The 222305-nt window shown below is 58.8% G+C and carries 222 protein-coding genes, 4 tRNA genes and 6 pseudogenes (2 of these 232 cut by a window edge); 93 read left to right on the top strand and 139 right to left on the bottom strand.

The annotated features are described in order from the left end of the window. A protein-coding gene (locus J2Y86_RS08620; protein WP_253429704.1) for a TonB-dependent receptor crosses the window boundary here: on the bottom strand, positions 1 to 917 show its start. 1303 nt of this gene lie to the left of the window's left edge; the window shows 917 of its 2220 coding nt (coding positions 1-917); the start codon lies at positions 915 to 917; its stop codon lies off the left edge, out of view. Positions 918 to 1185: 268 nt separating this feature from the next. On the opposite strand from J2Y86_RS08620, the gene J2Y86_RS08615 reads away from it, so the two are divergent. Continuing rightward, positions 1186 to 2280 carry a DUF1615 domain-containing protein gene (locus tag J2Y86_RS08615; RefSeq protein ID WP_253429701.1) on the top strand — a complete coding sequence of 365 codons (1095 nt, stop codon included), beginning with the start codon at positions 1186 to 1188 and terminating at the stop codon, positions 2278 to 2280. A gap of 77 nt (positions 2281 to 2357) precedes the next feature. On the opposite strand, the gene J2Y86_RS08610 is transcribed toward J2Y86_RS08615, so the two are convergent. The 5 genes from J2Y86_RS08610 to J2Y86_RS08590 form a co-directional block, all read right to left on the bottom strand. Further along, positions 2358 to 2837, bottom strand: coding sequence for a phage infection protein (locus J2Y86_RS08610; protein WP_090473931.1), 480 nt, complete (start codon positions 2835 to 2837; stop codon positions 2358 to 2360). A gap of 205 nt (positions 2838 to 3042) precedes the next feature. Continuing rightward, positions 3043 to 3753 (bottom strand): anti-sigma factor, encoded by a 711-nt coding sequence (locus tag J2Y86_RS08605; protein ID WP_253429698.1) that lies wholly within the window; start codon positions 3751 to 3753, stop codon positions 3043 to 3045. Further along, positions 3750 to 4277, bottom strand: a complete 528-nt coding sequence (locus J2Y86_RS08600; RefSeq protein ID WP_253429695.1) for a sigma-70 family RNA polymerase sigma factor — start codon at positions 4275 to 4277, stop codon at positions 3750 to 3752. The genes J2Y86_RS08605 and J2Y86_RS08600 overlap by 4 nt, the downstream gene beginning before the upstream one ends. A 171-nt stretch (positions 4278 to 4448) precedes the next feature. Beyond that, a complete protein-coding gene (locus tag J2Y86_RS08595; protein WP_253429692.1) occupies positions 4449 to 4970 on the bottom strand; it encodes a DUF3455 domain-containing protein in 522 nt (173 codons plus the stop codon). 127 nt (positions 4971 to 5097) lie between these two features. Further along, positions 5098 to 5892: a DUF4349 domain-containing protein gene (locus J2Y86_RS08590; protein WP_253429689.1), complete on the bottom strand. Its 795-nt coding sequence runs from the start codon at positions 5890 to 5892 to the stop codon at positions 5098 to 5100. 145 nt (positions 5893 to 6037) lie between these two features. On the opposite strand from J2Y86_RS08590, the gene J2Y86_RS08585 reads away from it, so the two are divergent. Next, positions 6038 to 6661 (top strand): glutathione S-transferase, encoded by a 624-nt coding sequence (locus J2Y86_RS08585; RefSeq protein WP_253429686.1) that lies wholly within the window; start codon positions 6038 to 6040, stop codon positions 6659 to 6661. Positions 6662 to 6777: 116 nt separating this feature from the next. Here the strand turns inward: J2Y86_RS08585 and J2Y86_RS08580 are convergent, their stop codons facing one another. Then, on the bottom strand, positions 6778 to 7218 hold the full coding sequence (locus J2Y86_RS08580) for a CBS domain-containing protein (RefSeq protein ID WP_034149924.1): 441 nt from the start codon (positions 7216 to 7218) through the stop codon (positions 6778 to 6780). Positions 7219 to 7935: 717 nt separating this feature from the next. Between J2Y86_RS08580 and J2Y86_RS08575 the strand changes: the two genes are divergently transcribed. Continuing rightward, entirely contained in the window at positions 7936 to 10296 is a 2361-nt protein-coding gene (locus tag J2Y86_RS08575) for a DNA polymerase II (protein ID WP_253429683.1), read from the top strand. Here J2Y86_RS08575 and J2Y86_RS08570 read toward each other — a convergent pair. The 3 genes from J2Y86_RS08570 to J2Y86_RS08560 form a co-directional block, all read right to left on the bottom strand. After that, entirely contained in the window at positions 10261 to 10731 is a 471-nt protein-coding gene (locus J2Y86_RS08570) for a DUF1810 domain-containing protein (RefSeq protein WP_253429680.1), read from the bottom strand. The genes J2Y86_RS08575 and J2Y86_RS08570 overlap by 36 nt on opposite strands. 29 nt (positions 10732 to 10760) lie before the next feature. Continuing rightward, positions 10761 to 11582 (bottom strand): aldo/keto reductase, encoded by an 822-nt coding sequence (locus J2Y86_RS08565; RefSeq protein ID WP_253429677.1) that lies wholly within the window; start codon positions 11580 to 11582, stop codon positions 10761 to 10763. A 272-nt stretch (positions 11583 to 11854) separates the two neighbouring features. Continuing rightward, positions 11855 to 13003 (bottom strand): aldose epimerase family protein, encoded by a 1149-nt coding sequence (locus J2Y86_RS08560; RefSeq protein ID WP_253429673.1) that lies wholly within the window; start codon positions 13001 to 13003, stop codon positions 11855 to 11857. Between the two features lie 236 nt (positions 13004 to 13239). Here J2Y86_RS08560 and J2Y86_RS08555 point away from each other — a divergent pair, with 236 nt between their 5' ends. Together J2Y86_RS08555 and J2Y86_RS08550 are read left to right on the top strand one after the other, a co-directional pair. Further along, positions 13240 to 13989 (top strand): hypothetical protein, encoded by a 750-nt coding sequence (locus J2Y86_RS08555; protein WP_253429670.1) that lies wholly within the window; start codon positions 13240 to 13242, stop codon positions 13987 to 13989. Positions 13990 to 14269: 280 nt separating this feature from the next. After that, positions 14270 to 15055, top strand: coding sequence for a sulfite exporter TauE/SafE family protein (locus tag J2Y86_RS08550; protein ID WP_253429666.1), 786 nt, complete (start codon positions 14270 to 14272; stop codon positions 15053 to 15055). Between the two features lie 18 nt (positions 15056 to 15073). Here the strand turns inward: J2Y86_RS08550 and J2Y86_RS08545 are convergent, their stop codons facing one another. Continuing rightward, positions 15074 to 15442 carry a VOC family protein gene (locus tag J2Y86_RS08545; RefSeq protein ID WP_253429663.1) on the bottom strand — a complete coding sequence of 123 codons (369 nt, stop codon included), beginning with the start codon at positions 15440 to 15442 and terminating at the stop codon, positions 15074 to 15076. A 181-nt stretch (positions 15443 to 15623) separates the two neighbouring features. Here J2Y86_RS08545 and J2Y86_RS08540 point away from each other — a divergent pair, with 181 nt between their 5' ends. Further along, positions 15624 to 16172 (top strand): DUF4174 domain-containing protein, encoded by a 549-nt coding sequence (locus J2Y86_RS08540; RefSeq protein WP_253429660.1) that lies wholly within the window; start codon positions 15624 to 15626, stop codon positions 16170 to 16172. Between the two features lie 99 nt (positions 16173 to 16271). Here the strand turns inward: J2Y86_RS08540 and J2Y86_RS08535 are convergent, their stop codons facing one another. The 3 genes from J2Y86_RS08535 to ampC all read right to left on the bottom strand — a co-directional run bounded on the left by J2Y86_RS08535 (position 16272) and on the right by ampC (position 19833). Beyond that, positions 16272 to 17705, bottom strand: coding sequence for an N-acyl-D-amino-acid deacylase family protein (locus tag J2Y86_RS08535; RefSeq protein ID WP_253429655.1), 1434 nt, complete (start codon positions 17703 to 17705; stop codon positions 16272 to 16274). Positions 17706 to 17730: 25 nt separating this feature from the next. After that, entirely contained in the window at positions 17731 to 18504 is a 774-nt protein-coding gene (locus J2Y86_RS08530) for an ABC transporter substrate-binding protein (protein WP_253429652.1), read from the bottom strand. A 162-nt stretch (positions 18505 to 18666) separates the two neighbouring features. Further along, positions 18667 to 19833: a class C beta-lactamase gene (gene ampC, locus J2Y86_RS08525; protein WP_253429648.1), complete on the bottom strand. Its 1167-nt coding sequence runs from the start codon at positions 19831 to 19833 to the stop codon at positions 18667 to 18669. A 159-nt stretch (positions 19834 to 19992) separates the two neighbouring features. Between ampC and J2Y86_RS08520 the strand changes: the two genes are divergently transcribed. Further along, positions 19993 to 20874: a LysR family transcriptional regulator gene (locus J2Y86_RS08520; protein WP_253429646.1), complete on the top strand. Its 882-nt coding sequence runs from the start codon at positions 19993 to 19995 to the stop codon at positions 20872 to 20874. 131 nt (positions 20875 to 21005) lie between these two features. On the opposite strand, the gene gudD is transcribed toward J2Y86_RS08520, so the two are convergent. Next, positions 21006 to 22349, bottom strand: coding sequence for a glucarate dehydratase (gene gudD, locus J2Y86_RS08515; protein ID WP_253429643.1), 1344 nt, complete (start codon positions 22347 to 22349; stop codon positions 21006 to 21008). Positions 22350 to 22373: 24 nt separating this feature from the next. Next, positions 22374 to 23720: an MFS transporter gene (locus J2Y86_RS08510; RefSeq protein ID WP_253429640.1), complete on the bottom strand. Its 1347-nt coding sequence runs from the start codon at positions 23718 to 23720 to the stop codon at positions 22374 to 22376. Here J2Y86_RS08510 and J2Y86_RS08505 point away from each other — a divergent pair. The 3 genes from J2Y86_RS08505 (at position 23711) to J2Y86_RS08495 (ending at position 24968) form a co-directional block, all read left to right on the top strand. Beyond that, on the top strand, positions 23711 to 23929 hold the full coding sequence (locus J2Y86_RS08505) for a hypothetical protein (RefSeq protein ID WP_253429637.1): 219 nt from the start codon (positions 23711 to 23713) through the stop codon (positions 23927 to 23929). The genes J2Y86_RS08510 and J2Y86_RS08505 overlap by 10 nt on opposite strands. Positions 23930 to 24000: 71 nt before the next feature. After that, positions 24001 to 24717 (top strand): FadR/GntR family transcriptional regulator, encoded by a 717-nt coding sequence (locus tag J2Y86_RS08500; protein WP_253429634.1) that lies wholly within the window; start codon positions 24001 to 24003, stop codon positions 24715 to 24717. An 89-nt stretch (positions 24718 to 24806) separates the two neighbouring features. Further along, positions 24807 to 24968: a hypothetical protein gene (locus tag J2Y86_RS08495; RefSeq protein ID WP_253429631.1), complete on the top strand. Its 162-nt coding sequence runs from the start codon at positions 24807 to 24809 to the stop codon at positions 24966 to 24968. A gap of 371 nt (positions 24969 to 25339) precedes the next feature. On the opposite strand, the gene J2Y86_RS08490 is transcribed toward J2Y86_RS08495, so the two are convergent. Beyond that, complete coding sequence (locus J2Y86_RS08490; RefSeq protein ID WP_253429629.1) at positions 25340 to 26245, bottom strand: DMT family transporter; 906 nt, start codon at positions 26243 to 26245, stop codon at positions 25340 to 25342. Positions 26246 to 26341: 96 nt separating this feature from the next. Here J2Y86_RS08490 and J2Y86_RS08485 point away from each other — a divergent pair, with 96 nt between their 5' ends. Then, positions 26342 to 27205 (top strand): LysR substrate-binding domain-containing protein, encoded by an 864-nt coding sequence (locus tag J2Y86_RS08485; protein WP_253429626.1) that lies wholly within the window; start codon positions 26342 to 26344, stop codon positions 27203 to 27205. 122 nt (positions 27206 to 27327) lie between these two features. Here J2Y86_RS08485 and trhP read toward each other — a convergent pair whose 3' ends face one another. Next, the gene (trhP, locus tag J2Y86_RS08480; RefSeq protein ID WP_253429623.1) at positions 27328 to 28653 is read right to left on the bottom strand and encodes a prephenate-dependent tRNA uridine(34) hydroxylase TrhP; all 1326 of its coding nucleotides are present in this window, start codon (positions 28651 to 28653) and stop codon (positions 27328 to 27330) included. Positions 28654 to 28816: 163 nt separating this feature from the next. On the opposite strand from trhP, the gene J2Y86_RS08475 reads away from it, so the two are divergent. Further along, entirely contained in the window at positions 28817 to 29878 is a 1062-nt protein-coding gene (locus J2Y86_RS08475) for an AI-2E family transporter (RefSeq protein WP_253429620.1), read from the top strand. On the opposite strand, the gene J2Y86_RS08470 is transcribed toward J2Y86_RS08475, so the two are convergent. The 3 genes from J2Y86_RS08470 to J2Y86_RS08460 form a co-directional block, all read right to left on the bottom strand. Continuing rightward, positions 29875 to 30057: a hypothetical protein gene (locus J2Y86_RS08470; RefSeq protein ID WP_253429617.1), complete on the bottom strand. Its 183-nt coding sequence runs from the start codon at positions 30055 to 30057 to the stop codon at positions 29875 to 29877. The genes J2Y86_RS08475 and J2Y86_RS08470 overlap by 4 nt on opposite strands. A 112-nt stretch (positions 30058 to 30169) precedes the next feature. Next, entirely contained in the window at positions 30170 to 30364 is a 195-nt protein-coding gene (locus J2Y86_RS08465) for a hypothetical protein (protein WP_253429614.1), read from the bottom strand. 237 nt (positions 30365 to 30601) lie between these two features. Next, the gene (locus J2Y86_RS08460) at positions 30602 to 30970 is read right to left on the bottom strand and encodes a hypothetical protein (protein WP_031319047.1); all 369 of its coding nucleotides are present in this window, start codon (positions 30968 to 30970) and stop codon (positions 30602 to 30604) included. A 246-nt stretch (positions 30971 to 31216) separates the two neighbouring features. Between J2Y86_RS08460 and J2Y86_RS08455 the strand changes: the two genes are divergently transcribed. Beyond that, positions 31217 to 32035 carry a shikimate 5-dehydrogenase gene (locus tag J2Y86_RS08455; protein ID WP_253429611.1) on the top strand — a complete coding sequence of 273 codons (819 nt, stop codon included), beginning with the start codon at positions 31217 to 31219 and terminating at the stop codon, positions 32033 to 32035. Positions 32036 to 32268: 233 nt separating this feature from the next. Beyond that, positions 32269 to 32787, top strand: a complete 519-nt coding sequence (locus J2Y86_RS08450; protein ID WP_253429608.1) for a cupin domain-containing protein — start codon at positions 32269 to 32271, stop codon at positions 32785 to 32787. A gap of 103 nt (positions 32788 to 32890) precedes the next feature. Here J2Y86_RS08450 and J2Y86_RS08445 read toward each other — a convergent pair whose 3' ends face one another. Then, the gene (locus tag J2Y86_RS08445) at positions 32891 to 33538 is read right to left on the bottom strand and encodes a YceH family protein (RefSeq protein ID WP_253429605.1); all 648 of its coding nucleotides are present in this window, start codon (positions 33536 to 33538) and stop codon (positions 32891 to 32893) included. 139 nt (positions 33539 to 33677) lie between these two features. On the opposite strand from J2Y86_RS08445, the gene J2Y86_RS08440 reads away from it, so the two are divergent. Next, the gene (locus J2Y86_RS08440; RefSeq protein WP_084319757.1) at positions 33678 to 34187 is read left to right on the top strand and encodes a DUF1993 domain-containing protein; all 510 of its coding nucleotides are present in this window, start codon (positions 33678 to 33680) and stop codon (positions 34185 to 34187) included. 931 nt (positions 34188 to 35118) lie between these two features. On the opposite strand, the gene sstT is transcribed toward J2Y86_RS08440, so the two are convergent. Further along, entirely contained in the window at positions 35119 to 36351 is a 1233-nt protein-coding gene (sstT, locus tag J2Y86_RS08435; protein WP_253429601.1) for a serine/threonine transporter SstT, read from the bottom strand. A 280-nt stretch (positions 36352 to 36631) separates the two neighbouring features. Here sstT and J2Y86_RS08430 point away from each other — a divergent pair, with 280 nt between their 5' ends. Beyond that, entirely contained in the window at positions 36632 to 37786 is a 1155-nt protein-coding gene (locus J2Y86_RS08430) for an MFS transporter (RefSeq protein WP_253429598.1), read from the top strand. Positions 37787 to 37790: 4 nt separating this feature from the next. Here J2Y86_RS08430 and nhaR read toward each other — a convergent pair whose 3' ends face one another. Beyond that, a complete protein-coding gene (gene nhaR / locus J2Y86_RS08425) occupies positions 37791 to 38690 on the bottom strand; it encodes a transcriptional activator NhaR (RefSeq protein WP_253429594.1) in 900 nt (299 codons plus the stop codon). Positions 38691 to 38825: 135 nt separating this feature from the next. Here nhaR and J2Y86_RS08420 point away from each other — a divergent pair, with 135 nt between their 5' ends. After that, entirely contained in the window at positions 38826 to 39068 is a 243-nt protein-coding gene (locus J2Y86_RS08420; protein ID WP_253429592.1) for a hypothetical protein, read from the top strand. 27 nt (positions 39069 to 39095) lie between these two features. Beyond that, a complete protein-coding gene (locus tag J2Y86_RS08415) occupies positions 39096 to 39845 on the top strand; it encodes a TerC family protein (RefSeq protein WP_253429589.1) in 750 nt (249 codons plus the stop codon). 78 nt (positions 39846 to 39923) lie between these two features. On the opposite strand, the gene J2Y86_RS08410 is transcribed toward J2Y86_RS08415, so the two are convergent. Continuing rightward, on the bottom strand, positions 39924 to 40091 hold the full coding sequence (locus tag J2Y86_RS08410) for a hypothetical protein (protein WP_253429586.1): 168 nt from the start codon (positions 40089 to 40091) through the stop codon (positions 39924 to 39926). A gap of 165 nt (positions 40092 to 40256) precedes the next feature. On the opposite strand from J2Y86_RS08410, the pseudogene J2Y86_RS08405 reads away from it, so the two are divergent. The 3 genes and pseudogenes from J2Y86_RS08405 (at position 40257) to J2Y86_RS08395 (ending at position 41520) form a co-directional block, all read left to right on the top strand. Continuing rightward, positions 40257 to 40983, top strand: a pseudogene (locus tag J2Y86_RS08405) (peptidase C39 family protein). 95 nt (positions 40984 to 41078) lie between these two features. Continuing rightward, complete coding sequence (locus J2Y86_RS08400) at positions 41079 to 41285, top strand: DUF6021 family protein (protein WP_253429580.1); 207 nt, start codon at positions 41079 to 41081, stop codon at positions 41283 to 41285. A 19-nt stretch (positions 41286 to 41304) separates the two neighbouring features. Beyond that, positions 41305 to 41520, top strand: coding sequence for a hypothetical protein (locus J2Y86_RS08395; RefSeq protein WP_253429577.1), 216 nt, complete (start codon positions 41305 to 41307; stop codon positions 41518 to 41520). 51 nt (positions 41521 to 41571) lie between these two features. Here the strand turns inward: J2Y86_RS08395 and pbpG are convergent, their stop codons facing one another. Together pbpG and folD are read right to left on the bottom strand one after the other, a co-directional pair. Further along, positions 41572 to 42510, bottom strand: a complete 939-nt coding sequence (pbpG, locus tag J2Y86_RS08390) for a D-alanyl-D-alanine endopeptidase (protein ID WP_253429573.1) — start codon at positions 42508 to 42510, stop codon at positions 41572 to 41574. 239 nt (positions 42511 to 42749) lie between these two features. Continuing rightward, positions 42750 to 43604, bottom strand: coding sequence for a bifunctional methylenetetrahydrofolate dehydrogenase/methenyltetrahydrofolate cyclohydrolase FolD (folD, locus tag J2Y86_RS08385; protein ID WP_253429570.1), 855 nt, complete (start codon positions 43602 to 43604; stop codon positions 42750 to 42752). 275 nt (positions 43605 to 43879) lie between these two features. Between folD and J2Y86_RS08380 the strand changes: the two genes are divergently transcribed. From J2Y86_RS08380 to J2Y86_RS08325, 12 genes are all read left to right on the top strand, one after another. Beyond that, positions 43880 to 43956: transfer RNA gene (locus tag J2Y86_RS08380), tRNA-Arg, on the top strand. 32 nt (positions 43957 to 43988) lie between these two features. Continuing rightward, positions 43989 to 44064: transfer RNA gene (locus tag J2Y86_RS08375), tRNA-His, on the top strand. Between the two features lie 54 nt (positions 44065 to 44118). Then, a tRNA-Leu gene (locus J2Y86_RS08370) sits at positions 44119 to 44203 on the top strand. Between the two features lie 77 nt (positions 44204 to 44280). Then, positions 44281 to 44356: transfer RNA gene (locus J2Y86_RS08365), tRNA-His, on the top strand. A gap of 400 nt (positions 44357 to 44756) precedes the next feature. Next, positions 44757 to 46067, top strand: a complete 1311-nt coding sequence (gene tig, locus J2Y86_RS08360; RefSeq protein ID WP_214377369.1) for a trigger factor — start codon at positions 44757 to 44759, stop codon at positions 46065 to 46067. A 93-nt stretch (positions 46068 to 46160) separates the two neighbouring features. Further along, positions 46161 to 46796 carry an ATP-dependent Clp endopeptidase proteolytic subunit ClpP gene (gene clpP, locus J2Y86_RS08355; protein ID WP_253429567.1) on the top strand — a complete coding sequence of 212 codons (636 nt, stop codon included), beginning with the start codon at positions 46161 to 46163 and terminating at the stop codon, positions 46794 to 46796. A 112-nt stretch (positions 46797 to 46908) separates the two neighbouring features. Then, positions 46909 to 48192 carry an ATP-dependent Clp protease ATP-binding subunit ClpX gene (clpX, locus tag J2Y86_RS08350; RefSeq protein ID WP_145318649.1) on the top strand — a complete coding sequence of 428 codons (1284 nt, stop codon included), beginning with the start codon at positions 46909 to 46911 and terminating at the stop codon, positions 48190 to 48192. 161 nt (positions 48193 to 48353) lie between these two features. Then, positions 48354 to 50750, top strand: coding sequence for an endopeptidase La (lon, locus tag J2Y86_RS08345; RefSeq protein WP_052909694.1), 2397 nt, complete (start codon positions 48354 to 48356; stop codon positions 50748 to 50750). 148 nt (positions 50751 to 50898) lie between these two features. After that, entirely contained in the window at positions 50899 to 51171 is a 273-nt protein-coding gene (locus tag J2Y86_RS08340; protein ID WP_002552737.1) for an HU family DNA-binding protein, read from the top strand. 233 nt (positions 51172 to 51404) lie between these two features. Continuing rightward, a complete protein-coding gene (locus J2Y86_RS08335; RefSeq protein ID WP_253429562.1) occupies positions 51405 to 53276 on the top strand; it encodes a SurA N-terminal domain-containing protein in 1872 nt (623 codons plus the stop codon). A gap of 233 nt (positions 53277 to 53509) precedes the next feature. Further along, complete coding sequence (locus J2Y86_RS08330) at positions 53510 to 54349, top strand: DUF2242 domain-containing protein (RefSeq protein WP_253429559.1); 840 nt, start codon at positions 53510 to 53512, stop codon at positions 54347 to 54349. Between the two features lie 3 nt (positions 54350 to 54352). Next, the gene (locus J2Y86_RS08325; RefSeq protein WP_253429556.1) at positions 54353 to 54694 is read left to right on the top strand and encodes a hypothetical protein; all 342 of its coding nucleotides are present in this window, start codon (positions 54353 to 54355) and stop codon (positions 54692 to 54694) included. 3 nt (positions 54695 to 54697) lie between these two features. Here the strand turns inward: J2Y86_RS08325 and J2Y86_RS08320 are convergent, their stop codons facing one another. Together J2Y86_RS08320 and J2Y86_RS08315 are read right to left on the bottom strand one after the other, a co-directional pair. Continuing rightward, a complete protein-coding gene (locus J2Y86_RS08320; RefSeq protein ID WP_253429553.1) occupies positions 54698 to 55738 on the bottom strand; it encodes an AraC family transcriptional regulator in 1041 nt (346 codons plus the stop codon). A 3-nt stretch (positions 55739 to 55741) separates the two neighbouring features. Beyond that, entirely contained in the window at positions 55742 to 56872 is a 1131-nt protein-coding gene (locus J2Y86_RS08315) for a carbon-nitrogen hydrolase family protein (RefSeq protein ID WP_253429550.1), read from the bottom strand. 272 nt (positions 56873 to 57144) lie between these two features. On the opposite strand from J2Y86_RS08315, the gene J2Y86_RS08310 reads away from it, so the two are divergent. Next, positions 57145 to 58152: an Ldh family oxidoreductase gene (locus J2Y86_RS08310; protein WP_253429547.1), complete on the top strand. Its 1008-nt coding sequence runs from the start codon at positions 57145 to 57147 to the stop codon at positions 58150 to 58152. 38 nt (positions 58153 to 58190) lie between these two features. Here J2Y86_RS08310 and J2Y86_RS08305 read toward each other — a convergent pair whose 3' ends face one another. From J2Y86_RS08305 to J2Y86_RS08225, 17 genes and pseudogenes are all read right to left on the bottom strand, one after another. Further along, a complete protein-coding gene (locus J2Y86_RS08305; RefSeq protein ID WP_253429544.1) occupies positions 58191 to 59771 on the bottom strand; it encodes an aldehyde dehydrogenase (NADP(+)) in 1581 nt (526 codons plus the stop codon). 137 nt (positions 59772 to 59908) lie between these two features. Then, entirely contained in the window at positions 59909 to 61306 is a 1398-nt protein-coding gene (gene abaF / locus J2Y86_RS08300) for a fosfomycin efflux MFS transporter AbaF (RefSeq protein ID WP_253429541.1), read from the bottom strand. Positions 61307 to 61377: 71 nt separating this feature from the next. After that, a complete protein-coding gene (locus J2Y86_RS08295; protein ID WP_253429538.1) occupies positions 61378 to 62295 on the bottom strand; it encodes a dihydrodipicolinate synthase family protein in 918 nt (305 codons plus the stop codon). A gap of 127 nt (positions 62296 to 62422) precedes the next feature. Then, positions 62423 to 63451, bottom strand: coding sequence for a trans-3-hydroxy-L-proline dehydratase (locus tag J2Y86_RS08290; RefSeq protein WP_253429536.1), 1029 nt, complete (start codon positions 63449 to 63451; stop codon positions 62423 to 62425). A gap of 63 nt (positions 63452 to 63514) precedes the next feature. Next, positions 63515 to 64237 (bottom strand): amino acid ABC transporter ATP-binding protein, encoded by a 723-nt coding sequence (locus J2Y86_RS08285; protein WP_253429534.1) that lies wholly within the window; start codon positions 64235 to 64237, stop codon positions 63515 to 63517. Beyond that, a complete protein-coding gene (locus J2Y86_RS08280) occupies positions 64230 to 64880 on the bottom strand; it encodes an amino acid ABC transporter permease (RefSeq protein WP_253429532.1) in 651 nt (216 codons plus the stop codon). Before J2Y86_RS08280 ends, J2Y86_RS08285 begins: the two co-directional genes overlap by 8 nt. A gap of 10 nt (positions 64881 to 64890) precedes the next feature. Beyond that, the gene (locus tag J2Y86_RS08275) at positions 64891 to 65556 is read right to left on the bottom strand and encodes an amino acid ABC transporter permease (RefSeq protein WP_253429530.1); all 666 of its coding nucleotides are present in this window, start codon (positions 65554 to 65556) and stop codon (positions 64891 to 64893) included. Beyond that, positions 65549 to 67324 carry a cis-3-hydroxy-L-proline dehydratase gene (gene lhpI / locus J2Y86_RS08270; protein WP_253429528.1) on the bottom strand — a complete coding sequence of 592 codons (1776 nt, stop codon included), beginning with the start codon at positions 67322 to 67324 and terminating at the stop codon, positions 65549 to 65551. Before lhpI ends, J2Y86_RS08275 begins: the two co-directional genes overlap by 8 nt. A 10-nt stretch (positions 67325 to 67334) precedes the next feature. After that, entirely contained in the window at positions 67335 to 68153 is an 819-nt protein-coding gene (locus J2Y86_RS08265) for an ABC transporter substrate-binding protein (protein ID WP_253429526.1), read from the bottom strand. Between the two features lie 229 nt (positions 68154 to 68382). Continuing rightward, positions 68383 to 69132: an AraC family transcriptional regulator gene (locus J2Y86_RS08260; RefSeq protein WP_253429524.1), complete on the bottom strand. Its 750-nt coding sequence runs from the start codon at positions 69130 to 69132 to the stop codon at positions 68383 to 68385. A gap of 73 nt (positions 69133 to 69205) precedes the next feature. Then, positions 69206 to 70462: an NAD(P)/FAD-dependent oxidoreductase gene (locus J2Y86_RS08255; RefSeq protein ID WP_253429522.1), complete on the bottom strand. Its 1257-nt coding sequence runs from the start codon at positions 70460 to 70462 to the stop codon at positions 69206 to 69208. After that, complete coding sequence (locus J2Y86_RS08250; RefSeq protein WP_253429520.1) at positions 70459 to 70695, bottom strand: 2Fe-2S iron-sulfur cluster-binding protein; 237 nt, start codon at positions 70693 to 70695, stop codon at positions 70459 to 70461. The genes J2Y86_RS08255 and J2Y86_RS08250 overlap by 4 nt, the downstream gene beginning before the upstream one ends. Beyond that, positions 70688 to 71803, bottom strand: a complete 1116-nt coding sequence (locus J2Y86_RS08245) for an NAD(P)/FAD-dependent oxidoreductase (protein ID WP_253429518.1) — start codon at positions 71801 to 71803, stop codon at positions 70688 to 70690. The genes J2Y86_RS08250 and J2Y86_RS08245 overlap by 8 nt, the downstream gene beginning before the upstream one ends. After that, positions 71800 to 72732, bottom strand: coding sequence for a 4-hydroxyproline epimerase (locus J2Y86_RS08240; protein WP_253429516.1), 933 nt, complete (start codon positions 72730 to 72732; stop codon positions 71800 to 71802). Before J2Y86_RS08240 ends, J2Y86_RS08245 begins: the two co-directional genes overlap by 4 nt. A 114-nt stretch (positions 72733 to 72846) precedes the next feature. After that, the gene (locus J2Y86_RS08235; RefSeq protein WP_253429513.1) at positions 72847 to 73518 is read right to left on the bottom strand and encodes a GntR family transcriptional regulator; all 672 of its coding nucleotides are present in this window, start codon (positions 73516 to 73518) and stop codon (positions 72847 to 72849) included. Positions 73519 to 73973: 455 nt separating this feature from the next. After that, positions 73974 to 74939, bottom strand: coding sequence for a YeeE/YedE thiosulfate transporter family protein (locus J2Y86_RS08230; protein WP_253429511.1), 966 nt, complete (start codon positions 74937 to 74939; stop codon positions 73974 to 73976). Between the two features lie 413 nt (positions 74940 to 75352). Further along, positions 75353 to 75478: pseudogene (locus J2Y86_RS08225) on the bottom strand (IS66 family transposase); the annotation flags it as partial. Between the two features lie 223 nt (positions 75479 to 75701). On the opposite strand from J2Y86_RS08225, the gene J2Y86_RS08220 reads away from it, so the two are divergent. After that, positions 75702 to 76253, top strand: coding sequence for a carboxymuconolactone decarboxylase family protein (locus J2Y86_RS08220; RefSeq protein ID WP_253429509.1), 552 nt, complete (start codon positions 75702 to 75704; stop codon positions 76251 to 76253). A gap of 231 nt (positions 76254 to 76484) precedes the next feature. Here the strand turns inward: J2Y86_RS08220 and J2Y86_RS08215 are convergent, their stop codons facing one another. The 3 genes from J2Y86_RS08215 to J2Y86_RS08205 form a co-directional block, all read right to left on the bottom strand. Next, positions 76485 to 77114 carry a cytochrome P460 family protein gene (locus J2Y86_RS08215; protein ID WP_253429507.1) on the bottom strand — a complete coding sequence of 210 codons (630 nt, stop codon included), beginning with the start codon at positions 77112 to 77114 and terminating at the stop codon, positions 76485 to 76487. Positions 77115 to 77277: 163 nt separating this feature from the next. Beyond that, on the bottom strand, positions 77278 to 78165 hold the full coding sequence (locus tag J2Y86_RS08210) for a helix-turn-helix domain-containing protein (RefSeq protein WP_253429505.1): 888 nt from the start codon (positions 78163 to 78165) through the stop codon (positions 77278 to 77280). 528 nt (positions 78166 to 78693) lie between these two features. Beyond that, positions 78694 to 79260: a carboxymuconolactone decarboxylase family protein gene (locus tag J2Y86_RS08205; protein WP_253429503.1), complete on the bottom strand. Its 567-nt coding sequence runs from the start codon at positions 79258 to 79260 to the stop codon at positions 78694 to 78696. Positions 79261 to 79580: 320 nt separating this feature from the next. On the opposite strand from J2Y86_RS08205, the gene J2Y86_RS30270 reads away from it, so the two are divergent. Next, entirely contained in the window at positions 79581 to 80471 is an 891-nt protein-coding gene (locus J2Y86_RS30270) for a LysR family transcriptional regulator (protein WP_367399713.1), read from the top strand. 89 nt (positions 80472 to 80560) lie between these two features. Here J2Y86_RS30270 and J2Y86_RS08200 read toward each other — a convergent pair whose 3' ends face one another. After that, positions 80561 to 81091, bottom strand: coding sequence for a YkgB family protein (locus J2Y86_RS08200; RefSeq protein WP_253429501.1), 531 nt, complete (start codon positions 81089 to 81091; stop codon positions 80561 to 80563). Positions 81092 to 81904: 813 nt separating this feature from the next. Beyond that, the gene (locus J2Y86_RS08195) at positions 81905 to 82867 is read right to left on the bottom strand and encodes an AraC family transcriptional regulator (RefSeq protein WP_253429499.1); all 963 of its coding nucleotides are present in this window, start codon (positions 82865 to 82867) and stop codon (positions 81905 to 81907) included. Positions 82868 to 82983: 116 nt separating this feature from the next. On the opposite strand from J2Y86_RS08195, the gene J2Y86_RS08190 reads away from it, so the two are divergent. Next, positions 82984 to 83517, top strand: a complete 534-nt coding sequence (locus J2Y86_RS08190) for a carboxymuconolactone decarboxylase family protein (RefSeq protein ID WP_253429497.1) — start codon at positions 82984 to 82986, stop codon at positions 83515 to 83517. Between the two features lie 224 nt (positions 83518 to 83741). Then, positions 83742 to 84971 carry a cytochrome c biogenesis protein DipZ gene (locus tag J2Y86_RS08185; protein WP_253429495.1) on the top strand — a complete coding sequence of 410 codons (1230 nt, stop codon included), beginning with the start codon at positions 83742 to 83744 and terminating at the stop codon, positions 84969 to 84971. A gap of 62 nt (positions 84972 to 85033) precedes the next feature. On the opposite strand, the gene J2Y86_RS08180 is transcribed toward J2Y86_RS08185, so the two are convergent. The 3 genes from J2Y86_RS08180 to J2Y86_RS08170 form a co-directional block, all read right to left on the bottom strand. Next, positions 85034 to 85861, bottom strand: coding sequence for a helix-turn-helix domain-containing protein (locus J2Y86_RS08180; protein WP_253440172.1), 828 nt, complete (start codon positions 85859 to 85861; stop codon positions 85034 to 85036). An 85-nt stretch (positions 85862 to 85946) separates the two neighbouring features. After that, on the bottom strand, positions 85947 to 86612 hold the full coding sequence (locus J2Y86_RS08175) for a peroxiredoxin-like family protein (RefSeq protein ID WP_253429493.1): 666 nt from the start codon (positions 86610 to 86612) through the stop codon (positions 85947 to 85949). A 374-nt stretch (positions 86613 to 86986) separates the two neighbouring features. After that, positions 86987 to 87598 (bottom strand): cytochrome P460 family protein, encoded by a 612-nt coding sequence (locus tag J2Y86_RS08170; RefSeq protein ID WP_253429492.1) that lies wholly within the window; start codon positions 87596 to 87598, stop codon positions 86987 to 86989. A 401-nt stretch (positions 87599 to 87999) separates the two neighbouring features. Here J2Y86_RS08170 and J2Y86_RS08165 point away from each other — a divergent pair, with 401 nt between their 5' ends. The 9 genes and pseudogenes from J2Y86_RS08165 to J2Y86_RS08125 all read left to right on the top strand — a co-directional run. Then, positions 88000 to 88428: a c-type cytochrome gene (locus tag J2Y86_RS08165; protein ID WP_253429490.1), complete on the top strand. Its 429-nt coding sequence runs from the start codon at positions 88000 to 88002 to the stop codon at positions 88426 to 88428. Between the two features lie 153 nt (positions 88429 to 88581). After that, positions 88582 to 89355, top strand: coding sequence for a heme ABC transporter permease (locus J2Y86_RS08160; protein WP_253429488.1), 774 nt, complete (start codon positions 88582 to 88584; stop codon positions 89353 to 89355). Continuing rightward, positions 89352 to 89528, top strand: coding sequence for a heme exporter protein CcmD (gene ccmD / locus J2Y86_RS08155; protein ID WP_253429485.1), 177 nt, complete (start codon positions 89352 to 89354; stop codon positions 89526 to 89528). Before J2Y86_RS08160 ends, ccmD begins: the two co-directional genes overlap by 4 nt. Next, positions 89525 to 89992 carry a cytochrome c maturation protein CcmE gene (gene ccmE, locus J2Y86_RS08150; RefSeq protein WP_253429483.1) on the top strand — a complete coding sequence of 156 codons (468 nt, stop codon included), beginning with the start codon at positions 89525 to 89527 and terminating at the stop codon, positions 89990 to 89992. Before ccmD ends, ccmE begins: the two co-directional genes overlap by 4 nt. Before the next feature lie 3 nt (positions 89993 to 89995). Continuing rightward, the gene (locus J2Y86_RS08145; RefSeq protein WP_253429481.1) at positions 89996 to 91969 is read left to right on the top strand and encodes a heme lyase CcmF/NrfE family subunit; all 1974 of its coding nucleotides are present in this window, start codon (positions 89996 to 89998) and stop codon (positions 91967 to 91969) included. After that, positions 91966 to 92502, top strand: a complete 537-nt coding sequence (locus tag J2Y86_RS08140) for a DsbE family thiol:disulfide interchange protein (protein WP_253429479.1) — start codon at positions 91966 to 91968, stop codon at positions 92500 to 92502. Before J2Y86_RS08145 ends, J2Y86_RS08140 begins: the two co-directional genes overlap by 4 nt. Then, entirely contained in the window at positions 92499 to 92972 is a 474-nt protein-coding gene (locus tag J2Y86_RS08135) for a cytochrome c-type biogenesis protein (RefSeq protein WP_253429477.1), read from the top strand. Before J2Y86_RS08140 ends, J2Y86_RS08135 begins: the two co-directional genes overlap by 4 nt. Then, positions 92965 to 94176, top strand: a complete 1212-nt coding sequence (gene ccmI, locus J2Y86_RS08130) for a c-type cytochrome biogenesis protein CcmI (protein WP_253429475.1) — start codon at positions 92965 to 92967, stop codon at positions 94174 to 94176. Before J2Y86_RS08135 ends, ccmI begins: the two co-directional genes overlap by 8 nt. 8 nt (positions 94177 to 94184) lie before the next feature. Beyond that, positions 94185 to 94495, top strand: a pseudogene (locus tag J2Y86_RS08125) (helix-turn-helix domain-containing protein); the annotation flags it as partial. 31 nt (positions 94496 to 94526) lie between these two features. On the opposite strand, the gene J2Y86_RS08120 reads toward J2Y86_RS08125, so the two are convergent. Further along, positions 94527 to 95045: a YkgB family protein gene (locus J2Y86_RS08120; RefSeq protein WP_253429473.1), complete on the bottom strand. Its 519-nt coding sequence runs from the start codon at positions 95043 to 95045 to the stop codon at positions 94527 to 94529. A gap of 278 nt (positions 95046 to 95323) precedes the next feature. Here J2Y86_RS08120 and J2Y86_RS08115 point away from each other — a divergent pair, with 278 nt between their 5' ends. Both J2Y86_RS08115 and J2Y86_RS08110 read left to right on the top strand, forming a co-directional pair. Continuing rightward, a complete protein-coding gene (locus J2Y86_RS08115) occupies positions 95324 to 95794 on the top strand; it encodes a TlpA family protein disulfide reductase (protein WP_253429471.1) in 471 nt (156 codons plus the stop codon). A gap of 210 nt (positions 95795 to 96004) precedes the next feature. Next, a complete protein-coding gene (locus J2Y86_RS08110) occupies positions 96005 to 97159 on the top strand; it encodes an epoxide hydrolase family protein (protein WP_253429469.1) in 1155 nt (384 codons plus the stop codon). A gap of 12 nt (positions 97160 to 97171) precedes the next feature. Here J2Y86_RS08110 and J2Y86_RS08105 read toward each other — a convergent pair. Continuing rightward, positions 97172 to 97342: pseudogene (locus J2Y86_RS08105) on the bottom strand (transposase domain-containing protein); the annotation flags it as partial. Between J2Y86_RS08105 and J2Y86_RS30175 the strand changes: the two are divergent. Further along, positions 97293 to 97427, top strand: coding sequence for a hypothetical protein (locus J2Y86_RS30175; protein WP_301309041.1), 135 nt, complete (start codon positions 97293 to 97295; stop codon positions 97425 to 97427). The pseudogene J2Y86_RS08105 and the gene J2Y86_RS30175 overlap by 50 nt on opposite strands. Before the next feature lie 89 nt (positions 97428 to 97516). On the opposite strand, the gene J2Y86_RS08100 is transcribed toward J2Y86_RS30175, so the two are convergent. From J2Y86_RS08100 to J2Y86_RS08045, 12 genes and pseudogenes are all read right to left on the bottom strand, one after another. Then, on the bottom strand, positions 97517 to 97810 hold the full coding sequence (locus J2Y86_RS08100; protein WP_253429466.1) for a DUF1330 domain-containing protein: 294 nt from the start codon (positions 97808 to 97810) through the stop codon (positions 97517 to 97519). Positions 97811 to 97870: 60 nt separating this feature from the next. Further along, complete coding sequence (locus tag J2Y86_RS08095; RefSeq protein ID WP_253429464.1) at positions 97871 to 98302, bottom strand: GlcG/HbpS family heme-binding protein; 432 nt, start codon at positions 98300 to 98302, stop codon at positions 97871 to 97873. 72 nt (positions 98303 to 98374) lie between these two features. After that, entirely contained in the window at positions 98375 to 99388 is a 1014-nt protein-coding gene (locus J2Y86_RS08090; protein WP_253429462.1) for a zinc-binding alcohol dehydrogenase family protein, read from the bottom strand. A gap of 232 nt (positions 99389 to 99620) precedes the next feature. Beyond that, positions 99621 to 100589, bottom strand: coding sequence for a magnesium and cobalt transport protein CorA (locus J2Y86_RS08085; RefSeq protein ID WP_253429459.1), 969 nt, complete (start codon positions 100587 to 100589; stop codon positions 99621 to 99623). Continuing rightward, positions 100586 to 101290: a glutathione S-transferase N-terminal domain-containing protein gene (locus J2Y86_RS08080; RefSeq protein ID WP_253440169.1), complete on the bottom strand. Its 705-nt coding sequence runs from the start codon at positions 101288 to 101290 to the stop codon at positions 100586 to 100588. The genes J2Y86_RS08085 and J2Y86_RS08080 overlap by 4 nt, the downstream gene beginning before the upstream one ends. Positions 101291 to 101457: 167 nt before the next feature. Then, positions 101458 to 101970: a peptide-methionine (S)-S-oxide reductase MsrA gene (gene msrA, locus J2Y86_RS08075; protein ID WP_253429457.1), complete on the bottom strand. Its 513-nt coding sequence runs from the start codon at positions 101968 to 101970 to the stop codon at positions 101458 to 101460. A gap of 1 nt (position 101971) precedes the next feature. Further along, positions 101972 to 102415 (bottom strand): peptide-methionine (R)-S-oxide reductase MsrB, encoded by a 444-nt coding sequence (gene msrB, locus J2Y86_RS08070; RefSeq protein WP_253429454.1) that lies wholly within the window; start codon positions 102413 to 102415, stop codon positions 101972 to 101974. A 169-nt stretch (positions 102416 to 102584) separates the two neighbouring features. Next, positions 102585 to 102729, bottom strand: a pseudogene (locus J2Y86_RS08065) (integrase); the annotation flags it as partial. 258 nt (positions 102730 to 102987) lie between these two features. Continuing rightward, entirely contained in the window at positions 102988 to 103275 is a 288-nt protein-coding gene (locus J2Y86_RS08060; protein WP_253429452.1) for a hypothetical protein, read from the bottom strand. Positions 103276 to 103551: 276 nt separating this feature from the next. Next, positions 103552 to 104925, bottom strand: a complete 1374-nt coding sequence (locus tag J2Y86_RS08055) for a lactonase family protein (RefSeq protein WP_253429450.1) — start codon at positions 104923 to 104925, stop codon at positions 103552 to 103554. Between the two features lie 297 nt (positions 104926 to 105222). Then, positions 105223 to 105900, bottom strand: a complete 678-nt coding sequence (locus J2Y86_RS08050) for an OmpW/AlkL family protein (protein WP_253429448.1) — start codon at positions 105898 to 105900, stop codon at positions 105223 to 105225. 233 nt (positions 105901 to 106133) lie between these two features. Next, positions 106134 to 106808: a hypothetical protein gene (locus J2Y86_RS08045; protein WP_253429446.1), complete on the bottom strand. Its 675-nt coding sequence runs from the start codon at positions 106806 to 106808 to the stop codon at positions 106134 to 106136. A gap of 611 nt (positions 106809 to 107419) precedes the next feature. Here J2Y86_RS08045 and J2Y86_RS08040 point away from each other — a divergent pair. Together J2Y86_RS08040 and J2Y86_RS08035 are read left to right on the top strand one after the other, a co-directional pair. Further along, positions 107420 to 109459 (top strand): FAD-dependent oxidoreductase, encoded by a 2040-nt coding sequence (locus J2Y86_RS08040; RefSeq protein WP_253429444.1) that lies wholly within the window; start codon positions 107420 to 107422, stop codon positions 109457 to 109459. A 189-nt stretch (positions 109460 to 109648) separates the two neighbouring features. Next, positions 109649 to 110575: a 1-aminocyclopropane-1-carboxylate deaminase/D-cysteine desulfhydrase gene (locus tag J2Y86_RS08035; RefSeq protein ID WP_253429442.1), complete on the top strand. Its 927-nt coding sequence runs from the start codon at positions 109649 to 109651 to the stop codon at positions 110573 to 110575. A gap of 31 nt (positions 110576 to 110606) precedes the next feature. On the opposite strand, the gene J2Y86_RS08030 is transcribed toward J2Y86_RS08035, so the two are convergent. From J2Y86_RS08030 to J2Y86_RS08020, 3 genes are all read right to left on the bottom strand, one after another. Continuing rightward, the gene (locus J2Y86_RS08030) at positions 110607 to 111167 is read right to left on the bottom strand and encodes a cytochrome b (RefSeq protein ID WP_253429440.1); all 561 of its coding nucleotides are present in this window, start codon (positions 111165 to 111167) and stop codon (positions 110607 to 110609) included. 267 nt (positions 111168 to 111434) lie between these two features. Beyond that, complete coding sequence (gene phnX, locus J2Y86_RS08025) at positions 111435 to 112262, bottom strand: phosphonoacetaldehyde hydrolase (RefSeq protein WP_253429438.1); 828 nt, start codon at positions 112260 to 112262, stop codon at positions 111435 to 111437. 153 nt (positions 112263 to 112415) lie between these two features. Beyond that, positions 112416 to 113525 (bottom strand): 2-aminoethylphosphonate--pyruvate transaminase, encoded by a 1110-nt coding sequence (locus J2Y86_RS08020; RefSeq protein ID WP_253429436.1) that lies wholly within the window; start codon positions 113523 to 113525, stop codon positions 112416 to 112418. 109 nt (positions 113526 to 113634) lie between these two features. On the opposite strand from J2Y86_RS08020, the gene J2Y86_RS08015 reads away from it, so the two are divergent. Continuing rightward, positions 113635 to 114495 (top strand): LysR substrate-binding domain-containing protein, encoded by an 861-nt coding sequence (locus J2Y86_RS08015; RefSeq protein ID WP_253429434.1) that lies wholly within the window; start codon positions 113635 to 113637, stop codon positions 114493 to 114495. A 96-nt stretch (positions 114496 to 114591) separates the two neighbouring features. Here the strand turns inward: J2Y86_RS08015 and J2Y86_RS08010 are convergent, their stop codons facing one another. Beyond that, on the bottom strand, positions 114592 to 115464 hold the full coding sequence (locus J2Y86_RS08010; protein WP_008029617.1) for a LysR family transcriptional regulator: 873 nt from the start codon (positions 115462 to 115464) through the stop codon (positions 114592 to 114594). A gap of 267 nt (positions 115465 to 115731) precedes the next feature. On the opposite strand from J2Y86_RS08010, the gene J2Y86_RS08005 reads away from it, so the two are divergent. Continuing rightward, on the top strand, positions 115732 to 117057 hold the full coding sequence (locus J2Y86_RS08005; protein ID WP_253429432.1) for an MFS transporter: 1326 nt from the start codon (positions 115732 to 115734) through the stop codon (positions 117055 to 117057). A 4-nt stretch (positions 117058 to 117061) separates the two neighbouring features. Beyond that, complete coding sequence (locus J2Y86_RS08000) at positions 117062 to 118459, top strand: FAD-dependent oxidoreductase (protein ID WP_253440166.1); 1398 nt, start codon at positions 117062 to 117064, stop codon at positions 118457 to 118459. Here the strand turns inward: J2Y86_RS08000 and J2Y86_RS07995 are convergent, their stop codons facing one another. Continuing rightward, on the bottom strand, positions 118460 to 119788 hold the full coding sequence (locus J2Y86_RS07995) for a type VI secretion system Vgr family protein (protein ID WP_253429430.1): 1329 nt from the start codon (positions 119786 to 119788) through the stop codon (positions 118460 to 118462). A gap of 220 nt (positions 119789 to 120008) precedes the next feature. Between J2Y86_RS07995 and J2Y86_RS07990 the strand changes: the two genes are divergently transcribed. Continuing rightward, positions 120009 to 120713 carry a YebC/PmpR family DNA-binding transcriptional regulator gene (locus J2Y86_RS07990; protein WP_253429428.1) on the top strand — a complete coding sequence of 235 codons (705 nt, stop codon included), beginning with the start codon at positions 120009 to 120011 and terminating at the stop codon, positions 120711 to 120713. Between the two features lie 149 nt (positions 120714 to 120862). On the opposite strand, the gene J2Y86_RS07985 is transcribed toward J2Y86_RS07990, so the two are convergent. From J2Y86_RS07985 to J2Y86_RS07945, 9 genes are all read right to left on the bottom strand, one after another. Beyond that, on the bottom strand, positions 120863 to 122164 hold the full coding sequence (locus tag J2Y86_RS07985; RefSeq protein WP_253429426.1) for a protein kinase: 1302 nt from the start codon (positions 122162 to 122164) through the stop codon (positions 120863 to 120865). Positions 122165 to 122303: 139 nt separating this feature from the next. Continuing rightward, entirely contained in the window at positions 122304 to 123434 is a 1131-nt protein-coding gene (gene zapE, locus J2Y86_RS07980; protein ID WP_253429424.1) for a cell division protein ZapE, read from the bottom strand. 222 nt (positions 123435 to 123656) lie between these two features. Beyond that, the gene (locus J2Y86_RS07975) at positions 123657 to 124703 is read right to left on the bottom strand and encodes an ABC transporter substrate-binding protein (protein ID WP_253429422.1); all 1047 of its coding nucleotides are present in this window, start codon (positions 124701 to 124703) and stop codon (positions 123657 to 123659) included. Positions 124704 to 124721: 18 nt separating this feature from the next. Next, positions 124722 to 125837: an NAD(P)/FAD-dependent oxidoreductase gene (locus tag J2Y86_RS07970; RefSeq protein ID WP_253429421.1), complete on the bottom strand. Its 1116-nt coding sequence runs from the start codon at positions 125835 to 125837 to the stop codon at positions 124722 to 124724. Continuing rightward, positions 125834 to 127189, bottom strand: coding sequence for an NAD(P)/FAD-dependent oxidoreductase (locus J2Y86_RS07965; protein ID WP_253429419.1), 1356 nt, complete (start codon positions 127187 to 127189; stop codon positions 125834 to 125836). The genes J2Y86_RS07970 and J2Y86_RS07965 overlap by 4 nt, the downstream gene beginning before the upstream one ends. A 133-nt stretch (positions 127190 to 127322) precedes the next feature. Continuing rightward, positions 127323 to 127613: a (2Fe-2S)-binding protein gene (locus J2Y86_RS07960; protein WP_253429417.1), complete on the bottom strand. Its 291-nt coding sequence runs from the start codon at positions 127611 to 127613 to the stop codon at positions 127323 to 127325. A 7-nt stretch (positions 127614 to 127620) separates the two neighbouring features. Beyond that, a complete protein-coding gene (locus J2Y86_RS07955; RefSeq protein ID WP_253429415.1) occupies positions 127621 to 128415 on the bottom strand; it encodes an ABC transporter permease in 795 nt (264 codons plus the stop codon). Between the two features lie 6 nt (positions 128416 to 128421). Next, complete coding sequence (locus J2Y86_RS07950) at positions 128422 to 129291, bottom strand: ABC transporter permease (RefSeq protein ID WP_253429413.1); 870 nt, start codon at positions 129289 to 129291, stop codon at positions 128422 to 128424. After that, positions 129288 to 130307 (bottom strand): ABC transporter ATP-binding protein, encoded by a 1020-nt coding sequence (locus J2Y86_RS07945; RefSeq protein WP_253429411.1) that lies wholly within the window; start codon positions 130305 to 130307, stop codon positions 129288 to 129290. Before J2Y86_RS07945 ends, J2Y86_RS07950 begins: the two co-directional genes overlap by 4 nt. A gap of 242 nt (positions 130308 to 130549) precedes the next feature. Between J2Y86_RS07945 and J2Y86_RS07940 the strand changes: the two genes are divergently transcribed. Further along, on the top strand, positions 130550 to 131386 hold the full coding sequence (locus tag J2Y86_RS07940) for an IclR family transcriptional regulator (protein WP_253429409.1): 837 nt from the start codon (positions 130550 to 130552) through the stop codon (positions 131384 to 131386). A 135-nt stretch (positions 131387 to 131521) separates the two neighbouring features. On the opposite strand, the gene J2Y86_RS07935 is transcribed toward J2Y86_RS07940, so the two are convergent. Next, a complete protein-coding gene (locus J2Y86_RS07935; protein WP_253429407.1) occupies positions 131522 to 132274 on the bottom strand; it encodes an anti-sigma factor family protein in 753 nt (250 codons plus the stop codon). Beyond that, the gene (locus tag J2Y86_RS07930; protein ID WP_253429405.1) at positions 132271 to 132777 is read right to left on the bottom strand and encodes a sigma-70 family RNA polymerase sigma factor; all 507 of its coding nucleotides are present in this window, start codon (positions 132775 to 132777) and stop codon (positions 132271 to 132273) included. Before J2Y86_RS07930 ends, J2Y86_RS07935 begins: the two co-directional genes overlap by 4 nt. 158 nt (positions 132778 to 132935) lie before the next feature. Between J2Y86_RS07930 and J2Y86_RS07925 the strand changes: the two genes are divergently transcribed. Both J2Y86_RS07925 and J2Y86_RS07920 read left to right on the top strand, forming a co-directional pair. Then, positions 132936 to 134021 carry a catalase family peroxidase gene (locus tag J2Y86_RS07925; RefSeq protein WP_253429403.1) on the top strand — a complete coding sequence of 362 codons (1086 nt, stop codon included), beginning with the start codon at positions 132936 to 132938 and terminating at the stop codon, positions 134019 to 134021. Further along, the gene (locus tag J2Y86_RS07920) at positions 134018 to 134563 is read left to right on the top strand and encodes a cytochrome b (protein ID WP_253429401.1); all 546 of its coding nucleotides are present in this window, start codon (positions 134018 to 134020) and stop codon (positions 134561 to 134563) included. Before J2Y86_RS07925 ends, J2Y86_RS07920 begins: the two co-directional genes overlap by 4 nt. Before the next feature lie 113 nt (positions 134564 to 134676). Here the strand turns inward: J2Y86_RS07920 and J2Y86_RS07915 are convergent, their stop codons facing one another. Beyond that, positions 134677 to 135918, bottom strand: coding sequence for an MFS transporter (locus J2Y86_RS07915; RefSeq protein WP_253429399.1), 1242 nt, complete (start codon positions 135916 to 135918; stop codon positions 134677 to 134679). A gap of 94 nt (positions 135919 to 136012) precedes the next feature. On the opposite strand from J2Y86_RS07915, the gene J2Y86_RS07910 reads away from it, so the two are divergent. Further along, a complete protein-coding gene (locus J2Y86_RS07910) occupies positions 136013 to 136459 on the top strand; it encodes a winged helix-turn-helix transcriptional regulator (protein ID WP_253429397.1) in 447 nt (148 codons plus the stop codon). A 39-nt stretch (positions 136460 to 136498) separates the two neighbouring features. On the opposite strand, the gene J2Y86_RS07905 is transcribed toward J2Y86_RS07910, so the two are convergent. Further along, a complete protein-coding gene (locus J2Y86_RS07905) occupies positions 136499 to 137650 on the bottom strand; it encodes a M14 family metallopeptidase (protein ID WP_253429395.1) in 1152 nt (383 codons plus the stop codon). A gap of 485 nt (positions 137651 to 138135) precedes the next feature. Beyond that, positions 138136 to 138477 (bottom strand): DUF6124 family protein, encoded by a 342-nt coding sequence (locus J2Y86_RS07900; protein WP_253429393.1) that lies wholly within the window; start codon positions 138475 to 138477, stop codon positions 138136 to 138138. A gap of 129 nt (positions 138478 to 138606) precedes the next feature. On the opposite strand from J2Y86_RS07900, the gene J2Y86_RS07895 reads away from it, so the two are divergent. After that, positions 138607 to 139254 (top strand): LexA family protein, encoded by a 648-nt coding sequence (locus J2Y86_RS07895; RefSeq protein WP_253429391.1) that lies wholly within the window; start codon positions 138607 to 138609, stop codon positions 139252 to 139254. A 39-nt stretch (positions 139255 to 139293) separates the two neighbouring features. Here the strand turns inward: J2Y86_RS07895 and J2Y86_RS07890 are convergent, their stop codons facing one another. Genes J2Y86_RS07890 through J2Y86_RS07875 form a run of 4 tightly spaced genes read right to left on the bottom strand, consistent with a single transcriptional unit; the run spans position 139294 to position 144862 of the window. Next, positions 139294 to 141249 carry an acetyl/propionyl/methylcrotonyl-CoA carboxylase subunit alpha gene (locus J2Y86_RS07890; protein WP_253429390.1) on the bottom strand — a complete coding sequence of 652 codons (1956 nt, stop codon included), beginning with the start codon at positions 141247 to 141249 and terminating at the stop codon, positions 139294 to 139296. Continuing rightward, positions 141249 to 142064, bottom strand: a complete 816-nt coding sequence (locus J2Y86_RS07885) for a gamma-carboxygeranoyl-CoA hydratase (protein WP_253429388.1) — start codon at positions 142062 to 142064, stop codon at positions 141249 to 141251. Before J2Y86_RS07885 ends, J2Y86_RS07890 begins: the two co-directional genes overlap by 1 nt. A 13-nt stretch (positions 142065 to 142077) precedes the next feature. After that, on the bottom strand, positions 142078 to 143685 hold the full coding sequence (locus J2Y86_RS07880; protein WP_253429386.1) for a carboxyl transferase domain-containing protein: 1608 nt from the start codon (positions 143683 to 143685) through the stop codon (positions 142078 to 142080). A 13-nt stretch (positions 143686 to 143698) separates the two neighbouring features. Then, complete coding sequence (locus J2Y86_RS07875) at positions 143699 to 144862, bottom strand: isovaleryl-CoA dehydrogenase (RefSeq protein WP_253429385.1); 1164 nt, start codon at positions 144860 to 144862, stop codon at positions 143699 to 143701. Positions 144863 to 145225: 363 nt separating this feature from the next. On the opposite strand from J2Y86_RS07875, the gene J2Y86_RS07870 reads away from it, so the two are divergent. Continuing rightward, a complete protein-coding gene (locus J2Y86_RS07870; RefSeq protein ID WP_253429383.1) occupies positions 145226 to 146923 on the top strand; it encodes an AMP-binding protein in 1698 nt (565 codons plus the stop codon). Between the two features lie 671 nt (positions 146924 to 147594). Here the strand turns inward: J2Y86_RS07870 and J2Y86_RS07865 are convergent. The 3 genes from J2Y86_RS07865 to J2Y86_RS07855 all read right to left on the bottom strand — a co-directional run bounded on the left by J2Y86_RS07865 (position 147595) and on the right by J2Y86_RS07855 (position 150149). Beyond that, positions 147595 to 148494 carry a hydroxymethylglutaryl-CoA lyase gene (locus J2Y86_RS07865; RefSeq protein WP_253429382.1) on the bottom strand — a complete coding sequence of 300 codons (900 nt, stop codon included), beginning with the start codon at positions 148492 to 148494 and terminating at the stop codon, positions 147595 to 147597. Positions 148495 to 148638: 144 nt separating this feature from the next. Continuing rightward, entirely contained in the window at positions 148639 to 149040 is a 402-nt protein-coding gene (locus J2Y86_RS07860; RefSeq protein WP_253429380.1) for a MerR family transcriptional regulator, read from the bottom strand. 179 nt (positions 149041 to 149219) lie between these two features. Then, on the bottom strand, positions 149220 to 150149 hold the full coding sequence (locus J2Y86_RS07855; RefSeq protein WP_008148497.1) for a LysR family transcriptional regulator: 930 nt from the start codon (positions 150147 to 150149) through the stop codon (positions 149220 to 149222). A gap of 176 nt (positions 150150 to 150325) precedes the next feature. Between J2Y86_RS07855 and J2Y86_RS07850 the strand changes: the two genes are divergently transcribed. Further along, complete coding sequence (locus J2Y86_RS07850; RefSeq protein WP_017339821.1) at positions 150326 to 151555, top strand: acyl-CoA dehydrogenase; 1230 nt, start codon at positions 150326 to 150328, stop codon at positions 151553 to 151555. A 39-nt stretch (positions 151556 to 151594) separates the two neighbouring features. Here the strand turns inward: J2Y86_RS07850 and J2Y86_RS07845 are convergent, their stop codons facing one another. Then, positions 151595 to 152404, bottom strand: a complete 810-nt coding sequence (locus J2Y86_RS07845) for a TatD family hydrolase (protein WP_253429378.1) — start codon at positions 152402 to 152404, stop codon at positions 151595 to 151597. A gap of 235 nt (positions 152405 to 152639) precedes the next feature. Here J2Y86_RS07845 and J2Y86_RS07840 point away from each other — a divergent pair, with 235 nt between their 5' ends. The 3 genes from J2Y86_RS07840 (at position 152640) to J2Y86_RS07830 (ending at position 155158) form a co-directional block, all read left to right on the top strand. Further along, entirely contained in the window at positions 152640 to 154061 is a 1422-nt protein-coding gene (locus tag J2Y86_RS07840; protein ID WP_253429376.1) for a transglycosylase SLT domain-containing protein, read from the top strand. A gap of 105 nt (positions 154062 to 154166) precedes the next feature. Further along, complete coding sequence (locus J2Y86_RS07835) at positions 154167 to 154601, top strand: DoxX family protein (protein ID WP_253429373.1); 435 nt, start codon at positions 154167 to 154169, stop codon at positions 154599 to 154601. A 248-nt stretch (positions 154602 to 154849) separates the two neighbouring features. Continuing rightward, positions 154850 to 155158: a class I SAM-dependent methyltransferase gene (locus J2Y86_RS07830; RefSeq protein WP_214377324.1), complete on the top strand. Its 309-nt coding sequence runs from the start codon at positions 154850 to 154852 to the stop codon at positions 155156 to 155158. A 3-nt stretch (positions 155159 to 155161) separates the two neighbouring features. On the opposite strand, the gene greB is transcribed toward J2Y86_RS07830, so the two are convergent. From greB to J2Y86_RS07815, 3 genes are read right to left on the bottom strand one after another with little or no spacing between them, the layout of a single operon-like run. Continuing rightward, positions 155162 to 155659: a transcription elongation factor GreB gene (gene greB, locus J2Y86_RS07825; protein ID WP_017339816.1), complete on the bottom strand. Its 498-nt coding sequence runs from the start codon at positions 155657 to 155659 to the stop codon at positions 155162 to 155164. Positions 155660 to 155693: 34 nt separating this feature from the next. Continuing rightward, the gene (locus tag J2Y86_RS07820) at positions 155694 to 158198 is read right to left on the bottom strand and encodes an ABC transporter permease (RefSeq protein ID WP_253429371.1); all 2505 of its coding nucleotides are present in this window, start codon (positions 158196 to 158198) and stop codon (positions 155694 to 155696) included. After that, on the bottom strand, positions 158198 to 158881 hold the full coding sequence (locus J2Y86_RS07815) for an ABC transporter ATP-binding protein (protein WP_109633656.1): 684 nt from the start codon (positions 158879 to 158881) through the stop codon (positions 158198 to 158200). The genes J2Y86_RS07820 and J2Y86_RS07815 overlap by 1 nt, the downstream gene beginning before the upstream one ends. A gap of 10 nt (positions 158882 to 158891) precedes the next feature. Between J2Y86_RS07815 and J2Y86_RS07810 the strand changes: the two genes are divergently transcribed. From J2Y86_RS07810 to J2Y86_RS07800, 3 genes are all read left to right on the top strand, one after another. Beyond that, entirely contained in the window at positions 158892 to 159497 is a 606-nt protein-coding gene (locus J2Y86_RS07810; protein WP_253429369.1) for an arylesterase, read from the top strand. Between the two features lie 56 nt (positions 159498 to 159553). Continuing rightward, positions 159554 to 159847 carry a hypothetical protein gene (locus J2Y86_RS07805; protein WP_003226812.1) on the top strand — a complete coding sequence of 98 codons (294 nt, stop codon included), beginning with the start codon at positions 159554 to 159556 and terminating at the stop codon, positions 159845 to 159847. Positions 159848 to 159945: 98 nt separating this feature from the next. Then, the gene (locus J2Y86_RS07800) at positions 159946 to 160917 is read left to right on the top strand and encodes a L,D-transpeptidase family protein (protein ID WP_253429367.1); all 972 of its coding nucleotides are present in this window, start codon (positions 159946 to 159948) and stop codon (positions 160915 to 160917) included. Positions 160918 to 161042: 125 nt separating this feature from the next. Here the strand turns inward: J2Y86_RS07800 and oprI are convergent, their stop codons facing one another. Beyond that, positions 161043 to 161294 carry an outer membrane lipoprotei OprI gene (gene oprI, locus J2Y86_RS07795; RefSeq protein WP_002553018.1) on the bottom strand — a complete coding sequence of 84 codons (252 nt, stop codon included), beginning with the start codon at positions 161292 to 161294 and terminating at the stop codon, positions 161043 to 161045. 644 nt (positions 161295 to 161938) lie between these two features. Between oprI and J2Y86_RS07790 the strand changes: the two genes are divergently transcribed. Then, complete coding sequence (locus tag J2Y86_RS07790) at positions 161939 to 162226, top strand: GNAT family N-acetyltransferase (protein WP_008057026.1); 288 nt, start codon at positions 161939 to 161941, stop codon at positions 162224 to 162226. Positions 162227 to 162289: 63 nt separating this feature from the next. Here the strand turns inward: J2Y86_RS07790 and J2Y86_RS07785 are convergent, their stop codons facing one another. Together J2Y86_RS07785 and J2Y86_RS07780 are read right to left on the bottom strand one after the other, a co-directional pair. Next, the gene (locus tag J2Y86_RS07785) at positions 162290 to 163366 is read right to left on the bottom strand and encodes a 3-deoxy-7-phosphoheptulonate synthase (RefSeq protein ID WP_253429365.1); all 1077 of its coding nucleotides are present in this window, start codon (positions 163364 to 163366) and stop codon (positions 162290 to 162292) included. A gap of 162 nt (positions 163367 to 163528) precedes the next feature. After that, complete coding sequence (locus J2Y86_RS07780) at positions 163529 to 163972, bottom strand: PilZ domain-containing protein (protein WP_253429363.1); 444 nt, start codon at positions 163970 to 163972, stop codon at positions 163529 to 163531. On the opposite strand from J2Y86_RS07780, the gene J2Y86_RS07775 reads away from it, so the two are divergent. The 5 genes from J2Y86_RS07775 to cysB all read left to right on the top strand — a co-directional run bounded on the left by J2Y86_RS07775 (position 163971) and on the right by cysB (position 168087). Continuing rightward, the gene (locus J2Y86_RS07775; protein WP_253440163.1) at positions 163971 to 164357 is read left to right on the top strand and encodes a thioredoxin family protein; all 387 of its coding nucleotides are present in this window, start codon (positions 163971 to 163973) and stop codon (positions 164355 to 164357) included. The two genes, J2Y86_RS07780 and J2Y86_RS07775, sit on opposite strands and share 2 nt — an antisense overlap. Continuing rightward, the gene (locus tag J2Y86_RS07770) at positions 164354 to 165310 is read left to right on the top strand and encodes a putative 2-dehydropantoate 2-reductase (protein WP_253429361.1); all 957 of its coding nucleotides are present in this window, start codon (positions 164354 to 164356) and stop codon (positions 165308 to 165310) included. Before J2Y86_RS07775 ends, J2Y86_RS07770 begins: the two co-directional genes overlap by 4 nt. Before the next feature lie 25 nt (positions 165311 to 165335). After that, the gene (locus J2Y86_RS07765) at positions 165336 to 166241 is read left to right on the top strand and encodes a 5'-nucleotidase (protein WP_017339807.1); all 906 of its coding nucleotides are present in this window, start codon (positions 165336 to 165338) and stop codon (positions 166239 to 166241) included. Between the two features lie 94 nt (positions 166242 to 166335). After that, positions 166336 to 166839 (top strand): universal stress protein, encoded by a 504-nt coding sequence (locus J2Y86_RS07760; RefSeq protein WP_253429359.1) that lies wholly within the window; start codon positions 166336 to 166338, stop codon positions 166837 to 166839. A 273-nt stretch (positions 166840 to 167112) separates the two neighbouring features. Beyond that, complete coding sequence (gene cysB, locus J2Y86_RS07755; RefSeq protein ID WP_008148549.1) at positions 167113 to 168087, top strand: HTH-type transcriptional regulator CysB; 975 nt, start codon at positions 167113 to 167115, stop codon at positions 168085 to 168087. Positions 168088 to 168090: 3 nt separating this feature from the next. Here cysB and J2Y86_RS07750 read toward each other — a convergent pair whose 3' ends face one another. Together J2Y86_RS07750 and J2Y86_RS07745 are read right to left on the bottom strand one after the other, a co-directional pair. Beyond that, positions 168091 to 168573: a GreA/GreB family elongation factor gene (locus J2Y86_RS07750; protein ID WP_253429357.1), complete on the bottom strand. Its 483-nt coding sequence runs from the start codon at positions 168571 to 168573 to the stop codon at positions 168091 to 168093. A gap of 2 nt (positions 168574 to 168575) precedes the next feature. After that, positions 168576 to 168986 carry a hypothetical protein gene (locus J2Y86_RS07745; protein WP_253429355.1) on the bottom strand — a complete coding sequence of 137 codons (411 nt, stop codon included), beginning with the start codon at positions 168984 to 168986 and terminating at the stop codon, positions 168576 to 168578. A 124-nt stretch (positions 168987 to 169110) separates the two neighbouring features. Between J2Y86_RS07745 and earP the strand changes: the two genes are divergently transcribed. Together earP and J2Y86_RS07735 are read left to right on the top strand one after the other, a co-directional pair. Then, positions 169111 to 170253 (top strand): elongation factor P maturation arginine rhamnosyltransferase EarP, encoded by a 1143-nt coding sequence (gene earP / locus J2Y86_RS07740; protein WP_253429353.1) that lies wholly within the window; start codon positions 169111 to 169113, stop codon positions 170251 to 170253. A 48-nt stretch (positions 170254 to 170301) separates the two neighbouring features. Beyond that, a complete protein-coding gene (locus tag J2Y86_RS07735) occupies positions 170302 to 170871 on the top strand; it encodes an elongation factor P (protein ID WP_007943632.1) in 570 nt (189 codons plus the stop codon). Positions 170872 to 171043: 172 nt separating this feature from the next. On the opposite strand, the gene J2Y86_RS07730 is transcribed toward J2Y86_RS07735, so the two are convergent. The 4 genes from J2Y86_RS07730 to J2Y86_RS07715 form a co-directional block, all read right to left on the bottom strand. Further along, entirely contained in the window at positions 171044 to 172060 is a 1017-nt protein-coding gene (locus tag J2Y86_RS07730) for an alpha/beta hydrolase (RefSeq protein ID WP_253429351.1), read from the bottom strand. A 32-nt stretch (positions 172061 to 172092) separates the two neighbouring features. Then, positions 172093 to 172512 (bottom strand): organic hydroperoxide resistance protein, encoded by a 420-nt coding sequence (locus J2Y86_RS07725; protein WP_214377271.1) that lies wholly within the window; start codon positions 172510 to 172512, stop codon positions 172093 to 172095. 367 nt (positions 172513 to 172879) lie between these two features. Continuing rightward, positions 172880 to 173341: a MarR family winged helix-turn-helix transcriptional regulator gene (locus tag J2Y86_RS07720; RefSeq protein WP_253440160.1), complete on the bottom strand. Its 462-nt coding sequence runs from the start codon at positions 173339 to 173341 to the stop codon at positions 172880 to 172882. 69 nt (positions 173342 to 173410) lie between these two features. Next, positions 173411 to 174367 carry a LysR family transcriptional regulator gene (locus tag J2Y86_RS07715; protein ID WP_253429349.1) on the bottom strand — a complete coding sequence of 319 codons (957 nt, stop codon included), beginning with the start codon at positions 174365 to 174367 and terminating at the stop codon, positions 173411 to 173413. A gap of 110 nt (positions 174368 to 174477) precedes the next feature. Between J2Y86_RS07715 and J2Y86_RS07710 the strand changes: the two genes are divergently transcribed. Beyond that, positions 174478 to 175227 carry a sulfite exporter TauE/SafE family protein gene (locus tag J2Y86_RS07710; protein ID WP_253429347.1) on the top strand — a complete coding sequence of 250 codons (750 nt, stop codon included), beginning with the start codon at positions 174478 to 174480 and terminating at the stop codon, positions 175225 to 175227. On the opposite strand, the gene J2Y86_RS07705 is transcribed toward J2Y86_RS07710, so the two are convergent. Further along, positions 175217 to 176071: a LysR family transcriptional regulator gene (locus tag J2Y86_RS07705; RefSeq protein ID WP_253429345.1), complete on the bottom strand. Its 855-nt coding sequence runs from the start codon at positions 176069 to 176071 to the stop codon at positions 175217 to 175219. The two genes, J2Y86_RS07710 and J2Y86_RS07705, sit on opposite strands and share 11 nt — an antisense overlap. A gap of 95 nt (positions 176072 to 176166) precedes the next feature. Between J2Y86_RS07705 and J2Y86_RS07700 the strand changes: the two genes are divergently transcribed. Beyond that, positions 176167 to 176382 (top strand): DUF1127 domain-containing protein, encoded by a 216-nt coding sequence (locus J2Y86_RS07700; RefSeq protein ID WP_157709631.1) that lies wholly within the window; start codon positions 176167 to 176169, stop codon positions 176380 to 176382. A gap of 64 nt (positions 176383 to 176446) precedes the next feature. Beyond that, complete coding sequence (locus J2Y86_RS07695; protein WP_253429343.1) at positions 176447 to 177676, top strand: winged helix-turn-helix domain-containing protein; 1230 nt, start codon at positions 176447 to 176449, stop codon at positions 177674 to 177676. A gap of 123 nt (positions 177677 to 177799) precedes the next feature. On the opposite strand, the gene J2Y86_RS07690 is transcribed toward J2Y86_RS07695, so the two are convergent. Continuing rightward, on the bottom strand, positions 177800 to 179146 hold the full coding sequence (locus J2Y86_RS07690) for a class II 3-deoxy-7-phosphoheptulonate synthase (protein ID WP_253429341.1): 1347 nt from the start codon (positions 179144 to 179146) through the stop codon (positions 177800 to 177802). 148 nt (positions 179147 to 179294) lie between these two features. Between J2Y86_RS07690 and J2Y86_RS07685 the strand changes: the two genes are divergently transcribed. Next, positions 179295 to 180050, top strand: coding sequence for a spermidine synthase (locus J2Y86_RS07685; protein ID WP_253429339.1), 756 nt, complete (start codon positions 179295 to 179297; stop codon positions 180048 to 180050). A 53-nt stretch (positions 180051 to 180103) separates the two neighbouring features. On the opposite strand, the gene J2Y86_RS07680 is transcribed toward J2Y86_RS07685, so the two are convergent. Continuing rightward, positions 180104 to 180895: a crotonase/enoyl-CoA hydratase family protein gene (locus tag J2Y86_RS07680; RefSeq protein WP_253429337.1), complete on the bottom strand. Its 792-nt coding sequence runs from the start codon at positions 180893 to 180895 to the stop codon at positions 180104 to 180106. Between the two features lie 420 nt (positions 180896 to 181315). Here J2Y86_RS07680 and J2Y86_RS07675 point away from each other — a divergent pair, with 420 nt between their 5' ends. After that, positions 181316 to 182989 carry a DEAD/DEAH box helicase gene (locus J2Y86_RS07675; RefSeq protein WP_017339791.1) on the top strand — a complete coding sequence of 558 codons (1674 nt, stop codon included), beginning with the start codon at positions 181316 to 181318 and terminating at the stop codon, positions 182987 to 182989. A gap of 101 nt (positions 182990 to 183090) precedes the next feature. Here the strand turns inward: J2Y86_RS07675 and J2Y86_RS07670 are convergent, their stop codons facing one another. The 7 genes from J2Y86_RS07670 to minC all read right to left on the bottom strand — a co-directional run bounded on the left by J2Y86_RS07670 (position 183091) and on the right by minC (position 190103). Further along, the gene (locus J2Y86_RS07670) at positions 183091 to 185247 is read right to left on the bottom strand and encodes a mechanosensitive ion channel family protein (RefSeq protein ID WP_253429335.1); all 2157 of its coding nucleotides are present in this window, start codon (positions 185245 to 185247) and stop codon (positions 183091 to 183093) included. Positions 185248 to 185325: 78 nt separating this feature from the next. Further along, complete coding sequence (locus J2Y86_RS07665; RefSeq protein WP_008031437.1) at positions 185326 to 185502, bottom strand: hypothetical protein; 177 nt, start codon at positions 185500 to 185502, stop codon at positions 185326 to 185328. Between the two features lie 290 nt (positions 185503 to 185792). Then, complete coding sequence (locus J2Y86_RS07660) at positions 185793 to 187082, bottom strand: M18 family aminopeptidase (RefSeq protein WP_253429333.1); 1290 nt, start codon at positions 187080 to 187082, stop codon at positions 185793 to 185795. Between the two features lie 198 nt (positions 187083 to 187280). Then, positions 187281 to 187916 carry an RluA family pseudouridine synthase gene (locus J2Y86_RS07655; protein ID WP_253429331.1) on the bottom strand — a complete coding sequence of 212 codons (636 nt, stop codon included), beginning with the start codon at positions 187914 to 187916 and terminating at the stop codon, positions 187281 to 187283. Between the two features lie 181 nt (positions 187917 to 188097). After that, positions 188098 to 188352 carry a cell division topological specificity factor MinE gene (minE, locus tag J2Y86_RS07650; RefSeq protein WP_007944431.1) on the bottom strand — a complete coding sequence of 85 codons (255 nt, stop codon included), beginning with the start codon at positions 188350 to 188352 and terminating at the stop codon, positions 188098 to 188100. Further along, positions 188352 to 189164 carry a septum site-determining protein MinD gene (minD, locus tag J2Y86_RS07645; protein WP_150631077.1) on the bottom strand — a complete coding sequence of 271 codons (813 nt, stop codon included), beginning with the start codon at positions 189162 to 189164 and terminating at the stop codon, positions 188352 to 188354. The genes minE and minD overlap by 1 nt, the downstream gene beginning before the upstream one ends. Positions 189165 to 189365: 201 nt before the next feature. Further along, entirely contained in the window at positions 189366 to 190103 is a 738-nt protein-coding gene (gene minC, locus J2Y86_RS07640) for a septum site-determining protein MinC (RefSeq protein ID WP_253429329.1), read from the bottom strand. A gap of 118 nt (positions 190104 to 190221) precedes the next feature. Here minC and J2Y86_RS07635 point away from each other — a divergent pair, with 118 nt between their 5' ends. The 3 genes from J2Y86_RS07635 to J2Y86_RS07625 all read left to right on the top strand — a co-directional run bounded on the left by J2Y86_RS07635 (position 190222) and on the right by J2Y86_RS07625 (position 195253). Then, positions 190222 to 191154: a lipid A biosynthesis lauroyl acyltransferase gene (locus J2Y86_RS07635; RefSeq protein WP_253429327.1), complete on the top strand. Its 933-nt coding sequence runs from the start codon at positions 190222 to 190224 to the stop codon at positions 191152 to 191154. 157 nt (positions 191155 to 191311) lie between these two features. Further along, positions 191312 to 192481, top strand: coding sequence for a patatin-like phospholipase family protein (locus J2Y86_RS07630; protein WP_253429325.1), 1170 nt, complete (start codon positions 191312 to 191314; stop codon positions 192479 to 192481). Positions 192482 to 192553: 72 nt separating this feature from the next. Then, complete coding sequence (locus tag J2Y86_RS07625) at positions 192554 to 195253, top strand: RHS repeat domain-containing protein (protein ID WP_253429323.1); 2700 nt, start codon at positions 192554 to 192556, stop codon at positions 195251 to 195253. A 55-nt stretch (positions 195254 to 195308) separates the two neighbouring features. On the opposite strand, the gene J2Y86_RS07620 is transcribed toward J2Y86_RS07625, so the two are convergent. From J2Y86_RS07620 to puuE, 9 genes are all read right to left on the bottom strand, one after another. Continuing rightward, positions 195309 to 196094: an outer membrane protein OmpK gene (locus J2Y86_RS07620; protein WP_253429321.1), complete on the bottom strand. Its 786-nt coding sequence runs from the start codon at positions 196092 to 196094 to the stop codon at positions 195309 to 195311. After that, positions 196091 to 196468, bottom strand: a complete 378-nt coding sequence (locus tag J2Y86_RS07615; protein WP_253429319.1) for a hypothetical protein — start codon at positions 196466 to 196468, stop codon at positions 196091 to 196093. Before J2Y86_RS07615 ends, J2Y86_RS07620 begins: the two co-directional genes overlap by 4 nt. Then, positions 196469 to 197254, bottom strand: a complete 786-nt coding sequence (locus J2Y86_RS07610) for an outer membrane protein OmpK (protein WP_253429317.1) — start codon at positions 197252 to 197254, stop codon at positions 196469 to 196471. A gap of 161 nt (positions 197255 to 197415) precedes the next feature. Then, complete coding sequence (locus J2Y86_RS07605) at positions 197416 to 198768, bottom strand: nucleobase:cation symporter-2 family protein (protein ID WP_253429315.1); 1353 nt, start codon at positions 198766 to 198768, stop codon at positions 197416 to 197418. 171 nt (positions 198769 to 198939) lie between these two features. After that, the gene (locus J2Y86_RS07600; RefSeq protein ID WP_253429314.1) at positions 198940 to 200244 is read right to left on the bottom strand and encodes a urate hydroxylase PuuD; all 1305 of its coding nucleotides are present in this window, start codon (positions 200242 to 200244) and stop codon (positions 198940 to 198942) included. Between the two features lie 50 nt (positions 200245 to 200294). Continuing rightward, a complete protein-coding gene (locus J2Y86_RS07595; protein WP_150702853.1) occupies positions 200295 to 200798 on the bottom strand; it encodes an ureidoglycolate lyase in 504 nt (167 codons plus the stop codon). Positions 200799 to 200926: 128 nt separating this feature from the next. Next, the gene (gene alc / locus J2Y86_RS07590) at positions 200927 to 201922 is read right to left on the bottom strand and encodes an allantoicase (RefSeq protein WP_253429312.1); all 996 of its coding nucleotides are present in this window, start codon (positions 201920 to 201922) and stop codon (positions 200927 to 200929) included. Between the two features lie 88 nt (positions 201923 to 202010). Further along, the gene (gene uraD, locus J2Y86_RS07585; protein ID WP_253429310.1) at positions 202011 to 202526 is read right to left on the bottom strand and encodes a 2-oxo-4-hydroxy-4-carboxy-5-ureidoimidazoline decarboxylase; all 516 of its coding nucleotides are present in this window, start codon (positions 202524 to 202526) and stop codon (positions 202011 to 202013) included. Next, entirely contained in the window at positions 202523 to 203449 is a 927-nt protein-coding gene (gene puuE / locus J2Y86_RS07580; protein WP_253429308.1) for an allantoinase PuuE, read from the bottom strand. Before puuE ends, uraD begins: the two co-directional genes overlap by 4 nt. A 422-nt stretch (positions 203450 to 203871) precedes the next feature. On the opposite strand from puuE, the gene uraH reads away from it, so the two are divergent. After that, entirely contained in the window at positions 203872 to 204225 is a 354-nt protein-coding gene (uraH, locus tag J2Y86_RS07575; RefSeq protein WP_008031462.1) for a hydroxyisourate hydrolase, read from the top strand. 204 nt (positions 204226 to 204429) lie between these two features. On the opposite strand, the gene J2Y86_RS07570 is transcribed toward uraH, so the two are convergent. The 9 genes from J2Y86_RS07570 to J2Y86_RS07525 all read right to left on the bottom strand — a co-directional run bounded on the left by J2Y86_RS07570 (position 204430) and on the right by J2Y86_RS07525 (position 211957). Further along, the gene (locus J2Y86_RS07570) at positions 204430 to 205056 is read right to left on the bottom strand and encodes a LysE family translocator (protein ID WP_253429306.1); all 627 of its coding nucleotides are present in this window, start codon (positions 205054 to 205056) and stop codon (positions 204430 to 204432) included. A 65-nt stretch (positions 205057 to 205121) separates the two neighbouring features. After that, a complete protein-coding gene (locus tag J2Y86_RS07565) occupies positions 205122 to 206471 on the bottom strand; it encodes an NCS2 family permease (RefSeq protein WP_437180654.1) in 1350 nt (449 codons plus the stop codon). A 547-nt stretch (positions 206472 to 207018) separates the two neighbouring features. Further along, entirely contained in the window at positions 207019 to 207390 is a 372-nt protein-coding gene (locus J2Y86_RS07560; RefSeq protein ID WP_253429304.1) for a glutathione S-transferase N-terminal domain-containing protein, read from the bottom strand. A 100-nt stretch (positions 207391 to 207490) separates the two neighbouring features. After that, entirely contained in the window at positions 207491 to 208036 is a 546-nt protein-coding gene (folE, locus tag J2Y86_RS07555) for a GTP cyclohydrolase I FolE (protein WP_010456659.1), read from the bottom strand. 396 nt (positions 208037 to 208432) lie between these two features. Then, positions 208433 to 209107, bottom strand: a complete 675-nt coding sequence (locus tag J2Y86_RS07545; protein WP_253429302.1) for a polysaccharide lyase family 7 protein — start codon at positions 209105 to 209107, stop codon at positions 208433 to 208435. 313 nt (positions 209108 to 209420) lie between these two features. Further along, positions 209421 to 210155, bottom strand: coding sequence for an XRE family transcriptional regulator (locus tag J2Y86_RS07540; RefSeq protein ID WP_253429300.1), 735 nt, complete (start codon positions 210153 to 210155; stop codon positions 209421 to 209423). Positions 210156 to 210270: 115 nt separating this feature from the next. Beyond that, positions 210271 to 210828 carry a Smr/MutS family protein gene (locus J2Y86_RS07535; protein ID WP_059404684.1) on the bottom strand — a complete coding sequence of 186 codons (558 nt, stop codon included), beginning with the start codon at positions 210826 to 210828 and terminating at the stop codon, positions 210271 to 210273. An 86-nt stretch (positions 210829 to 210914) separates the two neighbouring features. Continuing rightward, a complete protein-coding gene (locus J2Y86_RS07530; protein WP_253429298.1) occupies positions 210915 to 211235 on the bottom strand; it encodes a hypothetical protein in 321 nt (106 codons plus the stop codon). A 131-nt stretch (positions 211236 to 211366) separates the two neighbouring features. Continuing rightward, complete coding sequence (locus J2Y86_RS07525; protein ID WP_253429296.1) at positions 211367 to 211957, bottom strand: cysteine hydrolase family protein; 591 nt, start codon at positions 211955 to 211957, stop codon at positions 211367 to 211369. 239 nt (positions 211958 to 212196) lie between these two features. Here J2Y86_RS07525 and prmB point away from each other — a divergent pair, with 239 nt between their 5' ends. Further along, positions 212197 to 213105, top strand: a complete 909-nt coding sequence (gene prmB / locus J2Y86_RS07520; RefSeq protein ID WP_253429293.1) for a 50S ribosomal protein L3 N(5)-glutamine methyltransferase — start codon at positions 212197 to 212199, stop codon at positions 213103 to 213105. 88 nt (positions 213106 to 213193) lie between these two features. Here the strand turns inward: prmB and J2Y86_RS07515 are convergent, their stop codons facing one another. The 3 genes and pseudogenes from J2Y86_RS07515 to J2Y86_RS07505 form a co-directional block, all read right to left on the bottom strand. Beyond that, a complete protein-coding gene (locus tag J2Y86_RS07515; protein ID WP_253429291.1) occupies positions 213194 to 214156 on the bottom strand; it encodes an IS110 family transposase in 963 nt (320 codons plus the stop codon). Positions 214157 to 214396: 240 nt separating this feature from the next. Next, positions 214397 to 215188, bottom strand: coding sequence for a hypothetical protein (locus tag J2Y86_RS07510; protein ID WP_253429289.1), 792 nt, complete (start codon positions 215186 to 215188; stop codon positions 214397 to 214399). Positions 215189 to 215286: 98 nt separating this feature from the next. Beyond that, positions 215287 to 216286 (bottom strand): annotated as a pseudogene (locus J2Y86_RS07505) (alpha/beta hydrolase). An 83-nt stretch (positions 216287 to 216369) separates the two neighbouring features. Here J2Y86_RS07505 and aroC point away from each other — a divergent pair. The 5 genes from aroC to mtnC are packed head-to-tail and all read left to right on the top strand — an operon-like array spanning position 216370 to position 220518. Then, entirely contained in the window at positions 216370 to 217461 is a 1092-nt protein-coding gene (gene aroC, locus J2Y86_RS07500; protein ID WP_253429285.1) for a chorismate synthase, read from the top strand. 34 nt (positions 217462 to 217495) lie between these two features. Further along, positions 217496 to 218641 carry an MFS transporter gene (locus J2Y86_RS07495; protein ID WP_253429283.1) on the top strand — a complete coding sequence of 382 codons (1146 nt, stop codon included), beginning with the start codon at positions 217496 to 217498 and terminating at the stop codon, positions 218639 to 218641. Beyond that, positions 218638 to 219264, top strand: coding sequence for a methylthioribulose 1-phosphate dehydratase (locus J2Y86_RS07490; protein WP_253429281.1), 627 nt, complete (start codon positions 218638 to 218640; stop codon positions 219262 to 219264). The genes J2Y86_RS07495 and J2Y86_RS07490 overlap by 4 nt, the downstream gene beginning before the upstream one ends. A gap of 20 nt (positions 219265 to 219284) precedes the next feature. Further along, a complete protein-coding gene (locus tag J2Y86_RS07485) occupies positions 219285 to 219830 on the top strand; it encodes a 1,2-dihydroxy-3-keto-5-methylthiopentene dioxygenase (protein ID WP_253429279.1) in 546 nt (181 codons plus the stop codon). Between the two features lie 4 nt (positions 219831 to 219834). Beyond that, positions 219835 to 220518, top strand: a complete 684-nt coding sequence (gene mtnC / locus J2Y86_RS07480; protein WP_253429277.1) for an acireductone synthase — start codon at positions 219835 to 219837, stop codon at positions 220516 to 220518. A 191-nt stretch (positions 220519 to 220709) separates the two neighbouring features. Here the strand turns inward: mtnC and J2Y86_RS07475 are convergent, their stop codons facing one another. Beyond that, positions 220710 to 220988 (bottom strand): DUF3509 domain-containing protein, encoded by a 279-nt coding sequence (locus J2Y86_RS07475; protein ID WP_017339634.1) that lies wholly within the window; start codon positions 220986 to 220988, stop codon positions 220710 to 220712. Between the two features lie 343 nt (positions 220989 to 221331). Between J2Y86_RS07475 and J2Y86_RS07470 the strand changes: the two genes are divergently transcribed. Then, positions 221332 to 222305, top strand: the 5' portion of a protein-coding gene (locus tag J2Y86_RS07470; RefSeq protein ID WP_253429275.1) for a long-chain-acyl-CoA synthetase. It continues 865 nt past the right edge of the window; 974 of the gene's 1839 nt are visible here — the first part of the coding sequence; the start codon lies at positions 221332 to 221334; the stop codon falls past the right edge of the window.

Raw genomic sequence — 222305 nt, 5'->3', positions numbered from 1 at the left:
CCCCACTTCTGCGCGTAGTTGGTGTCGGCTGACGGCGCATCCGGGATGTGCGTGGCCGTGCCGAGGTTCACCGAGCTGCGACCGCCGTTAACGCGTTCTTTCTGATAGGCGAAATCGCCGGAAATGCGCAGCGCATCGCCGCGATAGTCGAGGCCGATGGCAAACAGTTTGTCGCGCTGGTTTTCGTGGTCGATGGCGGTATCGCCTTCGCGTTGCGACAGGTTGAGGCGCGCACCGAAGCGGTTGTCCTCGCCGAAACGCTGACCGATGTCCAGATGCTCGCCGATCCGGCCGTTATTGCTGATATCGGTGGTGAAACGACGCAGCGGCACATCACCGGCCCGCTTGGGTTGCAGGTTGACGCCACCGCCGATGCCGGAGCCGCTCGGGGTCACGCCGTTGATGAACGCGTTCGGGCCCTTGAAGACTTCCACGCGCTCAAGGGCGTCGGTGGAAATGATCTGCCGTGGCAGGACGCCATACAGGCCGTTGTAGGAAATATCATCACTGTTCAGGGGCAGGCCGCGGATCATGAAGGTCTGGGCCTGGTTGGAAAACCCGGAGGCCTGGCGGACCGACGAATCATTGAGCAGCACGTCGCCGACGTTTTCGGCTTGCTGATCCTGGATCAGTTGCTCGGTGTAGGACGCCATGCTGAACGGCACGTCCATGATGTCCTGATTACCCAGCACGCCGAGCTGACCACCGCGCGCCACCTGACCCCCGGCATACGGCGGTGGCAACTCGGACGGCGAGGGCGCCTGGGCATTGATGTTGACGTTGTCCAGCACCACCGCCTTGCTGTCGGTTTCGGGATCGGTCGCAGGCGTGGCGGCATAGGCCGTGGCGGACAGGGAGCAAAGCAGGGCGAGAAGCGTCGGGCGAAAAGGCACGCCGAATCGGGCTGGAGTGGTCATGTTTCGTACCTGGCGGCGCGCCGCCGATGTGAAAAAGAAAATACCGGCGCGGGAACTCCTTGCGCAAATGCGACTCCAGGCGCAAATGATAGTGTTTCCCAGTTGCATTGCACAATCAGTTTGTTAGGACGGTCTGCAGGTAACCGCCTAAAAGAATTCCAATGTGGGAGCGGGGGCAGACGGAACAGTGAAGTGTCGGCACAGTCATAGCCTGCGTCATGCGATTGATCGTATGGTGACCCCGGCCCAACGGATTTGATGGAGCAGCATGCAAGCCAATCGATTGATCACGAGCGCCGCGGCGCTGTTGGTGCTGGCCGGGTGCGGGACGCAGCGCAGCCAGGAAGCCCCGGCCCGCCCCCCCGCCGAAGTCAAGGCAGAGATCGTGCGCCTGCTGCCGGCCAAAACCGTGGACCGCCAAGGCTGGGCCACGGACATTTACGCCGCCTTTGCTGCGCAGGACATCTATCCGTCCACACAAAACCTCTGTTCCGTACTGGCCGTCACCGAGCAGGAATCGACCTTTCAGGTTGACCCGTCAGTGCCGGGCCTGGGCAAGATCGCCAGGGAAGAAATCGACCGGCGTGCCGCGAAGGTTCACATCCCCGGCCTGCTGGTGAGCGGGGCGTTGCAAGTGAGTTCAAGCAACGGCAAGAGCTACAGCGACCGCTTGAATGCCGCGCGCAGTGAAAAAGAGCTCAGCGCGATCTTCGATGACTTCATCGGCATGGTGCCCATGGGACGGACGCTGTTCGGCGGCTTCAACCCGGTGCACACCGGTGGCCCGATGCAGGTCAGCATCGACTTCGCCGAGCAACAGGCACGGAATTATCCCTACCCGGTGGACGGCACGATCCGGCATGAAGTGTTCAGCCGTCGCGGCGGCATGTATTTCGGCATCGCCCATTTGCTCGGTTATCCGGTGAGCTACAAACAGCCGCTGTACCGCTTCGCCGATTTCAACGCCGGTTGGTACGCCAGTCGCAATGCCGCGTTTCAGAACGCTGTGAGCCGTGCTTCGGGCATCCCGCTGGCGCTGGACGGTGATCTGGTGCGCTACGACTCGATCATGCCCGGCACCACGGAACTGGCCGTGCGCACCCTCGGCAAGCGCCTGGGCATGCGCAACACGACCATCAGGGATCAACTGGAGGAGGGCAAAAGCCTGGAGTTCGAGGACACCCGGTTGTATCAGCAGGTCTTCGAGCTGGCCGAACAAGCCGAAGGCCGTTCGTTGCCGCGTGCGGTATTGCCGGGGATCGTGCTGCAGAGCCCGAAAATCACCCGCAAACTCACGACAGCGTGGTTTGCCAAGCGGGTTGATGAACGTTATCAGCGCTGCATGGCGCGGGCAGGGAAGTGACCGGTTTCAAAAAGGCGTAAAAAAACCCGGCTGATGAGGCCGGGTTTTTTGTCGGGGCTTGCGGTAAAGCCATTCATTCACACTGCGCGGCTTTCGATCAGGCGGTCAGAACCACCTTCGGCAACGCGGTTTTCGATCAGGCGGTCAGAACCACCTTCAGCAACGCGGTTTTCGATCAGACGGTCAGAGCCACCTTCAGCGACGCGGTTTTCGATCAGACGGTCAGAGCCACCTTCAGCGACGCGGTTTTCGATCAGACGGTCAGAGCCACCTTCAGCGACGCGGTTTTCGATCAAACGATCCGAACCACCTTCAGCGACGCGGTTTTCGATCAGACGGTCGGAACCACCTTCGGCAACACGATTCTCGATCAAACGATCCGAACCACCTTCAGCCACACGATTCTCGATCAGACGATCCGAACCACCCTCAGCCACACGACTTTCAATCAGACGATCCGAGCCGCCTTCAGCGACAACCGGGTGAGCAGAAGAAGCTGCGAAAGCGTTAACTGCAAAAACCGAGAAAGCGATGCTGAGGAAGAGTTGGCGTTTCATGATGGTGTGCTCCGGGGTGTAGTTGTTTGGTATGGAGCCGATGTTACGCCGCGGAATTTTTATGAGAACTTCATTGACGTGATGGTGAACATCGACGGCAATGATGGATCGGGTGACTGCCCGTGCGTGGGCATGATGTTTCATTCGTCGTTCGGCGAAGGGCAGTTGACCGGCGCTTTTACACGGGGTGGCTGGCGCGTGACTTTCAGATCACCTTCACCGCCCGCCCGATGAACTGAATCGGCCCTGTAGGCTTGCCGATCGGCGAGCCGGTGCGGTTTTCAAGGGTCAGTTCGAACAATTGGTCGGGTTGCAGCGGCGGCAGTTTATCCACAGGCACCGACAGCGTTTGCCCCGGTTTGACCAAGCCCAGCGACACCGGCCCTTGCCAGCCTTCGGCCTTGGTCCAGAACTCCAGCGCCTTGTCTTCCGGAACCTGCGCGACCCCCAGCGGAATCAACTGGATTTCCCTGGGATTGCTGACCGAAATCACCCAGCCCGGTGATTTGTCTTGTGGCGCGACCAGCACCACCAGGTAGGTCGGCTTGACCGTGGTTTGCGTGAGCAACAGCATGCCGAGCAGCAACGTGGCCGCCAGCCCCGCACCGGCGAGCCCGCGCCACAGCGGTAACCGATTCCACCAGGATGACGGTTCGACCGTTGGCGCTCGGGTCAGGGCGTTGACGCTGCGCTCGATGCGTTGCCACAGAAAGTGCGAGGGCGTCTCGGGTTGGGCGAAGTCAGTCAGGCCCAACAAGCGACGCTCCCAGGTGTCGACCGCCGTGCGCAGTTCGGCATCGTCGGGCAGGCGTCGCTGTACCGCGCTGCGTCGTTCGTCCGAGAGCGTACCCAACACATACTCGCTGGCCAGTTCGTCGAGTTGCTCCGGGGTCTCATCCGCAGGCCTGATCGTCATCCCATGCACTCCCGCAATGCCGTCAGGCTCCTTTTGATCCACGCTTTGACGGTGCCCAGTGGGGTGCCGAGTTTGCGTGAGATTTGTGCGTGAGAATAACCGTCGACGTAGGCGTGCAGGATGCAGCTGCGCCGCGCAGGGTCCAACTGCTCCAGGCACAGGTGAATGCGTGAGGAGTGCACTTGTGCATCGAAGGTTTCAGCGTCGTTCTGCACGTCGATATCGCCCTGGATTTCGCGGCTGTTGTCACGGATGAAGTTGAGCGCCAGATGCCGGGTCACGCTGAACATCCAGCCCCGTGCCGACCCCCGCGTCGGGTCGAAACCGGCAGCGCCGGCCCAGATCCTGAGAAACGCATCGTGGACAATGTCTTCGGCCAGCGCTGTGTCGCGCACCAGGCGCCTGGCCACGCCGAGCAGCCGCGGACTCTCCTGCACGTACAAATCCCGCAGGGCCTGACGTTCGCCCCGGCCACAGGCGGCGAGGTGAGCTTCATAGTCGAAAATGGGTTCGGGCAAGGACACAGATCTCAGCCGTTATGTGGGGCAGTTCGAATGCAATCTAGCAAACAATCCACACCCCTGTAGGAGCGAGGCTTGCCCGCGAAGGCGTTGTGTCATACGACATCCTTGTTGGATTTTTAGACGCCTTCGCGGGCAAGCCTCGCTCCTACAAGGTTTCGGTGGTCTTGACGGTTAACTCGCGGCCCAGAAAATGTAATCCGCCTGATACTTCACCACTGTCTGCGTGCCCTTGTTAGCCGCCGTGCACTCGGCGCTCGGGGCGACGCCCCCTTTGAGGGCCACGCGCTGGATGTAACTGACGCCGCTCATCGCACCTTTGCCCTCGGCCGGATTGGCCTTGACCAGTTGATAGGGCAGATTGCCCGGGCTCGACGGTGCGACAGCCAGTTGGGTGCCGGTGACTTTCGAGCCATCCTTCGCTTGCCAGGTCGCCGGCGGGCCGAAGTAAGTGCCGACTTGCTTGCCAGCGCGATCATTGAGCACAGCCTTGGGCCCGACAAACACCCATTCGGTCTGGCCGGCCATGTTGGCCTTGTCACGGCATTCGTAGGTGATTTCGCCGACGCCGGTGGTTTCCAGGGCGACCTTGTGCCCGTCCGGAACCTTGATGTTGTCGGGCAGACCGGCCTGGGCAAAAGCCGCAGGTACGGCGGCGAACAAAGCGGCAAGGCAAATCAGGTGTCTGGCGTTCATGACATTCTCTCCGTTAATGAGTCATCCGCTGTGCAGCAACAAGGGCTGCTACAGGGACTACCCGGCGGAAAGCGATTTGGATGCAGTGGCCAAAAAAATAAATGAATGCCGGTGGCCCACGCCCGACTCAGCCCCGACGCCGAACAAACTTGCGCCACAACCAGACCCACAGCATGAACAGCGGGAACGCCAGGATCAGGAAGGGCAGCGCGTAGCTGACTTTTTCCAGCGCATCGGCGGCGCCGTCGGCCAGATTGTCGAGCAAATTGCTGAATGCCTGGCTCAGGTGCGACGAGCGACTGCTGGCGCCGGTCGGCTGGAACGACAATGTGACCCGATTGGTGTCCAGACGCCGCTGGTGCCCGGCGGCAATCTGCGCCAGGGCTTGCAGATCGTTCTCGATCCCGGCCTGCTCTTTGCTCAGGGTGATCAGATCGGAGACGCTGATGTCTTTGCGGGTCGCCAGCTCATCGAGGCGCTGCTGTTGGGCCTTGAGTCGTTCCTGGCGTCGGCGGGTGTCGTCCACGGCATCGGCCAGGTCTTCGGCGCTGGTGATCCGCTGACCCAGTTCGCCACCCTCGCTGGCCATCGCCACCAACGGCTCGACGCCGGCCGGTGCGATGCGCAAGGTGATGTCGGCGCGGCCTGCGCCTTGCTCGATGCGCAAGACGTTGCAGGCGCCGAAACGCGCGGTTTCGCAGGCCTCACGGGTGGCCTGCAGGCGCGGGGCGATTTGTGCCTGGGGCAGCAACAGCTGCAGTTCGTGTTCATAGGCAAGCATGGCCCCGCCACGCCCTTGTTCACCGGCTAGACTGGCCGATGACGAGTGGTCGCTCGGCGAGCAGGCACTTATCGCCAGGCAGGCCAGAATGAACCCGAAGGTACGAAAAAGTGAGGCGCTTCGGCCATCCTGTTGGCGCATGTTCTTTCCTTGAAGTGTGCGGCGGGGGGTTAGAAGTGAGCCCCGGGATCGCGCATCTTACCTGCATCGATCCGCCAAATGGCAGGGAACGTGACCTGTACCCACTCGTCTACTGACTATCTGTTCGTCTCGCCAGGAGTGCGATATGTATCAGCTATACGGACACCAGAACTCCGGCGCCGCCGCCATCGAAGCCGCGTTGGAGCTTTGCGAGATTCCTTACCGCTTCATCGACGTCGAGGCTTCCACGGAGGCGGCCCACGCCCTGGAGAAACTCAACCCGCTCAAGCAGATTCCGACCTTGCAGCTGCCCGACGGCAGCATTCTCAGCGAAAGTGCGGCGATCCTGATCCATCTCGGGCTCACGTTTCCCAAGTCGAAACTGCTGCCGGAAAATGCCGCCGAGCGCGATCAGGCGATTCGCGGCCTGGTGTACATCGTCAGCAATTGTTATGCGGCGATCGGCATCATCGATTACCCCGAGCGTTGGTTGCAGGTCGCGGATAAACCTTCACGGGACAACCTCATGGCCGGCGCTCGCGAACGACTGCACTGGAGTTGGGAGGTGTTTGCCGATCAGTTTTCCGGGGAGTTGTATCTGGGCGATGAGTCGCCGGGTGCGCTGGATGTGCTGGCGGCGGTGATTACGCGCTGGGCGGGCAGCCGGGAACATTTGCGCAGCGCCCGACCGGGGTTTTTCGCCTGGCTGGAGCGAATCGACCGGCACCCGACACTGGCACCGGTCTTTGCGCGGCATTGGCCATCCTGAACACCACCGATCACCCGTAGGAGCGAGGCTTGCCCGCGAAGGCGGTATTTCGGTCGATACAAGTGTCACCTGACCCACCTCTTTCGCGGGCAAGCCTCGCTCCTACAGGGCTCGCATTACTCGCCGCGAATGTACTGCTCCAACTGACGAATCAGTTCAGCCTGTTCAGCGATCGCTTCCTTGACCAGGTCGCCGATCGACAGCAAACCGATCAACTTGCCGTTCTCCACCACGGGCAGGTGGCGCAAGCGTCTGTCGGACATGATGCCCAGGCACGTGTCGACGGTTTGATGGGTGTCCACGGTGATCACCGGCGACACCATGATGTCGCGCACCGGAGTGCCCACCGAAGAACGGCCATGCAGCACCAGTTTGCGCGCGTAATCACGTTCACTGATGATGCCCAGCACTTCTTCATTCTCTACCACCAGCAAGGCACCGACGTTCTTCTCGGCCATCTTCATCAGCGCTTCCAGCACCATGTGATCCGGCTTGATCTGATGCACTTCCTGATTTTTCTGATCTTTCAACTTGAGCAGTTGGGCGACGGTTTTCATGGTGGCTTCTCGGGTGTTGTCGTTGTTCTTGAAGAATCGTAGACGCAAGCGCTGAGGGCAAGGCAGAAAGCGGCAGATAACGCGCAAAAAACGTCATTCAGCGGTTTTTCTTCGATAAACCTCACCTGCCGGGTCAGTAAACATCCACAAACCTGTGCAGGGCTTGCCCGAGGATCGGTACTGGAGCGACCCGGGACTGCATTCCCCCGCAGACGGTGGAAATGCCCGTCATGAGGCACACAACTTTTCAAGGCGTTTCCTGCAACGTATCTTGTTGCCGCGTTTCGGTATCGACTCCATAGTTCGGGTTCGCGGAAAACACCGCGAACGACCTTGGCCGGTCGGATTTCCGAAACGCAACAGTTGCTCCTGTTATGGCGGCTGTGTGCGGGACACCTTCGGGTGTGCCGGGTTTCGGGTACCGGTCGGCCAACCTGCACACGGCTGTCACCTTATCTTCGCTTGGCCGCGATGGGTGGTAGCTCAACTCGAGGTTCTATCATGTTCCATCGCGGGCAAGCCACGCTCCCACAGGATTTATAGCGGTCACAAATTTTGTGCTCGCCACAAACCCTGTGGGAGCGTGGCTTGCCCGCGATGAACGATAACGCGGTCCTACTGACTCGCCCCGACAGCGTGGGAGCGCCTACTTCATGAGCGCTATCCCCAGCTATGACGCGTAGAATTGCCACCTGAATCGGATTTGAGGTTGCAGTGGTGGATTTACAGCGGGGCTTCGTCCTGACCCGGCATTGGCGCGATACCCCGGCCGGTACGGAAGTCGAGTTCTGGCTGGCGACCGACGCCGGTCCCCGGCGTATCCGCCTGCCGCATCAACCGTCGGTGGCGTTCATCCCGGCCGGGCAGCGCGAGCAGGCGGAACAGGTGTTGCGCGACGAAAAAAACGTCGAGCTCAAACCCTTGGCCCTGCAGGATTTCGAACATCGCCCGGTGCTCGGCCTGTATTGCCAGCAGCACGGGCAACTGATGCGTCTGGAAACCGTGCTGCGCAAGGCCGGCGTCGAGATGTTCGAGGCCGACGTGCGCCCGCCGGAGCGCTACATGATGGAGCGCTTCATTACCGCGCCGGTGATCTTCGGTGGCACACCGAATGCCGACGGCCTGCTGCTCGACGCGCAGATGAAGCCCGACCCCGACTACCGACCGATGCTCAGGCTGGTGTCCCTGGACATCGAAACCACCGCGCAAGGCGATCTGTATTCCATTGCCCTGGAAGGCTGCGGCGAGCGCCAGGTCTACATGCTCGGCCCGCCGAACGGCGACGACAGCGAGGTGGATTTCCAGCTCGAATACTGCGATTCCCGAACCCTGCTGCTGAAAAAACTCAACGAATGGTTCGCCCGGCATGACCCGGACGCGATCATCGGCTGGAACGTCGTGCAGTTCGATTTACGCGTGCTGCACGAACACGCGCGCCGGTTGGCGGTGCCGCTGAAACTGGGACGGGGCGGCGAAGAAATGCAGTGGCGCGAACACGGCAGTCGCAACCATTACTTCGCCTCGGCGGCAGGTCGATTGATCATCGATGGCATCGAATCCCTGCGCTCGGCGACCTGGAGCTTTCCCTCGTTCAGCCTGGAAAACGTCGCGCAAACCCTGCTCGGCGAAGGCAAGGCGATCAGCACGCCGTACCAACGCATGGACGAAATCAACCGCATGTTCGCCGAGGACAAACCGGCCCTGGCCACCTACAACCTCAAGGACTGCGAACTGGTCACGCGGATTTTCGCCAAGACCCAATTGCTCACGTTCCTGCTCGAACGGGCCAGTGTCACCGGATTACCGGCGGATCGCAGCGGTGGTTCGGTCGCGGCGTTCACGCACCTGTACATGCCGTTGATGCATCGTCAGGGTTTCGTCGCGCCCAACCTCGGGACCAAACCGGCACAGGCCAGCCCCGGCGGATTTGTCATGGACTCGCAGCCGGGTCTGTACGAATCGGTGCTGGTGCTCGACTACAAAAGCCTCTATCCGTCGATCATCCGCACCTTCCTCATCGACCCGGTCGGGTTGATCGAAGGCTTGCGGCATCCTGACGACAGCGAGTCCGTCGCGGGTTTCCGCGGTGCGCGTTTTTCCAGAACCCGTCATTGCTTGCCGGCTATCGTCGCCCGGGTCGCCGAGGGTCGCGAAACCGCCAAGCGCGAACACAACGCGCCGCTGTCCCAGGCGCTGAAGATCATCATGAACGCCTTCTACGGCGTACTCGGTTCCAGCGGCTGCCGCTTCTTCGATACGCGCCTGGCCTCGTCGATCACGTTGCGTGGCCACGAAATCATGCTGCGCACCCGGCAACTGATCGAAGCCCAGGGGCACACGGTGATCTACGGTGACACCGACTCGACGTTTGTCTGGTTGCGCCGCGCCCACGGTCAGCAGGAAGCCGCGCAGATCGGCCGCGCGCTGGTGGAGCACGTCAACCAGTGGTGGCGCGGGCATGTTCAACAGGAATACGGGCTGGAAAGCGCCCTGGAGTTGCAGTTCGAAACCCACTACAAACGCTTTCTGATGCCGACCATTCGCGGCGCCGAAGAGGGCAGCAAGAAGCGTTATGCCGGGCTGGTCACCCGTGACGACGGCACGGACGAGATGATCTACAAGGGACTGGAAACCGTGCGCACCGACTGGTCGCTGCTGGCGCGGCAATTCCAGCAAGAGTTGTACACGCGGATCTTCCATCGCCAGCCTTATCAGGACTATGTACGCGAGTACGTGCGCAAAACCCTGGCCGGTGAGTTCGATGATCGCCTGATCTATCGCAAACGCCTGCGCCGGACCCTGGATGACTACGAGCGCAACGTGCCGCCGCATGTTCGCGCAGCGCGGATCGCCGATGACTACAACGACCAGCAGGGCCGTCCGCGGCAATACCAGAATGGCGGCTGGATCAGCTACGTGATCACCGTCGCCGGGCCCGAGCCGCTTGAGATCCGCAGTGCGCCCATCGATTACGACCATTACGTTACCCGGCAGCTGCAGCCGGTGGCCGATGCGATTCTGCCGTTCGTGGACGATGATTTCTCAACCCTGATTGGGGGGCAACTGGGCCTGTTTTGAGTCCAGCAGGGTCAATGTCCACGCGTCCGGGATTCCGTGGAAGTACTGGTCCAGCGCTTGTTGAAACGGGCTGTCATCCGGGGCGATCTGGGCGAACAGGGTCATCGACGAATGGAATTTAAGGTCGTCCGGATGGCCAAAAATCTCGGCGACGGAGCGCTGCGGGATGTTCAGCACCAATTGCGCACACGTTCGCAGTCGGGACCCCAGCAATGCATGTTTCAGATAAGCCGAGGCCTCTTCGCTCGAGTGAATGGCATAGCGTTGCGACATTTCGCTGCCGCCGAGGCCGATGAATTGCGGAAAGATGAACCACATCCAGTGACTGCGCTTTCGTCCTGTGCCGAGTTCGTTTTTCACTCGCTCGAACACCGGGTCCTGCGCCTGGATAAAGCGCTGCAGGTTGAACGCGTCGAGCTGATCGGTGCTTCTCATGAGAAGCCCTCTGACAAAACCGCGATGGCTCAGACCATGGCCAGTCGCTGTTTGCGTTGTGGCGCGCGAAACGCTTGGTCCAGCGCCTCCAGATCCCCGGCCTCAAGCCGCAATTGCGCGGCTTGCGCATTCAGCTGCACGTGCTCAGGCCGAACCGCTTTGGGAATGGCGATCACACCATCCTGTCGCAGAATCCACGCCAGCGCTACCTGCGCCGGTGTCGCCGCGTGGCGGGCGGCCACCTGATTGAGTGTCGGGTGGGTCAGCAACGTCCCGCCCTGGCCGATGGGGCAGTACGCCATCAATGGCTGCCGATGCTGCTGGCACCACGGCAGTAAATCGAATTCTATGCCGCGTTCTTCAAGGTTGTAGAGCACTTGATTGGTGGCACAGGCCGGGGAGGCCAGTTCCTGCAGGTCATCCACATCAAAATTGGACACGCCCCAACGGCCGATCTTGCCGTCTTCGCGCAGGCGTTCGAAGGCGTCGACGGTTTCTTCAAGCGGATACTGGCCGCGCCAGTGCAACAGGTACAAGTCGATGTAGTCGGTGTTCAAGCGGCGCAGGCTGCGCTCGCAAGCCAGGGGAATGCCTTTGCGGCTGGCGTTGTGCGGATAGACCTTGCTGACGAGAAACACCTGGTCGCGCAGGCCGGCGATCGCTTCGCCCACCACCTCTTCGGCGCCACCTTCGCCATACATTTCAGCGGTGTCGATCAGGGTCATGCCCAACTCGATGCCCAGGCGCAGCGCGGCGACTTCTTCGCGGTATTGAGCGGGATCTTCACCCATGCGCCAGGTGCCTTGGCCAATAACGGGTACGTTGATGCCGGCCAGTTCCAGGGTCCGCATGCAAACCTCCTGTGTATTCGATGGATACTTAGGTTGGCAGCAGAATAGCCCATGGGTTCCGTTGATTGCCGAGGTGTTCGAGGGGGTGGCATCGCCAAAGCATCGGGAGGCGGCCTGCCGGCCGGCTCTTCTGCCGCAGTCCACCCATTTCGGACACGTACGCATTTCCCCTGTAGAAGTCGGCTTGTCGGCGATGGCGGTGGTTCAGTCAACCTGTTTATTGACTGAACGGACGCCATCGTCGGCAAGCCAGCTCCTGCAGTTGATCGGCGTCAATGAGCAGAAAATTTCAACACGGTGCTCTGGGTATACGTCTTGCCTGGATCCAGCCGCGTAGAGGGGAAGTTCGGCTGATTCGGCGCATCCGGATAATGCTGGGTCTCCAGGGTAAACGCACTCCAGTGCGCATACGTCTTGCCAGCCTTGCCCTTGACCGAGCCGTCGAGAAAGTTGCTGGTATAGAACTGCACACCAGGCTCAGTGGTGTAGAGCTGCAAACGGCGCCCGGACTGCGGATCGCTGACGTCGGCGGCAAGTTTGCCCTGGTCACCCTCGGCGTCCAGCACCCAGTTGAAATCGAAGCCGCCGTGTTTCGGTTCAGCGAATTTCAACTGCGGATGATCAGCCTTAATGTTTTTGCCGATTGCAGTGGGGTGGGTGAAGTCCATCGGAGTGCTGGCCACCGGCGCTATTTCGCCGGTAGGGATCAACGTCCCGTTGACCGGCGTGTAATGGCTCGCATGCAGCGTCGCGACTTGTTGCAACACGTCGCCATTGCCCGCGCCGGCCAGGTTGAAGTAGCTGTGGTTGGTCAGGTTCAACACCGTCGGTTTATCGGTGGACGCCTTGTACTCGATGCGCAGCTCGTTTTTGTCATTGAGGCTGTAAGTGACCTCGGTTTTCAGGTTGCCGGTGAAACCCATCTCGCCGTCCGCCGACAGGTACGTCAGGGTCACGCCAACCGAGTCCTTGCTTTTGGCCGGTTCGGCTTTCCACACTTTTTTGTCAAAACCCAGCGGGCCGCCGTGCAGCGAATTCGGGCCGTCATTGAGCGGCACCTGAAAGCGCTTGCCGTCGAGTTCGAACGCGCCCTTGGCCAGGCGATTGCCGAAGCGGCCGATGGTTGCGCCAAAGTAGGCCGTACCGCTCTGATAACCCTGTACGTCGTCGAAACCGAGCACCACGTCCTCGAACTTGCCGTTTTTATCCGCCACTTCGAGCGCCTGCAGCGTCGCGCCGTAGGTGATGACAGTGGCTTGCATGCCGTGGCTGTTGCGCAGCACATATTGCTCGACGGGCGTACCGTCATTGGTTTTGCCGAACGCTTTGTGTTCGCTGGACAGGCCGGCGGCCTGGGAGGTGAGGGTGGCGAGCATCAGGGACATGGCGAGGCCGCAAAGTGGGTATCGGGATAGAAGCATGGTTGACCTTCCTGTTTTTGTTTTTTGTGAAGTAGTCATACTAGTTATCGATCAATAAATCGATAAGGGAGGATTTATAGTTGGTATTTGCGATATCACCAGAATAAAGTCTGACTAATTAAATGATCGCTTGTGTTTGTGGGCTGTAGGCACTGCACTTTTTTGTAATCCACGGCTCTATCCTTGGTCAGCCCGCGGCGATCCCCACCGCGGGCCCATGCCAAGTCCAAGCCCCCATGGCCCGAGTTTTACCCCTCACCGCTGTGCACGTCCGCCGCCATTGCCTGCTGCTCGCCGTCCTGTCGATGCTGTTTACGACCGGCTGCAGCCAGCAACAAGGCCGAGACATTGTCAGCCAGTTTCGCGAAGGCCGGCCTCAGGAATTCCTCCAGACCAGCGTCGACCGCATGGCCACCCTGGCGATGCGCGACAACCTCGACAGCCTCTACCTGCTCATGAGCAAGCTTTACCTGCGCAATCCGCAGGAGCTGAAAAAATCCGGATTCCTCGACGCCCGCACCGCCGGCAAACAGGTGCGCATGGCCATCGAGCAGCAACAACCGCTGCCGACGCTGGGGGGCAAGAAGGATCTGGCGGCGCTGAGCTACGCCATGAGTCCGGAATTCCTCGGCGATCGGGTCGGGGCCTTTATCTATGCCATCGGCAGCATGCTGGTCACCGCTCACGGCAACCGGCTGGAGTTCTACATGACCGATGCGATCAACCCGACCTTCGTCAACAACGCCGCGCGCAACATCGAGAAAGCCACGTGGATCCTCAGCCAGCGGCAAAACAAAAACGGTGAACCCTTGCTGTTTTCCAACGAAATCTCGGAGGAGGGCAGCAACCTGAGTTTCGCCGTGGAGTTCGGCAAGATCGTCGCGCGCCTGGACCTGCTGACCCAGATGCTGGATGAGCGCTACCGGCGGATCGGCCTGAACTACGCGCAGAGTCTGCTGTTTCTCAATTTCCTGCCCGTGCAATAACCCCTATTGCGCAGGCCTTTGTGGCGAGGGGATTTATCCCCGTTGGGCTGCGAAGCGGCCCCCTACGTCCATTCAGTCAAAATTGAATTGTTCGGTTTACGACTGCTTCGCAGCCCAACGGGGCGGTGCGACGTTTCGCTGAATCCCCTCGCCACAAAAGCTCAGTCCCACAGAGATTATGTGTGCGGGCATAACGATAGACCTCATCGATATAAGTGGTTATAAGAAAAATCGCTATGCTGCGGGCCAGATTTTTCATGCGTTTTCAGTGGGCGTGTTAATGGATTTCGTTAACTTCGGGTTGGTGGTTGCAGGTTTGGTGGTGGGGTTCATCGTCGGCATGACCGGCGTGGGCGGCGGCTCGCTGATGACGCCGATCCTGCTGTGGTTCGGGATCAATCCGGCCACGGCGGTCGGGACGGACCTGCTGTACGCGGCGATCACCAAATCGAGCGGTGTGCTGGTGCATCGCAAGAATAAGAACATCGACTGGGCGATTACCGGCTGGCTGACCCTCGGCAGTGTGCCGGCGGTGGCGCTGACGCTGTGGTTCCTCAGCAGTCTGCAAACCTCCCCGGACGCGATGAACGCCGTCATCAAACAGGCACTGGGTTTTGTGCTGTTTGCCACGGCACTGGCGATTTTCTTCAAGAAACGCCTGCTCGACTTTGCCCACAAACGAGCGGGCGGCGAGTACAACCCCAGCGGCCAGCGCTTGAATGTGCTGACCGTGATCACCGGCCTTGTCCTCGGCACGATGGTGGCCCTGACCTCCATCGGCGCAGGTGCGCTGGGGACCGTGGCGTTGTTCATCCTCTATCCGCTGCTGCCGACCCGTCGGCTGGTCGGCACGGAAATCGCCCACGCCGTGCCGCTGACCCTGGTCGCCGGTCTGGGCCATGCCAGCATGGGCAACATGGACTGGCATGTATTGGGCTTCTTGCTGATCGGTTCGCTGCCGGGCATTTACCTGGGCAGTCACCTGACGGGCCGTATCTCCGATGAAGTGTTGCGCCCATGCCTGGCCACGATGCTGGTGCTGATCGGCTACAAACTGGCGTTCTGATGTTTGCCCGGGCCTCAGTCATTCACGGGTGAACATCTCCAGTAGATGCCCGTCCGGGTCATCGAAATACACGCGCCGCCCTCCCGCATGGTCATTGATCTCTTCGGGGCGCTGCTTGCCAGGGTCGGCCCACCACGGCTGCTTTCTGGCTTGCAGGCGCGCGAAGGCCGCATCGAAATCGTCGTCGCCGATCAGGAACGCATAATGCTGTGAGGCTATCGGCGGGTCATTGTCGTAGTAATCCAGCGACACGCCGTTGTCGAACCTGACGATCAACATCGGCCCGAAGGGTTCGGGGGCGGGCAGGCCGAGGAGGTCTGCCAGGTAGTGGGCCGATGTCTGCTTGTCGCGACACCAGACAATGGTGTGGTTCAACTGAGCGCTCACGGTCAGGTCCTCACGGCGGATCAGGCGGTGTGTGTATGAGCTATGAGATTAGTCCAGCCTGTTGCGCAATGACCGCCCTGACCTAAGCTTGGGTCAAGGCGAGACACAATTGCGGTGCGTCACCCGGAACGAACGCCGCGATGCGCAATCATTAGAGCGTGGATATCAAAAGGAGATGCGCATGCTCATCAGGTCATTGACCCTGACAACCCTGCTGGCGATTGCTGGCCCCTTGCTCGCCGCCGATGGCGACTCACCGCTGGACATGGACAAGGGTCGGTCCCGGCCGCTGATTGTCATCGCCCCGAGCACGGTCGATCCGACGTGGGTCAGCCTGAAAAAGTCGCTGGATGAGCCGGCCAATCGCAAGGAATTCACCGACCGCAATATGGTTCTGTACACCGTGCTCAATCTGATGGGCCAGCGCGAAGGCAAAGACCTGGGACCACAAGACACGGCAGCACTGATCCGCTCGCTCAAGTTGGGCGCTGGCGCGAAGACCAAGGTGATTCTGGTTGGCAAGGACGGCGAAAAGAAACTCGAGCAATCGGATGCGGTTGATCTGAAGACGATCTTCAGTACCGTCGACCAACTACCGCCGACCGAGAAAGAAGCCTCGGTGCCCACGCCACCGCCGGTGACTGAAGCCGAACCGGCCAAGGCCGTCAAGGGGACGAAACCGGGCAAACCGGCGAAGCCCGCCAAGCCGCCGGAAATGCCTGACGATTGAATACGTCAACGGACACGCGCTAACGAAAATGGGCGACCTCGACAGGTCGCCCATTTTGTTTTGACCGCTGCTCCCGGCAGGAGCAAACAAGCATCCGGGTCAGCGGCGAATAAACTGCCCGCTCCGCGCGTCGGTGCTCTGGCCCTGGCTGTAAGACAACGCACCGTTGACCCACACGACCTCGATGCCCTGAGGTTGCAGCGTCGGTTGCTCAAACGTGGCGCAGTCACGAATGTCGACCGCATCGAACAAGACGAGGTCGGCCCAGGCACCCACCTCGAGCCGACCGCGATCGCGCAGGCCAAATCGTTCAGCCGGCAGTCCGGTCATTTTGCGCACTGCTTCTTGCAGCGGGAACAGTCCCTGATCGCGGCTGTAATGCCCCAGTACCCGAGGAAACGTGCCCCACAGTCTGGGGTGCGGGCGCGGGTCGTTGGGCAAGCCATCGGAGCCGATCATGGTGTGGGGATAAGCCAGGATGCGCGACACATCGGCCTCATCCATCTCGTGGTAAATCGCACCGCCCGGTTCCAGTCGTTGCGCAGCGTCGACCTGTGAAATGCCCCAGAGAGCGGCGATGTCCTTGAGGTCTTTGCCGGCCATCTCGGGGTGCGGTGTCGACCAGGTGATCTGGATCCGGAAGCTTTCGTCGACGATGCGCGGGTCGATGGTGGTCGAGCTGGCGGCGTAGGGATAGCAATCGCAACCCACTGGATGCTGGCGGCGTGCGGATTCGATTTTTCCGATGATCGCCGCGCTGCGCCCCCAGTTTCCGCGTCCGGCGCATTTGAGGTGGGAAATGATCACCGGCACGCCGGCATCGCGACCAATGTCGAGGGCCTCGTCGATGGCCTCGATGATTTCGTCATCTTCGGAGCGGATATGGCTCACATAGATTGCGTCTGCCTCCTGCAAGGTGGCTGCCAGGAAATCGACTTCGCTGGTGGGGGCTTGCAGGGCATTGCGGTAGGCCAGCCCGGTGCTCAGCCCCAACGCGCCTTGTTCCAGCGCCGCCTTGAGGTCTTCGCGCATGGCTGCGAGTTCGTGGGGCGTCGCCGCACGATCGAATTGCTCCATGTGGTTGGCGCGCAGCGCGGTATGGCCGACCAGCGCTGCGACGTTCACCGCCGGCCGGGCCGCCTCGATCGCGGCCGCATAGTCAGCGAAGCTTGGGTGCTTGAAATCGGCGGCCTCGCCGAGGAGGTTCATCGGGTCCGGCGGCTCGCCACGAAGGCGCACCCCGGCCGCGCTGATGCCGCAGTTCCCGACAATCACCGTGGTCACGCCCTGGCAGATTTTCGGCAGCATGGCCGGTTGCTTGAGCAGGGCCAGATCATCATGGGTGTGCACGTCGATGAAGCCCGGACTGAGGATTTTGCCCCGTGCATCGATCACGTTCCGGGCATCGAGGTCGGGGAAATGACCGATCGCGTGAATCCTGCCGTCAACCACCGCGACATCCCCGACAAAGGGCAGTGTGCCGGTTCCATCGATGAGCGTGGCGTGACGGATCAGGGTGTCGATGACTGTCATTCAGAATGCTCCAGCGAACCGCGATTCAATCGCCATAAATGTTGTAGTCGAAGTATTTCTTCTCGACCTGCTGGTAAGTACCGTCGGCGCGCAGGGCTTTGATGGCTGTGTTGAAACGCTGCGCCAGCTCGGTGTTGCCCTTGCTCACCGCAATCCCGGTGCCTTCGCCAAAATATTCCTTGTTGCGCAGCTCCGGCCCGACGAAGGCGAAGCCCTGGCCTTGCGGCGTCTTCAGGAAACCCTCTTGCAGCGGCGCGGCATTGGCGATGGTGCCGTCGAGACGGTCGGACTGCATGTCCAGGTAGATTTCCGATTGCGAGCCGTAACGGACAATCTCGGTGCCCAACGGTTGCAGCTTGTCGGTGGCGTAGCGATCCTGAGACGTGCCGCGCTGTACGCCGATACGCTTGCCCTTAAGCTGGCTGAAATCGTCATCGACCTGCGAACCGGCCTTCATCACCAGCCGCGCCGGGCTTGAATAGTATTTGTCGGTGAAGGTGACCGAGCGCTTGCGTTCTTCGGTGATCAGCATCGAGGAAATCACCGCATCGATTTTGCGCACTTTCAGCGAAGGGATCAGGCCGTCGAACTCCTGTTCGACCCAGACACACTTGGTTTGCATCTGCGCGCACAAGGCATTGCCGATCTCGTAGTCAAACCCGCCGATGCTGCCGTCGGAGGTCTTGAAGGCGAACGGCGGATAGGCAGCTTCGATGCCGATGCGCAGTGGCGCATTCTCCGCCAGAGCACTCGTGACACACATTGCCAATGCAAAGCCGAGGCTCATTGTTTTTTTCATTGTCGATCTCCCGTTTCACAAAGGTGGGTGTGGCGTCAGTGAGTGTTGTGGATGTATTTGTCCATATTGGACATATTGGTCCATTCTCGTCAATAACGATGCGCTAACGAAAATGGGCGACCTCAAGGGGTCGCCCATTTTTTTTCCATCTGTTCCGGGGTGTTATTGGCTGAGTGTGCTCAGTATCGAGTGGGCGATTTTGATCCGCTCCGGGTTCGGGTAGTTTTTGTTGGCCAGGATCACGATGCCAATGTCCTTCGACGGCACATAAGCCACGTAAGCGCCGAAGCCGCCGGTTGAGCCGGTTTTGTTGAACAGTGCATTGGCCGGTTGAGGTTGCGGCGGGTTCAACCACTGGACTTTGTGCGCTTCCATCGCCATCTGCGACGAGTTGCCGGCGAGCAGTTTGTCGAGGGTGATCGGGTAGGTGTAACGCTCCCAGCCCAGGCCCTGAGTCATGTCGCCCACCGTGTAGTAGCCGGTATGCGTCGCGGCGATGGCCTGCTGCATCGGCGCTTCAAGGCCGGACGGCTTCATGTTCGCTTCGACGTATCGAAGCAGGTCCGAGGCGCTGGTTTTCACGCCATACGCCTGCGAATCCAGTGCGCCCGGTTCAACCCGCACAGGCTTGTCATCCTTGGTGTAGCCCTGAGCGTAAAGCGCCATTTGTGTGGGCGGCACCTTCAGGAAGGTGTGCTGCAACCCGAGTTTCGGCAGCAAGGTTTTTTCCATCAACTCGTCAAACGGCTGCCCCATGCTCTTGGCCGCGAGATAACCGAACAACCCCAGGCTCGGGTTCGAATACTGCCGATGGCTGCCAGCGGCGTAGACCGGTTTCCACTGTTTGAAATAACCGAGCATCTTGTCCGGCGCATCGGCATTGCTCGGGAATTGCAGCGGCAGGCCACCGGCGGTGTACGTGCCCAGTTGCAGCACGCTGATGTTATCGAACGCACTGCCGCGCAACGCCGGCAGGATGTGGCTGGCCTTGTCGGACAGGGACAGTTTGCCGCTGGCCTGGGCGTAGGCGGCGAGGGTGGCGGTGAAGGTTTTGCTCACCGATCCGATCTCGAACAGCGTGTCTTCGGTGATAGCCGTGCCGGTTTCCTTCGAGGCCACGCCGTAGTTAAAGTAATGTGGCTTGCCGTTGACGGTGATGGCGATCGCCATGCCCGCAATGTTCTGTTGCTGCATGACCGGAACGACGGCGTCTTTGACCGCCGCTTCGATCTGCGGGTCCGTGGGAGTTCCGGCGACGCAGTAACCGGCGCCGAGAAACAGTCCGAAAGCGCTGCAGGACAAAGCCTTGCTGAGTCTGAAGTTGTGCATGATCAATCTGCTGTCCATGAGTTTTTGAGAGGTGTACCCGCTACACTCCGAGCGGTTTGCACATCGGGCGCCGATGAGGGTGCCAAATCTAGTCACTTTGCCGGCCATCGACAAACGACGTTATTTCGGATGAGGCATTAGAAAAATTAGGGGGTTGGCATGATCCGGCCGCAATTACCGCTCAACGCACTGCGCGCTTTCGAAGCTTCTGCACGCCACTTGAGTTTCACACGGGCGGCGGTGGAATTGTGCGTGACGCAGGCTGCGGTGAGTCATCAGGTCAAAAGCCTGGAAGCCCAGCTTAACGTCACGCTGTTCAAACGCTTGCCCCGCGGCCTGATGCTGACCAGTGAAGGGGAGACGTTGTTGCCGGTGCTGCGCGAGTCCTTCGACCGCATCGCCGAAACCCTCGAGCGTTTCGAGGGCGGGCATTTTCGTGAAGTGCTGACGGTGGGTGCGGTGGGAACGTTTGCGGTGGGCTGGTTGTTGCCGCGGTTGGCCGACTTCCAGACGAAACATCCGTTCATAGATTTGCGCCTATCGACCCACAACAATCGGGTGGACGTGGCGGCGGAAGGGCTGGATTACGCGATTCGCTTTGGCGCGGGGGCGTGGCACGGGATTGAGGCGGTGCGCTTGATCGAGGCGCCGTTGTCGGTGTTGTGCGTGCCCGGGATTGCCCTGCAATTGCGCACGCCGGACGATCTGTTGCAGCAGACACTGCTGCGCTCCTATCGCACCGATGAGTGGCCCGAATGGTTTCAGGCCACCGGCCTTGCTGCCCATGCCGCGCCACCCCGGAGCATCGTCTTCGATTCCTCGCTGGCGATGATGGAGGCGGCACTGCAAGGAATGGGCGTGGCATTGGCGCCACCGCTGATGTTCGCCCGGCAACTGGCGACGGGTTCCATAGAGCAACCGTTCGCCATTGGCATCACCACCGGCAGCTATTGGCTGACCCGCTTACAGTCGCGGGCCGAGACTCCTGCTATGTCGACATTCAAGAGCTGGCTATTACAAGTGGCACAGCAAAACGGGTGAGCACCGCAAAACCCTGTGGGAGCGGGCTTGCTCGCGAAGGCGGCGGCACATCTTGCATTGATGTGACTGACAGACCGCTTTCGCGAGCAAGCCCGCTCCCACAGGGGGGAACTGCGGTGTTCCTTGGTTGATCAGCGCACCAGACACGGCCGCTTGTTATCAAACGTCCACCCCGGAATCAGAAACTGCATCGCCACGCTGTCGTCCCGCGCGCCAAGCCCCATGCCTTTGTACAGTTCATGGGCCTTGGCCAACTGGTCCATGTCCAGCTCAACCCCGAGTCCCGGTTTCTTCGGCACCTGCACGCAACCGTCGACGATTTGCAGCGGGGCTTTGGTCAGGCGCTGGCCGTCCTGCCAGATCCAGTGGGTGTCGATGGCGGTGATGTCGCCCGGTGCGGCGGCCGCGACGTGGGTGAACATCGCCAGGGAAATATCGAAGTGGTTGTTGGAGTGCGAGCCCCAGGTCAGGCCCCATTCATGGCACATCTGCGCCACGCGAACCGAGCCCTGCATGGTCCAGAAGTGCGGGTCGGCCAGGGGAATGTCCACTGATTGCAACTGGATCGCGTGGCCCATTTCCCGCCAGTCGGTGGCGATCATGTTGGTCGCGGTTTTCAGGCCGGTGGCGCGACGGAATTCAGCCATGACTTCGCGGCCCGAGTAACCGTTTTCCGCACCGCACGGGTCTTCGGCGTAGGCCAGGACGTGATGCTGATCCCGGCACAAACGAATGGCTTCTTTCAGCGACCAGGCGCCATTCGGATCGAGGGTGATGCGCGCCTCGGGGAAGCGTTCGGCCAGCGCGGTGACCGCTTCGATTTCTTCATCGCCACTTAGCACGCCGCCCTTGAGTTTGAAATCCTTGAAACCGTAACGGGCGTGGGCAGCTTCCGCCAGGCGAACCACGGCGTCGGCGGTCATGGCTTTTTCGTGACGTACGCGGAACCAGTCGTTGTCGGCGTCCGGTTCGTTGCGATAAGCCAGATCAGTCTGGTGGCGATCACCGACATAAAACAGGTAACCGAGCATCTTCACTTCATCGCGCTGCTGGCCTTCGCCGAGCAGGGCGGCGACCGGCACGTCCAGATGCTGACCGAGCAAGTCGAGCAACGCCGCTTCCAGGCCGGTGACGGCGTGGATGGTGATGCGCAGGTCGAACGTCTGCAGACCGCGGCCGCCGGCATCGCGGTCGGCGAAGGTCTGGCGCACCTGGTTGAGGATCTTCTGATACGTGCCGATCGGGCTGCCGACCACCAGGCTGCGCGCATCTTCCAGCGTCTGGCGAATACGCTCGCCACCGGGCACTTCGCCGACGCCGGTGTGGCCGGCGTTGTCCTTGAGGATCACGATATTACGGGTGAAAAACGGGCCGTGGGCGCCGCTCAGATTGAGCAGCATGCCGTCGTGACCGGCCACCGGAACCACTTGCATGCTGGTGATGATCGGGGCTTTTGCGGTTTCTTGTGGGTTCATTTTCTTGTCCTTACAACGCTATGTTCAGGCGCGGTGGGTCGCTGGTTCGCCCACGGCAACGGCAGGTGCGGTTTTCGGTGTGTTGCGTGCGGCGAAGACGATGATCGCGGCAATGATCGACGTGGCGGCCAGGCCATACAGCCCGCCCTGGATCGAACCGGTGTGTTCTTCGAGCAGGCCGAACGTGGTCGGTGCGACGAAACCGCCCAGGTTGCCCACCGAGTTGATCAGCGCGATGACGCCCGCGGCGATCCGTGCATCGAGGTACGCCTGGGGAATCGGCCAGAACAGTGACGACGCCGATTTGAAACCCAGCGCTGCGAAGCAGATCGCAACGAAGGCAAAGATCGGCCCGCCAGTGGTGGACATGAACATCCCGGCCGCCGCGATCAGCAGGGCAGCGGCCACCCAGGCTTGCTGGTGTTTCCATTTCGCTGACAACGAAGCGAAGGCGTACATGCCGACGATCGACAGCAACCACGGAATCGAGTTGAACAGCCCGACCTGGATATCGCTGAGGTCGCCCATCTTCTTGATGATGCTCGGCAGCCAGAAGGTCGCGGCGTAGATGGTCAGCTGAATGAAGAAGTAGATCAGGCAGAACAGGATGATCTGGCGATCCTTGAGCAGCTTGCCCAGGGACGGTTTGATCGGCGTCGCGGCTTCGCGGGCCAGTTGTTCGTCGTCGATGGCTTTGACCAGCGCGTCCTGCTCTTCGCGGCTGAGCCATTTGGCGTCGTGGGGTTTGGAGTCCAGCCAGAACCAGACGAATACACACAGCCCGACCGAGAACATGCCTTCGATGAAGTACATCCATTGCCAGCCGTGCATGCCGAAACCGCTGATTTGCAGGAGCAGCCCGGACAATGGGCCGGAGATCAGTGAAGCAATGGCAGAACCGCTGAGGAAAATCGCAATGGCCTTGCCGCGCTCGACGCCTGGCAGCCAGCGAGTGAAGTAGTAAATCACCCCCGGGAAGAACCCGGCTTCTGCGACGCCCAGCAGGAATCGCAGGATATAGAAGTGGGTTTCGTTCTGGATGAAGGCCATGCAAGCGGCCACCAGGCCCCAGGTCAGCATGATGCGGGTCAGCCAGATTCGTGCGCCGACTTTTTGCAGGAGGATGTTGGAGGGGACTTCGAACAGCGCGTAACCGATGAAGAACAGACCGGCGCCGAGGCCGTAGGCGGCAGCGCCGATGCCCAGGTCATGTTCCATGTGCGCGCGGACGAAGCCGATGTTCACGCGGTCAATGTAGTTGACGATGAACATGATGACGAACAGCGGCAGAACGTGGCGTTTCACTTTCGAGATGGCGGACTTCAGGACCGAATCGGCGCCGTCGTGCATCCCGGAGATGGATGTATTCACTTGGTTTTCTCCCACTGATTATTTTTATGCGGGGTGTTGCTGGTGCTGCTTTGTTGCTAGACATCATACAACTGCGTTTTTTTGTTCTGCAAGCGGTATTGCCCAGTGAAATGGCGATTATTTTGAAAATTATTGGATTTGGGGTGATTGGGTGCCGGGCTTTTTATGTTGAATTTTTCGTAATTGTTGAGTGTTGTCATACAAGTTGATTGGCGTTTGTTGGGGATTTCACCTGATCGCGGTGCTACGATTCCGTCAGCTCTGCCTACGGATGACCGCCATGCAAGAAGACCTCGACGCGCCTGCCCGCAAGCGCACTCACAACCTGGCCCACGACCTGGTCGCCAAACTGACCCAGAGCATTCTGCTCGGCCAAATGTTGCCGGGGGACAAGCTGCCCTCAGAGAACACCATTGTTCAGGAGCACGGGGTCAGTCGCACCGTGGTGCGCGAGGCGATCTCGAAACTGCAGGCGTCCGGCCTGGTGGAAACCCGGCACGGCATCGGCACGTTCGTGATCGAGCGCGTACCGGAGCAGGGGCTGCGACTGAATGTCGATACGGCGCTGGGGGTGCGCAGCATTCTGGAATTGCGCATGGGCCTCGAGACCCAGGCTGCCGCGTTGGCGGCCACGCGCCGCACCGATCAGCAACTGGTGCAAATGCGCGAAGCGCTGGACGACTATCAAAGCCTGCTCGCCAACAACGACAGCTGCGTTGAAGCCGACAAGCGTTTCCACCTGCTGATCGCGGAAGCCACCGGCAACGTCTGCTTCACCGAAATCATGCAGCACTTGGGCAGCGCCATGATTCCCCGGACCCGGGTCAATGCGGCCGAGCGCGGTGCGGCGGATTTGAGCAAGCTGGGCATGCTCGCCAACCTTGAGCACGAGGCGATTCTCAACGCCATCAAACGCCAGGATGCGGACGCGGCGCGGGCAGCCATGTGGCTGCACCTGACCAACAGTCGGGACCGGTTTTTGGCGGATCGCGATTGACCATTGGTCTGCTCGATAGCACGCCGTTTACGCGCCTGTTTCCAACGAGTACGGCCCAGATTTGCTGGACCTCATCAATGAGGTGCGTCATGGCTAACTCAATGGATCACGATGCTCCACCTGGCATGGACCCGAGTCGGGACCCGGCCGGCGCAGAGCCTGATCGTCCTGAAGACTGGATGGACCCCGCCGCGGAGGAGGACGTGCCTCCGGCGGATGAGCCCACACCGCTGTCCGATGACAGGCGCTGAACAGAACCCGGCCGGTGTGCCGGGTTTTTTGTGCATGGCTGGTGACCGCGTCATCGTTCTTCGCGGGCAAGCCACGCTCCCACAGGGTTTTGTGTTGATTGTGGTCGACGCAAACCCCTGTGGGAGCGTGGCTTGCCCGCGAAGACGCCAGACGCATCACCACAAATCCTCAATCAAACCCCCGCCACCCGAATCGCCACCCACCGCCGCTCCAGATTCAACGCCAGCACACTGACCAACACCAGCGCCCTCGCAACAATCGCGGGCAAGCCCGCTCCCACAGGATTTTGTGTTGATTGTGGTCGACACAAACCCCTGTGGGAGCGTGGCTTGCCCGCGAAGACGCCAGACGCATCACCACAAATCCTCAATCAAACACCCGCCACCCGAATCGCCACCCACCGCCGCTCCAGATTCAACGCCAGCACACTGACCAACACCACCATCGCCCCCACAACAATCATCAGCGTCGGCCGCTCACCCAGCGCAAACGACGCAATCGCCATCGCCGTCGGCGGCACCAGATACAACGTCATCGTCGCCCGGCTCAAATCAACGTGCGCCAGCACAAACGCCCAGGCCAGGTAAGCGAGCGCACTCGGAAACACGCCCAATGCCATCACCGCCAGTTGCACATGCATCGGTGCGCTGAGTACTTGAGCCGCCAGCCCCGGCAGGTACACCAGCAACAACGCCGTCCCCGACCACACCGTGTAGCAAACCAGCGTCAGCCCGTCATACCGCCCGGAATGATGTTTCTGCAATGCGAAGTAAAAACTCCAGGACACCGCCGCCAGCAGGATCAGCAATCCGTGGGCGTCGATGCTGCCCACCCCGCGATCACCGGCGACCACGATCACCACGCCGATCAGCCCCAGGAAAACACAACCCCAGCGCCAGATGCTCACGCGGTCCTTGAACACGAAACGCGCCAGCAGCGTGCTGAACAGCGGCGTCGTTTGCGCCAGCACACTGGACGCGCCGGCGCTGACACCTTGCTGGCCGAAATTGATCGCCACGTGATGCAGGCTCACGGCAAAAAAACCGAGGCCGAACAGCAGCGGCAAGTCGCGAAGGTTCGGCAGGCTGATGCCTTTGACCAGCGCGACCAGCGCCATGAACACGGACGCCACCAGGAACCGCAGCAGCGCCAGATGCCCGGGGTCATAAGCCTGCAAGCCGATATGAATGCCGGTCGGGGAATACCCCCAGCACGCCACGACAAACGCCATGGCCAGAATGATTTTGAAGAGCGAAGGGTGTGTATGCGTTTGCATGCTCGAGCACCTGTGGACAGATGCATCGAGTATCAGAACTCGGACCGTTCGCCACAACTGACTTATACTGCGTTAACTGTTCACTTTGGGTGATGTATGGAGCTGGCGCAGATTCGCATGTTCAAGACCGTTGCCGACGTCGGCAGCATCGCCCGTGCGGCCGAGTTGTTGCATTGCGTGCCGTCGAACATCACGGCACGGATCAAGGCGCTGGAGGCGGAGCTGGGTGTCGCGCTGTTTCTGCGGGAAGGTCGAGGGTTGCGCATCAGCCCGTCGGGGCAGACGTTCCTGGCATATGCCTCGAAGATTCTCGCACTCACGGCAGAGGCCAAACGCGCGGTCGACCCCGCAGCCGAGCCCTCCGGACCTCTGCGCATCGGCGCCATCGAATCCTCGGCCACCGGGCGCTTGCCGCGTTTGCTCGCCAAGTTCCACAAGCGTTACCCGGCGGTGGCGCTGGAATTGACCACCGGCACCTGGGGCCAATTGCTCGATGACACCGTCAGCCATCGGCTCGACGGCGCGATCGTCGCGGTGGATGTCGAGCGCTCGCAGCTCAAGCGCACACCGATGTACCGCGAAGAGCTGCTGCTGATCGCCTCGACATCGTTGGGGCCGGTGCGTGATATCGCCGATTTGCAGGACAAAACCGTGTTCATGTGGCCACAAGGCTGCCCCTACCGTGCAGCACTGGAACACTGGTTGTTGCGCCAGGGGCAGGCGCTGCCGATTGTCAGCCTGGCCAGTTATGGCGCGATAGTCGGTTGCGTCAGCGCGGGGGCGGGCGTCGCGCTGGTGCCTAAAGGTGTGTTCGATCAGTACGCCAAAGGCGCCGGTTGCGCGGGGTACGAATTCCCTGAGCTGACCGCTATCGATAACCTGTTTTACTGGCATGAAAACGCCGGGGTGCACCCGGCGCGAGAGGCGTTTGTGGCGATGTTGCGGGAAGAGTTCGCTTAAGAACACCGCGTCCTCTGTGGGAGCTGGCTTGCCAGCGATGGCGGCTTCGGCAGCGATGCAAGCCTCAAGGGCCTCATCGCTGGCAAGCCAGCTCCCACAAGTTTTGTGTCGCTTGATGAGGTTCAGCGCGCGCTGACATCCCGCATCAACAACCCGAACCGCAGATCCACCGCATCCGGAATCGGCAGGTACACCGTGTGCCCATCCCCCGGTGCCACGTCGATGGGCTGGCCTTTGGCGTTCTGCAGCTGATGCAAATCGAAGTGGAAATTGCCCTTGGGCGTCATCAGTTCCATGTGATCGCCCAGGCCGAAGCGGTTCTTAACCTTGACCTCCGCCAAGCGGTCACGCCGCTCGCCGGTCAACTCCCCGACAAACTGCTGCCGCTCCGACACCGAGCTGCCGTTCTGATAGTTCTGGTATTCGTCATGCACATGCCGACGCAGAAAACCTTCGGTGTAGCCGCGTTGGGCCAGCGATTCCAGATCGGTCATCAGGCCGCGATCAAACTCACGACCGGCCACCGCATCGTCGATCGCCCGGCGATACACCTGAGTGGTCCGTGCGCAATAGAAGTGGGATTTGGTCCGGCCTTCGATTTTCAGTGAGTGCACGCCCATCTGCGTCAGGCGCTCGACATGCTGCACAGCGCGCAGGTCCTTGGCGTTCATGATGTAGGTGCCGTGTTCGTCCTCGAACGCTGGCATCAGTTCATCCGGTCGATTGGCTTCCTGCAACAGGAACACCTGATCGGTCGGTGCGCCAATCCCCAGGGTTGGTTGGGGCTGGAAGGTCTGCACGATGTCGCCGAGCTGGTTTTCCGTGGCTTCTTGCGCAGAGTACTTCCAGCGACAGGCGTTGGTGCAGCTGCCCTGGTTGGCATCGCGCTTGTTCATGTAGCCCGACAACAGGCAGCGGCCGGAGTAGGCCATGCAAAGTGCGCCGTGAACGAACACTTCGAGTTCCATGGCGGGCACTTGCTGGCGGATTTCGGCGATTTCTTCCAGGGACAGTTCACGCGACAGGATGATCCGGCTCAAGCCCTGTTGTTGCCAGAACTCGACGCTCGCCCAGTTCACCGTGTTGGCCTGCACCGACAGGTGAATCGGCATCTGCGGGAAGTGCCGGCGCACCAGCATGATCAGGCCGGGATCGGACATGATCAGCGCGTCCGGTGCCATGGCGATCACCGGTTGCAGATCCTTGAGGAAGGTTTTGAGCTTGGCGTTGTGCGGGGCGATGTTCACCACCACGTAGAAGCGCTTGCCCTGGGCCTGGGCTTCGCGAATGCCGAGCGCGAGGTTGGCGTGATCGAATTCGTTGTTGCGCACCCGCAGGCTGTAGCGTGGCTGGCCGGCGTACACCGCATCGGCGCCGTAGGCGAAGGCATAACGCATGTTTTTCAGGGTGCCGGCGGGGGCGAGCAGTTCTGGCGTGGCGAGGGTCATGGGCGGGTCGATCGCAAAAGCCCGCGAGGGTAATCGGCTTGGCCGCAGGTTTCATTGATCTGGATCTATGCTTGATGAACAAGCGGATGGCACTCGCGCGGACCGTGGCGGACTAAGCATCAGGACGCGACATTGCGTCCCTGCGGACTGACATGGATCGAACATGAACGAAGAGACGGTACAAAACAAATCACTGGTGATTCTGCTTGGGCTGGTGACCGCAGCGTTTATCTGGATTTTGCTGCCGTTCTACGGCGCGGTGTTCTGGGCGGTGATCCTCGGCATCCTCTTCGCACCGCTGCAGCGTCGCCTGCAACTGAAGTTCGGCTGGCAACGCAACCTGACGTCGCTGCTCACCCTGAGCATCTGCCTGATCATCGCCATTCTGCCGGTGATCATCCTCAGTATCCTGCTGGTCCAGGAGGGGGCCGCGGTGTACAAGAGCATCGAAAGCGGCGAACTGGATATCGCGGGGTACGTGACGCATTTCAAGCACAGCCTGCCGCCGTACTTTCAGAACTTGCTCGATCGGGCCGGGGTCGGTGAGCTGGACGGGCTGCGGGAGAAAATCATCAAGAGTGCGGTATCGGGCAACGAGTTTGTCGCCACCCAGGTATTCAGTTTCGGGCAGGGAACGTTTGAATTTGTGGTCGGGTTTTTCATCATGCTCTACCTGCTGTTCTTCTTTTTGCGCGACGGTGCAGAGCTTGCGCGCAAGGTTCGCGCTGCCGTGCCGCTGGAGGAACACCAGAAACGCCGCTTGCAGCTCAAGTTCAACCGGGTGGTGCGCGCCACGGTGAAAGGCAACCTGCTGGTGGCCATTACGCAGGGCGCCCTCGGTGGTCTGATTTTCTGGTTTCTCGACATCCCGAGCGCGTTGCTCTGGGCGGTGTTGATGGCGTTTCTGTCGCTGTTGCCAGCGGTGGGCGCGGGGATTGTCTGGGCACCGGTGGCAGCGTTTTTCCTGTTTACCGGAGCGATCTGGCAGGGTGTGGTGCTGGGGCTGTTCGGCGTGTTCGTGATCGGCCTGGTGGACAACGTGCTGCGACCGATCCTGGTGGGCAAGGACACCAAGATGCCGGACTATCTGATCCTCATCTCGACCTTGGGCGGCCTGGCGATTTTCGGGCTCAACGGCTTTGTCATCGGACCTTTGATCGCGGCGCTGTTCATGTCGAGCTGGGCGATTTTCATCGAAACCAAACCCCGGGTGCAGCTGCCTTAAGCGCGGAGTCGACCGGTGTCGAGGCTTTGCGACAGTGCCTTGGCGGCGGTAAGCGATGTGATCGGGCCGCTGATCGGTTCACCGTCCTGTACCAGATACCAACAGGCGAGCAATCCTAGCTCTCTAAGCGGGGCGGGAACGGCGCTGCCGATAACGGACATGATCTGAACCTGGGACATAAGTACCTCCATCAATCTATGGAGCTACCTTACGGACCCGGCGCTTGAACGAGAAATCAACGCTTTCGATAGTCGTCATTGACACCAGTGGCCCCAAACGACCGCCTGTCGGTCAGTCGACCACCAGGTCCAGCATATGGACCACTTCCTGCTCGTTGAGCAGGCCTTTGCGCACCAGGTTTTCCGCCAGCAGCGAAAGAAACTTGGCGCTGCGATGGCCTTCCAGATGCTTGAGTTCAGTCAAGGCGTTGTACACCTTGCTGGAGGTGCACAAGCTGATATCGCGGTGCGGGTTTTGCGTGGGCATGAGGTCGTCCTTGTTGTTATCAACCTGTTGTGGGCGGACAGATCCAAGCTTGCGGACCTGATATGACATAAACATGACCGTTTCCCCCGGCGTGAGGGAAGGGCGCTTTGAGTCAATCTTGCCCACTTGAAGCGGCGGGACTGTCCCGATAGCGACCTTGGCGAGATTTATTCAGACCTTCGCCGACGAACGGGCATAAAAAAGCCCCGCTATAAAAGCGGGGCCTTTTTGACCCGGTTACCAGCGGCCGTAACCATGGGGATGGCCGTAATAACCGCGAGGCGGGCCGTAATAGCCACGGGGCGGACCGTAGTAGACCGGTGGCGGGGCGTAATAGACCGGTTGTTGCACGTAGACCGGCGCCGGCTGGTAGTAAACCGGTGGCGGTTGCTGCACGTACACTGGCTGCGGCTGGTAGTAAACCGGTTGTTGCTGGACATAAACGGGCCGGTTGCTGTTGATGATGGCCGAACCGACGATGGCCGAGCCAACGATCGCACCAAATACCGCTGGACCTTGCCAACCGTGACCGCCGCCAGCCTCTGCCTGCCCTGCGATAGCAAGCGCACCGATCAGCAAGGCAACTGTGGGGATTTTACGGATCATGATCATTCCTCGGTTCTTCAACCCGGCGCTTGGATCTGCAATAGGCCCAAGGATTGTCGCGGGGATACTTCTAAGACAGCGTTTTTTTGAAAATCAGCACAGCCGCTGGGTAAATTTTGTGTAAGGTCTGTACCGGCTTGCTGACCGTCGTGCGCCGACACCAGCAGGCATGCCGATATGATCGATCAGATCGCGATGGAATGGCTAATCCCGTCCATCTGAAAGTGCTACAGAAGGAGATTCTTCATGCAGATGAACCCCAACAAAGACACTCAGCTGTGCATGTCCCTGTCGGGGCGCCCGGGGAACTTTGGCCTGCGATTTCACAATCATCTGTACGAACAGTTGGGGTTGAATTTCTACTACAAGGCCTTTCGCAGCCAGGACCTGACCGGCGCCGTTGCCGGTATTCGCGCCTTGGGCATACGCGGCTGTGGCGTATCGATGCCGTTCAAGGAAGCGAGCATTGCGCTGGTCGATGAACTGGACGCGTCCGCCGCCGCCATTCAATCGATCAACACCATCGTCAACACCGACGGCCACCTCAAGGCGTACAACACCGATTACATCGCCATCGCGCAGTTGCTGGAAACCCATCAGGTGCCCAAGGAGTCGACCTTCGCCCTGCGCGGCAGCGGCGGCATGGCCAAGGCGGTGGCCAGTGCCTTGCGCGATGGCGGGTACAAAAACGGTCTGATCGTTGCCCGTAACGAACGTGCCGGGCGTGCCCTGGCGGAGTCTCTGGACTATGAGTGGCAAGTCGAGCTGGGCACCCGCCGCCCGCAGATGCTGATCAACGTGACGCCGATCGGTATGACGGGCGGGCCTGAGGCTGATCAACTGGCATTTGATGCCGAGGTTATTGCGGCTGCAGAGACTGTCTTCGATGTGGTGGCGATCCCCTCGGAAACACCGCTGATCGTGCGCGGTCGTGCCAAAGGCAAGCGGGTGATCACCGGACTGGAAGTGATTGCGATCCAAGCGCTGGAGCAGTTCGTGTTGTACACCGGCGTGCGGCCGACGGATGAGCAGTTCCAGAAAGCGGTGGAGTTTGCCCGGAGCTGACTTTCCTCAAGTTATTTGTTGGCTGTGGCAGCCCCTTCGCGAGCAAGCCCGCTCCCACATTAGATCTTCAGTGAACATAGTACTTGCGTATGTCGCAGATTAAATGTGGGAGCGGGCTTGCTCGCGAAGGGCGCAACCCGGTCTTCAGTCGGTCGCAGCAGTTTCCCTGCCTATACTCCCCACCAGCAAGCAAAGACTTGCCCATCAAAAACAAACCGTGACCGAGGTTTCCCATGCATCCCGCCATCCTCAACCTCAATCAGGTCGAACTCGAACCGCTGCCCGAAGCCCTGGCGCCCACCGGCGAGACGGCCAGCCGTTATCAACAGCGGATGGCCCGCGTCGGTCAACAACTGGGTGCGCAGAAGCTTGGCTATCGCTTGTACGTGCTGGAGCCCGGCATGCGTGGCAGTCCGTTTCACAGCCATCGGGTCAATGAAGAGATGTTTTACGTGGTGGCCGGCGAAGGGGAGATCCGTCTCGGGGCTGAGCGTTTTCCCATTCGTGCGGGTGACGTGATCGCTTGCCCGCCAGGCGGTCAGGAAGCGGCTCACCAGATCATCAACACCAGCGCCGGTGAACTGCGCTACCTGGCGGTCAGCACCCAGCAATCGCCGGAGATTTGCGAGTACCCGGATTCCGGCAAATACGCGGTGATGGATGACTTCAAGGTCGATGCCGAGGGCAATGCCTCGGATTTCGTCGCCATTGCCCGGCCGTCTGACGGGGTGGATTACTGGGACGGTGAGTAATTCGATCTCTTGTAGGAGCGAGGCTTGCCCGCGAAGGCGGTGGGTCAGTAAATACTTGTATCGAATGACACACCGCCTTCGCGAGCAAGCCCGCTCCCACATTTTATTCGAGGCGTGCCAGTCGCTCTTCCAGTGCGGCAATGCGCGCTTCCAGTTCTTCGATGCGTTCTAACGACACACCGCTGCCGGCGCCGCGCTCCACCGGATTCTGCCGTGCCGCGAGGATCGCTTCGATATCCGCCGGATCGCCCAGCGCATGCATGTAGCGGTCTTCGCGCTGTCCGGCCTGACGCGGAATCAGCAACGCCAGGCCGCGAGCAATCAATCGTTCAAGCTGATGCACCACCTGTTCGGCGTCTTCGAACTCATGCATGCGGCCGCTGCGGGTCAGCAGTTCATTGACCGTCTGCGGACCTCGCAGAAACAACAGCCCCGTCAGAATCACCTGCGCTGGCACCAGCTCCAGGGCCTTGTCGACCTTGTGCTCCCAGCGGTCGGCGCGGCTGCCCATCACCAGTTTGGTAAACCCGCGACCTTCAAGGGCGCGCAGGCTCTGGCCGACCTGGCCCTGGGTGAGGTTCATCACCGGTTCGCGGCTGGTTTTCTGGTTGCAGGCAATCACCAGCGCGTTGAGGGTCAACGGATAGGTTTCCGGGCTGGTGGCCTGTTTCTCGATCAGCGAACCGAGAATGCGGATTTCCGTGCTGTTGAGGCGTGGCTCGTCGAAGGTGGTCTCTTGCTCAGTGCTCATCACGCTTTTCCCTTTGCTGTCGAAGCATGCAGTCGAAGCCGCCTAGCCTAATCCTTGCTGGATAAAAGACAAGCCGCAGGAGCGCCGGGCATGACTATAATCGGCCCACGTTTCACACCTGTCACCACACGAGACTGCCATGACCATTTCCCTGTATGACGCTTCCGTTCCGGTTTTCAAACAAATGCTCACCGCCCTGAGCGACGTTCTGAACAAGGCCGAAGCCCACGCCACTGCCAAGAACATTGACCCGAACGCTTTCCTGCAAGCCCGTCTGTACCCGGACATGTTCCCGCTGGTGCGTCAGGTGCAGATCGCCGTGGATTTCGCCAAGGGTGTTTCTTCGCGTCTGGCCGAGATCGAAGTGCCGAAGTACGAGGACACTGAAACCACGTTTGCCGAGCTGCAAGCGCTGCTGACCAAGGTTCTGGCTTACATCGGCGAGATCAAGCCTGAGCAGATCAATGGCAAGGAAGGCATCGAGATCGTTACTCGTCCGGGCACGCCGAAAGAGAAGCGCTTCAGTGGCCAGGCTTACTTGCTGAGCTATGGCTTGCCGCAGTTCTTCTTCCACGTCACTACTGCTTATGCACTGCTGCGCCACAACGGCGTGGAAGTGGGCAAGCGCGATTACATGGGCGCGTTCTAAACCGCCCGGGTACAAAAAAGCCCCCGCAGCCTCAGGTTGTGGGGGCTTTTTTGCATTCTTCATTTACGCCGCTGACCCTGTGGGAGCTGGCTTGCCTGCGATGGCTGCGCGTCAGGTGACGTAGGTTTTGAGGGTGTACATATCCATTCCTGCGGTAACGGCCGCTAATGGTTTCGCCCTTACGGCGAGTCCCTTTTCCAAACGCCGAAAAGGAACCAAAAGGCTTGGCCCCTGACGTACGGCCCTTCGCTTAGGCTCAGGGTACCCTCACTCCGGTCCTGCTCCGTGGGCCCGCCGCCATCGGCCATCCATGGCCGGGGGCGGCTAACCCGGCATCCATGCCGGGTTGCCCACTGCGCAGAACCTGCGCTCGGCCTTCCGACGGGGCAGATCAAGATCAAAAGCCAAAGCGAGGCGGCCTGATAGCCGGCCTGAAGTTCGTCAGGATCATCGGGGGTAAACACCAATGTCATGTCCACCAAAATCCCTGTGGGAGCTGGCTTGCCAGCGATGGTCGCCCAGACACCGCGCTCATTCAGGCAGCACGCGTCATCGTTGACGACCATCGCTGGCAAGCCAGCTCCCACAGGGGAATGCGTACCATCGAAGAGCCAGGTCGGCCGGTAGGCCGCCTCGGTTGCATTGGCGGTACTCGCCCCCTCGTGAGGCCGAGTGGAGGTTCTGCGCAGTGGGCACCGCGGCAAGGATGCCGCGGTAGCCGCCCCCGGCCATGGATGGCCGATGGCGGCGGGCCCACGGAGCAGGACCGGAAGGAGGGCATGGCGAGCCTAGGCGAGGCACCGAACGAAAGGGGCATAAGCGCTTGGTTACTTGGCGCTTCTCCAAGTGACTCGCCGTAAGGGCGAAACCAATAGCCGCCATCACCGAAGAAACGGATATGCCCCCAAACCAAACCAAACCAATCAGCGTGTCACGCCAAACGCTGAGCCTTCTCCTCCTCACCCAAACAAGCCGCCGCCGTAAACAACACATCAGTAGAAGAATTCAACGCCGTCTCAGCCGAATCCTGCAACACCCCGATGATGAACCCGACTGCCACCACCTGCATGGCGATCTCACTCGGAATACCGAACAAGCTGCACGCCAGTGGAATCAACAACAACGACCCCCCCGCCACACCCGACGCACCGCAGGCGCAGATCGCCGCAACGACACTCAACAGAATGGCAGTCGGAATATCCACCGCAATCCCCAGCGTATGCACAGCCGCCAGGGTCAGCACCGTGATGGTAATCGCAGCCCCCGCCATGTTGATCGTCGCACCCAACGGAATCGAAACCGAGTAAGTGTCCTCATGCAGACCCAGACGCTTGCTCAGTTCCAGATTGACCGGAATGTTCGCCGCCGAGCTGCGGGTGAAAAACGCTGTGATGCCGCTCTCACGCAAGCACATGATCACCAGTGGATACGGGTTACGACGCAGCTTCCAGAACACGATCACCGGGTTCATCACCAGCGCCACAAACAGCATGCAGCCCAGCAACACCGCCAGCAGATGTGCATAACCGATCAAGGCACCGAAACCGGAAGTGGCGAGGGTCGATGCCACCAGGCCGAAAATCCCCAGTGGTGCAAAACGGATCACCAGACGCACGATCAGGGTCACGCCGTTGGACAAATCGCCGAGGACTTCACGGGTAGTGTCACCGGCGTGGCGAATGGCGACGCCCATGCCGATGGCCCACGCCAGAATGCCGATGAAATTGGCATTCATCAGCGCGCTGACCGGGTTATCCACCACGCTCAACAGCAGACTTTGCAGCACTTCACTGATACCGCCCGGCGCCGTCACCGCGACGTCGTGAGTGGCCAGCACCAGGCTCGACGGGAACATCATGCTGGCCACGACCGCGACCACTGCGGCGGCAAACGTGCCGAGCAGGTACAGAAACAGAATCGGCCGGATGTGGGTTTCCTGGCCGTGCTTGTGGTTGGCGATCGACGCCATGACCAGCACGAACACCAGAATCGGCGCGACAGCTTTCAGCGCCGAGACGAACACTTTGCCGATGAACGCAGTGGACTTCGCCACCTCGGGCGCAACCAGCGCCAGGGCAATCCCGGCGAGCAGGCCGATGATGATTTGCGTAACCAGGCTCAAGCGTTTCAAGCGTTGCAGTAACGAAGGGGATGAAGCGGTCATAAAACGGCATCTCTGATTTTATTAGGTGCGGGGGTGTCGCGACATCGGGGCCATTAAATGGGCGATGATCAGGGTGTACGAATCGCAGGGCGCGGACTTTATCACAGCGTCGTCTTCATCCTTCAGACCTGTGACGATCTGCCGCCCGCCGGTTGAACGCGAATTGCAGGTTCGTGCAACCACCTTCGGAAACACTCTGTTAACATTGCGCATCCTCATTTTCATCGCTGCCAGTGGGCCTTCGGGCTATCGCTGGTGTTGTCGTTTTCTGGAGTTCTGCATGCTGTTGCCCATCCTTCTGTTGTCTGCCGCCGGATTCACGGTGCTGACCACGGAATTCGTCATCGTCGGCCTGTTGCCGGCCATCGCCCGAGATCTGGAAGTGAGCATCCCGCAAGCGGGTTTGCTGGTGACTCTGTTCGCCTTCACCGTCGCCGCGTTCGGGCCGTTTCTGACCGCGTACTTCGCCCGATTCGAACGACGCAAGCTGTTCATCTCGATATTGATCATGTTCGGTCTGGCCAACACCCTCGCGGCGTTTGCACCGAACATTTGGGTGATGGCCGCTGCGCGGTTGATCCCCGCGCTCGGGCTGCCGGTGTTCTGGGCGCTGGCCAGTGAGACCGCGGTGGACATCGTCGGGCCGGATTACGCCGGACGCGCCATCGCCAAGATCGGTTTCGGCATTGTCTGCGCCACGGTGTTTGGCATTCCGGTGGGCACGCTGATTTCCGATGCATTCGGTTGGCGCAGTGCCTTCGGCATTCTGGCGGTGATCGCGTTTACCAAGGCCTTGCTGCTGTTTATCTACCTGCCGAAAACCAGCCTGCACCAGCATCAGGTGAGTTTTCGTTCGCAGTTCAAGATCCTGCGCAGTCCGCTGATGATTGGGCACGTGTTGCTGTCGATCCTGGTGTTCAGCGGCATGTTTACCGCTTACACCTATCTGGCCGACATCCTTGAGCGGCTGGCCGGTTTCAACGGCACGGTGGTCGGCTGGTGCCTGATGGGCTTCGGTGCGGTCGGGCTGATCGGCAACTCGCTGGGCGGTCGCGCGGTGGATCGCCATCCGCTGATCGCTTCCGTGACGTTCTGCGCCTTCATGATTGCCGGCATGGTGGCGCTGGTGCCGAACATTCATTCGCCGCTGGGGCTGGCGGCGGCGATGGGCATCTGGGGTGTGACGCAGGCGGCACTGTTCCTGGTCAGCCATGTGCGTTTGATGAAGGCCGCGCCCGAGGCACCGGCCTTTGCCGCGTCGCTGAACATTGCCGGCGCCAACCTCGGCATCGGTCTGGGCGCGATGATCGGCGGACGCGTGATCGACAGTGTCGGCCTGGGCGGGCTTGGCTTTGCGGCAGCGGCGTTTATCCTGGCTTCGATTCTGCTGGCCATGGCACTGATGACCTTCAAACCCCGCGAAATCTGCGCCTGACACCTCACATCGCGGTGAACAGCTCGCGTCGGGCACCTTCGGTAATCGCAACGATGCCAGGGTGCTTGACCTTGCGTTCCACCGAAATGGCGTAGAACGACTCGGTCACTGCGTCGGTCTGGCCAATCAGCTCCACGCCGTATTGGCGTTTCACTTCATCGGCAATTACGCTCGGGCCGATGAAAATCCCGCTGCCGGATTGACCAAACGCCTGCATCAAGGCGCTGTCATCGAACTCGCCGACGATCCGCGGCTGGATCTGCTGCTCGGCAAACCAGCGCTGCAAGCGACTGCGCACCACGGTTTCCGGCCCCGGAATCAGCAGTGGCGCGCCGTGCAGGCTGCGCGGGAAATCCTGGCCGTACTGCGCCGTCAGTTCAGCGGTGGCGAAGAAACTGATCCCGCATTCCCCGAGTTTCTGGCTGTAGCCCTTGATGTCCAGGTGCGACGGCATCGGGCTGTCAGAGATCACCAGGTCGAGGCGCTGGATCGCCAGGTCGGCGAGCAAGCGTTCCAGTTTGTCCTCGCGACAGGTGATACGCAGCGGCTCGCTCAATTCCATGGTCGGCGCAATCAGGCGATAGACGATGGATTTGGGCACGACGTCGGCGACGCCGACCCGAAACAGAATCTGCTGCTCATTGGGTTGCGCCCGCAACATCAACTCCAGTTCACCGCCGAGCTGAAACATCTGCTCGGCGTAGGGCAGGGCCTGACGCCCGGCCTCGGTGAGTTCCAACTGTCGGCCTACCCGGCGAAACAACTCGATACCGTAGGTCTGTTCGAGCAGGGAGATCTGCCCGCTGATGGTCTGCGGCGTCAGGTTCAACTGTTCACAGGCACGGACGATGCTGCCGGTCTTGGCCACCACCCAGAAGTAATGCAGTTGTCGATAGTTGAGCATGGCGACCTACAGTTCGTTAAAACCGAAGTATAACCGCTGAAAATACGAATTTTCCTGAAGTGTTTGCCTCCCTAGAATGCCTCGCTATCAACGGGCCATCGTTTTGGCCCGTTCTGTTCTATCGAGGAAAGCATCATGAAGCTTAAAACCACGGCATTGCTGATTGCGTCTTTACTGGTATTGGCCGGTTGCGACCAGGCCGAAAAAAGCGCTCAGCAACTGATGGGCAAGGCTGCCGAATCCGCGAAACAAGCGATCGACGACACCCACAAGGCCGCCGAACAAGCGATCAGCGATGCCACCGGCGGGTTGATCAGCAAGAAAGAACCATCGGACGAAGACAAAGAAAAATCCGAATCTTCGTCCCAGGAAATCTAAACGTCTTAAACGAGTCAGGACTGACCCATGGAATACCTTTTAGAACTTGCTGCAAGCCCCACCGCCTGGGTCGCCCTGGCTACGCTGGTGGTCATGGAAATCGTGCTCGGCATCGATAACCTGATCTTCATCTCGATCCTGACCAATAAACTGCCGGAACAGCATCGGCAGAAAGCGCGGCGCATCGGTATCGGTATGGCGCTGATCCTGCGACTGGCACTGCTGAGCACTATCGCGTTCATCGTCCAGTTGACCGAGCCTGTGATCGAGATCCTCGGCCACGCGTTCTCCTGGAAAGACATGATCCTGATCGCCGGCGGCCTGTTCCTGTTGTGGAAGGCGACCACCGAGATCCATCACAGCATGGACCCGGCGCCGGAAGATCCGAAGTCGGCGACCTCTACCGTGACCCTCGGCTTTGCCGCTGCGATCGGTCAGATCCTGATGCTGGACATGGTGTTCTCCATCGACAGCATCATTACCGCTGTCGGCATGACCGAGCATTTGCCGATCATGATCATCGCGGTGGTGGTGTCGGTGCTGGTGATGCTGCTCGCGGCTGACCCGTTGGCCAGGTTCATCAACGACAACCCGACGGTGGTGATGCTGGCACTGGGCTTCCTGATCATGATCGGCATGACGCTGATCGCCGAAGGTTTCGGCGCCCACGTACCGAAAGGCTACGTCTATGCGGCCATGGCGTTCTCGGCCACGATCGAGGGCTTGAACATGATGTCCCGGCGGGCGAAGCAGAAGCGCATCAGCGCTGAAGCGTAACCTGCGTTAAACAAAAGGCCGCCTGCGCTCGCAAGAGCTCAGGCGGCCTTTTTTGTTCGGGCTGTTTTAGTGCGCTGGTCAATGTGCCGTAGCGTGGCGTGGCGCCGGCTTGTCGGTCCTCGCGACCCGCACAGGCCGGGCAGGGTGATGGTGCCGGCGTGCAATGCGCAGGACACCCCACAACATGGCGGTGGCAACGGCCAGCCAGCCGGAAATCAACATCACTATGGTCATTGTCAGGCTCATCGGTGCCTCCTCTTTGCCCTGCTGCGGGCACACGCTCTGCAAATGACAGTCTAGTCGCTGCCGTGTTTCAGGCTATTGACCAAAGGTCGCCCGTCACCAACCAGTTCGCTCTATCAAATGCACTGAACTGCCGGTTAAGGCTATACCGCTGCCGCGTGGCGTCCTATGATCGACGGCCAGGCCGGGAGCACAATGACGGCGTCTGAACAACGGAGTGATGAGGGTGCGGGTAATGTCGCGAATTCGAATGGCAGCACTGATTGCCGGTTGCGTTGCGGGTCTGGCCGGCTGCGCGGGAAGCGTTGCGCCGGAGGTCAAGCGGCTGCCGGAACGGGTAGAACTCAGCGGCACGTTCTACCGCGGGCAGAGCTATCAGAGCGGGCCGCAGGTCCTGGCGAGCATGCTGTCGCAGCAGGGCATTGTGATTACGCCGGGTCTGCTCGAAAAACCCCTGCACGTACCGGGCGCCGAAGCGCAGTTGCAGCAGAACATGCAGAACCTCGCCCGCGAGTACGGCATGGTGGTTTATCCCCTGGATAGTAACCTGCCCGCGCTGCTGACCCAGGTCGCGGCCGGTTATCCAGTGATGGTGCGCTTCACCGAAGGCTCGGCATTCTGGGCTGAACCGCGTTACGCGATTCTCGCCGGCTACAACCGTCAGAAGCAGACCGTGCTGCTGCGCGCCGGGATGAATCGTCGGGAATTGATGAGCTTCGGTTCGTTCGAGTCGGCGTTCAAGGACGCTGGCGGTTGGGCAGTGCTGATCCAGAAGCCGAACCAGATTCCGGCCAATGTCGATCAGCAACTCTGGTTGAAAGCGGCGAGTGACCTGGCTCAGGCCGGTCAGGAACAAGCGGCGGCCCGTGCAAAGCAGGCACTGGGCGCCCAATAGTTTCCGTTCGTCATCTGTATCGCACTGCCGCGCGCGATCAGCCTCTGAGGAATAAGGGCCCGGATTTTTTCCGGGTCAGTTCCAAGGAGGCATTCATGACCAATCCCACAGCACCCACCGGCCCGCACTCGTCTGAGCATTCATCGGGCGACGAGTTGGGTTTTGACCCCGATTCGCCGGACCTCGCCGATCCGCAGGTCGACCCCATCGGACCTGCCAAGGCGCCCAAGGATGTAAAGCCTGGCGAGAATACCAAGGCCCCCGCGAAACCTTACGACCCGCTGGCAAACCTGAAACCCTGACGTTCAGTGCGAGGTGTGTATGTCTACCGATTCGAGTTTCAACGACAAACGTCCGGACAGTGTTCCCACTACTCCCGAAGACGACATTGATCCGGTGATGGATCCGGACAGCCCGATGCGCGACCCTTTGGCCAGGCCTGTGGTGGTGCCGACCGAACATCCGCTGGGCAAGCGGGATCCGAGTGCCGGCGATGGCATTCCAGATGACGACCAGATGCCGCTGCCGAATGATTGATACCGGACGAAAAAAAGCCCCGACTGATCGGGGCTTTTGCTGTCTGCATCCTTACTTCGAGGCTTCAACCACACCGCTTTGACGGTGCTTGAGGTTTTTATCCGATTTGTATTGCAGGGCAACGGACGGAACGTCGGCGCCCTTGCCGGTCTCGACCCAGTTGCGAATGCGACTGGCATCAGCGAAGTGCGTGTATTTGCCGAAGGCGTCGAGAATCACCAGCGCCACCTGTCGATTGCCCATGCTGGTCACCAGCACCAGACAATGGCCGGCCTCGTTGGTGAAGCCGGTTTTCGTCAGCTTGATGTCCCAGTTAGGCTTGCCGACCAAATGGTCAGTGTTGCGGAAACCCAGGCTGTAGTTGGGCTTGCGGAACGAGACGGTTTTTTCCTTGGTGGTGCTCAGCTCGGTCAAGATCGGGTACTTGTGCGCGGCGATCAGCAATTTGCTCAGGTCGCGGGCGGTAGAGACGTTGCGAGGGGAGAGGCCGGTCGGTTCGACGAAGTGGGTGCTGGTCATGCCCAACGCTTTGGCCTTGGCGTTCATCGCGGCAATGAATGCGACATAGCCGCCCGGATAGTGGTGGGCCAGGCTCGCGGCCGCACGGTTTTCCGAGGACATCAGGGCGATCAGCAGCATTTCCCTGCGAGGCAATTCGCTTTTGAGTTTCACCCGGGAAAACACGCCTTTCATTTCTGGCGTGTCGCTGATGTTGATATTGATGTACTCGTCCATATTCTGCCTGGCTTCGACCACGACAAGACCGGTCATCAATTTGCTGACGGAAGCGATAGGGACAACCACATCAGGGTTGCTGGCATAGATGACTTTATTGGTCTGCATATCCAGCAGCAAAGAGCTGCCGGAAGCCAGCTTGAGTTGTTTCGTGTCTCGAGGTGCCGCGGTGGTATCGGCGGCATTGACCGTTGGCGTGATGAACGTCCCTGTAAATGCAAAAAATAGGCTCAGGATGGAAAGACGGATTTTCACGCTGGCAGACTCATAAGGTGTGGATTTGCCGTTTTGTAACGGGCTGTTTCTTGAAAACCGACGCATTTTAGGAGTATGGCTGAAGAACTGTCGATGGTTGTTCAATCAACAGGTGAAAGTCCTCGAAAACCCCTACAAAACAGCAGGTTTCCGGCGAGTGGTAGCGTTAATTCTCCGGGCAAAAAGAACCCCGCCATTGGCGGGGTTCTTTTGTTCGTCGCCGATGCTCCAGCGTGAACTCAGCTGTGCAGTGTTTCCGCCGCGTACAGCGTGTTTTCCAGCAGGCAGGCGCGGGTCATCGGGCCCACGCCACCTGGTACCGGCGTGATCCAGCCAGCGCGGGGCAGGGCGGTTTCGTAGATGACGTCGCCGACCAGTTTGCCGTCTTCCTGACGGTTGATACCGACGTCGATCACGATGGCGCCTTCCTTGATCCACTCACCCTTGACCAGGCCCGGCTTGCCGGCGGCGACCACCACCAGGTCGGCGCGACCGACATGGCCTGCCAGATCCTTGGTGAAACGGTGGGCGACGGTCACGGTGCAACCGGCCAGCAGCAATTCCATCGCCATCGGACGGCCAACAATGTTGGACGCGCCGACAACCACAGCGTCCATCCCGTAAAGATCGGCGCCGGTGCTTTCCAGCAGCGTCATGATCCCTTTTGGGGTGCACGGGCGCAGCAGCGGAATACGCTGGGCGAGGCGGCCGACGTTATAAGGATGGAAACCGTCGACGTCTTTGTCCGGACGGATGCGTTCCAGCAAGCTGGAAGCATCCAGGTGTTCAGGTAAAGGCAGCTGAAGCAGAACGCCGTCGATTGCCGGGTCGTCGTTCAGGCGATCGATCAGATCGGTCAGCGCTTCCTGGGTGGTTTCGGAAGGCAGGTCGTAGGCTTGGGAAATGAAGCCGACCTCTTCACAGTCTTTACGCTTGTGCGAGACATAAACCTGAGAGGCAGGATCGCTGCCGACCAGGATCACCGCGAGACCGGGTGTGCGCAGGCCTTGCTGGCGACGCTCGGTGACGCGTTTGGCGATCTGCTGGCGCAGGCTGGCGGCGATCGATTTGCCGTCGATTAGTTGTGCAGTCATTGCGCGTGATTAACCATCGAGAGGGGAAAAAAAGAGAACGCATTCTCGCATGTCATGAGGTGAGGGCAAAGGCGCTTGGTCTGCAAATTCCCCTAACCCCTTTAATTAAATGAATTTTTTATAAAAAGGATTTGACGCCCCCCGGGGCGCTCTATACTATTCGTCGCACTTGTCGGGCACAGCCTAGCACTGGTTAAGAAGGCTGAGTGGAATTACGGTTCCGCAAAGCTGAAAAGCATTTAGTTTGTAGTCCTTCAAGGGTACAGATTAATAAGGCGCCCGTAGCTCAGCTGGATAGAGCATCCGCCTTCTAAGCGGATGGTCGCAGGTTCGAGTCCTGCCGGGTGCGCCATTAGGCAGCTTTGGCACAAGTAGCGCGATATGGTGGGCGTAGCTCAGTTGGTAGAGCACGGGATTGTGACTCCCGTTGTCGTGGGTTCGATCCCCATCGTCCACCCCATATTTCGAAAGGCGCCAGATTAACAGTCTGGCGCCTTTGCTTTAACGGCTACACGCGGATGTGGTGGAATTGGTAGACACACTGGATTTAGGTTCCAGCGCCGCGAGGCGTAAGAGTTCGAGTCTCTTCATCCGCACCAAATAAAGCGTCATTCAAGCCTCTGGCTGGGTGGGGCTCGACAAAGAAGTTGTTTTGGTTTCTTTGTTACGCAATATGGTGGGCGTAGCTCAGTTGGTAGAGCACGGGATTGTGACTCCCGTTGTCGTGGGTTCGATCCCCATCGTCCACCCCATATTCCGAAAGGCGCCAGATTTAACAGTCTGGCGCCTTTTTTGTTTTAGTGGTTTGAGTATCGGCGGCTGCAGTTCCGGGCCGCAGGGGCAGGGCGTTTCGTCGTATTTATGTTTCTCGATGATGCTGCGCTGCCCGCCGGCTTTGCTTGCAAAGTTGGTTGTCAGGGAGATGATCGGCAACCGCTTCTATATATAGAAGGGTTGGCGCAGAGCCTTGGCGTGATGGGTTGTATTTGCCACTGGGGCGAGATGCATTCATGCGTTCGCCCCTCTAAATTGCCTGCTACGTTTTTACCCGTTTTCAGTAGGGTGACTTCTTGAGTTTGACCTACTAGAATGCATGCCCTTGATTCTGGGGTCGGAAACGGCCGGCCAACGTCTGTGCAACGAGGAATATCCATGCAAGTTTCTGTTGAAAATACTTCTGCTCTTGAGCGCCGCATGAGCATCACCGTGCCGGCTGAGCGCATCGAGACTCAGGTCAACAAGCGTCTGCAGCAGACCGCCCAAAAGGCCAAGATCGCTGGTTTCCGTCCAGGCAAAGTGCCGATGAGCGAAATCAAGCGCCGTTTTGGTGCTGATGCGCGTCAGGAAGCTGTCGGCGACGTTATCCAGTCCTCTTTCTACGAAGCAGTAGTCGAGCAAAAGCTGAACCCGGCTGGCGCTCCTTCGATCGAGCCGAAATCCCTGGAAGCTGGCAAAGACCTGGAATACGTCGCGATTTTCGAAGTGTTCCCTGAGTTCACCGTTGCCGGTTTCGAAGGCATCACCGTTGAGCGCCTGAGCGCTGACGTGGCTGACGCTGACCTGGACAAAATGCTGGACGTGCTGCGCAAGCAGAACACCCGTTTTGAAGTGGCCGATCGCGCTGCCCAGAACGATGACCAGCTGAACATCGATTTCGTCGGCAAGGTCGACGGTGAAGTGTTCGCTGGCGGTTCCGCCAAAGGTACTCAGCTGGTTCTGGGTTCCGGCCGCATGATTCCTGGTTTCGAAGACGGCCTGGTTGGCGCTAAAGCCGGCGAAGAGCGCGTTCTGAACCTGACCTTCCCAGAGGACTATCAGAACCTTGACCTGGCAGGCAAGACTGCTGAGTTCACCGTGACCGTGAACACTGTTTCCGAGCCGAAACTGCCAGAGCTGAACGAAGAGTTCTTCGCTCAATTCGGCATCAAGGAAACCGGTCTGGAAGGTTTCCGCGCCGAAGTTCGCAAGAACATGGAGCGTGAACTGCGTCAGGCGATCAAATCCAAGGTCAAGAATCAGGTAATGGACGGTCTGCTGGCCACCAACCCGATCGAAGTGCCAAAGGCTCTGCTGTCCAACGAAGTTGACCGTCTGCGCGTGCAGGCTGTTCAGCAGTTCGGCGGCAACATCAAGCCTGACCAACTGCCGGCCGAGCTGTTCGAAGAACAAGCCAAGCGTCGCGTTGTGCTGGGTCTGATCGTGGCTGAAGTGGTCAAGCAATTCGACCTCAAGCCTGACGAAGCCCGCGTTCGTGAAATGATTCAGGAAATGGCTTCGGCCTACCAAGAGCCTGAGCAGGTTGTGTCCTGGTACTACAAGAACGACCAGCAACTGAACGAAGTCCGTTCGGTTGTGCTGGAAGAACAAGTTGTGGATACTGTTCTGCAGAAAGCTAGCGTGACCGACAAATCGGTCTCTTACGAAGAAGCAGTCAAGCCGGTAGAAGCTCCACAAGCCGACTGATCGTTTCTGCGGTAAGAAGTACACACCATAAGCCAGCCTTCGTGCTGGCTTATGCGTATTCAAGACATAACTATTTGGGAGTGACTGCAGAGCATGTTCCGTAATTCGTATATTCAGCAGAACTCTGATATCCAGGCCGCAGGCGGCCTGGTCCCGATGGTTGTCGAGCAGTCCGCTCGTGGCGAGCGCGCCTACGATATTTATTCGCGTCTTCTCAAGGAGCGAGTGATCTTTCTGGTTGGTCCGGTAGAGGACTACATGGCCAACCTGATCTGTGCGCAACTGCTGTTCCTTGAAGCGGAAAACCCGGACAAGGACATCCATCTCTACATCAACTCCCCGGGCGGTTCGGTGACAGCGGGCATGTCGATCTACGACACCATGCAGTTCATCAAGCCAAACGTGTCGACCACCTGTATCGGTCAGGCCTGCAGCATGGGTGCATTCCTGCTGACCGCCGGTGCCCAAGGCAAGCGTTACTGCCTGCCGAACTCGCGCGTGATGATTCACCAGCCACTGGGCGGTTTCCAGGGGCAGGCGTCGGATATCGAAATCCATGCCAAGGAAATCCTCTTCATCCGTGAGCGTCTCAACACGCTGATGGCCAAGCATAGCGGCCGCACTCTTGAAGAAATCGAGCGCGATACCAATCGCGATAACTTCATGAGCGCAGAAGCCGCGCGTGAGTACGGGTTGATCGATGAAGTGATCACCCAGCGCCCCGCTTAAAATAAGCAGCTCGAAATAAGGCGGGTCGGCGGGTCCGATCACCAGCGGGCTTGAAAAAGCCCGCAATAGCCTTCATCTTGTGTTGCAAGCCTATCGGATTTGGATCGAACGAATGACTGACACCCGCAACGGCGAGGACAACGGCAAGCTGCTCTATTGCTCCTTCTGTGGCAAAAGCCAGCATGAAGTGCGCAAATTGATTGCCGGCCCCTCGGTCTTTATCTGCGACGAGTGCGTCGACCTGTGCAACGACATCATCCGAGAGGAGGTGCAGGAAGCCCAGGCCGAAAGCAGCGCGCATAAATTGCCTTCGCCTAAAGAAATCAGCGGCATCCTTGATCAGTACGTGATTGGTCAGGAGCGTGCGAAAAAGGTTCTGGCCGTAGCGGTGTACAACCACTACAAGCGCCTGAACCAGCGTGACAAAAAGAATGACGACGTCGAACTCGGCAAAAGCAACATCTTGCTGATCGGCCCGACAGGCTCGGGTAAAACCCTGCTTGCCGAAACACTGGCTCGCTTGCTGAACGTTCCGTTCACCATCGCCGACGCAACCACCCTCACCGAGGCGGGTTACGTGGGTGAAGATGTCGAGAACATCATTCAGAAGCTGTTGCAGAAGTGCGATTACGACGTGGAAAAGGCCCAGATGGGCATTGTCTACATCGATGAAATCGACAAGATCTCGCGCAAGTCTGACAACCCGTCGATCACCCGGGACGTTTCCGGTGAAGGCGTGCAGCAGGCCCTGCTCAAGTTGATCGAAGGCACGGTCGCTTCCGTTCCGCCTCAAGGTGGCCGCAAGCATCCGCAGCAGGAATTCCTTCAGGTCGACACCCGTAACATCCTGTTCATCTGCGGCGGTGCATTCTCGGGTCTGGAAAAGGTTATTCAGAACCGTTCCACCAAGGGCGGCATCGGTTTTGGCGCGGAAGTGCGCAGCAAGGAAGAAGGCAAGAAAGTCGGTGAATCCCTGCGTGAAGTCGAGCCTGACGATCTGGTCAAGTTCGGTCTGATCCCGGAGTTCGTCGGTCGTCTGCCGGTCCTTGCCACGCTGGACGAGCTCGATGAAGCTGCATTGATGCAGATCCTCACCGAGCCGAAAAATGCTCTGACCAAGCAGTATGCCAAGCTGTTCGAGATGGAAGGCGTAGACCTGGAATTCCGGGCCGACGCGCTGAAATCGGTCGCCAAACGTGCCCTGGAACGCAAGACCGGTGCCCGTGGACTGCGCTCGATTCTCGAAGGTGTATTGCTCGACACTATGTATGAAATCCCCTCGCAGTCCGAGGTGAGTAAAGTAGTGATCGATGAAAGCGTTATAGAAGGCAAGTCCAAGCCACTGTATATCTACGAAAACAGTGAGCCGGCTGCCAAGGCTGCGCCAGACGCTTAAGCGTCACGCAGCTGGAATAAAGAAGGGGCCTTCGGGCCCCTTTGCTTTTTGCGCGTTTTAACCCTGTCTTTGCGCTTGTTTTTTTTGAAGGCAGCCCCCATCTTGGTTTCAAGCTTACTTCCATCTGTTTACGGCCTTATGGCCGCCGTAGAGGCGAAATCATGAAGACAACCATCGAATTGCCTCTCCTGCCATTGCGTGATGTTGTGGTTTATCCGCACATGGTTATCCCGCTGTTCGTGGGGCGCGAGAAATCCATCGAAGCCCTCGAGGCTGCGATGACGGGCGACAAGCAGATCCTTCTGCTGGCCCAGAGAAACCCGGCTGACGACGATCCCGGTGAAGATGCACTCTATCGCGTAGGTACGATCGCTACCGTTCTTCAACTGCTCAAGCTGCCGGATGGCACGGTCAAGGTTCTGGTCGAAGGTGAGCAGCGCGGCGCCGTGGAGCGCTTCAGCGAAGTGGACGGCCACTGCCGTGCCGAAGTCTCATTGATCGACGAAGTCGACGCGCCTGAGCGCGAGTCGGAAGTGTTTGTCCGTAGCCTGCTGGCTCAGTTCGAACAGTATGTGCAGCTGGGCAAGAAAGTCCCCGCAGAAGTCCTGTCGTCGCTCAACAGCATCGACGAGCCAGGCCGCCTGGTCGACACCATGGCCGCGCACATGGCCCTGAAGATCGAGCAGAAGCAGGAAATCCTCGAAATCATCGATTTGTCGGCTCGGGTCGAGCACGTCCTGGCGTTGCTGGATGCCGAGATCGATCTGCTGCAAGTCGAAAAACGCATTCGCGGCCGCGTCAAGAAACAAATGGAGCGCAGCCAGCGCGAGTACTACCTGAATGAGCAGATGAAGGCCATTCAGAAAGAGCTCGGCGACAGCGACGAAGGCCACAACGAAATCGAAGAGCTGAAAAAGCGTATCGATGCCGCCGGCCTGCCGAAAGACGCCTTGGCCAAGGCCCAGGGCGAACTGAACAAGCTGAAACAAATGTCGCCAATGTCCGCGGAAGCGACCGTGGTGCGTTCGTACATCGACTGGCTGGTTCAGGTGCCGTGGAAGGCTCAGAGCAAGGTGCGCCTGGACCTGGCACGTGCAGAAGACATCCTCGACGCGGACCACTACGGTCTGGAAGAAGTCAAAGAGCGGATCCTCGAATACCTCGCCGTGCAAAAGCGCGTGAAGAAGATTCGTGGCCCGGTGTTGTGCCTGGTCGGCCCTCCTGGTGTGGGTAAAACCTCGCTGGCGGAGTCGATTGCTCACGCCACCAACCGCAAATTCGTACGCATGGCCCTCGGTGGCGTGCGTGATGAAGCGGAAATCCGTGGTCATCGCCGGACTTATATCGGTTCGATGCCAGGAAGATTGATTCAAAAGATGACAAAAGTGGGCGTCCGCAACCCGTTGTTCCTGCTCGATGAAATCGACAAAATGGGCAGCGACATGCGTGGCGATCCGGCGTCGGCGTTGCTGGAAGTGCTTGATCCGGAGCAGAACCACAACTTCAACGATCACTATCTGGAAGTCGACTACGACCTGTCCGATGTGATGTTCCTCTGCACCTCGAACTCCATGAACATTCCGCCGGCGCTGCTCGACCGGATGGAAGTGATTCGTCTGCCGGGCTACACCGAAGACGAGAAGATCAACATCGCCGTCAAATACCTTTCGCCGAAGCAGATCACGGCCAACGGTTTGAAGAAAGGCGAGCTGGAATTCGACGCTGAAGCGATCCGCGACATCATCCGCTACTACACCCGCGAAGCCGGTGTACGTGGGCTGGAGCGCCAGATTGCCAAGGTTTGCCGCAAGGCGGTCAAAGAGCATGCACTGGAAAAACGCTTCTCGGTGAAGGTCACTGCCGACATGCTGGAACACTTCCTGGGCGTGCGCAAATTCCGCTACGGCCTGGCTGAATCGCAGGATCAGATTGGCCAGGTGACCGGTCTGGCATGGACTCAGGTCGGCGGCGAACTGCTGACGATCGAAGCCGCTGTCGTGCCGGGTAAAGGCCAGCTGATCAAGACCGGTTCGCTGGGTGACGTGATGGTCGAATCCATTACTGCCGCCCTGACGGTGGTCCGCAGCCGTGCGAAGAGCCTGGGGATCCCCCTGGACTTCCACGAGAAGCGCGACACGCACATCCACATGCCGGAAGGGGCGACCCCGAAGGATGGTCCTAGCGCCGGTGTAGGCATGTGCACGGCCCTGGTATCGGCATTGACCGGGATCCCGGTGCGTGCGGATGTCGCCATGACCGGCGAAATCACCCTGCGTGGTCAGGTACTGGCGATTGGTGGTCTGAAAGAAAAACTGCTCGCGGCTCACCGCGGCGGAATCAAGACTGTGATCATTCCTGAAGAGAACGTACGCGATCTGAAGGAAATTCCGGACAATATCAAGCAGGATCTGCAGATTAAACCGGTTAAATGGATTGACGAGGTCCTGCAAATTGCGCTGCAATACGCGCCGGAGCCCTTACCCGATGTAGCTCCGGAGATAGTTGCAAAGGATGAAAAACGCGAGTCTGACTCTAAGGAAAGAATTAGCACGCATTAGTACGCATTTGCCTGGGGGGCTTGTTGACAGCTTTTTAGAGCCCTTGTTATAAAGCGGCTCTTAAGTGTCTGTAGGCCATTCAGCACTCGTTTTTGCTTTCACCAAAAAAACTTAGAATCATACTCAAATAGATATAAGGGGACTTAGAGTGAACAAGTCGGAACTGATTGATGCTATCGCTGCATCCGCTGATATCCCGAAAGCTGCTGCTGGCCGTGCGCTGGACGCTGTAATCGAATCCGTCACTGGCGCTCTCAAGGCTGGCGACTCTGTTGTTCTGGTTGGTTTCGGTACTTTCTCCGTGACTGATCGTCCAGCTCGCATTGGTCGTAACCCACAGACCGGTAAGACACTGGAAATCGCAGCAGCCAAAAAACCAGGTTTCAAAGCCGGTAAAGCACTGAAAGAAGCTGTCAACTAAGTTCGATTCAGGTTTTTGCCTATCCGGGTCGGGGTCATGCCTGACCTGGCAGCGGAGCGGTAGTCCAGTCGGCAAGTCGCCGGTCCGAGACGCCGAGGGTCGCAAGTTCGAACCCTTGGTCCGCTCCGCCAGTTACGAGAAGGCGCATCCTCGGATGCGCCTTTCTTCTATCCGGATTCTACCCACGCTCCACGGTTGCCTAATTTTGAAGTTCAACCGTTTCTGGGGGACGCATGCTGCAGAATATCAGGGACAATTCACAAGGCTGGATTGCCAAGACCATTATCGGGGTCATCGTTGCACTGATGGCTTTGACCGGTTTCGACGCCATTTTTCAGGCCACTACCCATCGTAACGATGCGGCCAAGGTCAACGGCGAAGAAATCAGCCAGAACGAGCTGAGCCAGGCGGTCGATATGCAACGCCGTCAGCTCATGCAACAGCTGGGCAAGGATTTCGATGCTTCCTTGCTCGACGAAAAAATGCTGCGCGACTCGGCCCTCAAAGGCCTGATCGATCGCAAGCTGCTGCTGCAAGGCGCAGAAAACTCGAAATTCGCTTTTTCCGAAGCGGCTTTGGACCAGGTGATCCTGCAAACCCCTGAATTCCAGGTGGACGGCAAGTTCAGCTCCGAGCGTTTCGATCAGGTCATTCGTCAACTCGGCTACAGCCGCATGCAATTCCGCCAGATGCTGGCTCAGGAAATGCTGATCGGTCAGCTGCGCGCGGGTCTGGCAGGTAGCGGTTTCGTCACCGACGCACAGGTTCTGGCCTTCGCCCGTCTGGAAAAACAGACCCGCGATTTCGCTACCCTGAACGTCAAGGCTGACCCGGCGGCTGTGAAGCTGACCGACGATGAGGTCAAGGCCTACTACGACGAACACGCCAAGGAATTCATGACGCCGGATCAGGTGATCATTGATTACCTCGAATTGAAGAAGTCTTCCTTCTTTGATCAGGTCGCCGTCAAGGACGAAGACCTGCAAGCGGCGTATCAGAAAGAAATCGCGAACCTGTCCGAGCAACGCCGGGCGGCGCACATTCTGATCGAAGTGAACGACAAGGTGACCGAGGCGCAAGCCAAGGCCAAAATCGAAGAAGTCCAGGCCCGTCTGGCCAAAGGCGAGAAGTTCGAGGCACTGGCGAAGGAATTCTCCCAGGACCCGGGTTCGGCGAACAACGGCGGTGACCTCGGTTACGCAGGTCCTGGTGTCTACGATCCAGCCTTCGAAACAGCGCTGTATGCGTTGGCCAAGGATCAGGTTTCGGCACCGGTGCGCACTGATTTCGGCTTCCACCTGATCAAGCTGTTGGGTGTCGAGGCGCCGGAAGTTCCGACCCTCGCCAGCCTGAAAGACAAGCTGACCCGCGAGCTGAAAACCCAGCAGGTCGAGCAGCGTTTCGTCGAGGCGACCAAGCAACTGGAAGACTCGTCGTTCGAAGCCTCCGATCTGGCCCAGCCGGCGCAGGACCTGAAACTGACCGTTCACACCTCCAAGCCATTCGGCCGTGAAGGTGGCGAAGGTGTTACAGCCAACCGTGCCGTGCTCACTGCTGCGTTCAGTCCTGAAGTGCTGGATGAGGGTGCCAACAGCACCGCCATCGAACTCGATCCGGAAACAGTGATCGTGCTGCGCGCCAAGGAGCACCTGAAGCCTGCGCAATTGCCGCTGGAAAGCGTGTCTGCCGCCATCCGTGCTCAGTTGGCCAAGGAGCATGCCAGTGCTGCCGCCAAGACCAAGGCTGACGAGCTGATCGTCAGCCTGCGCGAAGGCAAGACGCCACTGGACAAGGCGATTGATGGCCAGAGCTGGAAAGTCACCGCAGCAGCGACACGCGCTCAGGAAGGGATTGACCCTACCGTGCTGCAAGCGCTGTTCCGCATGCCGAAACCAGCCGCCAAAGACAAGCCGACCTTCAGCAGCGTGACCCTGGCCGATGGTAGCCTGGTGATCGTGCGCCTGAACGGCGTCAATGAAGCCGCTGCGCCGACTGAAGAAGAGAAGGCTCAATACCGTCGCTTCCTCGCCTCGCGCATCGGCCAGCAAGACTTTGCGGCCTATCGCAAGCAGCTGGAAGCCGAAGCAGACATCAAGCGTTTCTGATGTCTGACTGAGTGTTCCGCGCAACACGAAGACCCCGGCCGAAAGGCCGGGGTTTTTTGTGGGCGCGGGAAAAGTTGGCAGGCGCTATCCGTCGCCTGGGGTTTTTAGCGAACGACTTTTTCCTGTAAATGGCAGTCATTACACTTGTAACTGTTTCAAGACACTAATCGGTGCGACGCTAAGCATCGATCTGTTGCACAATACGCCCCGGACCGTTTTCTTCAGGATGTTCAATGTTTAAATCATTTCCCGTGCGAGTTGCCGGGCTGGCGTTGCTGCTGGCGGTCGCGGCCGGTTGCTCGTCGAAAAAAGCCCCTATCTATGAGCACGAGAGCTTCGACGACTCCGGAACGTTTTCGCGCAATTATCCGGTGACCGATGCGCAAACCTGCGAAGCCGCCCGTCGCGCGCTGCTCAGTCAGGGCTACATCATTACCAGCAGCGATCCGAAACTGATCAGTGGTCACAAGAGCTTCCAGCAGACTGGCGATACCCACATGGAAATCAGTTTCAGTGTGGTCTGTGCCGATGATGGCAGCGAAGGCCACCACGCCACCATGTTTGCCAACGCATTGCAGGATCGCTATGCGCTGAAGAAAACCAACAACTCCGCCAGCCTTGGCGTGGGCGTGCTGGGTTCGGTATCGATGCCGATCGGCTCGTCCGACGATTCGATGGTCAAGGTCGCCAGCGAAACCGTCTCGTCGGCGAAGTTCTACGAGCGCTTCTTCACCCTGGTGGAATTGTTCCTGCCGCCGGAAGCGAAAAAAGCCGCGCACATCGTCGAGAAACCGAAAACCGACCTGGGCGTGCCTGAAACCAAAGCCGCACCGGCAGCATTGGCGCCGGAGCCTGCACCTGCACCTGCACCTGCACCTGCACCTGCACCTGCCGCTGAGCCTGCACCGGCACCTGCCGCGGAACCGGTTGCACCGCCACCTGAACCCGCACCGGTTGCCCCGGCCGAAAACGCCGAATCGGCGCCATCGACGGAAAACGTCACGCCACCACCGCAGTCGGATCTGCCGCCACCGAGCGAGCCGATTCCGGCCATGCCTGTCACCAGCCAGTAATCGGTGACTGGCGTTCCGGGATCGGCTGGCAGCCCATCGATCCCGGAACAGCGTTCAAGGTTGATCCACATCAACCAGGCCGTTTTCCTACGACCTGTATCGAAAAAATCCTGTGATAAATTCCTGACCGCCTGCTACGTTTTATTAGTAGCGACGAAGCGTCGTGCCTGCGTCATTTTTCTTTCATGCGGGCACTTTATGCTCAAGGCGCTGGTCATTTATTCAAGCGTTTTTTCAATGAGCCGTGAGGGATTTACAATGGACGATTATCAAGAAGAGCTGCTTGAGTTTCAGGCGTTTGAACTGGACCCGCTGGAACCGGCTGAAGACGCTACCGAGCTGTAAGCGTCAGGCGGATTGGCGGTGACTGCGGCGAAACTCGCCGGGTGTCTGACCGCTCCAGCGTTTGAAAGCGCGTTGAAACGCTTCGGCTGAGGCAAAGCCCAGCAGGTAGGCGATTTCACCGAACGCCAGTTCGGTATCGCGAATGTAGGTCATGGCCAGGTCGCGACGAGTGTCGTTGAGAATTGCACGGAACTGCGTGCCTTCCTCGGCGAGTTTGCGGCGCAAGGTCCAGGTAGGCAGCTTCAGGCGTGCCGCCACTTCTTCCAGGTCGGGTTCCCGGCCACCATTGAGCAACGGCCCCAGTAACTGAGTGATGCGTTCACGCAGGCTGCGGGTGCGTGTCAGCTGTTCCAGTTCCCGTTCACACAGTTGCAGCAGGTGCCGCCACGTACTGGGGCAGTGCACCGGGTTGCGTTGGGCGAGGCTGGCCAGGCTCAGGCGCAGCTGGTTCTGTTCGGCGCCGAACTGGATCGGGCAATCGCCCAGTACCGCATACGCCTCTCGGTAACCCGGTTCGTCGAATTCGATTTCGATGCGCTCGGCACTCAAGGGAACCGGGCTGACGCTGGACAATTGCTGCAACCAGCCGGCGATGATCGAATCCACCACGAAGCGGTTATAGGCGTTGTAAGGGCTGATGGAATAGAACCGCAGCCAGGCGCCTTGAGCGTCTTCGTGAAAGCTCGATTGGCCGCGATAGTTGGAGCCGTACAAGGCTTCGAAGCGAATCAGGCAGCGGGCCGCTTCTCGTACCGTCGGCGCCTGCGCGGCGGTGACCCCGGCCAGCCCGACCTGGCTCAGGCGGCTGAGCTGGCCCATGCGCAAACCCAGCGCCGGATCGCCGGTCAGTTGAATGGCGCCGTGGCCCAGGCGCATGTAGCGCGGGATCGACAGTCGGGCACAGGCTTCGCTCAGGCGAGCCGGATCGAGGCCATATTGATCGAGCAGGGGCTGAGGGTCCAGGCCGTGGCTGCGCACCGCAGCTGCGAGGCTATGAACCAGGCCTACCGACAGATCCCCCAGACGCATCGGCAACGGTTTCATGGTTTACAACCAGAGGTTCAGCAGGCGCGCGCCACGGACATTGCCACCGGCGAAATGCTGCCCGTTGCTGCTGAGAAAACTTTGCCCGGCGCTGCCCTGGTCCCAGAACTGCCCGCGCAGGAACACACTCATGCCGGCAATGGCCTGGCTGCTGGGCGGTTGAGCAGTCAGTGTCAGGCGATGCCAGGCCTGACCTTCGCTGAGCTCGCCGGCCTTGAGACTGACGGAGCCGGGCGTCGACAGACCTTTGTAGCCGCGCCATGGCTTGTCCCAGGTACCGCGACCGCTGACGAACGCCGGGACCGCAACCAGCTGCGCACCCTCAGCGTCGAGTTTGCGGTAGTTGTCCGGGTACCAGCTGTCACTGCCGATCAGCACACCCAGGCGGCCGGCCGGGGTATCGACGACGCTGAGCGTGTGTTCGCCATTGGCCTCGATCACATCGCGCTCGGCGAAAATCGGATGCATCTGGCGCTGTGGCTGGCCAATCGGCACGCCATCACGACCGAACACCACGCTGCTGTTGTACAGCGCGCCGCGACCGATTTTCAGGGTGCCATCGATGATGCTCGGCTCGGGCAACACGATGGAGCCCGCCACCAGCGTCACGTGAAATTCTTTCGCCAGGCCGCCGAACAGCGCCTGGTACTCCTTGGCCATGCCTTTGGCTTTCATGCGCAGGTGCGCATCGTCCAGGCGATTGTCGCCCTTGGCGCTGATCAGCGCGCGGACGAACTGCAAGGGATTGCTCACCGCCAGCCAGTTCATGGCCTCCTTGATGGTGGTGGCCTGGTACAGCTCGTCTTTTTCGCCGCTGACCATCAACCAGGTGCCGACATGTTCGGGCAGCACGACGATGGTTTTTTCATTCAACAAGCCCTGTTCCTGGGCCTTCTGCAGATAGGCCGCGAGTTTGCGGTGCAGGCGCCCGGCGCTTTGATAGTCGGTGGGGAACAGTTCCGGCTGGATGCCCAGCAGGTTGCCGCGATCGGCTGGCGTGCCCTGATCGATGGCGAGATCGATACGCAGGTCCGACAGGTAATGACCCGCCGGACGGTCCGCGGCCCACATGGCGTAGGTCGTCAGGGCGGCAATCAATGCCATGGAGAAAGTCAGGTACAAAAGTTTGCGCATGGGAAAACAGTCAACGGCCGTGTGCAGAGTTCATGAATGGCGTTCAGATTGGGACCGAGGCTACGGTAAAACAACGGGTTAGGGGTAGATTAACCTGGGTTTTTTGAGTTTTTTGTCATTTTAAGCTGAATGACGGGCGATGAGATCGGGACAACCCACCTTCGGATTGCCATCGACACTATGTGCCGAATTCGTCATCGCATCGGCCCAAAGCGATCAAGCCTTGACGGCTGGAGTGGGCCAGGCTGGGCGGTCTGTTCAAGGAGGTGATTATGATCCGATTGTCCCTGGCCGAAGCTCGCGAGCTGGCCGAATCGATCTTGCTGCACAACGGTTTTAATCATGCCCACGCTCAGGCGGTGACCGCCACGGTGATGGCCGGCGAGCGCGATGGCTGCGCCTCCCACGGTTTGTATCGGATTCTGGGCTGCGTCAACTCGCTCAGGGCCGGCAAAGTGAAAGCCGATGCCGAGCCGCAGGTCATTGACCAGGCGCCTTCGATTGTGCGCGTGGATGCGGCGGGTGGTTTTTCACAATTGGCGTTCCAGGCAGGGCTGCCGTTGTTGGCGCAGAAAACCCGGGCAAACGGTATCGCGGCCTTGGCAATCAATCGCTGCGTGCATTTCTCTGCGCTGTGGGTCGAGATCGAACAACTGACGGCGGCCGGCCTCGTGGCGCTGGCCTGCAATCCCAGTCATGCCTGGGTTGCGCCAGCGGGCGGTAGCCAGCCGGTGTTCGGCACCAATCCCATTGCATTCGGCTGGCCACGCTCGGGCAAGGACCCGTTTGTGTTTGACTTCGCCACCAGCGCGATTGCCCGTGGCGATATCGAGTTGCACCGACGCGCCGGCAAAGCGATTCCTGAGGGCTGGGGCGTCGATGCGCAGGGCCAGCCAAGCACCGATGCCAACGTGGTACTCGATGCGGGCGCGATGCTGACGTTCGGTGGGCACAAAGGTTCGGCGCTGGCCGCCATGGTGGAATTGATCGCCGGGCCGTTGATCGGTGACCTGACCAGTGCCGAGTCACTGGCGTACGACGCCGGCAGCAAGTCGTCGCCGTACCATGGCGAGTTGATCATCGCCCTTGATCCGCGACGTTTTCTCGGCGAAGCCACCGAGCAGCACCTGGCCCGTGCCGAGGTCTTGTTCCAGAGTATTCAAGGGCAGGGCGCACGGTTGCCATCGCAACGGCGCTATGAAGCGCGAGCTCGTAGCCTGGTGGAGGGGGTGCAGATTCCCGAGGCGTTGTACAACGATCTGAAAGCGCTGCTGGGATGAGTGAAAGAGGGCGCCACCGGTAAACCGGTGGCGTTTTTTTACAGAGGGTCGCGTTGACTGCTGCCATCGACCAGACGTGCGATGCCCAGCGGGTTGGCATTTTTCAGCGGGTCGGGCAAGAGCGCATCGGGGCAGTTCTGGTAACACACCGGGCGCAAGAAGCGCTCGATGGCCAGGCTGCCGACCGATGTGCCGCGCGCATCGGAGGTGGCCGGATAGGGGCCGCCATGCACCATCGCATCGCAGACTTCGACGCCGGTCGGGTAACCGTTGAACAACACCCGGCCGACTTTTTGCTCCAGCAGTGGTAACAGCTCAGGGTGGTTTTTCAGGTCGCCGTCTTCGGCAATCAGTGTGGCCGTGAGCTGCCCGTGCAGGTGCTGAAGTGCCCGTTGCAGCTCGTCGTTGTCGGCCACTTCCACCAACACGGTCGCCGGGCCGAACACTTCTTCTTGCAACAGCGGGTCGCCCTCGAGAAACAGACTGACATCAGCCTTGAACAGTTGCGGCTGCGCCTGTTTACCGTGTTGATCACCGCCGGCCAGGTGAGTGATTTTCGGGTGTGCGTGCAATGCCTGCACACCGTTGGCGTAGCTGTCGAGCGTGCCGAGGTTGAGCATGGTCTGCCCCGGTTGATCGGCCATCAAGGCGCTCAGCGATTGGGTAAAGGCGCTGAACGCTGGCGAGCGAATACCGATCACCAGTCCCGGGTTGGTGCAGAACTGGCCACAGCCGAGCACCACGGAGGCGGCGAGTTCGCTGGCAATTTTCTCGCCCCGCAGCTGCAGTGCTTCGGGCAACACCACCACTGGATTGATGCTGCTCATTTCGGCGAACACTGGAATCGGCTGCGGTCGTGCCGCGGCCATGTCACACAGCGCACGCCCACCCTTGAGTGAGCCGGTAAAGCCAACGGCCTGGATGGCCGGATGCTTGACCAGCGCTTCACCGACGCCCGCGCCGTAGATCATGTTGAACACACCCTTGGGCATGCCGGTTTGCTCGGCGGCCCGCATGATCGCCTCGGCTACTTGCTCAGCGGTTGCCATATGCCCGCTGTGGGCCTTGAACACCACCGGACACCCGGCGGCCAAGGCCGCAGCGGTATCGCCACCGGCAGTTGAGAATGCCAACGGGAAATTGCTCGCACCGAACACCGCGACCGGACCGACGCCGATCCGGTATTGGCGCAGATCAACCCGTGGCAGCGGTTGGCGCTCGGGCAAGGCACGGTCGATGCGGGCGGCATAAAAATCGCCGCGCCGCAGGACTTGTGCAAACAGACGCATCTGACTGCTGGTGCGCATGCGCTCGCCCAGAATGCGTCCGTTCGGCAACGCCGTCTCGCGGGTGACCAGGGCGACGAATTCATCGCCCAACGCGTCCAGTTGCGTGGCAATGGCCTCGAGAAACTCTGCACGGCGAACGGCCGACAGAGTGCGAAAGGTCGGGTAGGCGGTTGCGGCGGCCTGGGCGGCAGCGTCGACTTCTTCGACGGTGGCCTGCATGAACGCGTAGGGCAGCGCCTCACCGGTACTGGCGTCATAGCTACGCACGATGACCTTGCCGACGGCACTGCGTGCACCACCGATGTAGTTGTGTCCGATGATCTCGGGCATGAAAAACTCCTGTCGGAATGTAGGGAGCTGGATCTGAAGGAGCGAAGCTTGCTCGCGAAGGCGGTAATACATTCAACAGAGATGTCAGCTGACACATCGTCTTCGCGAGCAAGCTTCGCTCCTGCAGGTCTGCGGCGTCAGGCCAGTGAATCGCTGCGGCGTGCGGCCACCGGTTCGGCGTCGGTCAGGGCTGCGATGCGCGCGGCGGATTCGCTGTCCACCAGATGCAACGACTTGCCACGCGTCTCCCGGGTCAAGCCGACCGCGATGATCGAGATCAGCGACGCACCGACCAGGTAGAACGCAATCGGTGTGGAGCTGTGGTATTTGTTGAGCAAGGTGATCGCAATCAGCGGAGCGAGGGAGCCGGCGAAAATGGGCGCCACCTGGTAGCACAGGGACAACGCGGTGTAGCGCACGTGGGTCGGGAACATTTCGGCCATCAGCGCCGAGTAGGGCGCGTAGGTCATCGACTCGATCGCCAGGCCCAGGGTGATGGCGGCCATGATCAGCCAGTTGTTGCCGGTGTCCATCATCGGGAAACCGATGAAACCCCAGAACGCCGTGAGCACCGCGCCGGTCAGGTACACCGGTTTGCGCCCGACCAGGTCAGACAGGTAACCCATCAGCGGAATCATGAAGAAGTGCAGCAGGTGCGCGCCGAACATCAGCAGCAGAATCTCGGAAGTGTCCTTGTGCACCACCAGTTTCAGGTAGGTGATCGAGAAGGTCACGACGGTGTAGTAGAGGATGTTCTCGGCAAACCGCGCACCGATACCGACCAGCACAGAGCGCCAGTGGTGACGCAGTACTTCGACCACGCCCAGTTGCTGTTGCTTGGTTTGCGCCTGACGGGCCTGGGCTTCCTTGAAGATCGGTGCGTCATCGACGCTGGTGCGAATCCAGTAGCCGATCAGCACCACGATGGCCGAGAACCAGAACGCTACGCGCCAGCCCCAGGCGAGGAATTGCTCCTCCGACAGATTCGATGACAGCAACAGCAGGGCAACCGTCGCCACCAGGTTGCCGGCGGGTACGCCGGCTTGCGGCCAACTGGCCCAGAAACCTCGACGATTGTCCGGGCAGTGCTCGGACACCAGCAGAATCGCGCCGCCCCATTCGCCGCCAAACGCGAAGCCCTGGATCAGCCGCAGCAGCACCAGCAACACCGGTGCGGCATAGCCGATCTGGTTGAAGCCGGGCAGGCAACCCATCAGGAAGGTGGTGATGCCGACTACCACCAGGCTTAGTTGCAGCAGGCGTTTGCGGCCGTATTTGTCGCCATAGTGACCGAACACCAGGCCACCCAGCGGGCGGGCGAGAAAGCCCACGGCATACAGGGCGAAGGCAGCGATGATGCCGTCGATGGGGCTGTCGGTCTGGCGGAAGAACAGCTGGCCGAAGACCAGTGCCGAAGCGGTGCCATAAAGAAAGAATTCATACCATTCGGCGACGGTGCCGGCCATGGCGGCGGCCACGACACGCTTGAGTCCCGAGGGTGTGGTTGCGCTTTGCGTGTGTTGAGCGTTGGGCATGCTGGCGTTTCCTGTAGGGGCGCAAAAACAGGCAGCCGGGCCGGGTCCGCAAAGACCCGCCCGGCAATCACTCAGAGACCGACGTCCGGCAACGTCGGACGGTTGGCCAAGGCCTTGGCCATGATCTGCTCGACGAAGACCCGATCGGCTTCCGGCAGGGCCAGGCGCGGTGGACGGGTCAGCGCACTGCCGCGACCGGCGATGGCTTCGCAGAGCTTGATGCACTGCACCAGGTCGGCACGGGCGTCGAGGTGCAGGATCGGCATCAGCCATTCGTAGATCGGCATGGCTTCGGCATAACGTCCGGCCTTGGCCAGTCGGAAGATGGTTTCGCCTTCTTTCGGGAACACGTTGGACATGCCCGACACCCAGCCTTCAGCGCCCACGGCGAGGCTTTCCAGCACCACGTCGTCGAGGCCGGCGAACAACACGAAACGGTCACCCACTTCATTGCGAATGTCGATGAAACGGCGGGTGTCGCCGGAGGAATCCTTGAAGCACACCACATTGTCGCAGTCGGCCAAGGCAATCAGGATGTCCGGGGTCACGTCGTTTTTGTAGATCGGCGGGTTGTTGTAGACCATCAGCGGTACGTCGGCATTTTTCGCCACGTAGCGGTAATGCTCAGCGGTTTCGAACGGCTTGGAACCGTAGACCAGCGCCGGCATCAGCATGACGCCATCGACACCGACCTTGCGTACTGCGTTGGCGACCTTGGCCGCTTCCACACTGGTGAACTCGGCCACGCCGCAGATCACCGGCACGCGGCCGCGAGAGGCATCGACGGCGACTTCAGTGACGGCGATTTTCTCTGCAGCGGTCAACGAAGTGTTTTCGCCTACCGAGCCGCACACCACCAGCCCCGACACGCCGTCACGGATGACGTTGGAAATCACCTGATGGGTTTTATCCAGGTTGATCGTGAAGTCGTCGTTGAATTGAGTGGTCACTGCGGGGAAGACGCCACTCCAGTTAATGCGCTTGCTCATTGTTGCCTCCGGGGTTGTTTATTGTATTTCGTATACGATATTTAAAATGAAAAGAGTCGGCTAGTGCTATTTCGTTTTTTTCAGGGTTTTTGTTGGCCGTTGGTCTGGATGATCAGCAATGACGCATTCAGGCGCCGGGCCAGGTGTCCGAGAGTCGGTAGCCTTGTGGCCATGGATCGCTCGGGTCGAGCAGCAGTTGGTGAGTGCCGGTGACCCACGCCCGCCCGGAAATGCACGGGTAGATGGCGGGGCGGCCAGCCACCTCGGTCAGTGAGTCGATGCGGCAGTGGAATTCGGAGCCGATGATCGAGCGACCGATGAAGCGATCCCCAACCTGCATCAAACCCTTGGCCTGCAACACCGCCATGCGTGCGGAGCAGCCGGTGCCGGTTGGCGAACGATCGATCTTGCCCGGTTGAATCACTACCGCATTGGCGCCGGTGGCGATGCCGTTCTCGTGGATCAGGGGCGCCGCGATCTGGCAGAAGGAAATGTGCGACCACTCCGGGTTCAACGGATGGGCAAAGCCGAGTTGTTCATTGGCTGCACGGGTGATTTTCAGCCCGACCGCCACCAGCTCGGCGGCTTCATCGGGGCGGATGGCAAAGCCCAGGCCCTTGGCATCGGCGATCACGAAACTGTCGCCGCCATAGGCCGTGTCGACCTTGAGCGAACCCAGGCCTTCCACTTCGATCCACGCATCGAGGCGATCGGCGAAGGAGGGCACGTTCCTGACTTCCACCCGCTCGACCTTGCCGTCACGGCAATCGGCCACGGCCTCGATCAGACCACCGGGCGCTTCGAGCACCAACCGGGTTTGCGGTTCGGTCATGGGCAGGATGCCGGTTTCGAGCAATACGGTGGCCACGCACAGGGAATTGGAACCGGACATCGGCGGCGTGTCCGCCGGTTCCATGATGATCCAGGCCATCTGCGCCCGCGGGTCCTTGGCCGGCACCAGCAGGTTGACGTGGCGAAACACGCCGCCTCGGGGTTCGTTGAGCACGAAGTTGCGCAGGGTTTCATCCCGGGCGATCCAGCGCGACTGTTCCCACACCGTGGCGCCGGGCGGTGGGGCGACACCGCCGACAATCACATCGCCGACTTCACCTTCGGCGTGGCAGCTGACGATGTGAATCACTTTCGATGAGCGCATGATTTGCTCCTTGTTTCGTCTTTTCGGGCCCCTTCGCGAGCAAGCCCGCGATGAGGCCATCGGTTACTTCACTGATTTCAGAAACGCCGCGGTCTCCGCGTGTACCGGGTTGCCGATGACCTGGTCGGGAGAACCGATCTCATGCACCAGGCCGTTGCGAAAGAACGCCACGCGGTCGGAGACGTCCCGGGCAAAGCGGATCTCGTGCGTCACCAGCACCATGGTCATGCCGTCTTCGGCGAGCATGCGCATGGTGTCCAGCACTTCGCCGACCAACTGTGGATCGAGGGCCGAAGTGGCTTCGTCGAACAGCATGTAGTCCGGCGACATGGCCAGGGCGCGGGCGATGGCCATGCGCTGTTGCTGACCGCCCGAGAGCTTGCCGGGAAACACCTTGAGTTTGTCGCCCAGGCCGACGTGGGTCAGTTGTTGCACCGCCAGTTCCTCGGCTTCGGCCTTGCTCTTGCCGAGGACTTTACGCGGAGCGAGCATCACGTTTTCCAGCACGGTCAGGTGCGGGAAGGCGTTCCATTGCTGGAACACGATCCCGATCTTCTGCCGCAGACGGTTGAGGTCGGTGCTGCGGTGGTGCACCTCGACGCCATCCACCCGGATGTTGCCTTTCTGGATCGGCTCAAGGCCATTGATGCACATCAGCAGCGTCGATTTTCCCGAGCCGGAGCCGCCGATGATGGAGACCACTTCGCCCTTGTTCACCGTCAGGCTGACACCCTTGACCACATCGAGGTCGCCGAAGGATTTGTGTACGTTGTCGATCTCAATCATTTTCTTGCCACCTTCTTTCCAGGCGAGCACCGAGGCGTGCGACCACCAGGCTCATGACGTAGTAGATAAGGCCCGCGATGCACAACACCAGCAGGGGTTCCTGAATGCGGGTCACGATGGTTTGCGAGGCGCGCAGCAGTTCGACGATGCCGATCCACATCACCAGCGCGGTGTCTTTCATCACGCCAAGCACCAGGTTCAGCCAACCGGGAAAAGCCACTCGTGAGGCCATCGGCAGGACGATCCAGCGCAGGTCCTGGAAGAAACTCAGGCCCAGCGATCGGCTGGCCCGGCGCAGGGTCAGCGATACCGACAACACGCCGCCGCGCACGATCTCGGTGAAGTACGCGGCAGCGTAGACCCCGAGCACGATGCAGCCGACGCTGAACGCGCTGATATTCAGGCCGACGATGCTCTTGAGCGAGTTGAACAACACGAACTGGATCAGCAATGGCACGCTGCGAAATATGTCCAGTACCCACGCCAGCGGCAGACTGGCCCGTGGCAACAGGGCCCGCAGCAAACCGAAAATCAGACCCGCGAACGTGCCGAGCAGGATGGCCCAGCAGGTCAGTTGCAGCGTGACCCAGGCGCCGTTGAGCAGGAACAACAGGTCGTTCCAGGAAAAACTGGTGGAAAACATAGTCACGTCCTCAGTAACGGAACAACCGCCAGGCCATCAGCCGGGCCGTCGCGACAATCGCCTTGGCGATCAGGTAATACAGCACCGCCGCGATGGTGAAATATTCGAAGGTGCGGAACGTCTTGACGTTGTAGTCCTGGGTGACGCCGGTGAGGTCGTTGTTGAGCCCGACGATCACTCCCAGCGAGGTCATCAACACCGCCCAGACCATCTGGTTGCTCAGCGGGTAGAACACGATTCGCAGCAGTTGCGGAACGACGATCATCCGGTAGGTCTGGAAGGCACTCATGCCCAGGGAACGCGCGGCGCGCACTTGCGTGCCGGGCACCGCCTTGAGTCCGCCGCGGAAGTTCTCTGCGAGATAACCGGCATTGTTGAAGGTGATCCCGGCCAGCAGCGCGAGCCATGAACTGACGTGCAGGCCCAGTGTGCCGAGGCCGAAGTACAGGATGTAGATCTGGAACAGCGACGGTGTATTGCGGGCAATCGACACCCAGCCGTTGCCAATACCGCGCAACAGCGGGTTTTTGGTTTCGCGCATGACTGTCAGGGCCAGGGCGATCAGTACGCCGAAAATCATCGACAACGCCGCGGTCTCGAACGTGACCCAGGCGCCGGCGAGCATGTCCGGCAGGGCGCGCAGGGTGGCGCGCCATTGGAAGGTGTAATCAAACATGCGCGTGGCTCTCCATCAGCAAGGCAGGTTGCAACCAGCTCGGCAATCGTCCGCTGGCGCTGGCAGTGCAGGCGGTGTCGACACATTCGGCGAGGCTGGCGAAGTGCACGCTGCGCCCCACCAGACCCGGTGCGTAATGGGCGTATTTGCCTGAGTTGGTCATTAACGTGGTGGCGGCCGGCGGGATCACCGGTTCGCCGAGCATGCACCAGCAGGTGTCGGTGACCAGGATGGCGCCGAAGGCCTCGATCACACCGATGTGCCCGGCGTCACGGGCCTGCTCCAGCACCGCCCGGCCGCAGGTGATGGCGAGCACCACTTCGGGGTGTTTTTGTCGGCCGCGACACAAGCGCGCCAAGTGAGCGAACTCGCTGAGCGAGAAGTGCGGGTTGCCCAGCGAGACCACGTCCACATGGTTATCGCGGGCGCTGTTGAGTTCACGCCAACTGAGCAGCAGATCCTGCAGGCGGATCGTTTCCACCGGTATGTGGGCATCCGGTTCCATCACCTGTGTCGGGTCGAGTGCTTCGGGTGTGACCCCGGCGATATGAAACAACGGCGCGGCCGAGGTGGTGGCAAACGCCGCGCCGAAGGCTTTCAGGTCGTCGAGGTCTGGCTGGCGTTGTTCCAGCCCGAACACCAGCGGGATCCGGCTGCCCGCGAGGGCTCCGATGTGGTAGCCGAGCAAGGGGTAAAAGGCATCGTCCAGTTCGCCCAGTTCAGGTAATTCAACCTGCAGGTGGGCTTTGCGTGGCGCGTCCAGATGGCAGCCGATCAGTGGCGCGCGGCCGGTCAGGGCGATGCAGATATCCAGATAATCCGGGTACTTCAAAGTGCGTGCGCCGAGCACGCTGTTGGCGTAGACCACCGCGTTGGATTCGGCCCAGACGATCTGTTCGCCGGCCTTCGGTGCGCTGTCGAGCAAGTAAGGCGCACAGGTGAAACTGAGCGTTGCGCCCATCGCCATGTAGGCGTCGCCCAAGGCACTGGCGGGCTCGCCCAACCCTGGGGAAATGCCCAACTCGCGCCAGCGGCGCTGGTCTACGGAAATTGAATTGAGGGTGGTGGGCACCCGAACCGTCGCGCCCCACTGCACCAGTTGTTCGGCGAAGCGCAGGCTCGCCGGTCCCGTGTAAATGCAACCGTCAATGTGTGCCTGGGTGACATCCACCAGTTGGTGGGCGCCTTGCAGTTCGGCCATGCGCAGGACGATTTGCATGGCCATCTGCGCCGCTTTGCCATGCTCGCCGTCGAGCAGCGCCTGGTCGAGCGCGGAGAGTTCGATCAAACCGCTGGTTTTATAGGGCAGTGGCGCATCGGTCGCCTGCCAGGCATCGACGGGCACGTAATCGAACAGGTTCAGCACAGCGTTGTCGACGCGGGCGAAAGCCTTGCCGCGCAAGACGGCGAAGGCCTCCTGGCCGATGCACAGCACCGGCAGGGAACGTTCGAAAATCATCTGTGCCACCAGCACACCCAAGGTCAGGATCTCATCGGCTTCAGCCAGTACCAACGCGGCCGGTGCATGACCGTTGCTGATCAGTTCCATCAGCACACTGCTGCCGGTACACGAGCCGCGACCACTGGGAATGGCCAGAACACGACCGGCCAGGTGTTCGCCGCTGAGCGGGTGGTGACGGTCGATTACCTCACCGCTGCAAGGGTCGACCCCGCCCCAGAAACTTAGCCCGACATCGGCGAACAGCAGTGCGCCCTGGGCGCAGCCCGGGATCAGGCTGCGACCGGTGAGAGCATTGGACCCAGGCATGCCGGACACCTCAGTAGTAGACCTTTGGCACGGTCAGGTCGGTCGGCGCGATTTCAGTGCCGACCCATTTGGTGAACAACTCGTTGTAGCGACCGCTGCGCACCTGCTGGTTGACGAACAGATTGAGGTAATTGAGCAGGCCGTACTCGGAGCGTTTGGCACCCAGGGACACATAGTCGATGGTGTAAGGCGCGTTGCCGGCGATTTTCAGGTTTTTGTATTTGCCCGACTTGATCGTCGCCGCGGCCACGGTGTTCGTCACGACGGTGGCGTCGATGTGACCCTGGGCGACCGCCAGCAGGGTGTCGTTTTGCGACTGATAGGCGCGGAAGGTGCCGCTGCCCCATTTCTTCACATCACCCTCCAGGGCGATGGCTTCAAAGGTGCCGCTGGTGTTGCCCAGTGCTTTGCCCTTGATGTCGTTGAAGCTGTTGATGCCAGTGTTGTCGCGGGTCAGCACGACCATCTGGAAAGCGAAGTACGGCACGGTGAGGCCGACGGTCTTGGCGCGTTCCAGGGTGTCGGATGTCGAGGCGACGATCACGTCGGCACGCCCGGAAATCAGCGCCGGAATGCGGTCCGGGAACGGCGTTTCCACCACTTCGGCCTCGACCCCGAGGATCTTTGCCAGGTCGTTGCAATAGTCCACGTCGAAACCGGCCGGGGCATTGCTGGCATCGCGAAAACCCATGGGCGGGAAGTCCAGGGTCACGGCGCAGCGCAGCTTGCCCGAACCGATAATGTCGTCGAGCTTGTCCGCGTGCGCGGTGGCCATGAAGGAAGTACTGAGAACAGCGCTGAGGGCTACGGCAAATGCGGGGTTTTTCATAGAGGCCTCGTGATCGGAAAGTGCTGTTAGATATCGTATTGGGGATTTCGTATACGATATTAACAATAGCAATCGACGTGCCGGTTTTGCTTTTTGCCTGGGATTTTTTGCCAGCCCTTGAGTCAGGGCCGCTTAGAGGTCGTTAACTGCACAGCGGCGTCAGGGCGCCGATCGGAAGGGTGTTACGGAAGGGAGCACAGCGAGTGCCCGGCGCCCCTTAAAGGAACATTCAGCGGCGCCCATCGCGGTACTGGCTGGGCGACAGACTGGTGAGTGCGCGAAATTGGCGGCTGAAGGCACTGTGGTCGGTATACCCACAGCGCAGGGCGATTTCAGTGATGGGCAGGTCAGTGTCCAGCAACAGCCGCGAGCCTTCTTCGAGGCGGGACTTGTGGATCATTTGCCGTGGCGTGAGCTGGAATACCCGTTTGCAATGGCGTTCCAGTTGCGCCACGGAGAACCCGGCGATGGCCGTCAGTTCAGCAAGGCTGATCGGTCGCGCGAAATGGCGGCGGATGTGCGCGTCCACTGCGGCGAGTTTCTGGAATGCTGGATGGTTGGACTGAGGCAGTTGCAGGTCGCGCGAAATACCGGCGAGGCCGACGATCCGCCCTTGTTCGTCATGCAGCGCAACCTTGTGGGTCAGGCACCAGACTGGCTGGTTGCCGAAATACAGGTGCATTTCCAGTTGATCGGCCAGTTCACGGCCGGTGGACAGCACCCGCCGATCCTGCGCGGTGTACAGCGGGCCAAAGCGCTCGGGAAAGACCCGATCCGCCGTCAGCCCGAGCAGTTGCTCGCTGTGTTTGAAGCCGCAGCGCCGGGCCAGGGTCTGGTTGACGAAGACGTAGCGCGCCTCGTTGTCCTTGATGAAAAACACCACGTCCGACAGGGTATCGAGCAGCGTCGCGATGGATTGCAGACTGCCCAGCAGCGTCGGCAGGTCGCAGGGTTTGAAGTGATTGAGTGAGGGGAACATAGCGCTGGGGCCTGGTGGCAACTACCGGGATCATAAAGACTCGGCAGCGCACCTGAAACCCCAGGCCGAGTCTTTACGTGGGTGGGGTGTCGTCCAGGCACATCAGGGTTTCGATGCGTGCCGGGTTGAACGGTGGCCGGGGGGCCGAGGGTTGCCAGTCGAACAGATACTGCAATGCGCCGCCACACACCCGGCCCTGACAGGCGCCCATGCCGCAGCGACTCGCGAGCTTGGCCGCGCGCCAGTCGGTGTGCCCGGCCAGTGCCGCGTAGGGCACGTCTTCGCATCGACAGACCAGCGTATCGGCCTGCGCCAGTGACTTGAGGTGCGGGTTGAGGCCGAAGGCATTGTTCAACGCCTTGGCGAAACCCTGCCAGCGTGCCCGACGCGGCCACAATTGACGTGCCGCTGCGCAGTTACCGACGGCGGCATACCCGGCGATTGCACCTTCGACCAACGCCAGTTCACTGCCGCCGAAACCGGTACATTCCCCCGCCGCGTAGTGATCGGCCTGGCCCGTGGCTTGCCAGGCATCGACTGCGAGCGCCGTGCCATTAAGTGCGCAGCCCAAGGCCTGACCTAACTGGGTATTGGGAATCAGGCCAAAACCACAGGCGAGGCGATCACAGGCCAGTTCGACGATTTTTCCCTGTTGTCGCAGTCGCACACCTTCCAGCCGTTCATTACCCAAGGCTGCCACGACGTGGGAGCCGGTTCGGTAATGGCGGTCGAACAGGGTGAAGGATTGCAACAGCTTGCCCGGCCAGCGGGGCAGTTGTAGAGCGAACCCGGCGACCGCTTTCGAAGCGGCCTGTTCGGCGATGCGCAGCACGTGGGCGCCGTTGTTTTTCGCGGTGACCGCACTGGCCAGTAGCAAGGGCCCGCTGCCGGCGATTACCACGCGTTCGTCCTGCACCGGCAGTCCGCCCTTGATCAACGCCTGGAGTCCTCCCGCCCCTGTCACCCCTGGCAATGTCCAGCCGGGAAAGGGCAGCAGCAACTCTCGGGCACCGGTGCACAGAATCAGTTTGTCGTAGCCGATCAACCAGCCATGATCGGCGTCTTCCACCAGCAACTGTTTGGGACCGCAACAGGCGATCACACGAGTGCTGCAGTGGTGGCGGATATTGCTGTTGGCGTGCAGGCGCTCGCGCATCTGCCGCGCCTGATTCGGCAGGCTGGCCTGAGGCCCGTCGCGCCAGATCTGGCCTCCCGGTAGCGGGTTGTCGTCAAGCACGATGATACGTGCGCCACTGGGCGCGGCGGCGAGGGCGGCACTCATGCCGGCAGGGCCGGCGCCGATGATCAGCAGGTCGGCGTATTCGTTCATGCGCGGGTCTGCACTTGCATGCCGTGCTGGCACAGCGTCTGGCAGGCCAGTCGGCGGCGGCCGTCGATGGTCACCCGGCATTCCTGGCAGATGCCCATGCCGCACAGCGGTGCGCGCCGCTCACCGCTGACCGAGGTGCGAGTGCAACCGTCGCCGGCCAAGGCCAGTGCCGCGGCGACCGTCGTACCTTCGGCCACCCGCAGGGCGCGGCCATCCAGGATCAAATCAGGCATACACGGCCTCCCCGAGAAAGCGTTGCGGCAGATAGGGTTGTGCCGCCAGTGGCGGCGTCTCGTTGAACAATTGCGCGACCAGCAAATCGGCAATGCCGGGGGCCGTAGTGACCCCAAGTCCCTCGTGCCCGACCGCCAGCCACAGGCCTTTGCGTTTTGGGTGCTGGCCAACCAGCGGCAGCCCGTCGGGACTGGCGGCGCGAAAACCGGTCCAGGCGCGGATGCCGTTGAGCTGAGCCAGGCCTGGCATGTACTCGGTGGCGCGCTTGAGCATTTTCGCGAGCATCCAGCCTTCGACCTGCGGGTCGAGGGTGCCGAACTGTCGCGAGGCGCCGATGAACAGTTGCCCGGTCGGCCGGGGCTGGATGTTGCAGGCCGTCGATGGCCCGGTGGCGTTGTGGGCGCTGGTGACATAGCCGAGCTCCACCAGCGTGTGGGTGACCTTGCCGGGGTAGCGGTCGGTGATCAGCAAGTGGCCTTTTTTCGGCTCGATCGGCAACTCGGGGCACAGTTCGTTGGCCTGGATGCCGTTGGCCAAAATGACGGCTTCGGCGTTTAACCACTGGCCGTCATCGAGTCGCACGCGGTGGCCATCCACCTCGCTGACCCGCGCCCGACGTTGTTCGATTTGCGGGCTGTCGAGCATCCAGTCGGCGGTCGCCGGGGCATAGAGAATGCCGTCGCCATGGATCAACAAACCGCCTTCCAGATCGTCGCGCAACTCGGATTCACGGGTACGCAAAGCGTTGCGGGCGATTAACTCGCAGGCAACGCCCTGGGCTTTTAGGTTCAGGTATTTGCTATCGGCCACGGCCATTTCTTCTGCATTGGCCGCCAACCACAACGTGCCATTGTTTCGGTAGGCGCAGCCGTCGGGCAGCTGCGGTGCCTGTTCGCGCCAGCGTTGTAGCGAATATTGGCTCAGGGCCAGTTCGGCCGGGTTGTCATCGAGCACCAGCAAGTGGCCCATGCCGGCGGCCGTTGCGCCATGCAGGCCGGCGTCCAGCACCAGCACGCGCAAACCGCGCCGCGCCAGCGCCTGGGCGCACGCAGCGCCGATGATCCCGGCACCGATCACGATCACATCGGCCACCAGGCCTTGGCTCATGGGCGAATGCCCCAGGCGAACGGGTCGTCCTGTTCGATGATCAGGCTGGCCTCGGCGTTGATGAAGGCGCGGCCACGAATCGTCGGTACGATGCGGTCACCGTGGTGTTCGTAGGAGCCTTCGAACTCGCTGCCGATCACACTGGCCTGGCGCCAGATCTGGCCCGGCTGCAATTTGTCGTCGGCCGCCAGGCACGCCAGTTTTGCACTGGTGCCGGTGCCGCAGGGCGAGCGGTCGTAGGCTTTGCCAGGGCAGAGCACAAAGTTGCGGCTGTCGGCGTGTTCATCCTCGTCGAACAGCTCGACGTGGTCGATCAGCCCGCCGTCTTCCCCGCGAATTCCCTGAACGTCGAGGGCCTGTTGCACGGCATAGCTGTAAGCGGTCAACGCATCGAGGTTGTCGCTGGCGACGCGCAGTCCATGGTCGGCGATCAGGAAAAACCAGTTGCCACCCCAGGCAATATCACCGACCACCTGGCCGATCCCCGGCACCTGCAAGGCCACGGCTTTGCGATAACGGTAGGCCGGCACGTTGCGCACGCTGACGGAGTAGTCGTCGTGCAAGGTCGCCTGCACCGTACCCACTGGTGTTTCGATGCTGTGCACACCCGGAGCGATCTTGCCCAGGTGCGCCAGCGACGCGACCAGGCCGATGGTGCCGTGGCCGCACATGCCGAGGTAACCGGTGTTGTTGAAGAAGATCACCCCGGCGCAGGCCGCAGGGTCGACCGGTTCGCACAGCAATGCGCCGACCAGCACGTCGCTGCCCCGCGGTTCGAGCACGCACGCAGCGCGCCAGTGGTCATGCTGTTCAGCCAGGCGCTGCCGACGTTCGGCCATGCTGCCGGTGCCCAGGTCAGGAAAGCCGGCAGTCACCAGGCGGGTCGGTTCGCCGCCGGTGTGGGAGTCGATCACGGTGATGCGTTTCATGAAAGGGCCACGTCCGTTCAGATGAGTGAACACAAGAGTGGCCCGTGCGGGGGCTTGCAGGCTTGAGGGTTTTATCCAGTGCCAATGACGAAATCGGCACAGTGGCGCGGTCTGTCAGTGGTGGTGGGGCAGGTGCTCGAACAGGGTTTTGCAGACCCCGGCAATGTGTTCGTCGAGCAGCTTCACCGCCCGGTCGACGTCACCGGCACGACAGGCTTCGAGGATTTCCCGGTGTTCGTGATCGGCGCGCTCTTTGCCGGCGGACAGGCTCATTTGCATGCGCAGGTAGCGTTCCAGTTTGTCATTGACCGAACGGATCAGGCTCACCAGAAACGGACGTTGCGCCGGCTCGTAGAGGCAGGCGTGCAGTTCCCAGTTGAGTTCGGCCCAGCGGCCCACGTCATCTTCGCCGACGAACTCCTGGCAGATGCTTTCGGCGCGGGCGAAGGTGGCTTCCGTCATATTGGGGATGGCCAGGCGCAGGACTTTGTCTTCGAGCAACATGCGCACTTCGAACATCTGTGCCAGTTCGGCATCGGACACCCGCGTGACCATCGCCCCGCGATTGCGCTGGAACATCACCAGGCCTTCGGCCTCCAGGCGCTTGAGCGCCTCACGCACCGGGATCTTGCTGACGTTGAATTGCCGGGCGATGTCGTCCTGGCGGATAGGCTCGTCCTCGGCGAAATGCCCGGCAACGATGGCGTCACGCAGGTGGCGGGTGATGATTTCCGAGGTCGAAGGCGCATTGCCCAAGTCTGGAGCATTGAATTTGGGTAGGTTCACGGCGGCAGTCGTTCGATGGAGTTGGAGATATGGTATACGAATTTCTTGCCGGAACTCACTGACCTGCATTGCCAGGTCGGACGATAAAGGGAGAACCTGCTTGCCTTGAGTTATCTGGCATGGGTTTTCGTTGGCCCCGAAATGGTAGCAACAGCAAAAACAGTGGGTTACCAGAAATTTTTCTCACGATGAAAATCTTTTTTCCACTTAAGTTGGTATTTTCCGGAAAGTAGAGCATCGCTGTTGCAATCAAAGCCTTGGCTCCGTGTCAGGGCGCCAGATTGAATGAGTTATCAAGGGATACTCTGGATGATTTTGGGCAGCGGTTTGTTGTGGATGATTGCGGGCGTCGGTACAAAGGTCACATGTTTAACTGTATTGAAGGCAAACACTTGAGCTGCGGCGGCCGAAACAGTCATACCAGAAGGATTATCGAGCTTTGGCATCGATTGGGGTTAAGCGCTGTGACGGAGCTTAAATAGCCCGATTAACGCAGCTAGCATCGCCGCATAAGCGATCAGGGCGTGCGGGGCTAGCGACGGGATACCGTGTAGTAATAAAGTCTCGTTACCACCGGGAATAATCGCTGCGGAAAAACTCATTAGGGAGCCTCCCGCGAGCTTTCGAAAAAATGGCAAAAGCCTGGGTTTTCGGAATTTCAATTTTCGAGTCTTTCTCGCGGCCACGATAGCTCCAAAAATGAGTGCCGTCGTAGCGGTAAACACTTGAAGAGCGATATCGGGTAGGGAAGGGTTGATTAACTTGGCTGCGCTGTGGGAAAGCACTGTCAGATACCCCCAGTTGCCGATGGTCGCATGGAGCAAGCCACCCGCAGCGCCTACCACCGACATTGAGAAAAAAGGGCTCCATATACCACCAGAATGAGCATTCCCATCATTCGTTATTATTAAACGATGCCTTAAATCGATGTCATGAAATGCAATTGCGACAAATGCAGCCCATACGCAAATGGCTAACGCGCCAGGTGTTGATAGGTTTATAAAATTCAAGCTTTCCGAGTGGAGAGAAAAAAGTGAGGCCAAGAGAGCACCTATGAACATTCCAACAAGCGTTCCAACGTAATTCATTTCCCCGCTTGAGAGATGAGCAATAGTGCCGAACACGCAAGCGCCGTTGAGAAAGGCACCGAAACCAAATAGTGCCCCTGCAATGATGGTGATCTCGGAGGGATGATAAGAAGGTGACAGGATAACGACGCTTGGGAACAACCATGCACACGGTAACAGTACAACTCCGGCCCAAGCGGCAGCTGTAATAAAAGCACGAAGGTGGGTAGTTTGCTTATGACTTATCCAGTGATTGACTGCTGCTACCGCACAAATATTGCCACGTCTTATGGCAAAACCCATGGTAAATGCAAGGGCGGCGCTGATAATGATTATACTAAGAGAGTATGGCAATTACATCAATCCTAATAAAGTTGATTGGGGACGAATGCTGGGTTCCTGAGTAATGTGTTATTGGTTATTATCTCGCTGCGATTGAGAATGATTTTAGTAATATGATTACTGTAGTTCAGGTGCGCCCATTGGTAAACCAGCGCCCGTAGGCATTGCGGAAAAAATTGTCGGAAGGGGAATTTACGGTTCAGAATATAGAAAAAGCATGTTTTTGATATACCGGTCTTGCACCATGATTTTTTAAATGGAAAGGTTGGAAGGCGTAGGGTGATTGTCTGACACATCTTGCGTTAAACGGGCGCCCACTAATGCGGCAGCAGCTCCGTAATTCGTCAGCGCTCCATAGATCCCACATTCAAAGCCGACTTCTTAGGTTTGAGCGAGAATTGTGCTCCAGTACCATCAGCCGAGCCCTTGCGGCGCACACGGGCCATGCACGCCAATCGTTCCACACCCGGCCGCAACGCCAAAGCGTTGTAACCCGCGTAGTCGTCGGTCATCACGTAGCCAGGACAAGTTTCCAGCAGGCCCAACGGTACGTAATGGAGCGGTTACGGTTAAACCCGATCGTCATCATTGTTGTAAAAAAGCAGGATTCTGTCAGAAATATTTGTCGATTGGTTCTATACAGTAAAGGTAACAGATAGTTGTGGTCGAGATTTAACCGCGAACGCGTTTAGAGATTCATGCGGCCAAAGATATGCGCAGTTGTTTGTTAGTTTTGTAATAACTAAATGCTGTTAGCGTTAGAGGAAGACAATCATGGCTCGTATTAAGGTTCCTGACGATCATAAATCCTCGCGAGAGGTGAGAGCTGTACTCGACACGGTTTACAACCGGCTGGGCTTCGTTCCAAACATGCACAAGGTCATGTCTCTCAGTCCGGCAGCACTTACCGGTTGGGCGGGACTTTTGGGTACCCTGAGTAAAACATTAGACGTCAAAACGCGTGACGCAATTGGACTGGCAGTATCAGAAGTTAACAGCTGCAACTACTGTCTTTCCGCGCATAGTTATATGGCTTCTACGTTTTCAAAAATATCACCGGAAGAAATCGCGGCTAACCGGAAGGGGCAATCAAGCGATCCGAAGCGGAACGCTGCAGTTGGCTTTTCACAAAGCTTGATCAAAAATCGTGGAAAGGTCAGCGACGCTGACTTTAAGGCTGTACGTCTAGCTGGCTACTCCGATCAGGAAATAATTGAAATCATTGCACTGTCCGCGCAATTTCTATTGACCAATTTCATTAATAACGCTGTAGAAACATCCAATGACTTTCCCATAGTTCACCCTGCTGGAAGCAATAACAGATAGGTACAGTCCGAAGACAGGGCGAGAGCGGTTGGCATAGGCCGTCTCATCCTGGAGAACCACGTTCGGTTAATCTGTTGGAGGGTAATGTTCGTATGGATTGGTAGCACAGCATACCTCCGGCGGGTTCTCTCCGATATTCGATCACCTTTCGCACGTTCAATGATGATCTGATCTTGCCCTAACGCTGGCTCGCCTATCCATCGGACAATCTAGGTAGAGCGCGTTGAATGTCTAGTTGTTTAGCGTCTGTATCTTGTCTTGTGCATCGAGTAGGGGGTATCCCCATACATGTACCCAATCAGTTTTCTTCACAGGAGTATGACAAGTGATGCACGTGCTGGTATTTTTGTTTGTAGTAACAGACGGAGCCTCTTGAGCTATTAAGGCCCAACCCCAGCCGTCCGTCCAAATTTCACTTTCTGGATAGCGACCTTTTGTATCCTTTATCATCACAAACCAGCCTCGCCCTTCATTCCAGAAGGATGCATGGCCTGTTGTGAGGTCAGCCGTCGCAGTGCCTTGTAACTCTTTAATCAACATGGCGCCGTCAGGAAAATCTCCGTGAGATCGATAATATTCAATCGAGTCACGATCGACATACACTTGGTGGATCTCTTTTAACCCTCCCATAGAATCTCCGCCAGGCACAGCAAAGGAACCAAGAAATATGAACTGCGTCCTATAATCCTCCGGTACCTTTATGTTTCCGTTTTTATCCACGTAGTTTTTGTACGTTTGTGAGTAGGTAGGATTACCAGTGCTCGGGAGGGTGGTTGTTGAGGCTGCCTTCGACAGGACTGGAATGAAAGAGACCAGCAACGCCACGAACGTGATTAATGCTTTGAGTTTATTAGCGATCATTTTAGTAACCCGATTTGGAATTACACCGTTTAAGGAGTTTTCAGAACACAGCACCATATTTATCGCGTCGAAATATGTGTGTCGCTTGAAAATTCTAATTGAAAATTGCTCTTAGTTATTTCAAAAACGTGCCTTTTTATAATGAAATATTTATTTATACGGATTAGCAGATCCAAAGGCCTCTGTATTGCCCTGGCGTTATACCAATGTGTTGTTTAAATGCGGTACTGAAATGTGATTGAGAACTGAAACCACATTCTTGGGATATTTGCGCTAAGCCTAAGGTTGATTCTGCAAGCATATGCTCGGCGCGTCGTACCCGATGTTCCAGTATGTAGGCATGAGGAGATTGGCCCGTCCTGGCTTTGAACGTGCGCGTGAAGTGAAAATGGCTTTGTGCCGCGATACTTGCAAGCTCTCCCACGTGAATAGAGGAGCTAATACGCTGGTCAATGTATTCAGCGACCTTAGCAAACCTTGGCTCGGGTAGTCGTAATATTGGCGACTCCATCTCAAAGCAAAAGTCGGTGTTTTTTCGCCCCTTCAACAACATTGCCAATATAAATCTCGCTGCGGCTGGGCAATGAAAACCGTTCCTGACCAAACTTGCATAGGAGCTAATCCCTTCACCAATCTTTTCAACAACACGGCGTGCCACACAATCGAAACCGGACTCCGGACCATAATGCGTGACTATGTTTTTAAGGCACGTAAAGTTTAGCTGTAACGTTTCAAGTGTTCTTAGTAGAAAGTGGTCGTCGATCATTATCTCGACGAAGCTGTTGGGTGTTTCCCATTCGATCACTTGACAGTTTTCAGTGCCTCTGAGAACGACGCATGTGCCGCATTTAATTTCTACCTCTTTGCGCTTATTTATTTCGGTTAACGAAAGCATTCCATTATCTGTTAGAAAAATTATTATCGTCATCTGACCCGCGAGTGACGAATATTGCTGGCCCCCTTTCTGCTCCAATGACCGAGCGCTGACGACTGTGTACATCTGTGTTGCGGCGGGAGTGGAGTCATAATCGGAAAGGGATAGCGTCGTCATATTAGCCTCTGAGTATGTTAAACCTTCTGCGGCGTTCTAGGTTATCTGCCATTAAATCCATATATGTTTTTTATAGAGAGGGTTTATATTGTGATCGGAACCAGATTCCTATTGATCGTAACTCGACATGATATAAAGAAGTTGCGCGCTCGAAAGGATAATAGGCCCGTGGAAGGTTCCGACTATGTAGGCTGGATTGATGGGTCCGGCATATCGATACCCGGTTATCACGTATAGGGAGTAAGCCCCACTCTCTATTGATAAAGTGGCTCATCTTCTTGCTCCATCGAGGGTGCGCAATCCTTTTGTGCTGCCCCCCGCGTATGCTTGAAAGCTACGGTGCATGTTCTAAAACATTCACCACCTCAGCGTTGAAACCGATGCAAGCTTACCTTAAGACCCGCAAGCCAGAGCTGCTGGCCGTTTTTGTCGCAGTATTCGACATGCCGGGTTGGCAGGCAATGCTCATGCCGGATTTAGCCAGACTAGCCCAGTCAGGAACGTAGCAATTTCAAAAACGTGCGCTTTTCATGGATTTTTTTGAAAGGCTGCGTTTTCAGGGTCAAATTGTGGAAAATCGATTGGCGTATTATTAATCTTGTTAACCAGGTTGATAAACGTTGTAGAGGTAATCACTAAACAAATTTCTATAAGGTTTTTCTCCGTATATCCAGCATTAAAAAGGCTCTGAAGGCTGGAGAAATTAACCACCCCTTTGGAATTTATTAGAATGAAAACGAAATCGAGCAGCGTGTCCAGTTTCGCGATTTTAGTCGGTTGCGATGTTTTCATGTTTAATATAGTGGTTGGAGAGAGACCTGCAAATTGCCCTAAGAATACATGTGCGGCGATGCTGTAGTCGCACCCCGCGGTTAAACTTACTTTCAGTCTAATTGCTTCTATTTCGCTTTTTGAAAGCGTGCTTTCTTCAATTATTTTATCAAATTCAAGTATTGCCTTTAAGCCCGTAGGGCAATGTGTCCCGATAGTTGCGTAGACGTTAGGAACCATTCCGGCTGCTTTTTTAATAGAGATGTAGATCTCTGAGGCGATGCCCGAAGCTGAAGATGGAGGCGTTGTGGACAAGCGAGACATTGGAGCGTTCCCCTGGTCTGACGATGTGGTGACAGTAAGTCGTCTCTATTGATCGCGATTATTATTATTTGGTTCAGATAGGCGGTGTCGAAGTGCATCAATGAACAACACGTCCCTCCATGTATTGCCGAGGTAAATAGTGTTTGTAGGAATAAAGGTAATGAGTGTTACAGCACGGTCGACAAGTGCTTTAACGTTGCTCACATGTGGTCATTGATAGTGTCGTCGTGTCTTTTGTTGCTGACTGTGCCTAAGATAATCGGGTATTATTACGTATTAGACTAGCCACCAAACGCAGATAACATAAAATTGGATTTTGCATGAGTGAATACCTTTTCCCCTTTCGACTCTTTATACGTGTTGCTTATACGGGCAGTTTCTCTCGTGCTGGCCGAGAGCTTGGTATTTCTCAGTCATCTGCCTCGCGGATAATCGCTGCTTTGGAGCGCGATCTAGGGGCAAAGCTGCTCGTCCGGAGTACGCGCGCTGTAGTACTCACGCCGGCAGGTTCAACTTACCTGGCAAATATAGAGCCCATTTTGGCGGTTTTTGATGAAGCGAATCTTGCAACCCGTGGTGGATCTGAGCTTCAGGGGCGGCTGAGACTGGGTCTTCACTCCGGCGTTTGCCTCAGAGAGGTCGTACCCAAGTTATCGGAATTTCTTGAATTTCACCCGGGTCTCAGTGTTGACTTGGTGGCAGAGCAGCCTCATCGAGATGGGGTAAGGGATCGCGTAGATCTAACCCTTCAGATTGCGGCGCCTGAAGATGCCACAACAGCGATGCGACTCATCGGTAGCACTCCCAGGGTTTTGGTGGCATCTCCCACTTATCTTGTACGTAGGGGAGTGCCAAGTTCACCGGTAGCGTTGATGGCACACTCCATTATTGCGGGGCCTTCTCCAACGGAGGGGGGCGCTTGGTTTTTTTCGCGCAGTGGGAAGGCAGTATCTATCAGTATCGAAGGAAAAATGACGGCTAATACGTGTGAAGTCGCTATGGCTTCCACCATAAGTGGAATAGGAATTATGTCTACGGGACTGTGGTCATGCCAAGCAGAAATAGACGCAGGCGTATTGGTTCGCGTGCTTGAAACTTGGGATATGGGAGATATCAGACTTTACGCTTTTCTTCCTGCAGGCGCCGCATCCAAAACGGTAGCAAGATCCTTTGTTGGTCACTTGGTATCTGAGTTCCATAAGCAAGTCTAAACAGTCCAGCAAGCTCCCCTGAATGTTGTAATTGGGGAGCTGAGTGCACCTGGCCGTATGTAAAATAAACGCTAATCGGCCAGGTTCCTCTACCGACGCCTATCGTCTTCGGCCTCGATGGCCATGAGGGAGTTTCCGATCACCAAGATGGACGCAGCTAACAGACCAATATCCTTTAGGAGAAACTGACCTGGAACAACGGATATGGCCGGAAAGCCGAGTGTCGGCTCAAATACCAATGGCGTAGTGAGCATAAATGTAACCGTAGTGACGAACAAGCCAACGGACAGCAACCCCCCAATAACTGACAGTTTTGGGGATATGCATCTTGCGGCGATCAATAGGCCAACTGTAATTTCAAGAACGCCAAGGAAATATGAAAATCCCATGATACTCATAAAGCTATACATCCATGAAAGCAGTGGGCTGTGGTTTACAAAGCCTGAAATACCGTTTGCTTCATATTCGGTAAATTTCATGCCCCCGAACCAGAGATAGATGACGGCTAACGCGGCAAACACGGCATACCACCCAACTCGCATGATGAGTGTGCCTAATGAATTGCTGATGACAGTTTGATTTTCTGGCTTATCGCTTTGCTCAATGGAAGGGGTGTCCATGTGGTCTCCTCGAAAAGTTCTATTATAAAATTTTGTATCATCCGCCCTGAAGTGCTCGCATCCTATTAGGATTCTGTTGTTTAAAGTTAGTTGTAAGCCATTTGATAATGATCCATTGGGTATTGTGCTGTGAATTAATCGATATTATTCGGGGTTTGACCGTTTCATAATTCTATTATTAGCGTAGCTGAAGACGCTCTGATGTCATTTCATAAACGTGTGCTTTTGAAGGGGCTTGGTCAGATTTCCTGCGGACTTGGCCGTGAATAATATCAATTGCGTCGATAGTAAGCGCAACATCATTCCATTTATGTATTCGGCTAGCTTATTTAGAGTTTGGTTGTTTGGGTTATTCAGTTGTCGCGTGGGAGGGTTGTGACGAAAGTTTGCTAATTGCAATCAAACTAAGATTGCGTTCGATAACAGGCGCCGCTTAACATTTGTTGATCGGAAATTATTGAAATCAGTCGTGGTTTGTTCTAAGTGATTCATCAGGTTTCTTTAAAAAAAGGTGGACGCATAAGCTTGTAAACGTGCGTCCACCTAAGGGATGACCAGACTATCTCCTTTAGTAAGATCACTACTGAAGTTGCTTGAAATCTAAAACGGGGTTTAATGTTTTATATTTAGAGCTGGGTGCACAATATCCGGATTGTCCACTCGCTTATTTCAAAATCGTGCGTTTTTTTTGGAAAGTTAATACTGCAAGATACAGAGCGTAAACGAACAAGAGATTGTACAATTGTCATTAAGCGCATCACTGCGCCCGTGCAATCCCTTCGTGCGGTGAAATGAGACCTTAAAATGGCCCGTCTAGTCTTGCCTTGCGAGAAGCGCCGATTGTATTCGCCATCTACCTGGAGTCATCCCTACGTGCTTTTTGAACGCCCTTTGGAACGCTGCATCTGATTTGTATCCGCTATCTTGGGCTATTTTAGGGATTGAATCAGATGTCTGTGCAAGCTGCTTGCTTGCATTGGCCATGCGTATCTCAACAAGCAGATCGTTGGCAGACCTGCCCACGGCTTCACCAAACTGTCTTGCAAAAGTTGCTCTGGACATCAGGCACAAGGCTGCCAATTCAGCCATCGTCCATGCCTTGGAATAATCTTCAAACATTGCCTTAAAAGCGGGTTGAAGTTTTGGACGTTGTGCAAGGCGTAACAGCCCCGTTGGCGGTTCTGCGCCCTCGCTCGCCAAGCGTAAGGTCATACCAAAAAGCGCGCCTGACATGTGATTCATCATTGATTCACTTCCAGGGCCGTGTTCTGTCGCCTCTTCATGCATCAGTGTTATCAAACGTGCAAGGCGAGTGCTGGCGACTTGTTCTTCCGTTGAGTGAGTAAAGTTATCGGGTTCGTCAATGCCTCTAATGATCAGCTGTCGGGGCAGGTTGTCTTTAATCATTTGACGTGGGGACGATGGCAAAATAAAGCGGCCACAGAGCATATTCACGGGTTTCGAGTCGCTTCCGTTGGTTCGAACCTTAAGACCTCGTTCCCGGTGCATCTCGCCAACCGTTGATAACGCTCCGCTCCCTTCATACAGAACATGGGGGACACCTGATGGGATCAGTAAAATGTCGCCAGCTTGCATGGATAAAACAGGGTTTTCGCCGTCGTCGACTTGCGCGGTGCCGCGCAGGAGTACGTGGTATGGAATCTCTCTCGGGCCTGTGGCGGCATAGTCGAGCCTCCAGGGAGGACTGAAATGACATCTGGTGTCCAGAGTACCGCTCACCGGCATCAGGAAAAGCAGCCTGCTTAAGATGTCCATTTGAGACGCTCGAGCATTAGATTGATTGATTCTAGCATTAACATGAGAAACGTCCAGGGTTAGGCTGGAGGCCTTTCATACACTGCTGCTGGAAGTTATATCCAGAGGAGCATTCGATGTCTCGCTTGAGAACAATGGATCCGACTGAAGCTACCGGATTGGTAGCAGAAACGTTCGCGTCCATAAAAAGGGCTGCGGGGATGATTCCTAATGCTTATCTGACTATCGGAACGCACAGTCCTGAGGGATTGGAGGCGATGCTGCGTCTGGATGAAGTAGTCGCGCAAAGTGAAATTTCCGATGCCGATTTGGAGACGATTCGGTTAGTCGTTAGCGAGTGGACAGGTTGCCCATATTGCATAGCCGCTCATAGTCTTAAAGCTAAGTTTTCGGGGCTTACGCATAAGGTGATTTCTAACATACGGGGAGGCAGTTACACTGGAGACTTCCGGCGAGATGCTCTCATCGAATTTGTACGCAATATTGTATCTAGTAAAGGTACCCTCGGTTTGGAGGCTGTGGATTTAATAATTGCCGCAGGGTATTCGGAGCGTCAACTTATTGGGATCTCTCTAACAATTGCATCGACAATGTTCACCAGTACTGTAAATCGCATTAATGACACCGCTATAGACTATCCTGAATTTTGACCGCTATATGATTGTTTAAGACTGGTATTGAATCCGTCGGATGTCCTTGCGCCGATAGCCGGCCTAGAAGCCGGTCTATCGTTACAAGGCCGCTTCTTCACAAGTAAACGGTCTACGCACTAGAAACAGTTTTGCAATCAGCTAATTCAATTATGGAATGAGATTTGCTCGCGACGACGAGAGTTCGACACCCATACCGAACGTCCACATTTCAAAGGTGATTCATGTTACTCATTGCATTCCTGGGCGGCATATTGACCGTCCTTAGCCCCTGTATTCTTCCTGTAGTACCGTTTCTATTTGCTGGTGCCCACCGCACTCGCTCATCGATCCTGCTCACACTCGCCGGCATGACTCTAACGTTTGCCCTGATCTCAAGCATGGCCGTGGTCAGCAGCGAGTGGGTGATTCAAGCCAGTAACGCCGGACGCCATGTCGCCTTGATTGTGGTGGTGCTGTTTGCCCTGTCGCTGATCTCCGTCCGGGTCAGTGACTGGTTAGCTTATCCGTTCGTGTTGCTAGGCAATCGCCTTGACCCGAGCAGCGAAAAAGTATCCGGCCCGTTGGGCTCGCTGATGATCGGCGTCGCGACCGGTTTGCTCTGGGCGCCGTGCGCCGGGCCTATCCTCGGGGTGATTCTCACCAGTGCCATGCTCCAGGGAGCGAATGCTGGCACCAGTCTGTTGCTGGTGGCCTACGGTCTGGGTGGCGCGCTGTCCCTCGGAACCTTGATCTTCGCCGGTCGCGGTTTAGTCAATCGCTTGAAACCGTCTATTCCGGTAACGGGTTGGCTGCGTAGAGGCGCCGGCGTCGCGGTACTGGCCGGTGCGGCGGTCATTTCTACTGGTGCCGACAACGTGCTACTGGCCAATACCTCGTCGGAAGGTATCAACAATGTCGAGCAGGGTGTGTTGGAAACTGTGCCGAAAATGATCGACTACTTCGTCAGCAAGGTCAAAGCCGAGTCCATGGAAAACGCCGAGGGCGCCATGCCGTCACTGTCCGGCGCCGTGGAATGGATAAACTCGCCAGCACTGACCGACGACTCGCTTAAAGGCAAAGTGGTTCTGGTGGATTTTTGGACTTTCGACTGTATCAACTGCAAACACGCCTTGCCTTACGTGAAAGACTGGGCGCAGAAATACGAGAAGGACGGTCTGGTTGTGATCGGTGTGCATACCCCTGAATACGGCTTCGAACGTATCATCGATAACGTCAGGGACAAGGTGAAGGAATACGGCATCACCTTCCCTGTTGCCATCGACAACAACTACACGATCTGGCGCAATTTCAAGAATCAGTACTGGCCCGCTCACTACCTGATCGACGCCAAAGGTCAGGTACGCCTTACCCATTTCGGTGAGGGTAATTATGAGACTCAAGAAAAGATGATTCAGCAATTACTGAAAGAGGCGAAAACGGACATCAATCCCCCGGTCGTTCGTAAGGGGTAATCGACTGATCGATGGCTCGCCAGTATATCGGGTGGGCCATCGCTTGTTGCTTGCTCCAATGCTTAACGATGCAGGTCGCGGTATTGTCCAGGTGTGATGCCTATCCGTTTCTTGAATGTGGTCGTGAAATGCGATTGTGAGTTGAAGCCTGCATCGTTGGCGATTTGTGAAAGGCTAGCGTTAGTCTCAGATAACAGAAATTCTGCACGACGGAGCCTGCTATCCACAATATATGAGTGAGGGGACCGGCCAGTGCTAGCGCGAAACGTGCGGGCGAAATGAAACCTGCTCTGGGTAGCGATTTCGGCCATTTCTGAAACGCTTATAGCCGACGATATTTCCTTCTCAATATGGTCGACAATAGCTTTCAACGTTTTATCAGGCAGATGAAGCCTCTTCGGAGTCAGCTTATTCCCACCTTTGCGGTACCGAATATTCATCATCATTGCAATCAGAAAGCGTGCTGTTGGCGCGCAATAATACCCATCCGCGACCAAGCTGGCGCTGGTTTTTCGTTGCCCGATCATTTTACGAGCAAGGCGTTTGGCTAGGGCACCAAATCCGGCCTCGGGGCCATAGACTCCAATAACGTCTGATAGCACCGTTTTACTTGGAGTGATTGCCGCTATCACATCTGCAACGAATCTATTTTCAATTGCTATCTCAAGCAGTTTGTTTGGAGCGCTCCAAGATAGGGCCTGCTCTTGTTCGGCGTCGCCGATCAAAATGGTAGTACCTACTTTAGCTTCAAAGTCGCTGCTGGCTGAGTGAGTATTAAATATTAGGCGACCATTATCACTAAGAAATATGATTATTGTGAAGCGCCCTGTATTTGAAATGTAACTACCTGCCGATTCGCAATTTAAAATACGCGCACTGACCAACACCATCAACGGACGGTAGTGTCCTCTATTTGGTCGTATCGGCCTTTGATGTCGCATTTTTATCTCATTTTTATTTGAAAAGGGAAGGTGGCTATTCCAATGCACGGATTTTGCGAGGCGATGGCATGTTGTTCAGTACTATAAGAAGCTCTTCCGTATTCATTGATTGTATATGATCCGCGTTGACCTCTGAATACACAATAGTCCCTTGTCTGTCGATAACAAATAACGACGCCATGGGTAACAGGTCGCAATCTGCTCCATTCATCTTGTCGAGGTCTGCGCCCAATGCGCGATACGTATTCTTAAGATGGGCTGATAGGCGCCATGCAACCTGAAATTCCAACGCGACTCGACTGTGAGCATCGCACAGAATTGGAAAGCTGACCTGTTGTTTTCTGTCCATATCGGCATCTGAAAAATGTAGCTGTGGCGATATGGCGACGATTGATACTCCAATGTTATTTAATGTTTCACTAATTGTTTCCAGGGCAATGAGTGTCGCATGCGAATACCAGCACCACAATCCTCTCAGAAAAACTACAATCATTGGCCCTTTTCGGACCAGGTCAATCGAATTTACGTCGTCTCCATTTGCATCGGCCAGCGCGAAATCAGGCGCACGGTCCCCAGCCTTGATTGCAAGTGTTGAAATTCTTGATTCGCAAAGCTCCAGAATTGAGTTCCTTAAAATTTCCTGATCCTCACCAGCAAGTGGGTTCTTCTCATCGCCGGCAAAAAAATTAGCCGGGTGCACGCAATGCACCATCAATTTTTCCTAGTATTTAATTTCTTTAAAGTTCATGGGTCGGAAGGATTGGAAGCAAACGACTTGAAATGGTTGATTTACTAGTTTCACTAAATACCTATGGGAAAACTATTATCGCCGGGCGATACCCTAACCTATTGTTTTGTACGCTTATTCCAAAAACGTGCGCTTTTTTGGTTTGTTTTACGAGATGCGCCAGGGGCGGGCGTGCGTTTGCCTCTACGCACAGTTGGCGCCAAAGCTTGCCGCATTGCTATATGGGGTAATAGCTAGCAGTCGGAGGCATTTGATTGTTTGTGATGGTGGTATAGGCAAAAAAGCCTTAAGTAAATAAGGCTTTGTTTGTTGATGTTTTCTTGTGTTTAAGGAAGGGGGAGAGCAGATAGAATCGGTTTGTAGAACTGGATATAGACCATGTCTTCTTTGGCGTTATCGATATGGCAGCCGGCGCACGCCTCTTTCGGCGACTCCGTAGAGACAGCGGAGTATGGAGGCGCGTGGTGGCCGAAGTTGAAGTAACCCCAGTTTTTTGTTTTTGCGAAACGCTTACTATCTTTAACGGAAATGTCTAGCCCACTCGGCCCGCCGCCAGGGAAATAGCCTCTACCCGATGGTTCAACACTCGAACCATCCGGTAACTGGCCCTTTTGAGTCAGGTGCAGTTCTTTTACCATCATTGTCCCTTCGGGCCAGGTACCCGTTTTTCGATAATGCTCGAAAGCCGCAGGTTCTACATAAACGTTGTGAAATTCAGGAAAGCCTGCTTTTCCGTTATTCAGTCCGTTTGGCGTGAGAGGAGCCCCAATAAAAACCCACTGACGGAAATTCTTTGGCTGTTCCAGCTGACCTTTATCGTTGAATGTCGGGCCAATTTTTACGTCTGCGTAGTCTGCAGATTGCGCTGCAGCGGCATATAACCCAATGCACGCAGTTATCGCTATCGCAGCTGACCTATTAATTATCAGGCTTTTCATTTTTTGTCTCCAGTACGCCAGAGTTGATTCTCTGATCCTAGAAGCGGGATGTTTGGTGATGATGCATTTGGAGGCTAACGCACGAGCGGAGGTCGCTCTTTCAAAATCGTGCGGAGTTTGCAATGGCTTGGCGTCGCTGCTTGACATTGAGGCTTGGCATTCCGAGAATCAAATCTCAATAGACGCTTGTTCAATGGCGTATGTGAATTAGAAAAGCAGAACGGCTAACCAGCGGATTTATATTGCCTCGGTTCTTAGAGTGCTGATATCAAAATCTTGGGCACGTTCGTCTCTGTTTTCAGCTCGATTGGCTTGGGTGTGCCAGGGTGTTGCCCTGGGTTAAACGTTAGCTGCATGCCTGATAGAGATAATAAGTGTGCAACTGGTGTCGGGAGTATTATATGAACAGCTTATTTATGAACCGCTCAGCAAAAGTGTGTGCCGGGCTGCTGGTGTCGACGTTTATGACACCTTTGCTCGCGCAGGAGGGTGACGCGAAACGCGGTGAAGTTGTTTTTCAGCAATGTTCGATTTGTCATCAAGTCGGGCCAATGTCAAGTAATGGAATCGGCCCAAATCTGACGGGAGTGCTAAATAGAAAAATGGGATCGCTCCCAGATTATTCCTATGGCACGGGCTTGCAGAAGGCCGCTCAGGCTGAGATGAAGTGGGATCAGGACAAAGTTTTCAATTGGCTGGCCGACCCTCAAACCTACATCAAGGGTGTCGTTAATGACGACTCCGTCACTACAAAAATGACTGTCAAGGTCAGCGATGAGCGAGCACGTCGGGACGTCATCGCGTACATCGCGACGTTTGGTGAAAAGTGAGTGGGCCGTTTATACGAGTTGGCCGTTTATAAGTTAAGTCTCTGACTAATTTCGGACTCATTGGTTTTCGGGCTGTGATAGAGCCAACGTCACTCATTGATAACGGCATTATACGATGAAGGTGTTATTCCACCTAAACGCGGACATACTGCTATGGCATTTCGTTGGTTTCATCGACTGGGCTCTCCCAAGTGGTTTTATGAGACAAGTAGTCGCTTTATGCCGTGGCTCAGTGGCCTCGCCGCACTGCTGGTTGCTACGGGTGTGATATGGGGGTTGGCCTTCGCACCCCCGGATTACCAACAGGGCAATAGTTTTCGAATTATATATATTCATGTTCCAGCGGCAATGCTTGCGCAGTCGTGTTACATCATGTTGGCGATATGCGGGATAGTCAGTTTAGTTTGGAAAATGAAGATTGCAGACGTTGCTCTGCAGTGTGCTGCGCCGATTGGAGCGTGGATGACCGCTGTTTCGCTTGTCACCGGAGCCATCTGGGGTAAACCCACGTGGGGCTCTTGGTGGGTTTGGGATGCACGTCTAACATCTATGCTGATTTTGTTGTTTTTGTACTTCGGCCTGATAGCGCTGGGTAACGCCATAACAAACCGTAACAGTGCTGCTCAGGCATGCGCGGTACTGGCGATAGTTGGTGTGATAAATATCCCCATTATCAAATATTCGGTCGAATGGTGGAACACGCTCCATCAAAGTGCGAGTTTCAGTCTTACTGAAAAGCCCGCGATGCCCGTCGAAATGTGGCTTCCCTTACTGTTTACAGCACTGGGCTTCTATTGTTTTTTCGGCGCGGTGTTGTTGCTACGAATGCGCCTGGAGTTACTAAAGCGTGGGTGTAGAACCAGTTGGGTTCGAAACGAGGTTATGAAGAGCTCACTGGCCCATGACGCGAAGAGGGTAGCGCAATGAGTTTTTCCTCCTTCAGTGACTTCGTTGCAATGGGACACCATGGCCTGTTTGTATGGACTGCTTACGGTGTCTGTTTTCTGGTGCTTTCTATTAATGCCTTGCTGCCGCTATTTGCGCATCGGCGTTATTTGCAGCAGGAATTTCGTCGATTACGACGGGAGGAAAACAAATGAGTCAGCTCCATAAAATGCGGTTACTTTTCCTCCTCTGCATGCTTGCCGGAATTGGCACGGCTTCCACGTTAGTACTGAGCGCCTTACGTGAAAACATCAACCTCTTTTACACACCCACTCAGATCGCCAACGGCGAGGCTCCCCCTAACACGCGGCTTCGTGCCGGCGGAATGGTAGAAGCGGGGTCTCTGCATCGCTCGGCCGACACGCTCGATGTGTCGTTCGTGGTCACTGATTTCAAAAAATCGGTAACCATCACCTATCGCGGCATCCTTCCAGATCTATTCCGCGAAGGCCAGGGCATCGTTGCTCTGGGCAAACTCAACGCCGACGGTGTGGTTGTGGCCGATGAAGTACTGGCCAAGCACGACGAGAGGTACATGCCACCTGAAGTCTCCAAAGCCTTAAAAGACAGCGGCCAATCCGTCCAGAGTACCTCTGGAATACCAGCGAAAAAGGGGTAATTCATGATTCCCGAACTTGGCCATCTGGCGATGATCCTCGCCCTGTGCTTCGCCAGCGTACAGGCGGTCATGCCGCTATTAGGTGCCTGGCGTGGTGATCGACAATGGATGGCGTTAGCTCAGCCCTCAGCATGGGGGCAGTTCATGTTCTTGATGTTCGCTTTTGGCTGTTTGACCTTTTCATTCATGGTCGATGATTTCTCAGTAGCCTATGTCGCCGAGAACTCCAACAGCGCCTTGCCCTGGTACTACAAGTTCAGTGCAGTGTGGGGCGCTCATGAGGGCTCGCTGTTGCTTTGGACATTGATCTTGGGGGCCTGGACGTTTGCGGTGTCGGTGTTCTCTCGCCAATTACCGCAGGTCATGCTCGCCCGTGTTCTTGCCGTCATGGGCATCATCAGTGTCGGCTTTCTGTTGTTTCTAATCCTCACATCCAATCCTTTCAGCCGCATCCTGCCGATGATTCCGAAGGACGGTCGTGACCTCAACCCATTGCTCCAGGACATCGGCCTGATCATTCACCCGCCAATGTTGTACATGGGGTATGTGGGCTTCTCTGTAGCCTTCGCTTTCGCCATTGCTGCGTTGCTCGGCGGTCGACTCGACGCTGCCTGGGCACGCTGGTCACGACCGTGGACGATCGTTGCATGGGCCTTTCTTGGTATCGGTATTACGCTCGGGTCGTGGTGGGCCTACTACGAACTAGGTTGGGGAGGGTGGTGGTTTTGGGATCCGGTAGAAAATGCTTCCTTCATGCCCTGGCTGGTGGGGACAGCACTCATACATTCACTCGCTGTCACTGAAAAGCGCGGTGTGTTCAAAAGCTGGACAGTGTTGCTGGCCATTGCTGCGTTTTCCTTAAGTCTGTTGGGTACCTTCCTGGTACGTTCTGGCGTGCTGACCTCAGTGCATGCGTTCGCTTCCGACCCCGCTCGCGGTGTATTCATTTTGATTTTTCTGTTGTTGATAGTGGGCGTTTCGCTGACCTTGTTCGCCTTTCGGGCACCGGTTGTAAAAAGCCGAATCGCTTTTGGTCTGTGGTCGCGTGAAACCCTGCTGTTAGGCAATAACCTTTTGCTGGTCGTGGCGGCCTCGATGATTCTGCTCGGCACTTTGTATCCTCTGGCGCTCGACGCCTTGAGCGGGGCGAAGATGTCAGTGGGCCCGCCATACTTCAATGCGTTGTTTGTACCACTGATGGGCCTGCTCATGGCGTTGATGGCCGTAGGCGTGTTGGTGCGATGGAAAGACACGCCGGTCAAATGGCTATTGAGCATGCTCGCCCCGGTATTGGTTAGCAGCGCGGTGCTGGCGATCATCGCCGGGTTTGCCATGACCGATTTCCACTGGGCCGTGTTAGCTACTTTCTTGCTAGCGGCTTGGGTAATGCTAGCGGGTATGCGTGATCTCCTGGATAAAACCCGACACCAAGGTGTATTCAAAGGTATGCGTGCATTGACCCGAAGTTATTGGGGGATGCAGCTGGCGCACATGGGAATTGTCGTGCTTGCCTTGGGGGTAATGTTGTCGAGTCAGAACAGCGTCGAGCGTGATCTTCGCTTGGCGCCCGGTGACTCTGTCGAGCTGGGCGGCTACATGTTTGTCTTCGATGGCGCCACGCACATTCAGGGGCCTAACTTCACATCCGACGTAGGCACCATTCGTGTGCTGGAAGATGGAAAGGAAGTTTCCATATTGCATCCGGAAAAGCGCCTTTACACCGTGCAACGTTCGACGATGACCGAGGCCGCTATTGATGCCGGCTTTACCCGCGATCTTTATGTCGCGCTGGGCGAGCCGTTGGACAACGGTGCTTGGGCAGTACGAGTACACGTCAAGCCGTTCGTGCGCTGGATCTGGTTCGGTGGCTTGATCACTGCGATGGGGGGCTTACTGGCGACGTTGGACAAGCGTTATCGAGTCAAGGTCAGGAGCAAGGTCAGCGACGCACTGGGCCTCTCGGAAGCCCCCGTATGAAGCGTTGGCTGCTACTACTGCCGCTGGTGCTTTTTCTTGGCATGGCAGCATTTCTCTGTAAAGGGTTGTACCTCGATCCCTCGGCGTTGCCCTCAGCGTTGATCGACAAACCGTTCCCCCATTTCTTCCTGCAATCCGTGCAAGGCAATAGGTCCCTGACCCGTGCCGATTTGCTGGGCAAACCGGCGCTGGTAAACGTTTGGGGTACCTGGTGCGTCGCTTGTCGGGCAGAACACCCAGTGCTGAACAAACTGGCCCAGCAGGGGGTGGTGATTCATGGAGTCAATTACAAAGACGTTAATTCCGATGCTCTGAATTGGCTGAGGGATTTTCACGACCCTTATCAGCTGAATATTCGCGATGAAGCCGGCAGCCTCGGATTGAATCTGGGCGTGTACGGCGCGCCGGAAACTTTTCTGGTCGACAGTAAAGGCATCATTCGCTACAGGCACGTCGGCGTTATAGATGAGACGGTGTGGCGTGAAAAGCTTGCAGATCTTTATCAAGGTCTGGTGCAGGAGGGCACGCAATGAGCCGGTTTCTATGTGGCGCTCTCTTAGCGCTGTGTTCCGCCAGTGCCGCCCAAGCTGCCATCGATGCTTACGCGTTCAAGGATGAGGTCGAACGCGCCCGATACACCGAGTTGACCCGGGAACTGCGTTGTCCGAAATGTCAGAACCAGGATATCGCAGACTCCAATGCTCCCATCGCCGCCGATCTGCGGAAAGAGATCTTTCGCATGCTCGGCGAAGGTCAGAGTAATCAGCAGATCATCGATTTCATGGTCGATCGCTATGGCGAATTCGTGCGCTACAAACCTGAGCTGAACAGCCACACCTGGTTGCTCTGGTTTGGGCCTGGCGGTTTGTTGTTGGGCGGTGTGTGGGTGATTTACTTGATCATTGCACGTCATCGTGGTCGGCATGGCGATGATGTTGAGGTGTTTTCTGACCAAGAGCGTCAACGGCTCCTCCTCCTATTGGGTAAAGAATCTAATGATTGATTTCTGGCTATGGGTCGGCCTGCTGTTGCTGGTTGCCCTCAGTTTCGTGCTAATCCCTGTGTTGTTTTTACGTCGTGCCCAAAGCGAAGAAGATCGCACCGCTTTCAACGTGGCGCTGTATCAGGAACGCGTGGCGGAGCTACAACTTCAGCAAGGGGACGGAGTGATGTCTCCTGCGCAAACAAACAGTGCCCGCGCTGAGGCGGACCGCGAATTGCTGGCGGACACCGAAGGAGCTGGCCTCGAACGTTTTTCGACTACAGGGAAGCCGCTACCGGTATTCGTGGCTTTCTTGATACCGGCGCTGGGGCTCGCGCTGTACCTGCATTTTGGCGCCAGCGATAAAGTCGAGCTGGTTCGTGAGTTCGCCCAGCCTCCCGGCTCACTCGCGCAAATGAACGACCGTCTGGAACGCACGGTTAACGCTCAACCGGAGTCGGCTGAGAACGCTTATAACCTGGCCCAAAACTACATGGTTCAGGGGAGGCCAGACGATGCCGCTAGAATGTTCGAGCGAACGGTGTCACTGGCCGGCCGCCGACCGGAGTTATTAGGCGAGTGGGCTAAAGCACTGTATTTCTCTAACAACAAAATGTGGTCTGCGCCAATCAAGGCGCTGACAGATGAAGCTTTAAATGGAAATCCGGGTGAACTCGTGAGCTTGAGTCTCATAGGTCTGGCTGCCTTTGAAGAGCATCGTTACCAGGACGCTTTAAAATATTGGAATCAGGCATTAGCAGCGATGGGTTCCGACCATCCGTCACGCGCTGCTTTAGTACAGGCCATTGGAAAGGCAATAGATGGTCTGTCAATGGATGTAAAAACCAGCAATTTGACGAGTGAACATGTGGGTGGCTTGCCACCAACACTGCTCCAGGTACGGGTGGAAATTTCCCCGGAAATTATCGAAAAGGTCGCTTTGGATGACAGTGTGTTCGTGTTCGTACAGGCGCTTTCGGGCTCCAAAGTACCTCTTGCTGCCAAACGACTAAAGGTCTCAAGTCTGCCCGTCGAGGTGGAGTTTTCAGACGCTGATGCAATGTTCACCAGCAACACCTTATCGCAAGCAGCTGAGATTCAAGTGACTGCCAGGGTCTCTAGGGAAGGGACGCGTGCGTCGGGGGAATGGTTGGGCCGCAGCTCAACGACAATAAATTCGAAGAGCACCAGGCTGAAGCTTACGATCGACCGTCCGGATATCTGATCGCGGGCAAGCTGCACAACTCCCCAGAACGTGCCTGGTCGATAGCAGAGTTGGCCAGTGAATCAAATATGTCGCGCGCTGCGTATGCCGTGCATTTCAAGAGTGTCATCGGACAGACACCTGCTGATATTTATTGAGTTGGCGAGTTAGCCTGGCTCAGAAGCTGATGCGAGAAGGGCGCTCGATTACGCTGATTGCAGCCCAAGTCGGCTACGAAAGTCCTTCGGCGCTGTCTCGCGCATTTAGACGCAAGACGGGGTTGAGCCCTCGTGACTGGCTGAAAGATCTGGCGGGGAAAACTGACGGGAAGAAGGCCTAAGGCATTACTGCCTTAAGCCATTGAAGAGAACTTATGCATTAACTTTACGTTTTTCCAGTTCAACCAGCGAATGACCTGCCACAAATACCGAAGCAGCAAGCAACCCTAAGTCTTTAAGCAGAAATTGACCTGGCGCAACGGAAATCCCTGGAAATCCTAAGCTGGGCTCAATGACGCCCGGAGTGGAGAACATAAAGCTAAGGGTCGTGAAAAACAGGCCTGCAGACAGAGCGCCTCCAACCATGGATAGTTTTGGTGACAGCAAACGGCCTGCGATCAGAACGCCGATCGAAATCTCTAGCATGCCGAGCAGGCTGGAGAAGATGTCGACCGAAAAAATGCCATACACCCAACCCAAAAACGGGCTGTTGCTTACCAGTGGAACCAGGCCCTCGGCCTCGTAGTGGGTAAACTTCATGCCGCCGAACCAGAAGTAAATAACAGCGAGAGCTAAGTAGGAGCCGTAGATGCCTAACCCCATGGTTTTGGTTCCAAGCGTTGAGTGGGTTTGTACGCTGGACTTCGAGTTTTCAATGCTTATGGTTTTCATGTCTGAGCTTCCAGTAATGAGTGAGAACGTGTTGGCTGCCGAACGTTGTATGCGTTGGGGATGAGCTCATTGTGGCCGGTGTCTTTAATCAATTGGCATCAGAAAGTATTGACTTCAGTGCAGATCGTCTTGAGCGGTGCAATTCGCGATGAAGGGCTCGCCGTGGAGAGCGATCTATCCTGGCTTCAGGATAAAGGGTGCAAACAAGGTCGGAAGTTCGCGCACCGTCGCGACGCGCGACCATTCAATAGGCTTCTGTATCGGGGTTGGAGAATCAGATGAACGCGACCGAACGACAAGCGCCTGAGCTGCGGCTGCAAAAATGGATTGGCAAAGATGGAGGAAGTATCGCGCCGTTAAAACTGTCAGATATCGGGACCGGCCCGAAAATCTTGTTTGCGTTCCAGCATTGGTGCCGCGGCTGCCATTTGCATGGATTTCCGACGCTACAAAAGTTGCATGGCGCATTGAGCTCCAAGGGCGTGGGGTTCGCAGTGATCCAGACCGTCTTCGAAGGAGCGCATGAGAACACCTTCGAGAAGTTGCGCGAGAACCAGCTCAAGTATGAGCTTCCTGTCGCTTTCGGTCACGACGAGCAACCGACCGGCTCGAATTTTCCAACCTTCATGGAAGACTACCGTACACGAGGAACTCCGTGGTTTACGGTTATCGACGCTGGCGGCCGCATCCTTTTCTCGGACTTCCATCTCGACGCAGACCGGCTCGTGAAGGAACTTGAGCAAGCATAACCGTTGCGACGTTGGCTCATCCTGATTGCCACCCATCTCCTGATGCTCGCTATAGGCATTGCGGGCGGCATCTATACGCTGCCGATACTCACGGCGCCTCGATCTCGGGACATGGCTGCGTTTCAAATCATCGCGACTGAAACGCTCTATGCAGGGCGCCTCATAAAGCAGCGCCATAATCTAGCGTGTTTATCCTCATAGGGAATTGTCATGCCCATCCGCCCTTTTACCTTGGCCGTCACCGATGCTCAGCTGAGCGACCTTCATCAGCGGCTACGCAATTCACGGTTACCCGACGCCTTAAAGCCAGACAGCTGGGAGGATGGTACCAATTCGGCTTTTCTTCAGCGTCTCCTTGAACATTGGTGCAACCACTTTGATTGGCGAGATCAAGAGCGGCGGATCAATCAGTTGCCGCAGTTCATGACTGAGGTCAATGGCCAGGCCATTCATTTCCTGCACCAGCGCGGGAAGGGGCACAAACCCATGCCTCTGGTTATCACCCACGGCTGGCCAGGTTCATTCCTGGAAATGGAACAGTTGCTCCCGCTACTCACTGACCCTGCTGCACACGGTGGCGATGCTGCTGACGCATTTGATGTGGTGGTGCCGTCTCTTCCAGGCTACGGCTGCTCGCCTGCACCGACCCAGGCCGGGATTAGCTCAAGACAGATTGCGGCCCTCTGGAAAGCGCTCATGGGGCAGCTGGGGTATGGCCGTTTTGGCGCCCAAGGAGGGGATATCGGCGCTGGAGTTTCAATGTGGCTCGCCCGTGATCACCAGCCCCAAATTATCGGCGCTCATCTCAATTACATTCCAGGTAGCTATCGGCCGCCTCTAGGTGCCGGCCAAGATGCTTTGAGCGAGAAAGAACAGGATTTCCTGGGTCGGAGCAGCCACTTTGCAGCCACTGAAGGGGCCTACGCTGCGTTGCAGAGCACGAAGCCTCAGACACTTGCTTTCGCACTGGCGGACTCGCCACTTGGGCTAGCAGCGTGGATAGTCGAAAAGTTTCATGCGTGGGTTGATCATCCCGACGATCTAGAACAGGTATTGTCGTTCGACACGCTTCTAACCGATATTGCCCTGTACTGGTTTAGCGGGAATGTGCAGGCAAGCTTGCGGCTATATAAGGAAAATCGGCAAAACCCACTAACGTTCAAGCCAGGGGAGCGGGTCGCCCCGCCATTAGGCGTAACACTATTTCCTAAAGAGCTGCCTATGCCTCCGCGTAGTTGGGTCGCACGTGTATTCGACGTGCATCGCTGGGAACATGCCGCCCATGGAGGTCATTTCGCAGCGCTGGAGCAACCTCAGATCCTGGCCGAGGAGGTCAGAGCATTCTTCAGGCCTTTGCGGGGATAGCGGTTTTTTAATTCACCTTGCATAGTTGTAAGGGCCCCATCTGTGCGGCAGCAGCTCGACAATTTCACTCGCCCGCTGCGTCGGCAGCCGCGTCAGCACATCTTTGAGATAGGCATACGGATCATGCCCATTCATGCGCGCCGACTGGATCAAGCTCATGATTGCTGCTGCCCGTTTGCCGCTGGCGTCGCCGCTCTGCCAGCTCGTCAACAGAGAGCCCATTCTCGCCGAGCAATGCTCTGATCCGATCGGCGATATGAGCCCTTAACGCCACTGCCTTGGTCCCCCAACAAGTCCCCGGGATGCGAGTTCGCATACCGATACCTCGTGGTCAGCGCTGCCGTGCTTCTGTCGGTGTCACCGCTGCCCCTCGACGATAAAGGCGCGGTAGCGGGAACCGGCAAAGCGATGAGCAGCGATAGTTTGGTAGGCGGGGCTATCATACCAATCACGAGCGGCCTGCATCGTCGGGAAACGCAAGATTACGGCCCCTTCGACGGGCGACCCCTCCAAATGCTGGATCGCGCCATAAGCGGCGAGAAAGGTTACGTCGTGACCATCGAACGATGGGCCGACGCCTGCAGAATAGGTTGCGAGTGCATGCGGATCGGTGGTTTCTTCCCGCGTAAAGACGACGAACGCTTCCATCATTAGACCTCTCATAAGGTTGGAATCTGCCGGCCATTACCACCGGCGATGGCCTGACAGTCGTTAGACTGGCAGCTGGAAACCGATTTTCCTGAGTGCCTCGACACACGCATCCTGATCCTGCTGATAGGTGCCTCCGGAGATGCCTATCCCGCCGATCAACTTCCCATCCTCCAGAATCGGATAGCCGCCGCCGACAGCGACCATCCGGGGGCGATAGGCCAGCGGCGCCACTTTTGGATCGTTGGTCACATAGTCGTTCCAGACATGGGTCGGGAACCCAAACGAGGCGGAACTCCAAGCCTTGTCGATGGCAACATCGACGGTAAGGAACGGCGCATCGTCGGTGCGCTCGAACGCGCGCAGGTTACCGGTGGCGTCGACGACGGCGACGGCAGCCGGGATGCCGATTGCACGGGCCGCGGCGATCGCCGCGTCGATGAGGGCGACTGCGGTTTCGCGGTTGATCGAAGCGGTGGCAATAGATTTGGTCATGGGACTCTCTTCGCCGGGGCGTGATCCGTCCGGCTTCTTGAGGTTGGACAAGATGTTTGGCGATCGCGGTCGTTAGAAGCCTTCGAGGACGATCTTGCCTTTTGCCGCGCCACTTTCGATCAGTGCATGCACGGTCTTCAGATTGGCGGCATTGATCGGCGACAGTCGCTGGGTCAGCGTCGTGCGGATTTTGCCGTCGTCAATCAGCACTGCCATCGCATCCAGGATCTCGCCCTGCTCATTCATGTCGGGTGTGCCGTAGATCGACCGCGTGAACATCAGCTCGTGGTGGATCGACACCGCCTTGCGCTTGAACACCATGATATCGAATGCCTTGGGATCGTCGATCAGTACGAACCGTCCTTGTGGGGCGATCAGTTCGGCGATGTCGGCGACATGTTGCTCGGTATGCGTGGTCGAAAAGACGAAAGCGGGAGCACCGATGCCGAGCTCGGCGATCTGTGGCGAGAGTGGACGAGAATGGTCGATGACGTGGTGAGCTCCAAGCCCTCTTACCCACTCTTGGGTTTCCGGTCGAGAGGCGGTGGCAATGACGGTGAGGTCCGTGCGCTGTCGTGCGATCTGGACGGCGATCGACCCAACCCCGCCCGCGCCACCGATGATGAGGATCGCCTCCGCCGCACCGGGGACGGGCTTCGCCACGTCCAGGCGGACGAACATCGCCTCCCAGGCCGTCAACGTCGTCAGCGGCAGCGCCGCCGCTTCCGCCCAGGAGAGCGACGCAGGTTTGTGACCGACAATCCGGGCGTCGACGAGATGGAACTCCGCATTGGTACCGGGCCGCGTGATTGATCCGGCATAATAGACCTCGTCGCCTAACTCGAACTGCGTGACGTCGGGGCCGACCTCGCGCACGACCCCGGCGGCATCCCATCCCAGCACCTTCCAATCGCCATTGGCCGGCGGCGTGCTGTTGCGGACCTTGTAGTCGACCGGGTTGACCGAGACGGCCTTTACCTCAACCAGGATATCGTATCCTGCAGCGACAGGCCGGGGCAGATCGATGTCGACCAGCGCGGCATCCTCGGCGATGGGGCCCGGAACCTTGTAACCAATGGCTTTCATAAATGTCTCCAGCTTGCTTGATCGGATGACGCGAATGCGCGTTAGTCAACTTCTTCTACATTGAGGTCCCGACCCTTGAACGGGGTCGCGGTAACAGATTTCATCGAACACGTCGATCAACAGGCCCTTATGCTCGGTCGCCGGATCAGTGATCGCGTAGAGGGTGGAGGCGTTTTCGCCTCTTGAGTTGGATTGGACAAGCTCCCGTATAAGGCTCTGCGATGTGCCGTATTCACAGCCACTTAGCCTTCTTGAAGCGCACAAACAGGAAAAGGCAGGATATCGCTATCACTCCGAGCACGACTAAGTATCCGTAGGCCGTGTCCAGCTCCGGCATGTGCTTGAAGTTCATGCCGTATATTCCAGCGATCGCCGTCGGGACTGCCAGTATTGCCGCCCAAGCCGCCAGCTGGCGGGTGATCACACCCGTCCTTTGCGCTTCCAGAAGGCTGCTTGCCTCAAAGACCGTGGACAGGATCTGAAGGAGGCCGTTGACCATGGACTGCACGCGATCGACGTGATCCGCGACATCGTTGAAGTACGGACTCACTTCGGCGCTGATGCAGGGAAAATTCCTACGGACGAGCTTTCTGACCAGTTCGGCCATAGCTCCGAGCGTACGTTGGAAGCGCGTGAGCTCGCATCTCAGGCCGAAGATGTGGGCGACTTCTTCTCGTCCGAGAAAGTCGTCTAACGACCGTCTCTCCATTGCCAGGACGTCATCCTCGATCATTTCGAAGATGGGCAAATACTGGTCGACGATGCGGTGCAAGATCGCGTGCAGCACATAGTCGACACCCTTTCCGAAGAGCGCCGGTGAAGCCTCGAGTTGCTCCCGAAGTTTACCTAGCGCTCCGGCGTTGCCGTGCCGTACGCTGACGATATGATTGTGACCGGTGAAGATCGCCATCTTGCCATACTTGATCTGCTCACCGACCAGCTCGGCGGTCTGAGCGACGATGTATAGCTCATCGTTGTAGACTTCGAGCTTGGGCGGGCACAGCGGATGCATCGCGTTATCGATTGCCAGCGGATGAAGGTGATAGGTCGCTTGGAGCGCATGAAGTTCATTGGCGGAGGGCTCGCTAAGCGCGATCCAGCAGAAGCTCGAGCGACCCTTGTCCATCTGGACGTGCTCATCGAGCGAAACTTCCCGGATTCGCCTGCCTTCGTCGTAATAGTAGGCGGCGATGATGCTCATGCCGGCCTCGCAGGGAAGTGCAGGCCACGCTGTACTGCCGGTCGAGCCAGCCCACGTCCGAGCCATGCCTGGATGTTCGAATAGTTACTGAGGCCAAGGATGTCGCCAGCAGCATACGACTCACCCAGCGCATTCACCCAGCCGAGCGTCGCGATGTCGGCAATCGAATAATCGTCGACGATCCAGTCGCGGCCTTCCAGCTGGCGATCCAGGACTCCCAGGAGACGCTTGGCTTCATCGGTAAAGCGCTGCCGAGGTCGCTTGTCTTCATAGTCGTTACCGCCCCATCGTAGGAAAAAGCCAAGTTGACCGAAGATCGGCCCAATTGCCGACACCTGGAAGAACACCCAAGTCAGGGTTTCGTAACGTAGGGCGGGCGAACTCGGAATGAGCTGGCCCGTCTTTTCGGCCAGGTAGAGGAGGATCGCACCGGATTCCCAGATGGCAATGGGGTTGCCGTCCGGGCCCGCCGGATCGATGATCGCCGGTATGCGGCCGTTCGGGTTTAACGAGACGAACGCCGCGTCCTTCGACTCGTTGTTCGAAATGTCGATCAGGTGGGGCTCGTACGCCAGGCCAGTCTCCTCCAGCATGATCGAGACCTTGACGCCATTGGGCGTAGGCGCGGCGTACAGTTGCAGGCGGTCGGGATGAGAGGCCGGCCAGCGCTGCGTGATTGGAAAGGATGAGAGGTCTGGCATGATTCTGCGATCCTTGTGCTGCGACGGCGGCGGACGGGCATGACCCACCTCATCAAGGCTGGGTTCGATGACCGCATCGTTGGACGACGCGGCCACGAAGGTTGCAAACCGGACCTGCGCAGGGGTTACGTCCATGAAACCTAGTCCGCGACAGCGCCGCCTGCGGGCTACGCATCGCCAGCGTTTTGGCGCTTCGGAAGCACCCAGCCGGGACGGGGGAAGTGACAGGTATAGCCGCCGGGACGCTTCTCCAGATAATCCTGGTGCTCCGGTTCGGCCTCCCAGAAATCGCTGACAGGCTCTACCTCGGTGACAACTTTGCCATCCCACAGCCCAGAGGCATTTAAATCGGCGATCGTATCTTCGGCGACTTGCTTCTGCTCCTCGTCGACGTAATAGATGCCCGACCTATAGGAGAGCCCACGATCATTGCCTTGGCGGTTCTTCGTCGTCGGATCGTGGATCTGGAAGAAGTATTCCAGAATATTTCGGTAGCTCGTCACCGCCGGGTCGAAGACGATCTCGATCCCCTCGGCATGCGTGCCGTGATTGCGATAAGTGGCGTTCGGAACATCGCCGTCAGTGTAACCGACACGAGTCGAGACAATGCCGGGCTGCTTGCGGATTAGGTCCTGCATACCCCAGAAACATCCGCCTGCGAGAACAGCGCGCTGATGCATGTCAAGCCTCCTCTACCTGATCGAGATATTCGCCGTATCCCTCGGCCTCCATTTTGTCGCGCGGGATGAAGCGAAGGGACGCTGAGTTGATGCAGTAGCGCAGACCGCCGCGGTCGGAAGGACCGTCGGGGAACACATGGCCGAGATGGCTGTCGGCGTGTACCGACCTGACTTCCGTCCGGACCATGCCGTGTGCGCTGTCCCGCACTTCGTTCACGTTTTCCGAAACGATCGGCTTGGTGAAGCTGGGCCAGCCAGTACCCGAATCGAACTTGTCCGTCGAAGCGAACAGTGGCTCTCCCGACACTATGTCGACGTAGATGCCAGGCTCCTTGTTGTCGTTGTGCTCGCCCGTGAAGGGCCTTTCGGTGCCTGCCTCCTGGGTAATCCGGTGTTGCTCGGGAGTCAGGTGGTCGACTGCTGTCTGTGATTTTTCAAACTTCATTACAGTCTCCAATACTTATCTAGAGGACCAAACACACTACCGCTTATTTTGTCAATTGGGTCGACTATCGCAGTGAGCCTTGGATTCAGCTTGTGTCAAAAGGAGCCTCAAGAGGGTCGACTTCTGCACGAAACTGATGGAGTCGGTGGAAAATTGAGTCCTTGCATCCGTCGATTGACAGGTTGAAGCGTGCCAGATCACGTGTCTTTTCCGCGTGGAGTCTGATCCGGATGGCCCAGATATCTCTGACTCGCAGGGGCTTTCTGCCCGACGAGCTTTCCCTTGTTCCAAGGCTGATGGGTGTGATCCAGCAATAGTGTTCATGGCTAGTCCTCCACGTTGAGGGAAGAAAAGGGTAGATCAATCACAATTGCCTTCATGCATTACGACGAGCAACATCCGCACAGCGCCTTGAAATATCGTTCACCGAGGGAGTTCAGGCACTTAGCGGCAGCATCAATTTAACGTGGAGCTGGTGTCCGGTTGGCAGGGACAAGTCCATTAGGCGCTTCTCCAGGCATATGGACTTTGACCATTGGCTTGTCTCTGATCTCACGCCGGACCCATAAGTGTTATTTGTTTCCGCCTCCTGCGCCCATGCTGGTGTTTTCGGCACCAACTAATGCGCGCTGAGTTAAACCTACACACTTATCAATGTCTCCAGCCTTTTTTGCCTCCATTGCCTCTTTCTTCGTTTGCTTAAGGTTGTTCGTTGCACCTCCTCCGAGGTTCTGGCCGGCCGTAAGAAGAGCCTCATCAATTTTCTCTATATTGACGTCGCACAAATTGTCAGCGGCATAGGACTGTAATGAAAAAATGGCAATGGCAGTCGATAGAATCAATGCGGATTTATGTTTCATGATTTACTCCAGTAATGGTTGTGGGATGGTAAAGGAGGTTTTCTACAAGGTTCTGGCAAAGTTAGCGTTATTTATTTCACCTCTATTGGTTATAGCGCAGCTGAGTGTTAAAGCAAGTAGTTAAGCAGTAAATATTGCATAAATTACATCATAAAAAAGCACGTTTATAAAATACAGTGTCAGTATTTTATGATTGCGGCTGATGCATGTTTGGATGCTGGTAGAGGCGTATTTTCTTTGCGTACAACGTCGGCGCTAACGAGGAAGCTTTGGGTTTCAGAAATCAACCGCAACGACTCCCTGAGCCCTTGAGTTCGCCGGAAATCCATCCTTTAAAAGGTCGAGTGAGGATGCGGCCTTAAGTAGTCCATCCTTTTTTACAGAAAAACTGTGTATGGCGTTACCAGTTTCAATGGTGTTTTCCTCGGTCTGATTGATTCTTTGATTGATGACATAAAGGAAATCCTCAGCGGGTGAAAGCGCTATCTCGAATGACGTACTTCCAGGCTGCGTCACATTTCGATTGTTGATAAAAGACTCGCCAGGCATTGGAACATTAACAACCTGAATTTCCATGGGCGACAGAGCGTTTTCGCCTGAAATGTCATAAACGGATATGGTGCTAGCTGTTTGCTGGGTGTTCAGGCGCGGTAAGTTGTTGACTGTGTAAAGCCTGGTAGCTTGCTTGTTGACCAGTATCCAACAGATATCTTGACCACTATTGTTTACCGCATTTACAAATTTCAAACTGCCCGTTTCGTCGTATGTGAATACACCCAGCTGATTTCTCGTTACGAACCCAGCGTACAGTATGTTTTTTGATGGGTGACTCCAAAGGCCCAGCGGCATTGAAGGTACGCCCGGCATTCCAATGTAAAGATAGTTTTCAATTGTCTCAGGTAGTGTGGTTTCGTTGATAAGTGTAATTTTTCCCTTGTTATCGACTTTCATTGTTTTGATTTGACCTTGAACACTGGGCTTGGGGCCGGCCAAAAATGATCGGGGACCATCTCCATCAAAATCAGCGTCAACCTGGAATTCATCGGCGAAAAACAAATTTTTCACAGTTGGGGATGCATGTATTTGCGCGGGCTTTTGGAAACCAGGTACTTTTAAAGTGTCCGCGTGGACAAGAGCCCCGTTATGCTGGATTTCAAACGAAGTGTAACTGGCTCCCTCAGGATCAGATAAGCCCGCCTTTTGATGGTAGTCTTCGTTCCGGTTAGCGGCGATCAAAACGTTTCCTGAAATATTGATGCTGACCGGTGCGATGCCTTTAGATGGGAATGGTGAACCGGGAATTTCGGTAAGAGTTCCTTCTTTACCGATATTGAATCCGGATATGTTATTGCTGTTGGTGTTTACGGCATAAAGTCGTTTTTTATCACCGGTGACGATGATTTGCGAATCGTTATCCTGGGGGCCGAGTTTTCCATGCGTGTCATTATTGATGCCTGTACCGTTGGTTTTATAAAATCTCATAAATTGTAGAGAACCATCGTTCAATCGTCGGTATTGAGCGACCTCGTTTTCGTTTTTGGCAATATTGTTCGTTAAGGTGTAGAGGAATTTTTTCTCGCCCCCCGCGAAGGCAGCGCAACTTAAGCAGATAGCTACGGCCGACAGCGCGAATTTAGGTAGTACGCTCATGGAGATGTCCTCAAGTGCAAATTTTATTGGCAGGATCAGGCTGTCCTTGTGAATTTAGAGTTGCTGCTGTAAGTCCATCCAAAATGCTTGCATGAATACGCTAGCATCGGCCCTGGTTGTTTGATTTCGAAAAAATGCGAATTTTGTCAGGACGGTCGACGCGGAAACTTCGCTTATGTAGCTATAAACGGTTGGTAAGCGATCGCGAAACATGAATAGTTGTTCGCATGTCCACGAGTGGTGTGAAAGAGCGGCCGGTGAAGGTCGACCCTCATGTCGGTTACTGCCAAGGTGGGTTTAGAACTTATAGCCAAGACCGACCATGTACACCCACGGGTCGATATCCACATTGAGCTTCAAGGCTCCAACACCAGCCAAGTCAGCGTGGGCATTGGTGTCGATGTCGATATAACGCATCTGGCCGTTGACCATCCAATGATCATCAATCATATAGTCGGCGCCGATTTGTGCCGCCATGCCCCATGAGTCATCCAGATCAAGGTTGCTGTAACCTTTGGATTCAGCGCTACCTGAGATGTCGGCGTCATAGAAGGCGGTATAGTTGATACCAATGCCTGCATACGGCTGGAACGCGTAGTTCTTGTCAAGCGGGTAATAGATCAAACTCAGAGTTGGGGGCAATTGTTTGACGTCTCCGAGCTGGCCATTTAGTCCAGCCAAACCGCCTTGCAGTCCGTGTACACCCACATCGTGGCTGAATGTGGCGGCCAGCAACTCGATACCGAAATGGTCGGTAATCATGTAGGCAAAGTTGAGGCCTAGCTGAGTGTCGCTTTCAACCGTTGCGCTGCCGCCCAAATCGCCAAGTGGGCTCTTGACGCCAGAGCTGTCTTCGTTCGGATCAACGGTGATAGCACCAGCGCGAACGATGATGTTGCCGGCTTCATAGGCGTTAGCAAAGTTAGGGGCGATCGCGAGGCCAAGTAGTGGAACTATAAGCATGTAAATATTCATGGATATTTCCTATTGAGTTGCTAGGCTTTTTGATAGGCGGTATTTTCTTTTTGTCATCGGATTTCAAAATTTTGATCGGCCTTGAGTATTGTTTTTTAGTGTCAAGCCGAGACGCTAGCACCGGCGCTAGTAGTTTGCTTTCAATAAAATGCGAATTTTGTAAGAAGGATGGACGCGAAACCGCGCCTATGAAGTAGCCGTAAGTGGGTGAGAGGATCGATCGGAGATCAAAGTTATGAATGGTTGATCGCGTTTCCACGGGTGGCGTTGAACTCAAGTTCCTGAGAGGTTGTGCCTTTTTTTATCAGGTGAGTATTCGCAAAATACTCAATGCTTGAAGCAAACCACATCGAATACGCCAGAAGTTCAATGCTCTCTTGTACAGTAGTCTTGGCAAGTCGGACGTAGCCCTCATCGAGAACTAGATGCCAAAGATTACCGGTACCAAACACGCGCGAGAATACAAGAATGCTCAATCCCGTGGTCATGGTTCCGAACGCACGTGTACGAGTGAAAGACGCAATTGCAGCAAGAGTCTCTTGACGGTTTCTGTCATTGAATGCAAAGGCCATCGAGAATGTCGCGATAGCGGTGAATGGCCAGCACCATGCGCTATTACTTATAGGATCCAGGAGTCCGTCCATTTCTCGCGTTAGCAGACATGTAAAGAAACCGCACCCCAATACGCTAAATCCTGTTTTCCCTGATGTGCTGGCACTTGCCAAAAATAGTACGGCACACAGAAATAGCATTGCTTCTTGAGTAATCTCTACAAAGGACATTTCTAATATTCGGGTTTGGAATACAGCTATGTCCAGCCAGATCATACTCAAAGCTGTGCCGGTTAAGGCGAGCTTTAACAACGCCTCGATACATGAAAGCTGTAGCGTTTTTGAATCAGAACTCATTAGCTACCCTCAGTTTCCAGCCATCAGGTGAGAAATTCCTTAAACAGTAAGCACAGCGCTATCTCACAAAATTTTCACATTGTCAGACCGCCACCCTAGCGTTGACGGTGAGGATGCTTCTTTCAGAAAATTGCGATACTTAGGGGCAACACGTTTGTACGGCACCCTGGTGCGGTTCAGGCGTAAAAAGCCGATGTCTGAAGGGGTTTCGCTTTCCGTTACGCTAGCGTAGCCAAGCCGGTTTGAGCACACTCAAGGCGGGTTACGATGATCGCAGCACCGCGGAAACTCCTCTAGTAATTGCCCGACATCACGACATGGAACACTTCGCGCACGACACTCATGCAGGCCTTTAACGTTCCCGCGAGACGGCTGGCTAATACCATTCTTAAATGAAAAGAATTCCAATCGTAGTGAAAACTCATGTCTGGAGTTCGAGACCGCGTAGCCAGGCCAATGGGCGAAGCCTGAGGTTCTGCACATTTGGATCATTAAGTTGTCAGTTACGGTCATTGAGCGACCGGGGGAGTGCTCATAGTCTGTTGCACATGACAGAGGGGCGCCAAAGAGCGCCCACACTTTTTCCGTGATCGCTCGTTGTGGAGTTACCGATGACCGCCGCTCATTACCCGCACCTGTTGGCCCCGCTGGACCTGGGTTTTACCACGCTGCGCAACCGCACCCTGATGGGCTCGATGCACACCGGTCTGGAGGAGAAACCCGGCGGTTTCGAGCGTATGGCTGCCTACTTCGCCGAGCGTGCCCGTGGTGGCGTCGGCCTGATGGTTACTGGCGGTATCAGCCCGAACGACGAAGGCGGTGTGTATTCCGGCGCGGCCAAGCTGACCACTGAAGAAGAAGCGCTGAAACACCAGATCGTGACCCGCGCGGTGCACGAGGCGGGCGGCAAGATCTGCATGCAGATTCTTCACGCCGGTCGTTATGCCTACAGCCCGAAACAGGTTGCGCCAAGCGCCATTCAGGCGCCGATCAACCCGTTCAAGCCCAAGGAGCTGGACGAGGAAGGCATCGAGAAGCAGATCAACGATTTCGTCACCTGCTCGACCCTGGCGCAAAAAGCCGAGTATGACGGCGTCGAGATCATGGGCTCCGAAGGTTATTTCATTAACCAGTTCCTCGCGGCCCACACCAACCATCGCACCGACCGCTGGGGCGGCAGTTACGAAAACCGCATGCGCCTGCCGGTGGAAATCGTCCGTCGTGTGCGCGAAGCCGTTGGCCCGAATTTCATCATTATCTTCCGCCTGTCGATGCTCGATCTGGTGGAAGGCGGCAGCACCTGGGAAGAAATCGTGACGCTGGCCAAGGCCATCGAGCAGGCCGGTGCGACGATCATCAATACGGGTATCGGCTGGCACGAAGCGCGGATTCCGACCATCGCCACCAAAGTGCCGCGCGGGGCGTTCAGCAAGGTCACCGCCAAACTGCGTGGTTCGGTGAGCATTCCGCTGATCACCACCAACCGTATCAACACCCCGGAAGTGGCCGAGCAGATATTGGCGGAAGGCGATGCCGACATGGTGTCGATGGCGCGGCCATTCCTGGCCGACCCGGACTTCGTCAACAAGGCCGCCGCTGGCCGTGCCGATGAAATCAACACCTGCATCGGTTGCAACCAGGCGTGCCTCGATCACACGTTCGGCGGCAAGTTGACCACGTGCCTGGTCAACCCGCGGGCCTGTCATGAGACCGAACTCAATTACCTGCCGGTGCAACAGATCAAGAAGGTTGCGGTGGTCGGTGCCGGCCCTGCGGGTCTGTCTGCTGCCACCGTGGCGGCCGAACGTGGACATCAGGTGACGCTGTTCGATTCGGCCAGCGAAATCGGCGGCCAGTTCAACGTCGCCAAGCGCGTGCCGGGCAAGGAAGAGTTCTTTGAAACCCTGCGCTACTTCAACCGCAAGTTGCAGACCACCAACGTCGAGGTTTGCCTGAACACCCGCGTTGATGTGGCGAAACTGGTGGAAGGCGGTTACGACGAGATCATCCTGGCGACCGGTATTGCGCCAAGAACGCCGGCGATTCCGGGCGTCGAGAACGCCAAGGTGCTGAGCTACCTCGACGTGATCCTGCAACGCAAACCGGTGGGCAAGCGTGTCGCGGTGATCGGCGCCGGTGGTATCGGTTTTGACGTGTCGGAGTTTCTGGTGCACCAAGGCGTAGCCACCAGCCTCGACCGCGAAGCCTTCTGGAAAGAATGGGGCATCGACACACATCTGGAGGCGCGCGGCGGCGTGGCCGGCATCAAGGCCGAAGTGCATGCCCCGGCCCGTGAAGTGTTCCTGCTGCAACGCAAGAAATCCAAGGTCGGCGACGGCCTGGGCAAGACCACCGGCTGGATTCACCGCACCGGTCTGAAGAACAAGCAGGTGCAGATGCTCAACAGTGTCGAATACCTGAAGATCGATGACGAAGGTTTGCACATCCGCATCGGTGAAACCGGCGAGCCGCAAGTGCTGGCGGTGGACAACATCGTGATCTGCGCCGGGCAGGATCCGTTGCGTGAGTTGCAGGACGGGTTGGTCGCGGCCGGGCAGAACGTGCACCTGATTGGCGGCGCGGACGTGGCGGCAGAGCTGGATGCGAAGCGGGCGATCAATCAGGGTTCGCGGTTGGCTGCACAGTTGTAATCACGCAATCCCTGTGGCGAGGGGGCTTGCCCCCGTTCGGCGGCGCAGCCGTCGTAAACCCATTCGCCTCGGTGATTCTGGAAAACCGTGTCGTATGGGTATGGGGCTGCTGCGCAGCCCAACGGGGGCAAGCCCCCTCGCCACAGGTCTGCTGTTAAGATGCTGGCTCTTTACCCAGAGCCGGCACCAATGCTTCTCCCTTCCAGTGACTGGCTACCCCAAGCCCCGCTCGACCTTCTGCAACTTGACTGGCTAACCCGATCAAGCATCGAAGTCGCCATCCTGCGCCTCGACCGAATCGACCCACTGATCAGCGGCAACAAGTGGTTCAAGCTCATCGAACACCTCAAAGCCGCCGACCTCGCCGGAACCAAAGGCATCATCAGCCTGGGCGGTGCTCACTCCAATCATCTGCATGCACTGGCGGCTGCCGGCAAGCGCTTCGGGTTCAATACGGTGGGTTTGCTACGCGGTCATCCGCAAGAAACCCCTACGGTCAAAGACTTGCAAGCCTTCGGCATGCAGTTGCACTGGCTGGGGTATGGCGGTTATCGCGCGCGGCACGAAGCAGGTTTTTGGGAGCCTTGGCGGGAGCAATACCCCGATCTGTTTCCCGTGCCCGAAGGCGGCGGCGGATTGCCGGGCGCAAAGGGCTGCATGCGGCTGAAGGTGATGGTCAGTGAGCAACTGAACGGTCTGGGCTGGAGCGACTACGACGGTTGGTGGCTGGCCTGCGGAACCGGCACCACGCTGGCGGGCCTGGTGCTGGCCGAAGCGGGGGAGCATCCGGTCTACGGCGCGTTGGCGGTGCCCGACGATCATGGTGTGGCGCAGCAGGTCGAATCGATCGTGCAGGAAGCAGGCTTGCGCGATCCGGTCTATGAACTGTTTGACGCCAGTCGCGGTGGCTTCGCCAAAGTCGATCCGGTGTTACTGGCGTTCATCGCGCAGACCGAACAGGCCTGCGGCATTCCCCTCGAGCCGCTGTATACGGGCAAAGCGCTGTTGGCGCTGAAACAGCAGGTCGAAGCCGGCCGATTTGCAAAGGGCACGCGCCTGATCTTCATCCACACCGGTGGCTTGCAGGGCCGCCGCGGATTCTGTCCAAAAACTTGAAGGACGCCGCTCCCACAGGGTATTCATTGACTCAGGTATTGCGACTCACCCGCTTCGGCATCATCCGCAGCAGCGTGTTATCGCCCACCACATAGTGATGATAAATCCCCGCCACAGCGTGCAGCCCGATCAGCCAGTAGCCGATGGTGCCGCCGAGCACATGCCAGCCTTCGATCTGCCTTGCCAGCGCCTTGTCCTCTGACACCAGCAGCGGCAGATCAAAGCCATAGAACATCACTTGATGACCCTTGGCGCTGGTGACCAGCCAACCGAGGATCGGCATCGCGATCATGAAAATATACAGCGCCCAGTGCATCAACCGGGCGAGGGTGGTTTGCCAGTGCGGGGAGGCGGGGAAGATCTGCGGTGCCGGGCCGAGGCTGCGGGCGAACAATCTGAGCCAGACCAGCACGAATACCGTCAGCCCCAGCATGAAGTGCGACTCGGTGATCAGCGTTCGGCCGCCACTGCCTTTTGGAAAGATCCCGCGAAATTCGATGCAGGCGTACACCAGCGCCAGCAGGACCAGCATCAACCAGTGCAGGGTGATCGACACGGTGCTGTAGCGTGAATCGGAATTTTTCCACGGCATTCGGCGTTCCTCACAGGTCGGGTCAAGCCACCGTTCTTGGTCGACGGTGTGCTTTAACTGTAAGCCTGTTTCGCCGGGTTTGCCTGACGCCAGTGGCGGTTCAATGCTCTAAATCAGGTGATCGAGCAAAAAAAAGCGCCGCGTTTCCTTGTAGGAGCGAGGCTTGCCCGCGAAGACGTCCTATCAGCCGACATCCATGTTGAATGTTCAGACGCCTTCGCGGGCAAGCCTCGCTCCTACAGGGACGCGGCGCTTTGGGGGGGCGAATCAGCTGCTTTGCGGCATTTCACCCTTGGCCAGACGTTTGTTGATGTCGGCGATCACTTCCGGCAAATCGGTGATGGTGTCGATCATGTAGTGCGGGCGCGAACCTTCGAACAGCGCGTGAATGCGTTTGCGTTCGCTGGCCAGTTGATCGCTGCCGAGGGCGCGATAACCTTCGTAGTCCAGGCCCAGCGCGTTGCCCGAGCAGATGAGCGCGACGGTCCACATGCCGGCGCGACGGCCTTCGAGAATGCCCGGCACGGTGTCGTCGATCTTCACGCAGGCGGCGACATCGTCGATGCCCAGGGCGATGACATTGGCCAACGCCTGAGCGGGCCATGGACGGCCGTTCGGCACTTCGTCGGTGGCGACCACGTGATCGGCGACGTAACCGTTGGTGGCGGCCAGTTCGACGACTTTGTCCATGACTTGTTTCGGGTAGCCGGAGCACGAGCCGATCTTGATGCCTTGCTGGCGCAGGTTGGCAATGGTCTCCAGTGCCCCCGGAATCAGCGCCGAGTGCTCGGCGATTTTCTCGATCTGCAGCGGCATGAAGCGTTGGTAGATGGCGGTGACGTCATCGTCGGTCGGCGTGCGGCCGAAGGCCTTGCGATAGCGTTCGGCGACTGCCGGTTGATCGCAGAGGGTGCGGATGTGGTCCCACTTGCCCATGCCCATCGGGCCACGGGCTTCTTCGATGGACACCTGGACGTCGAATTCGGCGAAGGCCTCGACAAAAATCTGCGTAGGGGCGAACGAGCCGAAGTCGACCACGGTGCCGGCCCAGTCGAGGATGGCGGCCTGGAGTTTGGTTGGGTTGGTGTAGTTCATGGTGATCAGATCCTGTGGCAACTGGCTAATGATGGGTTGCTTTTTTGTGGGAGCGGGCTTGCTCGCGAAGGCGGAGTGTCAATCGACATCAATGTTGAATGTCAGGACGCTTTCGCGAGCAAGCCCGCTCCCACAGGGGAAAGGCGGTGTGGTTCAGATCTCTAGTACTTCCATCTCGCGCAGCACTTCAGCCACCGCCGCCACGGCCGCGTGCATCTCGGCCTGGTTGACGTGGCCGATGCAGCCGACGCGGAAGGTTTCGACCTGGGTCAATTTGCCGGGATAGAGAATGAAACCCTTGGTCTTGACGCGTTCGTAGAATTCCTTGAACTGATAGCGCGGGTCTTTCGGCGCGTGGAACGTGACGATGATCGGCGCCTGAATGGCCGCGGGCAGGAAGCTGCGCAAACCGAGCGATGCCATGTCATCGAGCAGCACTTTGCAGTTGTCGGCGTAACGCTGATGCCGGGCCGGCAAGCCACCTTCTTCGTTGTATTGCAGCAGGGCTTCGTGCAGCGCCGCGACCACGTGAGTCGGCGGGGTGAAGCGCCATTGGCCGGTCTTGGCCATGTAGGTGTGTTGGTCGTAAAGGTCCATCGCCAGCGAGTGCGAGTTACCCGCAGCATTGGCCAGCGATTCTTTGCGAGCGAAGACGAAACCCATCCCCGGTACGCCTTCCAGGCATTTGCCCGAGGCCGCGATCAACGCGTCGAATGGCACCTGTTGCGCATCCACTGGCAGCGCGCCGAAAGAACTCATGGCGTCGATGATCAGGCGCTTGCCGTGTTGCGCAATGACCTGGGCGATTTCCGGTAGCGGGTTGAGGATGCCGGTGCTGGTTTCGCAGTGAATCAGCGCGACGTGGGTGATGCTGGCGTCAGCCCGCAGCAGACGGTCGACGTCGGCGGCGGTGGTCGGTTCGTCTTCGGCGGTTTCAAAGGTGCTGAAGGAACGGCCGAGCACTTCGCAGATTTTCGCCAGGCGTTTGCCGTAGGCACCGTTGATCAGCACCAACACTTTGCCGTCGCGAGGTACCAGGGTGCCGATCGCCGCTTCCACCGCGAAGGTGCCGCTGCCTTGCAGGGGCACGCAATGGTGGCTGGCGCCGCCGTTGATGATCGCCAGCAGTTGTTCGCAGAGGCTGGCGGTCAGTTGATTGAAGCGGTCATCCCATGAACCCCAGTCGACCATCATCGCCTGACGGGTGCGGGCCGAAGTGGTCAATGGGCCGGGGGTGAGCAGGATGGGTTCGGCAGTACTCATTCTCGTGTCCTCGCAATCGATGGGATGAAGCTACGGGGCTTAAATTGCAATTTGCCGTGCTATCAATCAAATTGTTTGTTGTTATGCCAGCCATCAGTGAGGGTTATTCATGAACCTGTTCCAACTCCGCGCATTCGATGCGGTGGCCCGCGAGGGCAGCTTCACTCGCGCCGCCGCGCGGTTGTTCATCAGCCAGCCGGCGGTCACCGGGCACATCAAGGCGTTGGAAGAGCATTACCAGATCACCCTGCTGCGGCGCACCGCGCGACGGGTGGAGCTGACGGAGGAGGGCACCAAACTCGCAGCGATCACTCGGGCGATGTTTGGTCTGGCAGAAGAAGCGCAGGTGATGCTCGAGGCCAATCGACAGTTGCTCACCGGCCGTCTGGAAGTGGCGGCGGATGGGCCGCACATGGTCATGCCGATGCTGGCCAGTTTGCGAGCGCGGTACCCGGGGATCACCGTGAACCTGCGTCTGGGCAATGCCCAGGAAACCCTGGCGGCGCTATTGTCCGAGCACGCCGACGTGGCGGTGCTGACTGAGGTCGAGCCGCGCAAGGGCTTGCATTTGCAGGCACTGAGCGAGTCGCGGATTTGTGCGCTGGTGCCGGATAGTCACCCGTGGGCGCACCGTTCGAAAGGCGTGCCGCTCAAGGAACTTGATCAGGTGATCATGGTGTTGCGCGAACCGAGTTCGATTACCCGGCGCACGTTTGATGAGGCGTGTGTTCAGGCGAAGGTGAATCCGCGGGTGTTGCTGGAACTGGACAGTCGCGAGGCAGTGACCGAGGCGGTCGCGGCGGAGTTGGGGGTGGGGGTGGTGTCATCGGTGGAGGTCAGCCATGACCCACGGGTGGCGGCAGTGCCGATTGTGGGTGAGGGGTTGGTGAATCGGCACATGATCGGGTGTATGGAGCGGCGGCGGGATCTGCGGCTGATTCAGGCGTTTTTCGGGTTGGCGCCAGTTTAATAGACCGAGGCGCAGCCTTCGCGGGCAAGCCTCGCTCCTACAGGTTGCACGCGTCCTTGTAGGAGCGAGGCTTGCCCGCGAAGGGGCCGGACCTGCCTACACCAGACTCTCGCGCACCATCTCCAGAAACGTCGCCACCACCCGCCGTGAACTCTGCTCGCGCAAACACACCAGCGTTTCCGTCAGCCGTCGCTTGCAGTCGGTAATCGGCAGCGCACACACCCGCGAATCCGCACCAAACTCCGCCGCCGAGACCACGCCCACCCCAATCCCCACGACCACCGCCTCACGCGCCGCTTCCCGACCTTCGACCTGAATCGCCGGGCGAATCCGAAAACCGGCTCCGGCCATTTCCTCCTCCAGTGTCTGACGCGTCACCGAGCCGATTTCCCGCAGCACCAGCGGCGTGTCGTCGAGGTCTGCCAGGCAGATCGACTCGCGGTCGGCCCACGGATGGTTGCGCGAAACAAACGCCACCATCGGGTCATTGCGCAGCGGCAGCGAGATCAGTCGTTCATCACTGACATCGCGCCCGAGCAACGCCAGGTCGGCCTGATAGTTGAACAACCGAAACAGCGATTCATCGGTGTTGCCGGTTTCGATTTTCACGCTGATGCCGGGGTAACGCTCGCAGAACCGCGCGATCTGCGGCAGCACGTGCACCGGCGCATCCACCGCCAGGATCAGGCTGCCGGTCTGCAACGCCTGGGAATCCTGCAGCAACTCCTGCGCCTCGGCCTCGATGACAAACAGCCGCTGGGTAATGCTGAGCAAGCGCTCGCCCAGATCGGTCAGGCGCACCGAGCGTTTGTTGCGGTGGAACAACAACACACCGAAGCGCTCTTCGAGTTTGCGCACCTGGTCGGAAATCGCCGGTTGCGTGAGAAAAAGCCGCTCGGCGGCTTTGGTAAAGCTTCCGTGAACGGCCACGGCGTGGAAGGCTTTGAGCTGGGCGTGGGAAACCGACATCGAACCTCCAGTAACAAGCTGGGCTTATATTGGAAATACGATAAATCGATTTCACTTATTAATCAGTAATTGTTTTTATCGGCCTCAGTCGCGGTGACTGGTCAGTCGAACAGCCTCCGTGACCATGAGCCTGCGCGTGCAACTGCAGGACTCATCTGACCGGTATCGCCTCAGGGACGCAGCGATATCGCAGTGCTCAACAATAAAAAGACAGGCGTTATTTCTCAATTTCTGCCGGCACACTCACACCCTGAGGTCAGAACCACAATGAACAAACACATCGGCACCATCAAGCGTTGGCGCGTGCAGATCTTCGCGATCACCTGGCTCGCCTACGCCGCTTTCTACTTCACCCGCAAAGCATTTTCCGTGGCCAAACTGGGGATCGCCGAAGACCCCACGTTCACCCTCGACAAAATGGCCATGGCCAACCTCGACGCCATCTATCTCGCCGCTTACGCCATCGGCCAATTCACCTGGGGCATCCTGGCCGACCGCTTTGGTCCGCGGGTCGTGGTGCTCGGCGGCTTGCTGATTTCCGCCGCGGCCGCGCTGGTGATGGGCAGCTTTGCAACGTTACCGATTTTCGCCACCTGCATGCTGATTCAAGGCCTGGCCCAGTCCACGGGATGGTCGGGGCTGTGCAAGAACATCGGCAGTTTCTTCCCCGCCGAACAACGCGGGCGGGTGCTCGGTCTATGGAGTTCCTGCTACGCCTTTGGCGGGCTCGTGGCTTCGCCGTTTGCCGGTTGGTGGGCGTATACGCTCATCGGCAGCTGGCACGCGGCGTTCATTTCCAGTGCGGCGGTGGTTGGGCTGGTCGCCGTGCTGTTTTTTATTTTTCAACGCAACAAACCGGAAGACGTCGGCTTGCCGGCGGTGGAGCCTGAACCCGAGCTGACCGCCGAAGAGGCGCACGCTCAAAGCAAGATCAGCGTGCTGGAACCGCTGAGGGAAATTCTTCGAAATCGCACGGTGCTGGTGCTCGGCCTTGCGTACTTTCTGCTGAAGCCGGCGCGCTACGCGATTCTGCTGTGGGGACCGGTGATCGTTTTCGAGCAGATGCCGACCGTGGGTAAAGTCGGTGCGGCGATCATTCCGACGGCGTTCGAACTGGCCGGGCTGCTCGGGCCGATCCTGCTGGGGCTGGCGTCGGACAAACTGTTCGGCGCCCGGCGCATGCCGGCCTGCGTTATCAGTTTGCTCGCGCTGACCATTTCTCTGGCGTTGTTCATGGGTGCCTTGCACACCGGTAGTGTGATGCTGGTAGTGGCGTTGTTGTTCGTCATGGGCCTGACCCTGTACGGGCCGGACTCGATGATCAGCGGCGCGGCGGCCATCGATTTCGGCACCGCCAAGGCTGGCGCAACATCGGCCGGCTTCGTCAACGGCTGCGGCTCGGTCGGGGCGATTCTCGGCGGCTTGCTGCCGGGCTACTTCGACTCGGTCACCGTGTTCATTATCTTCGCCGGCTGCGCCTTGTTCTCCGCGCTGGTGCTGATCCCTTACTGGAACAGCCGCCCGGCGGGCCTGCAGGCCAAAAGTGCGTTCGTGCCTAACCGGCCGATGAGTGTCAAACCCCTGCGTACCTGAGGAAATACCGATGAGACCTTTCTGGCTGGAACAGGCGCTGGCGGCTGAGTCGTGCCCGCCCTGCGAACCCTTGGCGGGCGACACCCGCGCCGATGTGTGCATCGTCGGCGGTGGCTACACCGGGTTGTGGACCGCGATCATGCTCAAGGAGCAGAACCCGGAACTGGATGTGTTGCTGATCGAGGCCGACATCTGCGGTGCCGGCGCCAGTGGACGCAATGGCGGTTGTGCACTGTCGTGGTCGGCCAAGTATTTCACCTTGGAAAGGTTGTTCGGCGTCGAAGAGGCGGTACGGCTGGTCAAGGAATCCGAGCGCAGCATTTACGCGATCGGCACCTTCTGCGAGCAGTACGGCGTGGATGCCGATTACCGCCTCGACGGCACGCTCTACACCGCGACCAACCGCGCGCAATGCGGTTCGACCGACGCGGTGATCGCAGCGCTCGAACGCAACGGCATCAACTCTTTCACCCAGCGGCCGGTCGCGGATGTGCAGCGCATGGCCGGGTCCAGTAAACATCTGGAAGGCTGGTTCTCACCGGCCGCCGCGAGCGTGCAGCCGGGCAAACTCGTGCGCGGTTTGCGCCGGGTTGCGTTGCAGCTGGGTGTGAGGATTCATGAAAACACCGCGATGACCGGACTGGAGGAGGGCAAGCCGGCGGGCATTCAAACCCCGAACGGCACTGTCCGCGCGGACCGGGTCGTGTTGGCGATGAACGCGTGGATGGCCCGCGCGTTCCCGCAGTTCGAGCGCAGCGTGGCGATTGTCTCCAGCGACATGCTGATCACCGAACCACGGCCGGACCTGCTCAACGACATCGGCTTGACCAGCGGCGTCACGGTGCTCGATTCGCGAATTTTCGTGCATTACTACCACAACACACCGGACGGCCGGATCATGCTCGGCAAGGGTGGGAACACCTTCGCCTATGGAGGGCGAATGCTGCCGGTGTTCGATCAGCCGTCTCCCTATGCCGGTTTGTTGAAGCACAGCCTGAGCGAATTCTTTCCGGCGTTTGCCGAGGTCAAGGTCGAGGCTACCTGGAACGGCCCTTCGGATCGCTCGGTCACGGGGTTGCCGTTCTTCGGCCAGATGAGTGCCCACGGTAATGTGTTTTACGGTTTCGGTTATTCCGGCAGCGGGGTCGGACCCTGTCATATGGGCGGGCAGATTCTCGCGTCGATGGTTCAGGGGCTGGACAACGCCTGGACCCGTTCGCCGCTGGTCAACGGTCCTTTGGGCTTCTTTCCACCGGAGCCGATTCGTTACCTGGGCTCGCTGATGGTGCGCAACGCCATCCGCCGCAAGGAGCGCGCCGAGGATCACGGGCGCCGGCCAAGGCATCTGGATGTACGCCTGGCGAAATTCGCGGCGGCGGCCGGCAAGGCGGACAAGGGCTGATCAGGCCTTGCGGTTCACCAGCCAGTCAAACAGCAGGCGGTCATCGCCCTTGGGGTGCGGGACGGGGCGAGGCGCCGGCGGGCTGTTCGCGGTGGCGTACAACACGGGTCGGTCCGGATCGCTGTCGAGAAAACTGACGAGCACGTCGGTTCCGGCGACCGGCAGCCTGGACGGATCGATCCGGCCATCCGGCGCGACGACGACCATGGGCAACCAGAATCCGCTGGATTCATCCTCCTCGATCTCCGGGGTTGGCCATAACCTGACCTTTATCCGACCTTGATCATCCGGTTGCGCTGGCTGGCCGACAGGACCCAGCACCCGGGCCGTCTGAAACCCCGGAATGTTGGGTCTGGCCTGTGTGAGCGCGGGCCGGAATACCGTTGACCATGGAATGGCGGTGAACTGATTGCTATAACGCCGCACCCGGTTGGTGGCGTTGTGCTCAAGAATCGACGACTGCCGGCCCTGATGCCGGATTTCGGTCAGCAGCCATTGATCGTTGAAGTTCGGCAGCGGATGTTCCGACACTTGTACGATTCTTCCACTGAGCAGGGCGTGGTGGTTGCTTTGACCCTGCATCTGCCCGTGCCGGCAGCGCAGGCGTTCCAGTGTCCTGCGGCTGAGCTGGTCGCGCTCGAGCGGTGGTGGGGCAGGGGGGGCGGTGAGTGGGTGCGAGGTGTGGCGCTGGAACAACTCACTGATCACCGGCTCGTTCACGGCAGCAGGCGCGTCGCCGTGAAAAGGCATCAGCAATGGTTCTTGAGGGAAGCTCAGACTGTCGTCGGCCAGCACCAGCACATGGCCGTCGCGCTGATGTTCGAAGTGATAGTGAATGCCTTCTTCTTCGCAGAGTCTTTGCAGGAAGGCCAGGTCCGTCTCATCAAACTGAATGCAGAACGGCCTGACAGGATAGCGCCCGTGCGGCAGTTCAAAGCGGTAGCTGTCTTCAGGCAGGCCGTTTTCTTCGAGCAACTGGTGCAGGATGGCGGGCACGTCGAGTTGATGAAACACCCGGCGGCAACGCTGTCGGTCGAGGTTTTGCAGCCAGGGCACCAGCGCCAGCCGGTAGCCGATCCGGTGCAGGTCGCGGTGTTCGCGGGTGGCGCAGTGAATGATGCCGTGAATGCCGCGGCCCTCCGCCAGGCTGAAAAATACCGGTTGTTTCAGCAGGCTATCCAGGCTCATGGCCGGCGCCAGGCCGATCACTTCGATGTCGAACCGGTAAGGCTGGTTGAGGGCTTCAAGGCCATTGAACTGCAGCACCTGCAAACTCAAATCGCCGTTCAGCAGGGTCAGGGTGAAAGGACTTTCCTTGTCGTTGTGCATTCGAACGCGCTTCTGCCAGGGAGTACGAGCGCAGAGGGTACGGAAACGTGACGCCTTGTGGTCACCGCAAGGCAATGTTTCAGAATCGCCCTACAACTCCCGGTGAAGATGTCGATTCGACAGGATGGATTTTTTGGTCGATTGCCAACTTTAGGCCGTATAAACTTGCGCAAAGCGTCGGCCAATAGATGTCTCGGCGCCACAGATAAGAGAGTGAGTAATGGGCGCACAGTGGAAGGTTAAACACAAAGAAGCGGCAGCCAATGCCAAGGGCAAGATCTTCGGCAAACTGGTGAAAGAAATCACCATCGCTGCGCGCAACGGTGCCGATACCACCACCAACGCACACCTGCGTCTGGTGGTCGAACAGGCGAAAAAGGCTTCGATGCCTCGCGAAACCCTGGAACGCGCGATCAAGAAAGGCTCCGGCCAGCTCGGCGAAACCGTGCAATACCATCGCGTGACTTATGAAGGGTTCGCGCCGCACCAGGTGCCGCTGATCGTTGAATGCGTGACCGACAACATCAACCGCACCGTCGCGGAAATCCGCGTCGCGTTCCGTAAGGGCCAGCTCGGCGCTTCCGGTTCCGTCGCCTGGGACTTCGACCATGTGGGCATGATCGAGGCGTCCCCGGACAGCCCGGATGCCGATCCGGAAATGGCTGCCATTGAAGCCGGTGCACAGGATTTCGAGCCTGCCGAAGAGGGTGCAACCCTGTTCATCACCGAAGCCTCCGACCTGGATTCGGTGCAGAAAGCCTTGCCTGAGCAGGGTTTCACGGTGTTGTCGGCGAAGCTCGGTTACAAGCCGAAGAACCCGGTCAGCGGGTTGAGCGACGAGCAGATGGCTGAAGTTGAAGCCTTCCTTGAAGGCCTCGATAACCATGACGATGTGCAGGACATGTTTGTCGGGTTGGCGGGTTAATTTGTTTCTTCAATGACACCGCCTTCGCGGGCAAGCCCGCTCCCACAGTTCCGAGTTGAGTCACAATGGTTCGAACAACTTGAATCCCTGTGGGAGCGGGCTTGCCCGCGATGGGGCCGGCCCTGCTGGCCTTAAATCCCGCGCAGCGGTCAGCGAATGTTCAACGCCCTGACTACTTCGCTGAACCCCGGCCGCGCCAGCACATCCGGCTGACAGCAACGCTGCTGCAAATCCTCCAGATGCACCCGCTCCTCATCGCTCAACCCCGAGTCGATCCGCTCCAGCAATTCCCCCAATAGAACGCCAAACGCGCGCACCTCGATCCGTTGCAATGCTCGACTTTCAAGGCTGTCCTCCGTCGAGTGGAAAGACGCTGCACCGAAGTCCCCCAACAGGCAATCACCGTGCTCGTTCCACATAATGTTGTGGCCATAGAGGTCGCCGTGGGTGATGCCCTGACGGTGCAGATGTTCGGCCACCGACGCGATGCCGCTGGCGATTCGCAAGGCCACACCGGCGCTGAACCGGGTGTCACTGGCGTAGACATCGCGGCTGCAGGACTCGAGGCTCGGCAAACCGGCGAGGTTGCAATAACTCGGTTCGATCAGCTCCATGACCAGCCCGGCTTGCGCCTGGGGATGCTCGACGATCCGTCCTTCGACCCGGATCAGGTTAGGGTGAAGGCCGGCGGTCATGCAGGCGTTCATTTCGTGCAACGGCGAGCCATCGCTGGTCATTTCGCCCTTGTAGAGTTTCACTGCGACTGGCGTTTCCTGCTTCCACACGGCCTGGTGAATGACCCCGGAAGCGCCTTCGCCCAACTGTTTCGCCAGGCGCAACTGCGACCACGGAATCGTCGGCGTGGCATCAAGCGCGGCCGCATCTGCTTCTGTTTCCAGCGGATTACCGGCGTAGGCCAGCCAGGTCAGGCTTGGCAGCGTCAGCAGCCATTCCGGCAGTTCGGTCAACTGGTTGGCGGCGATGCGGGTCAGCTCGAGACGATGGCAATTGCTCAGGCTCTCGGGCAGACGCTGCAGACGATTACCGGCCAGCATCAACTTTTGCAGGAACGGGCGTTCCCCCAGTTCGGTGGGCAGTTCGCTGATGCGGTTGTCGGTGAGGATCAGCCAGCGCAACAGCGGTGGCAGCGCAGCGCCAGGTACGGTTTCGATGCGGTTGGACTTGAACCCGACCATGGTCAGCCCGGCGCACTGGCCAAGGCTGGCGGGCAGTTCGCTGAAGTGGTTGCGGTCACAGAACAACACGCGCAAGCGGATCAGGCGGTGAAAGTCGTCCGGCAGGCTGCTCAACGCGTTGCCACTGAGGTTGAGCACCTCGAGCGTGTCCGCGAGGTCGAGGATTTCCCGGGGGAACTCCGTCAGGCCGGCGGCCAGGTCCAGGCGAGTGGTGCCAGCCAGCAGGCCGGCGCGCAGTTGCGCAAGGGTATCCATGAACAGATTCGCTATTGATCGAGGGTAGGGCGCGGGGGCCTGAAAAAGGGCGACATGATAGCGGTAAAGACGAGGCGGCTGTCAGGGCCTCTTCGACTTGCTCGCGAAGACGGTAGGCGCGGCACCGCCAATGCTGTATTCAAACCGCTTCCCTGACTTCAATCAGCTGCCCCAGCCGGCTACGGGTGCGCGCCAGGTCAATGGCATCGCCGCCCAGGCTTTCGCGCAACGACCGCTGGCCCAGCAGGATCAAATGCTTGTCCTGGTCGTACAACACATCCACCAGATTGATGAAGCGCTGTTGCGCGGCAATCGAGCAGTCGGCGAGGTTCGGCAGCCCGTCGATGATCCAGCGATCGAAACGTCGGCACAGCTCCAGGTAATCCATGACAGCGGTGGGTTGGTCGCACAGGTCGGCGAAGGTGAAACCGATGGTTCGTCCTTCGCAAAAGCGGGCGGGAAGATGCCGGGTGCCGACGGGTAACGCGATGGATGGCGCATCGGGCTCGGGCAGATTGAACGCCTGACGCTGCGCCATCGTGGCCGGCCATACGTAATGGCCCTGGGTAAACAGCTGTTGGGCGTGGGTTCTCGCCTGGCTGCGGTAATCGTGAGGACCGCCGACTTCCATCACTTGCATGCGGGCGTTGATCAAGTCGATCACCGGTTTGAACCGCGCATGGTAGAGCGGGTTGGGCAGCAAGCCTTCGGGTGGGTAGTTCGACGTGACCAGCAGCAGGATGCCGCGGCGGAACAGCGCCTTGAACAGCCGCGTGATGAGCATTGCATCGCCGATGTCATGGACGTGAAACTCGTCGAAGCACAGCGCCCGGCAATCTTTCAGCAGCTCGTCCAGCGTGGTCGCCAGTGGATCAGGGTGGTCGCGATGATTGAACATGCCCTGATGCAGCCGGGCGAAAAACTCATGAAAGTGCAGGCGCTGTTTTGCCTCGATGGGCAGCGCCTGGAAAAATCCGTCGAGCAACCAGCTTTTGCCGCGACCGACGGCGCCATGCAGGTAAAGCCCCGGCAACGGTTTCGACGAAGTGCCCAGCAGCACCGTGGCGTGCTGCGCCATGCAATCGATCACGCGCTGTTGGCTGTGGCTGAGTGTGTAACCCTGGGAATGGGCCTTGTGGCGAAAGTAGTCGTGGACTGCGCGCCCCGTTGCAGAGTGACTGGCGGAGGCGGTCGATGCCTTGCCGAAGAGGCGGCGCAGCGCGGGCCAGCGTGGTGTGAAGCGCGAACGGTCAGGCGGTCGTACGGCCACTGATGTCACCCCGTTATCGTCAGGCAGGCTCCCCGAGCTGCGGCGGCGTAGTGTAACCAATACGGGAAATTGGCTTCCAGTTGTGTAGACAAGTGCGGGACGCGAAAGGGCGTACAGGATGTGGGGTTTGACGCGAAACCTGTGGGAGCGGCGGTGCGACGATTGGACTTGCTCGCACCGCCGCTCCCACAGGGGTTTTGTTGCGTTTGCTCTATCGCAGAACTACCGCTCGATACTGCGATTCCACCGCGCATTCCACGCCGGGCGCTGTTCGTTGACCTGATCCCAGTCGATCGCAATCGCGGTTTGCAGGTACTGCTTCATCGCTTCGACCTGGCCGCGAGTCTTGTCGGTGGTCGGGGTGTTCGGGTTGGACGGGATCTGATCACCGTCTTCAAGGGCGGCAGCTTGTGCATCGGGTGTCAGCAGAAACGCGGCGAGTTTCTGCGCCAGTTCCGGTTGGGTGTTGTTGGCGATGGCGCATTCGGCGACGTTGAGTACCACCGCGCCTTCTTTCGGCTGCGCGTACTCGACCGGCATGCCTTTGAGTTTCAGGGCCGTCACTTGCGTCGGTGTCAGCGGGAACAGCGCCGCTTCGTCGGTCTGGAGCATTTCGGAAATCTTCGCCGAGCTCGGAATGTATTCCAGCACGTTGCGCCCGATGGTGTTCGGCCAGGCCTTGAAACCTGGTTCGACGTTGGTTTCGCTGCCACCCTGAATCCGGTTGAACATCAGGAAACCGTGCAGGCCGAAGGTCGAAGAGGCCATCGACTGGAACACCAGTTTGTCCTTGAAGCGCGGGTCGGCCATGTCCATCCACGAGGTCGGGGCGGCCCAGCCTTTCTCCTTGAACAGTCGCGTGTTGTACGCCAGCCCGGTGACACCGAGGCTGACCGCCACAGCCTGGTCCTTGATGCGGCCCTTGGCCGGAATCTGCGCCAGGGTCGGGCTGTCCTCGAGTTTGTCGCACAGGCCCATGGCGATGGCGCGGTACATGATGCCGTCGTCGAGGAACATCACGTGCATCTGCGGGTTGCCTTTGCTGGCCTGGACCTTGGCCAGGATATCGGCCGAGGTGCCGGGCACGATCACCACTTTGACGTTGTTGGCTTTTTCGAAAACCGGCAGCACCTTGTCGGCGTAGAGCCGCTCCATGGTCCCGCCGTTCATGCCGAGGTAAAGCGTCGGCTCGGCCTGGGCCTGGGTGACTGTGAGCAGGGCGCTCAGGCACGAAAATCCGAGCAGTGCAGTGCGTTTGACGTTATTCATTGGCGCGACCTTCCTCTATCAAGCAACGGAGATGGAGTGAAACCGGGTGATGGAAAACGCATCCAGCGACGTGGTTGAGGCGCCGCTGCAGATGATCTCGGTGAGCGCCTGGCCCACCGCAGGACCGATCTGGAAACCTGCGCCGGCAAAGCCGAACGCGTGCAACAGACCGGGTTGGGTGCCGCTGTGACCGATCACTGGCTGGCGGTCGGGCAGGTAACCTTCGGTGCCGCTCCAGGTACGAATTGCCTGGGCGCCTTCAAGAAACGGGTAGAGCTCGACAGCCTGGCGCAGGATCTCGATCACCGCGTGTTGACCGGGGCGGGCGCGGGCGTCGTCGAGGGCAAACCCCTGACCACCGCCCAACACACAATTGCCGCGCGCGACCTGGCGCGCATAAATGCCGCCGCCCTCGACACCGGTGCTGGCGTTCATCACCCACGGCAGCGGCTCGGTGACCAGCATCGCCGGGTGCCCGGCGTGCATCGGCACCGCTTCGCCGAATTGCTCGGCGAGTTTTCCAGCCCACGCGCCCGCGCAGTTCAACACCCAAGGTGCGCGCAGTTCGAGACCGTTTTGAGTGCTGACGCGAAAGCGCTGGCCGTCGTGCTCCACCGCGCCCACCGCGCATTGTTCATGAACCTGCGCGCCATGGCGCCGTGCGGCACGGGCAAACGCCGGAGATACCAGGCGCGGGTTGGCGTGACCGTCATCCGGACAAAACGAGGCGCCGACCGCCACCTCGCCGACCCACGGAAAGCGCGCACGCAATTCACTGCGATCGAGCACCTGCAAATCGAGGCCAAAGCCCTGACTGCTGGCGGCGTAGTCCTGCAGCGCGCGCAGGTCGTTAAGGCTGCGCGCCAGTTTCAAGTGGCCGCTGCGCTGGTACTCGCCGTCGATGCCTATCAACTGCGGCAACCGGCCCCAGATCTCGTGAGCCCGTTGCGACAGCGGCAGTTGCGACAGCGGCCGACCCTGACGGCGCACGCCGCCGTAGTTCACGCCGCTGGAATGCGAGCCGCAGAAGTCGCGTTCCAGCAGCGCCACGCGGCGCCCCGCCTGGCTCAGAAACAGCGCGGCGGAGGCGCCGACAATGCCGCCGCCAATGATCACTGCATCGACCTCGTTCATGGCTCGATCTCCAGGCCAAACGGCAACGGTTTGATCGGCGCCTGCGCCCGCAGCCGACCGATGTCGGATACCGCCCGCTGACTTTCGCAGGCAATGATTTCCGCCGCGGCGGCACCACACATCCGACCCTGGCAACGGCCCATGCCAACCCGGCAATGGGCCTTGACCCGATTGATTTCCCAATGGCCTTCACGCACCACTTCACGGATGTCGCCGGCGCGGACTTCTTCACAGCGGCAGATCATCACGTCATCAGCGGTAGCGGCTGCCCAGTTTTCCGGAAATACGAAAGCGCGTTCCAGGCCCTGGCGAAAGGTGTCGATCCGTCCAAGTGCCTGCTCCAATTGCACGCCACGTTGCGGCGCGATCGGGTAACCCTGATCTTCGAGCAAGGCGAGGGCGGCCCGTTCACCGGCCATTTCCGCCGCGTCGGCGCCCATGATGCCGGCGCCGTCACCGGCCAGGTAAACCTCGGCGACACTGCTGCGACCGGCGCTGTCCCGTTGCGGCAGCCAGGCGCGGTTGAGCGGGTTCCAGGCGAATTCGCAGCCGAGCAGATCGGCCAGTTGGGTTTCGCTGCGCAGACCGTGGGCGAAGGCCACTGCATCACACTCCAGCGCATGCTCGCTGCGTGAGTCGGACCAGCTCAGCGACTGCACCCGTTGTTCGCCGTTGATGCGTTTCAAGGTTGCACCCTGATGCACCGGGATGCCGTGGGCGGTCAGCCAGCTGCGGTAATAAATGCCTTTGGCCAAGGTGGCCGGTTGCGACAGCAGGCCGGGCAGGGCGCGAGCCTGAGCGCTGAACGGCGAACTGTCGAGGACCGCCACCACCTTCGCGCCGGCCTTGGCGTATTGATACGCCACCAGATACAGCAACGGTCCGCTGCCGGCGAACACCACCCGTTCACCGATGGCGCAGCCCTGGAATTTCAGGGCGATCTGCGCGGCGCCGAGGCTATAGACACCCGGCAACGTCCAGCCCGGCACCGGCAATACCCGATCGGTGGCGCCGGTGGCGACGATCACCCGAGAGAATTCCAGTCGTGCGGCGCGACCCTCGTGCAAGGTGTCGAGTGCACCGTCTTCGGCGTTCCACACCAGGGTGTCGGGACGGTAATCGAGCTGCTCGCGCAACTCATCAATCGTTTGATGCAAGGCCTTCGCCTTGCGCGCTTCGAAGCCATACAGCTTGACCGCCGAGCGTTTGAAGTTCGCCGGCTGACGCCGATAAATCTGCCCGCCGCCGCGTGCGGCTTCATCCAGCAGGATCGGGCGCACACCCTGCGCCACCAGCGTTTGCGCTGCACGAATCCCGGCGGGGCCGGCACCGATGATCACCACCGACTTCATACCCACCACCCCCCTGTGGGAGCGGCGGTGCGACGATTCGACTTGCCCGCGATGAGGGCGGCACATTCCATAGGGGTGGTGGCTGACAGTCCGCCATCGCGAGCAAGCTCGCTCCCACAGGTTTGATGTGTGTTCATAGGGCGCGCCCCGGTTCGCGGCTGATTTGCTCGCCGGCTTCGAGCAACGTCGAACACGCGCGCACCCGCCGGCCATCGCCCAGCCGAACCCAGCAGTCCTGGCACGCCCCCATCAGGCAAAACCCGGCGCGAGGCTCGGCGCTGAAATCGCTGCCGCGCAAATGCTCGCTGCAGGTCAGCACCGCAGTCAGCACGGTGTCGCCGAGCAGCCCACTGGCCGGTTGGCCGTCGAGGGTAAAATCCAGGGCCGGGCGGTCGCCTTCGGCCAGTCGTTTCAGCAGAGCCATGGCGCCCTCATTGTTTACCCACCAGAACCCGATCCAGGCCATAAACCCGATCAAGCAGAATCATCGTCGCCGCCGTCAGCGCAATCACCAGGGCCGACACCGCCGCCATCATCGGATCGATGGATTCGGTGGCGTACACGTACATGCGCACCGGCAAGGTTTGCGTGGCCGGTGAGGTGACGAAGATCGACAGCGTGACTTCGTCGAAACTGTTGATGAACGCCAGCAGCCAGCCACCGGCGACCCCCGGCAGAATCATCGGCAAGGTGATCTGGCGGAACAGCGTGAAGCGTCCGGCACCCAGGGATTGCGCGGCGTGTTCGGCGCTGCGGTCCAGGCCAATGGCCGAGGCCAGCACCAGACGCAGCACATACGGCGTGATCACCAGCACGTGGGCGAAAATCAGCCAGGCGAAGCTGCCGTTGACGCCCATCAGCGCAAACAAGCGCAGCAGTGCGACACCCAGCACCAGGTGCGGAATGATGATCGGCGACAGGAACAGGCCATTGAAAAAGTCCCGGCCAGGGAACTCGAAACGAGTGATCGCCAACGCCGCCGGCACCGCAATCAGCGTCGCCAGGCTGGCCGCGCTGAACGCCAGGATCAGGCTGTTGTAGAACGCATCGACAAAGTCGGCGCGCTCGAACACCGCGCGGAACCAACGCAGGGAAAACTCCGTGGTCGGCAGGCTCAGGGTGTTTTCCGGGGTGAACGCAACGAGGCAGACAACCACCAGCGGCGCCAACATGAACACCACCACCAGGGTATGGAACAGCAAGGCGAAAGGACCGTTCTTGGACATGACGAGTTATCCCAATGACTTCTTGTAGCGGCCTTCGATCATCCGGTTCCACGACAGCATGATCAGCAGGTTGAGCAACAGCAGCGCGACGGCGATGGCCGCGCCCATCGGCCAGTTGAGTTCCGACAGGTACTGGTCGTAGATCAACGTGGCGACCATCTTAATGCGGCGTCCGCCGAGCAGGCCGGGAATGGCAAAGGAGCTGGCGGCGAGGCCGAACACGATCAACGTGCCGGAGAGCACACCGGGCATGATTTGCGGCAGCACCACTTTGCGCATCACCGTGAGGTGGCTGGCGCCCAGGGATAACGCCGCTTGTTCGGCGGCGGGGTCGAGTTTCTGCAGCGAGGTCCAGACCGGAATGATCATGAACGGCAGCATCACGTGGACCAGCGCTATCACCACCGCGAACGGCGTGTAGAGCAGCTTCATCGGCGAGCCGCCAAAGGCTTGCACGGTCTGGTTGACCAGGCCGTCGGCGCCGAGCAACAGGCTCCAGCCGAAGGCGCGGACCACCACCGAAATCAGCAACGGCGTGAGGATCAGAATCAGGAAAATCGAGCGCCATGGCGCGCCCATGCGGCTGAGGATATAGGCCTCGGGCACGCCGATCACCACGCACAGCAGGGTGGTCAGGGCGCTGATCCAGAATGTACGCAAAAAGATTTCGTAGAAATACGGATCACCCAGCAGGCTGCTGTAATGGTCGACGGTGTAGGCGTTACCGTTGATCCCCGAGCTGTAGTCGAAGACGTTGAACGACAACACCAGCGTCAGCAGCAGCGGGATCACCAGCAGGCAGACGTACAACGCCAGTGCCGGTGCCGACAACAGGTAACCCTGGCGTCCCTGGCGAAGGGCGACGAGCGTACTCATGCCGGCACCTCATCGACACTCAGCACCCGCAGCAGCGCCGCGTCCCAGTCGAGACCGACCGCCGTGCCTTCGTTCATCGGCGCCGAGCCATCGTTGCGGCGCACCACGCAAAGTTCGCCCAGGGTCGTGGAGACGCCGTAGAGCCATTGGCTGCCGAGGAAGAAGCGGCTGACGATCTTGCCTTGCAGACGGCCGTGATCCTCTTCCCGCAGATCGATTTTTTCCGGGCGCAGGCTGAGGGTCAGTTCACCGCCGCTGCGCACCTGAACCACACCCGCACTGTCACGCTCGCCGGGCAGCAGATTGGCCTTGCCGACGAACCCGGAAATGAACTCGGTGCGCGGGTGTTCGTAAAGGGTGTAGGGCGCGTCGATCTGAGTAATGCGCCCGGCCTGCATCACCACCACGCGGTCACTGATGGACAGCGCTTCGGACTGGTCGTGAGTGACCATCAGCGTGGTGATCCCGACTTCGCGCTGGATGCGCCGGATCTCGAATTGCATCTCTTCGCGCAGGTTGGCGTCGAGGTTGGACAGCGGTTCGTCGAGCAGCAACACCGGCGGCTCGATCACCAGCGCCCGGGCCAGTGCCACACGCTGGCGCTGCCCCCCCGACAATTCTCGTGGATAGCGCTCGGCGTGCTGATCCAGACGCACCAGTTTCAGCACCCGATCCACACGCTGCTGCAACTCGCCGTTGGGCACTTTGCGCATGCGCAGGCCGAAGGCGACGTTGTCCTTGACGGTCATGTGCGGGAACAGCGCGTAGCTCTGGAACACCACGCCCAGGCCACGGCTGGCGGGTTTGGCGTGGGTGATGTCGCGACCGTCCAGCAGAATGCGCCCGCTGGTGACTTCAACGAAGCCGGCGATCATTTGCAGGGTGGTGGTTTTGCCGCAGCCGGAGGGGCCGAGCAGGGAAACGAACTCACCTTTCTCGACCGAGAGGTTGGTGGCGACGACGGCGTCGATTTCGCCGTAACGTTTGCCGAGTCCTTCAAGTTGCACAAAAGCCATAACTGCGCTCCACCTGAGATTGTTATGCGCGGCCTGGGGTCGCGCTTTTTTGTATGGGCAGATACGAAAGGGTCTTGCGGGGTGCGTTGGCGCTCGACTTGAGTCGGCTGCCGCTGTTGTTCGAATCGCCCCTGTGGACGCAGATTAGGACGAAGACTAGGATGGGCTCAATGGCCTATTTCACTGAATCGATGGTTATTTTCAGTTTCATTCAGTGAGTAAATTAATCATCGAGAAATGACATGACAGATTCCACTGAGCGGAATGAAAACAAAAATGAAGTCGGCGTCGGTGCTGTTTCAAGACTGTTTGCCGTATTGCGCACGTTGGGTGACACCGTCGAGGGCGGCGAGCGTGTGACGCAACTGGCCCAGCGCATCGGTTTGTCGCAACCGACCACGCACCGCTTGCTGCGCAGCCTGATGGACGAGGGCATGGTCGAGCAGGACGTGCGCAGCAAACGCTATCGCCTCAGCCTGGATTTTTTTGCGCTGGCGGCGCGTGCTGGCAATACCGGAAACCTGCGCGAGCTGGTGCGGCCGTCGCTGCTGCGGCTCTCGGCCTCGCTGGGGGATTCGTTGTTTTTGCTGGCGCGCAGTGGTTTTGATGCGATCTGCCTGGACCGCAGCGAAGGGCCATTTCCGATCCGCACATTTACCGGCGACATCGGCGGGCGGGTGGCGCTGGGTGTGGGGCAGGGCAGCCTGGCGATCCTGGCATTCCTGCCGGAAGAGGAGCGCGACACGGTGATTCATTACAACTTGCCGCGGCTGAAGGATTTTCACCTGTATGACGAGGTGTTCCTGCGCTCGGAAGTCGAGAACGTGCGCGCCCTCGGTTACGCCGGGCGCAACACTGGTGTGTTGCAGGGCATGGCCGGTGTGGCGGTGCCGATTCTTGATCGTGAAGGGCGTGCGGTGGCGGCGTTGAGTGTTGCCACCGTGAGTGATCGATTGGGGCCGGATCGCTTGCCGACGGTGGTGGAGATGCTCAAGCGCGAAGCGGCGCTGATCGGGCCGCGGATCAATCCGTTTGATCCGTTGTTGCGCCGGCCATCGCAGGTGTTTGGGCAGGGTTGATCACAGTCTGCAATCCGTCACAAATCGAATGTGGGAGCGGGCTTGCTCGCGAATGCGGTGTGTCAGTAGACATTCATATTGGCTGACACACCGCATTCGCGAGCAAGCCCGCTCCCACAGGGGATCGGGGTGAATTCAGAACTGCACGGTTTGCTTGAGCATTTTCGCCGTCGGAGTGTCTGTCGGGCTGACCATCGCGTAGTTGTATCCACCTCCGGACCAATACTCCGCCTGCAATTCACCGTCACTGCGACTGCCCCTCGGCAGCATGAAGTTTTTCGGCCCCGGCGGACGGACGTAGAAGCTGACTTTATGCCCGCTCAAATCCTCGTAAACCACCATCGCCGCCGGCCCCTGCTCGGTACTGAGCAAGCGCCCGCTGACCGGTTTGAAACCGGCGCCGGAAAGGTCAGGCAAGCGATGGGCCTGGGTGAAATAACGGTCGAGCCAACCCTGCATATCGCCGTCGTCGCTGACCTTGTAATCGGCCGGCAGCATGCCTTGCTGGGCAAACAACCGATAAGCCTGCATCGCATCGGCCATCGGCGCCGCCGCGCTGAGGAGGGTCATTTCCCGCGCCTGCCAACCGCTGATTCCGCCGATGCCGATGGCAATCAGAAGCACGGCAGCGCTGGCCAGGTGACGGCGCGATTGTCGCTTGAGGCGCTGACGAATCAGCGCCGGGTCGAGGTTCGGGTTGGCCGGTTGCTGCAACGCGCCGCTGAGAGCCGCACGCAGGTGCTGGGCGTCCTGCTGCCAGGCGCGGACCTGTGCAGACATTTCCACGTTGCCAGCCAGAAAAGTCTCGACCAGAAGTCGGTCGTCATCATTGAGCTGGTGGTCCACGTAAGCGTGCAGGTCACGCTCGCTCGGGGGCATGCTGATCATTTGAGTCTCCGCAGGGAAGGGCGGGTGATTTCGCCGTCGCTGAGTTGGCGCAAGGCCTGGCGGGCGCGGGACAGGCGCGACATCACGGTGCCGGTGGGGACGTCGAGGATTTCGGCGACTTCTTTGTAGCTCAGGCCTTCGACTGACACCCAGAGCAACAAGGCGCGCTGTTCGGTGCTGAGTTGATCGAAGGCCTGCAAAGTCGATTGGGCGATCACGGTGCGTTCTACCGACGGCTGGGTATCGTCCCGTCCGGTAAAGAATTCGAGCATCCGCGCATAACGCCGGGCGCGTCGGTGAGCGTCGAGAAATTGCCGATAGAGAATCGAAAACAGCCAGGCGCGCAAGTCGCCCTCGGGGCGTTTTTCGCTCCAGCTCGACAGCGCCCGCTCAAGAGACGACTGCACCAGATCGTCGGCGCTGCTGGGGTTGCGCGTCAACGACACGGCAAACCGGCGCAATCTGGGAATGATTTCACTCAGTTGTTCGTCGATATCATTCATGAAGTTCTGACTAGTCACTACGCTTCGGACTAGGAAGACGCCCGGCATCCGAGGTTATTCCACGCTTGAAAAAATAAATACCGCGCGATGGAATAAACCCGCGTGGCGTTCGTCTGCTTGATCCTTCTCACTTGTGGCCGATGGCCCTGGAGTCTTTCATGGTAGATCGCTCATCACCGCCCACCCGGCCACCCTTGAGTGCCGCAAGCCTGACGTTGCGTCTGGCGGGTATTGCCGTGGTGGTCGCTGTCGTCGCCGGGGCATTTGCCTACGTCAACGGCACCTTTGACCCACAGCGTCTGACGCCGAAAAAACTGATCAACGTGCTGGAAACCAACAATGGCGTGCACCCGGGGTTTCGGCGTAATCACTCCAAAGGGGTGTGCGTGATCGGGCACTTCGAGAGCAGCGGTGAAGCGCGCAGCTACTCCAGCGCACAAGTGTTCAATGACGCACGGACCCCAGTGGTGGGGCGTTTCGCGTTGCCGGCCGGCAATCCTTACGCGCCGGACAGCAGCGTGCCGATCCGCAGCCTCGCGCTGCGCTTCACCCAGGCCAACGGCCAACAGTGGCGCACCGGGATGAACAGCATGCCGGTGTTCCCGGTGGGTACGCCCGAAGCGTTCTACCAATTGCAGCAGGCCCAGTCGCCAGACCCGGCCACCGGCAAACCGAACCCGGCCGCGGTGCCTGCGTTCTTCGGTTCGCACCCGGAAGCCGCGCCGTTCCTGGCCTGGATCAAGACTGCCAAACCGTCCGCCAGCTACGTGACGGAAACCTACAACAGCGTCAACGCGTTTTACCTGGTCAACGCCGCCGGGCAGCGGCAAGCGGTGCGCTGGAGCATGGTGCCGGTGGCGCAGGACGCAGCAGGCGCCACGGCCCCGGAGGGCGGTGATTTCCTCGAGAAAGACCTGGTTCAGCGGATCGCCGCAGGACCGTTGCGTTGGCAGCTCAATCTCACGCTGGCGGATCCCGCTGATCCGGTGAACGACGCCAGCAAAACCTGGCCCGAGGGGCGCAAAGTGGTGAACGCCGGCACGTTGGTGCTCGAAAGTACCCAGCCGCAACTCAATGGCGAATGCCGGGACATCAACTACGACCCGCTGGTCTTGCCCGCCGGTATCGAAGGGTCCGACGACCCGTTGCTCGCTGCTCGTTCAGCCGGCTACGCCAGTTCCTACTTGCGCCGCACCAGCGAAGTCAGCCAGTTGCCTGCCGCTAAACAGGAGGCTCAACAATGAGCGCTCAACCGAATCACTTCGCTCCGTTGGCGCGACTTCTGCACTGGCTGATGGCACTCATGGTTATTGCCATGCTGTTTATCGGCGCGGGGATGGTTGCCTCGGTGTCCGAACGCCATGATTGGCTGATCCACCTGCACAAGCCTTTGGGCATTGCCATTCTGCTGTTGGTGATCGTGCGCCTCGGTGTGCGCTTTTCCACCCGGCAACCACCGCTTCCGGCGGACTTGCCCGGTTGGCAGGCGCTGGCGGCCAAGGCCTCGCATGTCTTGCTGTACGCCTTGATGTTTATCCTGCCGCTGCTCGGCTGGGCAATGATTTCGGCGGCGGGCGACCCGGTGATGCTCAGCAGTTCGCTGCAATTGCCCTCGATCGTGCCGGCGAATGCGCAGGTGTTTGCGTTCCTGCGCAAGGCGCACGGGTACCTGGCGTATCTGCTGTTTCTGACGGTGTTGCTGCATCTGGCGGCGGCGTTGTTTCACGGTTGGGTGCGCCGCGATGATGTGCTGGACAGCATGTTGCGGGGCAAGGATCGCACCTGATTTGATCTACCGAAATCCATTGTGGCGAGGGGATTCATCGGATCGCCGCACCGCCCCGTTCGGCTGCGAAGCGGCCCCAATGCGGTTTGTCAGATGAACCGCAGTGAATGAAATTACGACTGCTTCGCAGCCGAACGGGGCGGTGCGGCGATCCGATAAATCCCCTCGCCACAGGGTTTGGGTGTTCTTGAGGCCAATGTCAGCCAGTAACCCAGCGCCACGGCATTGATACCTGCCCCCAGCAGGCAAACGCCGAGCCACCCGCCCCAGGCGTACATCGCCGTCGAACCGATCGAACCCAATGCGCTGCCAATCGAATAGAACAGCATGTAACCCGCGGTAAGGCGGCTTTGGGCTTCGGGTCGCACGCTGTAGATCATGCTTTGACTGGTGACGTGCACGGCCTGCAGGCCCAGATCGAGAGTAATAACGCCCAACAACAAGGCCCACAACGAGGATTGAGTCAGGGCAATCGGCACCCAGGAGGCCAGCATCAGCAAGAGTGACAACCCGCTGGTCCATTGACCCCATCCGCGATCGGCCAGATGCCCGGCGCGCGCGGCGGCGAGCGCACCGGCAGCACCGGCCAGTCCGAACAATCCGATTTGCGTGTGGGACAACGACAGCGGCGGGGCGCTCAGCGGCAAAACCATGGGCGTCCACAACACCATGGCACTGGCGAAGGTCAGCAGCGCGAGAACCGCCCGTTGACGCAATACCGGTTCTTCCTTGAACAGCGTGAATACCGATCCGATCAACGCACCGTAGGAACTGGCGGGTTGTGCAGCCTCATGTTTGGGCAGTACGCGAAACAGCAGCAGCGCCATCACCAGCGTCAACCCGGCCGACAACAGATAAATGGACCGCCAACCCGCCAGATCCGCCATACCTCCCGCGACTGTCCGGGCCAACAGAATGCCGACGACGATGCCGCTGGTGACCACACCCACCACGCGCCCGCGCTGCGCCGGGATGGCCAATGTTGCGGCGTAGGCCACCAACACTTGCGTCACCACCGCCAGTAACCCGGTCAACGTCATCCCGACCAGCAACCAGGCGCTGTTCGAGGCGAACGCGATCATCAGCAAGGCCAGCGCCGACAGCAGGGTTTGCGTGACGATCAAGCGTCGACGGTTCAGCAGATCGCCGAGCGGCACCAGCAGCAACAGTCCAACGCCATAACCGACCTGAGTCAGCGTAACGACGATCCCGATGGTGGCCGGGTCCATGGCAAACGCCTCGGCCATGGCATCGAGCAAGGGTTGCGCGTAATACACATTGCCGACGGCCAGGCCGCAGGCGAATGCGAACAGCAGTACAACGCCAGTGCGCAGTGTTGTTTGAGTGGGCTTCATGCCGGGCTCCTAAAGTGGTTTCTAAATAAAACCAGTTGTACGGTAAGTAAACCGGTTTTATATTGCAACCACATTTGTTTTCGAGGGCGCAATCATGGCCAAACGCACAAGCATGCAAAGCGCCGAATGCCCGGTTGCCCGTTCACTGGATGCCATTGGCGATTGGTGGTCGTTGTTGATCGTGCGCGATGCCTTCGACGGCATTCGCCGGTTCGGTGAGTTTCAACGCAGCCTGGGCATGGCGAAGAACATTCTCTCGGCGCGATTGCGCACGCTGGTGACCCACGGGATTTTCGATCTGGTGCCGGCGTCGGATGGCAGCGCGTATCAGGAATATGTCCTGACGGAGAAGGGCAAAGGGTTATTCCCGTTGATCATCGGTTTGCGGCAGTGGGGCGAGGCGTTCTTTTATGAGGACGGCGAGGCGCACTCGCGGGTGGTGGACCGAGATAATGGTCAACCGGTGCGGGCTTTGGAATTGCGTGCTGAGGATGGGCGTTTGTTAGGACCTGAGGATTGCGTGCGGGTCGGGGCCGAATGAAGCAGGGCTGCATGCCGGGCATGCAGCCCTTGTAGGGGATCAGCGCAACGTATCGACCATGTCCGCAACAGTCGTCAAAACATCCTTGCCCAACTGCTTCGATCGCTTGCCCGACCAGCCTGTCAGCGGGTTCGGCGCGTCATTGTTGTCCTTGAACGGCATTTCCAGGGTCAGCGACAGGCAGTCGAATTTCTCGCCAATGCTGTTGCACGCCAGGGTCATGTTGGCTTTGCCCGGCTCGTCGCGGGTGTAGCCGTGCTTGGTCTGGAAATCCTTGGTCAGGTGTTTCAGATGGCTGCGGAAGTGCTCTTCGAGTTTTTCGATCCGCGGCGTGTAGCTAGGGTTGCCTTCGCAACCGGCGGTGAACACGTAAGGGATTTCTTCATCGCCATGGATGTCGAGGAACAGGTCGACGCCATATTTTTCCATCTGCTGCTGAACGAACAGGACTTCCGGACTCACTTCCTGGCTGGCGCTCTGCCACGCGCGATTGAGGTCCTGGCCCATGGCGTTGGTGCGCAGATGACCGTGGAAGGCGCCGTCCGGGTTCATGTTAGGCACCAGGTACACATCGGCGCTGGCCAGCAGTTTGTTCAGGACGGGATCGTCGTGCCTTTCCAGGCGTTCAATCACACCTTCCATGAACCACTCGGCCATGTGCTCGCCGGGGTGTTGCTGGGCAATCATCCAGACCTTGCGCTGGCCTTCGGCACCGGTGCCTTTGCGCAGCAGCTGAATGTCACGCCCTTCAACGCTCTTGCCGGTGGCCAGCAGTTCGGTGCCGGCCTTGGTCAGCGCCTGCTCGATCAACCAGTCATGGCGGCCACGGCTGTAGGGTTCGAAGTAAGCGAACCAGGCGTGAGTCGCCGTGGCTTCGAGACTGAAACGCAGGCAGTCGCCTTCGAAAATGGTCGGCACCCGGAACCAGTTGACGTGATCGTAGGACGCCACCGCCTGATAACCATCCCAGGCTTTGTTGTACGAGGATTTGCTGGCATTGCTCAGACGAAACCAGTGCTCCTGACCGACATGCAGACCGCTGGCCTTGAAGTGAAACCACTGGAAATGCTGGCTGCGGGTGTCGGGCTTGATGGCCAACAGCGCTTGCAACGGATTGCTGATATCCAGCACTTCAATATTGCCGCTGTCGAAATTTGCACTGATGCTGAAAGAGGATTTAGCCACGGTCATAGTCGATTCCTGAATATGATTTTTATGGCTGCTACTTTACACGCTGGGAAGGGAAAAACCGGGGGAAATTGCGGGGTGTAGCGGGGGGCGTCCTCCTTGACGCCGACGCAGCTTAGAGACTGTGCGATTGATTCTCAAGTGCTATTTTTCGTTAGTTTGAGCCAATGTTGCCGGGCTTGTCTTGCCAACGGATATTCTTTTGATATTATCCGCGCCATCGAATTCGCAGCACATAAAGACTTCATTAGCCTGAAGGTCAAGCCAGAATAACTGGCAAAAAAAAGACCCGGCAAAAAGCCGGGTCAAAAACCGTGATTAGCCTGATGAGGAGATAGTCCAGGAGACCGACCTAAGGTCACTTGGACAATCGACTGATCTCGCGACCAGCTGCATGCAATAATAATCATTCTCGTTTGCAAGTCAAATGATTTTATCTGCGCGATAGGAAAATTCTTTTCGCGCCCTCGAAATATCCCCTCCTTTTCTTACGCGTGATGATTCCCATCCAGGGATCGATCCAGCAACGCCTTGGCCATATCGATCATGTGCACCGTCGAAAAGGCCAGGTCCCGGTGGACACCGTGCAGATTGTTCGCCGACTCGGACGCCGTGGCGGCAGCGCAGCGCAACAGGTCTGAAGCACGCACCAGCGCTTCTTCGCTGCTCACATTGCGGTTCACCTCAAAAAAACGCTCTTCTTCCACCTCCTCGGACACAGCTGGTTTCAAGTAATAATCCAGTGCCCGTTGCGCGGCGGCCGAGCCTTTTGGCGAGGTGAGGGAGGTGTCGATTTGCAGGTCGGGCAGGTCGTTGCTGGGGATGGTCATGGTGATGGCAAGCTCCGTGATAGATTCAGATCCGTGATCCAATCCTAGTACGAACTGTATTTGTGACGAGGATTTAAATACTACAATTTGTGTTTTGTTGGCCGGAGGCGCCCACGTATCGTGCCGCACATGGATAAATGGATTGAATTGGTCAAGGCCAAGATGAGTGAACTCAACGTCACTCAAGAGATACTCGCCGAGCGCCTCGGGATGTCCCAGGGCGGCATCGGCCATTGGCTGAACAAACGTCGCCAGCCAGGCATCGATGACATGAACCGGGTGCTGCACGCACTGGGCATGGAGTTTCTCGAAGTGGCGCTGGTGATCCGGGAACCGGACATCTCGAAGGAGGACAGCCAGGATCTGGTGCGAAAGTACAACCCGTACTTCCGTTACCCGGTCAGCGACTGGCGAGAATCCTGTGAGGTGCGCGACGGCGAGCCGACGGTGTATGACAAGGCGCGATTCGAGCTGACCGATTACCACGCTCAGGGCGCGGCGTTCTGGTTGCGGGTGGTGGGCGATGCGATGACCGCACCGAGTGGCGTCAGTATCGCCGAGGGCATGATGATTCTGGTGGACCCGGCCATTGTTCCGGAGCCCGGAAAACTGGTGATCGCCCAATGGCCGGACAGCACCGAGGCGACCTTTCGCAAGCTGATCGAAGAGGGCGGGCAGCGTTACCTGGTCCCGCTCAATCCGACGTATCCGAAAGCCCTTTTCACCGAAGCCTGCCGAATCATCGGCGTAGTGGTTCAGGCAACGGCCAGGTTCTGATCAGATCGGTCCTCGCGAAGCGTAGGACCGATCTCCATTTCAGGCTTCTTCCAGCTCGACCAACGCACTGCCTTCGCTGACCATTTCGCCTTCCTGGCAATACAACGCCTTGATCACCCCGGCGTGTGGCGCACGAATGCTGTGCTCCATCTTCATCGCTTCGAGCACCACCAGTTGCGCCCCGGCTTCGACCGTTTGCCCGGCCTCCACCAGCACCCGCACGATGCTGCCGTTCATGGGGGCGGTCAGCCCGCCGTGATGGCTGTGACTGGCTTCGACGGCGCTGATCGGGTCGTAGGACTCGATGCGGCGCAACTCACCTTCCCATTGCACATACACGACGCCGTCACGGCGGATTGCCCGATGCTGGCGGCGTACGCCGTTGTGTTCGGTCAGCAGTTGTTCGCCTTTGAGCTGTGCGCTTTGGGCATTACGGTCGCCCAGGGTCAATGCGCGGTCCTGACCTTCACAACTCAGGTGCAAGGTGATTTCCGTCGGCAGGCCGGCCCGAAAACCGTTGCTCTTGGCCCAAGGCGAACTCAGGTCATCACCGCGCGGTGAACGAGGCTGGCTCTGGGCAAACGCCTGCGCTGCGGCTTGCCAGAATTCATCGCTGAGCTCCGAGGGCGCTGGCAGCAGTTGCTCCTGATAACGCGGAATAAACCCGGTATCCAGTTCGGCCGCCGCAAACGCCGGATGACCAACGATTCGACGCAGGAAGTTGATGTTGGTCTTGAGCCCACCAATCGCGAACTCATCGAGCATGCTCAACAAGCGCAGGCGCGCCTGCTCACGGTCTTCGCCCCAGGCAATCAGCTTGCCCAGCATCGGGTCGTAGAACGGCGAAATCTCATCGCCTTCTTCAACACCGCTGTCGACTCGACGCCCCGGACCTTCAGCCGATTCGCGATACAGCTCCAGACGCCCGGTGGCCGGCAGGAAATCATTGCCCGGATCTTCGGCATACAGCCGCACTTCAATCGCATGGCCGATCAACGGCACTTGCTCCTGGGTCATCGGCAGCGCTTCACCACGCGCCACGCGAATCTGCCAGGCCACCAGATCGAGGCCGGTGATGGCTTCGGTGACCGGGTGTTCGACCTGCAGGCGCGTGTTCATCTCCATGAAGAAGAACTCGCCGCGCGCATCCAGCAAGAATTCCACGGTGCCGGCACCGACATAACCGATGGCCTGCGCCGAACGCACAGCGGCTTCGCCCATGGCGCGACGCAGTTCCGGACTGAGGCCTGGCGCGGGGGCTTCTTCGACGACTTTCTGGTGCCGACGCTGAATCGAGCAATCCCGCTCGTTGAGGTACAGGCAGTTGCCATGCTGGTCGGCGAAAATCTGGATTTCCACGTGGCGCGGCTTCAGCAAGTATTTCTCGACCAGCATCCGCGAGTCGCCGAACGAGGATTGCGCCTCACGCTGGGCCGAGGCCAGGGCTTCGGCCAGTTGGCTGACGTCCTCGACTACTTTCATGCCTTTGCCGCCACCGCCCGCTGTTGCCTTGAGCAGCACCGGATAGCCGATGCGTTCACAAGCATCGCGGAAGGTATCGAGGTCCTGGGCTTCGCCGTGATAACCGGGCACCAGTGGCACGCCAGCGGTTTCCATCAACGCTTTGGCGGCGGACTTGCTGCCCATCGCATCGATGGCGGAGGCGGGCGGGCCGAGGAAGATCAGGCCTGCCGCTTCGATCGCACGGGCGAACCCGGCGTTCTCGGACAGAAAGCCATAGCCCGGATGAATGGCCTGAGCGCCACTGGCCTTGGCGGCCGCGATCAGTTTGTCGATTTGCAGGTAACTGTCGGCGGCCTTGCTGCCGCCAAGGTCGACGCGGATGTCCGCTTCGCGACTGTGCCGGGCTTCTCGGTCGGTGGCGCTGTGCACGGCGACGGTGGTCAGGCCCAACGCCTTGGCGGTACGCATCACCCGGCAAGCGATCTCGCCACGATTGGCCACCAGCAGAGAGGTGATAACAGGTGCGCTCATCAACGCGGCTCCTTGGGGGTGGTTTCGGCCTGCCAGCTCGGCGGACGTTTTTGCAGAAAGGCGCGCAGGCCTTCCTGGCCTTCGGGGCTGACGCGGATTCGCGCGATGGCGTTTTCGGTGTAGCGGCGCAGCGCCGGCGTCAGCGCACCGTGGGCGACTTCACGCAGCAAGTCCTTGCTGACGCGCATGGCCGCGGGGCTGTTGAGCAGCAGGTTGTCGATCCACTGATCGACTCTCTGTTCCAGCTCATTGCTCGGATAGCTCTCCGACAACAAGCCGATTTCACGCGCCCGCTGTCCGCCGAAACGCTCGGCGGTCAGGGCATAGCGACGTGCTGCGCGTTCGCCGATGGCTTGCACCACGAACGGGCTGATCACCGCCGGCGCCAGGCCGATGCGGACTTCCGACAGGCAGAATTGCGCGTCATCGGCACCGATGGCCATGTCGCAGCAACTGATCAGGCCCAGCGCGCCGCCGAATGCCGCGCCTTGCACCACGGCCAGGGTCGGCACTTTCAGCTTGGCGAGGTTGTACATCAACTCCGCCAGTTCCCGGGCGTCGTCCAGATTGGTGTGGTAGTCGAGCTCGGCCGATTGCTGCATCCAGGCCAGGTCGGCGCCGGCGCTGAAATGCTTGCCGCGCCCACGCACCAGCAGGAACCGCAGGCTGGCATCGCCCGAGACCTTGTCCAGTGCGAGGATCAGTTCGCGGATCATTTCGGCGTTGAAGGCGTTGTTCTTTTCTTCGCGGCTCAGCCACAGGGTCGCGAAACCCCGTGGGTCGGTCTGCAGTTCGAGGGTGTTGAAGTCGCTCATGAGGTTCTCCCGGTCACATCCGGAACACGCCGAAGCGGCTCGGTTCGATTGGCGCGTTCAGCGACGCGGACAAGGCCAGCGCCAACACGTCGCGGGTCTGCGCCGGGTCAATGACACCGTCATCCCACAGCCGTGCACTGGAGTAGTAAGGGTGGCCCTGTTCTTCGTATTGATCGAGGATCGGTTGCTTGATCTCGGCTTCCTGCTCTGCGCTGAAACCCTGGCCACTGCGCTCGGCCTGCTCGCGTTTGACCTGCACCAGAACACCCGCCGCCTGCTCGGCACCCATCACGCCGATGCGTGCGTTCGGCCACATCCACAGGAAGCGCGGATCGTAGGCCCGCCCGCACATGCCGTAGTTGCCGGCACCGAAACTGCCGCCGATGATCACGGTGAATTTCGGCACCTTGGCGCACGCCACGGCGGTCACCAGTTTCGCGCCGTGCTTGGCGATGCCGCCGGCCTCGTATTTCTGGCCGACCATGAAACCGGTGATGTTTTGCAGGAACAGCAAAGGGATGCCGCGCTGGCAGGCCAGTTCGATGAAGTGCGCGCCTTTCTGCGCAGCCTCGGCGAAGAGGATGCCGTTGTTGGCGAGGATCGCGATCGGGTAGCCGTGCAGGTAGGCAAAACCGCACACCAGCGTAGTCCCGAACAGTGCCTTGAATTCGTCGAACACCGAACCGTCCACCAGTCGCGCAATCACTTCGCGCACATCGAACGGTTGCTTGGCGTCCGCCGACACGACGCCGTACAACTCGTCGCTGTTGTAGAGCGGGGCGATGGGCGTGCGCTGTTGTACTTCGCCGAGCTTGCGCCAATTGAGGTTGGCGATGCTGCGTCGCGCAATGGCCAAGGCGTGTTCATCGCTTTCGGCGTAGTGGTCGGCGACGCCGGAGATCTTGCAGTGCACGTCGGCGCCGCCCAGGTCCTCGGCGCTGACCACTTCACCGGTCGCGGCTTTCACCAGTGGCGGGCCGGCGAGGAAGATCGTCGCTTGCTCGCGCACCATGATCGCTTCGTCGGCCATCGCCGGCACGTAGGCACCACCGGCGGTGCAGGAGCCCATGACCACGGCGATCTGCGGGATGCCCATGGCGCTCATGTTGGCCTGGTTGAAGAAGATCCGCCCGAAGTGCTCGCGGTCAGGAAACACTTCATCCTGGCGCGGCAGGTTGGCGCCGCCGGAATCCACCAGATAGATGCAGGGCAAGCGGTTCTGCTGGGCGATGGTCTGGGCGCGCAGGTGCTTTTTCACGGTCAGCGGGTAATACGAGCCACCTTTCACAGTGGCATCGTTGGCCACGATCATGCACTCGACGCCTTCCACGCGGCCGATCCCGGCAATCACGCCAGCGGCGGGAACGTCTTCGCCATACACTTCGTAAGCCGCCAGTTGGCTGATCTCGAGAAACGGCGAGCCCGGATCGAGCAGGCGATTGATGCGCTCACGGGGCAACAATTTACCGCGTGAGGTGTGGCGTTCTTGCGCCTTCGGGCCGCCACCTTGCTGCACTTGGGCGAGCAGGGTGTGCAGGGCGTCGACCTGTTTGAGCATCGCCGCGCTGTTGGTCGCGAACTCCGCCGAACGGGGGTTGAGCTGGGTGTGCAGGATAGCCATGGACAGCTCCGTCTCAGCGGGTTTCGTTGAACAGTTCGCGACCGATCAGCATGCGACGGATCTCACTGGTGCCAGCGCCGATTTCGTACAGCTTGGCGTCACGCAGCAGACGACCGGCCGGGAATTCGTTGATGTAGCCGTTGCCGCCGAGAATCTGGATCGCGTCGAGGGCCATTTGCGTGGCGCGTTCGGCGCTGTAGAGGATCACGCCGGCAGCGTCCTTGCGGGTGGTCTCGCCACGTTCGCAGGCTTGGGCCACTGCGTACAGGTAGGCGCGGCTGGCGTTGAGTTGGGTGTACATGTCGGCGACTTTGCCCTGGATCAGCTGGAATTCGCCGATGCTCTGACCGAACTGCTTGCGATCGTGGATGTACGGAACGATCAGGTCCATGCAGGCCTGCATGATCCCGGTAGGGCCACCCGAAAGCACGACGCGTTCGTAATCGAGGCCGCTCATCAGCACTTTCACGCCGCCGTTGAGGATGCCGAGGATGTTTTCTTCCGGCACTTCGACGTCATCGAAGAACAGCTCGCAGGTGTTCGAACCGCGCATGCCGAGCTTGTCGAACTTGTTGCTGCGGCTGAAGCCTTTCCAGTCACGTTCGACGATGAACGCGGTGATACCGTGCGGGCCTTTTTCCAGGTCGGTCTTGGCGTAGATCACGTAGGTGTTGGCGTCCGGGCCGTTGGTGATCCAGGTCTTGCTGCCGTTGAGCACGTAGTGATCACCGCGTTTGTCGGCGCGCAGTTTCATCGACACCACGTCGGAACCGGCATTCGGTTCGCTCATGGCCAGGGCGCCGATGTGCTCGCCGCTGATCAGCTTCGGCAGGTATTTGCTTTTCTGTTCGTGATTGCCGTTGCGGTTGATCTGGTTGACGCAGAGGTTGGAGTGCGCGCCGTAGGACAGGGCGACCGAGGCCGAGCCACGGCTGATTTCTTCCATGATGACCACGTGGGCCAGGTAACCCAAGCCAGCACCGCCGTACTCTTCCGGCACGGTAACGCCGAGCAGGCCCATGTCGCCGAATTTGCGCCACAGGTCGGCGGGGAACAGGTTGTCGATGTCGATCTGAGCAGCGCGTGGCGCGATCTCTTTGGCGACGAAGGACTGAACCTGATCGCGCAGCATGTCGATGGTTTCACCGAGGGCAAAGTTCAGGGATGGGTAGCTCATGGGTCACCTTTTGGCTTTTTTGTAGGGTGGGGAGGGCCGTGATCCAGCTCTCACCTTTACGTTAACGTAAGCCTGTGACGAATGGCTGTCAATCACCCTTTACGTTAACGTCAACTTGAGCGAGAGTAGAGTCGTTCTTACAGACTCGCGACGGTCACCCTGTGGGAGCGAGCCTGTGTGGCGAGGAGATTTATCCCCGTTGGGTTGCGAAGCGGCCCTGAATCTGTGATTGCGGTAACTCAGAAAACCGCATTCATGAGTTTTGCGACTGCTTCGCAGCCGAACGGGGATGAATCCCCTCGCCACAGTCCGCTCCCACAAGTAAGCGTCGGCAACCCATAAATAAAGACAATAGGGGTCGTCATGGATCAACCCAGTGCAAGCCCGCAACGCAGCTACACCCGTGGTGCTCAGGACAAAGCCTTGCTGGCGATGACCATCGGTCAGGCGTTCGATAACACCGTCGCCAAGTACTCGGCTGGAGAAGCGTTGGTCGTCCGCCACCAACAGCTGCGTTACACCTGGCAACAACTGTCCGACGCGGTGGACCTGCATGCCAGGGCATTGCTGGCGCTGGGCCTGCAAGCCGGAGATCGCCTCGGCATCTGGGCACCGAATTGCGCGCAGTGGTGCATCAGCCAGTTCGCCAGCGCGAAGCTCGGCGTGATTCTGGTCAACATCAACCCGGCGTATCGCAGTTCCGAACTCGAATACGTGTTGAAGCAATCGGGTTGCCAATGGCTGGTCTGTGCGGGCGCTTTCAAGACCTCCGACTATCACGGCATGTTGCAAGGGCTGGTGCCTGAGCTGGCGGAGCAATCCATCGGTCAGTTGCAGAGTGAACGCCTGCCTGAACTGCGCGGGGTCATCAGTCTGGATGCGCAACCGCCATCGGGTTTCCTGCCGTGGTCACAACTGGCCGATCTCGCGGCCAGCGTGTCCGCCGAACAGCTGCGCGAACGTCAGGACAGCCTGCATTTCGACCAACCGGTGAACATCCAGTACACCTCTGGCACGACCGGCTTCCCCAAGGGCGCGACCCTCAGCCACTACAACATTCTCAACAACGGTTACATGGTCGGCGAAAGCCTCGGTTTGACCGCCGATGATCGGCTGGTGATTCCGGTGCCGCTGTATCACTGCTTCGGCATGGTCATGGGCAACCTCGGCTGCATCACCCATGGCAGCACCATGATCTACCCCAATGATGCATTCGATCCGTTGCTGACCCTGACCACTGTCGCCGAAGAGAAAGCCACCGCACTCTATGGCGTGCCGACCATGTTTATCGCGATGCTCGATCAACCCCGACGTGCCGAGTTCGACTTGTCGAGCCTGCGCACCGGGATCATGGCCGGAGCGACCTGTCCGATCGAAGTGATGCGTCGGGTCATCAGTGAAATGCACATGAGCGAAGTGCAGATAGCCTACGGCATGACGGAAACAAGTCCGGTGTCTTTGCAGACGGGTCCGTCAGACGAACTGGAATTGCGCGTCACCACCGTCGGCCGTACCCAGCCGCAACTGGAAAGCAAAATCATCGACGAGGCGGGCAACCTGGTGCCGCGTGGCACCATCGGCGAACTTTGCACCCGCGGCTACAGCGTGATGCTCGGCTACTGGAACAACCCCGAAGGCACCGCGGAAGCGATCGACCAGGCCGGCTGGATGCATACCGGTGACCTGGCGAGCATGAACGACGAAGGCTACGTGTGCATTGCCGGACGCAATAAGGACATGATCATCCGCGGCGGTGAGAATATTTACCCGCGGGAGCTGGAAGAGTTCTTCTTTACTCACCCGGCGGTCGCGGACGTGCAAGTGATCGGCATTCCGTGTTCGCGTTATGGCGAAGAGATCGTCGCCTGGATCAAGCTCCACCCGGGCCACAGTGCCACCGAGCAGGAGTTGCAAGCCTGGTGCAAGGAACGCATCGCGCACTTCAAGACGCCGCGTTACTTCAAGTTCGTCGAGGAGTTTCCGATGACGGTGACCGGCAAGATCCAGAAATTCCGGATGCGCGAGATCAGTATCGAGGAGCTACGCGAGAACCAAGGCTAAACACGATCCTCCTGTGGGAGCGGGCTTGCTCGCGAAAGCGGTACGTCATTCAACATTGATTTCGATTGACCTGACGCCTTCGCGAGCAAGCCCGCTCCCACAGTTGGATAAGGGGGAAACCCAAACGCCAGAAAGCACAAAGGGGAGCCGAAGCTCCCCTTTAATTTTCGTTGCGCGTGCTCTTTTTTTATTATTGAGGGGCGGTCTGTTTTTGTTTTTGGTAACCGTGACCCTTTACCGCTGTTTTTATCGATCCCCATCCGGGATCAAGAGCAAACGTATTTTTTTGAGCGCTGATCTGCTTTTTCGCTGAGCGATCCAACCAGTTCGGGAGCTACCTGAAGGTAGTTTTATTGTTCTCTGCCCGGTTGCGGGTTACTCCGAAAAGCACCCTGAAAAGCACACCTTCTCCAAAAAAATCTGTTAGCTGCGTCTCTGCCGTGTTGTTCTTGTTATGTCAGAGTCGTTTCGTCTTATTTTTATTGGTTTGCTGCTTTTTATTCTTGTTATGCCATAGAGATAGCAGAAGCCGTGCCAACTTTTAAAAATCCTTTAAAATCAATAGCTTGAATTTTTGTCGGATTTTTCTCTCAGGCAAAACCCGACAATTTGTTTCCGTGTTACTCGGTTGAGCCCCACATTTCAGAATGGGCGGTAACACCCGGACACACTCACTGGGCGCTGCGCGCCTTGGCCACGCGCGAACCCGTCGAACGGCCCAACACGGTACAAATCTGCTGACCGGCCAGAATCAAGGCGTCCAGGTCAATACCGGTGTCGATGCCCAAACCATTCAACAGATAAACCACGTCTTCAGTGGCGACGTTACCGCTGGCGCCCTTGGCGTACGGGCAGCCGCCGAGACCGGCGATGGAGCTGTCGAACACCGCGATGCCTTCCAGCAGGCTGGCGTAGATATTGGCCATGGCCTGGCCGTAAGTGTCGTGGAAGTGCCCGGCGAGTTTTTCCCGTGGCACGTCGGCGGACACCACGTCGAACATCTTGCGTGTCGCGCCAGCCGTGCCGGTGCCGATGGTGTCGCCCAGCGAGATTTCGTAGCAGCCCATGGCGTAGAGCTCACGGGCGACCCGGGCGACCTGTTCCGGTGCGACGTGACCTTCGTACGGGCAACCCAGCACACACGACACGTATCCGCGCACGCTGGCGCCATGTTGTTTGGCAGCCTCCATGATCGGCGCAAAACGCTCCAGGCTTTCGCTGATCGAGCAGTTGATGTTGCGTTGTGAGAAGGCTTCTGACGCTGCGGCGAACACTGCGACTTCCTTGACCCCGGCGGCGATCGCATCTTCGAACCCGCGCAGATTGGGGGCGAGTGCGCCATAGGTCACGCCTGGTTTGCGCTGGATCTGCGCGAACACTTCGGCGGAACCGGCCATTTGCGGCACCCACTTGGGCGAAACGAAACTGCCGACTTCTATATAACCAAGGCCCGCAGCGGTCAGCGCGTCGACCAGTTGCACCTTGTCCGCAACGCTGATGGGCTGGGCTTCGTTTTGCAGACCGTCGCGGGGGCCGACTTCGACCAGGCGTACATGGGAGGGAAGGGACATGGGGATTCACCTGTAATAGTGGGCGAACAACGATCTACTGTGGGAGCGGGCCTGCTCGCGAAGACGGACTTAGATTCAACATTGATGTTGGCTGAGAAATCGCTTTCGCGAGCAAGCCCGCTCCCGCAGGGGGACTGTGTGGACTTACTGAATCGCTTCCTGGCTCTTGATCGTCTGCTCCAGTGCCTGGGTGCAGCGCTCCTGCGCCGTGTCCAGTTCCAGCTTCATCTGTTCGATGTCGAGCATCTGCTGCTCCAGCTGTTCGCGGCGCTCGGCGATCTTGTTCAGCATGGTTTGCAGTTGTTTCTGGTTGCCGCCGGTCGGGTCGTAGAGTTCGATCAGCTCACGGCACTCGGCCAGGGAAAAGCCAATGCGCTTGCCCCGCAGGATCAGCTTCAGGCTGACCTTGTCACGAGGCGTATACACGCGTTCCTGGCCACGGCGCTCGGGGCTGAGCAGGCCTTGCTCTTCATAAAAGCGAATGGCCCGCGTGGTGATATCGAGTTCACGGGCGAGGTCGGAAATGCTGTAGGTCTGGCTGCTCATGGAAGCGCTCGAAAAAGGTCATGGCGCTAAGCTAATGGCAGGTTGACGTTTACGTCAAGGGGCAGGGATCTTCAGTGTTCTTGCGAGCCTCTTCGCGGGCAAGCCTCGCTCCTACACGTTCGCGTAAAACTAGTAGGAGCGAGGCTTGCCCGCGAAGAACGATAACGCAGTCTAACGCCTTACACCTTATCGAGCTTCTTCTCATGCGCCGTCACCTGCTGACACAACTCGATCATCTGCTCGCGCATCCAGCGGTTGGCCGGGTCCTGGTCGGTGCTTTCGTGCCAGTAGAGGTGGGTTTCCACCGGCGGTACATCGTTGACCGGCAGGTTCACCGAATACAAATCATGGCGGCGGGCGAAGCGTTCCGGCACGGTCATGACCATGTCGGTCTGCTGCAACACCTGCGATGCCATCAGGTAATGCTGGGAACGCAAGGCGATCTTGCGCTGAATGCCCATTTTCCCGAGTGCGAGGTCAACATGACCGAGACCGCTGCGACGGCTGGAAATATGGATGTGGGTCAGCGACAGGTAGTCATCGAGGGTGAATTTCTCCTTGCCCGCCAGCGGATGGCCCTTGCGCATGGCACACACGTAACGGTCTTCCATCAACTTGACGTGACGCACTTGCGGGTCGGTGTTGAGCGGTGCGTCCACCGCGAAGTCGAGACGCCCGGCCGCCAGTTCCTTGGTGGTCTCGCGGCGCTTGGACAAAAAGCTTTCGATGATCACCGTCGGCGCCAGGCGTCGCAGGCGCTGGAACAGTGGCGGCAGGATCACCGCTTCAGTGAGGTCGGTCATGCTGATGCGGTACGTCTTGACTGCCTGCAGCGGGTTGAAGATACGGCTTTCCTGTACCGACACGCGCAGCAGGGAAAGGGCATTGCGCACCGGGCCGATGATGTTTTGCGCCATCGGCGTTGGCACCATGCCCTGGGCCGTGCGAACGAAGAGCGGATCGTTGAAGGTCTCGCGCAAGCGTGCCAGAGCGTTTGAGACCGCAGGCTGAGTAATGCCGACAATCTGCCCGGCGCGGGTCAGGTTGGCTTCGGTGTAGATCGCGTCGAAGACGATGAAAAGGTTGAGGTCGACCTTGCTCAGATTCATTGCGCTGCACTCTTATTGTTGGGGCATTTTGATGAGGCCGGGGGCCTCGGCAATCACCCGATCATATATCGGTGATGAATGTTAATACACGCCGAGAATAGGCTAGGTAAATTTTCGTAGCTGTTCTAGCATCGATTGCATGACCTAAACAACCTCCCTCAAGAAGGTAGCTGCTCATGGATTTCGCTTATTCGCCCAAGGTGCAAGAACTGCGTGAGCGCGTGACCGCGTTCATGGACACCTACGTCTATCCCGCCGAAGCCGTGTTCGAACGCCAGGTTGCCGAGGGCGACCGTTGGCAGCCGACTGCGATCATGGAAGAACTCAAACTCAAGGCCAAGGCCGAAGGCCTGTGGAATTTGTTTCTGCCTGAGTCCGAGCTCGGCGCCGGCCTGACCAACCTCGAATACGCGCCATTGGCAGAAATCATGGGCCGCTCGCTGCTGGGCCCCGAGCCGTTCAACTGCTCGGCACCCGACACCGGCAACATGGAAGTGCTGGTGCGTTACGCCAACGAAGAACAGAAGCAACGCTGGCTCGAGCCGCTGCTGCGCGGCGAGATCCGTTCGGCGTTCGCCATGACCGAGCCGGACGTGGCTTCCTCCGACGCCACCAACATGGCCGCCCGCGCGGTGCGTGACGGTGACGAGTGGGTGATCAACGGCAAGAAATGGTGGACGTCGGGTGCCTGCGATCCACGCTGCAAGATTCTGATCTTCATGGGTTTGAGCAATCCTGATGCGCCGCGCCACGCCCAGCACTCGATGATTCTGGTGCCGGTGGATGCCCCTGGCGTGAAGATCGTCCGCCCGCTGCCGGTATTCGGTTACGACGACGCGCCACACGGCCACGCCGAAGTACTGTTCGAAAACGTCCGGGTGCCGTACGAAAACGTTCTGTTGGGTGAAGGACGCGGCTTTGAAATCGCTCAGGGGCGCCTTGGCCCTGGCCGGATTCACCACTGCATGCGTTCGATCGGCATGGCCGAGCGTGCACTGGAACTGATGTGCAAGCGCGCGGTGAACCGTACTGCGTTCGGCAAACCGTTGGCGCGTCTGGGCGGTAACATCGACAAAATCGCCGACTCGCGGATGGAGATCGACATGGCACGCCTGCTGACCCTGAAAGCGGCGTACATGATGGACACCGTCGGCAACAAAGTGGCGAAGAGCGAAATCGCGCAGATCAAGGTGGTCGCACCGAACGTGGCTCTGCGCGTTATCGACCGGGCGATCCAGATCCATGGCGGGGCAGGGGTTTCCAACGATTTCCCGCTGGCCTACATGTATGCAATGCAGCGCACCCTGCGCCTGGCCGACGGCCCGGACGAAGTGCACCGCGCGGCGATCGGCAAGTTCGAGATCGGCAAATACGTGCCAAAGGAAATGATGCGCAGCAGTCACTAAGACCGCTGTATCGCGGGCCTGCTCCAGGCCCGCGATGCGTCATCCGGCTATTGACGGCAGTCCGAAAAAGGCCCGCGCACACGCGGTGCTGTGAGCCGCCAGTTCTTCCTCGCTTTCCCCGCGATGCAACGCCACTTCCCGCAACACTTCAGTCAGATACGCCGGTTCGTTACGGCCATTCTTCGGCTTGGGCCGCAAGCTGCGCGGCAGCAGATACGGTGCATCACTCTCCAGCATCAACCGCCCGCGCTTGATTTCCTTCACCAACGGATGCAGGTGCGTGCCGCGACGCTCGTCGCAAATCCAGCCAGTGATGCCGATGTGCAAATCCAGATCGAGGTAACTGAACAGCGCTTTCTTCTCGCCGGTGAAGCAATGCACCACGGCGGCGGGCAACTGGTCGCGGTAATCGCGGAGGATTTCCAGCAAACGCTGACTGGCGTCGCGCTCATGGAGAAACACTGGCAATTGCAGTTCGACGGCCATCTCCAGGTGCGCTTCGAGGACTTTTTCCTGTTGCGGACGCGGCGAGAAATCGCGATTGAAATCCAGGCCGCATTCACCCACGGCCACCACGTTCGGCTCTTTGAGAAGGCTGCGCAGGCGCTGGGCGCTGTCGGCGTTCCAGTCGCTGGCCGAGTGAGGATGAATGCCGGCAGTGGCGAACAGCCGTTGCGCCGTGTCATCCAGTTGCTGGCACAGTTCCAGCGCCTGTTCACTGCCCTCGACACTGGTGCCGGTGAGCACCAATTGGCAGACCCCGGCGGCATACGCGCGGTCGAGTACAGCCTGGTGCTTGTCGGCAAAACTGGGGTTGGTCAGGTTGACGCCGATATCGATGAGTTGCATGGTGCTACCTCGGACCAAAGGCCGGAAAGCATATCAGAGCTGTAGATTTATAAGAAAAGCCAAGAACTACAACGAGTTAAAGCTGTCTTTTGATGCCGCGAGGCAAGCCGGGGTGGTCAGCGTGCCATCACTGTGCCAGTCTTTCGCACTTTGCCAGCGCTCAAGGCGCTCTGTTTCTGTCGTTCGATTTCATGAAAATTGTTGAGATCGGCCCAGTATTCTTTCCGGAGAGTGGATGACACGTCCCTCGATTTTGTTACTGCTGTGTGGTTCGTTGCTCCTGCCGATGCCGGCGGTTGCGCGTCTGGCCGGCCCGCTGCAAGCCGTGCCGGCGGCCAAGGTGCGCGATCTGCAGGAAATCCGCAGCAGCCGTGTGCTGAAGGTGCTGGTCAACCAGAGCCGCAACAGCTCCGGCGAAGTCCAGGGCCAGGCCATCGGCGTCGAATACCATCGATTGCGCGCTTTCGAGCAATACCTCAATGGTCACGCCCGCGACGGTCAGGAAGTCACCCTCAAGATCATCCCCAAAGCCAAGGATCAACTGCTCGGCGCGTTACAGCGCGGGGAGGGCGATCTGGTTGCGCCGGGGGAATTGCTCGATCTGCAACCGGGTTACGCCGTCAGCACCAGTGAGCCTATTGCCAGCAACATCCCGCTGGTGTTGGTGGGGATCAAAGGCGAGAAACGCTACACCCACCTTGAACAGCTTTCCGGTAAAACCCTGGCATTGCCCACCGGTAGCGCCGCCGGAGAAGCGATCAGTCAGATCAATCAAAAACTCGCCCTGCACAAACTGGCCCCGGTAAAGATCGAGTGGGTCGATCCGACCCTGGCGGTCGAAGACGTGCTGGAGATGGTGCAGGGCGGCATCTTTCACCTGACGATCGTCGAGCAACCGATTGCCGAACGCTGGGGCAAGATCTTGCCCAAGCTGCGCTTTGATCGGCAGGTGCTGATCAGCGAGCCGGGGGAGGAGTACTGGTTTGTGCGTCGCGATGCTTCGATGCTGCGGGCGAGTATCGACCGCTTCCTCACCGGCTACAAAAAGCCCTCGGATCAGGACGCGTCGTTCCTGAGGATCTATCGGCGCCTGTATCAAGTGCACTATCCGCTGGCCAAGGCTGATCGCCAGCGCCTGGAAAAACTTCGACCGGTGCTGCAAAAGCACGCTGCTGCCCAAGGCATGGACTGGCTGAACCTGGCGGCACTGGCGTTCAAGGAATCCGCGCTGCAGCCCAATGCCCGCAGCGGTGGCGGCCCCACCGGCCTGATGCAGATCACTCCGTCCGCGGCCCAGCGGGTGGGGGTCAATAACATTCAGGACCTCGACGCCAACGTGCAGGCCGGAGCCAAGTACCTGGCGATGATCCGCCGCAAGTTTTTTGCCAGCCCCAAACTCAACGAGCGTGAGCGCATGGCGTTCGTGCTGGCGGCCTACAACATCGGGCCGGAGCGGGTTCAAGGCATGCGCGCCGAGGCGCGGCGCCGGGGTTTGAATCCCAATCAGTGGTTCTTCCAGGTCGAGCGCATCGCCATGGAGCAGGTGGGAATGGGCCCTGTCAGCTATGTTAATAGCGTGAACAAGTATTACCTGGCGTTCGATCGGGAGCGGGAGTCGTTGGAGCCTCAGGGGCAGAAAGTGGCCTCACGGAAATGATCGACTAAACTGATTGTTATGGTGGAAATATTGCGCTTTTAACATTCGATTTACTGATTAATATAGCGGCCAACCAACACACAAACTCACAATGGATGACACAGCATGAGCTCACTGATCAACAAGGTACTGTTTACCCGCGCTGGCTACGGCCTGACTGTTTTGCGGATCTTCGTCGGTATCATCTTCGCAGCCCACGGCGCGCAGAAACTCTTCGGGGCGTTCGGTGGTTACGGCCTGGCCGGCACCGCGCAGTACATGGAGAGTATCGGCCTGGCGCCGGGCTACCTGATGGCGACGCTGGCGGGCGGTACCGAGTTCTTCGGCGGTCTGGCCTTGATCATCGGCTTGCTGGTCCGTCCGGCAGCCCTCGGCCTGACCTTCCTCTCGCTGGTGGCGATTTTCTCGGTACACCTTCCTAACGGATTGTTCATGGCCAACAACGGTTATGAATTCGCCCTGGCCCTGCTCGGTGGCAGCATCGCGGTGCTGATCGAAGGCGCCGGCAAACTGTCGGCCGACCGCGCCATCGCTGGCTGACCGCTCTGGCTCAACGAAAAGGCCCGCATTGCGCGGGCCTTTTTTGTTGTGCGTCATTCTTGACACTGTCCAGTCAGCTTCTCTAGGATGCTGCTCATGCGCCGATTTAAACAGCTACTTGCGGGGCGCCAGGTGACTCATTCAGTTGCCGATAGAAGCTTGAAACAGGCTTCGAAATACCGCTAAAGCGCTGGTTCGGTGTTGCCTCTCACCTGCCATGCAGACTTTTGAGGCAGAGACACGACACAATGAATGCACTAAACCCCGTTGTACGCCCCGCGCCGATCACGGCACACCTCACCCAGCGCAATCCAAAAATCCTGCTTGGCGGCAAACACCAGCCGACGCTCTTGCGTTATCTGGATGGCTGGCCACGTCGTACCGGTGGGCCCGCAGCGTTCCTGATCCAGTTTGTCGAAGACGGTGAATCGCTGGCCCGATTTGCCAGCGACAGTTTCGACCTGGCAGTGATTCAGTCGCCCAGCCTCGAAGAAGCGCCGGAAGTGATCAAGCAGCTGACACGCGTTGCCCGCCAAGGGTTGATCACCCGCCGTTAAGGCCTAGGGGTATTCAATCGCCACGATGTACACGCACTGCTCGCCAGTCGGTGTCTGGACGCGAACTTCAGCGTCCAGCGCCTTGCCGATCAGGGCGCGTGCCAAGGGTGAGTCGATACTGATCAGGCCCAGTTTCAAGTCCAGTTCATCCGGGCCGACGATGCGGTAACGCGACTCCTTGCCGTCCTCGTCCTCGATTGTGACCCAGGCGCCGAAGTAGACCTTGTTCGGATCGCTGGGCTTTTCGCTGACCACCTTGAGTGCTTCCAGGCGTTTGGTCAGGAAACGAACGCGGCTGTCGATCTCGCGCAGCATCTTTTTGCCGTAGGTGTATTCGGCGTTCTCGGAGCGATCACCTTGCGCCGCCGCCTCGCTGACCGATTGCGTGACTTGCGGTCGGCGCACATGCCAGAGCTCATGAAACTCGGCCCGCATCCGCGCTTCACCTTCGGGGGTGATCAGCGCGGTGCCAGCGGTGCGGGGAGGGCGATAACGGCTCATGGCAACTTCTTGTGATGGAGAGGGCTTGAGTCTATCAACCCTCGCGCAACACTGTCAGGGGGCTGGCGTTCAACGCCCGGCGAGTGCCGAACACACCGGCACCACCGATCAGCACGGCACCGATCAATGGCAGTACCAACAGCCATGGATGTGGGTGCCAGGGCAGATCGAACGCGTAACGGTACAGCACCAGGCTGACCAGTTCCGAACCCAGCGCTGCCAGCAGTCCGCTGACCGCGCCGAGCAGACCGAACTCGATTCGCCGGGCCTTGACCAGCAATTGTCGTTCGGCCCCCAGCGCTCGCAACAAGGCGCCTTGACGAATGCGTTCATCCAGCGTCGCTTGCAGACCCGAGAACAGCACCGCCATCCCCGCTGCCAGCACGAACAACAGCACGTATTCCACCGCCAGGGTGACCTGGGCGAGGATGCTGCGCAGTTGCGCAAGCAAGGCTTCGACTTGCAGGATGGTCACCGCCGGAAAGGCGCGGGACAGGTCGACAATCTGCTGATCATGACCGGCCGCCAGATAGAAGCTGGTCAGGTAAGTCGCCGGTAAGTCCTTCAATGTTCCCGGTTGGAAGATCATGAAGAAGTTCGGCTGGAAGTTGTCCCAGTTGATCTCCCGCAGGCTGGTGACTTTCGCTTCGCGATTGGCCCCGCCGACGGTAAACACCATATGATCGCCCAGCTTGAGCTTCAGGCTTTCGGCGACTTTGCCTTCTACTGACACGCCGGGAACGTCGTCTACAGGCTGTTCGCTCCACCAGTTTCCCGCCGTGAGCTTGTTACCTGCGGGCAGGTCCGCCGCCCAGGTCAGGCTCAGGTCGCGCTGGATCGCCCGATCTCCGGCCGAGTCTTTGCTGACGATGTCCCGAACCGGCTCGCCGTTGATGCTGATCAAACGTCCCGGCACCACCGGGTACAGAGGCGCCGATTGCGCCGACAGTTCGATCAGGCGATCGGTGAAGGCCTGTTTGTCGGCCGGCAGAATGTTCAGCGCGAAGTAGTTCGGCGCGTTTTTCGGCAACTGGTTTTGCCAGGTGTCCAGCAGCTCACCGCGCAGCAAGGCGATCAACGCCATGGACAGTAGAATCAAACCGAAGGCCAGGGATTGGCCTGCCGCCGCCAGTGGATGACGCAGCAATTGACCCAACCCGAGGCGCCACGGCAACGAAGCACGCGCGAGCATCCGGCGCAGGCTTTTCAGCAGCAGCAACAGCAAGCCACCCAACACCAGCGCCGCAATCACGCCACCGCCGAGCAGGGCGAAGGTCAGCACCAGGTCCAGGCTCAGGCGCCACATGATCAGCCCGAGAGCGCCCAATGCCGCGCCGTAGACCATCCAGGTGCTGGAAGGAATCGGCAGCATGTCGCGGCGCAAAACCCGCAATGGCGGAACCCGACCCAATGCGGCCAGTGGCGGCAAGGCAAAACCGGCCAGCGCCACCAGCCCGGTGCCGATCCCGGCGATTGCCGGAAACAGGCCGCCCGGTGGAACGTCGGTGGGCAACAAATCATGCAGCAGCGCGAACAGGCCCAGCTGCGCCAGCCAGCCAATCAACGCGCCGCTGATGCTGGCCAACAGGCCGAGCACCGTCAGCTGCAAACTGAACAGGACCATGGTTTCCCGGCGGGACAGCCCGAGGCAGCGCAATAACGCGCTGGCATCGAAGCGGCGGGTTGCGAAGCGTGTTGCCGACAGCGCCACCGCGACACCGGACAACAGCACCGCCACCAGGCTCGCCATGTTCAAGTAACGTTCGGCCTTGCCCAGCGCGCCGCCAATCTGCCGGTTGCCATCGCGCGCATCCTGGATGCGCTGGTTGGCGGCGAGGCCGGGTTTGATCAGTTGGCGATAGGTTTCCAGCGCTTCGGCTTTGCCGCGCCAGAGTTCGCGGTAACTGACGCGGCTGCCGGGTTGCACCACGCCGGTGGCGGCGAGGTCGCTGAGGTTGATCAGCACGCGCGGCGTCAGGCTGTAGAAATTGCCGGCGCGATCCGGTTCGTAAGTCAGCACTCGCGCCAGTTTCAGGGTGCGCATGCCGACGTCGATGCTGTCGCCGATCTTCAGGTCCAGTGCGGTCAGCAATCGTGCCTCGACCCAGGCCTCACCGGGTTTCGGTCCGCCCCCGGACTCTTCCGGTGCAAAGGGGGCGGGGGCGCTTTTCAGTTCGCCGCGCAGGGGATAGACCTCGTCGGCGGCTTTGATACTGGACAGCTGAATGCCATTGTCAGTGGCGATGACACTGGAGAATTCCACCACCTGCGCATGTTCGAGGCCCAGCTCCGTCCCGCTTTTGATCTGTTCGGGCCGCGCCGGTGAGCTGCCCTCGAGCAGCAGGTCGGCGCCAAGGAATTCGGTGGCGCGCAGCATCATGGCGCCGTTCAGGCGGGCACCGAAGTAACCGATGGCGGTACTCGCCGCCACCGCCACCAGCAAGGCGAAGAACAACACCCGCAACTCGCCGGCGCGGGCGTCGCGCAGCAATTGGCGGAGGGCGAGACTGAACAGGCGCAACAGCGGCAAGCGTGCCATCAAGGCTCCAGGGGGGCGACCAGCAGGCCGGCTTCAAGTCGGATCAGGCGCCGGCAACGATGTGCCAGGCGTTCATCGTGGGTCACCAGCACCAACGTCGTGCCGCGTTCCTGGTTGAGTTCGAACAACAAGTCGCTGATGCGCTCGCCGGTGTGGCTGTCGAGGTTGCCGGTGGGTTCGTCGGCGAACAGCACGTCGGGTTCGGCGGCAAACGCACGGGCAATCGCCACGCGCTGCTGTTCGCCGCCGGAGAGCTGGCGGGGCGAATGAGTCAGACGCTGGCCCAGGCCAACCCGCTGGAGCAATTGAGTGGCACGTTCACGGGCGTCTTTGCGGCCATCGAGTTCCAGCGGCAGCATGACGTTTTCAAGCGCGTTGAGACTGTCGAGCAACTGGAATGATTGAAAGACAAAACCGACGTGTTCGGCGCGAATACGCGCGCGCTGGTCTTCATCGAGATTGCTCAGGCCCTGGCCGGCGAGGGTGACTTCGCCACTGCTCGGCAAGTCGAGGCCGGCGAGCAGGCCGAGGAGGGTGGATTTGCCTGAACCGGACGCGCCAACGATGGCCAGGCTGTCGCCCTTGTTCAGTTCCAGGCTGAGTTCGTGCAGGATAGTCAGTTCACCTTCCGCGCTGGGAACCACTTTGCTGAGGTTCTTCGCGGTGAGAATGCTTGCGCCCATGGAGAATCCGATGCGTGTGTGGTTTTTGAGTGCTGGCCTGGCCTTGTTATGCATGGCCCAGAACGCAGCGGCGGGTACTGTCCTGATCGTTGGCGATAGTATCAGCGCCGGTTTCGGACTGGATACCCGCGTTGGGTGGGTGTCGCTGCTTGAGCAACGGCTCAAGCGCGAAGGTTTCGACGATAAAGTGGTCAATGCGTCCATCAGTGGCGACACCAGTGCCGGAGGCCAGGCGCGCCTGCCGGCGCTGCTTGCAGAGCATAAGCCGGAGCTGGTGATCCTCGAGTTGGGCGGCAACGACGGCCTGCGCGGAATGCTGCCAACGCAATTGCAACAAAACCTTGCAGCGATGATCGACAGCTCCCGCGCCAGTGGGGCCAAGGTGCTGCTGCTCGGCATGCAACTGCCCCCCAACTACGGTGCGCGCTACACCAAGGCTTTCGCCGAGGTGTACAGCAACGTCGCCAACGAGAAAAAAATCCCCCTCGTACCGTTTTTTCTCGATGGCGTGGGCGGTCGTCCAGACCTGATGCAGGCCGACGGCTTGCACCCCGCCGCGGACGCTCAGGACAAGTTGCTGGAAAATGTCTGGCCGACACTGAAACCGCTGCTTTGACGCTTTTCTAGCGGCGGCGTTTCGGCTAAGGTGGCGCCCCCGATTTGGAGCCCCCGATGCCGCGTCCCGCCTGGTCACTTTTTGCCTACCAACTGATCGAGCCTGACGAACAGCTGGATCTGTTCGCCTGCCAGGAAGTGCGGGTACATCTGGTGACCCGTCAGCTGGAGTTGGGTGGTTCGGCCGATCGAACCCTCTGCGGCAGCCTGCTTCCGGCGCAGCCGCGCTGGTCGAGCGTCGACCGCCGTGTGTTCCAGGACCAGCGCCTGTGCTCGCTGTGCCGGGCGATCCTGGAATCGCAGAAACGCGGCACTTCGCCGATCTGGCCTGAGCTGCGCTTCGAGCTTTGAGGCAATAAAGATAGCGTGCTATCGGCCAACTCCCCGAATTTGCGGACGTCGGTGTACAATCCCGTTTTTATCCCCTGACCCTGCGAAGGATTTACCGGATGTTGCCGCGCTTTCCTGCCGTCACCCGCTGCCTGTCTCTTGCCGCCCTTTGTGTGGCAGGCCCCGTAGCAGCACTGGAGTTGCCCCTGCCACCGCCCGGTGAAGACATCATCGGCCAGGTTCAGGTCATCAAGGCCAAGTACGAAGACACCTTCGCCGACCTTGGCACCACTTACGATCTGGGTTACTCGGAAATGGTCGCGGCCAACCCTGGCGTCGATGCATGGCTGCCAGGCGCCGGTACCGAAATCGTGCTGCCGACGCGCTTCATCCTGCCGCCGGGACCGCGTGAAGGTATCGTCATCAACCTGGCTGAATACCGTCTCTACTACTATCCGAAAGGCCGGAATGTGGTTTACACCTTCCCGCTGGGTATCGGTCGCGAGGGTTGGGGTTCGCCGATCGCTCACACCACCATCACGGCCAAGACGCCGAACCCGACCTGGACGCCTCCAGCCTCGATCAAGGCCGAGCACCTTGCAGACGGTGATCCGTTGCCAAACGTCGTGCCGGCCGGCCCGGACAACCCGCTGGGGCCGTTCAAATTCAACCTGGGCACGCCGGGTTACCTGATCCACGGTTCGAACAAGAAGTTCGGCATCGGCATGCGCACCAGCCACGGTTGCTTCCGCATGTTCAACAACAACGTGTTGGAGATGGCGAGCATGGTGCCGGTCGGTACGTCGGTGCGCATTATCAGCGACCCGTACAAGTTCGGTGTCAGTGGCGGCAAGGTGTATCTGGAAGCGCACACGCCGCTGGACGACAAGGGCAACCCTTCTGTGGTCGACAAACACACCGCGGTGATCAACGCGATGCTCAAGCGTGAGGACATCACCAACAACCTGCGCATGAACTGGGATGTGGTCCGCGACGTGGTTGCCGCCGAAGATGGTCTGCCGGTGGAAATCGGAGTGCCGAATTCCTCGGCGCCAATGGTGACGAGTGCACCGCTCGATCCGCTGCAGTAATGCTTGAAAGGAACCCGCCGACGCTGACCGCGTCGGCGGGTTTTTTTATGGGCGGTACAAAACGACCGGCCATAAAAAAGCCGACCCAAAAAATGGGTCGGCTTGATAACAATCCCGAAGGATTATTACTTGCGGCTAGCTTTGTCCAGCATGCGCAGAGCACGCTCGTTAGCTTCGTCAGCAGTCTGTTGTGCTTTTTGAGCAGCAGCCAGAGCTTCATCAGCTTTACGGTAAGCTTCGTCTGCACGAGCCTGGGAGCGAGCAGCTGCGTCTTCAGTAGCGGTCAGACGTGCTTCGGTTTCTTTCGATACGCTGCTGCAACCGGTAGCCAGAACTGCGGCCAGAGCCAGAGCAGAGAATTTCAGAACGTTGTTCATCGTGTTCCCCTTCAAGGACTTTCTATTAAGTAGCTGTCTCCTCAGAGTGAGGAAATAGCCGGCGTACATACTACCCATTACTTGTCGTAAGTAAACTGACGTAAAGCAAGAAGCAAAAAAAATTGTAGGCGTTGATTCTTTTTCGAGCAACTTTTACTTGCATTTGATTAAAAAATATCCAGCTGCAAGGCCCGAGCTGAGCGAGTTGGCACGAAAAAGTTCCCGGCGACCGCGAGTGTTTTCGCGGTCTTGGCTAAAGTCTGTCTACATGGATTCGTCTACACTTTTGTTCGGGATTTGCGTGGCACCTCTCATATCTTTCTCCTAGTTGAGGTGACTTAAAAGAAGGGCGCTCGTCTTAAGTCTCAACATCCGGCAATGTTCAGGCGATCGACCACCCGGGATCTTCGGTCGAGCCGCCCCTGCGTAACCCCGGAGCAGCACCTCTGCCCAACCTGACGTGATGACGAGCGTACCTTGAGCATTTCTGCCAATGGTGCCTACTATTTGATACGTGCTCGGTTGCGCGAGATCGGTGCTGTTCTTCTCGGTGTCCATTCAGGCACGGGGTGGCGTAGATGTTCCTTCGCCGGAAAAACATCGGTAAGGTAGGGGTCAGAATCAAAGACCCGCGAGGAGTAGTGATGAGTGAGGCGTTGTCCATCCACCATGACCAGGCTGGTCATCAGTTCGAGACCAATGTGGACGGTCATCGTGCCTACCTGACCTATATGGATCTGGGGAAACAGACCCTGGATATCTATCGCACCTTTGTGCCCAATGCATTGCGTGGTCGCGGCATTGCAGCAGCCTTGACCGAGAAGGCGCTCGAGTACGCCGAGGAAATGGGCTACACCGTCATTCCTTCGTGTTCCTATGTGGAGCGCTACATGGAGCGTCATCAGCGGCATGCGGCCAAGCTGAGCCAGTAAAACGAACGCATAAAAAAAACGCCGGGTTTATAGCCCGGCGTTTTTTTTTGCGCTGAAAACCGATCAGGTGCGAACGCGTTTCGGCAGCACGTCCTTGAGCTTGGCATGCATGCTGCGCAAGGTGTTTTCGGTAGCGGACCAGTCGATGCAGGCATCGGTGATCGACACGCCGTATTGCAGGTCGGCGAGGTCTTTCGGGATCGCCTGGCAGCCCCAGTTCAGGTGACTTTCGACCATCAGGCCGATGATCGACTGGTTGCCTTCGAGGATCTGGTTGGCGACGTTCTCCATCACCAGCGGTTGCAGTGCCGGGTCCTTGTTGGAGTTGGCGTGGCTGCAGTCGACCATGATGTTCGGCTTGATCTTCGCCTTGTTCAGCGCTTGCTCGCACAGGGCGACGCTGACCGAATCGTAGTTCGGCTTGCCGTTGCCACCGCGCAGCACCACGTGGCCGTAGGCGTTGCCCTTGGTGGTCACGATCGACACGCCACCTTCCTGGTTGATACCCAGGAAGCGGTGCGGGCTGGAAACCGATTGCAGGGCGTTGATCGCCACGGTCAGGCCGCCGTCGGTGCCGTTCTTGAAGCCGACGGCCGAAGACAGGCCGGACGCCATTTCACGGTGAGTCTGGGATTCGGTGGTGCGTGCGCCGATGGCCGACCAGCTGATCAGGTCCTGCAGATACTGCGGGGAGATCGGGTCGAGGGCTTCGGTGGCGGTCGGCAGGCCCATCTCGGCCAGGTCCAGCAGCAACTGACGACCGATGTGCAGACCGTCCTGAATCTTGAAGGAGTCGTCCAGGTACGGGTCGTTGATCAAGCCTTTCCAGCCGACGGTGGTGCGTGGCTTCTCGAAATACACGCGCATGACCAGATACAAGGTATCGGACACTTCCGCAGCCAGTACCTTCAGGCGCTCGGCGTATTCGTGGGCAGCCTTGATGTCGTGGATCGAGCACGGCCCGATGACGACAAACAGGCGGTGGTCGGTGCCGTCCAGGATGTTGCGAATGACTTCGCGACCCTTGGTGACGGTGCGCAGGGCAGCGTCGCTCAGAGGGATATCACGCTTGAGCTGATCGGGAGTGATCAGCGTCTCGTTGGAGGCGACGTTTAGGTCGTTGATCGGTAAATCAGCCATCGTTTACTCGTCAGGTCACGGGTGCCGGCCGCCAGCGAACCCGCGCGGCGGAGCACAGCAAATTAAGCGCGTCGGGGAGCGGAACCTTAGCGCGTTACACCGTGGCTCGACAATGGGCAGACAGCGGTTTAAGGGGCATTCGCAACGAATTGATAAGGTCCCTTAATCCATCACCGCCTGCGCAAATGCCCTGCGAACCGTGTCGTGGGAGAACTCGTCGGCGTGTTGCTGGACCCATTCGAGGGCCAGCGCCTGGGTTTCCTGCAGGTCGTCGTGGGCGTCATGCTGGCGACAATAACGTTCGATCTGGCACACCTGTTCGCCCATTCGGGCACTGAACATCATCTGTTCGTCGACAAAGGCAATGCCCACCAGATAACCGTGTTTGCGTCGCAGGCACCAGGCTACGTAGCCCAGGAAACGCAAATCGGGGTTCAGGGTCGGGATGCGAACTTCCAGCGCCGTGCCGTGACGCCAGGCGCGGTGGTAATTGCAAGCCATGCCCCCGAGGCTGATAGTGTGCAGCTGTTGTCGTGAAATACACTCAGGTTTCAGCAACGTTAATTCGACGGGCACATCGTCAGGATGAGGAATGAAACGTCCCATGAGCACGGACTCCATGTGTCGGCCATCTGACATTGTTTCCCCCAGTATAGTGGTCGAATTGGAATTGACCGATTTCGACGCCGACCAACGGTTGCTGGCGATGAGCGGCGTGTCGCTGGTTATTTTCACCAGCGTCGGCTGCGCCAGCTGCCGGTTTGCCCGTGAGCAATTGCCAAGGCTCGACCTGCAGGTCGATCGCTTGTGCTGGATCGATGCCGGGAACAATGGCGGAGTGGTCGAGCGTTATCAGGTCTTTCATTTGCCGGCGCTGTTTGTGGTGCGCGACGGTGAGTTTTTCGGAGCGTTAAAATCGCGCCTGACCAGCACCGAGCTCAATGTGGCCGTGGGTCAGGCGCTGACCAGAACAGCAGAGGAGTTGCCATGACGGGAGCAGTTGCCAGGCCGACCATCGGTATTATCGGAACCGGTGCGATCGGTGGTTTCTACGGGTTGATGCTGGCGCGTGCCGGTTTCGATGTGCACTTTCTGTTGCGCAGCGAGTTTTCAGCGGTGGCCGAACGCGGGTTGCAACTCGACAGCGCGGTGCACGGCGCGCTGACGTTGAATCCGGTCCAGGCCTATTCGTCGGCCGAAGACATGCCGCCCTGCGACTGGCTGCTGGTGGGTGCGAAGACCACCAGCAATGCCGGTCTGGCGCCGGCGATCATTCAAGCGGCGGCACCGAACGCCAAGGTGCTGTTGCTGCAAAACGGCCTGGACGTCGAAGACAGTCTGCGAGCCTTGCTCCCGGATTCCCTGCACCTGCTCGGCGGGCTCTGCCTGATCTGCGTCCATCGCACCGGCCCGGGAGCGATCACTCATCAGGCCCTTGGCGCGGTGAACGTCGGCTACCACAGTGGCCCCGCCACCGATGAACAGGCGCGCATGGCGATTGTCGAGGAGGGCGCCGGGTTGTTCCGCAGCGCCGGCATCGACTCCCAGGCCATGCCGAACCTGCATCAGGCACGCTGGCAGAAACTGGTCTGGAATATCCCTTACAACGGCCTCTCGGTACTGCTTGGCGCGGGCACGACGCCGTTGATGGCCGATGCCGACAGCCGGGAACTGATCAAGGCCTTGATGGCCGAAGTGGTGCAGGGCGCCAAGGCCTGCGGTCACGACATGCCGACCGGTTACGCGGACTATCTGTTCATGATGACCGAAAAGATGCCGGACTACTGGCCGAGCATGTACCACGATTTTCTGCACAAGCGGCCGCTGGAACTCACAGCGATTTACGCCCGGCCACTGGCGGCGGCCAAGGCTGCCAGTTGCGAATTGCCGCGAATCGAAGCGTTGTATCGCAGTTTGAGTTTTATCGATCGACGGAACACCTGAGTCGATCAACCCGAGGGGGAAGGGCATGGCGAAGACGATTGACGACAAACTGGTGCTGGCGATTTCTTCGCGTGCGCTGTTCGACCTGAGCGAAAGCCACAAGGTCTACCTGTCGAGCGGCGTCGAGGCTTATCGGCAATATCAGATCGAACACGAAGACGAAATCCTCGAACCCGGTGATGCATTTCCGTTGGTGGAAAAACTCCTCAGCCTCAATACCCGTCTCGGCCGCGCCAGGGTCGAGGTGATCCTGGTGTCGCGCAACAGCGCCGACACCGGGCTGCGGGTGTTCAACTCGATTCACCATTACGGGCTGGCGATTTCCCGCGCGGCGTTTGTCGGCGGGCGCAGCCCGTACCCGTATCTCAAGGCCTTTGGTTGTGACCTGTTTCTGTCGACCCACGCCGAAGACGTGCGCAGCGCGCTGGACGCCGGTTTCGCAGCGGCGACCATTCTGTCGGGCGGTGCCAGCCGTGCCGCGAGCGATGAATTGCGCATTGCCTTCGATGGGGACGCGGTGCTGTTTTCTGACGAGTCGGAGCGCGTTTATCAGGCGGGCGGCCTGGAAGCGTTTCAGGCCAGCGAGCGCGAAAGTGCCCGCGAGCCCCTGCGCGGCGGGCCGTTCAAAGGTTTTCTCGCAGCGCTCAATCTGTTGCAGCGTGAGTTCCCGGAGGACGCCTGTCCGATCCGCACCGCACTGGTCACGGCGCGTTCGGCGCCGGCCCATGAGCGGGTAATCCGCACGTTGCGCGAGTGGGACATTCGCCTGGATGAATCGTTGTTCCTCGGCGGCCTGACCAAGTCCGCTTTCCTCGAAGCCTTTGCCGCCGACGTGTTTTTCGACGATCAGGCCGGCCATTGCGAGTTGGCCCGCGAGGTGGTCGCTACCGGCCATGTGCCCCATGGCATAAGCAACGAGCAAAAGGTTTAAGCCCGCCGTTCAACGCGTTACGCGGGACGTCGTACTCGTCAAGGCACTGCTAAGCTGAATCAATCTCCGCCATGTTGGCATTCGAGGAGGTCATATGATTCGTTCGATGCTGTATGCCACTGACCTCGGTCTGTACGCACCGTTAGTGATGCAGCATGCCCTGGAGCTGGCTCGAACATTCGATGCTGACTTGTATGTGGTGCACGCGGTTGAGCCGATGGGTTTGTTTGCCGAATCGGTGCTTCAAAGTTACCTCGATGAACAGGCGTTGAACGAGTTTCACAGCCAGGGCCTGAACACCGTCATTGCCAGTATCGAGCAACGGGTGCTCGACAGTTTTCGTGAGGAGTTGGGGGAAGAGGGGGCGCACGATCTGGACCGGATTCAGGCGGTGCGGGTGCTTCAGGGCGATCCGTCGCAGGTGATTCTCGACCAGGCGCAGAAACTCTCCGTGGATTTGTTGATCGTAGGTAGTCATAGCCATGGTGCTGGCGCGGAAACGCCTTTGGGCAGGACCGCAGCGCGGGTGTTGCAGTTGGCTCGGGTGCCGGTCTATCTGGTGCCGCTGGTGGAACGTCGTCGCCAGGGAGACCGCTAGTGTCCTGCCTCGCAAATACTGTTCCTCTTTTGGCGGCGTCTGTTTCTGCCATGCTGCGTTGCCGCTCCTCGCCATAGCGGGCTATGACTCGTCGCGGCGCCTTGCCTGGCAGCAACAGCCACTCGTCAAAAGAGAAACGTATTCACGAGGCAGGGCACAGAACACGAATAGTGGCGTTTTGATAAAAAAGTTCTAGATTTATTCTTCAAACCATTAATATAGTTATATACCGTCGCTGATGCCCGTGGCGTCTACCTGCTTTGAGGGATTCATATGAAGCTTCAACAACTGCGCTACATCTGGGAAGTGGCGCACCACGACCTCAACGTTTCCGCTACAGCCCAAAGCCTTTACACCTCGCAACCGGGTATCAGCAAGCAGATCCGTCTGCTGGAAGACGAATTGGGCGTCGAGGTTTTTGCCCGCAGCGGCAAGCACCTGACCCGCGTCACCCCGGCCGGCGAGCGCATCATCACCACCGCCGGCGAGATCCTGCGCAAGGTTGAAAGCATCAAGCAGATCGCCCAGGAATTCTCCAACGAGAAGAAAGGCACCCTGTCGATCGCCACTACCCACACCCAGGCGCGTTACGCGTTGCCGCCGGTGATCAGCAATTTCATCAAGCAATACCCGGACGTTGCGCTGCATATGCACCAGGGTTCGCCGATGCAGATCGCCGAAATGGCCGCTGACGGCACCGTCGATTTCGCCATCGCCACCGAAGCCCTCGAGCTGTTCGGTGACTTGGTGATGATGCCGTGCTACCGCTGGAACCGCTGCGTGGTCGTGCCTCAGGGCCATCCGCTGACCAAGCTGTCGAAGCTGACCCTCGAAGCGCTGGCCGAATACCCGATCGTGACGTACGTGTTCGGTTTCACCGGCCGTTCGAAACTCGACGAAGCGTTCAGCCATCGCGGCCTGACGCCGAAGGTGGTGTTCACCGCCGCCGACGCCGACGTGATCAAGACTTACGTTCGCCTGGGTCTGGGCGTGGGTATCGTGGCGAAAATGGCGGTCGATGCCAAACTCGATAGCGACCTGGTCATGCTTGATGCCAGCGATCTGTTCGAATCCAGCATCACCAAAATCGGTTTCCGTCGTGGCACCTTCCTGCGTGGCTTCATGTGCGACTTCATCGAGAAGTTCGCACCGCACCTGACCCGCGAAGTCATGGCCAAGGCCATCCAGTGCCACAACAAGCAGGAACTGGAAGAGCTATTCGACGGCGTTGAACTGCCTGTCCACTGATTTTTAGACCACCTCGGTGACAGAAAACTGTTGCCGAGCGCCCGCCACCAGAATCTCCACCTCGTCCCCTTCGAACTTGCCCAGCAGGCTTTTGCCCAGCGGTGAGCGAGGGGTGATGACGGTAATCATTTGCCCCACCAGATCGACCTTCAAGCCCGCCGCATCGGGGGCCAGAAACAGCCACTGTTCACGACCCTTTTCGTCTTCCAGGCCGAGCAGGGCGCCGACTTCGATACCGCGTTGATCATCGTAAGGCCGCAGGTTCAGGTTCTGGCACAGCGCCAGCGATTGCCTGATTTCCTCGACCCGTTTCGCCTGCCCGGCCGCCAGGTATGACGCCTCCAGCCCCAGCGTGTCGTACTTGTTCTCGGCGATGTTTTCTTCGTGAGTGGCGGTTTCGTAAGCGGTTTGCGCGGCACGCTCGGCGATGTCGAGGTCGACCCGCAGCTTGTCGATAATCAATTGGTGGACAGTCAGTTTATTCATGATCAGTCGCAGAATTGCAGGACGTTGGCGCGGCTTTTTTCGCTCGGCGCGGTCTGGTCCTGTTGCAGCCAGAACTGGCATTTCGGATTGGCCAGATTGCGGCCGGTGCTGCGGGCCTGATCCAGTCGTTGCTGCTGTTCGTTCTTGCGCAGGTTCTCTTCGTACTGGTCGAACAACGGGCTCTGCGGCGGAATGTCCGGTACCGGTTGCGCGACCACGGGCGGTTTCGCCAGTTGCTCTATCGCTTGTGCAACCGGTGCCAATTGTTCGTTGAACAACAGCCGGGAAGCCAGCCAGCACGTCAGCGCGATGGCGAGGAATCCCAGCCACAAGCCGAGGGCAATGCTGCCGGTCAGTTGCAGGGTACTGAGCTGGATCGGCAAGGGGCGGCGCGGGTTGGGGCGGTAGGGCATGACTGCCTCCTGGCGGGTGGTCGCGGGCGAGTGGCGATTGTCGCATGAAGATTAATCGCCGTCGGCTCTTCTGCACGGAGTAATTTATGCGGACAATCGGCGCCTTTGCCAACGGGAGCCTGGAATGCCTGAAATGAACACCCGCTGGGATATTTTTTGCGCCGTGGTCGACAACTTTGGCGACATCGGCGTGACCTGGCGCCTGGCCCGACAACTGGTCGCCGAGCATTCGCTGGAGGTGCGTTTGTGGGTCGATGACCTGCGGGCCTTCGAGCGGCTCTGTCCCGAAATCGACATCCATGTCGCGCAGCAATGGCAGGAGGGGGTCGAAGTCCGGCAATGGCCAACCGACTGGCTGCCCACCGACGCCGCTGATGTGGTGATCGCCGCATTCGCCTGCCAACTGCCGAGTGGCTACATGGACGCCATGGCCGCGCGCGAGAAGCCGCCGTTGTGGCTGAACCTGGATTATCTGAGTGCCGAAGACTGGGTCATCGGCTGCCACGGTTTGCCGTCGGTGAAGTACAAAAGCGTGCAGAAGTATTTTTTCTTTCCGGGGTTCCAGAAGGACACCGGTGGCTTGCTGCGTGAAAGCGGATTGCTCGAGCGACGTCGGCAATTTCAGCAAAGCCCCGAGGCTCAGCGAACATTCCTGCAAGGGTTGGGGATTGATCGCGCGCCAGGTGCGCAGCTGATCTCACTGTTTGCTTATGAGAATACCGGCCTGGCGAGTTGGCTGGAGGTGATGGCCGCCGATTCGGTGCCCACCCATCTGTTGGTGCCCGAAGGGCGGATTCTGGGTGATGTCGAACGCTGGCTCGGTGTCGACGGATTGGCGGCGGGCGCCGTGCATGTGCGCGAGGCCTTGACCGTGCAGGTGCTGCCGTTCGTCCGACAGGACCAATATGACCGACTGTTGTGGAGCTGCGATTTCAACGCCGTGCGCGGCGAAGATTCTTTTGTCCGCGCCCAGTGGGCAGGCCGGCCACTGCTCTGGCACATCTATCGGCAGGACGAAGACATTCACCTGGACAAGCTCGACGCCTTCCTGACGCTGTACACAAAAGGCTTGTCGGCGCCTGCTCGCGAGGCGATCAGCGGTCTTTGGCAGGCGTGGAATGCCGGGCATGATATGTCCGGTCACTGGCTGACGACCCGTAAACACTGGCCGGAACTGCAAAAACATGCCGAAGACTGGTGTCTGGAACAAGCCTTGCAGGCCGATCTTGCCGCAGCGCTGGTACAGTTTTACCTAAATTGGATATGATACGCGGCCTAGATTTTTGTAAATCCCATCCAAATTCGGATATTCGCAATGAAAACTGGTAAAGAACTGAAACCCGGTACCGTGATCCGTCTCGAAAACGATCCTTGGCTGGTTCAGAAAGCTGAATTCACCAAGTCGGGTCGTAACAGCGCGATCATGAAGACCAAGCTGAAAAACCTGCTGACCGGTTACAAGACCGAGATCGTTTACAGCGCCGACGACAAACTGGACGACGTAATCCTCGACCGCAAAGAAGCGACCCTGTCCTTCATCAGCGGCGACACCTACACGTTCATGGACACCACCGACTACACCATGTACGAGCTGAACGCTGAAGACATCGAAGCCGTTCTGCCTTTCGTTGAAGAAGGCATGACCGATGTTTGCGAAGCGATCTTCTTCGAAGAGCGTCTGGTTTCCGTAGAACTGCCGACCACTATCGTGCGTCAGGTTGACTACACCGAAGGTTCCGCTCGCGGCGACACTTCCGGCAAGGTGATGAAGCCTGCCAAACTGAAGAACGGTACCGAACTGTCGGTTGCTGACTTCATCGAAATCGGCGACATGATCGAGATCGATACCCGCGAAGGCGGTTCCTACAAAGGCCGTGCTAAATAAGCACCGCTTCAGGAATGAAAAAGCCCGACCATTGAGTCGGGCTTTTTTGTGCCTGAAATGCACAACCCCCCGTAGGAGCGAGGCTTGCCCGCGAAGGCGATTTGTCATCCAACATTTATGTCGACTGACACTAAGCCTTCGCGGGCAAGCCTCGCTCCTACAAGGGGCGGTGTTATTTCTTCAGGTGTTGTTTCAGTTCTTCAGACGCTTGCAACATCGCCGAACGCACCGCTGGCACCTGGCTCACCACATTCAGCAAACCGTAGTCGTGAATCATGCCGTTGTAACGCACCGACGTGACCGGCACACCCGCCTCATCGAGTTTGCGGGCATAGGCTTCACCTTCATCGCGCAGCACATCGGCGCCGGCCGTCTGCACCAGCGCAGGTGGCAAGCCTTTGAGTTGCGCGGTGGTCGCCCGCAGCGGAGAGGCATAGATCTCGTTACGTTGCTTGGCGTCGGTGGTGTAGTTGTCCCAGAACCACTTCATCATGTTTTTGGTGAGGAAGTGCCCCTCGGCAAACTGGTTGTAAGACGCCGTTTCGAAGTTCGCATCCGTCACCGGCCACAGCAGCACCTGGAACTTGATCGCCGGGGTGCCCTTGTCTTTGGCCATCAGCGCAACCACGGCCGCCATGTTGCCGCCGACGCTGTTGCCGGCCACCGCCAGACGCTTGCCGTCGACATTGATTTCTTTACCGTGCTCAGCCACCCATTTGGTCGCGGCGTAAGCCTGGTTGATCGCCACCGGGTAATGCGCTTCCGGCGACGGGGTGTAATTGACGAACACCGCCGCCGCACCCGAACCCGCGACCAGATCCCGAACCAGGCGTTCGTGAGTCGGGAAATCCCCCAGCACCCAGCCGCCGCCGTGGAAGAACATGAACACCGGCAGCTCGCCTTTGACCCCGGCCGGCCGGACGATGGTCAGGCTGATCGGTTGGCCGTCGACTTGAATGGTCTTCTGGCTGACGTCCGCTTTTGGCAGCGTCAATTTCACCCCGGCTTGCGCGCCGACCAGAATGGCCCGGGCATCTTTCGGTGAAAGCTGTTCCATCGGTTTGCCGGTGCCGGCATTCAGGACATCGAGGAACGCCTGGGTGTTGTGCTCAACCCCATCGCCCGCGAATGCACTGTGGATGGACAGGGTCAGAAGGGTACCGGTCAAGACTTTGCTGAAAGTGTTCATGTTCGTTTCCTGTTCGGTCTTGGAGTCAGCGGTTAGACGGTAACGTGCAGGCGCACATCGACGTTGCCACGGGTGGCGTTGGAGTACGGGCAGACCTGGTGGGCAGCATCGACCAGGGATTGCGCATCGGCCTGTTCAAGACCTGGCAGGCTGACGTGCAGGTCGATGTCCAGACCGAAACCACCAGGAATCTGACCGATGCCGACATGGGCGGTGATCGATGCGTCGTTCGGGATGCTGCGTTTGGTCTGGCTGGCGACGAATTTCAGCGCGCCGATGAAGCAGGCCGAGTAACCGGCGGCGAACAGTTGTTCAGGGTTGGTAGCAGCGCCACCCGCACCACCGAGTTCTTTTGGAGTAGCGAGTTTGACGTCGAGGATGTTGTCGCTGGAAACCGCACGACCGTCACGGCCGCCAGTGGAGGTTGCGATTGCGGTGTAGAGAGTTTGCATGATGTACGCCTCGTTCGGGTTTGAGTGTTTTTGCGCTAAATGTTTGCGCGCTAAGTAAGTGCGAGGTGAATGTAGCGCGCATGTATTTAGCGCGCAAGATAAATTTTGAAAAAAGTTTGGCAAGCGTGGTGAGACCCGGGAGTGATTGCCGGCAAGACTATGGAATTAGAGCGGTTCAGGCAGGATTTTCGGGCAGTAAATTTTTTCGAGGCGAGGGGCAGATGAAGCGGAGTCCCGAGGTCACTACAAAAAAATGTGGGAGCGGGCTTGCTCGCGAATGCGGTGTGTCAGTCAACACATGTGCTGAATGTCACACCGCATTCGCGAGCAAGCCCGCTCCCACAGTGGATGTGTGATGGTTTGAAGATTATAGGCTGTCTTGCAGATTGCTCCGCAGCACTTGCAGCTCCGCCTGCAGTTTCTGCAGTCTCTCCAGCGTCATCCCGCTGGCGCCGAGGATGCATTGGGGAACACCACGAGCCTTTTCCCGCAAGGCGCGGCCCTGTTCGGTGAGTTCGACAATCACCACCCGCTCGTCTTCGCGGCTGCGGGTGCGGCTGAGCAAACCTTCGGCTTCCAGGCGTTTGAGCAGTGGCGTCAGCGAGCCGGGATCGGTCAGCAGGCGCGTGCTGATTTCGCCTACGGTCAAGCCGTCCTGTTCCCACAACACCATCATCGCCAGGTACTGCGGATAGGTCAGGCCCAGCGCTTGCAGCAGCGGCTTGTAGACCTTGGTCATCAGCAGCGAGGTGGAATGCAGGGCGAAGCAGGCCTGATTATCCAGCAGCAGGGCATCGCAGTTATCGGAGGTGTCGCGCTCGGTGGTCATTTCGAAGCCTTGATCAGTGATCTTCATAAATCTAGCGGGCGAATCTTTAATGCGCCAGACAATTCTGGACTAGTGCCGGTCCAGGTTGGTTTGCAGCGCCAGGTCCCACGGCGGAATCGGGCTGAAGCGGGTTTTCAGGTATTCCAGCAACAGGCGACTGCGGGAATTGGGTTGTTGCTCCAGGCGCAAGGCATAGATACCGGTGGTTTCCGGTGGTGGCAGGCCGTTCTCGCAAAACAGCGGCAGCAGCTCGCCACGCAGCAAATATTCGCTGGCCAGCCAGGTCGGCAGATGCGCGATACCCAACCCGGCCAATGCGCCGCAGACCAGCGCCTCGGCATTGTTGGCGCTCATGCGGATGCGCGCCGGGCGGTGCAGGTGCATTTGCCCATCCCGCTCGAAACGCCAGGCGAAGGGCGGGGCGAGGCCATCCCAGTCGAGGCCGTCGTGTTCAATCAGCTGGGCCGGGTCGGTCGGTACGCCGCGACGCTTCAGGTAGTCGGGGCTGGCGCAGGCGATGCGCACCATGCTCGCCAGCGGCGTGGCCACCAGGCGGGTATCGGCCATTTGCCCGGCACGCAGCACCAGATCGACCTTGCCCAGGTTCAAACCCTGCATGTCGACAAAACTGTCGATCAGGTGCAGTTGCACATCGAGACCGGGGTAGAGCATCAGAAAATCAGCGATCACCGGCGCCAGATGCCGCCGGCCAAACGCGGCGGGCGCGTCGATCCGGATCAGGCCTTCCGGCGCACTGCTCAGGGACACCGCTTCTGCCCGGGCCAATTGCAGCTCCGCCACAATCCGCCGCGCACGTTCGGCGAACGCCAACCCGGCCGGCGTCGCACGCACCGCATGGGTGCTGCGGATAAATAACTGGCTGCCCACGGCGTTTTCAAGGCTGTCGATGCGCCGCGCCACGGCCGACGGTGTCAGCGGATGGCGGCGGGAGGCGCCGGAAAAACTGCCGGTTTCCAGTACATCGAGGAACAGACCCAGTTGCTCGGTCAATTGATTGGGATTCATGTGTTATCTGCGCTTGTGCGAAGTTGGCACAGCCATTGTGCGTTGCTGTGCGTTTCCCCGCCAGCGTCGACTGCGTAGGATGGATCGCCAGAGATGAAAGGAAATCGGCCGTGATTGAGTTTTTGATGTATCTGGTATTCGGCGCCGCCCTGGGAACCCTCGGCGGTTTGTTTGGCATTGGTGGCGGACTGATCGCCATTCCCTTGCTGGGGGTGTTGTTCGGTCTCGATCAGCAGATTGCCCAAGGCACGGCGCTGGTGATGGTGGTGCCGAACGTGATGCTGGCGCTGTGGCGCTATCACCAGCGCAATAAAATTGAATTGCGTCACGCGCTGCCACTGGCGTCGATGGGTTTCTGTTTTGCGTGGATCGGGTCGATCTGGGCGGTGGGCATCGATGCGCAAACCATGCGCGTAGGGTTCGTCGCGTTCCTGATCGCACTGTCGGCCTACAACCTGATGCGAATGTTCTACACCAATGCGCCGGCCAGTTCGCAGATGAATTACTCATGGCCATGGCTCGGCGTGCTCGGCGCGGCTTCCGGGACCATGGGCGGATTGTTTGGCGTGGGCGGGGCGGTGGTGGCAACGCCGGTGTTGACCAGCCTGTTCGGCACCAGCCAGGTGGTGGCCCAAGGCTTGTCACTGGCGCTGGCGTTGCCCAGCACCGGCGTCACGCTGGTGACCTATGCCGTGCATCATCAGGTGGACTGGATGATCGGCGTGCCTTTGGCCGTCGGCGGTCTGATGAGCATCAGTTGGGGCGTGAAGATCGCCCACGCCATGCCGGAGCGGCTGCTGCGCGGGCTGTTCTGTGGCTTCCTGGTGCTGTGCGCGGTGATGCTCGCCTTTAAAGTTTGAACCCTTCGACGATGTGTTCGGCCAGGCATTCGGTGATCGGCGACGGATTGTGCAGGTTGCGCAGCAGCATGATGCTGGCCTCGGGCAGCACCGGCAAACCTTCGGCCTCACCCAGAATGCGCATGTCGGGCGTGATCAGGCTTTCGAGTTGCGCGGTGACGGCCAGACCGGCGCTGACCACCGCCATGATCGCCGACAGGCTGTCGCTGTTGTACGCCACGCGGTAATCGCGCCCCACGGCATCGAGGGCATTGCACGCCCACAATCTGCAGAAACAATCACTGTTGAACATCGCCAGCGGCAGCGGCGTCTGCTCATGGGCGCTGAAACATTGCGCTTCGGCCCAGACGAAATGCTCCTTGCGCAACAATTGGCCGATTTCGCTGCCCGGCTCGCGGGTGACGATGGACAAGTCCAGATCCTGGCGCATCAGCAATTGTTTTGATGATTCGCAGTGCACCTCGATCTGGATCAGCGGATAAGACTGGGCGAATCGCCGCAGAATCCCCGGCAGAAAACGCATCACATAATCGTCCGGCGTGCCGATGCGCACCATGCCGACCATGTGCGGCTCGCGCAGCGTGTTGAACACCTCGCTGTGCAGCTTGAGGATGCGTCGGGCATAACCCAGCAGCACCTGGCCCTCAGCCGTCAGGCGCACCTGCCGTCCGTCACGCTGGAATAGTTGACGCTGCAACACATCCTCTTCCAGCCGCTTCATCTGCATGCTCACGGCCGACTGGGTGCGATTGACCAATTCGCCGGCTCGGGTAAAACCGCCCTGGTCGGCGATGGCGACAAAGGTGCGCAGCACTTCGGTGTCGATACTTGGGAAGGCTGACATTCATCAATCTCCGAGATATGTGACATCAGAAACATTCGTTGGATTGATCTTAGTCCTGGGGCGAGACTGGAACCACCTAAACGGAGGGCAACAAGATGAAAGGTCAACATGAGTATCCAGCCGTAGAAAAACACTCGGTCCACCTGGTATCCGATCTGCTGCATAAATTCAGTCGGTGGTACGAACTTCACCGGGAGCGCGAGCTGTTGGCGAGTCTGAGCGACGAAGCACTGAAGGACATTGGCATGAGCCGTGCGGATGTGGAGTTCGAGTCGGTCAAACCATTCTGGAATGACCCGATGCACAAATGAGTAATCCACAACTACACAAACCGTCTCCCGGTGAGGTAGGTTGCGAGCAGACAAGGAGATGCCCATGCCCGCAACGCTGTCCTTTTCCATCAAACAGGCTCGACGCCTGGCGCTGGCCGCCCAAGGGTTCAACGGGCGCCAGCCGCCAGCGGCGATCAAAGCGGTTCAGCTCAATCGCCTGATCGAGCGGCTGGGCATTTTACAGATCGATTCGGTCAATGCGTTGGTGCGTTCGCACTACCTTCCCTTGTTTTCCCGCCTCGGCAACTACTCATCCGACTTGCTCGACCAGGCTGCCTGGAGTTCGGGCCGTCGACGCACGTTATTCGAATACTGGGGCCACGAAGCGTCGTTGCTGCCCCTGTCGATGTACCCGTTGATGCGCTGGCGCATGCGGCGTGCGAGCCGTGGTGAAGATATCTATCAGCAACTGGCGCGTTTCGGGCGTGAACAACAGGACACCATTCGTCGGGTACTGGCCTCGGTTCAGGAAATCGGAGCACTGGGTGCCGGGAGTCTGTCGACTCGCCAGGAGCGGGCAGGACCGTGGTGGGACTGGAGCGCGGAAAAGCATGCGCTGGAATGGCTGTTTGCCGCCGGTGAGGTGACCGTGGCCGGACGACGCGGATTCGAGCGGCTTTATGATTTGCCGGAGCGGGTTATTCCTTCAGCGATTCTGCAGCAGCCGTTGCTCTCGGAAGACGAGGCCCAACGGGGGCTGTTGCTGCATGCGGCACAGGCCTTGGGTGTGGCGACCGAGAAAGACTTGCGCGACTACTTTCGCCTGGGCCCCGGCGATGCGCGGCCGCGTCTGGCGGAACTGGTGGAGGCGGGTGAGTTGTTGACTTGCGAAGTCCAGGGTTGGCGGCAACCGGGGTTTTGCCTGCCTGAGCCAAAAATGCCGCGCAAGGTCCAAGCGAGTGCGCTGCTGTCGCCGTTTGATTCGCTGATCTGGGAGCGTAGCCGCACCGAGCGTTTGTTCGATTTTCGTTATCGGCTGGAGATTTACACGCCGCCGGAAAAGCGGGTTTTCGGCTATTACGTGTTGCCGTTTCTGCACAACGAACGGATTGCCGCGCGGGTGGATTTGCGGGCGGAACGGGCGTTGGGGCGGCTGGCGGTGCATGCCGTGCATGAGGAAGAGCCGGGGCTGGACGAGGAGGGGATGCTGGCGTTGGCGGTAAATTTGCGGCGGATGGCGGATTGGTTGGGGTTGGAGCGGGTGCAGTTGAATTGCCCGCGGGCGAGTGCGGCACGGTTGCGGGTGGCATTGGCTAAAATTGATGTCGCCTGAACGGGCCTCATCGCGGGCAAGCCCGCTCCCACATTGGACCGCATCCGTCCGGACAACTCAGTCAACTGTGGGAGCGGGCTTGCCCGCGATAGCGGTATGTCAGACACCTATAGGCTTACTGGCTCAGCGTCGGACTTGCTTCAGGGTTTCAGCAATCAAAAACGCCAGCTCCAGCGACTGATCAGCATTCATCCGCGGATCACAATGGGTGTGATACCGGTCCGACAAACCATCCTCGGTAATCGGCCGCGCACCACCAATGCACTCGGTGACATTCTGCCCGGTCATCTCGATATGGATGCCGCCGGCATAACTGCCTTCCGCTTCGTGAACCTGGAAGAACTGCTTCACCTCGCCAAGAATCTGCGCAAAGTCGCGGGTCTTGTAGCCGCTGCTGGCCTTGATGGTGTTGCCGTGCATCGGGTCGGAACTCCAGAGCACTTGCTTGCCTTCGCGTTGCACCGCGCGGATCAGCGCCGGCAGGTGATCGCCGACCTTGTTCGCGCCCATCCGTGCGATCAGGTTCAAGCGGCCAGGATCGTTGTCCGGATTGAGCACGTCGATCAGACGAATCAAATCATCCGGGTTCATGCTCGGGCCGACCTTGACCCCGATCGGGTTGTTAACCCCGCGCAGAAATTCGACGTGAGCACCGTCCAGCTGGCGGGTGCGGTCACCGATCCACAGCATGTGCGCCGAGCAGTCGTAGTAGTCGTTGGTCAGGCTGTCGCGACGCACGAAGGCTTCTTCGTAGTTCAGCAGCAGCGCTTCGTGGGCGGTGAAGAAACTGGTCTCGCGCAGTTGCGGCGAACTGTCCATGCCGCAGGCGCGCATGAACGCGAGGGTTTCATCGATGCGGTCGGCGAGGTGGCTGTATTTTTCCGCCAGCGCCGAGTTGGCGATGAAATCCAGGTTCCACTTGTGCACCTGATGCAGGTCGGCAAAACCGCCCTGGGCGAAGGCGCGCAACAGGTTTAGCGTCGCGGTGGACTGGTGGTACGACTGGAGCAGCCGCTCCGGGTCCGGGACGCGGCTTTTTTCGTCGAAGCCGATGCCGTTGACGATGTCGCCACGGTAGGCCGGCAGGGTCACGCCGTCGATGGTTTCGTCGTTGGCCGAACGGGGCTTGGCGAACTGGCCGGCCATGCGCCCGACCTTGACCACCGGGCAACCGGCCGCGAAGGTCATGACGATCGCCATTTGCAGCAGCACTTTGAAGGTGTCGCGGATTTTCGCGGCGGAGAACTCGGCGAAGCTTTCGGCGCAGTCGCCGCCCTGCAGCAAAAATGCGCGACCCTGGGTCACTTCGGCAAACTGACGGCGCAACTCCCGGGCCTCACCGGCAAACACCAGCGGCGGATAGCTGGCCAGGGTTTGCTCGACGTGCTGCAAATGCGCGGCGTCGGGGTATTGGGGTTGTTGCTGGATCGGCAGGGCGCGCCAGCTGTCAGGGCTCCAGGGTTGGCTCATCACGGTCTCGGTTGTTTTACGCTCGGACGTTCATGTTATCAGCAAATTAGTGCGTGACCTGTTCCCGTCGCTTCGCGGACAATCGCGCTTTTGCCGCTTCATGTTGCGGTGTACTACGTTGCCGACCCGGTAACGATCAGGAGACGAAATGACTGAGGAGCGCGTCGAGCATCTGCTCGCCGAGGTACAGGACGAGTTCGGCGTGATCCGTGTGCTGGAAGTGGCCGATTACCGGTTTCTCGAGTTCGGTGATGCCATCGAACAGAGCTGCGTGTTCACCGCCGATCCGAGCTGGCTCGAATACGATTACACCCGGGCGATGCTGATCGGTGCCTTGTGCCACGAGCAACCGGAAAGCGCGCTGTTCCTCGGCCTCGGTGCCGGGACATTGACCCAGGCCTGCCTGAAGTTCCTGCCGCTGGAAGATGTCGAAGCCATCGAGCTGCGCCCCGACGTGCCGCGCCTGGCCATCGAATACCTCGGGCTGGATGACGATCCCCGGCTGTACATCCGGGTGGGCGATGCGCTGGAATTGCTGGAGACCGCCGAGCCGGCGGACCTGATTTTCGTCGATCTCTATACTGATGTCGGGCCGGGTGTCGGGCATCTGGCCTGGCGTTTCCTGGAAAACTGTCAGAAACGCCTGAATTCCGGTGGCTGGCTGATCATCAACCAGTGGGCCACTGACGATGGCAAGCCACTGGGCGCGGCGTTGTTGCGTGGGCTCTATCATCGGCATTACTGGGAACTGCCGGTGAAGGAGGGCAATGTGATTCTGATCGTGCCTTCGGAGCTGGATCAGGAGCTGGATATGGATGGGTTGGTTGCGCGGGCCGAAGGGCTGGCGCCGCGGTTGGGGTATTCGTTGCAGTCGTTGATCAAGGCGATTCGCCCGGCGACCTGAAGTCGGTGAGATCCCCTCGCCACAGAAGCTCGCTTGTCACAGAAGCCGGTTTGTCAGCAGCCTTTGAAAATGCCCGGTCGCTTCTCCAGCATTGACCGCACGCCTTCCTTCGCATCCTCACTCGCCAACAACTTCTTCACCAAGGGCGGCAATCCCTGCGCCGCCGCGGTTTCCCCTTCATAACGTGCCTGTCGGGCCGACAGCAACGTCGCCTGAACCCCCAGCGGTGCCTGCCGGGCAATCCGTTCAGCCAGTTCAATCGCCCGCGGCAACAAATCTTCACTGGCCATGACTTCCTGCACCAGGCCCAGATGCAGCGCATCATGGGCATCGAATTCATCGCCGGTGAGCAGCCAGCGCATGGCATTGCCCCAGCCTGCAACCTGATGCAGGCGCAATGTCGCGCCGCCAAACGGGAAAATCCCGCGCTGCACCTCTTTCTGAGCGAATCGGGTGTTACTGGCACACAGATTGATGTCGGCGGCCAGCATCAGCTCGATGCCGATGGTCAAGCAATAGCCTTGCGCGGCGACAATCACCGGTTTGCTGACCCGCGGACCTGCAAACACGCCCCACGGGTCGCACCCGCCGGGCGGTGCTTGCCAGCCTTCGGCCAGCGCCGCGCTGGCGTTGACCAGGTCGAGCCCGGCGGTGAAATGCTCGCCGTGGCCGAACACCACCGCCACCCGCGCCTCGCTGTCGGCCTCGAATTCGCCGTAGGCCAGGCTGAGGGCATTGAGCAGGTCGAGATCGAAGGCGTTGCGCTTGGCCACCCGATCCAGGCCGATCAACAGGACATGGCCGTGCCGTTCGCAGGTCACTCGGCTGGTAACAGGTTGATTCATCAAGCAATTCCTCGGCGGAGAGGGGATTTGAGGCCGCGGGGCCGCGTCACCAGGGTGAACCGTTTTAGCGTCATCGCCAGCAGGGCCGGGCCTTTGAAAAGTAGACGGCTGCACGATTATCTGCAAAGCCTGTGACACAACGGTGGATGCGTCAGATTTCCGACAAATAATGCTCCCTTTTTGGGCTATTTCCGGTATAGTGCGCGCCGGCCTTTAACCGGGCCGCGTTTAGGTAGCGCAATTCCCCGAAGTCAGCTTCGGCTGCACGTCCGCACAGCGGACTCTCCCTTGACGAATCTTTTTCATTCATTCGTTTTCGCAAATCCCCGCCGACAAAGCAGCCAGGGCGACTCTTGAGTCTTACACGGCATGCGCAGCTTTGGAGCATGGGTCTTTGCGGATGCACTTAGAGGCAGACCCATGACCCAGGAAACCGGCGGCTTCGCCGCTTTTAATCTTAATCCGAATATTCTTGCAGCCGTCATCGCGACTGGCTACGAAGAGCCTTCGGCTATTCAGCAGCAATCGATCCCGATCATCATGGCCGGTCACGACATGATTGGTCAGGCGCAAACCGGTACGGGTAAAACCGCTGCGTTCGCCCTGCCTATCCTGCATTGCATCGATCCTGCCAAGCGCGAGCCGCAAGCCCTGATCCTGGCGCCAACCCGTGAGTTGGCGCTGCAAGTAGCAACCGCTTTCGAAACCTACGCCAAGCAAATGCCGGGCGTTACCGTTGTGGCCGTTTACGGCGGCGCGCCTATGGGCCCACAACTGAAAGCAATCCGTAACGGCGCACAGATCGTTGTCGCCACTCCGGGCCGTCTGTGCGACCACCTGCGTCGCGACGAAAAAGTCCTGTCGACCGTGAACCACCTGGTTCTCGACGAAGCTGACGAAATGCTCAAGCTGGGCTTCATGGACGACCTGGAAGTCATCTTCAAGGCTCTGCCAGCGACCCGTCAGACCGTACTGTTCTCGGCTACCCTGCCACAGTCGATCCGTGCCATTGCCGAACGCCACCTGCGCGATCCGCAACACGTGAAGATCCAGACCAAGACTCAGACCGTTACCGCGATCGAACAGGCTCACCTGTTGGTTCACGCTGACCAGAAGACCTCGGCTGTATTGAGCCTGCTGGAAGTCGAAGACTTCGACGCCCTGATCATGTTCGTGCGCACCAAGCAAGCGACCCTGGACCTGGCCAGCGCCCTGGAAGCCAAAGGCTACAAAGCCGCTGCGCTGAACGGTGACATTGCCCAGAACCAGCGTGAGCGCGTGATCGACTCCCTCAAGGATGGCCGTCTGGACATCGTTGTGGCGACCGACGTTGCTGCTCGTGGCCTGGACGTTCCGCGCATCACTCACGTGTTCAACGTTGACATGCCGTACGACCCGGAATCCTACGTTCACCGTATCGGCCGTACCGGCCGTGCCGGTCGCGAAGGTCGTGCGCTGCTGCTGGTGACTCCGCGTGAGCGCCGCATGCTGCAGGTGATCGAGCGTGTAACCGGTCAGAAAGTTGCCGAAGTCCGCCTGCCGGATGCTCAGGCTGTTCTCGATGCCCGCATCAAGAAACTGACCAACAGCCTGTCGCCGCTGGTTGGCGATGCCGAGTCGACCCACGGTGATCTGCTGGATCGCCTGACCGCCGACATCGGTTGCACCCCGCGTGCCCTGGCCGCCGCTCTGCTGCGCAAGGCCACCAACGCTCAGGCGTTGACCTTGGCTGCGATCGAGAAAGAACGTCCACTGGTGCCGAACAACGCACCGCGTGGCGATCGTCCAGAGCGCACCGGTGATCGTCCGGACCGTGGTGATCGTGAGCGTCGCGCTCCGGTTCCATTGGCTGAAGGTCGTGCTCGTTGCCGTACCGCGCTGGGTGCGCGTGATGGTATCGCTGCCAAGAACCTGCTGGGCGCCATCCTCAACGAAGGTGGTCTGGCGCGTGAAGCCATCGGTCGCATCCAGGTGCGTGACAGCTTCAGCCTCGTCGAGCTGCCGGAAGATGGTCTGGAGCGTCTGCTGACCAAGCTGAAGGACACTCGCGTTGCCGGTAAGCAGTTGAAGCTGCGTCGCTATCGCGAAGATTGATCCGCTCTCGGGCTGATTGATCGAACATAAAAAATCCCCGACTGGTTCGGGGATTTTTTTTGCCTGCGATTTGTTGTCACTGCCTTGTAGCGGCTACAGAGTTATTCCGTTACTTGGCCGCCACCCGCCGTCACCACTTGCACGGTCATGCGCGGCATCGCCAGATCAAGCCCGGCTTCGTCCAGGTGGCGTTTCAGCGACAGGTTGAAGGCGCGGGAAACCTCCCACTGCTTGATCGGAGCGGTCTTGAACCGGGCCCGGAGAATCGCGTTGCCGGACTCGAAACTCTCGACCCCTTGTATTTCCAGCGGCGACCAGATATTGCGTCGTTGCAGCGGATCGGTGCGCATCTTCTGGCCGACGTCGCGCATCAGTTTGATCGCGTTATCGATGTCCATGTTCGAGGGGATCGCCACGCGGAAGATCGCGTAGCCGAACTCCCGCGAGTAGTTCTTGATGCTTTTGATCTCGCTGAACGGAATCGTGTGGACGATGCCGTCGATGTCCCGCAGGCGCACGGTGCGAATGGTCAGGCCCTCGACCGTGCCGAGGTGACCGCCGACATCCACATAGTCATCGATGGCCAGGGAGTCTTCGATGATGATGAACAGGCCGGTGATCAGGTCGGCGACCAGTGACTGTGCGCCGAAACCGATGGCCAGGCCGATGACGCCGGCACCGGCCAGCAGCGGCGTGACGTTCATGCCCATGTTCGCCAGGGCGACGATCAGCGCGACGATGAAGATCGCCACGAACAGCACGTTGCGGATCAGTGGCATCATCGTTTGTGCGCGGGCATTGGCCAGGCCTTTGCGCGAGCGGGTGAGGGCGTGGTGCACCGCGGTGTCGCTGAGAATCCAGATCAGCCAGGCGAAAATCAGCGTACCGCCGAGGCTGAACAGTTTGACGCTGACTTCATGGCCTTCGCCTTCGGTGAACGCAATCAGCGACATGCCCCACACGCGTAAGCCAAGTTCGATGAACGCCAGCCACACCAGCAAATGGGCGAGGGTATAGAAGAAGCTTTTCAGGCGTTCGGAATACAGCGCATGACGCTTCACCCCGCGTTGCGGTTTCAGCGCATGGCGACGCACCAGCCCGTTGATGACCATGCACAACACCAGCAGCACGGTGCAGATCAGCGACTGACGCAGTGCGGTGCTGGTGTCGCCGGCCGAGACGAAGGTGGCGAACAGCGAGATGGCCACCAGCACCAGCGCCGGCACGTACCAGAAAGTCCCGAGAATATCGATGGTGTCGCTGAGGGCGCGGCGGGTCAGGCGCCGGGACAGCGGCTGGTTGCGGATCAGGTGGGCGATGGGGCGACGGAAGCGCAGGATGAACAGCCCGGTAGACAACGCGGCCAGCACGTTGGCGATGGTGGCGGCGGTGTGCGCCAGGTGGCTGCCGAGGCTGGTGACCAGGCGCGGATCGCTCAGGGCTTCACCAAACGCGGCGAAACTGCCGATCAGCCACAACGGCCGAAAGGCCTGATGCCGCAGGATGTACAAGGCGCGGTGACGGTGCGGGCCGTCGAGCAGGGAAAAGGCGATCACGCAGATCGCCGAAAAACACGTGCCGACCACCAGCGCGTAGGCCAGCACCATGGCCAGGCTTTTGCCCAGCGATGAGGGCAGGGCGTAACTCATGTACACCGTGATGACCAGGGCAATCAGCCAGGGGCCGAGTTTGCGCAGGGCGAAACGCAGCATGTCGAGGGCCTTGGGGTGTTGCGGCAATTCTTCGGTCAGGCCGAAGCGCATCCGCACCCGATGGCCGAGCCAGATCAATGCGGCGGCCAGCAGGCTCCAGACCATCAGGATCATGGCGAAGGCAAAAATGATCGGCAGCCATTCACTGGCCGGCAGCGCCAGTGCAGTCAGTTCATCCTTGGCCTGGTTGAACTCTTCGGACCAGCGCGTGAGCGGGCTGTCGGCGCCGGAAAACTGCTTTTCGAAATTGGCCAGGGTCCCGCCAATCAGGCCCAGCACGCCTTCTTCCTTGGCTGGCTGGACTTTTTTGGTGGCGTCGCGCAGCTTCTTCAGGTCGGCCAGCAACTTGCTGCGTTGCTGATCGTTCTCCAGCGACTTGATGACTTCGTCGAGGGATTGTCCCAGCGGTTCTTGCGCCTCTGGCTGGGTTTTCGCGGAGCCGTTGAGCAGGCTCGGCAAACCGGCGGCCTGGGCGGGCATGATCGGCAGCAGTGCCATGAGGCAGACGAGGAAAAAACACGGCAGGGCAAAAAGACGAGCGAACACTAGGCGGTCAACCTTGAAATGAGCAGATCGACCGAGTGTACGAGCCCGCCAAAATCAATGCGAGCCAGGGGCGAGGATTTATTCGTTGAGTTTGGCGAGGATCTTGAAGACGACGGTGGCGAGGATGGTCAGCATGCCGATCCACATCGCGAACACGCCGGCATTCTTGTCACGGAAATTGAAGCCGATGGCCAGCAGGATCATCCCGGCAAGAATCGGGATCAGCATGGCGTGGAATGAAGACATCGAGATCATGAGCGACTGCCTTGTCGAAGGGGGTATTTAAAGTCTAGGTGGCTTTTGGGTGGCCTGGGGTGATGTGTATCAGAAATGAGCCACACATAAAACGCAGTAAGTGTGGAGAAAAAGCTCTTTGTGGCGAGGGGATTTATCCCCGTCCGACCGCGAAGCGGTCGTAAAGCCAGCGAATGCGGTCTGTCTGAGAAACCGCGGCGCTGGTTTTGGGGCTGCGGCGCAGTCCAACGGGGATAAATCCCCTCGCCACAGAAAATCCCCTCACCACAGGTGGATCGCTGTATCAGGGATTACGGCAATTCCTGGCAGGCGTAAAACGCGCTCAGCACTTTCACCAGGTGCGCCAGGTCATGGCTGCCGCACAGCTCGCGGATCGAGTGCATGGCGAATGTCGGCAAGCCGATGTCCACGGTGCGCACCCCCAGATGGCTGGCGGTGATCGGGCCGATGGTCGAGCCGCAGCCCATGTCGCTGCGCACCACGAAGCTTTGCACCGGTACTTCTTCGGCCATGCACAGATGGCGGAAGAACCCGGCGGTTTCGCTGTTGGTGGCGTAACGCTGGTTGCTGTTGACCTTGATCACCGGGCCGGCATTGAGTTTCGGGCCATGGTTGGCGTCGTGCTTGTCGGCGTAGTTGGGGTGCACGCCGTGGGCGTTGTCGGCCGAAACCAGCAGGGATTTCTGAATGGTGCGTACGAATTCATCACCTTCAGGCAGCAGGCGACGCAGGGTCTGCTCAAGCATCGGGCCGTCGGCGCCGCACGCGGAGCAGGAGCCGACTTCCTCGTGGTCATTGCAGACCAGCACGCAGGTCTCATCGGTTTCAGCCGTCAGCAACGCTTGCAGGCCGGCGTAGCACGACAGCAGGTTGTCCAGGCGCGCGCCAGCAATGAAATCTCCATGCAGGCCGATGACCGCTGCGCTTTGGGTATCGTAGAAGCTCAGCTCGTAATCGAGCACCACATCGGCGTTCAGGCCGTGTTCCAGCGCCAGCTGGTTGGTGAGCACGGCGCGAAAATCCACACGCTCGTCACCGGCAAACTGCGCAAGGATCGGCGGCAGCTCGGTCTGGGCGTTGATGGCCCAACCCATGTTGGCTTCACGATTGAGGTGAATGGCCAGGTTCGGAATGATCGCAATCGGTGCCTTGAAGTCGATCAGCTGGCTCTCGACCTTGCCGTCGCGGCGGAAGGTCACGCGGCCGGCGAGGGACAGGTCACGGTCGAACCAGGGCGCCAGCAACGCGCCGCCGTAGACTTCGACACCCAGTTGCCAGAAACCCTGGCGTTGCAGTTCCGGCTGGGGTTTGACCCGCAGGCACGGGCTGTCGGTGTGGGCGCCGACCAGGCGAATGCCGCCATGCAGCGGTGAGTGACGGCCCATCTTGATGGCGACGATCGAAGAGTCGTTGCGGGTGACGTAGTAGCGGCCGTTGGCCTCGGTGGACCAGGGCTCGCGCTCATCGAGACGCTGATAGCCCGCCGCTTCCAGGCGCTGAACAAGGCTGGCGGTGGCATGGAACGGGGTAGGGGAGGCCTTGAGGAAATCGATCAGGCCTTGGTTCAACTCTTCGCGCATAAGTAGCTCCAGACAGCAATGGCGCCAGTTTAACGTATTGGTCAGAGAATTGGCGGTGGGCTGAGGGTGTTGCGTCTGCAGATGATCCCTTGTGGGAACGGGCTTGCCCGCGATGGCGGCGTGTCAGTCGACATGGATGGTGGCTGACAGTCCGCCTTCGCGGGCAAGCCCGCTCCCGCAGGGTGAGGTGAGTTCTTGCTAGAACGGTGCCGGGCACTCGAAGCGCAAGCGTTCACCGGTCTGCGGATGGGTGAAGCTGAGCATGCTTGCGTGCAGGCACAGACGAGGCCAGGCCGCCAGCGCTTGCTCGTGGGCGTATAGCCCGTCACCGAGCAGCGGGTGGCCAATCGAAAGCATATGCACGCGCAACTGATGGGAACGGCCGGTGATCGGGGTCAGTTCAACCCGGCACCAGTCGCCGCAACGTTCAAGCACGCGCCAGAAGGTCAGGGCGTTTTTGCCGAACTCGTAGTCCACCACGTGGCGCGGCTTGGTCGGCGGATCGTAGCGCAACGGCAGATCGATGCTGCCGCTGTCCAGCTCCGGTTGACCCCAGCAAAGGGCGGTGTAGGCCTTTTCGGTTTCGCGGTCGTGAAATTGCCGAGACAGTTCGCGATGAGTGTCCGGGTCGCGGGCCAGAAGAATGATGCCGGACGTTTCCCAGTCCAGTCGATGGACGATGCGGGCTTCCGGGTAGCCGTTTTCTTGCAGGCGGGTGATCAGGCAATCCTTGTTGTCATCGGCCCGGCCAGGGACGGAAAGCAACAGGGTCGGTTTGTCCACCACCAGTACGGCGGCGTCCTGATGGATGATGCGGATGTTGGACAGCGGCATTAAACAGCCTCGTAACAAACGCCAACGGCGGCTCAGGCCCCCGCAACCCGTAGGAGCGAAGCTTGCTCGCGAACGCATCACCTCGGTCTATGAGATAAACCGAGTTGCCTGCTTCGCGAGCAAGCTTCGCTCCTACGGAATGCGTAAAAGCCTGAGCCGCCGTGGCTCCAGCCGGATCGACTCAGCGATCGGGCAGGGTGATATTGAGTTCCAGAATCGAGCAGCTACCCTGGTTTTCCAGGGCGACATGCACGTCATCGGACCCGATATTGACGTACTTGCGGATCACCTCGACCAATTCCTTCTGCAAGGCTGGCAGGTAGTCCGGCGTACTGCGTTGGCCGCGTTCATGCGCCACGATGATCTGTAGACGCTCTTTCGCTACCGAGGCGGTACTTGGCTTCTTGTTAGCACGAAAGAAGTCAAAAATGTTCATTACCGGCCTCCAAACAGACGCTCAAAGAATCCTTTCTTCGTCACATCGAGAAACCGATGCTCCACGGTTTTGCCCAGCAGGCGGTCGACGGCATCGCTGTACGCCTGACCGGCGTCGCTCTGGTCGTCGAGGATCACCGGCACGCCGGAGTTGGACGCCTTGAGTACCGCTTGGGACTCAGGGATCACACCCAGCAGGGTCACGGCGAGAATTTCCTTGACGTCTTCGACGCCGAGCATTTCACCGTCGCTGACGCGTTGCGGGTTGTAACGGGTCAGCAGCAAGTGTTCCTTGATCGGCTCTTCGCCGTTTTCAGCGCGACGCGACTTGCTGGCCAGCAGGCCCAGCATGCGGTCCGAGTCACGGACCGAGGAAACTTCCGGGTTGGTCACGACGATCGCTTCATCGGCGAAGTACATGGCCAGGTGAGCACCTTTCTCGATGCCCGCCGGCGAGTCGCAGACCACGAATTCGAAGTCTTCCTTCAATGCCATCAGGACTTTTTCCACGCCTTCGACGGTCAGCGCGTCTTTGTCGCGGGTCTGACTGGCGGCCAGTACGTAGAGGTTTTCCAGGCGTTTGTCTTTGATCAGGGCCTGTTGCAGGTTGGCTTCGCCGTTGACCACGTTGACGAAGTCATACACGACGCGACGCTCGCAACCCATGATCAGGTCGAGGTTACGCAAACCGACGTCGAAGTCGACGATAACTGTTTTGTGACCGCGCAGTGCGAGGCCGGTACCGATAGCAGCACTGGTGGTGGTCTTACCCACACCACCCTTGCCGGATGTAACCACGAGAATCTTGGCCAAGGTGTTTCACCCCTAAGGAAAAAGGACATTTAGCCCCTGAAAAACATCTCTAGAAAAACTACTGCAGTCGGACAGCCTTGGCTGGAATCCGGTCCAGAACGGCGCTTACCTTCGATAAACACTGCTTTTGGCCTTTTTCCTACTTCGTTTGAGCCGTATTCGCTACGTTTTAGAGATGCTTGGAAAATGTGGCAGTATCCGTTAAAGCCGAATGATGTTCAACACATCGCCCGACAGGCTGACCTGAACGCCGGCACCCCATAAAGGGTCGCGACGCAGATCCTCCGAAACCTTGTAGTGGCCTGCGATGGAGACCAGTTCAGCGCTCATTTGCTGACAGAAAATCCTGGCTTTCGTGTCGCCTTTGACCCCGGCCAATACACGACCGCGCATCGGTCCGTATACATGGATGTTCCCGTCGGCGAGAAGTTCCGCCCCCGGGCTGACCGACGAGATCACGACGAGGTCGCAACCCTGGGCATAAATCTGCTGGCCGCCGCGCACGGGCGAGGTGATGATTTTCGTCGGTTTGATCGTCGGTTCCGCCGGTTTTTCCGGTTTCTTCGCAACGGCCCCTTCAAGCGGGTCCAGCGACCGCTCGCGGGCGCCGGATGGCGGCAGCACCGGCAGGTCGACCGCGATGGCGGCGGCGATGTCTTCGATGCGGCTGGCACGGATCGCCAGGGTGCGCAGGCCGTGCTGGCGACAGACGCGCATCAGACCCGGCAGATCGACCGCGCCTTCGCTGGCCGGAAGCTTGTCCAGCGCCAGTACCAGCGGTGCGTTGCTGAAGAAGTTGGGCGCCTGGGCGACTTTCGCGGCCAGTTGCCGATCGAGGCTCTCGAGGTCGTTGCGGGCCAGCTCCAGCACCGTAATGGCGAGCATGCTGCCCTTCAACTGGAACACGGGATCTTGGTCTAGCGGGTCGATTTGGCTCATGGTCGGCATACAACGGCTTGTCACTAAAAGTGCCGAGACTTATAACGAGAACGCTCGCCAGCCGCAAGCCGGGTCGAACGATGTAGAATGCGCGGCCATCGTCTTTCCGGAACCTTTAATGGATCGCCCGCGTTTTCAAAAAGCATTTCTGATGCCGCGTTTCTGGCCGCTGTGGTGCGGCTTGGGGTTGTTGTGGCTGATTGTTCAATTGCCATACCCGGCGCTGCTGTTTATCGGTCGCGGCCTCGGTGCATTGATGTATCGTGCGGCCGGCGACCGACGGCGCATTGCCCGGCGCAATCTTGAGCTGTGTTTCCCTGAAAAATCTGCCGCCGAGCGCAAACGCCTGCTCAAGGAAAACTTTGCTTCCACCGGCATCGCGTTCTTTGAAATGGCCATGAGCTGGTGGTGGTCCCGGGAGCGTCTGGCGAAACTGGCCCATGTCGAAGGGCTGGAGCATCTGAAGAAAGCCCAGCGCGAGGGCAAGGGCGTGATCCTGATGGCGGTGCATTTCACCACGCTGGAAATCGGCGCGGCGTTGCTCGGTCAGCAGCACACCATCGACGGCATGTACCGCGAGCACAAGAACCCGTTGTTCGATTACATCCAGCGCAGTGGGCGCGAGCGGCATAACCTCGACTCGCTGGCGGTGGAGCGCGAAGACGTGCGCGGCATGCTCAAGTTGCTGCGGTCCGGCCGGGCGATCTGGTACGCGCCGGATCAGGACTACGGCGCCAAGCAAAGCATCTTCGTGCCGCTGTTCGGCATTCAGGCAGCGACCGTCACCGCCACCAGCAAGTTTGCGCGGCTGGGCAAGGCGCTGGTGGTGCCGTTCACCCAGGAGCGTCTGGCGGACGGCAGCGGTTATCGACTGGTGATCCATGCGCCGCTCGAGGGTTTTCCCGGCGAGACCGAAGAGGCCGATTGCCTGCGGATCAACCAATGGGTCGAAGGCGTGCTGCGCGACTGCCCGGAGCAATACCTTTGGGCCCATCGCCGCTTCAAGAGCCGTCCGCCGGGCGAGCCCAAGCTGTACGAAAAACGCGGTTGAACCACGATCCCCTGCAGGCGCGAGGCTTGCCCGCGAAGGCGTCATCTGCGACACCCAGAAACCGAGGTGAAGCCTTCGCGGGCAAGCCTCGCTCCTACAGGTTTTGTATTAGACAGGGCTGGAGTAATGATCCCGCCCAGCACCATGGAGCGTTGCGATGAGTCCTGCTGAACCGGTTACAGGGTTGATTCTTTCCGGCGGCGGGGCTCGGGCGGCCTATCAGGTTGGGGTGCTGGCGGCGATTGCCGAACTGCTGCCGCTGGGGGCCGACAATCCGTTTCCGGTGATCGTCGGCACCTCGGCCGGGGCGATCAACGCCGTCAGCCTCGCCAGCGGGGCGATGGATTTCCGTGGTGCGATCGAACGTCTGACAGCCTTCTGGCAGGGCTTCCGCAGTCATCTGGTGTTGCGCAGCGATTGGCCGGGGGTGATCCATCAGGCCAGCCGGTTTGTCAGCCACAGTCTGCTCGGCATCGGCGCCCAGGTGCCGGTGGCCTTGCTCAACAGCTCGCCGCTGCGCGGGTTGCTCAACGACAAACTGCAGATGACCGGCATCGCTGAAGCCATTGCGCACAAGCAGTTGCAGGCCGTCGCGGTCACCGCGTTTGGCTATGAATCCGGACAGGCCGTGACGTTCTATGAGGGCGGCGGCACCATCGACGCCTGGTTGCGCCATCGGCGAATCGGCGTGCCGACGCAATTGACCGTCGACCATTTGCTCGCCAGCTCCGCCATCCCCTTGCTGTTTGCACCGGTGAAAATCGGCGAAGAATATTTCGGCGACGGCGCAGTACGCCAATCGGCACCGATCAGCCCGGCCCTGCACCTGGGCGCCAGCCGCGTGCTGGTGGTGGGCGTCAGCGGCAACCCGCGCGGCGTCGACCCGGAGCAACCGCTGCAACGCGCCTACACCGGCCAGCAACCGACGCTCGCGCAGATCGGCGGGCACATGCTCAACAGTACGTTCATCGACAGCCTGGAAAGCGACATCGAGTTGCTGCAGCGTCTGAATCAGTTTAGTCATCTGATGCCCGCTGGCACGCCGACCCGTGCGCTCGGCGTCGCGCCGGTGGAGGTGCTGGTGATTTCACCGAGCCAGCCGATCGATGAAATTGCGGCGCGGCATCGCCAGGAGTTGCCGGCGGCGCTGCGTCTTTTCCTGCGCGGGCCGGGGGCGACCAAGACCAGCGGGGCGGGGGTGTTGAGTTATCTGTTGTTCGAGGCGGGGTATTGCAGCGAATTGATTGATCTGGGGCGGCGGGATGCGTTGGCCAAGCGGGATGAGTTGAGCCGGTTTCTTGGGCTAACGGTGCCTGAAGTCGCTTGAACTGTCAGTTGTGACAGTAGACAGTTACTTGCCTCTACGATCAGATTGAAACCCTCATCAGAGGGATCGAACATGGCGGCCGCGCAATGGATTGATGCTCACACGCCAACAGTGACGGTGACGGACCCGCGTGGGTTGGATGTGCGAAATGTCGCTTATTGTCGTCATCCGCTGAACACATCGGTTGATACGCGCATTACCCGAAACCACTTCGATCCTGCCGGACGGCTTTTCGCTTCCTGGGACCCGCGCCTGTGGGGAACCGCGCCGAAGCCGAATCTTGAAAACACCTTTGATTTGCAAGGCCGGGCTCTGCTGGTGGAGAGCGTCGATGCCGGTTGGCGACTGAGCTTAATGAATCAGGCGGATGCGATCTGCTCGTTCTGGGACGGCCGCGGCAGCCAGCGTCACACTGAGTACGATGAGCTTCTTCGTCCGGTAACCGTCACCGAACAAATGGCGGGGGAATCGGCGCGGGTTTCCGATCGGTTTGCATATGCTGATGCCGGTCACGGGTTTGCCGTACATAACCAATGCGGAAAACTGATCTGCCATGACCACCCGGCCGGCAGTCGGCGCCTCTGCGAATACGGTGTGGGTGGTTTGCTGCTGTCGGAGCGAATGCGTTTCCTGCGCGATCTGGAGCCGCCGAATTGGTCGTCCGCGTTCGCCGATGCCGGACTGGAAGACGAGGTGTTCGAGACGACGCAGCTGTACGGTCCTTTGGGAGACATGCGCAGTCAGACTGATGCCATGGATAACGTCAGATCATTCGCTTACGACCGGGCCGGGCAATTACGCGAGGCTCGACTGAAGCTGGTGGATTCCGCTGATGAACCTCGCTTGCTGGTCAGTGAAATCCGCTACGACGCCTTGGGCAGGGGCATCAGCGAACGGGCGGGAAACGGCGTGTCCACCAGCACGCGATACGCCGATGAAGACGGGCGTTTACTGCAACTGCAGTCTTGCGATGCCGATGGCCAGCCGCTTCACGATTTTAATTATGCATACGATCCGATGGGCAACATCACCAGCATCGAAGACAAGGCTCAACTGACGCGTCATTTCAACAATCAGCGAATCGATCCGGTCTGTAGCTATACCTACGACAGCCTTTACCAACTGATCGAAGCCACCGGCAGCGAAGTCAGTCAGCCGAGCTACGGCCCAGCGTTGCCGTCGTGGCAAACCACACCACTGGATCCCAGCCAGTTGCGCAATTACATCCAGACCTTCAACTACGACGCAGCAGGTAATCTGCAAACCCGCCATCACAGCGGTGCAGAAACCTTCGAGATGTTTACCTCGCCAGACAGCAATCGAAGCGTTGCGGATGAAGGCAATCTGGTCGACGGCTTCGACGCCAATGGCAATCAACTGGCGTTGTTGCGCAGCCAAAAGATGAGCTGGGACATTCGCAATCAGTTAAGCCGGGTCACGCTGGTCAGGCGTGGCGACGGCCCTGACGATAGCGAATGTTATTGCTACGACAGTCCTGGACATCGACTGCGAAAGGTCCGACTTACCCAGGCTGCGAGTCGTACGTTGCGGGCGGAAGTTCGCTACTTGCCGGGGCTGGAAATTCATCGTGATTCGGCGACTGGCGAAGAACGGCACGTCGTGAGTGTCGAAGCCGGGCGCAGTCAGGTTCGAGCCTTGCACTGGGTTACGAAGTTGCCTTGCGATATTCCTGACAACCAGCTGCGGTTTTGCCTGAGCAATCACCTGAATTCCAGCACGCTGGAGTTGGATGAGCAGGGTGGCGTGCTGAGTCGGGAGCATTTTTACGCGTTTGGCGGGACGGCGTTGTGGGCGGGTGCCAGCGAGATTAAGGCAAAGTACAAGACGATTCGTTATTCGGGTAAGGAGCGGGATGCCACGGGGCTTTATCATTATGGGTATCGGTATTACGCGCCGTGGTTACAGCGGTGGGTAAATCCTGATCCGGCGGGAAATGTGGATGGCAATAATTATTTTTTGTATGTGTCAAATAATCCAGTCACGTACATGGATAGTCAGGGCTTGATGAAAAGGAGGCCGGTTTTTGCATCGATGACGTTGACTATCGATGCCGATAGCATTGTTGCTCATTCTGGTGTCCGCTTCAGTAAAGGCAAGCTTATGGAGCACAGTGAAGGCGCTAACTTTTTTCATGGGTCCGATTCTTCAAGTTTGTTGATGTTTACACTGGATGATCCCTCTTATTCAGGCTATTTGTTGCCGATGGGGGCGTTGTTGGAGCAAAAAATATATCCGTTTGGTGGGGAGGCGGGAAATGCCTTGCGAGAAGGCGCTCTTAATAAAGAGTATATATCCACGGTTGATCTTGATAACTTCGGTGGGGCTTACAACTACAGTCAATTGAAAAGTAAGGAACCTTGGAGCTTCCGTTCTGGAGGGGCGGAGTTAAGCGCACACATTGAGGATGTTACCTCGAGAGAATTTGACCCAAAATTTCATGAAGCAAAACAAAATCTGTTGCAGGGGCGGCTCGAAAGGTGGAATGCACTGGAGCCGGGTTCCAGGCGGTTGGTCGATTTAGGCTTCCCGGTCGTCTATGGACTTTCACCCGTTGGTGACGACGAAGGACGAATAAAAAGAGTGTCTTCAGATGTACCTGGTGAAACGGCAATCCGATTCGGTGTTTCTCCTGAGGAAATTCGTGTGATCTACACGGAAGAGCGATACGTTGAATTAGCCTCTGAAGTTGTTAATAAACTTGTAAGTGCTAGAGGTATAAGTGTGAAAGCGTTTAGTGAAATACGGAAGTGATTGATTTTTTAGACTCAGCACCTATAAAAGGTGCTGAGTAAGTTTGTGTCGTAGGTCAGAAGTGAAACTTCACCAAAAAGCTCGTAGTGCTCTGATCGGTCTTGAACACCTGGCTATCTTTAATTCCGTACTTATCCGACCAATAGTCATACTCCACCCCCACATACAACTGCTTCTCGCCAAAATTCAGCGCCTTGCCCAAATCATATTTAACCTGTGGGTTGAAGTGCAGGTTGGCGTGGTAGTCGCCTTTGGAGTTCGAGTCGTTGTCGACCACCCAGTCCATGAAACCATCGATCAGGATGCTCGAATCCCCAACCGGAATGGTGTAGGACCACACCGGGGTGATCTGCCAGACGTTGTCACCGGCGCGCGAGCCCTCGGTGTGACGCTGATAGAAGTTCAGCTGGAAGTAATCAAAGCCCGGAATCGCCAGGTCGAAACCCGGACCGATCAGGTAGGACTCGGTATCGCCCTCGCCGAACTCGTACGTCATGGCCAGCAACACGTCTTTGACCGGGCCGAATTCGATCTTCTGGTCGAGGACCTTGCCCAGGGAAATACGCGGCTGGAACTCACCGTAATACGTATTCGGGCCAGCGTTGAAGTCCTTTTCACCGTTGTAGAAGATCTTGTCGACGAAGAAGAAGTTATCCCCGTATTTCCAGGCGTCAGCGTGTTCGAAGGTTACGGTCTGCTGAATGCGCGGGTTGACCTGGAAGTCCTTGCCATACAGGTAGGTCAGGCTGTTGTTCTGCCATTGCAGCAAGTCGCCGGCCATGGCCTGGCCCCCGGCCAGCAAGGATCCCGCCAGCATCAGGCTAGTGCACGTGCGTTTCATTCGGTTGCTCCCAAAAAGTAGGTGTTCCACGTTGTTTTTTTAAGATCGGCGCTCTGGTGTGGCGCCTTTTTCCGTAACGGTAAAAAATCATCCAATCGGTCGGCTTCAGTGCTATTGGCAAGCGCTGCGCCAAGGCTTTCGAAAAGCAAAAAAACTCCCGTTCGGCGGCTCAAGAGCAGTCGATTGAGAGGGGGGTTGGAATGCCTTGTTACCGTCCAGGGCCGGGATAAGTTGGCTTTCTGGTCAGGAATAAAATCCGGGCTTTTTTTTAAAGCGGATTTAGGCGGCCGCGGAGAATACTGACTCCTTGGCCAGGTCTCAAGTGCCCCGCAACAGCGCACCGACGACAGGTTTGGAGCGCGGTTGCGGATCATCTAGAAATGCACCTTCACCAGCAGGCTGCTGGTGTTCTCATTCGTGTCGAAGTTGCCGTTGTTTTCGATGCCGTATTTGTCTTTCCAGTAGCTGTATTCGACGCCGACGTACACTTGTTTCTCCCGCCAGCCCAAGGCCTTCCCCAGGTCATATTTGACCTGTGGGTTCAGGTGCAGGTTGGCGTGGTAGGTGCCATGTGAGTTCTGGTCGTTATCCACGACCCAGTCGATATAGCCGTCGATCAACAGGCTCGAATTGCCCACTGGCAGGGTGTAGGACCAGGCCGGTGTGATCTGCCAGACATCGTCGCCGGGGCGCGAGCCTTCGGTCTGGCGGTTATAGAAGTTCAAGGTGAAATAGTTGAAACCCGGTACCGCGAGGTCGAAACCGGGGCCGATCAGATAGGCCTCGGTGTCGTCTTCGCCATTCTCGTAGGTCATGGCCAGCAACACGTCCTTGATCGGGCCGAATTCGAAACGGCGGTCGAGGATTTTGCCGAAGGAAAGGCGCGGACTGAACTCGCCGTAATAGGCGTGAACGCCTTTGTTCCGGTCTTTCTCGCCGTTGTAGTAAGTGCTGTCGACGAACAGGAAGGTGTCGCCGTACTTCCAGCGGTCGGCGTGCTCGAAGGTTATCGTCTGCTGGATCGAAGGGTTGACCGCGAAATCCTTGCCATACAGATAGCTCAGGCTGTTGGTCTGCCACAGCAGCAAATCGCCGGCCATGGCTTGGCTCGCGGCCAATAGACCACCGCCTAACAGCATGTTTGTCTGTGTCCGAATCATTGTTGCTCCCTCTTGTTTTTATTGTTTGAGGCACAGGCATCCCCGCCCCTTGTGGGAGCGGGCTTGCTCGCGAAAAGCGGTTTGCCAGTCAACATTGATGTTGGATGTGCCGACCTCTTCGCGAGCAAGCCCGCTCCCACATGGGTTTGTGTTGTTACTTGTTAGTGCGCGTGGCAGTCGTTGATCGCCGCGCGTTCGCGGCCGCCGAGGATGTTGAACAGCAGGTTCAGCGCCAGTGCACTCAACGTCGCCATGGCAATTCCGCTGTGAGTGATCGGACTCATCCACAGTGGCAGGTGCGCAAAAAACTCCGGACGCACCACCGGAATCAATCCCATGCCGATGCTCACCGCCACCAGCAACTGGTTGCGACGGTCACCGATGTCGGCTTCCTGAAGAATCTTGATCCCGGTGGCGGCAACCATGCCGAACATCGCGATGGCCGCGCCGCCCAGTACTGCTGGCGGAATCGAGGCCACCAGGAACGCTGCCTTGGGCAGCAAGCTCAGCACGATCAACAAACCGCCGGCGACGATGGTCACCGAGCGGCAGCGCACGCCGGTCATCTGCACCAGGCCGATGTTCTGTGCGAAGGAGGAGTGGGTGAAGGTGTTGAAGAATCCGGCGAAAAATGAGGCGCCGGCATCACACAACAGGCCGCGACGCAGCATTCGCGGACAGACGTCCTGGCCGGTAATTTTGCCCAGCGCGAGGAACATCCCGGTGGACTCGACGAAGATGATCACCACCACCAGGCACATTGACAGAATCGGTGCCAGTTCAAACTTCGGCATCCCGAAGTGCAGCGGGGTGACGATCTGCAGCCAGGGCGCCTGGGCCATGCCGCTGAGGTCGACCATGCCGATCAGTCCGCAGATCACGTAGCCCAGGCACATGCCGATCAGTACGGAAATGTTGACCCAGAATCCGCGCATGAAGCGATGGACCAACAGGATGGTGGCCAGCACCAGCGCGGCGATGGCCAGGTAAATCGGTGAGCCGAATTGAGTGGCACCGGCACCGCCGCCCGCCCAGTTGACGGCCACGGGGAACAGCGACAAACCGATCGAGGTGATGACGGTGCCAGTTACCAAAGGCGGGAAGAAGCGCACGACTTTGGACATGAACGGCGCGATGATCATGCCGAAGAAGCCGGCGGCAATGGTCGCGCCGAAGATGCCCTGCAGACCGATACCGGGCATGCCGGCCATGGCGACCATGCTCCCGACAGCCGCAAAACTGGCGCCCATCATCACCGGCATGCGAATGCCCATCGGGCCGATGCCCAGCGATTGCACGATGGTGGCGATGCCGGCGACCAGCAGGTCGGCATTGATCAGGAAGGCGATTTCTTCACGACTCAGGCCAGCGGCCTGTCCGATGATCAGCGGCACTGCGATGGCGCCGCCGTACATCAGCAAAACATGTTGCAGACCGACCAGGATCAGTTGCAAAAGGGGCAAACGCTGAATGGCGGGTGCGTCGGGGATGCGCGCTTCGGATAGCTCGGACATGCAACACCTCGGATCTTTTTTATTCTTGTGATTTTGTGCATCAGGGTTGACCGCGGCGCGGCCAATCGCGGGCAAGTCGGATCGCCGCACCGCTCGCTCCTACAGGGACACTGCATATACGTAGGAGCGAGCGGTGCGGCGATCCGACTTGCCCGCGAAGCTTTTCAACGCTTAGTTGGTCGGAGCTCCCTGAACAATCCACGCGCCAATCAGGTCACGTTCCTGCTGGGTCATCTGAGTGATGTTGCCCAGTGGCATGATCTGGCTGGTGACGGCTTGCGCCTGGATGCGTGCCGCGTTCTGGCGGATCTGCTCGGGGGTGTCGAACATCACGCCGGCCGGTGCGGCACTGAACAGCGGGCTGGTTGGTTTGGCCGAGTGGCAGACCGAGCAACGTTCCTGGATCACGCTGTGCACCTTGTCGAAACTCGGGCCGGCGTTGGAGGCTTGCACCGGCGCGGCGGCAGGTGCTTCTGCAGGTTTGGCTTCAGCCGGTTTCAAACCACCGCCCAACGCCGTTTCCGGCAATGGCTGGTACTCGATGGTGCCGGGAGCCTTGGCCACTTCCGGTGCGCTTGGCATTTGCGCCGGGCCGGTCACGTAAGCCAGGCAGATCATGCCCACAGCGGCGACAGGCAGGGTCCAGGCGAACTTGTGGCTGTCATGGCGGGTGTTGAAGTAGTGACGCACCAACACCGCCAGCACCGCGATCCCCGCCAGGATCAGCCAGTTGTACTGGCTGCCGTAGGTGCTCGGGAAGTGGTTGCTGATCATGATGAACAGCACCGGCAAGGTGAAGTAGTTGTTGTGACGCGAACGCAGCAAGCCTTTGGCCGGCAGCGCCGGATCCGGCGTGCGGTTTTCGGCAATCGCCGCCACCAGTGCGCGCTGCGCCGGCATGATGATGCGGAACACGTTGCCGACCATGATGGTGCCGATGATCGCGCCGACGTGCAGGTACGCACCACGACCGCTGAACACTTTGCTGAAGCCGTAGGCGGCGCCAATGATCAGCACGAACAGGATGAAGCCGAGCAGGGCAGGGCGTTTGCCCAGGGCCGAATCGCAGAGGAAGGAGTAGACGAACCAGCCGACGAACAACGAGGCAATGCCCAGGGCAACCCCTTCAGGGCCGGTCAGGCTGCTGCCCGGTGCCAGCAGGTACAGCGTCGGGTTGGAGTAGAACACCACGCACAGCAGCGCGATCCCCGACATCCAGGTGAAGTAGGCTTCCCATTTGAACCAGTGCAGGTTGTCCGGCATGGTCGGTGGAGCCAGTTTGTATTTTTCCAGGTGGTAGATGCCGCCGCCGTGGATCGCCCACAGATCACCGGCCAGACCGCTTTTCGGGTTGACCCGATTGAGGTTGTTTTCCAGCCAGACGAAATAGAACGACGCACCGATCCAGGCCACGCCAGTAATCATGTGAACCCAGCGCACGCTCAGGTTCAGCCATTCCAACAGATGTGCTTCCACAGTCTTTACCTCTCGCCTGTCACTCTGTTGTCGAGTGATCAGACCTTCTCTTATTGGTGGGGGGCGAGGATCAAACGCTCATCCTCTTTGAAAAAATGCTCATCGCAGTTATTGCCTGTGCCACTGCGATCAACCACCAGGAAGTCATCCCGCTTTTCGATCGTCAGCACCGGATGGTGCCAAACGCCGCGATGGTAATTAATGCCCTGCCTGCCGTTGGTGACGAAGGCGCGGACCAAGCCTGATACAGGTTCATCGCCAAGTGGCGCGACCACGATCAGAAAGGGGTTGCCGAGCAGCGGAATGAAAGCCTGGCTGCCCAGCGGGTGACGCTCCAGCATGCAGACGGTCAGCGGCATGTCCTGCGCGTCGGCGCGGAAAATGCTGATGATCGCGTTGTCTTCTGGCTTGGCGGTTTCCACCGTTGCCAGTTTATGGAAGCGCATGGTCGAACCGTTGTTGATCATGAAGTGATCGCTGCCGTCGGTTTCGATCACGTCACCGAAAGGGGCGAAGGCTTCTTTGGTCAGCGGTTCAATCGTCAGTGTGCGCATGCTGGTCTTCTTACCTTGAATTCGTTGTTGTCTGTTCTATTGCTATCGCTGGCGAGCCAGCTCTCACATAGGTTTTCGTCGTTCACAAAACCTGTGGGAGCTGGCTTGCCAGCGATTCGGTTCACCGCTTACTTCGCGATCTTGCCGAGAACGCGCAGGCGACTTACACCACCATCCGGGAACACGTTCAGGCGGATGTGGGTGATCGGGCCCAGCGCCTTGATCTGCTCGGCGAAGGTGTGTTCAGCGTGCATTTCCAGTTTCTGCGCCGGCAGCAGTTCGCGCCAGAACAGCGATTGGGTTTCGATCTGGCTGTCGGTGCCGCCCTTGACGAACGCGCCCTGGATCGAGCAAGTGTCCGGGTAGTTGCCCTTGAAGTGCAGGGTGTCGACGATGACTTTTTCGATCTCGCCTGCGTGGCCCAGCGCGACGATCACCCAGTCATTGCCCGGCGTGCGACGGCGTGCGGTTTCCCAGCCGTCGCCCATGTTGATGCCACGGCCCGGGTTGAGGATGTTGCTCATGCGGCCGAAGTGTTCGTCGGAGCAGGCGAGGGCGCGACCGCCGTTCAAAGCTGCGGCCAGGTCGACTTGCTCGTTGTCGCCGACAGCGGACCAGTCGCGGAACGGAATACCGTACACACGCAGACGGGCCACGCCACCATCCGGGTAGATGTTGAAACGCAGGTGGCTGAACGCCTGGTCGTTGCTGATTTCGTGATAGTGGTGGCTGTTGCCTTGCAGCTCGACGGCCGACAGGACTTCAGTCCACTGGGTGTTGTCGTCCGGTTCGCCCGAAGCCAGGAAGCAGGCTTCCAGCGAAGCCGACGGCGGGAAGTTGCCGGTGAAGAATGAAGTGTCGATGTCCACGCCTTTGATCGAGCCCGGTACACCCAGGCGGATTACCGCGCTGTCGTAGCCTTCGAAGCGCTTGCGGCGCGACTCCCAGCCGTCCATCCACTTGCCGTTGTCATCGAACACGCCCTCCTTCCACACGGCCGGGGTCGGTTGGAACAGACGGTTGGCGTCTGCGAACCAGTCATCGGTGACCGAGATGATTTTGGTGCCCAGGCGGGCGTCGGCCAGGTTGACGAACTTCTCGAAAGGTACGGCGTAAGCTTTCATTCTTCTTGTCTGCCTTTAATTAGTTGGCTTGGGATGCTCTCAGGGCCCTGGGCGATGTATGCGTTCAGTGTCGCTCGGGCCAAGGTCGCTATAGGGTCAGTAATCGGAACAGGGCGATCTTGTTGATCTCCGCCAGCGCGCACTTGAACTCGGTGTCTTCCGGGTTGTGAATGCGCGTTTCGAACGCCGCGAGGATCTGATGCCGGTTGCTGCCTTTTACCGCCATGATGAAGGGAAACTTGAACTTCGCTTTATAGGCGTCGTTCAGCTCGGTGAAGCGCTGGAACTCTTCGGCCGTGCATTGGTGAATACCGGCGCCAGCCTGTTCATTGGTGCTGGCTTCGGTCAGCTGGCCCTGGACGGCGGCTTTGCCGGCCAGGTCCGGGTGAGCGTTGATCAGGGCCAATTGGCTTTCGTGATCAGCACTCAACAGGATGTCGCTCATGCGCTGGTGCAGGGTTTCGATCTCGTCGATCGAAGCGTCCTGGCCCAGGTCGAAGGCCTTCTCGGCCACCCATGGCGAATGTTCGTAGATATCAGCGAAGGCTTTGACGAACGCGTCGCGGCTCAGGGTCGAGGGTTTCAATGTCTGGAAGTGGCTCATTTCGCAGCCCCTTGGTACGGGTGGGTTTCATGCCAGTGGCGAGCGATGTCGACGCGGCGGCTGAACCACACCTGTTCATGACTTTTAGCGTATTCGATAAAGCGCTTGAGCGAGGCCAGGCGCGCCGGGCGGCCGATCAGGCGGCAGTGCAGGCCGATCGACAACATCTTCGGTGCTTCGGCGCCTTCGGCGTACAGCACGTCGAACGCGTCTTTGAGGTATTCGAAGAAGTCGTCGCCCTTGTTGAAACCCTGGACCTGGGTGAAGCGCATGTCGTTGGTGTCCAGGGTGTAAGGGATCACCAGATGCGGCTTGCCGGTCGGGTTGTTCGGTTCCCAGTAGGGCAGGTCGTCGTCGTAGGTGTCGCTGTCGTAGAGGAAGCCGCCTTCTTCCATCACCAGGCGACGGGTGTTCGGGCCGGTGCGGCCGGTGTACCAGCCCAGTGGGCGTTCACCGGTGATTTCGGTGAGCACGCGGATCGCTTCGAGCATGTGCTCGCGTTCCTGCGCTTCGTCCATGTACTGGTAGTCGATCCAGCGATAGCCGTGGCTGCAGATCTCGTGACCGGCATCGACCATCGCGCGGATCACGTCCGGGTGACGCTGGGCGGCCATGGCCACGGCGAAGATGGTCAGCGGAATGTCGAATTCCTTGAACAGTTTCAGAACCCGCCAGACGCCGGTACGGCTGCCATACTCGTAAAGGGATTCCATGCTCATGTTGCGCGCGCCTTGCAGCGGCTGCGCCGAGACCATCTCCGAGAGGAAGGCTTCGGATTCTTTATCGCCGTGCAGGATGTTGCGCTCGCCGCCTTCTTCGTAATTGAGCACGAAGGACAGGGCGATGCGGGCATTGCCCGGCCAGTGTGGGTGAGGAGGGTTACTGCCGTAACCGATCAGGTCGCGTGGGTAGTCAGCGCTCACTGCAGTCTTCCTTCTTATTCGTGTTGACAGGTTGTGTGGCGTGCCTGCATGTGGGAAGTCAGGCTGGCGTCACAGCGATGGGCTGATTGTATACAACTTTATATCCACTTTGTAAGCCTGAATTTTCGCATTTTTCATCAGCTGTCATCTTCACATGTTATTGCAAGAAACCTGCCTGATTGGTCAGCTAATGGATGGAAGGTCCTTTGATCCCATGGTTCGGCGGCAGATTCGCCGGTAAACCGTGAATGGCGGGGGTAGCATTAAAAATGTCGTTTTTATTGTGTACAATTTTTTTTAAAAGTGTCTTAATCAGTCGCTCGCCGCAGCTTTTCGTGCTCCGAATCGGTGCGGTCTCCTTTTCAACTGACTTCGGGAGGCGCGAGGTCTGACTGCTCCACGCAGGCAGGCGCGCAGAATCAATGGGACGTTTGACTACACACGTTTTGGACGCTGCACACGGTTGCCCGGGCAGCTCGATCAAGGTTGAGCTGTACCGCGTTGAAGGTTCGCAACTGGAATTGGTCGCCAGTGCGATAACCAACAGCGACGGCCGTGTCGATGCACCGCTGTTGCAGGGCGATGACTATCGCACCGGGGTCTATCAGGTTCAGTTTCATGCGGGCGATTACTACCGCGCCCGTGGCGTTCAGCTGCCGGAGCCGGCGTTCCTGGATGTGGTGGTGCTGCGGTTCGGCATCTCTGCGGAGCAGGATCACTACCATGTGCCGTTGCTGATTTCGCCGTATAGCTATTCCACGTACCGCGGCAGCTGATCCCCCAAGCAGCTGCCTCCTCCGAGAAGCGACTGCGCATATAGCTTCTTTGGTCTTTCGCCCGCTCACACTGCGGGCTTTTTTTGGCCCCGGGAAATGTGGTGTCTGAGAGGGCCCCTTCGCGAGCAAGCCCGCTCCCACGTTTGATCTTCAGTGCGACGAAGATCAAATGTGGGAGCGGGCTTGCTCGCGAAGCTTTTGCTTTTAGCTGCTCAACAGTGAAGCCGCACCCGCACCACTGAACAAACCCGCACTCACCCGGTTAAACCAACTCTGCCCCTTGCCACTGCGCAAGTACCGCGCCGCCCCATGCGCACCCAGCCCATAAGCCAATTTGCACAGCAGATCCAGCACGGTCCACGTCGCTATCATCACCAGCAACTGCGGCAGGAACGGTTGCTCGGCGCTCAAGAACTGCGGCAGGAAAGCGGCAAAGAACAGAATGTCTTTCGGATTGCTGGCGCCCAACATGAATGCGCGCCCGAACAGGGCACGGAAGCGAGGGATCGGCGCCGCCTGGGGCACTTCGGCGCCTACGGATGGCTGGCGCGATTGCTGCCAGCTCTGCCAGGCGAGGTAGAACAGGTACAGCGCACCGACGATTTTCAGCGCGCTGAACAGCTGTTCCGACGCCAGCAACAACGCGCCCAAACCCAGGGCCGACGCACTGAGCAGGCAGATCGAAGCAAACACGCCACCCAGAAACGCCGGGTAAGAACGACGCAAACCGTAATTCAGACTGTTGCTGATCATCAGCAAAGACAAGGGCCCCGGGATCAGGATCACCACCAGCGCAGCGCCGCTGAACAGCAGCCAGGTTTCCAGACTCATCACTTTCCTCCATTTGCACAAAAGCCTCACCCGACGGGGTGAGGCTGTTTTGAATCGTCTACGGCTTACAAGAAAACGAACTTGGCGATGAAGATCGCGCAGAGTACCCACAGACTGACGGATATTTCCTTGTACTTGCCGGTGCCGGCCTTCAGCGCCACGTAGGTGATGAAGCCCAGCGCGATGCCGTCGGCGACCGAGAAGGTCAACGGCATCATGATCGCGGTGACGATCGCCGGAATGCTGTCGGTGGCTTCGTCCCATTCGATGTGCGCCATGCCGCCCATCATCAGCATTGCTACATAAATCAGCGCACCGGCGGTGGCGTAGGCCGGGATCATGCCAGCCAGCGGTGCGAAAAACATGGCTGCAATAAATAGCACACCTACGGTCACTGCGGTAAGACCAGTCCGACCACCCGCGGCGACACCCGCAGCACTTTCAACATAACTGGTGACCGGCGGAACCCCGACCACCGCACCAAATACGCTGGAAGCACTGTCGGCTTTCATGGCACGGGAAAGGTTTTCGATCCGGCCATCCGCGTTCACCAGGTTGGCGCGCTGGGCAACGCCCATCAGGGTGCCGGCGGTGTCGAACATGTGCACGAAGAGGAAGGCCAGGACCACGCTGATCATGCTGACGTTGAACACGCCGGCGACGTTCATGGCCATCCAGGTCGGGGCCAGGCTCGGCGGTGCCGACATGATCCCTTCGTAATGCACCAGGCCCAGGCCCCAGCCGGCCAGCGTCACGGTGATGATGCTGATGAGGATCGCACCGAAAACCTTGTGGTAGCTGAGCACGGCGATCATCAGGAAGCAGATGGCGGCCAGCAGCGGGCCAGGTTCGCGCAACGAGCCAAGCTTGATCAGGGTGGCCGGGCTATCGACGACGATACCGGCGGTTTTCAAACCGATCAGCCCGAGAAACAGACCGACCCCGGCGCCCATCGCATAGCGCAGGCTCACCGGAATGCTGTTGAGCAGCCATTCGCGGATCCGTGAAAAGGTCAGGAACATGAACAACACGCCGGAGACAAACACCGCACCAAGAGCGGTTTCCCAGTTGTAGCCCATGGTGCCGACCACGGTGTAGGTGAAGAAGGCGTTCAAACCCATCCCCGGTGCCAGGCCGACCGGCCAGTTGGCGTACAGGCCCATCAGCAGGCAGCCCAGCGCGGCGGCGATGCAGGTGGCGACGAAGGCGGCGCCATGATCGATCCCGGCGTCAGCCATGATGTTGGGGTTGACGAAGATGATGTAGGCCATGGTGATGAAGGTTGTCAGGCCGGCAATCAGCTCGGTCTTCACCGTGGTGCCATGCAAGCTGAGTTTGAAGATGCGCTCCAGCCAGCCATTGCGTAACGGCGGCGAGAGTTCGAGCGTCGGGGCTTCGGATTTGCGGCTTTCCACAGCGAGTACTCCTCAAGAGTTTTATTGTTATTTCCAGGGCCGGACCCATGAGGGTGGCAGCGGCCCTTTGAGGCATTCGCGAATTTGTTGACCGCTTGGTCAGGAACTCGCACGCAGTGGATTATGCTTTTGTATACAAATAATGCAAATAATGTTTTTGGTTTTGTAGACGAAAAGTTTGGCAATAGGGATATATCGCCTCACAGGACGCCATCGCGGGCAAGTCGATACAGCTACAGCAGATGGATTGCTTGATCAGCCGCCACCTGGCTTTTACCCAGGCGCGGCAGAATGAAGGGTTGAAGCAATTGGCGGCGGTGGTGAGGCAGGCGCAGGCGGCGAAAGCGGCTTGAGGGGAGGGTGGAAATAAATAAACCGGCCAATGGGCCGGTTTATTTTTGTCTGGATTTTGTGGTGTTTGGGCGGGCCTCATCGCGGGCAAGCCCGCTCCCACAGGGTTCAGCGTCAATCACATATTTTGAGCACGACACGGATCCTGTGGGAGCGGGCTTGCCCGCGATAGCGTCAGTCAGCGACCACAAAAACCTCAGGCTGCCGCGAATCGCTTATCCAGATAATCAATAATCATCTTCGACTCATACATCCACGTGGTCTGGCCATTCTCCTCAATGCGCAGGCACGGCACCTTGATCTTGCCACCTTGCTCCAGCAGGGCCTGGCGATCCTGCTCGCTGTTCTTCGCATCGCGCAAGGCCACCGGCACGTTCAGGCGGCGCAAAGTGCGGCGGGTTTTCACGCAGAACGGGCAGGCGTGGAACTGATACAAGGTCAGGCCTTTGGCGGCCGCTTCAACCTGGGCCTGAGCCTCGGCAGGACGCTGCTTCTTGCCAGGACGGGTGATGAAGTCGATGAAGATGATCAGTTGGCCAAGGCCGACACGAAGCGCTTTTACGAACACGGTATAAGCCTCACGGGGCGAAAGAAGTCGCGCAGCTTACCTGATTTTTCACAGGCGAAAAAAAACCGGCGATGAATGCCGGTTTTCTTCGTGTTGCAAATTATTTGATCAGGCTGAGGAATTCGCTGCGGGTGGCCGCGTTTTCGCGGAACTCACCGAGCATCACCGAGGTGATCATCGACGAGTTCTGCTTTTCCACACCGCGCATCATCATGCACATGTGCTTGGCCTCGATCACCACCGCAACGCCCAGGGCGCCGGTGACTTGCTGGACCGCATCGGCGATCTGGCGGCTGAGGTTTTCCTGGATCTGCAGGCGGCGGGCGTACATATCGACGATCCGCGCGACTTTCGACAACCCCAGCACTTTGCCGCTCGGGATGTAGGCAACGTGGGCCTTGCCGATGAACGGCAGCAGGTGGTGTTCGCACAACGAGTACAGCTCGATGTCTTTCACTAGCACCATTTCGCTGTTGTCGGAGCTGAACAAGGCACCGTTGGTGACTTCTTCGAGTGTCTGTTCATAACCGCGGCAGAGGTACTGCATGGCTTTGGCGGCACGTTTTGGCGTGTCGAGCAGGCCCTCGCGGGAGACGTCCTCGCCCAGTTGGCCGAGAATCGCGGTGTAATTCTGTTCCAGTGTCACAGGGGCTGATTCCATAAGGGTTTCAGAGGGGTACTGTTTCTGTCTGTACCAATTGTGTGCCAATCAGGCTCTTTTCAAGCTTCCCGGGTTTACTCCAATCGCTGCTGGAGTTGCTCCATCGGGCGCAGGTCGATAGCAATATCTGAACGCTATGACTGAGCTGACTGGCAATAAACGCAGGGTTCATCCCCGACATGGGGCACATGGTAGCGTATGTGTGACGGCAGTTGTATTGCCAGCGGGCGCGAAGCCCAAAAACGGCATTGCAGCCCGGAGGTGTCTGTCGGTCACGCGGGCCTGCCGGATTTTATCCGCATCCCGCTACAGCCTGTCGCCAGGCTGCAGCAGTGATGCTTCCCTGAAATCTGTTTTGTTCATAAGGCCGAACAGATGGTATCAGGCGTGAGTGATCGACAGATCGCTGATGATGCAGACAGAACCGTCCAGCGGGTCGGTGGTGTCGGAGTAGTCGATCTGGTTATACACGCCGCCGTGAAAGGCAAGAGCTTTCGTGTCCCAGGTGTTGTCGAGGCGCATGATCGCGGAAGTGGATTTGACGCCATTACAGCTAGCGGATACAGAGATGGCGCCGTTCGAGTTGGCGTGAATGTTGATTTTGAAAAGTGCTCCGAGCGGTACATTCTCCAACACCGTCGAGTTGACCGGATCGTCCTGGAGGTAGCTTGACCGGAACCCCATGGTGATTTTTCCTTTGTTCCAGAACACCTTTACCGGAGGTCGTTCTGAACCCTTCACATGAATCTGGCCAATCACGACTTTCTGCAGCGAGTTGACTTTGGTCAGTCGCATTTCCTGGCGGTTCCAGTGGTCCGCCGCGCTGGAGAACAGCCAGTAACCTGGCTCCTTCCACTCACAGCGAGTTCGATGCGTGCTCTTGCTCGAGGCTCCAAGTGTCGGCGCCGTCATCTGCACTGAACCATCATCAAGCATCGAGATGACGTCGGGGCATTCGAGCAGTGCTCGCCAGCCGATGAGCTCAAGTGCAATCGGGTTGGTGTCGGAGATTGGAAGCGGGGTAGCGATGGTGAAGTTGCTGATGTCTACAGTCATGATTTTTGCCTCAGTCCATTGATGTTGCTTTTTGCTCTGGTGAGCCTTGCGTTTGATGCAGGCCTACATCCCACTGCCCACTCAATGAATGGGCAGAAGTGATAGTTGGCAGCTCCCGGACGATTTCCCGTTCGCTTGAATAGAAATATAGGCGCTCCCATATTTTATGTAAATGGGTATTCCCATATTTTATTCTGTGCCTATATTCCAGGCGAAAAAAAAGCCCGCGCTTGGCGAGCTCCTCATGGATGGGCGTCGATTTGCCGTATTGCACGTCATGGCACTGGACGCTCACGAATCACCGCAACTCAGTTCACCGCGAATACATCGCCCACCAGAAGACATGACCCAGGATCGCAATCTGCTGCTCCTGGATCTCGGCGAAGGTGTAGTCCTCGTCCGGATGCTCGTCACGGTTGAAGCTGCGCAGGCGGATCCCACTGGGCAGTCGGTAGACTTGTTTCACGCGGAGCTGGCCGTTGTGATTGATCGCGTACATGTCGCCGTCGACGATGTCGCCCAGCGAATTCTTTCCGATGTTCATGCCAACGGTGGCACCGTCGCGCAGCACCGGGAGCATGCTGTTCCCGCTCACCACCACGCACTTGGCATTGTTGAACTGAACGTTATTGTGACGCAGATCTTTCTTGAAGAAACGCAGCCTGGCACTTTCGTTTTCTGCGATTACGAAACGGCCTGACCCAGCCGCCAGCTCAACTTCACGCAGGAAGGGGACATAAACCTCATCATCATCCAGGGGGGTGCTGTCGTCCCAAGGCTGGATGTCTGACATTGAAATGCCTGGAGGGGGGCGATTCAACGAAGCAGCATCGGACACCCCTTTAAGCATGTCACCGACACCTTCAGCCAGCCACATCGGTGAAACGCCACACACTGAGGCGATCTGGGCAACAAAGGCAGTCGCCTTCGATTTCCCGCGCTCGAGGTCGGAGATTGAGGTTTGCGTCAGCCCTGCGCGCTCGGCAAGCTCAGTCTGATTGAGCTTGGCGTGTTGGCGGGCTGTTTTGAGTCTTTCTTTAAATTCCATCTGCGAAGTATTACGGGAGCTCCCATATCATTGCAAGTCGGCATGCCTGTACTGAGTGGTCAGCCAGGAGCCAAATCAGTGTGGCGGATACGACTGCAAGGGGAGCGCAACGACTTTACTCGTCGCGACCTTCCATCATGGTGCGCTTGAGCATCACATAAACCGCGCCGGCGCCGCCATGCCTGGCCTGGCACGAGGTGAAGCCGAGCACTTGTGAATGCTGGCGCAGCCAGGTGTTGACGTGGCTTTTGATCATCGGTCGCTTGCCGTCCAGGCGCACGGCTTTGCCGTGGGTGACGCGTACGCAGCGGATTTCGAATTTGGTTGCTTCGGCGAGGAAAGCCCAGAGGGTTTCCCGGGCCTTTTCCACGTTCATGCCGTGCAGGTCGAGGCTGCCTTCGAACGGGATCTGGCCGATCTTGAGCTTGCGCATCTGGCTTTCCTGCACGCCGTCGCGCGCCCACATCAGCTCGTCTTCCGGGCCGACGTCGATGACGAACTGATCGGACAGGCCGTCAACGGTGGTGGCATCGGTGCGCACAGTGGCGGCCTGACGCAGCTTGGCGATCTGTGCGCGGTCAGCCTTGGGTTTGCCGGTTTCGGCGCGATCGTGCTTGATCGGCTTTACGCCTTGGATCGCGCTTTTGAACAGGGAAAAATCGTCGTCTTGCATGTCAGCCTCCGCGAAGGGCGGCCAGTTTACCCAAGTCGAGACACGATCGATAACAATTGGGGCCTGCTAAACGCCAGACCGTCAATTCAGTCGTGTTTTTTCATCAAATGCGGGGACATGTTCAGCTCTCGCGACTGGCGCGCGCGGCGACGGCAGCGACGCCACAGCCAAACGCCCACGTAGAGCAGGAACAGGCCGACCGCCAGAATGATTGCCGAACCCAGCGGGCTGGCGTTCAGCTCGCCGAGTGCCGGCGGGCGACCGAGCAGGCTGGCGGCGCCGGCCATCGCCAGCAACACACCGCAGGTCGCCAGCAAGGCAGCAAACGCTGCGCCGAATCGAAAACGCCAGTTGCTTTGGCCTTTGGGCCGCAAGCGGCGTGCGTCAAAACCATCGGATAACTTCATTCCGACCTTCCTCAATGGGTATCGGCCCTTCGACCGGGAGTTGACCGGGATGTTCCTGAGGCTATGACATTTACAGCTAATGAGAGGCTTTTGCGGATGAGCGGCGGCATGAGCCGCTCATCGAGCGTCGATCAGATCAGATCGTGGGTCAGGGCGAGGGTGGCGAAGTTGTCCGCCATGATCGCCATTTCGGTCTGTTGAACGTGGTCAGCGCTCAACACTCCGCCCTTGTACGGCAGATCGCGCGTTGCGCAGGCGTCTTCCACCAAGGTACAACGAAAGCCCAGGTTTTTCGCGGCACGCACGGTGGTGCTGACGCTGGAATGGCTCATGAAACCGCACACGATCAGGTCCAGCGAACCGAGATTCTGCAGGCGTTCCAGCAGTTCGGTGCCATGAAACGCACTCGGCAGCAGTTTGCCGATGATGGTTTCGTCGACCTGTGGTTCCAGGCCCGGGATGAACTCACCGCGTTCGCCTTGCGGGTCGAACAACCCGCCGACGGTGCCGAGGTGGCGCACATGCACGATGGGCCGGCCGGCTGCGCGGGCAGCGCTCACCAGTTGCTTGATGTTCGCGACGGCCGCATCCATGCCGACCAGGGCCAGGGGGCCGCTGAGGTATTCTTTCTGGGCATCGATGATGACAAGGGTCGCGTGACCCAGTTTGGCTGCTGCGTAACCGCGGCCGCTGAGTTGAAACATCGTTTGTGGAACGGACATTCTGGGGCTCCTTCGGGTGGGGCTTTTGCGACATTGTCCTCTGGCTGAGCGCTTCTGTGAATCGCTACCATCGCAGGGGCCGTCGTTGCTGGCCCGCAGCGTTGTCAAGATACTCGTTTTGTTCAATAGCCAGCGCGAAAAATGGAAGTGTCCTACATCTGGGCGGATGTTTTTCCTGCGTCGTCGTGGAGCGTTTTGGCTGTTAGAATCGCCAGTCGTTTTTTCTGGAGTTTGCCCCCGTGATCACTTCCCGACTTCGTACCCTGCGCGACCATATCCGTTGGGCCGTCAGCCACTTCCATGGGGAGGATCTGTTTTTCGGCCATGGGACCGACAACGCCTGGGACGAAGCCCGTCAACTGGTGTTGGGCGCGTTGCACCTGCCGTGGGAAATTGCTGACAGTTACCTCGACTGCAACCTCGAAGAAGACGAGGTGGTCAAACTGCAGCGCATGCTCAAGCGCCGTATCGAAGAACGCATCCCGACCGCTTACCTGCTGGGCGAGGCCTGGTTCTGCGGCATGTCGTTCATTGTCGATGAGCGTGTGTTGATCCCGCGTTCACCGATTGGCGAGCTGATCGAAAAGCGTTTCGAACCGTGGTTCGGCGCCGAGCCTGCGCGGATTCTCGACCTGTGCACCGGTTCCGGTTGCATCGGTATTGCCTGTGCCTATGAATTCCAGAACGCCGAAGTGGTGCTGGCTGACCTGTCGTTCGAAGCGCTGGAAGTGGCCAATCAGAACATCGAGCGCCATGGCGTCGATGAGCGAGTGTACACGGTCCAGGGCGATGGTTTTGACGGTTTGCCGGGACAGCGCTTCGACCTGATCGTGTCGAATCCGCCTTACGTCGATGCCGAAGATTTCGCCGACATGCCGCAGGAATACCAGCACGAACCCGAGTTGGGCCTGGCCTGTGGCGACGATGGTTTGAATCTGGTGCGGCGCATGCTGGCTGAGGCGGGGGAGCACCTGACCGAGAAGGGCTTGCTGATTGTCGAAGTGGGCAATAGCCAGGTTCACGTCGAGGCGCTGTACCCGGAGGTCGACTTCGCCTGGCTCGATTTCGAGCGCGGCGGGCATGGCGTGTTCATGTTGACGGCGCAGCAGTGCCGGGAGCATCAGGCTTTGTTCGCTTCACGCGTCTGACTTTAGGACGCCTTCGCGGGCAAGCCCGCTCCCACAGGGATTGTGCCGTGTCTGAATGATGCGGCACACACTTGACCTGTGGGAGATTCTATGTTTGGGGGCAACCCCCAAACATAGAACTTGGCTTGTACTCGCTTTGATTTTTCATCAAGGCAAACAGTACTCTGGCCAGCTTACGGGCAAGTATTACCATGGCTTGAGTGCCCTTCATGCCTCTTGCCAGATAGCTTTGATAGTAAGGTTTCCAGGCTGGAGAGCGACTCGCGGCCATGGCGCTGTTATGAAATAAGCGCCGGAACTCCGAATCGCCTCGTTTGGATAAGTATCGTTTCTGATCCTTCTTTCCCGATTGTCTGACTCGCGGATCCATTCCTAGAAAGGCAATGTAGCCATCGCTGTCGGAAAAATCTCCACGCATAAAGGCGGTGACTGCAGCTGTAGCCGTCAGGACGCCTACACCCTCAACCGCTTGGCAGCGTTTTACCTGCGCGTCCATGTCAGCTTCGCTGACAATGCTCTTCAGCACTTTCTGTATGTTTTTTTCAATCTGCTCAAGGCATGCCAGATAGTCGGCCAATGCCTCTTCGAGCAACGGTTCGTCCTTCCAGCTTTGTTTGATGGCCACACGATGCCGAACAAGCTCGGCCCGACGACGCAGCAAGCTTTTGAGTTGTGTGTAGGCCTTTGGAGGCGGACTCCAAATCCTCAACTTGTCGGACTCTTTACTCAAGTAACGAGCCAGCAACGCTGCATCCAGGGCATCTGTTTTAGCCCGAATACCTATCCCTTCGCGGTATCGATTAAGACGGCTGCCATCGATGACGTAAACGTCATGACCCATTTCATGGGCCATCTCTGTCGTATCGAGGTGATAGGTGTTGGTGGCTTCGAGGGCAATGGCGCTGTTTGCGGGCAGCGCCTTGAGCCACTTCTTAAGGGTCGATCGCTCGTTCGAAACAATCAAGACTTGCTCCAGATCGGATCGATAAACAACGATCTCGTCCTTCGCGACATCCACACCCACGACCACCTGCGAAACATGAATTGTCATGGCACGCCCTCCGAGCTAGGGTTTAAAGACTTGTCGGGGTTCACCGTTGCGCTGGCTTGTTTCTATCGTCGGTCTAGGCCGATGCATTCCTTATCGGCGCATTAGGTGAAGGGGCGGGACGAAGTCTCCCACGGTCTGTACTGGTCAGAGTCAGAAGCTAGGCTTTAGTCCCGCCCACCCCTTCAAGTCTAAACATACAAGCTGGCTTGCCAGCGAAGGCCGCGCCGCGGTCTCAAGCCTTTACCGGTGCGTCGCAATCCAGATCAACAACCCCGCCTGAAACACCGCAAACGCCACCAGGCACGTAATGGTGAAACGCAGTCCCGCGTCTTCACGCTTGTACTTGCTGACCTTCTCCTCGTGCTTCTTCAGTTTCACTTCCTGCTCGGCCAGGTTCTGCTCGGCCTGCTGGAGCATCTGCGCCGCTTCGAGAATTTCCACCTGCTGCAGCTTCTCGGTGTTCCAGTCGGCCAACAGGTCGCCGACCTGCACCTCTTTGACGCTGCCCTTCAAATGCTGGGCGTCGGCATACGCCACTTCAAACCCGTGCGCCTTCAGAAAACGATCGCGGCGCAGGCGCGTATCTTCGTTCAGCGCGTCCTTGTTGTTCAGGTCGGTGCCGTCGACGGTGTAGCCGGGCCAGCGTTTTTTCGCCCAGGTAATGCCCTGGGCCGCCATATAGCGCCCGATGCCACGGTTCATCGGCTCGATCTGCAAACCGCTGTCCGGCCCGAAATGCACGCGTTTGGTGGTGTGATCGACCCACACGTCGAGGTGGTTCTGTTCCTTGCGCACGCGCTGGCCGGGCAGCGAAATGGTCATGCGCAACAGGCTGCGTTGCTTGTCGTTGCGTTCGGCGTAGCCGAATTCGACAAAGCGCAATGGCCGTCCGCCGGTGTTGCGATCGGTCTGCAACGGCGCCAGACGGAGCATCTTGTGGTGCTCGACGTGGACGTCCGCCCACGGCAGCTCGACCACTGGCGGTGCGTCTTTTTCAGCGGTGGTGTCGGGTGAAGTCGGGGTATCAGTCATAACGGCGAGATCCTGTCCAAGCTCAGCTTGTCGCCAGTCATAGCGCTGGCGACAAAGGCTTATCGGCCGTTTTTTATAAGTCTGGAGGGCAAAAGCGCTTAACTGGAGCGAAGTCCGTCAATAAACCCGAGGATACGCGTGCCGAGCTCGGCGGCCAGCGGCAATTGCGGATCTTTATAAGAAGCCAATTGCCGTTTGACGTCGTTGGGCACGATGCGCATGACGTGGTTCATGCCGTCGATCAGCGCCAGTTCGGCGTCGGGTTTGGCGGCCTTGAGCAGCCGGGCGTCATCGACACCGACCTGAATGTCGTTGCTGCCCTGAATGATCAACGCCGGCATCTTCAATTTAGCGAACGCTGCCGCCGGGTCCTGGCGGAACAGTGAAATCAGGTACGGCTGCACACTCGGGCGGAAAATCACCTGCAATTGCGGCGGCACGTTGTCGTCGGTTTTCCCGGCCTTGAGGCTGTCCAGCAATTCGTTGCTGCGCAGCATCAGCGGTGGCGGCAGGCGATTGCTCAGTTGCTGGCGCAGCACCTGATCGATCGGCCGGGCGCTGCCGGACATGGAAATCACCGCTGCGGCATCGATGCTCGGCGCCGCAAGGCTGGCGATCAACGCGCCTTCGCTGTGGCCCAGCAGGATCAACTGGCCGAATCGCGGATCGGTCTTGAGCTTCCGGCCCCAGGCTTCGGCGTCGGCTACATAGGCTTCCACCGACAGATTGCGTTCGTCCGGGGTCGCCGCGAGGCTCGCCGCTACGCCGCGTTTGTCGTAACGCACGCTGGCGATGTTGTGTTTGGCCAACACCCACGCCAGCCGTTTGAGGCTGTCGTTGCGCCCACCGTCGGGGTTGTTGCCGTCGCGATCCGTCGGACCGGAGCCGGAAATGATCAGGACAACCGGCACGGGTTTGTCGGATTTCGGCAGCAACAGCGAGCCGAAAAGCTCCCCGGTGCCGGTATCCAGCGTGATCGGCCGTTGCAGGACAGTGGCCTGTACAAAGCCGGTAAACAAGGTAAGGCTCAAGGCTAAAACTCGCAGCATCATCACGCCATCATTCACAAAGGTGCCGGTTGGACTCGCGGGCACCCATAAGGTTCGAGGATGAACTACTTGGGTAGCCTGCGTATACTGGCGCGCATTACGTATTCAGGTTCATTTCACGGAGCGTCCTGCATGTCCGGCAATACCTACGGCAAGCTGTTCACTGTCACCACCGCAGGCGAAAGCCATGGTCCGGCGTTGGTCGCCATTGTCGACGGCTGCCCGCCGGGTCTGGAGATTTCCCTCGAGGATTTGCAGCGCGACCTCGACCGCCGCAAGCCCGGCACCAGCCGCCACACCACGCAGCGTCAGGAAGCGGACGAAGTTGAAATCCTCTCCGGCATTTTCGAAGGCCGCACCACCGGTTGCTCGATCGGCCTGTTGATCCGCAACACCGACCAGAAGTCCAAGGACTACTCGGCGATCAAGGATCTGTTCCGCCCGGCCCACGCCGACTATACCTATCACCACAAGTACGGCGAACGCGATTACCGCGGCGGCGGTCGCAGCTCGGCGCGGGAAACCGCCATGCGCGTGGCGGCCGGCGCGATTGCCAAGAAGTACCTGGCCACCCAGGGCATCGTCATTCGCGGCTACATGAGCCAGCTCGGCCCGATCGAAATCCCGTTCAAGACCTGGGATTGCGTCGAAGAAAACGCCTTCTTCAGCCCGGACCCGGACAAAGTGCCGGAGCTGGAAGCCTATATGGACCAACTGCGTCGCGACCAGGATTCGGTCGGCGCGAAGATCACCGTGGTTGCCGAAGGCGTGATGCCGGGCCTCGGCGAGCCGATCTTCGACCGCCTCGACGCCGAACTGGCCCATGCGCTGATGAGCATCAACGCGGTCAAGGGCGTGGAAATCGGCGCCGGTTTCGCCAGCGTTGCCCAGCGCGGCACCGAGCACCGCGATGAAATGACCCCGGAAGGTTTCCTCAGCAACAACGCCGGCGGCATTTTGGGCGGTATCTCGTCCGGTCAGCCGATTGTTGCGCATTTGGCGTTGAAGCCAACCTCGAGCATCACCACGCCGGGGCGTTCCATCGACATCCATGGCAACCCGGTGGAGGTCGTCACCAAAGGTCGCCACGACCCGTGCGTCGGCATCCGCGCCACGCCGATTGCAGAAGCGATGATGGCCATTGTGCTGATGGATCACCTGTTGCGTCACCGCGGGCAGAACGCCGATGTGCGCGTGAGCACGCCGGTGCTGGGTCAGCTTTGATGGCTGACCTTTACGCCACTGCGGTCTGACGGCCGTGGCGGCGCTTCCGTACTGGCGGCTCTCCAGTTTCTATCTGTTCTATTTCGCCTTGCTCGGTTCGACAGCGCCGTTTCTGGCGCTGTACTTCGATCACCTGGGTTTTTCCAGCGCACGCATCGGCGAGCTGGTGGCGATCCCGATGCTGATGCGTTGCGTCGCGCCGAACATCTGGGGCTGGCTCGGTGACTACACCGGCCGGCGCCTGGCCATCGTGCGTTTCGGTGCGGTCTGCACGTTATTCACGTTCTCGCTGATTTTCGTCAGCAAGTCCTACGCCTGGCTGGCGATGGTCATGGCCTTGCATGCGTTTTTCTGGCATGCGGTGTTGCCGCAATTCGAAGTCATCACTCTCGCGCATTTGAAGGGCCAGACGCAGCGCTATAGCCAGATTCGTTTGTGGGGCTCCATCGGTTTCATCATCACCGTGGTGGCGCTGGGGCGCTTGTTCGAATGGCTCAGCCTCGACATTTACCCGGTGGCGCTGGTGTTGATCATGGCCGGGATCGTGGTCAGCAGCCTGTGGGTGCCGAATGCCCAACCGGTCCAGGGTGAGCGAATCACCGGAGACGGATTTCTCAAGCAGATGCGCAACCCCGGCGTATTGGCGTTCTACGGTTGCGTGGCGCTGATGCAGATGAGCCACGGTCCGTATTACACCTTCCTGACCTTGCACCTCGAGCGGTTGGGTTACAGCCGTGGCTTGATCGGCATGCTCTGGGCCCTCGGTGTGGTGGCCGAAGTCCTGATGTTTCTGGCCATGAGCAAGATCCTCGCGCGTTTTTCCGTGCGCCGGGTGCTGCTGGCGAGTTTTCTGCTAGCGGCGCTGCGCTGGTTATTGTTGGGTTCGTTCGCCGAATTCGTCTGGGTGCTGCTGTTCGCCCAAGTGCTGCACGCTGCGACGTTCGGCAGCTTTCACGCCGCTGCCATCCAGTTCGTGCAACGTAGCTTCGGTGCGCGCCAGCAAGGGCAGGGCCAGGCGTTGTATGCCGCGCTGGCCGGCACCGGCGGCGCACTGGGCGCCTTGTACTCCGGCTACAGCTGGAATGCCCTCGGGGCCACGTTCACCTTTAGTATTGCCAGTCTCGCAGCCTTCGCCGCTGCCGTTATCATTGCCACACGTATGCAAGAGGACAGGCCATGAGCCTTACCCGTGAACACCTCGCCCAGGAAATCATCGACGCCGGGCGTTTTCTGTATGGCCGCGGCTGGTCGCCGGCAACCAGCAGCAACTATTCGACCCGGCTGTCGCCGACCGAAGCCTTGCTGACGGTGTCCGGCAAGCACAAGGGCCAGTTGGGCCTCGACGATGTGCTGGCCACGGACCTGTCGGGCAACAGCCTGGAGCCGGGTAAGAAACCGTCTGCCGAAACCCTGTTGCACACCCAGCTCTACAGCTGGCGCGCGGAAATCGGCGCGGTGCTGCACACCCATTCGGTGAACGCCACGGTGCTGTCGCGCCTGACGCCTGAAGACTTCATCGAGTTCGAAGACTACGAACTGCAAAAAGCCTTCAGCGGCGTATCCACCCACGAATCACGGGTGCGGGTGCCGATTTTCGACAACGATCAGGACATTGCGCGGCTCGCCGCCAAGGTGCAGCCTTGGCTGGAAGCCCATCCCGATTGCGTCGGCTATCTGATCCGCGGTCATGGCCTCTACACCTGGGGGGCGCGCATGAGCGATGCGCTGCGGCAAATCGAGGCCTTTGAATTTTTGTTCGAGTGCGAGTTGAAGACCCGCTCGGTTTTAAACCGCAAAGCATGAACCGTTAAGGAGTTGCCCTGATGAGCAGCCTGTCCGTCTACCACGTCTCAAGCCCTGACATTCCGAACAAGGTGCTGACCCATTTCGAAGACATCGCCTCGACCCTGGCCGAGCAGGGCGTGCGCTTTGACCGCTGGCAAGCGACTGCGAAAATCCAGCCGGGCGCCAGCCAGGAAGAGGTGATCGCCGCGTATCAGGAGCAAATCGACACACTCATGACCGAGCGCGGCTACATCACCGTCGACGTCATCAGCCTGAACAGCGACCACCCGCAAAAAGCCGAATTGCGCGCCAAGTTCCTCGACGAACACCGCCATGGCGAAGACGAAGTACGATTTTTCGTTGCCGGCCGTGGCTTGTTCACCCTGCACATCGACGATTACGTGTACGCCGTGCTGTGCGAGAAGAACGACCTGATCTCGGTGCCGGCCGGCACCCCGCACTGGTTCGACATGGGCGAGCATCCGCATTTCGTCGCCATTCGCCTGTTCAACAATCCCGAAGGCTGGGTGGCCAATTTCACCGGCGAAGACATCGCCAGCCGCTTCCCGCGTCTTGAGGACTGAGCCGATGCCGATCAAAGCGATTCTCACCGACATCGAAGGCACCACCAGCGCGGTGAGTTTTGTGTTCGACGTGCTGTTTCCATACGCCGCCAAACACCTGCCGGACTTCGTTCGCCAGCACGCCACGCGCGCCGATGTCGCCGAGCAACTGGCCGCCGTGCGCCGAGACAGCGATGAGCCGGACGCGGACGTCGAGCGCGTTATCGAGATCCTTCTGGGCTGGATCGCCGAAGACCGCAAAGCCACGCCGCTCAAGGCGTTGCAAGGCATGGTCTGGGAGCAGGGCTATCAGGCCGGGCAGTTGAAAGGCCACGTGTACCCGGACGCCGTCGAAGCGCTGAAGCGCTGGCATCAGGAGAGATTCAAACTGTTTGTCTACTCCTCCGGTTCGATCCAGGCGCAGAAACTGATTTTCGGCTGCTCGGAGGCGGGGGACTTGTCACCGCTGTTCAGCGGCTATTTCGACACCACGTCGGGGCCCAAGCGTGAGGCGCAGTCTTATCAGCGCATTACCCGGGCGATTGGCTTGGAGGCGGCGCAGATTCTGTTTTTGTCCGATATCGTCGAAGAGCTGGATGCGGCGCGCACGGCGGGTATGGCGACCTGCGGACTGGCCCGTGAAGGCGGGGAATTGGCGGGGCATGTGACCGTGGACAGCTTCGCGCGGATCGATCCTTCCACGTTCTAACTGTGCAGAAACTGATCCCTGTGGGAGCGGGCTTGCTCGCGAAAGCGGTGTATCAGTCGGTTCAATATTAACTGACCCACCGCTTTCGCGAGCAAGCCCGCTCCCACAGGGAGAATGGGTGTGATTCCAGAAACAACTCAGGCCGTGCAGCGAAAGCTGGCACGGCCTGTTTGTTTACAGCGAGAGCGCGTTTATGCCGAATGATAAGTCGGCAACGCAAACCGCTGCTGGCTTTGCAGCATGGAAATCTGCGGCAGTTCGCTGGCCTGTTCAGCCAGGTCACGACGGATGGCGCTGATCACCCACGACAGCTGATCACCGGCATGCAATTGCTGGTAGGAAATCGAGCGTTTGAACACTTTGCCTTCGGTGCTGCGCAAGGTCAGCAGGATGCCACCGTCCGGACGAGGCTGGGTGGTCACTTCGAAGTTGGAGAACAGGGACGAAAATTTTTCTTGGATCAGGTTCATGTCTATCGGCTCCGTAAGCTCTTGAATGGCAAGCATGCAGAGGTAGTTGCAGTGATTGTGCCAGCACCTGATTTTTTAAAAACCGTTATAAATCAATAAGTTAATTTTTAGTCTTTTTTTCGCTTTCGTGCAATCTGCATGAATGGCCATCGTGCATCCTGCATTTTGCGAGGTTGGCGTCGATTCCATGGAACCAATCAGGGCGTGGACGATCGCGATGTTGCAGGCCTTTTCCGCGGATACAAAACATTTCAAAAACCGCGTGTACAGCTCAAGAACCGTTGACGTATTTTCGGGCTCAATCACCGTCGCCCGACAATAAGAACATCGCACGGGAACCACCATGAGCCGCACGACGAACGACACGATCACCTGGGGCATGATGCTCCGCAAGCTGCCTTCGATTGCCAAGGCCATCCCTCGGGTGGTGAAGGGCATGAAGGCCGCCAACGTCAAGGACCCGACCCAACCGTGCGGCCTCGGCTGGAGTTTCGAGCAGGCAACCTTGCGCAATCCCGAGGGCCCGGCGTTGCTGCAAGGCGCCGTGGTGCTCAGCTATTCACAGGTCAATCAGTGGGCCAACCGCATTGCCCACCACTTGATTGCCCAAGGCCTGCGCAAGGGCGACGTGGTAGCGGTCTTCATCGAGAATCGTCCGGAACTGCTGGTGACGATCCTGGCGGTGGCCAAGGTCGGTGCGGTCAGCGCCTTGCTCAACACCTCGCAGACTCGCGATACCCTGGCCCATAGCCTGAACCTGGTGGCGCCTGCGGCGATCATCGTCGGTGAAGAGCTGGTCCCGGCGTTTTCGGCGGTGCGCGAGCGGGTTTCGATCGACGCGGCGCGCACCTGGTTTGTCGCCGACCAGGACACCTGGAGCCAGCCGGGCATTGCGCCAGACGGCTTCATCAACCTGATGTCGGCAACGGCCGACAGCCCCGACGACAACCCCGCCAGCAGCCAGCAGGTTTTTTTCGACGATCCTTGTTTCTATATCTACACCTCGGGCACCACCGGGTTGCCCAAGGCCGGCGTGTTCAAGCACGGCCGCTGGATGCGCAGCTCCGCGAGCTTCGGCTTGATCGCCCTGAACATGCGCCCCGAGGACATCGTCTATTGCACCTTGCCGCTCTATCACGCCACCGGGCTGTGCGTGTGCTGGGGCTCGGCGATCAGCGGGGCGTCGGGGTTCGCCATTCGCCGCAAGTTCAGCGCCAGCCAGTTCTGGAGCGATGTGCGCAGCTACCGGGCGACCACCCTCGGTTATGTCGGTGAATTGTGCCGCTACCTCGTCGATCAGCCGCCGAGTGCCGACGA

This window comes from Pseudomonas migulae (assembly GCF_024169315.1).
Taxonomy (GTDB): Bacteria; Pseudomonadota; Gammaproteobacteria; order Pseudomonadales; family Pseudomonadaceae; genus Aquipseudomonas; species Aquipseudomonas migulae_B.
This window is presented reverse-complemented; position numbering and strand designations above follow the sequence as displayed.

Excerpts from the sequence above, each read along its gene's own strand:
- J2Y86_RS08615 (WP_253429701.1), top strand. The coding sequence starts at position 1,186 with ATGCAAGCCAATCGATTGATCACGAGCGCCGCGGCGCTGTTGGTGCTG.
- J2Y86_RS08610 (WP_090473931.1), bottom strand. The coding sequence starts at position 2,837 with ATGAAACGCCAACTCTTCCTCAGCATCGCTTTCTCGGTTTTTGCAGTT.
- J2Y86_RS08605 (WP_253429698.1), bottom strand. The coding sequence starts at position 3,753 with ATGACGATCAGGCCTGCGGATGAGACCCCGGAGCAACTCGACGAACTG.
- J2Y86_RS08595 (WP_253429692.1), bottom strand. The coding sequence starts at position 4,970 with ATGAACGCCAGACACCTGATTTGCCTTGCCGCTTTGTTCGCCGCCGTA.
- J2Y86_RS08590 (WP_253429689.1), bottom strand. The coding sequence starts at position 5,892 with ATGCGCCAACAGGATGGCCGAAGCGCCTCACTTTTTCGTACCTTCGGG.
- J2Y86_RS08585 (WP_253429686.1), top strand. The coding sequence starts at position 6,038 with ATGTATCAGCTATACGGACACCAGAACTCCGGCGCCGCCGCCATCGAA.
- J2Y86_RS08580 (WP_034149924.1), bottom strand. The coding sequence starts at position 7,218 with ATGAAAACCGTCGCCCAACTGCTCAAGTTGAAAGATCAGAAAAATCAG.
- J2Y86_RS08570 (WP_253429680.1), bottom strand. The coding sequence starts at position 10,731 with ATGAGAAGCACCGATCAGCTCGACGCGTTCAACCTGCAGCGCTTTATC.
- J2Y86_RS08565 (WP_253429677.1), bottom strand. The coding sequence starts at position 11,582 with ATGCGGACCCTGGAACTGGCCGGCATCAACGTACCCGTTATTGGCCAA.
- J2Y86_RS08560 (WP_253429673.1), bottom strand. The coding sequence starts at position 13,003 with ATGCTTCTATCCCGATACCCACTTTGCGGCCTCGCCATGTCCCTGATG.
- J2Y86_RS08555 (WP_253429670.1), top strand. The coding sequence starts at position 13,240 with ATGGCCCGAGTTTTACCCCTCACCGCTGTGCACGTCCGCCGCCATTGC.
- J2Y86_RS08550 (WP_253429666.1), top strand. The coding sequence starts at position 14,270 with ATGGATTTCGTTAACTTCGGGTTGGTGGTTGCAGGTTTGGTGGTGGGG.
- J2Y86_RS08540 (WP_253429660.1), top strand. The coding sequence starts at position 15,624 with ATGCTCATCAGGTCATTGACCCTGACAACCCTGCTGGCGATTGCTGGC.
- J2Y86_RS08535 (WP_253429655.1), bottom strand. The coding sequence starts at position 17,705 with ATGACAGTCATCGACACCCTGATCCGTCACGCCACGCTCATCGATGGA.
- J2Y86_RS08530 (WP_253429652.1), bottom strand. The coding sequence starts at position 18,504 with ATGAAAAAAACAATGAGCCTCGGCTTTGCATTGGCAATGTGTGTCACG.
- ampC (WP_253429648.1), bottom strand. The coding sequence starts at position 19,833 with ATGCACAACTTCAGACTCAGCAAGGCTTTGTCCTGCAGCGCTTTCGGA.
- J2Y86_RS08520 (WP_253429646.1), top strand. The coding sequence starts at position 19,993 with ATGATCCGGCCGCAATTACCGCTCAACGCACTGCGCGCTTTCGAAGCT.
- gudD (WP_253429643.1), bottom strand. The coding sequence starts at position 22,349 with ATGAACCCACAAGAAACCGCAAAAGCCCCGATCATCACCAGCATGCAA.
- J2Y86_RS08505 (WP_253429637.1), top strand. The coding sequence starts at position 23,711 with ATGTATTCACTTGGTTTTCTCCCACTGATTATTTTTATGCGGGGTGTT.
- J2Y86_RS08500 (WP_253429634.1), top strand. The coding sequence starts at position 24,001 with ATGCAAGAAGACCTCGACGCGCCTGCCCGCAAGCGCACTCACAACCTG.
- J2Y86_RS08495 (WP_253429631.1), top strand. The coding sequence starts at position 24,807 with ATGGCTAACTCAATGGATCACGATGCTCCACCTGGCATGGACCCGAGT.
- J2Y86_RS08490 (WP_253429629.1), bottom strand. The coding sequence starts at position 26,245 with ATGCAAACGCATACACACCCTTCGCTCTTCAAAATCATTCTGGCCATG.
- J2Y86_RS08485 (WP_253429626.1), top strand. The coding sequence starts at position 26,342 with ATGGAGCTGGCGCAGATTCGCATGTTCAAGACCGTTGCCGACGTCGGC.
- trhP (WP_253429623.1), bottom strand. The coding sequence starts at position 28,653 with ATGACCCTCGCCACGCCAGAACTGCTCGCCCCCGCCGGCACCCTGAAA.
- J2Y86_RS08475 (WP_253429620.1), top strand. The coding sequence starts at position 28,817 with ATGAACGAAGAGACGGTACAAAACAAATCACTGGTGATTCTGCTTGGG.
- J2Y86_RS08470 (WP_253429617.1), bottom strand. The coding sequence starts at position 30,057 with ATGTCCCAGGTTCAGATCATGTCCGTTATCGGCAGCGCCGTTCCCGCC.
- J2Y86_RS08465 (WP_253429614.1), bottom strand. The coding sequence starts at position 30,364 with ATGCCCACGCAAAACCCGCACCGCGATATCAGCTTGTGCACCTCCAGC.
- J2Y86_RS08460 (WP_031319047.1), bottom strand. The coding sequence starts at position 30,970 with ATGATCCGTAAAATCCCCACAGTTGCCTTGCTGATCGGTGCGCTTGCT.
- J2Y86_RS08455 (WP_253429611.1), top strand. The coding sequence starts at position 31,217 with ATGCAGATGAACCCCAACAAAGACACTCAGCTGTGCATGTCCCTGTCG.
- J2Y86_RS08450 (WP_253429608.1), top strand. The coding sequence starts at position 32,269 with ATGCATCCCGCCATCCTCAACCTCAATCAGGTCGAACTCGAACCGCTG.
- J2Y86_RS08445 (WP_253429605.1), bottom strand. The coding sequence starts at position 33,538 with ATGAGCACTGAGCAAGAGACCACCTTCGACGAGCCACGCCTCAACAGC.
- J2Y86_RS08440 (WP_084319757.1), top strand. The coding sequence starts at position 33,678 with ATGACCATTTCCCTGTATGACGCTTCCGTTCCGGTTTTCAAACAAATG.
- sstT (WP_253429601.1), bottom strand. The coding sequence starts at position 36,351 with ATGACCGCTTCATCCCCTTCGTTACTGCAACGCTTGAAACGCTTGAGC.
- J2Y86_RS08430 (WP_253429598.1), top strand. The coding sequence starts at position 36,632 with ATGCTGTTGCCCATCCTTCTGTTGTCTGCCGCCGGATTCACGGTGCTG.
- nhaR (WP_253429594.1), bottom strand. The coding sequence starts at position 38,690 with ATGCTCAACTATCGACAACTGCATTACTTCTGGGTGGTGGCCAAGACC.
- J2Y86_RS08420 (WP_253429592.1), top strand. The coding sequence starts at position 38,826 with ATGAAGCTTAAAACCACGGCATTGCTGATTGCGTCTTTACTGGTATTG.
- J2Y86_RS08415 (WP_253429589.1), top strand. The coding sequence starts at position 39,096 with ATGGAATACCTTTTAGAACTTGCTGCAAGCCCCACCGCCTGGGTCGCC.
- J2Y86_RS08410 (WP_253429586.1), bottom strand. The coding sequence starts at position 40,091 with ATGAGCCTGACAATGACCATAGTGATGTTGATTTCCGGCTGGCTGGCC.
- J2Y86_RS08400 (WP_253429580.1), top strand. The coding sequence starts at position 41,079 with ATGACCAATCCCACAGCACCCACCGGCCCGCACTCGTCTGAGCATTCA.
- J2Y86_RS08395 (WP_253429577.1), top strand. The coding sequence starts at position 41,305 with ATGTCTACCGATTCGAGTTTCAACGACAAACGTCCGGACAGTGTTCCC.
- folD (WP_253429570.1), bottom strand. The coding sequence starts at position 43,604 with ATGACTGCACAACTAATCGACGGCAAATCGATCGCCGCCAGCCTGCGC.
- tig (WP_214377369.1), top strand. The coding sequence starts at position 44,757 with ATGCAAGTTTCTGTTGAAAATACTTCTGCTCTTGAGCGCCGCATGAGC.
- clpP (WP_253429567.1), top strand. The coding sequence starts at position 46,161 with ATGTTCCGTAATTCGTATATTCAGCAGAACTCTGATATCCAGGCCGCA.
- clpX (WP_145318649.1), top strand. The coding sequence starts at position 46,909 with ATGACTGACACCCGCAACGGCGAGGACAACGGCAAGCTGCTCTATTGC.
- lon (WP_052909694.1), top strand. The coding sequence starts at position 48,354 with ATGAAGACAACCATCGAATTGCCTCTCCTGCCATTGCGTGATGTTGTG.
- J2Y86_RS08335 (WP_253429562.1), top strand. The coding sequence starts at position 51,405 with ATGCTGCAGAATATCAGGGACAATTCACAAGGCTGGATTGCCAAGACC.
- J2Y86_RS08330 (WP_253429559.1), top strand. The coding sequence starts at position 53,510 with ATGTTTAAATCATTTCCCGTGCGAGTTGCCGGGCTGGCGTTGCTGCTG.
- J2Y86_RS08320 (WP_253429553.1), bottom strand. The coding sequence starts at position 55,738 with ATGAAACCGTTGCCGATGCGTCTGGGGGATCTGTCGGTAGGCCTGGTT.
- J2Y86_RS08315 (WP_253429550.1), bottom strand. The coding sequence starts at position 56,872 with ATGCGCAAACTTTTGTACCTGACTTTCTCCATGGCATTGATTGCCGCC.
- J2Y86_RS08310 (WP_253429547.1), top strand. The coding sequence starts at position 57,145 with ATGATCCGATTGTCCCTGGCCGAAGCTCGCGAGCTGGCCGAATCGATC.
- J2Y86_RS08305 (WP_253429544.1), bottom strand. The coding sequence starts at position 59,771 with ATGCCCGAGATCATCGGACACAACTACATCGGTGGTGCACGCAGTGCC.
- abaF (WP_253429541.1), bottom strand. The coding sequence starts at position 61,306 with ATGCCCAACGCTCAACACACGCAAAGCGCAACCACACCCTCGGGACTC.
- J2Y86_RS08295 (WP_253429538.1), bottom strand. The coding sequence starts at position 62,295 with ATGAGCAAGCGCATTAACTGGAGTGGCGTCTTCCCCGCAGTGACCACT.
- J2Y86_RS08290 (WP_253429536.1), bottom strand. The coding sequence starts at position 63,451 with ATGCGCTCATCGAAAGTGATTCACATCGTCAGCTGCCACGCCGAAGGT.
- J2Y86_RS08285 (WP_253429534.1), bottom strand. The coding sequence starts at position 64,237 with ATGATTGAGATCGACAACGTACACAAATCCTTCGGCGACCTCGATGTG.
- J2Y86_RS08280 (WP_253429532.1), bottom strand. The coding sequence starts at position 64,880 with ATGTTTTCCACCAGTTTTTCCTGGAACGACCTGTTGTTCCTGCTCAAC.
- J2Y86_RS08275 (WP_253429530.1), bottom strand. The coding sequence starts at position 65,556 with ATGTTTGATTACACCTTCCAATGGCGCGCCACCCTGCGCGCCCTGCCG.
- lhpI (WP_253429528.1), bottom strand. The coding sequence starts at position 67,324 with ATGCCTGGGTCCAATGCTCTCACCGGTCGCAGCCTGATCCCGGGCTGC.
- J2Y86_RS08265 (WP_253429526.1), bottom strand. The coding sequence starts at position 68,153 with ATGAAAAACCCCGCATTTGCCGTAGCCCTCAGCGCTGTTCTCAGTACT.
- J2Y86_RS08260 (WP_253429524.1), bottom strand. The coding sequence starts at position 69,132 with ATGTTCCCCTCACTCAATCACTTCAAACCCTGCGACCTGCCGACGCTG.
- J2Y86_RS08255 (WP_253429522.1), bottom strand. The coding sequence starts at position 70,462 with ATGAACGAATACGCCGACCTGCTGATCATCGGCGCCGGCCCTGCCGGC.
- J2Y86_RS08250 (WP_253429520.1), bottom strand. The coding sequence starts at position 70,695 with ATGCCTGATTTGATCCTGGATGGCCGCGCCCTGCGGGTGGCCGAAGGT.
- J2Y86_RS08245 (WP_253429518.1), bottom strand. The coding sequence starts at position 71,803 with ATGAGCCAAGGCCTGGTGGCCGATGTGATCGTGATCGGTGCCGGGATC.
- J2Y86_RS08240 (WP_253429516.1), bottom strand. The coding sequence starts at position 72,732 with ATGAAACGCATCACCGTGATCGACTCCCACACCGGCGGCGAACCGACC.
- J2Y86_RS08220 (WP_253429509.1), top strand. The coding sequence starts at position 75,702 with ATGGCTCGTATTAAGGTTCCTGACGATCATAAATCCTCGCGAGAGGTG.
- J2Y86_RS08215 (WP_253429507.1), bottom strand. The coding sequence starts at position 77,114 with ATGATCGCTAATAAACTCAAAGCATTAATCACGTTCGTGGCGTTGCTG.
- J2Y86_RS08210 (WP_253429505.1), bottom strand. The coding sequence starts at position 78,165 with ATGACGACGCTATCCCTTTCCGATTATGACTCCACTCCCGCCGCAACA.
- J2Y86_RS08205 (WP_253429503.1), bottom strand. The coding sequence starts at position 79,260 with ATGTCTCGCTTGTCCACAACGCCTCCATCTTCAGCTTCGGGCATCGCC.
- J2Y86_RS30270 (WP_367399713.1), top strand. The coding sequence starts at position 79,581 with ATGAGTGAATACCTTTTCCCCTTTCGACTCTTTATACGTGTTGCTTAT.
- J2Y86_RS08200 (WP_253429501.1), bottom strand. The coding sequence starts at position 81,091 with ATGGACACCCCTTCCATTGAGCAAAGCGATAAGCCAGAAAATCAAACT.
- J2Y86_RS08195 (WP_253429499.1), bottom strand. The coding sequence starts at position 82,867 with ATGGACATCTTAAGCAGGCTGCTTTTCCTGATGCCGGTGAGCGGTACT.
- J2Y86_RS08190 (WP_253429497.1), top strand. The coding sequence starts at position 82,984 with ATGTCTCGCTTGAGAACAATGGATCCGACTGAAGCTACCGGATTGGTA.
- J2Y86_RS08185 (WP_253429495.1), top strand. The coding sequence starts at position 83,742 with ATGTTACTCATTGCATTCCTGGGCGGCATATTGACCGTCCTTAGCCCC.
- J2Y86_RS08180 (WP_253440172.1), bottom strand. The coding sequence starts at position 85,861 with ATGGTGTTGGTCAGTGCGCGTATTTTAAATTGCGAATCGGCAGGTAGT.
- J2Y86_RS08170 (WP_253429492.1), bottom strand. The coding sequence starts at position 87,598 with ATGAAAAGCCTGATAATTAATAGGTCAGCTGCGATAGCGATAACTGCG.
- J2Y86_RS08165 (WP_253429490.1), top strand. The coding sequence starts at position 88,000 with ATGAACAGCTTATTTATGAACCGCTCAGCAAAAGTGTGTGCCGGGCTG.
- J2Y86_RS08160 (WP_253429488.1), top strand. The coding sequence starts at position 88,582 with ATGGCATTTCGTTGGTTTCATCGACTGGGCTCTCCCAAGTGGTTTTAT.
- ccmD (WP_253429485.1), top strand. The coding sequence starts at position 89,352 with ATGAGTTTTTCCTCCTTCAGTGACTTCGTTGCAATGGGACACCATGGC.
- ccmE (WP_253429483.1), top strand. The coding sequence starts at position 89,525 with ATGAGTCAGCTCCATAAAATGCGGTTACTTTTCCTCCTCTGCATGCTT.
- J2Y86_RS08145 (WP_253429481.1), top strand. The coding sequence starts at position 89,996 with ATGATTCCCGAACTTGGCCATCTGGCGATGATCCTCGCCCTGTGCTTC.
- J2Y86_RS08140 (WP_253429479.1), top strand. The coding sequence starts at position 91,966 with ATGAAGCGTTGGCTGCTACTACTGCCGCTGGTGCTTTTTCTTGGCATG.
- J2Y86_RS08135 (WP_253429477.1), top strand. The coding sequence starts at position 92,499 with ATGAGCCGGTTTCTATGTGGCGCTCTCTTAGCGCTGTGTTCCGCCAGT.
- ccmI (WP_253429475.1), top strand. The coding sequence starts at position 92,965 with ATGATTGATTTCTGGCTATGGGTCGGCCTGCTGTTGCTGGTTGCCCTC.
- J2Y86_RS08120 (WP_253429473.1), bottom strand. The coding sequence starts at position 95,045 with ATGAAAACCATAAGCATTGAAAACTCGAAGTCCAGCGTACAAACCCAC.
- J2Y86_RS08115 (WP_253429471.1), top strand. The coding sequence starts at position 95,324 with ATGAACGCGACCGAACGACAAGCGCCTGAGCTGCGGCTGCAAAAATGG.
- J2Y86_RS08110 (WP_253429469.1), top strand. The coding sequence starts at position 96,005 with ATGCCCATCCGCCCTTTTACCTTGGCCGTCACCGATGCTCAGCTGAGC.
- J2Y86_RS30175 (WP_301309041.1), top strand. The coding sequence starts at position 97,293 with ATGCGCGCCGACTGGATCAAGCTCATGATTGCTGCTGCCCGTTTGCCG.
- J2Y86_RS08100 (WP_253429466.1), bottom strand. The coding sequence starts at position 97,810 with ATGATGGAAGCGTTCGTCGTCTTTACGCGGGAAGAAACCACCGATCCG.
- J2Y86_RS08095 (WP_253429464.1), bottom strand. The coding sequence starts at position 98,302 with ATGACCAAATCTATTGCCACCGCTTCGATCAACCGCGAAACCGCAGTC.
- J2Y86_RS08090 (WP_253429462.1), bottom strand. The coding sequence starts at position 99,388 with ATGAAAGCCATTGGTTACAAGGTTCCGGGCCCCATCGCCGAGGATGCC.
- J2Y86_RS08085 (WP_253429459.1), bottom strand. The coding sequence starts at position 100,589 with ATGAGCATCATCGCCGCCTACTATTACGACGAAGGCAGGCGAATCCGG.
- J2Y86_RS08080 (WP_253440169.1), bottom strand. The coding sequence starts at position 101,290 with ATGCCAGACCTCTCATCCTTTCCAATCACGCAGCGCTGGCCGGCCTCT.
- msrA (WP_253429457.1), bottom strand. The coding sequence starts at position 101,970 with ATGCATCAGCGCGCTGTTCTCGCAGGCGGATGTTTCTGGGGTATGCAG.
- msrB (WP_253429454.1), bottom strand. The coding sequence starts at position 102,415 with ATGAAGTTTGAAAAATCACAGACAGCAGTCGACCACCTGACTCCCGAG.
- J2Y86_RS08060 (WP_253429452.1), bottom strand. The coding sequence starts at position 103,275 with ATGAAACATAAATCCGCATTGATTCTATCGACTGCCATTGCCATTTTT.
- J2Y86_RS08055 (WP_253429450.1), bottom strand. The coding sequence starts at position 104,925 with ATGAGCGTACTACCTAAATTCGCGCTGTCGGCCGTAGCTATCTGCTTA.
- J2Y86_RS08050 (WP_253429448.1), bottom strand. The coding sequence starts at position 105,900 with ATGAATATTTACATGCTTATAGTTCCACTACTTGGCCTCGCGATCGCC.
- J2Y86_RS08045 (WP_253429446.1), bottom strand. The coding sequence starts at position 106,808 with ATGAGTTCTGATTCAAAAACGCTACAGCTTTCATGTATCGAGGCGTTG.
- J2Y86_RS08040 (WP_253429444.1), top strand. The coding sequence starts at position 107,420 with ATGACCGCCGCTCATTACCCGCACCTGTTGGCCCCGCTGGACCTGGGT.
- J2Y86_RS08035 (WP_253429442.1), top strand. The coding sequence starts at position 109,649 with ATGCTTCTCCCTTCCAGTGACTGGCTACCCCAAGCCCCGCTCGACCTT.
- J2Y86_RS08030 (WP_253429440.1), bottom strand. The coding sequence starts at position 111,167 with ATGCCGTGGAAAAATTCCGATTCACGCTACAGCACCGTGTCGATCACC.
- phnX (WP_253429438.1), bottom strand. The coding sequence starts at position 112,262 with ATGAACTACACCAACCCAACCAAACTCCAGGCCGCCATCCTCGACTGG.
- J2Y86_RS08020 (WP_253429436.1), bottom strand. The coding sequence starts at position 113,525 with ATGAGTACTGCCGAACCCATCCTGCTCACCCCCGGCCCATTGACCACT.
- J2Y86_RS08015 (WP_253429434.1), top strand. The coding sequence starts at position 113,635 with ATGAACCTGTTCCAACTCCGCGCATTCGATGCGGTGGCCCGCGAGGGC.
- J2Y86_RS08010 (WP_008029617.1), bottom strand. The coding sequence starts at position 115,464 with ATGTCGGTTTCCCACGCCCAGCTCAAAGCCTTCCACGCCGTGGCCGTT.
- J2Y86_RS08005 (WP_253429432.1), top strand. The coding sequence starts at position 115,732 with ATGAACAAACACATCGGCACCATCAAGCGTTGGCGCGTGCAGATCTTC.
- J2Y86_RS07995 (WP_253429430.1), bottom strand. The coding sequence starts at position 119,788 with ATGCACAACGACAAGGAAAGTCCTTTCACCCTGACCCTGCTGAACGGC.
- J2Y86_RS07990 (WP_253429428.1), top strand. The coding sequence starts at position 120,009 with ATGGGCGCACAGTGGAAGGTTAAACACAAAGAAGCGGCAGCCAATGCC.
- J2Y86_RS07985 (WP_253429426.1), bottom strand. The coding sequence starts at position 122,164 with ATGGATACCCTTGCGCAACTGCGCGCCGGCCTGCTGGCTGGCACCACT.
- J2Y86_RS07975 (WP_253429422.1), bottom strand. The coding sequence starts at position 124,703 with ATGAATAACGTCAAACGCACTGCACTGCTCGGATTTTCGTGCCTGAGC.
- J2Y86_RS07970 (WP_253429421.1), bottom strand. The coding sequence starts at position 125,837 with ATGAACGAGGTCGATGCAGTGATCATTGGCGGCGGCATTGTCGGCGCC.
- J2Y86_RS07965 (WP_253429419.1), bottom strand. The coding sequence starts at position 127,189 with ATGAAGTCGGTGGTGATCATCGGTGCCGGCCCCGCCGGGATTCGTGCA.
- J2Y86_RS07960 (WP_253429417.1), bottom strand. The coding sequence starts at position 127,613 with ATGGCTCTGCTGAAACGACTGGCCGAAGGCGACCGCCCGGCCCTGGAT.
- J2Y86_RS07955 (WP_253429415.1), bottom strand. The coding sequence starts at position 128,415 with ATGTCCAAGAACGGTCCTTTCGCCTTGCTGTTCCATACCCTGGTGGTG.
- J2Y86_RS07950 (WP_253429413.1), bottom strand. The coding sequence starts at position 129,291 with ATGAGTACGCTCGTCGCCCTTCGCCAGGGACGCCAGGGTTACCTGTTG.
- J2Y86_RS07945 (WP_253429411.1), bottom strand. The coding sequence starts at position 130,307 with ATGGCTTTTGTGCAACTTGAAGGACTCGGCAAACGTTACGGCGAAATC.
- J2Y86_RS07940 (WP_253429409.1), top strand. The coding sequence starts at position 130,550 with ATGACAGATTCCACTGAGCGGAATGAAAACAAAAATGAAGTCGGCGTC.
- J2Y86_RS07935 (WP_253429407.1), bottom strand. The coding sequence starts at position 132,274 with ATGATCAGCATGCCCCCGAGCGAGCGTGACCTGCACGCTTACGTGGAC.
- J2Y86_RS07930 (WP_253429405.1), bottom strand. The coding sequence starts at position 132,777 with ATGAATGATATCGACGAACAACTGAGTGAAATCATTCCCAGATTGCGC.
- J2Y86_RS07925 (WP_253429403.1), top strand. The coding sequence starts at position 132,936 with ATGGTAGATCGCTCATCACCGCCCACCCGGCCACCCTTGAGTGCCGCA.
- J2Y86_RS07920 (WP_253429401.1), top strand. The coding sequence starts at position 134,018 with ATGAGCGCTCAACCGAATCACTTCGCTCCGTTGGCGCGACTTCTGCAC.
- J2Y86_RS07915 (WP_253429399.1), bottom strand. The coding sequence starts at position 135,918 with ATGAAGCCCACTCAAACAACACTGCGCACTGGCGTTGTACTGCTGTTC.
- J2Y86_RS07910 (WP_253429397.1), top strand. The coding sequence starts at position 136,013 with ATGGCCAAACGCACAAGCATGCAAAGCGCCGAATGCCCGGTTGCCCGT.
- J2Y86_RS07905 (WP_253429395.1), bottom strand. The coding sequence starts at position 137,650 with ATGACCGTGGCTAAATCCTCTTTCAGCATCAGTGCAAATTTCGACAGC.
- J2Y86_RS07900 (WP_253429393.1), bottom strand. The coding sequence starts at position 138,477 with ATGACCATCCCCAGCAACGACCTGCCCGACCTGCAAATCGACACCTCC.
- J2Y86_RS07895 (WP_253429391.1), top strand. The coding sequence starts at position 138,607 with ATGGATAAATGGATTGAATTGGTCAAGGCCAAGATGAGTGAACTCAAC.
- J2Y86_RS07890 (WP_253429390.1), bottom strand. The coding sequence starts at position 141,249 with ATGAGCGCACCTGTTATCACCTCTCTGCTGGTGGCCAATCGTGGCGAG.
- J2Y86_RS07885 (WP_253429388.1), bottom strand. The coding sequence starts at position 142,064 with ATGAGCGACTTCAACACCCTCGAACTGCAGACCGACCCACGGGGTTTC.
- J2Y86_RS07880 (WP_253429386.1), bottom strand. The coding sequence starts at position 143,685 with ATGGCTATCCTGCACACCCAGCTCAACCCCCGTTCGGCGGAGTTCGCG.
- J2Y86_RS07875 (WP_253429385.1), bottom strand. The coding sequence starts at position 144,862 with ATGAGCTACCCATCCCTGAACTTTGCCCTCGGTGAAACCATCGACATG.
- J2Y86_RS07870 (WP_253429383.1), top strand. The coding sequence starts at position 145,226 with ATGGATCAACCCAGTGCAAGCCCGCAACGCAGCTACACCCGTGGTGCT.
- J2Y86_RS07865 (WP_253429382.1), bottom strand. The coding sequence starts at position 148,494 with ATGTCCCTTCCCTCCCATGTACGCCTGGTCGAAGTCGGCCCCCGCGAC.
- J2Y86_RS07860 (WP_253429380.1), bottom strand. The coding sequence starts at position 149,040 with ATGAGCAGCCAGACCTACAGCATTTCCGACCTCGCCCGTGAACTCGAT.
- J2Y86_RS07855 (WP_008148497.1), bottom strand. The coding sequence starts at position 150,149 with ATGAATCTGAGCAAGGTCGACCTCAACCTTTTCATCGTCTTCGACGCG.
- J2Y86_RS07850 (WP_017339821.1), top strand. The coding sequence starts at position 150,326 with ATGGATTTCGCTTATTCGCCCAAGGTGCAAGAACTGCGTGAGCGCGTG.
- J2Y86_RS07845 (WP_253429378.1), bottom strand. The coding sequence starts at position 152,404 with ATGCAACTCATCGATATCGGCGTCAACCTGACCAACCCCAGTTTTGCC.
- J2Y86_RS07840 (WP_253429376.1), top strand. The coding sequence starts at position 152,640 with ATGACACGTCCCTCGATTTTGTTACTGCTGTGTGGTTCGTTGCTCCTG.
- J2Y86_RS07835 (WP_253429373.1), top strand. The coding sequence starts at position 154,167 with ATGAGCTCACTGATCAACAAGGTACTGTTTACCCGCGCTGGCTACGGC.
- J2Y86_RS07830 (WP_214377324.1), top strand. The coding sequence starts at position 154,850 with ATGAATGCACTAAACCCCGTTGTACGCCCCGCGCCGATCACGGCACAC.
- greB (WP_017339816.1), bottom strand. The coding sequence starts at position 155,659 with ATGAGCCGTTATCGCCCTCCCCGCACCGCTGGCACCGCGCTGATCACC.
- J2Y86_RS07820 (WP_253429371.1), bottom strand. The coding sequence starts at position 158,198 with ATGGCACGCTTGCCGCTGTTGCGCCTGTTCAGTCTCGCCCTCCGCCAA.
- J2Y86_RS07815 (WP_109633656.1), bottom strand. The coding sequence starts at position 158,881 with ATGGGCGCAAGCATTCTCACCGCGAAGAACCTCAGCAAAGTGGTTCCC.
- J2Y86_RS07810 (WP_253429369.1), top strand. The coding sequence starts at position 158,892 with ATGCGTGTGTGGTTTTTGAGTGCTGGCCTGGCCTTGTTATGCATGGCC.
- J2Y86_RS07805 (WP_003226812.1), top strand. The coding sequence starts at position 159,554 with ATGCCGCGTCCCGCCTGGTCACTTTTTGCCTACCAACTGATCGAGCCT.
- J2Y86_RS07800 (WP_253429367.1), top strand. The coding sequence starts at position 159,946 with ATGTTGCCGCGCTTTCCTGCCGTCACCCGCTGCCTGTCTCTTGCCGCC.
- oprI (WP_002553018.1), bottom strand. The coding sequence starts at position 161,294 with ATGAACAACGTTCTGAAATTCTCTGCTCTGGCTCTGGCCGCAGTTCTG.
- J2Y86_RS07790 (WP_008057026.1), top strand. The coding sequence starts at position 161,939 with ATGAGTGAGGCGTTGTCCATCCACCATGACCAGGCTGGTCATCAGTTC.
- J2Y86_RS07785 (WP_253429365.1), bottom strand. The coding sequence starts at position 163,366 with ATGGCTGATTTACCGATCAACGACCTAAACGTCGCCTCCAACGAGACG.
- J2Y86_RS07775 (WP_253440163.1), top strand. The coding sequence starts at position 163,971 with ATGAGCACGGACTCCATGTGTCGGCCATCTGACATTGTTTCCCCCAGT.
- J2Y86_RS07780 (WP_253429363.1), bottom strand. The coding sequence starts at position 163,972 with ATGGGACGTTTCATTCCTCATCCTGACGATGTGCCCGTCGAATTAACG.
- J2Y86_RS07770 (WP_253429361.1), top strand. The coding sequence starts at position 164,354 with ATGACGGGAGCAGTTGCCAGGCCGACCATCGGTATTATCGGAACCGGT.
- J2Y86_RS07765 (WP_017339807.1), top strand. The coding sequence starts at position 165,336 with ATGGCGAAGACGATTGACGACAAACTGGTGCTGGCGATTTCTTCGCGT.
- J2Y86_RS07760 (WP_253429359.1), top strand. The coding sequence starts at position 166,336 with ATGATTCGTTCGATGCTGTATGCCACTGACCTCGGTCTGTACGCACCG.
- cysB (WP_008148549.1), top strand. The coding sequence starts at position 167,113 with ATGAAGCTTCAACAACTGCGCTACATCTGGGAAGTGGCGCACCACGAC.
- J2Y86_RS07750 (WP_253429357.1), bottom strand. The coding sequence starts at position 168,573 with ATGAATAAACTGACTGTCCACCAATTGATTATCGACAAGCTGCGGGTC.
- J2Y86_RS07745 (WP_253429355.1), bottom strand. The coding sequence starts at position 168,986 with ATGCCCTACCGCCCCAACCCGCGCCGCCCCTTGCCGATCCAGCTCAGT.
- earP (WP_253429353.1), top strand. The coding sequence starts at position 169,111 with ATGCCTGAAATGAACACCCGCTGGGATATTTTTTGCGCCGTGGTCGAC.
- J2Y86_RS07735 (WP_007943632.1), top strand. The coding sequence starts at position 170,302 with ATGAAAACTGGTAAAGAACTGAAACCCGGTACCGTGATCCGTCTCGAA.
- J2Y86_RS07730 (WP_253429351.1), bottom strand. The coding sequence starts at position 172,060 with ATGAACACTTTCAGCAAAGTCTTGACCGGTACCCTTCTGACCCTGTCC.
- J2Y86_RS07725 (WP_214377271.1), bottom strand. The coding sequence starts at position 172,512 with ATGCAAACTCTCTACACCGCAATCGCAACCTCCACTGGCGGCCGTGAC.
- J2Y86_RS07720 (WP_253440160.1), bottom strand. The coding sequence starts at position 173,341 with ATGACCACCGAGCGCGACACCTCCGATAACTGCGATGCCCTGCTGCTG.
- J2Y86_RS07715 (WP_253429349.1), bottom strand. The coding sequence starts at position 174,367 with ATGAATCCCAATCAATTGACCGAGCAACTGGGTCTGTTCCTCGATGTA.
- J2Y86_RS07705 (WP_253429345.1), bottom strand. The coding sequence starts at position 176,071 with ATGTCAGCCTTCCCAAGTATCGACACCGAAGTGCTGCGCACCTTTGTC.
- J2Y86_RS07700 (WP_157709631.1), top strand. The coding sequence starts at position 176,167 with ATGAAAGGTCAACATGAGTATCCAGCCGTAGAAAAACACTCGGTCCAC.
- J2Y86_RS07695 (WP_253429343.1), top strand. The coding sequence starts at position 176,447 with ATGCCCGCAACGCTGTCCTTTTCCATCAAACAGGCTCGACGCCTGGCG.
- J2Y86_RS07690 (WP_253429341.1), bottom strand. The coding sequence starts at position 179,146 with ATGAGCCAACCCTGGAGCCCTGACAGCTGGCGCGCCCTGCCGATCCAG.
- J2Y86_RS07685 (WP_253429339.1), top strand. The coding sequence starts at position 179,295 with ATGACTGAGGAGCGCGTCGAGCATCTGCTCGCCGAGGTACAGGACGAG.
- J2Y86_RS07680 (WP_253429337.1), bottom strand. The coding sequence starts at position 180,895 with ATGAATCAACCTGTTACCAGCCGAGTGACCTGCGAACGGCACGGCCAT.
- J2Y86_RS07675 (WP_017339791.1), top strand. The coding sequence starts at position 181,316 with ATGACCCAGGAAACCGGCGGCTTCGCCGCTTTTAATCTTAATCCGAAT.
- J2Y86_RS07665 (WP_008031437.1), bottom strand. The coding sequence starts at position 185,502 with ATGATCTCGATGTCTTCATTCCACGCCATGCTGATCCCGATTCTTGCC.
- J2Y86_RS07660 (WP_253429333.1), bottom strand. The coding sequence starts at position 187,082 with ATGCGCGAAGAGTTGAACCAAGGCCTGATCGATTTCCTCAAGGCCTCC.
- J2Y86_RS07655 (WP_253429331.1), bottom strand. The coding sequence starts at position 187,916 with ATGCCGCTGTCCAACATCCGCATCATCCATCAGGACGCCGCCGTACTG.
- minE (WP_007944431.1), bottom strand. The coding sequence starts at position 188,352 with ATGAACATTTTTGACTTCTTTCGTGCTAACAAGAAGCCAAGTACCGCC.
- minC (WP_253429329.1), bottom strand. The coding sequence starts at position 190,103 with ATGAGCCAAATCGACCCGCTAGACCAAGATCCCGTGTTCCAGTTGAAG.
- J2Y86_RS07635 (WP_253429327.1), top strand. The coding sequence starts at position 190,222 with ATGGATCGCCCGCGTTTTCAAAAAGCATTTCTGATGCCGCGTTTCTGG.
- J2Y86_RS07630 (WP_253429325.1), top strand. The coding sequence starts at position 191,312 with ATGAGTCCTGCTGAACCGGTTACAGGGTTGATTCTTTCCGGCGGCGGG.
- J2Y86_RS07625 (WP_253429323.1), top strand. The coding sequence starts at position 192,554 with ATGGCGGCCGCGCAATGGATTGATGCTCACACGCCAACAGTGACGGTG.
- J2Y86_RS07620 (WP_253429321.1), bottom strand. The coding sequence starts at position 196,094 with ATGAAACGCACGTGCACTAGCCTGATGCTGGCGGGATCCTTGCTGGCC.
- J2Y86_RS07615 (WP_253429319.1), bottom strand. The coding sequence starts at position 196,468 with ATGATCCGCAACCGCGCTCCAAACCTGTCGTCGGTGCGCTGTTGCGGG.
- J2Y86_RS07610 (WP_253429317.1), bottom strand. The coding sequence starts at position 197,254 with ATGATTCGGACACAGACAAACATGCTGTTAGGCGGTGGTCTATTGGCC.
- J2Y86_RS07605 (WP_253429315.1), bottom strand. The coding sequence starts at position 198,768 with ATGTCCGAGCTATCCGAAGCGCGCATCCCCGACGCACCCGCCATTCAG.
- J2Y86_RS07595 (WP_150702853.1), bottom strand. The coding sequence starts at position 200,798 with ATGCGCACACTGACGATTGAACCGCTGACCAAAGAAGCCTTCGCCCCT.
- alc (WP_253429312.1), bottom strand. The coding sequence starts at position 201,922 with ATGAAAGCTTACGCCGTACCTTTCGAGAAGTTCGTCAACCTGGCCGAC.
- uraD (WP_253429310.1), bottom strand. The coding sequence starts at position 202,526 with ATGAGCCACTTCCAGACATTGAAACCCTCGACCCTGAGCCGCGACGCG.
- uraH (WP_008031462.1), top strand. The coding sequence starts at position 203,872 with ATGGGACGTTTGACTACACACGTTTTGGACGCTGCACACGGTTGCCCG.
- J2Y86_RS07570 (WP_253429306.1), bottom strand. The coding sequence starts at position 205,056 with ATGAGTCTGGAAACCTGGCTGCTGTTCAGCGGCGCTGCGCTGGTGGTG.
- J2Y86_RS07545 (WP_253429302.1), bottom strand. The coding sequence starts at position 209,107 with ATGACTGTAGACATCAGCAACTTCACCATCGCTACCCCGCTTCCAATC.
- J2Y86_RS07540 (WP_253429300.1), bottom strand. The coding sequence starts at position 210,155 with ATGGAATTTAAAGAAAGACTCAAAACAGCCCGCCAACACGCCAAGCTC.
- J2Y86_RS07535 (WP_059404684.1), bottom strand. The coding sequence starts at position 210,828 with ATGCAAGACGACGATTTTTCCCTGTTCAAAAGCGCGATCCAAGGCGTA.
- J2Y86_RS07530 (WP_253429298.1), bottom strand. The coding sequence starts at position 211,235 with ATGAAGTTATCCGATGGTTTTGACGCACGCCGCTTGCGGCCCAAAGGC.
- J2Y86_RS07525 (WP_253429296.1), bottom strand. The coding sequence starts at position 211,957 with ATGTCCGTTCCACAAACGATGTTTCAACTCAGCGGCCGCGGTTACGCA.
- J2Y86_RS07515 (WP_253429291.1), bottom strand. The coding sequence starts at position 214,156 with ATGACAATTCATGTTTCGCAGGTGGTCGTGGGTGTGGATGTCGCGAAG.
- J2Y86_RS07510 (WP_253429289.1), bottom strand. The coding sequence starts at position 215,188 with ATGACTGATACCCCGACTTCACCCGACACCACCGCTGAAAAAGACGCA.
- aroC (WP_253429285.1), top strand. The coding sequence starts at position 216,370 with ATGTCCGGCAATACCTACGGCAAGCTGTTCACTGTCACCACCGCAGGC.
- J2Y86_RS07490 (WP_253429281.1), top strand. The coding sequence starts at position 218,638 with ATGAGCCTTACCCGTGAACACCTCGCCCAGGAAATCATCGACGCCGGG.
- J2Y86_RS07485 (WP_253429279.1), top strand. The coding sequence starts at position 219,285 with ATGAGCAGCCTGTCCGTCTACCACGTCTCAAGCCCTGACATTCCGAAC.
- mtnC (WP_253429277.1), top strand. The coding sequence starts at position 219,835 with ATGCCGATCAAAGCGATTCTCACCGACATCGAAGGCACCACCAGCGCG.
- J2Y86_RS07475 (WP_017339634.1), bottom strand. The coding sequence starts at position 220,988 with ATGAACCTGATCCAAGAAAAATTTTCGTCCCTGTTCTCCAACTTCGAA.